Annotated in this window: 199 protein-coding genes and 4 pseudogenes (2 of these 203 only partly in view); 101 read left to right on the top strand and 102 right to left on the bottom strand. The window is 71.7% G+C overall.

The annotated features are described in order from the left end of the window. Positions 1 to 2,435 carry the 5' portion of a trypsin-like peptidase domain-containing protein gene (locus AB5J87_RS01565; protein WP_369373019.1) on the bottom strand. Its footprint begins 1,180 nt before the window's first position, so only the first 2,435 of its 3,615 coding nucleotides appear in the window; the start codon lies at positions 2,433 to 2,435; the stop codon falls past the left edge of the window. Beyond that, a complete protein-coding gene (locus AB5J87_RS01560; RefSeq protein WP_369373017.1) occupies positions 2,411 to 2,728 on the bottom strand; it encodes a CU044_2847 family protein in 318 nt (105 codons plus the stop codon). The genes AB5J87_RS01565 and AB5J87_RS01560 overlap by 25 nt, the downstream gene beginning before the upstream one ends. A gap of 270 nt (positions 2,729 to 2,998) precedes the next feature. On the opposite strand from AB5J87_RS01560, the gene AB5J87_RS01555 reads away from it, so the two are divergent. Both AB5J87_RS01555 and AB5J87_RS01550 read left to right on the top strand, forming a co-directional pair. After that, positions 2,999 to 3,241, top strand: coding sequence for a hypothetical protein (locus AB5J87_RS01555; protein ID WP_369373015.1), 243 nt, complete (start codon positions 2,999 to 3,001; stop codon positions 3,239 to 3,241). 277 nt (positions 3,242 to 3,518) lie between these two features. After that, positions 3,519 to 3,740 (top strand): hypothetical protein, encoded by a 222-nt coding sequence (locus tag AB5J87_RS01550; protein ID WP_369373013.1) that lies wholly within the window; start codon positions 3,519 to 3,521, stop codon positions 3,738 to 3,740. A gap of 50 nt (positions 3,741 to 3,790) precedes the next feature. On the opposite strand, the gene AB5J87_RS01545 is transcribed toward AB5J87_RS01550, so the two are convergent. After that, positions 3,791 to 4,756 carry an Lrp/AsnC family transcriptional regulator gene (locus tag AB5J87_RS01545; protein WP_369373011.1) on the bottom strand — a complete coding sequence of 322 codons (966 nt, stop codon included), beginning with the start codon at positions 4,754 to 4,756 and terminating at the stop codon, positions 3,791 to 3,793. Between the two features lie 115 nt (positions 4,757 to 4,871). Here AB5J87_RS01545 and AB5J87_RS01540 point away from each other — a divergent pair, with 115 nt between their 5' ends. Next, a complete protein-coding gene (locus AB5J87_RS01540) occupies positions 4,872 to 6,308 on the top strand; it encodes an FAD-dependent monooxygenase (protein ID WP_369373009.1) in 1,437 nt (478 codons plus the stop codon). Positions 6,309 to 6,768: 460 nt separating this feature from the next. Here the strand turns inward: AB5J87_RS01540 and AB5J87_RS01535 are convergent, their stop codons facing one another. Continuing rightward, a complete protein-coding gene (locus tag AB5J87_RS01535) occupies positions 6,769 to 7,254 on the bottom strand; it encodes a MarR family winged helix-turn-helix transcriptional regulator (protein WP_369373007.1) in 486 nt (161 codons plus the stop codon). A 147-nt stretch (positions 7,255 to 7,401) separates the two neighbouring features. Between AB5J87_RS01535 and AB5J87_RS01530 the strand changes: the two genes are divergently transcribed. The 6 genes from AB5J87_RS01530 (at position 7,402) to AB5J87_RS01505 (ending at position 13,387) form a co-directional block, all read left to right on the top strand. Then, the gene (locus AB5J87_RS01530; RefSeq protein WP_369373005.1) at positions 7,402 to 8,568 is read left to right on the top strand and encodes a PP2C family protein-serine/threonine phosphatase; all 1,167 of its coding nucleotides are present in this window, start codon (positions 7,402 to 7,404) and stop codon (positions 8,566 to 8,568) included. Between the two features lie 143 nt (positions 8,569 to 8,711). Continuing rightward, positions 8,712 to 9,623: an STAS domain-containing protein gene (locus tag AB5J87_RS01525; protein WP_369373003.1), complete on the top strand. Its 912-nt coding sequence runs from the start codon at positions 8,712 to 8,714 to the stop codon at positions 9,621 to 9,623. Beyond that, the gene (locus tag AB5J87_RS01520; RefSeq protein ID WP_369373001.1) at positions 9,620 to 10,033 is read left to right on the top strand and encodes an STAS domain-containing protein; all 414 of its coding nucleotides are present in this window, start codon (positions 9,620 to 9,622) and stop codon (positions 10,031 to 10,033) included. Before AB5J87_RS01525 ends, AB5J87_RS01520 begins: the two co-directional genes overlap by 4 nt. Continuing rightward, complete coding sequence (locus AB5J87_RS01515; RefSeq protein WP_369372999.1) at positions 10,030 to 10,479, top strand: anti-sigma regulatory factor; 450 nt, start codon at positions 10,030 to 10,032, stop codon at positions 10,477 to 10,479. Before AB5J87_RS01520 ends, AB5J87_RS01515 begins: the two co-directional genes overlap by 4 nt. Further along, positions 10,476 to 11,564 carry a SpoIIE family protein phosphatase gene (locus AB5J87_RS01510; RefSeq protein WP_369372996.1) on the top strand — a complete coding sequence of 363 codons (1,089 nt, stop codon included), beginning with the start codon at positions 10,476 to 10,478 and terminating at the stop codon, positions 11,562 to 11,564. Before AB5J87_RS01515 ends, AB5J87_RS01510 begins: the two co-directional genes overlap by 4 nt. Continuing rightward, positions 11,561 to 13,387, top strand: a complete 1,827-nt coding sequence (locus AB5J87_RS01505; protein ID WP_369372993.1) for a PP2C family protein-serine/threonine phosphatase — start codon at positions 11,561 to 11,563, stop codon at positions 13,385 to 13,387. The genes AB5J87_RS01510 and AB5J87_RS01505 overlap by 4 nt, the downstream gene beginning before the upstream one ends. A gap of 45 nt (positions 13,388 to 13,432) precedes the next feature. On the opposite strand, the gene AB5J87_RS01500 is transcribed toward AB5J87_RS01505, so the two are convergent. Then, positions 13,433 to 13,939, bottom strand: coding sequence for a MarR family winged helix-turn-helix transcriptional regulator (locus tag AB5J87_RS01500; protein ID WP_369372991.1), 507 nt, complete (start codon positions 13,937 to 13,939; stop codon positions 13,433 to 13,435). A gap of 164 nt (positions 13,940 to 14,103) precedes the next feature. Further along, entirely contained in the window at positions 14,104 to 14,526 is a 423-nt protein-coding gene (locus tag AB5J87_RS01495) for a DUF6003 family protein (RefSeq protein ID WP_369372989.1), read from the bottom strand. 298 nt (positions 14,527 to 14,824) lie between these two features. Between AB5J87_RS01495 and AB5J87_RS01490 the strand changes: the two genes are divergently transcribed. Beyond that, positions 14,825 to 15,097, top strand: coding sequence for a hypothetical protein (locus tag AB5J87_RS01490; protein WP_369372986.1), 273 nt, complete (start codon positions 14,825 to 14,827; stop codon positions 15,095 to 15,097). Between the two features lie 118 nt (positions 15,098 to 15,215). On the opposite strand, the gene AB5J87_RS01485 is transcribed toward AB5J87_RS01490, so the two are convergent. Beyond that, the gene (locus AB5J87_RS01485; protein ID WP_369372984.1) at positions 15,216 to 16,208 is read right to left on the bottom strand and encodes a MerR family transcriptional regulator; all 993 of its coding nucleotides are present in this window, start codon (positions 16,206 to 16,208) and stop codon (positions 15,216 to 15,218) included. A gap of 248 nt (positions 16,209 to 16,456) precedes the next feature. Between AB5J87_RS01485 and AB5J87_RS01480 the strand changes: the two genes are divergently transcribed. Further along, positions 16,457 to 17,023 carry a sigma-70 family RNA polymerase sigma factor gene (locus AB5J87_RS01480; RefSeq protein ID WP_369383327.1) on the top strand — a complete coding sequence of 189 codons (567 nt, stop codon included), beginning with the start codon at positions 16,457 to 16,459 and terminating at the stop codon, positions 17,021 to 17,023. An 81-nt stretch (positions 17,024 to 17,104) separates the two neighbouring features. Here AB5J87_RS01480 and AB5J87_RS01475 read toward each other — a convergent pair whose 3' ends face one another. The 3 genes from AB5J87_RS01475 to AB5J87_RS01465 are packed head-to-tail and all read right to left on the bottom strand — an operon-like array spanning position 17,105 to position 20,607. After that, the gene (locus AB5J87_RS01475) at positions 17,105 to 18,658 is read right to left on the bottom strand and encodes an FAD-dependent oxidoreductase (protein WP_369372981.1); all 1,554 of its coding nucleotides are present in this window, start codon (positions 18,656 to 18,658) and stop codon (positions 17,105 to 17,107) included. Next, positions 18,655 to 19,374 carry a class I SAM-dependent methyltransferase gene (locus AB5J87_RS01470; RefSeq protein ID WP_369372979.1) on the bottom strand — a complete coding sequence of 240 codons (720 nt, stop codon included), beginning with the start codon at positions 19,372 to 19,374 and terminating at the stop codon, positions 18,655 to 18,657. Before AB5J87_RS01470 ends, AB5J87_RS01475 begins: the two co-directional genes overlap by 4 nt. 39 nt (positions 19,375 to 19,413) lie before the next feature. Continuing rightward, positions 19,414 to 20,607, bottom strand: a complete 1,194-nt coding sequence (locus tag AB5J87_RS01465; RefSeq protein WP_369383325.1) for a lycopene cyclase family protein — start codon at positions 20,605 to 20,607, stop codon at positions 19,414 to 19,416. Between the two features lie 260 nt (positions 20,608 to 20,867). Here AB5J87_RS01465 and AB5J87_RS01460 point away from each other — a divergent pair, with 260 nt between their 5' ends. From AB5J87_RS01460 to AB5J87_RS01440, 5 genes are all read left to right on the top strand, one after another. Beyond that, positions 20,868 to 22,238, top strand: coding sequence for a polyprenyl synthetase family protein (locus AB5J87_RS01460; protein ID WP_369372977.1), 1,371 nt, complete (start codon positions 20,868 to 20,870; stop codon positions 22,236 to 22,238). Continuing rightward, positions 22,235 to 23,770 carry a phytoene desaturase family protein gene (gene crtI, locus AB5J87_RS01455; RefSeq protein WP_369372975.1) on the top strand — a complete coding sequence of 512 codons (1,536 nt, stop codon included), beginning with the start codon at positions 22,235 to 22,237 and terminating at the stop codon, positions 23,768 to 23,770. The genes AB5J87_RS01460 and crtI overlap by 4 nt, the downstream gene beginning before the upstream one ends. Next, positions 23,767 to 24,780 (top strand): phytoene/squalene synthase family protein, encoded by a 1,014-nt coding sequence (locus AB5J87_RS01450; protein ID WP_369372972.1) that lies wholly within the window; start codon positions 23,767 to 23,769, stop codon positions 24,778 to 24,780. The genes crtI and AB5J87_RS01450 overlap by 4 nt, the downstream gene beginning before the upstream one ends. Next, on the top strand, positions 24,777 to 25,793 hold the full coding sequence (locus tag AB5J87_RS01445; protein WP_369372970.1) for a DUF5914 domain-containing protein: 1,017 nt from the start codon (positions 24,777 to 24,779) through the stop codon (positions 25,791 to 25,793). The genes AB5J87_RS01450 and AB5J87_RS01445 overlap by 4 nt, the downstream gene beginning before the upstream one ends. A 533-nt stretch (positions 25,794 to 26,326) precedes the next feature. Next, positions 26,327 to 27,271 carry an alpha/beta hydrolase family protein gene (locus AB5J87_RS01440; protein ID WP_369372968.1) on the top strand — a complete coding sequence of 315 codons (945 nt, stop codon included), beginning with the start codon at positions 26,327 to 26,329 and terminating at the stop codon, positions 27,269 to 27,271. A 283-nt stretch (positions 27,272 to 27,554) separates the two neighbouring features. Here the strand turns inward: AB5J87_RS01440 and AB5J87_RS01435 are convergent, their stop codons facing one another. Beyond that, a complete protein-coding gene (locus AB5J87_RS01435) occupies positions 27,555 to 28,409 on the bottom strand; it encodes a class I SAM-dependent methyltransferase (RefSeq protein ID WP_369372966.1) in 855 nt (284 codons plus the stop codon). A gap of 738 nt (positions 28,410 to 29,147) precedes the next feature. Between AB5J87_RS01435 and AB5J87_RS01430 the strand changes: the two genes are divergently transcribed. Continuing rightward, positions 29,148 to 29,960 carry a GNAT family N-acetyltransferase gene (locus AB5J87_RS01430; protein ID WP_369372964.1) on the top strand — a complete coding sequence of 271 codons (813 nt, stop codon included), beginning with the start codon at positions 29,148 to 29,150 and terminating at the stop codon, positions 29,958 to 29,960. Positions 29,961 to 30,028: 68 nt separating this feature from the next. On the opposite strand, the gene AB5J87_RS01425 is transcribed toward AB5J87_RS01430, so the two are convergent. Further along, complete coding sequence (locus tag AB5J87_RS01425) at positions 30,029 to 31,180, bottom strand: glycosyltransferase (RefSeq protein ID WP_369372962.1); 1,152 nt, start codon at positions 31,178 to 31,180, stop codon at positions 30,029 to 30,031. Between the two features lie 239 nt (positions 31,181 to 31,419). Between AB5J87_RS01425 and AB5J87_RS01420 the strand changes: the two genes are divergently transcribed. Continuing rightward, complete coding sequence (locus AB5J87_RS01420) at positions 31,420 to 32,451, top strand: medium chain dehydrogenase/reductase family protein (protein ID WP_369372960.1); 1,032 nt, start codon at positions 31,420 to 31,422, stop codon at positions 32,449 to 32,451. A gap of 86 nt (positions 32,452 to 32,537) precedes the next feature. Here AB5J87_RS01420 and AB5J87_RS01415 read toward each other — a convergent pair whose 3' ends face one another. Further along, positions 32,538 to 32,855 (bottom strand): hypothetical protein, encoded by a 318-nt coding sequence (locus AB5J87_RS01415; RefSeq protein ID WP_369372958.1) that lies wholly within the window; start codon positions 32,853 to 32,855, stop codon positions 32,538 to 32,540. A gap of 108 nt (positions 32,856 to 32,963) precedes the next feature. Continuing rightward, on the bottom strand, positions 32,964 to 33,911 hold the full coding sequence (locus AB5J87_RS01410) for a LysR family transcriptional regulator (protein ID WP_369372956.1): 948 nt from the start codon (positions 33,909 to 33,911) through the stop codon (positions 32,964 to 32,966). 105 nt (positions 33,912 to 34,016) lie between these two features. Here AB5J87_RS01410 and AB5J87_RS01405 point away from each other — a divergent pair, with 105 nt between their 5' ends. Together AB5J87_RS01405 and AB5J87_RS01400 are read left to right on the top strand one after the other, a co-directional pair. Then, positions 34,017 to 34,910: an NAD(P)H-binding protein gene (locus tag AB5J87_RS01405; protein WP_369372954.1), complete on the top strand. Its 894-nt coding sequence runs from the start codon at positions 34,017 to 34,019 to the stop codon at positions 34,908 to 34,910. 93 nt (positions 34,911 to 35,003) lie between these two features. Beyond that, positions 35,004 to 35,369: a darcynin family protein gene (locus AB5J87_RS01400; RefSeq protein WP_369372952.1), complete on the top strand. Its 366-nt coding sequence runs from the start codon at positions 35,004 to 35,006 to the stop codon at positions 35,367 to 35,369. A 190-nt stretch (positions 35,370 to 35,559) separates the two neighbouring features. On the opposite strand, the gene AB5J87_RS01395 is transcribed toward AB5J87_RS01400, so the two are convergent. Both AB5J87_RS01395 and AB5J87_RS01390 read right to left on the bottom strand, forming a co-directional pair. Then, positions 35,560 to 35,742 carry a DUF6381 family protein gene (locus AB5J87_RS01395; RefSeq protein ID WP_369372949.1) on the bottom strand — a complete coding sequence of 61 codons (183 nt, stop codon included), beginning with the start codon at positions 35,740 to 35,742 and terminating at the stop codon, positions 35,560 to 35,562. 166 nt (positions 35,743 to 35,908) lie between these two features. Further along, positions 35,909 to 37,210, bottom strand: a complete 1,302-nt coding sequence (locus tag AB5J87_RS01390) for a hypothetical protein (RefSeq protein WP_369372946.1) — start codon at positions 37,208 to 37,210, stop codon at positions 35,909 to 35,911. Between the two features lie 522 nt (positions 37,211 to 37,732). Here AB5J87_RS01390 and AB5J87_RS01385 point away from each other — a divergent pair. The 15 genes from AB5J87_RS01385 (at position 37,733) to AB5J87_RS01315 (ending at position 55,058) form a co-directional block, all read left to right on the top strand. Further along, the gene (locus AB5J87_RS01385) at positions 37,733 to 39,958 is read left to right on the top strand and encodes an FG-GAP repeat domain-containing protein (protein WP_369372944.1); all 2,226 of its coding nucleotides are present in this window, start codon (positions 37,733 to 37,735) and stop codon (positions 39,956 to 39,958) included. 220 nt (positions 39,959 to 40,178) lie between these two features. Continuing rightward, a complete protein-coding gene (locus tag AB5J87_RS01380; RefSeq protein WP_369372942.1) occupies positions 40,179 to 41,372 on the top strand; it encodes a cation:proton antiporter in 1,194 nt (397 codons plus the stop codon). A gap of 183 nt (positions 41,373 to 41,555) precedes the next feature. After that, on the top strand, positions 41,556 to 42,095 hold the full coding sequence (locus AB5J87_RS01375) for an ArsR/SmtB family transcription factor (protein ID WP_369372940.1): 540 nt from the start codon (positions 41,556 to 41,558) through the stop codon (positions 42,093 to 42,095). A gap of 38 nt (positions 42,096 to 42,133) precedes the next feature. After that, a complete protein-coding gene (locus tag AB5J87_RS01370; RefSeq protein ID WP_369383324.1) occupies positions 42,134 to 43,411 on the top strand; it encodes an MFS transporter in 1,278 nt (425 codons plus the stop codon). 56 nt (positions 43,412 to 43,467) lie between these two features. Continuing rightward, complete coding sequence (locus AB5J87_RS01365) at positions 43,468 to 44,352, top strand: LysR family transcriptional regulator (RefSeq protein ID WP_369383323.1); 885 nt, start codon at positions 43,468 to 43,470, stop codon at positions 44,350 to 44,352. Between the two features lie 72 nt (positions 44,353 to 44,424). Next, complete coding sequence (locus AB5J87_RS01360) at positions 44,425 to 45,486, top strand: tartrate dehydrogenase (RefSeq protein ID WP_369372938.1); 1,062 nt, start codon at positions 44,425 to 44,427, stop codon at positions 45,484 to 45,486. Positions 45,487 to 45,526: 40 nt separating this feature from the next. Next, complete coding sequence (gene dctA / locus AB5J87_RS01355) at positions 45,527 to 46,894, top strand: C4-dicarboxylate transporter DctA (protein ID WP_369372936.1); 1,368 nt, start codon at positions 45,527 to 45,529, stop codon at positions 46,892 to 46,894. Between the two features lie 143 nt (positions 46,895 to 47,037). Next, positions 47,038 to 47,133 carry a putative leader peptide gene (locus AB5J87_RS01350; RefSeq protein ID WP_369372934.1) on the top strand — a complete coding sequence of 32 codons (96 nt, stop codon included), beginning with the start codon at positions 47,038 to 47,040 and terminating at the stop codon, positions 47,131 to 47,133. Between the two features lie 144 nt (positions 47,134 to 47,277). Then, a complete protein-coding gene (locus AB5J87_RS01345; RefSeq protein ID WP_369383322.1) occupies positions 47,278 to 48,633 on the top strand; it encodes a sulfatase in 1,356 nt (451 codons plus the stop codon). A gap of 423 nt (positions 48,634 to 49,056) precedes the next feature. Further along, entirely contained in the window at positions 49,057 to 49,410 is a 354-nt protein-coding gene (locus AB5J87_RS01340; protein ID WP_369372932.1) for a beta/gamma crystallin domain-containing protein, read from the top strand. 320 nt (positions 49,411 to 49,730) lie between these two features. Beyond that, on the top strand, positions 49,731 to 50,192 hold the full coding sequence (locus AB5J87_RS01335; RefSeq protein WP_369372930.1) for a pyridoxamine 5'-phosphate oxidase family protein: 462 nt from the start codon (positions 49,731 to 49,733) through the stop codon (positions 50,190 to 50,192). A gap of 128 nt (positions 50,193 to 50,320) precedes the next feature. Next, positions 50,321 to 51,238 (top strand): tyrosine-protein phosphatase, encoded by a 918-nt coding sequence (locus AB5J87_RS01330; RefSeq protein WP_369372928.1) that lies wholly within the window; start codon positions 50,321 to 50,323, stop codon positions 51,236 to 51,238. Positions 51,239 to 51,412: 174 nt separating this feature from the next. Further along, a complete protein-coding gene (locus AB5J87_RS01325; RefSeq protein ID WP_369372926.1) occupies positions 51,413 to 52,246 on the top strand; it encodes an STAS domain-containing protein in 834 nt (277 codons plus the stop codon). A gap of 181 nt (positions 52,247 to 52,427) precedes the next feature. Then, on the top strand, positions 52,428 to 53,357 hold the full coding sequence (locus AB5J87_RS01320; RefSeq protein ID WP_369372924.1) for an aldo/keto reductase family oxidoreductase: 930 nt from the start codon (positions 52,428 to 52,430) through the stop codon (positions 53,355 to 53,357). A gap of 189 nt (positions 53,358 to 53,546) precedes the next feature. Beyond that, positions 53,547 to 55,058: a cryptochrome/photolyase family protein gene (locus AB5J87_RS01315; RefSeq protein WP_369372922.1), complete on the top strand. Its 1,512-nt coding sequence runs from the start codon at positions 53,547 to 53,549 to the stop codon at positions 55,056 to 55,058. 56 nt (positions 55,059 to 55,114) lie between these two features. Here the strand turns inward: AB5J87_RS01315 and AB5J87_RS01310 are convergent, their stop codons facing one another. After that, positions 55,115 to 55,723, bottom strand: a complete 609-nt coding sequence (locus AB5J87_RS01310) for a sigma-70 family RNA polymerase sigma factor (protein WP_369372920.1) — start codon at positions 55,721 to 55,723, stop codon at positions 55,115 to 55,117. 282 nt (positions 55,724 to 56,005) lie between these two features. On the opposite strand from AB5J87_RS01310, the gene AB5J87_RS01305 reads away from it, so the two are divergent. Then, complete coding sequence (locus AB5J87_RS01305; protein WP_369372918.1) at positions 56,006 to 57,088, top strand: MerR family transcriptional regulator; 1,083 nt, start codon at positions 56,006 to 56,008, stop codon at positions 57,086 to 57,088. A gap of 85 nt (positions 57,089 to 57,173) precedes the next feature. Here AB5J87_RS01305 and AB5J87_RS01300 read toward each other — a convergent pair whose 3' ends face one another. Further along, positions 57,174 to 57,563, bottom strand: a complete 390-nt coding sequence (locus AB5J87_RS01300; protein WP_369372916.1) for a VOC family protein — start codon at positions 57,561 to 57,563, stop codon at positions 57,174 to 57,176. A gap of 86 nt (positions 57,564 to 57,649) precedes the next feature. Here AB5J87_RS01300 and AB5J87_RS01295 point away from each other — a divergent pair, with 86 nt between their 5' ends. Beyond that, complete coding sequence (locus tag AB5J87_RS01295) at positions 57,650 to 58,417, top strand: TetR/AcrR family transcriptional regulator (RefSeq protein ID WP_369372914.1); 768 nt, start codon at positions 57,650 to 57,652, stop codon at positions 58,415 to 58,417. A gap of 43 nt (positions 58,418 to 58,460) precedes the next feature. Here the strand turns inward: AB5J87_RS01295 and AB5J87_RS01290 are convergent, their stop codons facing one another. After that, positions 58,461 to 59,984 (bottom strand): SDR family oxidoreductase, encoded by a 1,524-nt coding sequence (locus tag AB5J87_RS01290; RefSeq protein ID WP_369372912.1) that lies wholly within the window; start codon positions 59,982 to 59,984, stop codon positions 58,461 to 58,463. Positions 59,985 to 60,258: 274 nt separating this feature from the next. Here AB5J87_RS01290 and AB5J87_RS01285 point away from each other — a divergent pair, with 274 nt between their 5' ends. Further along, positions 60,259 to 60,843, top strand: coding sequence for a DUF4383 domain-containing protein (locus tag AB5J87_RS01285; RefSeq protein WP_369372910.1), 585 nt, complete (start codon positions 60,259 to 60,261; stop codon positions 60,841 to 60,843). A 19-nt stretch (positions 60,844 to 60,862) separates the two neighbouring features. On the opposite strand, the gene AB5J87_RS01280 is transcribed toward AB5J87_RS01285, so the two are convergent. Beyond that, positions 60,863 to 61,033, bottom strand: a complete 171-nt coding sequence (locus AB5J87_RS01280) for a hypothetical protein (RefSeq protein ID WP_369372908.1) — start codon at positions 61,031 to 61,033, stop codon at positions 60,863 to 60,865. Between AB5J87_RS01280 and AB5J87_RS01275 the strand changes: the two genes are divergently transcribed. Beyond that, positions 61,032 to 61,727, top strand: coding sequence for a class I SAM-dependent methyltransferase (locus AB5J87_RS01275; protein ID WP_369372906.1), 696 nt, complete (start codon positions 61,032 to 61,034; stop codon positions 61,725 to 61,727). The genes AB5J87_RS01280 and AB5J87_RS01275 overlap by 2 nt on opposite strands. Before the next feature lie 46 nt (positions 61,728 to 61,773). On the opposite strand, the gene cpt is transcribed toward AB5J87_RS01275, so the two are convergent. Beyond that, positions 61,774 to 62,307, bottom strand: a complete 534-nt coding sequence (gene cpt, locus AB5J87_RS01270; RefSeq protein WP_369372904.1) for a chloramphenicol phosphotransferase CPT — start codon at positions 62,305 to 62,307, stop codon at positions 61,774 to 61,776. A gap of 231 nt (positions 62,308 to 62,538) precedes the next feature. On the opposite strand from cpt, the gene AB5J87_RS01265 reads away from it, so the two are divergent. Together AB5J87_RS01265 and AB5J87_RS01260 are read left to right on the top strand one after the other, a co-directional pair. Further along, positions 62,539 to 64,623, top strand: a complete 2,085-nt coding sequence (locus AB5J87_RS01265) for a phosphocholine-specific phospholipase C (protein WP_369383321.1) — start codon at positions 62,539 to 62,541, stop codon at positions 64,621 to 64,623. A gap of 250 nt (positions 64,624 to 64,873) precedes the next feature. Continuing rightward, positions 64,874 to 66,115 carry a serine hydrolase domain-containing protein gene (locus AB5J87_RS01260; RefSeq protein ID WP_369372902.1) on the top strand — a complete coding sequence of 414 codons (1,242 nt, stop codon included), beginning with the start codon at positions 64,874 to 64,876 and terminating at the stop codon, positions 66,113 to 66,115. Between the two features lie 10 nt (positions 66,116 to 66,125). Here AB5J87_RS01260 and AB5J87_RS01255 read toward each other — a convergent pair whose 3' ends face one another. Next, the gene (locus AB5J87_RS01255) at positions 66,126 to 66,533 is read right to left on the bottom strand and encodes an FKBP-type peptidyl-prolyl cis-trans isomerase (RefSeq protein WP_369372900.1); all 408 of its coding nucleotides are present in this window, start codon (positions 66,531 to 66,533) and stop codon (positions 66,126 to 66,128) included. Between the two features lie 180 nt (positions 66,534 to 66,713). Here AB5J87_RS01255 and AB5J87_RS01250 point away from each other — a divergent pair, with 180 nt between their 5' ends. Together AB5J87_RS01250 and AB5J87_RS01245 are read left to right on the top strand one after the other, a co-directional pair. Then, the gene (locus AB5J87_RS01250) at positions 66,714 to 67,202 is read left to right on the top strand and encodes a cupin domain-containing protein (RefSeq protein ID WP_369372898.1); all 489 of its coding nucleotides are present in this window, start codon (positions 66,714 to 66,716) and stop codon (positions 67,200 to 67,202) included. A gap of 79 nt (positions 67,203 to 67,281) precedes the next feature. Continuing rightward, the gene (locus tag AB5J87_RS01245; protein ID WP_369372896.1) at positions 67,282 to 67,641 is read left to right on the top strand and encodes a DoxX family protein; all 360 of its coding nucleotides are present in this window, start codon (positions 67,282 to 67,284) and stop codon (positions 67,639 to 67,641) included. 98 nt (positions 67,642 to 67,739) lie between these two features. Here the strand turns inward: AB5J87_RS01245 and AB5J87_RS01240 are convergent, their stop codons facing one another. After that, positions 67,740 to 68,216, bottom strand: a complete 477-nt coding sequence (locus AB5J87_RS01240) for a DUF6194 family protein (protein WP_369372894.1) — start codon at positions 68,214 to 68,216, stop codon at positions 67,740 to 67,742. Positions 68,217 to 68,279: 63 nt separating this feature from the next. On the opposite strand from AB5J87_RS01240, the gene AB5J87_RS01235 reads away from it, so the two are divergent. Then, positions 68,280 to 69,005: a MerR family transcriptional regulator gene (locus AB5J87_RS01235; RefSeq protein WP_369372892.1), complete on the top strand. Its 726-nt coding sequence runs from the start codon at positions 68,280 to 68,282 to the stop codon at positions 69,003 to 69,005. 93 nt (positions 69,006 to 69,098) lie between these two features. On the opposite strand, the gene AB5J87_RS01230 is transcribed toward AB5J87_RS01235, so the two are convergent. The 12 genes from AB5J87_RS01230 to AB5J87_RS01175 all read right to left on the bottom strand — a co-directional run bounded on the left by AB5J87_RS01230 (position 69,099) and on the right by AB5J87_RS01175 (position 81,108). After that, positions 69,099 to 69,404: a hypothetical protein gene (locus AB5J87_RS01230; protein WP_369372890.1), complete on the bottom strand. Its 306-nt coding sequence runs from the start codon at positions 69,402 to 69,404 to the stop codon at positions 69,099 to 69,101. Positions 69,405 to 69,690: 286 nt separating this feature from the next. Then, positions 69,691 to 71,727, bottom strand: a complete 2,037-nt coding sequence (locus AB5J87_RS01225) for a M6 family metalloprotease domain-containing protein (protein WP_369372888.1) — start codon at positions 71,725 to 71,727, stop codon at positions 69,691 to 69,693. A gap of 310 nt (positions 71,728 to 72,037) precedes the next feature. Then, the gene (locus AB5J87_RS01220) at positions 72,038 to 72,751 is read right to left on the bottom strand and encodes a phytanoyl-CoA dioxygenase family protein (RefSeq protein WP_369372886.1); all 714 of its coding nucleotides are present in this window, start codon (positions 72,749 to 72,751) and stop codon (positions 72,038 to 72,040) included. A gap of 14 nt (positions 72,752 to 72,765) precedes the next feature. Next, positions 72,766 to 73,572 carry an ABC transporter permease gene (locus AB5J87_RS01215; RefSeq protein WP_369372884.1) on the bottom strand — a complete coding sequence of 269 codons (807 nt, stop codon included), beginning with the start codon at positions 73,570 to 73,572 and terminating at the stop codon, positions 72,766 to 72,768. Continuing rightward, positions 73,565 to 74,377 (bottom strand): ABC transporter permease, encoded by an 813-nt coding sequence (locus AB5J87_RS01210; protein WP_369372882.1) that lies wholly within the window; start codon positions 74,375 to 74,377, stop codon positions 73,565 to 73,567. Before AB5J87_RS01210 ends, AB5J87_RS01215 begins: the two co-directional genes overlap by 8 nt. Before the next feature lie 2 nt (positions 74,378 to 74,379). Then, positions 74,380 to 75,354 (bottom strand): ATP-binding cassette domain-containing protein, encoded by a 975-nt coding sequence (locus AB5J87_RS01205; RefSeq protein ID WP_369372880.1) that lies wholly within the window; start codon positions 75,352 to 75,354, stop codon positions 74,380 to 74,382. Continuing rightward, positions 75,351 to 76,136 carry an aldo/keto reductase gene (locus tag AB5J87_RS01200; protein WP_369372878.1) on the bottom strand — a complete coding sequence of 262 codons (786 nt, stop codon included), beginning with the start codon at positions 76,134 to 76,136 and terminating at the stop codon, positions 75,351 to 75,353. The genes AB5J87_RS01205 and AB5J87_RS01200 overlap by 4 nt, the downstream gene beginning before the upstream one ends. Next, a complete protein-coding gene (locus tag AB5J87_RS01195; RefSeq protein WP_369372876.1) occupies positions 76,133 to 76,951 on the bottom strand; it encodes a transcription factor jumonji in 819 nt (272 codons plus the stop codon). Before AB5J87_RS01195 ends, AB5J87_RS01200 begins: the two co-directional genes overlap by 4 nt. Then, on the bottom strand, positions 76,929 to 78,650 hold the full coding sequence (locus AB5J87_RS01190; protein ID WP_369372874.1) for a radical SAM protein: 1,722 nt from the start codon (positions 78,648 to 78,650) through the stop codon (positions 76,929 to 76,931). The genes AB5J87_RS01195 and AB5J87_RS01190 overlap by 23 nt, the downstream gene beginning before the upstream one ends. After that, positions 78,647 to 79,612 (bottom strand): arginase family protein, encoded by a 966-nt coding sequence (locus AB5J87_RS01185; RefSeq protein WP_369372872.1) that lies wholly within the window; start codon positions 79,610 to 79,612, stop codon positions 78,647 to 78,649. The genes AB5J87_RS01190 and AB5J87_RS01185 overlap by 4 nt, the downstream gene beginning before the upstream one ends. Next, positions 79,609 to 80,820, bottom strand: coding sequence for a cupin domain-containing protein (locus tag AB5J87_RS01180; protein ID WP_369372870.1), 1,212 nt, complete (start codon positions 80,818 to 80,820; stop codon positions 79,609 to 79,611). Before AB5J87_RS01180 ends, AB5J87_RS01185 begins: the two co-directional genes overlap by 4 nt. A gap of 123 nt (positions 80,821 to 80,943) precedes the next feature. Continuing rightward, a complete protein-coding gene (locus AB5J87_RS01175) occupies positions 80,944 to 81,108 on the bottom strand; it encodes a hypothetical protein (RefSeq protein ID WP_369372868.1) in 165 nt (54 codons plus the stop codon). A gap of 597 nt (positions 81,109 to 81,705) precedes the next feature. Between AB5J87_RS01175 and AB5J87_RS01170 the strand changes: the two genes are divergently transcribed. After that, a complete protein-coding gene (locus AB5J87_RS01170) occupies positions 81,706 to 84,705 on the top strand; it encodes an AAA family ATPase (RefSeq protein ID WP_369372866.1) in 3,000 nt (999 codons plus the stop codon). Between the two features lie 380 nt (positions 84,706 to 85,085). Here AB5J87_RS01170 and AB5J87_RS01165 read toward each other — a convergent pair whose 3' ends face one another. Continuing rightward, positions 85,086 to 85,667 (bottom strand): flavoprotein, encoded by a 582-nt coding sequence (locus tag AB5J87_RS01165; protein ID WP_369372864.1) that lies wholly within the window; start codon positions 85,665 to 85,667, stop codon positions 85,086 to 85,088. Between the two features lie 367 nt (positions 85,668 to 86,034). Between AB5J87_RS01165 and AB5J87_RS01160 the strand changes: the two genes are divergently transcribed. Genes AB5J87_RS01160 through AB5J87_RS01150 form a run of 3 tightly spaced genes read left to right on the top strand, consistent with a single transcriptional unit; the run spans position 86,035 to position 89,905 of the window. Continuing rightward, on the top strand, positions 86,035 to 87,216 hold the full coding sequence (locus AB5J87_RS01160; RefSeq protein ID WP_369372862.1) for a hypothetical protein: 1,182 nt from the start codon (positions 86,035 to 86,037) through the stop codon (positions 87,214 to 87,216). An 11-nt stretch (positions 87,217 to 87,227) separates the two neighbouring features. Further along, positions 87,228 to 89,354, top strand: a complete 2,127-nt coding sequence (locus AB5J87_RS01155) for a tetratricopeptide repeat protein (RefSeq protein ID WP_369372860.1) — start codon at positions 87,228 to 87,230, stop codon at positions 89,352 to 89,354. Beyond that, positions 89,351 to 89,905 carry a flavin reductase family protein gene (locus tag AB5J87_RS01150; protein ID WP_369372858.1) on the top strand — a complete coding sequence of 185 codons (555 nt, stop codon included), beginning with the start codon at positions 89,351 to 89,353 and terminating at the stop codon, positions 89,903 to 89,905. The genes AB5J87_RS01155 and AB5J87_RS01150 overlap by 4 nt, the downstream gene beginning before the upstream one ends. Before the next feature lie 39 nt (positions 89,906 to 89,944). Here the strand turns inward: AB5J87_RS01150 and AB5J87_RS01145 are convergent, their stop codons facing one another. Further along, positions 89,945 to 90,703, bottom strand: coding sequence for a TetR/AcrR family transcriptional regulator C-terminal domain-containing protein (locus tag AB5J87_RS01145; RefSeq protein ID WP_369372856.1), 759 nt, complete (start codon positions 90,701 to 90,703; stop codon positions 89,945 to 89,947). Between the two features lie 129 nt (positions 90,704 to 90,832). Between AB5J87_RS01145 and AB5J87_RS01140 the strand changes: the two genes are divergently transcribed. Continuing rightward, positions 90,833 to 92,428 (top strand): CocE/NonD family hydrolase, encoded by a 1,596-nt coding sequence (locus AB5J87_RS01140; protein ID WP_369383320.1) that lies wholly within the window; start codon positions 90,833 to 90,835, stop codon positions 92,426 to 92,428. A gap of 14 nt (positions 92,429 to 92,442) precedes the next feature. Here AB5J87_RS01140 and AB5J87_RS01135 read toward each other — a convergent pair whose 3' ends face one another. Further along, entirely contained in the window at positions 92,443 to 93,591 is a 1,149-nt protein-coding gene (locus AB5J87_RS01135; RefSeq protein ID WP_369372854.1) for a citrate synthase, read from the bottom strand. 102 nt (positions 93,592 to 93,693) lie between these two features. Between AB5J87_RS01135 and AB5J87_RS01130 the strand changes: the two genes are divergently transcribed. After that, a complete protein-coding gene (locus AB5J87_RS01130) occupies positions 93,694 to 94,917 on the top strand; it encodes a citrate/2-methylcitrate synthase (protein WP_369372852.1) in 1,224 nt (407 codons plus the stop codon). Positions 94,918 to 94,957: 40 nt separating this feature from the next. On the opposite strand, the gene AB5J87_RS01125 is transcribed toward AB5J87_RS01130, so the two are convergent. After that, a complete protein-coding gene (locus AB5J87_RS01125; protein ID WP_369372850.1) occupies positions 94,958 to 95,530 on the bottom strand; it encodes a GNAT family N-acetyltransferase in 573 nt (190 codons plus the stop codon). Between the two features lie 172 nt (positions 95,531 to 95,702). Next, positions 95,703 to 97,223, bottom strand: coding sequence for an alpha/beta hydrolase (locus AB5J87_RS01120; RefSeq protein ID WP_369372848.1), 1,521 nt, complete (start codon positions 97,221 to 97,223; stop codon positions 95,703 to 95,705). A gap of 482 nt (positions 97,224 to 97,705) precedes the next feature. On the opposite strand from AB5J87_RS01120, the gene AB5J87_RS01115 reads away from it, so the two are divergent. Beyond that, complete coding sequence (locus AB5J87_RS01115) at positions 97,706 to 98,569, top strand: SAM-dependent methyltransferase (protein WP_369372846.1); 864 nt, start codon at positions 97,706 to 97,708, stop codon at positions 98,567 to 98,569. A gap of 221 nt (positions 98,570 to 98,790) precedes the next feature. Continuing rightward, complete coding sequence (locus AB5J87_RS01110) at positions 98,791 to 99,849, top strand: hypothetical protein (RefSeq protein WP_369372844.1); 1,059 nt, start codon at positions 98,791 to 98,793, stop codon at positions 99,847 to 99,849. A gap of 34 nt (positions 99,850 to 99,883) precedes the next feature. Here AB5J87_RS01110 and AB5J87_RS01105 read toward each other — a convergent pair whose 3' ends face one another. Continuing rightward, a complete protein-coding gene (locus tag AB5J87_RS01105; RefSeq protein ID WP_369372842.1) occupies positions 99,884 to 100,504 on the bottom strand; it encodes a hypothetical protein in 621 nt (206 codons plus the stop codon). Positions 100,505 to 100,646: 142 nt separating this feature from the next. Continuing rightward, complete coding sequence (locus tag AB5J87_RS01100; protein ID WP_369372840.1) at positions 100,647 to 101,432, bottom strand: hypothetical protein; 786 nt, start codon at positions 101,430 to 101,432, stop codon at positions 100,647 to 100,649. A gap of 49 nt (positions 101,433 to 101,481) precedes the next feature. Between AB5J87_RS01100 and AB5J87_RS01095 the strand changes: the two genes are divergently transcribed. After that, positions 101,482 to 101,850, top strand: coding sequence for a hypothetical protein (locus AB5J87_RS01095; RefSeq protein ID WP_369372838.1), 369 nt, complete (start codon positions 101,482 to 101,484; stop codon positions 101,848 to 101,850). A 115-nt stretch (positions 101,851 to 101,965) separates the two neighbouring features. Next, complete coding sequence (locus AB5J87_RS01090; protein WP_369372836.1) at positions 101,966 to 102,511, top strand: GNAT family N-acetyltransferase; 546 nt, start codon at positions 101,966 to 101,968, stop codon at positions 102,509 to 102,511. Positions 102,512 to 102,685: 174 nt separating this feature from the next. On the opposite strand, the gene AB5J87_RS01085 is transcribed toward AB5J87_RS01090, so the two are convergent. From AB5J87_RS01085 to AB5J87_RS01075, 3 genes are all read right to left on the bottom strand, one after another. Continuing rightward, positions 102,686 to 104,662 (bottom strand): phosphocholine-specific phospholipase C, encoded by a 1,977-nt coding sequence (locus tag AB5J87_RS01085; RefSeq protein ID WP_369372834.1) that lies wholly within the window; start codon positions 104,660 to 104,662, stop codon positions 102,686 to 102,688. 20 nt (positions 104,663 to 104,682) lie between these two features. Continuing rightward, positions 104,683 to 106,101 carry a hypothetical protein gene (locus tag AB5J87_RS01080; protein ID WP_369372832.1) on the bottom strand — a complete coding sequence of 473 codons (1,419 nt, stop codon included), beginning with the start codon at positions 106,099 to 106,101 and terminating at the stop codon, positions 104,683 to 104,685. Positions 106,102 to 106,533: 432 nt separating this feature from the next. Then, complete coding sequence (locus tag AB5J87_RS01075) at positions 106,534 to 107,853, bottom strand: alpha/beta hydrolase (RefSeq protein ID WP_369372830.1); 1,320 nt, start codon at positions 107,851 to 107,853, stop codon at positions 106,534 to 106,536. Positions 107,854 to 107,898: 45 nt separating this feature from the next. Here AB5J87_RS01075 and AB5J87_RS01070 point away from each other — a divergent pair, with 45 nt between their 5' ends. Beyond that, positions 107,899 to 110,112, top strand: coding sequence for an NACHT domain-containing NTPase (locus AB5J87_RS01070; protein WP_369372828.1), 2,214 nt, complete (start codon positions 107,899 to 107,901; stop codon positions 110,110 to 110,112). A 101-nt stretch (positions 110,113 to 110,213) separates the two neighbouring features. Here the strand turns inward: AB5J87_RS01070 and AB5J87_RS01065 are convergent, their stop codons facing one another. Together AB5J87_RS01065 and AB5J87_RS01060 are read right to left on the bottom strand one after the other, a co-directional pair. Continuing rightward, positions 110,214 to 110,978, bottom strand: coding sequence for an SDR family NAD(P)-dependent oxidoreductase (locus AB5J87_RS01065; RefSeq protein ID WP_369372826.1), 765 nt, complete (start codon positions 110,976 to 110,978; stop codon positions 110,214 to 110,216). A 187-nt stretch (positions 110,979 to 111,165) separates the two neighbouring features. Continuing rightward, positions 111,166 to 112,194 carry an NADP-dependent oxidoreductase gene (locus AB5J87_RS01060; protein WP_369372824.1) on the bottom strand — a complete coding sequence of 343 codons (1,029 nt, stop codon included), beginning with the start codon at positions 112,192 to 112,194 and terminating at the stop codon, positions 111,166 to 111,168. A gap of 70 nt (positions 112,195 to 112,264) precedes the next feature. On the opposite strand from AB5J87_RS01060, the gene AB5J87_RS01055 reads away from it, so the two are divergent. Next, positions 112,265 to 113,383, top strand: coding sequence for a GlxA family transcriptional regulator (locus AB5J87_RS01055; protein WP_369372822.1), 1,119 nt, complete (start codon positions 112,265 to 112,267; stop codon positions 113,381 to 113,383). A 115-nt stretch (positions 113,384 to 113,498) separates the two neighbouring features. Here the strand turns inward: AB5J87_RS01055 and AB5J87_RS01050 are convergent, their stop codons facing one another. Together AB5J87_RS01050 and AB5J87_RS01045 are read right to left on the bottom strand one after the other, a co-directional pair. Beyond that, complete coding sequence (locus AB5J87_RS01050; protein WP_369372819.1) at positions 113,499 to 114,485, bottom strand: MsnO8 family LLM class oxidoreductase; 987 nt, start codon at positions 114,483 to 114,485, stop codon at positions 113,499 to 113,501. An 87-nt stretch (positions 114,486 to 114,572) separates the two neighbouring features. Further along, positions 114,573 to 114,998 carry a nuclear transport factor 2 family protein gene (locus AB5J87_RS01045; RefSeq protein ID WP_369372817.1) on the bottom strand — a complete coding sequence of 142 codons (426 nt, stop codon included), beginning with the start codon at positions 114,996 to 114,998 and terminating at the stop codon, positions 114,573 to 114,575. A gap of 398 nt (positions 114,999 to 115,396) precedes the next feature. Between AB5J87_RS01045 and AB5J87_RS01040 the strand changes: the two genes are divergently transcribed. The 6 genes from AB5J87_RS01040 to AB5J87_RS01015 all read left to right on the top strand — a co-directional run bounded on the left by AB5J87_RS01040 (position 115,397) and on the right by AB5J87_RS01015 (position 121,042). After that, a complete protein-coding gene (locus AB5J87_RS01040; protein ID WP_369372815.1) occupies positions 115,397 to 116,374 on the top strand; it encodes a helix-turn-helix domain-containing protein in 978 nt (325 codons plus the stop codon). Positions 116,375 to 116,515: 141 nt separating this feature from the next. Continuing rightward, positions 116,516 to 117,037, top strand: coding sequence for an RICIN domain-containing protein (locus tag AB5J87_RS01035; RefSeq protein WP_369372813.1), 522 nt, complete (start codon positions 116,516 to 116,518; stop codon positions 117,035 to 117,037). A 168-nt stretch (positions 117,038 to 117,205) separates the two neighbouring features. Beyond that, positions 117,206 to 117,892, top strand: a complete 687-nt coding sequence (locus tag AB5J87_RS01030; protein ID WP_369372811.1) for a hypothetical protein — start codon at positions 117,206 to 117,208, stop codon at positions 117,890 to 117,892. A 125-nt stretch (positions 117,893 to 118,017) separates the two neighbouring features. Beyond that, a complete protein-coding gene (locus AB5J87_RS01025; RefSeq protein WP_369372809.1) occupies positions 118,018 to 118,887 on the top strand; it encodes a patatin-like phospholipase family protein in 870 nt (289 codons plus the stop codon). Further along, the gene (locus tag AB5J87_RS01020) at positions 118,884 to 119,939 is read left to right on the top strand and encodes a 1-acyl-sn-glycerol-3-phosphate acyltransferase (protein ID WP_369372807.1); all 1,056 of its coding nucleotides are present in this window, start codon (positions 118,884 to 118,886) and stop codon (positions 119,937 to 119,939) included. Before AB5J87_RS01025 ends, AB5J87_RS01020 begins: the two co-directional genes overlap by 4 nt. 218 nt (positions 119,940 to 120,157) lie before the next feature. Continuing rightward, entirely contained in the window at positions 120,158 to 121,042 is an 885-nt protein-coding gene (locus AB5J87_RS01015) for a LysR family transcriptional regulator (RefSeq protein ID WP_369372805.1), read from the top strand. 40 nt (positions 121,043 to 121,082) lie between these two features. Here the strand turns inward: AB5J87_RS01015 and AB5J87_RS01010 are convergent, their stop codons facing one another. After that, entirely contained in the window at positions 121,083 to 121,859 is a 777-nt protein-coding gene (locus tag AB5J87_RS01010; protein WP_369372803.1) for an SDR family oxidoreductase, read from the bottom strand. A 240-nt stretch (positions 121,860 to 122,099) separates the two neighbouring features. On the opposite strand from AB5J87_RS01010, the gene AB5J87_RS01005 reads away from it, so the two are divergent. Beyond that, positions 122,100 to 122,483 carry a tautomerase family protein gene (locus tag AB5J87_RS01005; protein ID WP_369372801.1) on the top strand — a complete coding sequence of 128 codons (384 nt, stop codon included), beginning with the start codon at positions 122,100 to 122,102 and terminating at the stop codon, positions 122,481 to 122,483. 116 nt (positions 122,484 to 122,599) lie between these two features. After that, positions 122,600 to 123,523, top strand: a complete 924-nt coding sequence (locus AB5J87_RS01000) for a GNAT family N-acetyltransferase (protein WP_369372799.1) — start codon at positions 122,600 to 122,602, stop codon at positions 123,521 to 123,523. 159 nt (positions 123,524 to 123,682) lie between these two features. Here AB5J87_RS01000 and AB5J87_RS00995 read toward each other — a convergent pair whose 3' ends face one another. Then, on the bottom strand, positions 123,683 to 124,033 hold the full coding sequence (locus AB5J87_RS00995; RefSeq protein ID WP_369372797.1) for a hypothetical protein: 351 nt from the start codon (positions 124,031 to 124,033) through the stop codon (positions 123,683 to 123,685). Positions 124,034 to 124,391: 358 nt separating this feature from the next. On the opposite strand from AB5J87_RS00995, the gene AB5J87_RS00990 reads away from it, so the two are divergent. Together AB5J87_RS00990 and AB5J87_RS00985 are read left to right on the top strand one after the other, a co-directional pair. Further along, positions 124,392 to 125,009, top strand: coding sequence for an RraA family protein (locus AB5J87_RS00990; protein WP_369372795.1), 618 nt, complete (start codon positions 124,392 to 124,394; stop codon positions 125,007 to 125,009). A 142-nt stretch (positions 125,010 to 125,151) separates the two neighbouring features. Continuing rightward, positions 125,152 to 125,793: a carbonic anhydrase gene (locus tag AB5J87_RS00985; protein ID WP_369372793.1), complete on the top strand. Its 642-nt coding sequence runs from the start codon at positions 125,152 to 125,154 to the stop codon at positions 125,791 to 125,793. A 288-nt stretch (positions 125,794 to 126,081) separates the two neighbouring features. Here AB5J87_RS00985 and AB5J87_RS00980 read toward each other — a convergent pair whose 3' ends face one another. After that, the gene (locus tag AB5J87_RS00980; RefSeq protein ID WP_369372791.1) at positions 126,082 to 126,819 is read right to left on the bottom strand and encodes a TetR/AcrR family transcriptional regulator; all 738 of its coding nucleotides are present in this window, start codon (positions 126,817 to 126,819) and stop codon (positions 126,082 to 126,084) included. 146 nt (positions 126,820 to 126,965) lie between these two features. On the opposite strand from AB5J87_RS00980, the gene AB5J87_RS00975 reads away from it, so the two are divergent. Next, positions 126,966 to 128,099: an FAD-dependent oxidoreductase gene (locus tag AB5J87_RS00975; protein ID WP_369372789.1), complete on the top strand. Its 1,134-nt coding sequence runs from the start codon at positions 126,966 to 126,968 to the stop codon at positions 128,097 to 128,099. Between the two features lie 126 nt (positions 128,100 to 128,225). Continuing rightward, a complete protein-coding gene (locus tag AB5J87_RS00970) occupies positions 128,226 to 128,636 on the top strand; it encodes a RidA family protein (protein ID WP_369372787.1) in 411 nt (136 codons plus the stop codon). 226 nt (positions 128,637 to 128,862) lie between these two features. Here the strand turns inward: AB5J87_RS00970 and AB5J87_RS00965 are convergent, their stop codons facing one another. Further along, positions 128,863 to 129,210, bottom strand: coding sequence for a hypothetical protein (locus tag AB5J87_RS00965; protein ID WP_369372785.1), 348 nt, complete (start codon positions 129,208 to 129,210; stop codon positions 128,863 to 128,865). Between the two features lie 506 nt (positions 129,211 to 129,716). Beyond that, positions 129,717 to 130,634: a methyltransferase domain-containing protein gene (locus tag AB5J87_RS00960; protein WP_369372783.1), complete on the bottom strand. Its 918-nt coding sequence runs from the start codon at positions 130,632 to 130,634 to the stop codon at positions 129,717 to 129,719. Positions 130,635 to 131,081: 447 nt separating this feature from the next. Here AB5J87_RS00960 and AB5J87_RS00955 point away from each other — a divergent pair, with 447 nt between their 5' ends. After that, positions 131,082 to 131,549, top strand: coding sequence for a hypothetical protein (locus AB5J87_RS00955; RefSeq protein ID WP_369372781.1), 468 nt, complete (start codon positions 131,082 to 131,084; stop codon positions 131,547 to 131,549). Positions 131,550 to 131,672: 123 nt separating this feature from the next. Here AB5J87_RS00955 and AB5J87_RS00950 read toward each other — a convergent pair whose 3' ends face one another. The 3 genes from AB5J87_RS00950 to AB5J87_RS00940 form a co-directional block, all read right to left on the bottom strand. Beyond that, positions 131,673 to 133,496, bottom strand: a complete 1,824-nt coding sequence (locus AB5J87_RS00950; protein ID WP_369372779.1) for a DUF6528 family protein — start codon at positions 133,494 to 133,496, stop codon at positions 131,673 to 131,675. A gap of 186 nt (positions 133,497 to 133,682) precedes the next feature. Next, positions 133,683 to 135,017 (bottom strand): endonuclease domain-containing protein, encoded by a 1,335-nt coding sequence (locus AB5J87_RS00945; RefSeq protein ID WP_369372777.1) that lies wholly within the window; start codon positions 135,015 to 135,017, stop codon positions 133,683 to 133,685. 116 nt (positions 135,018 to 135,133) lie between these two features. Then, entirely contained in the window at positions 135,134 to 136,102 is a 969-nt protein-coding gene (locus AB5J87_RS00940) for a helix-turn-helix domain-containing protein (protein WP_369372775.1), read from the bottom strand. Positions 136,103 to 136,921: 819 nt separating this feature from the next. Here AB5J87_RS00940 and AB5J87_RS00935 point away from each other — a divergent pair. Further along, positions 136,922 to 137,746 carry a trypsin-like serine protease gene (locus AB5J87_RS00935; protein ID WP_369372773.1) on the top strand — a complete coding sequence of 275 codons (825 nt, stop codon included), beginning with the start codon at positions 136,922 to 136,924 and terminating at the stop codon, positions 137,744 to 137,746. A gap of 95 nt (positions 137,747 to 137,841) precedes the next feature. Here AB5J87_RS00935 and AB5J87_RS00930 read toward each other — a convergent pair whose 3' ends face one another. Both AB5J87_RS00930 and AB5J87_RS00925 read right to left on the bottom strand, forming a co-directional pair. Continuing rightward, positions 137,842 to 139,107 (bottom strand): MFS transporter, encoded by a 1,266-nt coding sequence (locus tag AB5J87_RS00930; protein ID WP_369372771.1) that lies wholly within the window; start codon positions 139,105 to 139,107, stop codon positions 137,842 to 137,844. Further along, positions 139,107 to 139,826: a class I SAM-dependent methyltransferase gene (locus AB5J87_RS00925; protein WP_369372769.1), complete on the bottom strand. Its 720-nt coding sequence runs from the start codon at positions 139,824 to 139,826 to the stop codon at positions 139,107 to 139,109. Before AB5J87_RS00925 ends, AB5J87_RS00930 begins: the two co-directional genes overlap by 1 nt. A 256-nt stretch (positions 139,827 to 140,082) precedes the next feature. On the opposite strand from AB5J87_RS00925, the gene AB5J87_RS00920 reads away from it, so the two are divergent. The 3 genes from AB5J87_RS00920 (at position 140,083) to AB5J87_RS00910 (ending at position 142,542) form a co-directional block, all read left to right on the top strand. Then, positions 140,083 to 140,598 (top strand): hypothetical protein, encoded by a 516-nt coding sequence (locus tag AB5J87_RS00920; RefSeq protein ID WP_369372767.1) that lies wholly within the window; start codon positions 140,083 to 140,085, stop codon positions 140,596 to 140,598. 160 nt (positions 140,599 to 140,758) lie between these two features. Continuing rightward, positions 140,759 to 141,544, top strand: a complete 786-nt coding sequence (locus tag AB5J87_RS00915; protein ID WP_369372765.1) for a squalene/phytoene synthase family protein — start codon at positions 140,759 to 140,761, stop codon at positions 141,542 to 141,544. Further along, positions 141,541 to 142,542, top strand: a complete 1,002-nt coding sequence (locus AB5J87_RS00910) for a hypothetical protein (RefSeq protein WP_369372763.1) — start codon at positions 141,541 to 141,543, stop codon at positions 142,540 to 142,542. The genes AB5J87_RS00915 and AB5J87_RS00910 overlap by 4 nt, the downstream gene beginning before the upstream one ends. Positions 142,543 to 142,618: 76 nt before the next feature. On the opposite strand, the gene AB5J87_RS00905 is transcribed toward AB5J87_RS00910, so the two are convergent. The 4 genes from AB5J87_RS00905 to AB5J87_RS00890 form a co-directional block, all read right to left on the bottom strand. Further along, entirely contained in the window at positions 142,619 to 143,869 is a 1,251-nt protein-coding gene (locus tag AB5J87_RS00905; protein WP_369372762.1) for an MFS transporter, read from the bottom strand. Continuing rightward, positions 143,866 to 144,999: a PLP-dependent cysteine synthase family protein gene (locus tag AB5J87_RS00900; protein ID WP_369372760.1), complete on the bottom strand. Its 1,134-nt coding sequence runs from the start codon at positions 144,997 to 144,999 to the stop codon at positions 143,866 to 143,868. Before AB5J87_RS00900 ends, AB5J87_RS00905 begins: the two co-directional genes overlap by 4 nt. 127 nt (positions 145,000 to 145,126) lie before the next feature. After that, a complete protein-coding gene (locus tag AB5J87_RS00895) occupies positions 145,127 to 145,588 on the bottom strand; it encodes a hypothetical protein (protein ID WP_369372758.1) in 462 nt (153 codons plus the stop codon). A gap of 180 nt (positions 145,589 to 145,768) precedes the next feature. Then, positions 145,769 to 146,152, bottom strand: coding sequence for an ArsR/SmtB family transcription factor (locus AB5J87_RS00890; protein WP_369372756.1), 384 nt, complete (start codon positions 146,150 to 146,152; stop codon positions 145,769 to 145,771). 179 nt (positions 146,153 to 146,331) lie between these two features. Between AB5J87_RS00890 and AB5J87_RS00885 the strand changes: the two genes are divergently transcribed. Together AB5J87_RS00885 and AB5J87_RS00880 are read left to right on the top strand one after the other, a co-directional pair. Next, positions 146,332 to 146,757: a (2Fe-2S) ferredoxin domain-containing protein gene (locus AB5J87_RS00885; protein ID WP_369372754.1), complete on the top strand. Its 426-nt coding sequence runs from the start codon at positions 146,332 to 146,334 to the stop codon at positions 146,755 to 146,757. A gap of 261 nt (positions 146,758 to 147,018) precedes the next feature. Continuing rightward, positions 147,019 to 147,390 carry a VOC family protein gene (locus tag AB5J87_RS00880; protein WP_369372752.1) on the top strand — a complete coding sequence of 124 codons (372 nt, stop codon included), beginning with the start codon at positions 147,019 to 147,021 and terminating at the stop codon, positions 147,388 to 147,390. Between the two features lie 42 nt (positions 147,391 to 147,432). On the opposite strand, the gene AB5J87_RS00875 is transcribed toward AB5J87_RS00880, so the two are convergent. The 3 genes from AB5J87_RS00875 to AB5J87_RS00865 all read right to left on the bottom strand — a co-directional run bounded on the left by AB5J87_RS00875 (position 147,433) and on the right by AB5J87_RS00865 (position 150,248). Beyond that, complete coding sequence (locus AB5J87_RS00875; protein ID WP_369372750.1) at positions 147,433 to 148,407, bottom strand: NmrA/HSCARG family protein; 975 nt, start codon at positions 148,405 to 148,407, stop codon at positions 147,433 to 147,435. 236 nt (positions 148,408 to 148,643) lie between these two features. Continuing rightward, positions 148,644 to 149,141, bottom strand: coding sequence for a hypothetical protein (locus AB5J87_RS00870; RefSeq protein ID WP_369372748.1), 498 nt, complete (start codon positions 149,139 to 149,141; stop codon positions 148,644 to 148,646). Positions 149,142 to 149,489: 348 nt separating this feature from the next. Beyond that, positions 149,490 to 150,248 (bottom strand): SDR family oxidoreductase, encoded by a 759-nt coding sequence (locus AB5J87_RS00865; RefSeq protein ID WP_369372746.1) that lies wholly within the window; start codon positions 150,246 to 150,248, stop codon positions 149,490 to 149,492. A gap of 272 nt (positions 150,249 to 150,520) precedes the next feature. Here AB5J87_RS00865 and AB5J87_RS00860 point away from each other — a divergent pair, with 272 nt between their 5' ends. The 3 genes from AB5J87_RS00860 (at position 150,521) to AB5J87_RS00850 (ending at position 153,930) form a co-directional block, all read left to right on the top strand. Beyond that, a complete protein-coding gene (locus AB5J87_RS00860) occupies positions 150,521 to 151,369 on the top strand; it encodes a helix-turn-helix domain-containing protein (protein WP_369372744.1) in 849 nt (282 codons plus the stop codon). Between the two features lie 410 nt (positions 151,370 to 151,779). Then, complete coding sequence (locus AB5J87_RS00855; protein WP_369383319.1) at positions 151,780 to 153,126, top strand: phosphatase PAP2 family protein; 1,347 nt, start codon at positions 151,780 to 151,782, stop codon at positions 153,124 to 153,126. A 165-nt stretch (positions 153,127 to 153,291) separates the two neighbouring features. Then, positions 153,292 to 153,930, top strand: coding sequence for a hypothetical protein (locus AB5J87_RS00850; RefSeq protein ID WP_369372742.1), 639 nt, complete (start codon positions 153,292 to 153,294; stop codon positions 153,928 to 153,930). Positions 153,931 to 153,958: 28 nt separating this feature from the next. On the opposite strand, the gene AB5J87_RS00845 is transcribed toward AB5J87_RS00850, so the two are convergent. From AB5J87_RS00845 to AB5J87_RS00835, 3 genes are read right to left on the bottom strand one after another with little or no spacing between them, the layout of a single operon-like run. After that, complete coding sequence (locus tag AB5J87_RS00845; RefSeq protein WP_369372740.1) at positions 153,959 to 155,278, bottom strand: MFS transporter; 1,320 nt, start codon at positions 155,276 to 155,278, stop codon at positions 153,959 to 153,961. Further along, a complete protein-coding gene (locus tag AB5J87_RS00840) occupies positions 155,275 to 157,284 on the bottom strand; it encodes a PEP/pyruvate-binding domain-containing protein (protein WP_369372738.1) in 2,010 nt (669 codons plus the stop codon). Before AB5J87_RS00840 ends, AB5J87_RS00845 begins: the two co-directional genes overlap by 4 nt. Further along, positions 157,281 to 158,654 carry an acetyl-CoA carboxylase biotin carboxylase subunit family protein gene (locus tag AB5J87_RS00835; protein ID WP_369372736.1) on the bottom strand — a complete coding sequence of 458 codons (1,374 nt, stop codon included), beginning with the start codon at positions 158,652 to 158,654 and terminating at the stop codon, positions 157,281 to 157,283. The genes AB5J87_RS00840 and AB5J87_RS00835 overlap by 4 nt, the downstream gene beginning before the upstream one ends. Before the next feature lie 391 nt (positions 158,655 to 159,045). On the opposite strand from AB5J87_RS00835, the gene AB5J87_RS00830 reads away from it, so the two are divergent. Then, the gene (locus AB5J87_RS00830) at positions 159,046 to 160,065 is read left to right on the top strand and encodes a PAS domain-containing protein (RefSeq protein ID WP_369372734.1); all 1,020 of its coding nucleotides are present in this window, start codon (positions 159,046 to 159,048) and stop codon (positions 160,063 to 160,065) included. Between the two features lie 110 nt (positions 160,066 to 160,175). Here AB5J87_RS00830 and AB5J87_RS00825 read toward each other — a convergent pair whose 3' ends face one another. After that, positions 160,176 to 160,622 carry a MarR family winged helix-turn-helix transcriptional regulator gene (locus AB5J87_RS00825; protein WP_369372732.1) on the bottom strand — a complete coding sequence of 149 codons (447 nt, stop codon included), beginning with the start codon at positions 160,620 to 160,622 and terminating at the stop codon, positions 160,176 to 160,178. A gap of 128 nt (positions 160,623 to 160,750) precedes the next feature. Between AB5J87_RS00825 and AB5J87_RS00820 the strand changes: the two genes are divergently transcribed. Together AB5J87_RS00820 and AB5J87_RS00815 are read left to right on the top strand one after the other, a co-directional pair. Beyond that, positions 160,751 to 162,007, top strand: a complete 1,257-nt coding sequence (locus AB5J87_RS00820) for an alpha/beta hydrolase (RefSeq protein WP_369372730.1) — start codon at positions 160,751 to 160,753, stop codon at positions 162,005 to 162,007. 440 nt (positions 162,008 to 162,447) lie between these two features. Then, positions 162,448 to 163,443: a hypothetical protein gene (locus AB5J87_RS00815; RefSeq protein WP_369372728.1), complete on the top strand. Its 996-nt coding sequence runs from the start codon at positions 162,448 to 162,450 to the stop codon at positions 163,441 to 163,443. A 24-nt stretch (positions 163,444 to 163,467) separates the two neighbouring features. Here AB5J87_RS00815 and hypE read toward each other — a convergent pair. The 3 genes and pseudogenes from hypE to AB5J87_RS00800 all read right to left on the bottom strand — a co-directional run bounded on the left by hypE (position 163,468) and on the right by AB5J87_RS00800 (position 166,301). Continuing rightward, positions 163,468 to 164,503: pseudogene (hypE, locus tag AB5J87_RS00810) on the bottom strand (hydrogenase expression/formation protein HypE). Further along, positions 164,500 to 165,495, bottom strand: coding sequence for a hydrogenase formation protein HypD (hypD, locus tag AB5J87_RS00805; protein WP_369383318.1), 996 nt, complete (start codon positions 165,493 to 165,495; stop codon positions 164,500 to 164,502). The pseudogene hypE and the gene hypD overlap by 4 nt, the downstream one beginning before the upstream one ends. Positions 165,496 to 165,671: 176 nt before the next feature. After that, positions 165,672 to 166,301, bottom strand: coding sequence for a winged helix-turn-helix transcriptional regulator (locus AB5J87_RS00800; protein ID WP_369372726.1), 630 nt, complete (start codon positions 166,299 to 166,301; stop codon positions 165,672 to 165,674). An 81-nt stretch (positions 166,302 to 166,382) separates the two neighbouring features. On the opposite strand from AB5J87_RS00800, the gene AB5J87_RS00795 reads away from it, so the two are divergent. From AB5J87_RS00795 to AB5J87_RS00785, 3 genes are read left to right on the top strand one after another with little or no spacing between them, the layout of a single operon-like run. Further along, the gene (locus AB5J87_RS00795; protein ID WP_369372724.1) at positions 166,383 to 167,135 is read left to right on the top strand and encodes an MBL fold metallo-hydrolase; all 753 of its coding nucleotides are present in this window, start codon (positions 166,383 to 166,385) and stop codon (positions 167,133 to 167,135) included. Between the two features lie 23 nt (positions 167,136 to 167,158). Beyond that, positions 167,159 to 167,803 (top strand): NAD(P)-dependent oxidoreductase, encoded by a 645-nt coding sequence (locus AB5J87_RS00790; protein WP_369372722.1) that lies wholly within the window; start codon positions 167,159 to 167,161, stop codon positions 167,801 to 167,803. A gap of 3 nt (positions 167,804 to 167,806) precedes the next feature. Then, positions 167,807 to 169,009 (top strand): multidrug effflux MFS transporter, encoded by a 1,203-nt coding sequence (locus AB5J87_RS00785; protein ID WP_369372720.1) that lies wholly within the window; start codon positions 167,807 to 167,809, stop codon positions 169,007 to 169,009. On the opposite strand, the gene AB5J87_RS00780 is transcribed toward AB5J87_RS00785, so the two are convergent. The 4 genes and pseudogenes from AB5J87_RS00780 to AB5J87_RS00765 form a co-directional block, all read right to left on the bottom strand. Then, positions 168,993 to 170,189, bottom strand: coding sequence for an IS110 family transposase (locus AB5J87_RS00780; protein WP_369372718.1), 1,197 nt, complete (start codon positions 170,187 to 170,189; stop codon positions 168,993 to 168,995). The genes AB5J87_RS00785 and AB5J87_RS00780 overlap by 17 nt on opposite strands. Before the next feature lie 313 nt (positions 170,190 to 170,502). After that, positions 170,503 to 171,063, bottom strand: a pseudogene (locus AB5J87_RS00775) (IS5 family transposase); the annotation flags it as partial. A gap of 627 nt (positions 171,064 to 171,690) precedes the next feature. Then, entirely contained in the window at positions 171,691 to 171,972 is a 282-nt protein-coding gene (locus tag AB5J87_RS00770; RefSeq protein WP_369372716.1) for a hypothetical protein, read from the bottom strand. Positions 171,973 to 172,845: 873 nt separating this feature from the next. Then, complete coding sequence (locus tag AB5J87_RS00765) at positions 172,846 to 173,172, bottom strand: nuclear transport factor 2 family protein (RefSeq protein WP_369372714.1); 327 nt, start codon at positions 173,170 to 173,172, stop codon at positions 172,846 to 172,848. Between the two features lie 208 nt (positions 173,173 to 173,380). Here AB5J87_RS00765 and AB5J87_RS00760 point away from each other — a divergent pair, with 208 nt between their 5' ends. Beyond that, complete coding sequence (locus AB5J87_RS00760; protein ID WP_369372712.1) at positions 173,381 to 174,406, top strand: Lrp/AsnC family transcriptional regulator; 1,026 nt, start codon at positions 173,381 to 173,383, stop codon at positions 174,404 to 174,406. 152 nt (positions 174,407 to 174,558) lie between these two features. Here AB5J87_RS00760 and AB5J87_RS00755 read toward each other — a convergent pair whose 3' ends face one another. From AB5J87_RS00755 to AB5J87_RS00735, 5 genes are all read right to left on the bottom strand, one after another. Next, positions 174,559 to 175,197 carry an NADPH-dependent F420 reductase gene (locus AB5J87_RS00755; protein ID WP_369372710.1) on the bottom strand — a complete coding sequence of 213 codons (639 nt, stop codon included), beginning with the start codon at positions 175,195 to 175,197 and terminating at the stop codon, positions 174,559 to 174,561. Further along, complete coding sequence (locus AB5J87_RS00750) at positions 175,194 to 175,808, bottom strand: antibiotic biosynthesis monooxygenase (RefSeq protein WP_369372708.1); 615 nt, start codon at positions 175,806 to 175,808, stop codon at positions 175,194 to 175,196. Before AB5J87_RS00750 ends, AB5J87_RS00755 begins: the two co-directional genes overlap by 4 nt. 75 nt (positions 175,809 to 175,883) lie before the next feature. Further along, complete coding sequence (locus tag AB5J87_RS00745) at positions 175,884 to 177,305, bottom strand: aldehyde dehydrogenase family protein (RefSeq protein ID WP_369372706.1); 1,422 nt, start codon at positions 177,303 to 177,305, stop codon at positions 175,884 to 175,886. A gap of 58 nt (positions 177,306 to 177,363) precedes the next feature. Continuing rightward, on the bottom strand, positions 177,364 to 178,842 hold the full coding sequence (locus tag AB5J87_RS00740) for a GMC family oxidoreductase (RefSeq protein ID WP_369372704.1): 1,479 nt from the start codon (positions 178,840 to 178,842) through the stop codon (positions 177,364 to 177,366). A gap of 171 nt (positions 178,843 to 179,013) precedes the next feature. After that, positions 179,014 to 181,716, bottom strand: a complete 2,703-nt coding sequence (locus tag AB5J87_RS00735) for a helix-turn-helix transcriptional regulator (protein ID WP_369372702.1) — start codon at positions 181,714 to 181,716, stop codon at positions 179,014 to 179,016. Positions 181,717 to 181,834: 118 nt separating this feature from the next. Here AB5J87_RS00735 and AB5J87_RS00730 point away from each other — a divergent pair, with 118 nt between their 5' ends. Together AB5J87_RS00730 and AB5J87_RS00725 are read left to right on the top strand one after the other, a co-directional pair. Continuing rightward, positions 181,835 to 182,692 carry a catalase gene (locus AB5J87_RS00730; protein WP_369372700.1) on the top strand — a complete coding sequence of 286 codons (858 nt, stop codon included), beginning with the start codon at positions 181,835 to 181,837 and terminating at the stop codon, positions 182,690 to 182,692. Positions 182,693 to 182,792: 100 nt separating this feature from the next. Next, positions 182,793 to 183,383 carry an NADPH-dependent FMN reductase gene (locus AB5J87_RS00725; protein ID WP_369372698.1) on the top strand — a complete coding sequence of 197 codons (591 nt, stop codon included), beginning with the start codon at positions 182,793 to 182,795 and terminating at the stop codon, positions 183,381 to 183,383. Between the two features lie 27 nt (positions 183,384 to 183,410). On the opposite strand, the gene AB5J87_RS00720 is transcribed toward AB5J87_RS00725, so the two are convergent. From AB5J87_RS00720 to AB5J87_RS00700, 5 genes are all read right to left on the bottom strand, one after another. Beyond that, positions 183,411 to 184,358 (bottom strand): phosphatase PAP2 family protein, encoded by a 948-nt coding sequence (locus tag AB5J87_RS00720; RefSeq protein WP_369372696.1) that lies wholly within the window; start codon positions 184,356 to 184,358, stop codon positions 183,411 to 183,413. Positions 184,359 to 184,420: 62 nt separating this feature from the next. Further along, entirely contained in the window at positions 184,421 to 185,038 is a 618-nt protein-coding gene (gene def / locus AB5J87_RS00715; protein WP_369372694.1) for a peptide deformylase, read from the bottom strand. A 96-nt stretch (positions 185,039 to 185,134) separates the two neighbouring features. Continuing rightward, the gene (locus AB5J87_RS00710) at positions 185,135 to 185,980 is read right to left on the bottom strand and encodes an alpha/beta fold hydrolase (RefSeq protein ID WP_369372692.1); all 846 of its coding nucleotides are present in this window, start codon (positions 185,978 to 185,980) and stop codon (positions 185,135 to 185,137) included. Between the two features lie 137 nt (positions 185,981 to 186,117). After that, a complete protein-coding gene (locus AB5J87_RS00705; protein ID WP_369372690.1) occupies positions 186,118 to 187,233 on the bottom strand; it encodes an NAD(P)-dependent alcohol dehydrogenase in 1,116 nt (371 codons plus the stop codon). Between the two features lie 143 nt (positions 187,234 to 187,376). Continuing rightward, positions 187,377 to 188,900: a GMC family oxidoreductase gene (locus AB5J87_RS00700; protein WP_369372688.1), complete on the bottom strand. Its 1,524-nt coding sequence runs from the start codon at positions 188,898 to 188,900 to the stop codon at positions 187,377 to 187,379. Between the two features lie 205 nt (positions 188,901 to 189,105). Between AB5J87_RS00700 and AB5J87_RS00695 the strand changes: the two are divergent. Beyond that, positions 189,106 to 191,937, top strand: a pseudogene (locus AB5J87_RS00695) (helix-turn-helix transcriptional regulator); the annotation flags it as partial. Positions 191,938 to 192,035: 98 nt separating this feature from the next. Here AB5J87_RS00695 and AB5J87_RS00690 read toward each other — a convergent pair. From AB5J87_RS00690 to AB5J87_RS00680, 3 genes are all read right to left on the bottom strand, one after another. After that, positions 192,036 to 193,160, bottom strand: coding sequence for a serine hydrolase domain-containing protein (locus tag AB5J87_RS00690; RefSeq protein WP_369372686.1), 1,125 nt, complete (start codon positions 193,158 to 193,160; stop codon positions 192,036 to 192,038). A gap of 374 nt (positions 193,161 to 193,534) precedes the next feature. Continuing rightward, positions 193,535 to 194,167, bottom strand: coding sequence for a hypothetical protein (locus tag AB5J87_RS00685; protein WP_369372684.1), 633 nt, complete (start codon positions 194,165 to 194,167; stop codon positions 193,535 to 193,537). A gap of 256 nt (positions 194,168 to 194,423) precedes the next feature. Further along, complete coding sequence (locus tag AB5J87_RS00680) at positions 194,424 to 194,843, bottom strand: hypothetical protein (RefSeq protein ID WP_369372682.1); 420 nt, start codon at positions 194,841 to 194,843, stop codon at positions 194,424 to 194,426. Positions 194,844 to 195,217: 374 nt separating this feature from the next. Here AB5J87_RS00680 and AB5J87_RS00675 point away from each other — a divergent pair, with 374 nt between their 5' ends. The 3 genes from AB5J87_RS00675 (at position 195,218) to AB5J87_RS00665 (ending at position 197,971) form a co-directional block, all read left to right on the top strand. Further along, the gene (locus AB5J87_RS00675) at positions 195,218 to 196,753 is read left to right on the top strand and encodes an aspartate aminotransferase family protein (protein ID WP_369372681.1); all 1,536 of its coding nucleotides are present in this window, start codon (positions 195,218 to 195,220) and stop codon (positions 196,751 to 196,753) included. Positions 196,754 to 197,024: 271 nt separating this feature from the next. Then, on the top strand, positions 197,025 to 197,399 hold the full coding sequence (locus tag AB5J87_RS00670) for a hypothetical protein (protein WP_369372679.1): 375 nt from the start codon (positions 197,025 to 197,027) through the stop codon (positions 197,397 to 197,399). Between the two features lie 200 nt (positions 197,400 to 197,599). Further along, positions 197,600 to 197,971 (top strand): ArsR/SmtB family transcription factor, encoded by a 372-nt coding sequence (locus AB5J87_RS00665; protein ID WP_369372678.1) that lies wholly within the window; start codon positions 197,600 to 197,602, stop codon positions 197,969 to 197,971. Between the two features lie 145 nt (positions 197,972 to 198,116). Here AB5J87_RS00665 and AB5J87_RS00660 read toward each other — a convergent pair whose 3' ends face one another. Continuing rightward, positions 198,117 to 198,899 carry a GNAT family N-acetyltransferase gene (locus AB5J87_RS00660; protein WP_369372677.1) on the bottom strand — a complete coding sequence of 261 codons (783 nt, stop codon included), beginning with the start codon at positions 198,897 to 198,899 and terminating at the stop codon, positions 198,117 to 198,119. A gap of 171 nt (positions 198,900 to 199,070) precedes the next feature. Then, positions 199,071 to 199,880 carry an SDR family NAD(P)-dependent oxidoreductase gene (locus AB5J87_RS00655; protein WP_369372676.1) on the bottom strand — a complete coding sequence of 270 codons (810 nt, stop codon included), beginning with the start codon at positions 199,878 to 199,880 and terminating at the stop codon, positions 199,071 to 199,073. Positions 199,881 to 200,468: 588 nt separating this feature from the next. Between AB5J87_RS00655 and AB5J87_RS00650 the strand changes: the two genes are divergently transcribed. From AB5J87_RS00650 to AB5J87_RS00630, 5 genes are all read left to right on the top strand, one after another. Next, positions 200,469 to 201,665 carry a hypothetical protein gene (locus tag AB5J87_RS00650; RefSeq protein ID WP_369372675.1) on the top strand — a complete coding sequence of 399 codons (1,197 nt, stop codon included), beginning with the start codon at positions 200,469 to 200,471 and terminating at the stop codon, positions 201,663 to 201,665. A gap of 596 nt (positions 201,666 to 202,261) precedes the next feature. Continuing rightward, positions 202,262 to 203,992, top strand: a complete 1,731-nt coding sequence (locus AB5J87_RS00645) for an RICIN domain-containing protein (protein ID WP_369372674.1) — start codon at positions 202,262 to 202,264, stop codon at positions 203,990 to 203,992. A 224-nt stretch (positions 203,993 to 204,216) separates the two neighbouring features. Beyond that, positions 204,217 to 206,700, top strand: a complete 2,484-nt coding sequence (locus AB5J87_RS00640; protein WP_369372673.1) for a hypothetical protein — start codon at positions 204,217 to 204,219, stop codon at positions 206,698 to 206,700. A 334-nt stretch (positions 206,701 to 207,034) separates the two neighbouring features. Next, on the top strand, positions 207,035 to 208,258 hold the full coding sequence (locus AB5J87_RS00635; RefSeq protein WP_369372672.1) for an acyl-CoA dehydrogenase family protein: 1,224 nt from the start codon (positions 207,035 to 207,037) through the stop codon (positions 208,256 to 208,258). 48 nt (positions 208,259 to 208,306) lie between these two features. After that, the gene (locus AB5J87_RS00630; protein WP_369372671.1) at positions 208,307 to 208,765 is read left to right on the top strand and encodes an Rrf2 family transcriptional regulator; all 459 of its coding nucleotides are present in this window, start codon (positions 208,307 to 208,309) and stop codon (positions 208,763 to 208,765) included. A 119-nt stretch (positions 208,766 to 208,884) separates the two neighbouring features. Here the strand turns inward: AB5J87_RS00630 and AB5J87_RS00625 are convergent, their stop codons facing one another. After that, positions 208,885 to 210,003: an aliphatic sulfonate ABC transporter substrate-binding protein gene (locus tag AB5J87_RS00625; protein WP_369372670.1), complete on the bottom strand. Its 1,119-nt coding sequence runs from the start codon at positions 210,001 to 210,003 to the stop codon at positions 208,885 to 208,887. A gap of 750 nt (positions 210,004 to 210,753) precedes the next feature. Between AB5J87_RS00625 and AB5J87_RS00620 the strand changes: the two genes are divergently transcribed. Beyond that, positions 210,754 to 211,629 (top strand): glutathione S-transferase C-terminal domain-containing protein, encoded by an 876-nt coding sequence (locus AB5J87_RS00620; RefSeq protein WP_369372669.1) that lies wholly within the window; start codon positions 210,754 to 210,756, stop codon positions 211,627 to 211,629. Between the two features lie 165 nt (positions 211,630 to 211,794). Here the strand turns inward: AB5J87_RS00620 and AB5J87_RS00615 are convergent, their stop codons facing one another. From AB5J87_RS00615 to dnaK, 5 genes and pseudogenes are all read right to left on the bottom strand, one after another. After that, the gene (locus AB5J87_RS00615; RefSeq protein ID WP_369372668.1) at positions 211,795 to 212,658 is read right to left on the bottom strand and encodes a geranyl diphosphate 2-C-methyltransferase; all 864 of its coding nucleotides are present in this window, start codon (positions 212,656 to 212,658) and stop codon (positions 211,795 to 211,797) included. 14 nt (positions 212,659 to 212,672) lie between these two features. Further along, positions 212,673 to 213,740: a Camphene synthase gene (locus AB5J87_RS00610; protein WP_369372667.1), complete on the bottom strand. Its 1,068-nt coding sequence runs from the start codon at positions 213,738 to 213,740 to the stop codon at positions 212,673 to 212,675. After that, positions 213,737 to 215,155 (bottom strand): family 2B encapsulin nanocompartment shell protein, encoded by a 1,419-nt coding sequence (locus AB5J87_RS00605; protein WP_369372666.1) that lies wholly within the window; start codon positions 215,153 to 215,155, stop codon positions 213,737 to 213,739. The genes AB5J87_RS00610 and AB5J87_RS00605 overlap by 4 nt, the downstream gene beginning before the upstream one ends. 539 nt (positions 215,156 to 215,694) lie before the next feature. After that, a complete protein-coding gene (locus tag AB5J87_RS00600; protein WP_369372664.1) occupies positions 215,695 to 216,540 on the bottom strand; it encodes a class I SAM-dependent methyltransferase in 846 nt (281 codons plus the stop codon). Positions 216,541 to 216,803: 263 nt separating this feature from the next. Beyond that, positions 216,804 to 218,507, bottom strand: a pseudogene (gene dnaK, locus AB5J87_RS00595) (molecular chaperone DnaK); the annotation flags it as partial. 740 nt (positions 218,508 to 219,247) lie between these two features. Between dnaK and AB5J87_RS00590 the strand changes: the two are divergent. Beyond that, positions 219,248 to 219,724: an Asp23/Gls24 family envelope stress response protein gene (locus AB5J87_RS00590; RefSeq protein ID WP_369383317.1), complete on the top strand. Its 477-nt coding sequence runs from the start codon at positions 219,248 to 219,250 to the stop codon at positions 219,722 to 219,724. 284 nt (positions 219,725 to 220,008) lie between these two features. On the opposite strand, the gene AB5J87_RS00585 is transcribed toward AB5J87_RS00590, so the two are convergent. The 3 genes from AB5J87_RS00585 to AB5J87_RS00575 all read right to left on the bottom strand — a co-directional run bounded on the left by AB5J87_RS00585 (position 220,009) and on the right by AB5J87_RS00575 (position 223,274). Next, a complete protein-coding gene (locus tag AB5J87_RS00585) occupies positions 220,009 to 221,088 on the bottom strand; it encodes a hypothetical protein (RefSeq protein ID WP_369372662.1) in 1,080 nt (359 codons plus the stop codon). A gap of 18 nt (positions 221,089 to 221,106) precedes the next feature. Next, positions 221,107 to 221,697 (bottom strand): hypothetical protein, encoded by a 591-nt coding sequence (locus AB5J87_RS00580; RefSeq protein WP_369372660.1) that lies wholly within the window; start codon positions 221,695 to 221,697, stop codon positions 221,107 to 221,109. 683 nt (positions 221,698 to 222,380) lie between these two features. Continuing rightward, entirely contained in the window at positions 222,381 to 223,274 is an 894-nt protein-coding gene (locus tag AB5J87_RS00575; protein ID WP_369372658.1) for an SDR family NAD(P)-dependent oxidoreductase, read from the bottom strand. 58 nt (positions 223,275 to 223,332) lie between these two features. On the opposite strand from AB5J87_RS00575, the gene AB5J87_RS00570 reads away from it, so the two are divergent. The 3 genes from AB5J87_RS00570 (at position 223,333) to AB5J87_RS00560 (ending at position 225,640) form a co-directional block, all read left to right on the top strand. After that, a complete protein-coding gene (locus AB5J87_RS00570) occupies positions 223,333 to 224,013 on the top strand; it encodes a TetR/AcrR family transcriptional regulator (RefSeq protein WP_369372656.1) in 681 nt (226 codons plus the stop codon). 183 nt (positions 224,014 to 224,196) lie between these two features. Continuing rightward, positions 224,197 to 225,120 carry a hypothetical protein gene (locus AB5J87_RS00565; RefSeq protein WP_369372654.1) on the top strand — a complete coding sequence of 308 codons (924 nt, stop codon included), beginning with the start codon at positions 224,197 to 224,199 and terminating at the stop codon, positions 225,118 to 225,120. A gap of 154 nt (positions 225,121 to 225,274) precedes the next feature. Further along, on the top strand, positions 225,275 to 225,640 hold the full coding sequence (locus AB5J87_RS00560; protein WP_369372652.1) for a PH domain-containing protein: 366 nt from the start codon (positions 225,275 to 225,277) through the stop codon (positions 225,638 to 225,640). A gap of 114 nt (positions 225,641 to 225,754) precedes the next feature. On the opposite strand, the gene AB5J87_RS00555 is transcribed toward AB5J87_RS00560, so the two are convergent. Beyond that, positions 225,755 to 226,067, bottom strand: partial view of a YihY/virulence factor BrkB family protein gene (locus AB5J87_RS00555; protein WP_369372650.1) — the final stretch only. 593 nt of this gene lie beyond the right edge of the window; only the last 313 of its 906 coding nucleotides appear in the window; its start codon lies beyond the right edge, outside the window; its stop codon occupies positions 225,755 to 225,757.

The following is a 226,067-nucleotide window of genomic DNA, read 5'->3' as shown; positions in this document are numbered from 1 at the left end:
TGCAGTGCCTCGTGCCGCTGCCCGTCGGGGAGGTCCGCACGCACCAGGTCCGCCAGCGGTCCCGCGACGCCGGGGATCTCGGACACGATGAGCTCCCGCGCCGCGGCCAGGCGTGCCTCGGCCGTTTCGCGGGTGTCGGTCAGGCGTGCCTTGAGTGCCTCCGTCCCGCCGGGCAGCCCCAGTCTGTCCAGAGCGCGGACGGCGTTCTTCCGTGTCGCCGGCGGAGCCGACCGGTCGCGTGCCAGTCGGACCAGTACCTCGCCGTCGAGGCCGGTACGGCGGATGAGTTCCTCGGCCGCGCGGACGCAGCCCGGGTCGCCGGCGTCCGCCGTCCGCTCGCGCAGCAGGTCGGTGCCTCGGGGGTCGCCGAGGTCGGCCAGCGCGCAGACGGCGTCGAGCTGCGTGTCGGCCGCTGAGTCCTGGGCCGTGGCGGCCCGGAGCAGGAGGGCCGCGCCTCGCGGATCCCCGGTACGGGCCAGGGCGATGGCGGCGTTGTGGTCCCCGTTCCGAGCCGCCGAGTGCAGCACCGTCGTCGCCGACCGCCGGGCCGGCTCGTCGATTTCGGCACCGTCGTCGATGAGCGTGGAGATGAGTGTGGCCCCGCGCGGGCGTCTGGCCACCATCCGCAGGACCTCGTGCAGCCCGCGCAGTTCGTTCCGTACGGCTTCCAGCGCCGCCGGTCCCGTGGAACCGTGGCTTCGGACGGCCGCCTTGTGGAGCTCCGGCGGGAGTGCCTTGCTGCGGCTCCACCTCTGGCCGCCCAGGATCTCGCCCACGAACCGCCGGTAGACGGCCGTGCGTCCGCGCGGCAGGGGTTTGTCCTGGTCCACCGCGAACAACTGGCACAGCATGGCGGCCATCAGCGGTGTCCTGGCCGGTTCCGCCATGCCGGAGGAGGCGAGCCGACCCATGAAGCGCCGTACGCAACGGTCGAGGTCCGTGAGCTCCAGTGCCGCGAACCAGCTGCTCGCGAAGTCGGGCAACTGCCGGGGATCCAGCGGCAGGAGGTCGAACCGGCGCATTCTGGGCGGCTGTTCGCGGGTGGGCAGGGGGCGTGTCGCGACGAGGAAGCGGTAGTGGTCGCCCACCGCGGGATTCCTGCGCAGGTCGGCGATCTTCTCCAGCACCCGTGAGCGCTCCTGGGGGCCACCCGCTTCGTCGAGTCCGTCGACGAGGACCAGCCAACGCGCCCCGCGTACCGGAGCCCGCTCGAACCAGTGGGGCGGCCAGCCGGACACGGACGCGGCGAGCACTTCCGTCGTCGCCGTCCGGGCGATGACGGCCAGCGGGGTGTCACCCTTGAGGAACTCCTTCGCCTCCACGCGGACCGGCACCACACCGGGCCGGTCCTTCTCCGCGTGCCAGCGGTGGGCCAGCTCGGTGACCGCGTGGCGCAGCAGGCTCGACTTCCCCGCTCCCGGCGCCCCCACCAGGAGGATGTCCTGGCCGAGGCCGAAGAGTTCGTCGGCGCGGATCCGCTGGTGTTCGGAGGGGCCGGGCCGGTGTTGCCGGGAGCCCTCGCCCGTTGCGCGCTCCGGGTCGCCGGACGGGTCGGCCCCGGTCGTCGCGTCGGCGTCCGTCTCCGCCGGTGCGGTCCGGCCCGCGAACTGCCGTACGTACACGATCGACAGGGACGACGGTGTGCGGCCGTCGATCACCGGATACGGGTGGGCCCGGTCGGCCACGTCCGCGGCGGTGTCGAGGTAGTCGAGGAGCAGGGGGCTCGGGATGCGCCAGTCGGCGGCGGCCAGCTGGTCCTCGGTGAGCGCCAGGGGCCACGGGCCGTGCAACGCGGCCTCTTCGGCGCCTTGCGGGCACCGCGCGAGGATCTCCGCCACCGGCACCAGGTGTGCGCTCTCGTGCCGGTCGGAGGTGCTGAGCATGCCGCACACGGCTCCGGTACGGGTGTTGATGACGGCGCTGCCGCTGCACCCCGCCTTCGCGCGCCCCACCACGTGCGGCAGCCACGGCGCGCCGGGCAGGTCACTGCGGCGGTCGGTGCCCACGCAGCGCAGGGTCGTCGACTGCCCGGAGTTGAAGCCGCCGACCGGGTGGCCGTACGTCCACAGCTCGTCGTTGATCTCCGTCACGGGTGAGGTGAGGACCGGTTCCAGCGCCGCCCCGAGGCCCGGGGGCGACTCGGTGACGCGCAGCAGGACGAGGTCCAGGCCGCTGTCCCGGTCCAGCACGTACGAGTCGCGCACGGGCTCCAGGGTGAACTCCCGGCCGAGGGCGACCACATGGCCGCGCACGGCAGCCGGGAGCGAGGTCGCCGCGCCGAGGACGTGCGCGCAGGTCGCCACCAGGCCGGGGGCGACGACGAACCCGGTGCCCACGGTTTTGGAGGGGGTGGTCAGGCGCAGGGTCCTGGTCTTGAGCAGGGCTTCCCACCCGTTCGGACCGGCCGGGCTCAGCGCGGGGGCGGCTGTTCCCATTCCAGCTCCACGGTGAAGGCGGACGACGTACGGGCCTTGCCGACCACGGCGACGACGGAGCCCGATTCGAGCGCGAACTCACAGCCGAACTGCACCTTGACGCGCGAGGCTTCGGTCTGCCGAAGCCGGCTCACGACCGCGCGTGCCGTGCTCGTGAGCCCTGCGAGCGCCTCGTCGAGACGCCGGTGGACACGGCCGGAAATCTCCTGTTCCTCGCCGTACGTGTCGTGCAGCTCGCGTACGACCATGTAGACGGTGTGACCGTCGATGTCCACCGGGACCGGCTGGTCCACGGTGCGATCCGGTTGTCCCGCGCTCCCGAACTGGTCCACGACACCCCTCCGGTTGGTAGCCGAACCAGCACGCAGGGTAGTGCCAACTGGCCTGAATCCGCAGCCACTTGGGGGAGTCGTGAGCGGCCTCATAAATTGGCCTAGACCTATTGTGCGGCCGTGCTGGTGAAGGTACGTTCGTGCCCGGCTGCGCAGCCGGGCACGAACGCAGGACCGCATCGCATCGTCAGGCACTCTGTCGGGCGTCCCGGCTTTTCAGGAGGACATGCCATGTACCGTCGCGCAGCAGCCGCTCTCGCCACCGCCGCCACCGCCGGAGCCCTCGCGCTCACCACCGCCGGTGCGGCCCAGGCCAACCCCGGCCCCGACTTCTCCCCGATCAGCCACCACACGTCGTACGCCGACTGCCAGGCCGCCGGCCAGGCCGGATACCGGGTCTGGGGCCCGATCTTCTTCTGCGAGCCGCTCAGCTCCACCCGCCAGGACATCATCGTCCTCTGGGTCCGTCACTGACCTGACGACCACCTCCGGAAACCCGGTGGGCACCCGGCCGCCCGCGCGGCGGCCGGGATGGCCGGCGCCGGACGTGAGCAACGACAGGGATCAGTCCGCGTCGCCGAGCGGCGGAACCGTAGAGCCGGCCTCCGCGTGTCCGCTGGTGCGGGGCTGCCAGTCGTGCGTCGAAGGCGGCGAGTTGGCGGCGTTTGAGGAGGCGTTCCGGTGAAGGACAATGGATAGAGGGTAGGAAGAGCCAGACGGTCGAAGGCCAGGTTTTGCACGGGGGTTTGTGATGGTGACGCTCGCTGTGTTTCTCGGAGTGCTCGTGGCCGTGGTGATCACCCTCGTATGGGTGGTGCTGCGGCGGGGCAACGGATCGACGGACCATGCGGAGGGGCTGCTCATCGAGGAGGCGCGGCGCCAGCAGGCATACCGCGACCGGCAGTCCTTCGGCACCTTCGCCCAGCACAACATGCCGCCCTCCATGGGGGACTACTTCCACACCCAGCCCTGAGAGACGCGTCCCGGGCGTGCCGATCCGTGGGTGCCGATCAAGATCGGCCGCTAGGCCCTGTTCGCCGCCTGCTTGACGGTCCTGATCACCGGTGCCGTTTCGAGGTGGGTGACGGCCGGGAGGGCGGCGACCCGCGTGGTCAGATACCGGTACAGCTCCTGCTGGTCCGCGCACACCACGCTCGCGTACAGGTTGGTCGGGCCCGTCGTGGCGGCGGCGAACGCGATCTCCGGATGTCCGGCCAGCGCCTGCCCGGCCTCCTCCAGATGCGCGGGCGCCACCGCGAGCCAGAGCAGGGTGCGGGCGTGCGCACCGAACATGCGCCAGTCCACGTCGAGGTCGAGATAGAGCAGGCCGTGCGCGCGCAGCTCCGTCATCCGGCGCCGGACCGTGGTCGGCGACCAGCCGGTCGCCGACGCCAGCTCCTCCAGCCCGGCCCGGCCGTCGACGGCGAGCCGGGCGAGGAGCCTGCGGTCACCGGATCCCAGACGTATGCGTCCGCTCCGACACGGAACCGGGGGCGGGCGCAGCCGCGCGATCTCCTCCTCGTCCAGCGAGCCGAGTTTGCCGACGAGGCTGTCCGGGCCGCCGTAGAAGGCGTGCAGGAGTGGGTGCGCGGTCACGCCCTCCACGCGCGGGGTGCGCGGGAGCTTGGCCAGCAGCAGCGCCTCGCTGTCGACCCTGCTCTCGCTCCGGACCACGCAGGTGATCTGGGTGCCGCCGGAGCTGAGGCTCACCCACGAGGTGTCGGGGCGTCTGGCCAGCGCTTCGGCGACCGGGAGCGAGGCTGCGGGCGCGCAGCGCACCCGCAGCGACCACAGGACGGCGCCCAGCGAGGTGGTGTCGATCCCGCCGAGCACCCGTACCGCCCCGGCCGACCGCAGACGGGCGTAGCGGCGGGCGATGGTGCGGTCCGACACACCGAGAACCTCGGCGATGGCGCTGAACGGGGCCCGGCCGTCGATCTGCAGGGCGTGTACGAGTCGCCGGTCCAGCTCGTCGTAGTCGGATTCCACCGGGCCGACGGTAAGGCGTGTCAGATATCGACGCAATGGAGGGGGTTTCTGGCTGGCGCGGCTCGGCTGAAGCAGCGTGGTTTCTGTCCTGATCGGCACAGCCAGAGGAGAGATTGTGGACACCGATGTACTCATCGTCGGCGCCGGTCCGACCGGAATGACGCTGGCCAACGAGCTGCTGACGGCGGGGGTTTCGACCGTGCTCGTCGACAGGCTGGAGCGGCGCACGGAACTGTCCAAGGCGGGTGGCGTGCAGTCCCGCACCCTGGAGGCCCTCGACCAGCGAGGGCTGCTGGAGCCCCTGCTGGCCACCGGAGACCACCGCGTCACCCTGGGCCACTTCGCCGGGGTGCCCCTCCCGTTCGACTCCAACCGCCATCACCTTCCGTGGCGGACCGTGCCGCAGGCGGTGATCGAGGGGTTCTTCGAGGAGCACCTCGCCGCCCACGGCCTCCACGTGCGGCGGGGGCACGAACTGGCCGGACTCTCCCAGGACGAGTCCGGCGTCGACGCGGTCTTCACGAACGGCGCCGCCCTGCGCGCCCGTTACCTCGTCGCCGCCGACGGCGCCCACAGCACCGTACGGTCGCTGCTGCGGGCCGGGTTCCCCGGTGAGCCGGGTACGTTGACGATCACGGCCGCCGATGTGCGGCTGGGCGGTACCGAGCCGGACGCGGCGCACACCTGGAAGGGGGACGGGCACTGGGCGGCGGTGTTCCCGCTCGGCGTCGACGGGCGGGGCAGGCAGCTGCGCCGACTGGTCCTCGGCGGGCCGGACCAGTTGCGGCCGAGGGAGACCCCGGTCACCGAGGACGAGGTCCGCCGGGGCCTGAACACCGTGTTCGGAACGGCGGTCCAGCTGCTCGAACTGCGCTATGCCCGCCGCATCACCAATGCGTCGCGGCAGGCCGAGCAGTACCGGCACGGGCGGGTGTTCCTGGCGGGTGACGCGGCCCATGTGCATCTTCCGCTCGGCGCGCAGGGCATGAACACCGGAATGCAGGACGCGTTCAACCTCGGCTGGAAGCTCGGCGCCGCCGTGCACGGCTGGGCGCCGAAGGACCTCCTGGACACGTATCACGAGGAGCGGCATCCGGCCGGGGCCGCCGTGCTGCGCAACGTCCGGGCGCAGAGTCTGCTGATGGACTGGGCCGGAACCCGCGATCCGGAGGTGCTGGCCGCCCGCGAGACGTTCATGGACCTGGCCCAGCTGCCGGAAGTCCAGCACCGTCTCGCGGATGTGATGTCGGGGATGGCCCTCCGCTATCCGATGCCGGGCAGCGCAATCCATCCACTGATCGGCCGGCCGGTGCCGGATCTGCGCCTCGGCCGGGTCCGCGTGCACGAACTGCTGCGCTCGGGGCGCGGCGTCCTGCTGGACCCGGCCGACGCGCTGGCGGAGACCGCCGCTCCCTGGTCGGACCGGGTGGACCGCACCTTCCAGGGCGCTCGGACCGAGCCGATGCTGATCCGCCCGGACGGTTATGTGTGCTGGGTGGGCGCGGCCGATCTGGAACCGGCGCTTGAGGGCTGGTTCGGCGAGCCTCGCTGAGCGGGCGCCGTCCCGGGCCGCCGTGGGGGAGCGGGTGTCCTCCGCGGCGGCCCGGCCACGGATGCAGGCGTCGGGTGATTCCGGAGCCGGACCCGGGCGGGCCCGCGGTTGTCCTCCGCCCGCCCCGCGCCGGTCGTGCGCGCCGGGCGCACTTCCGCGCCCCCCTGCCGCCACGAGATCTTGCCCACAAGAGGTAAGGGGTGTGGCGACAGGGGGTACACGGATGCGGTGTGAGAGGGTGGCGGAGAGTGAATAGTTGCCGTAGGACAACTAAAAGCCCAAGTGCTGAAGGAGCCGTGCGGACCGTGCGCGGGAAAGGGCGTGCGATGGTGCGGCGGGTCCGGGCGGCGACGTGTGCCGGTCGTCGGTTCACGCGGGCGGCCGGCGGTTTCGCGCCGGGCCGGGCCGTACGGGGACTGGGCCGGGCCGGTCGGGCCGGACGGCTACCGTGCGGGGACCGTCAGGCCGTACGGCTGTCGGCGTCCTCGGAGCCGTCGTGCATCTGCGCCTCGGCCGCGGCGCAGAACGCCTCCAGGCCGCGCAGCAGCGCGGCCCGCTCGGCGCTGGGCATCTGCTCCAGGACCGCCTGCACGGCGCGCTCCCGGCGGGCGCGCAGGTCGGTGAGGAACGCCTGGCCCCGGCTGCTGAGGTGCAGGCGGACCTCGCGCCGGTCGGTGGGGCTGGTTTCGCGCTCGATGAAGCCGGTGGCCTGGAGCCGGTCGCACAGACGGCTGGTCGAGGGCGGTGTGGAGGCCAGGAAGTCGGCGAGGGTGCGCAGGTTGATGCCGTTGCGGTGCTCCAGGACGAGGAGCACGCGCAGCTGGGACGCGGAGGCCGGTGCGGTGGAGGCTCTGCCCCACAGGACTTCCAGGAGCTCCGCGGCCGTGGAGGTCACGCGCGCGATCTCGTTCGGCACGGGGCGGGGGCGGAAGGCGGTCACAGTCACACTCTCGCAGGCGCTGGGATGGTGGCCAGCCTACTAGGAGTGTCGTCGGCGCGAGATGAGTCGATGTTCCGGCGTAATTGAATCACCCCATTTCATAGCTTGTTTCCGATATGTGCCTCTACTTGGAAGGGCTTGGTGTTCCCGATCGTGAACAGATATGTGTCAGCAGAGCGTGCCCTGCGCACGGCGGCGCCCCATGAGCTTCTCGACGCGGTCCGTCGTGTGCTGATCGAGCAGTACGCGGCGGACTCCGTCGAGCTCTTCATGGCCGACTACGGCCTCACGGTGCTGCAGCCCGTGTCCGTACTGCCGCACACGCTGGAGCCGGTGTCGGCGCACAGCAGCCCGGCCGGGCGGGCCTTCGGGGCCCAGGAGCCCTTCGTCGAGGGCGCGGACGGCGGCCCCCTGCGGGTCCATCTGCCCGTCACCGTGCGCGGTGACCGGCTCGGCGTGCTGACGGTGGCGTTCGCGGGCGAGGAGCAGGTCGCCGACTGCCTGGCGGAGCTGGCGCAGATCGCCGAAATGCTGGGGCACGAGGTCGTCGTCGCCGAGCGGGACACGGACCTGTATCTCCAGGCGCGGCGCAAGGACCGGCTCACCCTGGCGGCCGAGATGCAGTGGCAGCTGCTGCCGGGCCGCTCCTGCGCCCGTCCCGAGTACGAACTGGGGGCGCAGCTGGAACCGGCGTACGCGATCTTCGGCGACAACTTCGACTGGTCGGCGACGGCCGACCGGTTCACGCTGTACGTCTCCAACGGCATGGGGGAGGGGATAGAGGCTTCGCTGCTGACGAACCTGGCGGTCAACGCCCTGCGCAACGCCCGGCGCGCGGGCATCGGCCTCGCCGACCAGGCCGCGCTCGCCGACCAGGCGGTCTACGCGCACTACCGGGGGCGCTGCTATCTCTCGGTGCTCATGCTCGACTTCGATCTGGCCTCGGGGCGGGCGTGGGTGGTGGACGCCGGTTCCCCGCAGCTGCTGCGGCTGCGCGACGGCGTGGTGGAACGCGTCCACTTCGACGCCCAGTTGCCGCTGGGCATGTTCGAGGAGACCGACTATGTGACGCAGGAGTTCCAGGCGGAGCCGGGCGACCGGCTCATCTTCGTCAGCGACGGGGTGTACTCGGTGGCCTCGCCGGTGGGCGAGACCTACGGGGACGCCGCGCTGGCGCGGGCGATCACGGCCACCCGGCTGCTGCCGGCGGCCGAGGTGCCCAGGGCCATACTGCGCGAACTGGCCGGGCACCGCGGCAAGAACCTGCCCGACGACGACGCGCTGGTGGTCTGCCTGGACTGGCGGGGGCGGTCGACGTGAGCCGTATCTCGTACCCCGGTCCGCCCGTTGACGATCACACGGTTGTTTGCACCAAACCCCGCCGCTAATGTTTGTCATGCGGCAATAATTGTCGGATGGCCCGCCGGACGGCGGGCCCGGGACCCACAGGACGAGGGAGACGTATGCAGGCGCCGGAACCGGACGCGGCCCACCAGGCGGCCCAGGAGGCAGCGGCGGCACGGACCGCCGACTTCCTGGGGCGCCGCCAGGAGCAGATCGCCCAGCGATGGGCCGACGCGGCCCTGTTCCGTACGGTGTTCACGCTCTCCCGCGACGAGGCGGTGGAAGCGGGCAAAGCCGTCGTGGACGCGCTGTCCACGGTGGCCGCGTCCCGTCGCCTGGAGGACATCACGGCGCCCGGCTTCCTCCCCGTACGCGAACAACTCCAGCGGATGGCGGCCTCCTTGGCGCGCACCGGGGCGACCGCGGCGCAGATCGCCGACGAGGTCGCGGCGCTGCGCGGGCCCGTCGACGCCCTGCTGCGCGAGGAGTTCGAGGACCCGGCCGGCGACGAGGCGCGGCAGTGCGCGCTCGCGCTGGCCCTGCTGATGGGCACGCTCCGGCTGGTCGTCATGGAGACGGCCCTCAGCTCCGGGCAGGAGCTGATCGAGCGGCAGCGCCAGCAGCTCCTGGAGGTCGCCACACCGGTGATCCAGCTGTGGGAGAGCGTCGTCGCCGTGCCGCTGATCGGCACCCTGGACAGCGCGCGCAGCCAGGTGGTGATGGAGAACCTGCTGGACGCGATCGTCGCGCAGCGGGCCCGGTACGCCATCCTCGACATCACCGGAGTCCCCACGGTCGACTCGCTGGTGGCCCAGCACCTCATGAAGACCGTGGCCGCCGCCCGTCTGATGGGCGCGGAATGCCTGGTGTCCGGCATCCGCCCGGCCATCGCGCAGACCATCGTCCACCTGGGCATCGACCTCGGCACCGTCGTCACCCACGCCACCCTGGCCGACGCCCTGGCGTACGCGCTGCGCCGGCAGGGCGTCGTGGTCAGCTCCGGCACGCCCGGCGGAGCGGGCCCGCAGTGAACGGACTGCCCTCGGGATCCCCCGCCCAGGTGCCGGTGCTGGCCCTGGGGAGCCTCCTCCTGGTCACGCTCCAGGGCGAGTTGTACGACGGGACGGCCGAGCAGCTCCAGTCCGACCTCACCGAGCGCATCGCCCACAGCCATGTGACCGGCGTGGTGATCGACATCTCCGGGGTGGAGATCGTCGACTCGTTCCTGGGCCGGATCCTGGCCGAGATCGCCTCCAGCGCGAGGCTGCTGGCCACCCGCACCGTGGTGGCCGGGATGCGGCCCGCCGTGGCCATCACCCTGGTCGAGCTCGGACTCACCCTGCCCGGCCTGGACACCGCCCTGGACGTCGAGCGTGCCCTCGCCCTGCTCGGGCACGGCTCGGCGCCCGCTCCCTCCGTCCCTGCGTGGGAGGACGCGTGACACACACCTCCCGCCACACCGCCACCACCTGCCTGCCGATCGGCTCGGACGCGGACCTGGCCTGGGTCCGGCAGGAGGTGCGGCAGGCGGCGGCCGAGCTCGGCTTCGGGCTCGTGCAGCAGACCAAGCTGGTGACCGCGGCCAGCGAACTGGCCCGCAACACCCTCATCCACGGAGGGGGCGGGCGCGCGGAGGTGACACCGCTGACCGGCGGTCCCGTGCTCGGGCTGCGCGTGACCTTCGCCGACTCCGGCCCCGGCATCCGGGACCTGGAACAGGCGATGACCGACGGCTACACCTCGGGCGGCGGTCTGGGGCTCGGGCTGAGCGGTGCCAGACGGCTGGTGCAGGAGTTCACCATCGACAGCACCCCCGGCCAGGGCACCACCGTCACCGTCATCGCCTGGGCCAACCCGATGACCCGGCCGCGTACGGGGCCGCGATGAGCCGGGTGTGGGACATCCCCGTGCAGGACTCCACCCGGGTGCGGGACGTGCGGGTCGCCGCCGAGGACGCCTGCGCCCGGGCGGGGCTCACGCCGTACCGCACCGCTGCCGCCGCCCTGGTGGCCACCGAACTGGCCACCAACCTCCTCAAGCACGCCGGAGGCGGCCGGATCGCGATCAGCCTGGTGCACGGCGTGGACACCGCCGACGCGCCCGGCGGACCGCTGGTGCAGCTGGTGTCCCTGGACCACGGCCGGGGCATCCCCGACATCGCGACCGCCCTGGGCGACGGCTACACCACCAGCGGGTCCTCCCTGGGGGCCGGGCTCGGCACCTGTCTGCGCATATCCAATGACTTCGACCTGCACAGCACCCCGGGGCGCGGGACGGTCGCCGTCGCCCGCATCGGCCCGCCCGCCCCCTCGGCACCGGGCGGGCAGCGGCGCCCGGCCGGGCCGCGGATCGGCGGGATCAACATCCCCCTCGCCCAGGCCGACTGCTCCGGCGACGCCTGGCACTGGGCCCGCACCGACACCCGGCTGACCCTGCTGCTCGCCGACGGGCTCGGCCACGGCCCCCAGGCCGCACGCGCCTCCACCACCGCGACCCGCGAACTCGACACGTGCGCGCACCTGCCGCCCGCGGAGCTGCTGCGGCGCCTGGACACGGCTCTGCGGCCCACCCGGGGAGCCGCCGTCGCCGTGGCCCAACTCGACCTGGAGGAAAGCCAGTTGTCGTTCGCCGGGATCGGCAACATCGGCGCGCGCCTCTACGCCGACGGCGCCTGGCGCCCCTTGCTGTCGCGGCCCGGTATCGTCGGCGCCCAGCGGCCCGCCACCCTGCCCGTACAGCAACTGCCCTGGCAGGACGACAGCCTCCTCGTCCTGCACAGCGACGGCCTGCCCAGCCGGTGGAGCCCGCCGCACGACCCCCATCTGCTCACCCACGACCCGGCAGTGGTGGCCGCGGCCGTCCTGCGGGACGCCGGAAGCGCCGCCAGCCCCCTGCGGGACGACACCAGCGTGGCCGTACTGGCATCCGACCGGGGCCGGAGCGGCCCCCGACCGCCGGACGGGCGACCATGACCGACACCCCTCAAGCCTGGAAGATCACCTCGGCCCGGGACGCGGCCCGCGCGCGGGCGCTCCTGGACCGGCTGAGCGCGGACGCCGGGGCGCCGCTGCTCCAGCGCGCGCGCCTGTCGGCCGACCTCGCCGCCCAGTTGCGCCGCTGCCTCGCCCGGGGCGGCGCGTGGGAACTGCACGTCCACGCCCTGGGGCCCGCCGCCGCGCACGGCCCGCACCTGCGGATCACCCTGCGCATGGCGGGACAGGAGGCGGGCGCGGACGACCAGTGGCAGCGTTCGCTCGACTGCTCCCACACCCCGCGTCCGTCCCTCGCCCACCAGGAGCCCCTGGACGGCGAAGCCTTCGCCGAGGCCGTCCTGGCCGCCGCCGCGGACACCGCCGAGCTTCTGGACCGGCTGGAGGACGCGGAGAGCCAAGTCCGCTTCCACCGCGAGGAACTGCACCAGACCAACCAGGGCGTGGTGGCGATCCACGCCGAACTCGAAGCCGCCGCCCTCGCCCAGAAGGAGCTCCTCGCCGCCGAGCAGGCCGCCCGGGCCGAGGCGGAGAACGCCCGGCGCCTGCTGACCTTCCTGGCGGACGCCAGCGACGCGGTGGCCGCCTCCCTGGACCACGAGGACATCCTGAACCGGCTGCCCGACCTGCTGGTCCCGGGGTACGCGGCCCGCGTCGACGTATGGCTCTTCGACGAGGAGGAGCGGGCCGCGCGCCACGACAGCCGCCCGGCCGCCGCCGTCACCGCCGCCCGCACCGGCCGCCCCCAGCACGCCGCCGCCCACCCCGGCGGCCTGCCCGGCATCGACGACCTGCCCGCCTCGGCCTTGGCCCCCACCCAGTCCGTCCTGTGCATCCCCCTCATCGCCCGCGAGCCGCTGGGCGTCCTGGTCCTCACCGCGAGCCGCCCCCGCATCACGCCCGAGGAGAGCGTGATGCTCGTCGAACTCGCCCGCCGCACCGCCACCGCACTGGACAACGCCCGCCGCTACGAACAGCACCGCGACACCGCCGAAGCGCTCCAGCGCGCCCAGCTCACCGACCTGCCCACCAGCTCCCACGTCCACCTGGCCGCCCGCTATCTGCCCGCCACGCACGGCCTCAACATCGGCGGCGACTGGTACGACGCCTTCCCCCAGCCGGACGGCAGCCTGCTGGCCGTCATCGGCGACGTCACCGGACACGGGCTGCGCGCGGCCGTGCTGATGGGGCAGCTGCGCACCGCGCTGCGCGCCTACGCCGTCGAGGGCGACGGCCCCGGCCGGATCCTGACCCGGCTGCACAACATGCTCCGCCACCAGCAGCCCGACCTGTACGCGACCGCCGCCGTCGTCCGGTTCCGGCCGGGCGATCCCACGGTCGTCTGGGCGGCGGCCGGGCATCCGCCACCGGTCGTGCGCGCCCCCGACGGTTCCGTACGCATCCTGGACGCGCGTCCCGGCATCATGCTCGGCATCCCGATGTCGTACGAGTACCAGGACCACACCGCCCACCTGCGGCCCGGCTCGACGCTCGCCCTCTACACGGACGGCCTGGTCGAGCGGCGCGCGGCGGGCATCGACGACGGCATCGGCCGGCTCACCCGGGCGCTGGCCGAACTGGACCCCTGGGGTGTGCGCCACGATCTGGACACGGCCGCCGAGGCCCTGCTCAAGCCGATGATGCACGACTCCGAACGCGACGACGACGTCTGTCTGCTGCTGTGTCACACCGCCCTCGACGACGTGTCCCCCGTCCAGGGCGCGGACCTGCCCGCACCCCGGCCGGCGGCCGAGGAGGCGCGGCACCGGGCCGGTCGTCGCGGCGGGGGTACGGGCGGCGGCTGAGAGCCCTGCCGGTGAGTCCCCGCCTGCTCCCGGGGGCACGATCCGTCAGGGGCGAGGCGGCCCGTCGGGGCGCGGCAGCGTAGCGCCCTGGGCCTCCAGGAAGGCCCGCATGCCCCGGGACAGCGCCAGGCGTTCGGCCCGCGCCATCGTCTCCAGCGCGCCCGCCAGGGCCTGGACCCGGCGGTCGGCCACGTCCTGCAGTACGTGCCCGCCGTGCTGGGTGAGGCTCAGCCGGACCTCGCGGCGGCGCAGGGGGTGCAGCGACCGCTCCAGCAGGCCGGCCGCCTCCAGCCGGTCGCACAGGCGGCTGGCCGTGGGCAGCCCTATGTCCAGCCGCTCCGCCCACCCGGTCAGGTTCAGGCCGGGGGCTCCTTGCAGGATGCGCAGGGCCCGCAACTGGTGCAGGGAGAGCCGCATCGCCGCGCCGTTGGCGGCCATGGACCACAGGCCGGTCAGATGGTCGACGGCATCGGCGATCTCCCGGGCGATGGCATCGGAGCCATCGCCCGCTCCCTTCGCAGCGTCGTCACCAAGGCCGCCGAGGTGGTTCACAAGCGCGTCTCTTTCAGTGATCTGCGGGCTGTGCGGATATTCCGCCCATCCCCACGCAGTACCCGAAGGAGCGACGCGCAAGCCGTCCCGCCACGGATCCGTGTGCGCGGGGCGGCGGTTCCGCCCGCGATCACGTGTCGGCCCGGCCGGCCGACGCGCGGGCCTCACACCGTCAGCTGCGCGATGTCCTGTGGGTCGAGGCCGGTCAGCTGGGCGATGCGCGGGCCCGGGATGCCCGCCGTGAGGGCCCGGTGGACGAGCCCCTGCCAGTCCTCGGTCGTCTCGCGGAACTCCAGCAGTTCGCTCTCCATGTCCGTGACCGACTGGGGAGCGCACTGCTGCTGCACGCGTACGGTCTCCTCCTCGCTCAGCGGGACCGGAAGGCGTTCGGCGTCCTCCGGGATGAACGCCTCGGCCCCGGCGGGCAGGATCCGCACGTGCTCGGAGGAGGCGGAGAACCCGTGGGCCTGCAGCCACCCGTGGACCGCCGGGGTCTGCGCGCATTCGAGAGCCCCCACCGCGGCCAGGGCCGCGCCCAGTCGGGGATGCCGCTCGGGAAGGAGGAAGAGGTAGGCGTCATCGGCCATCGCGGGGCAGTCGCTTTCTCATGGACAGCAGCGTCGCCCGATGTTAACGCGCCGACGGGTGGCGGGGCGGCAGTTACGGCGGCACCGGCACGGGGGATTCAGCCTTCACCGCACCGGCGGGTTAAAAATTCATGAGACTTGATTCAGTGTGCAATTCAGGAGGGCGCGCGTTATGTGATGGGCAACTCATTCTCACTCCCGCGCGCCCGTTCAACCCCGGTATTGCGAACGGGAATTGGTGATAAAAATGTGGTCGCCCAATCTCGTTGGGTGGTTCTTCTGCTCGAAAGGTGGAGTCATGACTCAAGCTCTCAAGCGGGTGTTCGCCCTCGGCGCGGCGACCGCCGCGCTCGTCGGGGGAGTGGCCTTCTCGTCGGTGGGCGTCGCCGAGGCCGCGCCCGCGCACTCCGTCGTGACGGCGACGCACGGCGGCAAGCAGAAGTGCCACATCGTCAAGGGGTACTGGACGAAGACCTGGCACAAGGCCACCCGCGACCGGCACAGCAAGGTCCACCCGGGGTACTGGACGAAGACCTGGCACCCGGCGCGCAAGGTCTGCGAACGGCGGTAACGTCACGGCCGGGCCGCGCGAAGAATCCGTGCGGCAGCCCTAAAAAGGTCACCAAAAACGACGCGGAGCCTGTCGGAGAATTCCTCCGGGAGGCTCCTCGTTGTATTCCGCGCACAATTCAGCGAACCGTCGGGCCGGGGCTACTGGCTTTCCTGGACAGCAGGTTGAGGGCCTCGACGAGACTGCGCGGGCGCGGCAGGCCGGGTGTTCCCGTGCGGTGTCCCCAGCCCGGCCCCGCGAGCAGGACGACGGGGCCGCGCCGCGCGCCCCGCATGCCCCAGTGCGTGCCGGCGAGGTGCTGGGCGAGGGGGAAACTGGCCGTCGAACGGGTCTGGGACCACAGCACCACGGCCTCCGGACCGGTGCGCCGCACCGCGGCCGTCAGCGCCTCGGTGGGTACGGCACCGCCGAGGATGCGGACGGCCGCGCCGCGTTCGCGCAATGCACCCTCCAGCGCCTCCAGCGGCAGGGTGTGCTGTTCGTCGGGAAGGCAGGCGAGCAGGGCGGGCGCGGCTTCGGGCGGGGGCGGGGGACAGGGCAGCAGGAGCGGGACGCTGCGCAGAGCGGTGGAGATCGACCACGACAGCATGTGCTCGACCTCCACGTAACGGTCGCCGCCCGCCTCCCACTTGCGGCCCACCGCGTACAGGGCGGGCATCATCATCTCCTCCCACGCCGTCACCACGCCGTGCTCCTGGAGGAACGCGTTGAGCCGGGCCTGCACGGCGGGTGCGTTCAGGCGTACGGACGCGCGCGCCAGGCCACGGGTCTCCGGGCGGACGCTCCCGGCCGACGGCGGCCCGGTCTGCCGAGCGGGTGCGGACCGCGGGCCGGGGACGCCCCCGGGCACAGAGGCCGCCTTGGCGGCGCGGGCCGCTTCGGCGGGAGGCACGCCGAGGGCCGTCAGCCGGCACATCTCCTCGACCAGCGCGATGTCCGCCGCCCGCCAGCGCCGGTGGTGGCCGCTCTGGCGCTGCGCGGGTCCGAGACCGTAACGGCGGTCCCAGGACCGGATCGTCATCGGTGACACGCCGAGCCGCCGCGCGAGCACGCCGGTGGTGACCCCGACGTCCTCGGACGGAACGCTCCCGGGGGTGCGGTCGGTACTCACGCCCGCACTATACGACGCACATCCGATGCGACTTGAGACCGTGCGACAGGGCTTTGCAGGGTGGGGCGGCCGGACACCGCAAGGGGCGAAAGCCGCACCACCGGTTCGTGCGTCGGTCGGCCGCCGTACGCGGCGCGACCCGTTCGCGCCGGAGTGGTCGTCGGAGTGGTCGAGGAGGAGCACCGATCGTGACCGCACCGTGGGCCGCCCGTCCGGGAGTTGACAGCACCGAGAGCACCAGGTCAGGGGTGTGCGCCCAAGGCGCGCTCGGCGACAAGGAGTTGGCCGAGGGGTTCGCCCGGGGTGACGAAGCCTGCCTAGTCGCCGCCCATCAGCGCTGGAGCGCCATGGTCTACACACTGGCGCAGCGGGCGCTGGGCGACGCGTGCGAGGCCGAGGACGTCACCCAGTCGGTGTTCCTCGCCGCCTGGCACGGCCGCTCCACCTATTCACCCGCACGGGGTGTCCTGGCCGGCTGGCTCGTCGGCATCACGCGGCACACCATCGCGGACACCCTGTCCGCCCGGGCGCGCCGTGCCGAACTCGTCAGGACGGTGGGTGCCCACCTCGCCCACCGGGAGTCCGACCCGGCGGCCCGGCCCGAGGCCGCGCTCGACCGGGTGCTGGTCGGCACGGAGCTGGGGAAACTGGCCGCTAGCCAGCGCCGTGTGCTGCGGCTCGCCTACTTCGACGGCCTCACACACACGCAGATCGCCCAGCTGACGGGATGGCCGCTGGGCACGGTCAAGAGCCACGCCCGCCGCGGACTCCACGCACTCGCCCGCCGACTGCGTGAAAGCGGCGCGCCGGTGTGAGGCCCGGCGGTCAGCGGGGACGGGTCCGCGATACGCGAGGCGGAACAGGCGCCGCCCCGACCCCGCCTCCCGGGGGCCCGGTCACCGTGAACCCCAGCCGCTCACCGTGCGCAGCAGAAGTCCGCGCCCCCGGTCCGGTACGGTCCACAGCTGCTCACCGCGTACGTTCCACTGGGCCAGCAGCGCGTTGGCGGCGAGGAATCCGGTGGTCGCCGCCCGCTCCATCAGCGCCACCGGCAGGTCCACGCGCACCAGGTCCCCGGCCAGCACCACGCGCGGGTCCGGAGTGCGCACGCCCGGGCGGTCCGCGTGGGCGCCGAGCGGGAACAGGGGGCAGTCGGCGCGCCACTCGTGGCGGACGTCGACCACCCGGGCGGCGCGGGTCTCCGGGTACACCAGGTGGAGCTGGTCGATGAGGCGTTCCTGCGCACGCTCCTGGGGGTCGCCGGGCCGCAGCGCGTAGGCGTGGAGCTCCACCACGGAGCCGCCGGTGCGCTGCGCCCACTGGGCCGCCTCCCCGTCCCAGCGTTCCAGGACGCTGACGTTGTCGAGGCCCTCGTAGCCGCTGGTGCCCAGGAAGCCGGGCCGGTCCGGGGCCACCGGCCGGTCCAGCCACAGCCGGGTGACCAGGAAGGGCGGGGCGTTGCGCAGCCCGGCCACGCGCTCGCGCCACGCGGCGTCGCCCAGCCGGTCGCACCGGCCCACCAGTGAGCGCAGCCCCGCGGTGTCCAGGGCCAGGACGACGGCGTCGTGCCGCCGCGTACCGCCGGCGCTCACCTCGTAGCCGCCGTCGGGCAGCGGCTCGATGTGCTCCACGGGGACCGAGGTGCGGATGTCGGCGCCGTGGCGCTCCAGATGGGTGGCCAGAGGGTTCCACAGGGCCTGGGCGAACGGGGCGTCGGGCACGTCGAAGAGCAGACCCTCGGCAGAGCCCAGGAAGTAGATGTGGAACATCAGGGCCATCTCGGCCGCCGAGAGCCCGCGCGGGTCGGCGAAGAAGCTGCGCGAGAACACCTCGAAGGCCAGATGGCGGGCGCTGTGCGGGAAGCGGATGCGCTCCAGGAAGTCGTGGGCGCTCGTGTGGTCGAGCCGGGCGTAGACGTCGGGGACGCGGACGTCGAGGAGCGGCAGGGCCGCGCCCGCGCGGATGCGGCCGAGGTCGCGCAGACCGAAGGAGGGGCTCAGCGCCACGAACCCGAGCGCGCTCCACGGCGGTGTGCGCGGGACGTGTCGGAAGCTGTCCCGCATGCCGTCGCGGTGCCGCAGCGGGTAGTCCGGCAGCGTGGTGAGCCGGGCGAGCAGCGGATCCGTGCGCCGCAGCAGGCTCCGCAGGTTGTAGTACTGACGGAAGAAGGCGTGGAACCCGCGGCTCATCGTGGCCCGGGAGCCGTCCCGCAACTGGGTCGGCCAGGCCCCGACCCGGCCGCCCAGATACGGCTCCCGCTCGTACAGCGTCACGGCCACGCCCCGCTCGGCCAGCGCGGTCGCGGCGGCGAGGCCCGCGATGCCGCCGCCCACCACGGCGGTGCTCGGCCGCTCGCCCCCGACGCGTGCGGCCCCGGCCGGGGGCGGCAGCGCACGTGCCTTGCGGTCGCGGCCGGGGCGGCGGTGCGGGTGCCGGGACGGGCGGTTCACCGGGCTCCCCCGGCGCGCCGGGCGACGAAGGTGTGGGTGATGCCGGTCTGCCAGCCGGGCAGCGGCAGGACGCGCACCGTCTCGAACCCGGCGGTGCGCAGGCGTGCGGCGAAGCGGTCGGCGGTGTCGAAGTCCACGACGCTGCGCCACAGATGGCGGTAGAGCTCGCCGTCGCCCAGGGCGCCGGCCAGCGGCTGGACGAGGCCGCGGCACACCAGATTCCACACCGCCCGGTCCCTCGCGCGGCCACTGAGGGTGTACTCGTGGACGCCGAACCTGCCCTGGGGGGCGAGGAGTTGGTGGACGGCGTCGAGTACCGGGCCGGGGTCGGCCAGATTGCGGAAGAGGTAGGCGGCGAACACCGCGTCGAACGGCCCCCGCACACCGGCCCGCGCGAGCTCTTCGGCCGGTGCGTGGACGAAGGTGACGTGGCCGGGCCAGGGTTTGGCGGCGGCCCGTTCGAGCATGCCCGCGGAGGCGTCCACCGCGGTGATGGCCGCTTCGGGCAGCGCGGTGTGCAGGGCGGCGGTGGAGGCGCCGGTGCCACAGCCGAGGTCCAGGACCCGCAGGCCCCGCCCGTCGCCGCGCAAGCCGAGGCGACGCACCGAGCGGCGCAGGTGGGAGTGGTAGCCGGGGTTGACGGCCACCAGCGCGTCATAGCTGCGGGCGGCGTGGTCGAAGGCGACGGCCAGATCCTGGTCGCGCAGCAAGGTCATGCGGTCTCCCGTGAGCGGTGAGCGGTGAGCTGTGTGCGGTCAGGTGCGGTCGTAGGGGCGGCGCGGCAGGAAGGGCAGCTCCAGCGCCGCACGCAGCATCGGCGCCACCGGGGTGCGCAGCCCGATGGCGAGGTCCTGGTGGAGGCGGGTACGCCCGTCCAGGAACCGCAGGAGCCGCCCCAGCGGCACCCCGGCGAAGAGCCGGGCGAACAGCTCCGGCCCCTCGACCCGGCCGCTGTCCAGGGCGCGCAGCAGCACGGCGTCCATGGCGCGCGAGCGGGCCGAGTGGGCGGGCGGCGGTACGGGCCTGCGGCCCTGGTGGAGTGCGGCGGCCACGGCCCGGGTCTGGCGCTGGAGTCCGGCGAAGGTGTAGCCGGTCGCCGGGCGGGTGGCGCCGCCCGCAGCGCCGATGCGGAACACCGACGCCCCCGTCTGGCGGGTGAGCGGCGCGTCCGTCATCGGGATGACGCCGGTCTCGGTGGAGACCACCTCCAGCTCGCCCAGGCGCAGCACCTCCGAGGCGTACTGGCGCACCGCCGCCTCGTACTGACGCGGTGTCAGGACGCGGGGCGAGAACTCGGTGTACTCCACCAGCGCCTCGTGCGGTGTGAGCGGCAGCAGATAGCCGAAGGACAGGCCCTGCGCGGGCTGGGGCGTGCGGAAGTCCATCAGGTCGGCGGTGGTGGGATCGAAGCCGGGGCGGGCGGTGCGGACGAAGCAGCCGTGGAAGTGCTGGAGCAAGGTGGTGCGCGCGGCCGGCAGACTGCCCAGCGGGCGCGAGTCGAACACCCAGCGGGCACGCAGCACGCTCGGGCGGCCCCGGCCGTCGCGCAGATGGACCCGGGCCCCGCAGCGGCCGTCGTCGACCGCTTCGACGGTGGCCTCCAGGCGCCGGACGGCCCGGTGGCGGGCGAGCTCCTCGGCCACCAGCGCCTCGAAGGCGTCCGACCTGATCATCTTGTACCGCAGGGGCGCGATGTCGCCCTCCACGGGCGCGCCGGTGCGCGGCCGGGCGCGCAGCCGCTGCCAGGACGCGCTGACCGCCGCGTCGAAGCGGCCGGGCCCCGCCTCCCAGAAGCACCAGGTCCGGCGGGGCGGGCGCAGCGGGCCGGGCGGCGGATCGATGAGGGCCGCCGTGTACGCGCGCGCCCGGAACCGGGGCCCCGACAGCCGGTGCGCCAGGGACAGTCCGGCGGCTCCCGCGCCGATGATGGCGACATCCGCCTCGTACACCACGGCCTCCTTCTTCCGGTTCTTCACGCTTGCCGGTTCTCCGCGACTTTCCCGTTCTCCGCGACGCCACGTCCCCAGCATTCCTGTCCCGGGGCCCGTTCGGATGCACACCACCCGCTCGTGTGACGGCGGCCCGCTGGTGGGCGAATCGGCCCGGGGCGGGAAGGGATGCGCCCGTGTCCGTGGCGCGGGTCGCCCCCGGCTGCATCCGTCTTCGCCGTTCGGCACGTAGTGGAAAGGGACGAGGCGATGTACGCACCATGACGAGAGGAACCGGGATGCGCCCCTCACCGGCGACCGATCACCTGACGGACGGTCCGCCGTCCGTGCCGCGCACGGCGGCCGTGTCCCCCTCCACCGTGTGGGTGCGGCCATCCGGCCGCACGGCCCCCTCGGTGGGCCACGCGCGGGGCGGCGCGGCGCGCCGCCCGTACGCGGCTGCTGCCGGGGCCCACCGGGTGGACCGGGACGTACGGGCCGCCGTGGGGCGCGTGCTCGACGACGTGCTGGCCGACCGGGTCGAGCGGGCACGGACGCTGGATCCGCTCTTCGGCGCGGACATCGCCCAGCGGGTCGCGCGCTTCAGCCGGGGCGGCGGGCGGACCCGTTCCCGGCTGCTGTGGTGGTCGCTGCGCGCCTGCGGCGGCGCGGACCGGGCGCCGGTGGCGGCGGCCCTGCGGATCGGCGCCGCCCTGGAACTCCTGCAGACCTGCGCCCTCATCCACGACGACGTCATGGACCGGTCCGAACTGCGGCGCGGGCGGCCCTCCCTGCACACCGACGTGCGCCACCAGTACGCCGGGGCCGTCCCGGCGGCGCGCCTGGCCTCGTTCGCGGACGCCTCCGCGGTCCTCGCCGGGGACCTGGCCCTGTCCTGGGCGGACGACCTGCTGGCCGACACCCCGCTGGCGGCGCCGGTCGCCACCGAGGTGCGCCGGATGTGGAGTGATCTGCGCACGGAGATGGTCGCCGGACAGTACCTGGACGTCCAAGGCCAGGCCACGGCGGTCCACTCGATGCTCCGCGCGCGGCGGACCGCCTGCCTCAAGAGCGCCCGGTACTCCGTGGAACGGCCCCTCGCGCTCGGCGCCGCGCTGGCGCGCGCGGACGGGGGCACGCGCCGGGAGCTGTCGTGCGCGGGCGAGCGCGTGGGGATGGCGTTCCAGCTGCGGGACGACCTCGACGACGTCTTCGGCGACCCCCGCGTCACCGGCAAGCCCGCGGGCAGCGACATCCGCGAGGGCAAGCCCACCCATCTGATCGCCCTGGCCCGGGAACGGCTCGAAGGCGTCGGCGACCACCGCGCCCTCGCCGTCCTCGAAAGCGCCCTCGGCCGCCCGGACCTGACCCCGGCCGGTCTCGACCGGGTCCGCGACGTCCTGACGGCGACGGGTGCCAGGCAAAGCGCCGAGGCCCGGATCGACCAGCTCGTCACCGAGGGCCTGCGCCACCTCGACAGGGCGGCCCTGGACCGGGTGGCCGGACGGCGGCTGGGCGCGCTGCTGCACTCGCTGGCCGGTGCGGACCGCCACGGCGGTGCGGGAGGACCCGGCGCGGGCGCCGACCGCGCGGGTCCCGCCGAGCAGCGCCCCGCGCCCGTGGAGCGCCGCCCCGAGAGGGCGCGTTCGTGAGGCGCGCGGTGCCGGGACGCACCGACCACGTCGTGGTCGTGGGAGCCGGGCTCGCCGGACTCTCGGCCGCCCTGCACCTGCTGGGCGCCGGGCGGCGGGTGACGGTCGTGGAGCGCGACCCGCTGCCCGGCGGCCGGGCCGGACGCCTCGACCTCGGCGGCTACCGGATCGACACCGGCCCCACCGTCCTGACCATGCCCGAACTCGCCGACGAAGCCTTCGCGGCGGTCGGCGACAGCCTGCGCCGACGCGTCGAACTCATCGCCCTCCACCCCGCCTACCGCGCGTCCTTCGCCGACGGCACCAGCCTGGACGTGCACACCGACGCGGACGCGATGAGCGCGGAGGTCGAGCGCTTCGCCGGGCCCCGGGAGGCCGCGGGCTACCGCGACCTGCGCCGATGGCTCCAGCACGTCTACCGCGCGCAGATGCGCCGCTTCATCGACACCAACTTCGACTCACCGCTGAACCTGCTGAACACCGACCTGGCGCGCCTCGCCGCCCTCGGCGGATTCGGGCGACTGGACGCCCGCGTCGGACGGTTCCTCCACGACGAGCGGCTGCGCCGCGTCTTCACCTTCCAGTCCCTGTACGCGGGAGTCCCCCCGGCCCGGGCGCTCGCCGCGTACGCGGTCATCGCCTACATGGACACCGTCGCCGGGGTCCACTTCCCCCGGGGCGGAATGCACGCACTGCCCCGCGCAATGGCCGCGGCGGCGGTGGACGCGGGCGCCGAACTGCGCCTGGACGAAGAGGTGCTGGGGCTGGAACGCTCCGGCAGCACCGTCACCGCGGTCGTCACCGACCAGGCCCGCATCCCCTGCGACGCCGTCGTCCTCACCACCGATCTGCCCGTCGCCTACCGGCTGCTGGGCCGCGCTCCGCGGCGACCGCTGCGCCTGCGGCACTCGCCGTCCGCGGTGGTCCTGCACCTGGGAACCGACCGCACCTGGCCCGATCTGGCGCACCACACCCTCTCCTTCGGCGCGGCCTGGCGCACCACCTTCGACGAACTCACCCGCACCGGACGCCTGATGAGCGACCCCTCCCTGCTGATCACCCGGCCCACCGCCACCGACCCCACCCTGGCCCCGTCCGGCAGACACCTGCACTACGTCCTCGCACCCTGCCCCAACACCGACATCGGACCCGGCGCCACCGACTGGCACGACCTCGCACCGCGCTACCGCGCCAGTCTGCTGGCGGTGCTGGAACAACGCGGCCTCCACGGCATCGCCTCCGCCATCGAGCAGGAGTGCATGGTCACCCCGGCCACCTGGCACGCGCTCGGACACGCCGCAGGCACCCCCTTCTCCGCGGCGCACACCTTCGCCCAGACCGGACCGTTCCGCCCCCGCAACCTGGTCCGGGGCACCGACAACGCCGTCCTCGCGGGCTGCGGCACCACCCCCGGCGTCGGCGTGCCGACCGTACTGCTCTCCGGCAAGCTCGCGGCGGCCCGGATCACCGGAACCACCGCGCACGCCCCACGACACGGCCGCCGCGTCCGCCCCAAGGAGACCACCGCATGACCGAACGCGAACTCGACGCCGCGCACATCACCGACCCCGTACTGCGCCAGGCGTACCGCCGGTGCCGGCGGCTCAACGCCCGGCACGGCAGGACCTACTTCCTGGCCACCCGGCTGCTCCCGGTCGAGCACCGGGCCGCCGTGCACGCCCTGTACGGATTCGCCCGCTGGGCCGACGACATCGTGGACACCCTCGACCCCGCGATCGGCGCGGGGCGGCGCGCCGCCGCCCTGCGCACCCTCGACCGCACCCTGGCCGAGGGCCTGCGGGGGCACGGCAGCAGCGAGCCGGTGGTGCTGGCGCTGGCCGACACGGCACGCCGGTACGCCATCGACCACACCCTGTTCGCCGACTTCATGGCGGCGATGCGCACGGACCTGTCGGTCACCGGCTACGCCACCTACGCCGAGCTGCGCACCTATATGCACGGCTCCGCGGCCGTCATCGGGCTCCAGATGCTGCCCGTCCTCGGTACCGTCGGACCACGGGAGGAGGCCGCGCCGCACGCCGCCGCACTCGGTGTCGCCTTCCAGCTCACCAACTTCCTGCGCGACGTGGGCGAGGACCTCGACCGGGGCCGGGTGTACCTGCCCGCCGACCTGCTCGCGGCGCACGGCGTCGATGCGCCGCTGCTGCGGTGGAGCCGCGCCACGGGCCTGCGCGACAGACGCATCACGGCCGCCCTGCGCGAGTTCGAGGCCCTCACCCGGGCCGTCTACCGGGAGGCGCTGCCCGGGATCCCGATGCTCGCCGACGTGTCGCGGCCGTGCATCCGTACCGCCTGCGTGCTCTACGGGGGGATCCTGGACGCCGTCGCCGAGGACGGGTACGACGTGGTGCACCGCCGCGCCGCGGTCTCGCGCAGGCGCCGTGCCGCGGTCGCCGCCGACGGGCTCGTGCGCGTGGCCGCCGCCCGCCTGCGTGGCCGCGGCCGGCCGCGGTCCCTGCCCGTACCGGCGCTCGCCCTGCCCGGAGACTCGCGCCGCGCCGACCACGAGGAGGTCGCATGACACCCGACCCCGCGGGCCGGCGCGCCCGGCTGCCGCTGTCCCTGCGCAGGCGGGCGGTTCCCTGGGCGCGGCAGCGGCCCACCTGGCGCGACGCCAAACCGGCCCTGATCGCGGCGGCCGTCGAGCGGGCCCGGGCGCGGCCGTCGGGGAACTGGTACGTCGTGGGCGCCTCGCGCGATCTGGGCGGTGCCCGGCCGCTGGCGCGGACCGTGGCCGGGCACGAGGTGGTCGTCTGGCGCGACGCCGAAGGCCGTGCGGTGGGCGGGCCGGGCAGCTGCCCGCACCTGGGCGCACCGCTGCGGGACGGCGCCGTGCGCTGCGGGCGCCTGGTGTGCCATTGGCACGGACTCGCCCTGGAAGGAGCCCCGTTCGCGGGCTGGCACCCCTGGCCGGTCCACGACGACGGGGTGCTCGTCTGGGTCCGGCTGGACGACGCGGGGGGCGAGCCGCCGCTGGAGGCACCCGTGGTGCCCGCGCGCCCCGATCCGGCCGGGGCCCTGTCGGCCGTGTACACGGGCATCGGGACGTGCGAGCCCGAAGACGTCGTGGCCAATCGCCTGGACCCCTGGCACGGCGCGTGGTTCCACCCCTACTCGTTCGTCGACCTCTCCGTGCTGGAGGCGCCCGGACGCAGCACCGACGAGGACGACGACGGCTTCACCGTGGACGTCTCCTTCAAGGTCGCCGGCCGCCTGGTCGTACCCGTGCGGGCCGTGTTCACCGCGCCGGAACCGCGCACGGTGGTCATGACCATCACCCAGGGGGAAGGAGTCGGCAGTGTCGTGGAGACACACGCCACCCCGCTCGGCCCCGACGACCGGGGCCGCCCGCGCACTGCGGTCGTCGAGGCGGTCATCGCGTCCTCCGACCGCGCGGGCTTCGCCCTCGCCCGCCGCGCCACCCCGGTCCTGCGCCCCCTGCTCCGCGCCGCCGCCGGACGGCTGTGGCGCGACGACCTCGCCTACGCCGAACGCCGCTGGCAACTGCGCTCCACGGGCCGCTTCCCGGGGTGAGCGTGCGCGCGTACGGGAGGTGAGGGCACGGGGTCGGCGGCCACAGGACCGGCGCCCACGGCCCTGTGCGTACGGGGTCCACTCGACCTCGCTCGCCGTCGGGAACCTCCGCCGGTGCCTCTCCGTTCTGCAGAAGGCAGAGCCGGTCGACAACGAGAAGGGCTACGAGGGCGAAACGGCACCCGCACCTGACTCTCCCTCACCCCGCCCGGAAGCGCGCCCGGCGGGACGAGGTCACCCGGCTCGACCGGCTCAACCACGAGAGCGAACCAACGGGGGAGGACACGTGACCATCAGACCACTCGTCAAGACCGACATGACGCGCCGGCGCATGCTCGAAGCCGCACTCGTCACGGCCGTCGGAGCCACCGTGCCGATCGCCGCGACGGCGCGGGCTGCGGCCGACCCGGGCCCGGCACGGCTCACCCTGCCCGCACCGACGGGGCCGCACCCCGTCGGCGTGGTGCCCGCTCCACCTCGTCGACACCTCACGTCCGGACCCGGTGGCGGGCCCCGGACACCACCGCGAGCTGATGGCCAGCGTCTGGTACCCGGCGCGTCAGACCAGGGGCCTGCCGCTCGCGCCCTGGATGACCGAGAGCGCGTTGGGGGCGTTGCTCGCGGACGCCGGATTCCCCCTCGACCCCGCCCTCGGCCCCCTCACCGCAGGCCACTTGGACGCGCCCGTCCTCCGGCCGGGCCATCGGCTGCCCGTCCTCGTGTACTCGCACGGCGCCGGGAGCCACCGCAGCGACCACACCACCATCGTCCAGGAACTCGCCGGCAATGGCTACGCCGTCGTCACCGTCGACCACACCTACGACACGTTCACCGAATTCCCGGACGGCTGGGTGCTCACTCCGGGCGGCATCCCGATGTCCCCGCAGGACTACGCCGCCGACCTGCGGTTCGTGCTGGACTGCGTGGACGCGATCGCGGCCGGGCGCAACCCCGACGCCGACGGCAAGGCACTGCCGCACGGACTGCTCGGCGCCCTCGACGCGCGGCGCATCGGCGCGTTCGGCTGGTCGAAGGGCGGCACCGCCACCGCGCTCACCATGCTCGCCGACCGGCGCGTCAGCGCCGGGCTCGGCATCGACGGCCCGATGCAGCCGACCATCACCACCGACCTCGACCGGCCGTTCATGATGATGACGGCGGAGTTCACCCGGGCGGCCATGCCGGACGTCGCCGAGTTCTGGACCCACTTGCGCGGCTACCGGCTCAACATCCAGGCCGCCGGGGCCGTCCACCACACCTATGGCGACGACGCGTCCCTGATCCCGCAAGTGGGCAGGATCCTCGGCATGACCGACCAGCAGATCCAGGAGTGGATCGGCACCCTGGACCCGGCACGGTCCCTACGCATCCAACAGGCGTACTCCCTCGCGTTCTTCGACCAGCACCTGCGGCACCGGCGACGGCATCTGCTCGACGGCCCGAGCAGGGACTTCCCGGAAGTGGAGTTCATCCGGTGACGGGGGACGGCATCCGGGTTCCGGTGCCGGGCACCGCACCGTAGGAATCACCGCGGCCGTACGGCGGCGAGGTCGGCCACGAGGTCGGCGCGCCAGTGCGGCGTGCCGCGTACGTGCTGGATGAGCGGGGCGGCGGCCTGCGGGGAGGGCCGCACCAGGCTCTGCGAAGAGCAGTCGTGGTGGGCAGTTCCTCCTCACCGGGGTGGTGGGGTGAACGCGGCGCCGTGGTGTGTGGCCGCGTTCACCCCTTCGTACGACGGTTGTTGCTCAACCGTCGTCCGCGTCACACGTCCTCCAGGCGTCGCGCCGTCACCAGGTAGGCCGTGCCCAACCAGCGGCCGGCGCCCCGGCTGACGGTTTTTTCGGGGTGTTCGTGCCACTTGCGGTCCCAGCGGCGGCGCACCGGCCGGTCGAGCGGCGGCACCAGGGGTGTCACGTCGTAGTGGACGGCGTCCGTGGGGGCCAGGCCCCTCTTGAGCATCATCCGGCGGAGCCTGGCCAGGGGGATCGCCCGGATGCCGGACACCTCGGCGGCGTGCCGCTGCACACCGAAGAGTGCCTCGACGCGGCCGAGCACGCGCAGCAGGGGCCAGTACAGGCACCATTCGACCAGGCGGTAGGGGCTGAGGGGGTTGAGCATCGTCACCACGGTCAGGCCGCCGGGCTTCACGACGCGCGCGATCTCCCGGAGCCCGTCGTCGGCGTCGGCGTACTCCAGGACGCCCATCGCCACGACGACGTCGAAGTACTTGTCGGGGAAGGGCATTTCCTCGATGCGCGCCACACTCAGTTGGACGTCGGCGGAGCCCTTGGCCTGGGCGGTTGCCGCGTCGATCATCGCCGGGGACTGGTCGCACGCGGTGATCTCGAACTCTCCGGGCCGCAGGTCGAGAAGGCGTCGCACCAGCATGCCCGGGCCACACCCCACGTCGAGCAGACGACCGTGCGGGGCGGTGCGAAGTGCCTCGTCGACGACGTGCAGTCGGGAACGGTAGTACCGTGCCGCCGGCCGGGACCCCTCGTACGACGCGGCATAGCGGTCCGCGTCGTCGGGGTCCACGTACTGGGCGGTTACCGCGGCGTCGCGCGCCGCGCCTCTGGTGTCACGATGTGCGGGTGCCGTCTTGGAAGACGCCATGACTACTCCCCAGGGCTGTTGCAAGGTCCGTTGGTGGTGTTGCATGCCTGGTCAGGGCCCGTGACAGGAGCAGCGAGGTGTCATCTGGGACAGCGGTGCGAAGTCACGGGACTTGGCGGGTCTCATGCTAGGGAGATGGCTGTAAACCCTCTGAGGGAGTATTGAGCCGGAATGTGGTAAAGGCATAGTCAGGGACTGGCCACGCCGCCTGCGCGAACGAAACCGGGTGCGATCGACGCCGTCGGCTTCAGGCCATGGAGCGGGGCCGAAGAGGTCAAGCGCGACCATGGCGCAATCGGCCCGACTTCAACGAGATGTGAGGTGTGTCACTCCGCTATGGAATCGGAGATACGTTTGACGCGAAGTCAGGCCGGCCTGACGCGGTATGACTTGGGCCGTACGGCCACCCCGAACTCCGCTCGACACGCGGTGACCAGCCCCTTCACCGCCGTTGCCCGCGCGTGCCCGGATGCTGGGGAAACGCTGTGAGCGGAGTGGCGCTGCGCCACTGTGTTCACGATGGGTCGTGAATTCGGCGTAGGTGGGTGAGCCCCGTGCACACCGTTTCTCGTGGGTGCTCTCACAGGCTTTCACGGCCCGTCGGCCGATGTTCCGCGCCAGTTGGCCGCCGGGCCCGGTCCAGGTGATGTGGTGGCCGCGCTCCTCGGCGTGTGGCGCATCCCGCGGGCGTGGGGAAAATCGGGTGCGCCGGGTCCGGGCGCCGTACGACGATCGAGCATGACTTGGCATCTCACGGACGACGTCGAAGCCTTCCGAACGGCCGCGCATCCCTTCCTGGCCGCCGATCCCGCCCGGAACACCGTGCTGCTCACCCTCGCGCAAGGCGCCCGGGACGGGCACTGGCCGGGAGCCAGGTTCGGCTGGTGGACCGGTCCGGGGCAGGCCGTGGCGGGGGCGTATGCGCAGACCCCGGGGATGCCGCCGGTGCTCGGCCCCATGCCGCCGGGCGCGGCCAAGGAGCTGGCCGGGGTGCTGCGCGGCGAGCCACTGGTCGGGGTGAACGGCACCACGGTCACCGCCCGCGCCTTCGGGGATGCCTGGGGGCCCTATCGGGTGGACCGGGAGGAGCGGCTGTTCCGGCTGGCCGCACTCGCCGAACCGGCGCCCGTCCCGGGCCGTGCGCGCCTGGCGGCCGAGGCGGATGTGCCGCTGGTCACCGAGTGGTTGAAGGCGTTCCTCGACGAGGTGGCCCTGCCGCCCGGCCTCGCTGCCGATGGGGTGGCGGCCAGGCGCACGGCGGCCGGGCAGTTGGTGCTGTGGGAGACGGACGAGGGGCCGGTGTCGCTGTCCGCCGCATCCGGTGTGCTGGCGGGCCAGTCCCGTATCGGCCCGGTCTACACCCCGCCCGCGCGGCGGGGCCGGGGCTACGCGGCGGTCGCCACGGTGGCCGCCACCCGGCTGGCGCTGGAGTGGGGAGCGGAGCAGGTGGTGCTGTTCACCGACCTGGCCAACCCGACGAGCAACGCGCTCTACCAGCGGCTGGGATACCGGCCGGTCCAGGACCATCTGGTGCTGGACTTCACGGTGTGAGGGTGTCGGCGCCGGCCGGTAGCCGGTGGGCCGTTGGCGAGTACGGTGTGCGGCGGTGTGACGGTGCCTCACATGAGGGTGTCGCGTAACTCCACCGGGTCGAACGTCGGCAGCTCCGCCAAGGCGGCGTCGGCGGCGCGCACGGCGGCTCCGTAGCGCGGGGCTCCCAGGACGGTGGTGATGGCGTCGGCCATCTCGCCGCGCGTCGCCGTGAGGTCCAGTGCCTGGCCGAGTCCGAGCCGCGCGAACGCTGCGGCGTTGCCGGGCTGGTCGCCGAGTACGCCCATGGCCAGGACGGGCGTCCCGCCCTGCACGGCGTCGAGCAGCGATCCACGGCCCGCGTGCGTCACGAACAGGTCGGCGTGGTGCAGGAGCGCGGGCTGGGGGACGTGCTCGACGACCGTGATGCGGGAGTCCGTGGTGCGCAGGTGGCGGGCGAGTTCACCCGCCGAGACGATCGCGTGGCAGCCGGTGGCGGAGAGGGCGGCCATGACCTCCTGGTAGAGGCCCTCGACGACCGTACGCAGGCTGGCCATCGCCGTCGTCAGGGTGCCCAGGCTCACGTAGACGAGCGGCCGGGCCGTGGGCGCGGGGGCCAGCCGGTCGGGCAGGACGGTCCGGAACCGCGCGACGGTCCGCCGCACCGCTCGTGTCCCGGGCGGGGTCGTCTCGTGGAACCAGTCGACGGGGGCCGGGGTCACCATGGGCGGGAGCGCGGGGGCGGGCAGTTCGTACTGTTTGTGGAGAGCGGACAGCGCGGGTGCGATGTCGCTGTCCCACAGGTCCACGAGTACGGGCCCGAGGCCGTTGTCGGCCGCGACCAGGGGGAGTCCCAGTACCCGGGCGGCGAGGTGTGCGCCGAAGTCGCTGCATTCGGCGATCACCAGATCGGGGCGCGTCCGCGTCCACGAGGCGAGCAGGTCCTGGGCCTTCCTGCCCGCCAACTCGGTCCAGAGGTGCCCGAAGACGTACCGGTTGAAGGCGCCGTTTCCGTACCGCTTCCAGACGGTGCCCGCCGTCTGCTGAACACCTGGAGCACACGTCCAGTTCGTTCCGGCGCGGTGGAAGTCCACCCCGCGCAGCCGGGCTTCGCGGCGGAACATCAAAGGCGCGTGGAGCGCGAGGCGGTGACCCTGCTCCAGGGACGGGCCGATGACGTAGTCCAGCGCGGAGACGTGGGAGGGCACGGGCTCGGCGGTGATCGCCACACGTAGGGCCACGGACACGGACACTCCAAGGACTGCATCGGATATGCGACGTGGTGACCCGGTGATCCGATCATGGGCGGCGTCCGTGCGCAGCGGTCGGTCGGGCAGCTTCCCGGGCAGAGCGGTGGGGGTTCGCGCCGGGGGTCGATGGGGAGTTAGAGCATCTAACGTTCGCTCTTGACTCTCGCTCGCTCTGCCGGTTATAACTTCTAACGAACGCAACGGGTTCTATAGGAGAGAGGGGCGTTGCCATGAACAGCGAGCGCCTGACCGAGGTCGTACTTCCCGGGATCGTCGCGCCCGAGGGGCTGGAGATCCGCCATGGAGCCGTACCGGAGGCCGGCCGGGGCCAGGTGCTGATCGCCATGGAGGCGAGCGGGGTCTCCTTCGCGGAGCAGCAGATGCGGCGCGGCCGGTACTACGACCAGCCGCCCTTCCCGTTCGTCCCGGGCTACGACCTGGTGGGGCGCGTGCAGTCGGTCGGCGAGGGCGTCGACCACGAGCTCGTCGGCCGGCGGGTGGCCGTCCTCGTGAAGGTCGGCGGATGGGCCAGCCACGTCGTCGTCGACGCCGAGGACGCGGTACTCGTCCCGGACGCCCTCACGGCGGCGCAGGCGGAGACCGTGGTGGTCAACGGCATCACCGCGTGGCAGATGCTGCACCGGCTGGCGCGGGTGCGGGCCGGACAGACCGTCCTGGTCCACGGCGCGGGCGGGGGAGTGGGCTCCGTGCTGGTCCAGTTGGCGCGGGCGGCCGGTGCCGGGGTGATCGGCACGGCGTCCCCCCGGCACCACGAGGCCCTGCGGGAGCTCGGCGTGACCCCGGTCGACTACCGCACGGGCGATGTGGCGGCCCGCGTCCGCGAGCTCGCGCCGGGCGGGGTGGACGCGGTCTTCGACCACGTCGGCCCGCTCAGCGTGGTCGACTCCTGGAGCCTGCTCGCTCCCGGTGGCACGCTCGTGGCCTACGGCAGCGCCTCGACCCGTGACGACAGTGGATCCAAGCAGCTGCCCGTACTGAAGATCCTCGGCCGCACCTGGCTCTGGAACACCCTGCCCAACGGCCGGCACGCCTACTTCTACAACATCTGGGCCGGGCGCTCGCTCGCCAAGGGCCGGTTCCGCGCCCGTCTGCGGGCCGACCTCACCGAGGTGTTCACCGCCGTCGCCCGGGGCGAGGTGAGCGCCCGCATCGCCGCCCAGCTGCCGCTCGCCCGGGCCGCCGAAGCGCTGAGCCTGGCGGAGTCCGGCACGGCCAGCGGCAAGATCGTCCTCACCCCCTGAGACACCTGCGCACCGCGCGGCCGGACGCGCCGCAGCCCACCTTCACCGGCACCAGTACCGATACCAGCACCGGTACCGAGGTCCGATCAGAACTCGCGGTCGATTCCCGTGACGGCGGCGGGCCCCAACGGGGCGTCATCCGGGCCGAATCCGCTGTCGCGCAGAGCATCGCCGACCAGCCGTACCGCGTCCGCCTCGGCCTCCTTGCGGCTGGCCGCCCGCACTTCCAGCCGTACGGAGAACACGTTGCCCTCCTGCACGGTCAGCAGGCTCAACTCCTCGTTCTCCCCGAAGTCCGTGTTCGCCGGATCCCGTGGGCGCAGCCTCCGCTCCACCTCGACGCGTTGGGCGTCGGTGATGCCGTGCACGAACGTGCCCGGCACCGTGATGACGTACTCGGTCATGAGAACTCCCGCCTGCCTGGCCCCGCGGGTCGGCGGGGCATCTTCTTGGACTGCCCCGCGAAGGCGATGCCAACCACCCCGCTCACCCACCCGGGTGCCCGGCCCACCTCAAGCGGACCTGGTTGCGCCCAGGGTGCGGCGGACCGCGGCGCGCAGCCACTGATGGGCTCCGTCGGCCGCGTTGCGGGGGTGCCAGGCCATGCCGATGGTCAGCGGCGGCAGCGGCAGGGGAATGTCGAGGAGGACCAGGCCGAGAGCGGTGGCGGTGTGCGTCAGGGGTGATGCGGGGTGCCCGGCGAGTGCGGCCGGGACGAGGCACACCACGTCGCTGCGGGCCGCGAGGGCCATCGCCGCCAGGTGGCCGGGCAGGACGGCGGTGACGCGCCGGTGGAGGTTCCGTTCGGCCAGGGCGCTGTCGAGGGGGCCGGTGAAGCGGCCCCGCCTGCTGACCACGACGTGTTCGGCGGCGGCGAGCCGCGCCGGGTCCAGGGCGGTCTCGGTCAGCGGGTGGCCCGGGCGGACGGCTGCCATCATCCGGAGCACGACCAACTGTTCGACCTGTGTTTCCGGATCGACATGGTCGATGGGACCGACTTCCAGGTCGGTGCGCCCGTCGCGGAGAGCCGGACCGCCCTCGAACTCCTCGGTCTGGAGCCGGAACGAGACGGCCGGGGCCTCCTGCCGGGCCAGGTCGAGCAGTCCGGGGGCCAGCGCCGCGCCGACCAGGTCGGCGGTCTGGAGGGTGAAGGTGTTGCGCAGGGTCGCGGGGTCGGCGCCTTCGCCCGGGCTGAGCAGCGATCCGAGGCGGTGCACCACCGCCGCGGCCTCCTCGCGCAGAGCCAGGGCGCGCGGGGTGGGGACCATGCGCTGCCCGGCCCGTACCAGGAGGGGGTCCTGGAGCGTGCGGCGCAGCCGGGCGAGGGTGCGGCTCATCGCGGCGGGGGAGGTCCGCAGGCGGGCGGCGGCGCGGGTGACGCTCTGCTCGGTCAGCAGGGCGTCCAGAGCGACGGCGAGGTTGGCGTCGAGGGCCGAGTACGGGCTGGTCACCAGGGTCATTCCATTTCAGGCAATACCTCGTTGCTGAAGTTCCCATTGTGGCATCACTGGCGTGATCCCCAGGATGGAGGGCGTACCGATCCGCCACGGACCACTGAGGTTTTCATGATCGTCATTACCGCCCCCACCGGGAACATCGGCCGCCAACTCCTCGCCCGGCTCCTGGAGTCGGCGCCGTACACCGGGGAGAAGCTGCGCGTGATCGTGCGCGACCCGGCACGTCTGCCGGACGCGGCGCACGGCCGCGTCGAGGTGGTCACCGGCTCGCACGGCGACGCCGATGTGGTCGACAGGGCCTTCGAGGGCGCGGACGCCGTCTTCTGGCTCGTCCCCCCGGACGCCTCCCTGGCCCCGGAGGACGCCTGGTCCGCCTTCACCCGCCCCGCCGCGCGGGCGCTCGCCGTCCACGGGGTGGGGCATGTGGTCGGCGTTTCCGCGCTCGGCCGCGGCACCCCGCAGGCCGACCGCGCGGGACTCGTCACCGCATCCCTGGCGATGGACGACCTGCTGGCCGGCACCGGCGCCGCCTATCGCTCCCTGGCCTGCCCGTCCTTCTTCGAGAACCTCCTCGAAGAGGCCGCCTCGATCCGTGAGCACGGTGTGTTCACCGATGCCGTCGACGCCGACCGCAAGGCGCCCATGGTCGCGGTCGCGGACATCGCCGGCGCCGCGGCGAGCCTGCTGCTGGACCGCTCGTGGACGGGCACCGGCAGCGTCCCGGTCCTCGGACCGCGCGACTGGTCCCCGAACGAACTGGCCCGCGTCATCACCGAGCAGCTCGGCCGTCCCGTCCGCTACGAGCGCCAGTCGCTCGACGAGCTGCGCACCACACTCGTCGGCCACGGCCTCAACGAGGCGTTCGTCCAGGGCATCGCGGACATGAAGCGGGCCAAGGACGAGGGCCTGGACGCCGGTTTCATCCGCACCCCGGACACCACCGGCCCCACCGCCTTCGAGGACTGGTGCGCCCGGATCCTCAAGCCCGCCGTTGTCTCCTGAAGGACACCGGCCCGCGCGCCGGGCCAGTACACGGCACCCGCCGCGCCCGACCGCTGATCACACCCCACACCACCGCCACTTGGAGACATCCCCATGTCCACTGAGACGACCGAAGCGCCGGTCACCGCGTTCCTGCTCGTCAAGACCACGCCCGAGTGGCTCGCGCTGAGCGTCCCGGAGCGGATCGAAGCCTTCACCACCCAGGTCGTCCCGGTGATCAAGGCCAGGACCACCGGAGTGCGGTCGCGCTTCTACGACACCGAGTTCTACTCCGCGCGCGTCACCGACATCTGGGTCTGGGAGGCGGACGACCACCATGCCTACCAGCTCCTGATCGACGCACTGCGCGAAACCCCCTTCTGGGACCGCTACTTCGAGGTCGTCGAGCTCCTCGTCGGCACCGAGAACGGCTACGCCCGCAACTACGACGTCGCCCCGGCCGCCACCATCAGTACCTGACACAGCGCTGAAGTCCCTCCTCGCCGTCCAGAGACCGGAGGACTCACCCGTACGCCGTCCAGGGCGAGTCCGGCGGCCAGCAGACGGCGAATGTTGCCTCCACCAGAGCGCGGGCGGCCCCCGCAACAAGCGGGCCACCCGCGCTACTTGGAACAGGACAACCGGATCTCGGGACGAACGAGGGCCCCGATCACATGGGGTCGATGCCACGACTTTCGCCCGGCATCTTGCTCTGCTCCTGAAGGCGGCGGGCCTTGTCCTTCAGCCGCCGGCGCTCCGCCGGGTCGCCGGCGCGCTCCGCGGCCTGCTCCAGTTGCTCCGCCTTCTGGCGCATCTGCTGGAGCCGGGCACCGAACTCGTCCGCAACGCTCATGATCACTCCTGAACTCGGGGATGCGGTGCCCCCAGCCAAACAGGCCCGCCATGCCTCCGCATCCCGACTGACCACGGAGCGTTCGTGCTGCCCCGTCCGGGCCCATGCCCGTCTCGGGGTGGGCCCGGTACTCGTACGGTCCCACCCCGTGCGGATTTCGGGGGTGTCAGGAGCAGGTGGCCAGGAGGATGGAGATCACGGTGCAGCTGGCCGAGTCGCTGTCGTTGGCCGGGTTGGGGTCGGTCGGCGCCGACGCGGTGCGTGTGGCGGTCACCGAGACGCGGCCCAGCGACAGCAGGTGCAGGGGTATGTCGAAGGACTTGGACGCGCTGGCACCGCTCGCGATCGCGCCGTAGGCGCACGTGACGGTTCCCGCGCTGGTGGTGCAGCCGGAGGGCAGCCCCGTAGCGCTCGTACCCCGGGGCAGGGCCGCGGTGACCGTGGCCGAGGAGACGGCGTTCGGCCCGGTGTTGTGGGCCGTCAGGGTGTAACTGAGGTAGGGCACCAGGATGCTCAGCTGCGGCCGGGCCGTGACCTGTACGTCGATGTCGGCCGCGGACGGGGCGTAGGTGATGCTCACCGAGCCGTCGCCCGAGTGGACGCCGGTGTTGAAGACGGTGCCCGCCGGACCGTAGCCGCTGCCGCCTCCGCCGCCGCCCGAGCCGACGGTGGCCGAGGGGCTGTACTTGATGCCGCCGCCTCCGCCGCCACCGAACCAGCCGCCGCCTCCGCCGCCGCCACCGGCGCCGTCACTTCCCGTGCTGCCCGAGCCTCCCAGGCCCGGGGCTCCGTCCGTGGCGGTGGCGGCGCCGTTGGCCCCTGCCCCGCCCGCGCCGCCGATGCTGGAGCCCGCCGCGCCGCCGCCCGCCGCGCCGTCGCTCCCGTTGCCGCCCGCGGTGCCGCTGGGGCCGCCCCCACTGCCGCCCGCCCCGCTGACGGCGATGCCCATCCAGTTGCCGCCGCCTCCGCCGCCACCGGCCACCAGCAGCCGCTCGCTGAGCGAACCTCCGCCCTGGCGCACGTCCGAGGCGCCCCCTCCGGCGCCGCCGTCGGCGCCGGGTTCGGTGCCCTTGCCCGCGGCGCCCGCGCCGCCGTAGCCGCCCGCGCCGCCGACGTTGATCTGGAGGACCTGTCCGGGCGTCACCGCCAGCCGGCTCTGGGCCTCGCCGCCGAGTCCGCCCGCGCTGCCGCCCTCGGGCCCGTCCTGGCCCTGGGCGCCGAAGGCGTCCACGTCGATCGCGTACACCCCGGCGGGCACGGTGAAGGACTGGGCGCCGCCGGTGTAGGAGAAGGAGACCGTCGTGGCGGCCAGTGCCGGCGGCGCGAGCGCGACCAGCCCGGCGCCGGCGAGCGCCAGCGCCATCGTGCCGGGCAGCGCGAGTGTCGTCAGCCGCCTGGCGAGGCCCCCTCGGCGCAGCCGTGCTGTCGACGGTCTGCCCTCGCTCGGGCGGAGAGTTCTGTGTGACACGGGGAGTGTCCCCCTTTCGTGAGGCTGCGGCCTGCCCCGGCGGCCCCCCTCGGGCCGACTGGACGCGGCGGGGCCGCCATGGCGCGCCGCCCGCTCCTGCCCCAAGCATGAACGGACGCCGGCCCGGTCTTCCGTCCTCATCAGTGCTCCACCCGTGGCGTTCCGGCCACGGCCCGCGCGGAGATCTGAGGTGAGTCCGCTGCATACCGTTCACAGATCAAAGAGCATGCGGCCCGCGAACCTGCGCGAAAAGGAGCGAACAGGCCACAGTGATGGCCGAAGGGCCGTGCCGCGGACGCGCTCCCCACGCTCAACAGGCGGCACACGCGCCACAGTTGGCGAAATCCGTGCAGCCCGGCGCGCTGTCCGGGATGCGAGGCCCGGCCGGTCGGCGCGAGGTGGGTGCCCGTATCGCCGTCCGAAGATCACGAGTGATCCGTACAACCCCCTTCCCCGGCCGTGGGTCTGATCGTTCGGCACGCGCCGCTGTGCGTGCCGATGTGCTGATCAGAGGGGACTTCCTTGGCTTCCGTACGTACCACCCGCCGTCGTCTCGGCGCCTGTGCCGCGACCGTTCTCGCCGTGACGGTCGGTGCCGGTGTCCTGGCCTCGCCCGGGGCCGTGGCCGCTCCCGCCGCCACGGCCGGGGGAGTGGCCGCGTCCCCGGCCGAAGGCGCGAAGCTCCCCGTCGACGCGGAGATCGTCAGCACGGGCGACACCGGGTACCTGACCTCCCGCAAGGGCGACCTCGGCAACACGGTCCTGGAGTGGCACAAGTACGCCGACGGCTCGGTGATGCCCGTCAACACCGGGACCATGGGCCACGACAGCAACTCCGACACCGTCGTGACCAGTGACGGCGGCAGCTCGGTCTTCCTGCGGGACATGAAGAACGGGGACACCTGGTACACGTCGTTCGAGCTCGCGGCCGTGTTCAAGCCCGGGTCCCGGCTCGTGGGCGTGGTCGGCCACGACCTCTTCGTGAGCGTTCCGGGCACCGGGGACTACCGCGAGCTGTGGCAGCTCGCCAAGGTCAACGGCGTCGACCAGAAGACGAAGCTCACCAGTGGCACCTACGGCCTGGACTACAAGGTCGTGGCCTCCACCGGGCACGACCTGATCGTGCTGGGCAGCCGCCGGGTGTTCTCGGGTGCCACCTACCGCACCGAGTACTGGAAGGCGGTCACCAACGTCAACAACCACTCGGTCGTCGACTGGGGCGGCACCTCAAATGCCGGACCTTGGAACCAGGACTCCACGGGCGCCTACACCGCCGACTACAAGGCGTGGACCGAGTACCCGGCCGAGGGCACCAAGCTCGTGGTGGCCGGGACGGGACCGCTGAGGACGTTCACCATGGACCGTTCCCTCAGCCGCGCGGTCATCGCGGGAGTGGCCGGAAACACACTTCTGTACGGGGCCCCGGGCCAGGCCGCCGACGAGACGACGAGCCCCCTGTACGCGCGCGGCATCACCAACGGCGAGGCTCCGTACAAGCTCCTGGAGCACTTCTCCAGCGTCGCCCACGCGCCCGACGGCAGCCTGCTCGTCCGCGGCTCCACGGCCGAGGCGGACGGGCTGTTCCGGATCACGGACGGGAGCGGCGGCCGTCCCGCCGTCACGCTCGTCGCGGACACCGGCCGCTCCCGCGCCCTCACGGTGACCGCGTCGAACGTGCCCACGGAGGTGAACCTGGAACAGGCGGGCCGGAAGGCGGCGATGGAGTGGACGCTGTCGCGCGCCAACGCCACCGTGGACCTCACGCTCACCCACGCGGCCACCGGCAACCGGCTCACCACGCGTGTCGCGGCTGCCGGTGACAACCGCTACGCCTTCGCCTGGGACGGGGTGCTGAACGGCATCAGCGCCCCCAACGGCGGCTACGACTGGCAGATCACGGCGACCCCGGCCGACGGCGGCGCCGCCGCGACCGCGTCCGGCAGCTTCCAGGTCTCCCGCCAGGCCAACCCGCACGACTACAACGACAACGGCTCGACGGACGTCCTGGCGCGCGACGCCTCGGGCGTGCTGTGGCGCGACGACCTGTTCGACTGGCCCCCGGCGGGCCGGGTCACCACCGCCAAGCGGACGAAGATCGGCGGAGGGTGGCAGGTCTACAACCAGATCGAGGCGGTGGGAAACCTCGCGGGCGCTCCGACGGGGGACGTCGTCGCCCGGGACACCTCGGGCGTCCTGTGGCTCTACCTGGGCAAGGGCGACGGGACCTACGCGTCCCGTACCAAGGTGGGGGCGGGCTGGCAGGTCTACAACAAGATCGCCGGCGGCAGCGACCTGACGGGCGACGGCCGCCCCGACCTGCTGGCCACCGACGCCTCCGGGGTCCTGTGGCTCTACAAGGGCACGGGCAGCGCGTCCGCCCCGTTCGCCGCCCGCACCAAGGTCGGCGGAGGGTGGCAGGTCTACAACCAGATCACCGCGGTGGGCGACATCGCCGGGGGTGCGGCGGGCGACCTCGTGGCCCGTGACGCGTCCGGCGTGCTCTGGCTCTACCAGGGCGACGGCACCGGCAACTTCGCCTCCCGGGTGCGGATCGGCGGCGGCTGGAACGCCTTCTCGCAGCTCGTCGGCGCCGGGGACGTCACCGGCGACGGACGCCCGGACATGATCGCCTACGGCCCCGGCGGCACCTACGTGTACCAGTCGACGGGCTCGGCCACGGCCCCGTTCTCGCGGCAGACGACCAACCTGTACGCGGGTGAGGGCGGCAAGTTCACCAGCGTGGCCTGACGGCCCGGGGGCCATGGGGCGGCGCCGGGCCGCCGCCCCATGGCCCGCTGCAGTCGCGGCAGGTCCTGCCGCCCGGACACCTCCGTCCCGCCGCCCGCCCGACCTCGGCGGGTGGACGGCTCGTGTCGCGTTGGGGGGAGAGCGCCGGGCGGAGGGAGACTGAGGACGGCAGGAGCCCCTGTCGGTGTGCGTGGCCGCGACTCCCCCTCTGAGAGCGTGCATGACGGCGTTGTTGATCGGCTTGTCCCTGCTGCTCGCGTGGTCGCTGACCTCGGACCGGCTGGCCCGCTGGAGCGTCACCGCCCCCCTCGCGTTCGTGGTGGCCGGCTTGGCCCTGGGCGGGGGAGCCGACCCGGTCGTGCCGATCGACCTGGACTGGCACGGGCTGCAGCGCGGCGCCGAACTGGTCCTGGCGGTCCTGCTCTTCCTCGACGCGTCGGAGTCCAAGGAGTACGACCGTCTGCAGCGCACCGTCGGCGAATGGCGGCTGCTCGCCATCGCCCTGCCCGTCTCGGTGGCCCTCGCCACCTTCTTCGGGGCGCTGCTCTTCCCCGGCAACAGCTGGTGGCTCCTGGTGGTGACGGCCCTGGTGGTCATGCCCATCGACCTGGCCCCGATCTCGGCCGTCCTGCGCGACGTCCGCGTCCCCCTGAAGGTGCGGGCCGCGCTCAACTTCGAGGGCGGCCTCAACGACGGACTGATCAGCCCGGTCTTCCTGTTCTGCGTGGCCAACATCGCCGAGACCAAGGGCAACACCCTGCACGAACTGATCTGGACCGCCGTCAAACAGGCGGGCCTCGCGCTGGTCGTCGGGGGTGTGCTGGGGGTGCTGACCGCCCGGCTGGTGCGCGGGGCGTTCACCGCCGGGTGGTCCGGCATGAGCAGCCTGCGCCTGGCGAGTCTGGCACTGCCGTTCCTCGCCTACTCGGCCACGGTCCTGGCCGGGGGCAACGGCTTCGTCGCGGCCTTCGTGGCCGGGCTGTGCTACGCGCCCACCGCGCACGAGCTGGGCAGCGACAATCTGGAACTCGTGCACGACGTCGCCCAGGTCATGGCCTTCGCCGTGTGGTTCGTGCTCGGCGGGCTCACCACCGACTCCCTGACCGACCACGCCGACTGGGCGGTGGTGGGGTACGCGCTCCTCGCGCTCACCGTGGCACGGTTCGTGCCGGTCGTCCTCTCCCTGAGCGGCACCGACCTGCGCTGGCCGGAGCGGGCCGCGGTGGGCTGGCTGGGCTCTCGCGGGGTCACCTCGATCGTGTTCGGCGTGCTGGCCGCCACCCACCTGCCGGACGAAGGGGACACCTTGTTCGTCGTCGACGCGATGTGCATGACCGTCCTGCTGAGCGTCCTGCTGCACGGGATCACGGTGGTGCCGGTCGCCCGGTGGTTCGAGCGGCGCCGACCCGCCTGATCCGGCACGCCTCACCCGCGGGGGGCACATACGCGAGCGCCCGTACGACAGTACCCGGCCAAGTCCCCGCACGGCCGAGCACCTGCACGGCCACGTCCCTGTGGGACAAGGGTCCAGCACAAGATCTCAAGTCGTCCGGGCAAACCCCTTGCGCAATGGTCAAGAAACGTTGACCATTGACGCATGCCCACTGATGATCTTCCGGAGACGCTCCACGTCACCACTGACGAGCAACTGCGTGCCGTCTCCAATCTGACCCGCCACCGGATCATGGCCGTGCTCCGCTTCGAGCCCGCCACGATCACCCAGATCGCCGAACGCGTCGGCCTCGCCAAAGGCAGCTCCAGCTACCACGTCCGGCTGCTCGAACGGGCCGGTCTCGTGAAGGTGGTGCGCACCCGGAAGGTCCGGGGAGTCACCGAGCGGTACTACGCGATGGCCGCACGCGCGCTCGTGCTGCCGGATCCGGGCGAGGGCGGACCGGACGTGCTGATGCGGCACGCCGTGGCGGACCTGGAGGCCGTCCCGGCCGACAGCGCGCGGCACGTGCGGATGGCGCACCTGCGCCTCACCGACGAGCAGTTCGCCGAGCTGGGAGCGCGGCTGCACGCACTGGCGGACGAGTACCGGGAGCTGTCCGACCCGGCACTCCCGGACACCTCCCTCGTCTTCGCCCTGTTCCACCCCGCCTCGCCCGCCCCGACCGAAAGAGACGCCAAGTGACAGCAGACATAAAGAGAGTGACCGCAGACATGAAGAAGTTGCCGACCGGGTTCGGGCGCCTGTGGACCGCGCAGACGGTCTCCTCGCTCGGCGACGGGGTCTCGCACGCCGCCCTGCCGCTGCTCGCCCTGACACTGACGCGGGACCCGATGGCACTCGCCGTCGTCAGCGCCGCAGGAACACTGCCGTGGCTCCTGTTCGGGGTGCTCGGCGGCGCGCTGGTGGACCGCTGGGACCGGCGTCGCACGATGTGGGTCACGGACGCGGTGCGCGCGGTGCTCCTCGCCGTACCGGCGGCAGCCGCCGCGCTCGACGGGCTGAGCATCGCGCTGCTCGCGACCGTCGCCTTCCTGCTCGGTCTCGGCGGACTCTTCTTCGACACGGCCGCCACCGCCTACCTGCCGGACCTGCTCGGCCGCGACCCCGCGCTCCTGGAGCGCGCCAACTCCCGTCTGCGCGGCACCCAGACCGCCGCCTCCGGGTTCGCGGGACCGCCCGCGGGAAGCGCGCTGCTCGCACTCGGGCGGGCGGTTCCCCTGCTCGCCGACGCCGTGTCGTTCGCGCTCTCCGCGCTGCTCGTACGGTCGCTGCCCGCCGTGGCCCGGCCCGTACCGCAGGCCCGTGAGTCGCTGCTGCGCCAGGCGCGGGCCGGGGCCTCGTACGTGTTCCGGAACACCTTGCTGCTCGGACTCGCGCTGCGTCCGGCGGTCGGGAACATCGCCTTCATGGCCGTGGAGACCGTCCTCGCCCTCTTCGCGCACGACTGTCTCGGCATCGGCACCTTCGGCTTCGGCCTGCTCCTGGCGGCGGAGGCCACCGGCGGTCTGCTGGGGGCGGGCATCGCCTCCTTCCTCGGCCGGCGACTCGGCACCGGCGCCGCTCTGACCAGCACGGCCGCGATCGAGGGAGTCGCCATCCTGGGCCTGGCCGCCGCCCCGAACCCGTACGTCGCCGGACTTTCGCTCGCGGTGTGCGGAGCGGGCATGGGTGCCACCATGGTGCTCGGCCCCTCCCTCCGGCAGACCATCGTTCCCGCCCACCTCATGGGCCGGGTGGCCTCCGTCTCGCGCATGCTCGGCATGTGCGCCGCCCCGTTCGGCGCCTTCCTCGGCGGCTGGCTGGCCACCACCTTCGACGTGCGCACCCCGCTCTACACCGCCGCCGGTCTCCTCCTCACCATGACCGTCATCACGTCGAGCATGACCAGCAACCGCCGGGTCGAGGCGGCCCTGAGCGCCGCCGCCCCGGCCGACGTGCCGGACCGGCCGGAGTCCCGGACGCCCGTCCAGGAAGCCGCCGTGCAGGCCCCGGTGTGATTCTCCGAGCAACCATGGCTGGCGATGGACGAGTTGAGGTCGAGGCGGCGAAGCAGATGGACATCCGGCAGCTGGAGTACTTCCTCGCGATCGTCGACCGTGGCGGTTTCCACCGGGCGGCCTCGGCCCTGTACGTGTCGCAGCCGTCGCTCTCGCAGGCGGTACGGGCACTGGAGCGCGACCTCGGCAGCGAACTGTTCCACCGGATCGGACGGCGGGCGGTGCTGACGGAGGCGGGACGCGCCCTCATCGAGCCGGCCCGCGAGGCCGTACGGGGTCTGGCGACGGCGCGGGCGAGTGTCGCGGCGGTGCGCGAGCTGCGTGAGGGACGCCTGGACGTGGCATCCATGCCGTCCCAGGCGGTGGAGCCGCTGACGACACTGGTGAGTGCCTTCAGCCGCCGCCACCCCGGTGTGTCGGTGGCCATCAGAGCGGCGTTCACCTCGGGTGACGTGATCGACCTGGTGCGCACGGGCGCCGTCGAGCTGGGGCTTGTGGCCTGCGCCGGTCCCGTGTCCGGCAAGGAGGTGGTCGCCCATGTGCTGGGGCGCCAGCGGTTCGTCGTGGTGGTGCCGCCGGACGGACCGTTCACCGACCGCACGGCGATCGAGTGCCGGGAGCTCGCGGGACAGCGGCTGATCGTCGGGCAGCGCGGCACCGGGATGCGCGCGTACGTGGACGGACTGCGGGAGCGGGGCATCGAGTTCGCCGTCACCGCCGAGACCGAGCACCGTGTCTCGCTGATGCCCCTGGTGCTGGCCGGGGTCGGACTCGCCGTGGTCACCGACTCCTGGCGGGAGGTCGCCCGGCGAATGGGCGCCCGCGTCCTGGACATCGAGCCGGAGACCGCCTTGGACATCGTCCTCGTCGGCCGCCGAGGGCAACTGTCCCCCGCGGCAGCCGCGTTCGTCGCCACGGCCGTCCCGGCCCCCGGCAGCTGATAGGCACGGCTTATCAGGGAGATCCGCAACGCGTCTTGGACGCGTGCGGTGCCGCCTTGCTGCAATCGGGGCATGACGACGAAACACCGCATCGCGTTGATCCCCGGCGACGGCATTGGTACGGAGGTGCTGCCCCCGGCCCGGCAAGTGCTCGACGTGCTCGGCCGCCGCCATGGATTCGCTCTCTCCTGCACCTCCTACGACGACTGGTCGTGCCAGCGGTACCTGGGGGAGGGCGCCATGATGCCCGCCGACGGGCTCGACCAGCTGCGCGACAAGGACGCGATCCTGCTGGGCGCGGTGGGGGATCCGGGCGTGCCCGACCACGTCTCCCTGTGGGGGCTGCTGATCCCGATCCGGCGCGGCTTCCGTCAGTACGTCAACGTCCGGCCCATCCGCGTCTACGAAGGCATCGACAGCCCGGTGCGCCGCGCGCGCCCGGGAGAGGTGGATTTCGTCGTCGTACGCGAGAACGTGGAAGGCGAGTACAGCGAGGCCGGAGGCCGCGTCCACACCGGTTGCCCCGACGAGATGGCGATCCAGGAGGCGGTGTTCACCCGCGCCGGTGTGACCCGCGTACTCGACTACGCCTTCACCCTCGCCTCCCGGCGCGCGGGCCGGCTGACCTCCGCCACCAAGTCGAACGGCATCGTGCACACCATGCCGTTCTGGGACCAGCTCGTCGCCGAACGGGCCGCCTCGTTCGCTCAAGTCGCCTGGGAACATGAGCACATCGACGCCCTGGCCGCCAAGTTCGTCCTCGACCCGGCCCGCTTCGACGTCGTCGTCGCCTCCAACCTCTTCGGCGACATCCTCAGCGACCTCGCGGCAGCCGTCGCCGGGTCCATCGGCATCGCCCCGGCCGCCAACCTCAACCCCGAGCGGGAGTTCCCCTCGATGTTCGAGCCGGTGCACGGCTCCGCACCGGACATCGCGGGCCAGGGCATCGCCAACCCCCTGGGCGCGATCGGGGCCGCCGCCATGATGCTCGACCACCTCGGCCATCCGGCCGCGGCCAGGGACATCACGGAAGCGATCGCCTCGGTCCTCGCCAAGACCGACATCCGCACCCCCGACCTGGGCGGAACGGCGACCACGGCCGAGTTCACGGACACCCTCCTCGAACTCCTCTGAGCCACCGCGCCTCGCCCGTTCCGCAACGAGGAGACACGCCATGGCAGCACCCGCACCGCACACCCCTGCCCACGGCGAGCCCACCCGTCGGCCCTGGTACCGGCAGCTGTACTTCTGGGTGCTGACCGCCATCGTCACCGGTGTCCTCACCGGCTGGCTGTGGCCCTCGGTCGGCAGCGAGCTCGGACCGGTCGGCACGACCTTCGTCGCGGCCGTCAAAATGCTGATCGCCCCGATCGTCTTCCTCACCATCGTGGGCGGCATCGGCGGTGTCGACAGCCTCGCACGCGTGGGCCGCGTGGGCCTGAAGTCCCTGCTCTACTTCCAGGCGGGCACACTCGCCGCCCTCCTCGTCGGACTGGTCGCCGTCAACGTCTTCCGGCCCGGCGCCGGAGTGCACGCACACCCCGGCGACCTCCACCTGGCGGGCGACGCCGGACAGTATGTGAAACGGGGCGAGAACCAGGGCTGGTGGCACTTCCTGACCGACCTCGTGCCCAGCAGCGCCGTCGGCGCCTTCGCCGAGGGCAACATCCTCCAAGTCATCTTCGTGTCCATGCTCTTCGGCATCGCGCTCAAGGCGGTGGGGCCGGTGGGCGAGCCCCTGGTCGACGGCGTCCAGCGCCTCTCCGCCGTCGTCTTCAAGATCCTGCACTACGTCATGCTGGCCGCCCCCGTCGGCGCGTTCGGCGCCATGGCCTTCACCATCGGCACGTACGGGATCTCCACCCTCACCAGCCTCGGCCGGCTCCTCGGCCTCTTCTACGGCACGTCCGCGTTCTTCGTGGTCGTCGTCCTCGGCACGGTCACCGGCGCCATGGGGATCAACATCTTCCGGCTGCTGCGCCATCTGCGGGAGGAGTTCGTCCTGGTCCTGGGCACCTCCTCCTCCGAGAGCGCCCTGCCCCGGCTGATGGTGAAGCTGGAGAACCTCGGCATCCCCCGCGACGTCGTCGGCCTCACCGTCCCCACCGGCTACTCCTTCAACCTCGACGGCAGCTCCCTGTACCTGTCCCTGGCCGCCGTGTACATCGCCCAGGCCACCGACACACCGCTGAGCCCGGGCCAGCAACTCGGCCTGCTCGCCGTGATGATCCTGACCTCCAAGGGTTCCGGCGGCGTCACCGGAGCCGGATTCATCGCCCTCGCCGCCACCCTCTCCACCGTCGGCACGGTCCCGGCCGCCGGCATCATGCTCATCTTCGGCATCGACAAGTTCATGTCCGAGTGCCGGGCCCTGACCAACCTCGCGGGCAACAGCGTGGCCACCCTCGTGGTCGCCCGCTGGGAGAACGTCCTCGACACCGAGCGCGTCAACCACGTGCTGCGCACCGGCACACCCCTGCCCGAACCGGCGGTGGCGCGCCAGACCGCGGAACCGTCCGAAAGACTGCCCACGCAAGCCTGAAGCGTTCTGCCCCGGGGCCGCCGTCGCGCCCGCCCCGGCGGCCCCGCTCGAAGGGCACGGGACAGCCCGGAGTACGAAGCGCTTGTGAACAGCCGGGCACTCTCGTTGACACGTATACGCACGCTCGGCGAGGCTCCTGATCCATGCAGACGCCCGCCGACCCCACGGTCACGCTTGTGGAGCGCCGCCACGTCGACCTGGTCCGCGTGGCGAGCGCCATGTGTCGTCGCGCTGCCTGAACCGACCTCCCTTCCCCATCTCACCGGGCATGGGGCGCCGTGACGCGCCGTGCCCCGTTCAGGAGCGCACCCGTGTCCACCCATGAATCGAAGCTGTCGCGACGCGCCTTCGGCGGCGCCGTCGCCGCAGGCACCACCGCCGCGATCGGTGTGCCCACCGCCGACGCCCAGGCCCAGGGCACAGTGCGGGAAAGGCCGTTCAAGGCCGCCGCGCACCGGCGGGCCAAGCGGCCCAACCTCCTCGTCATCCTCGGCGACGACCTCGGCTGGGCCGATCTCTCCTCCTACGGCGCCCCGCACATCAAGACCCCGAACCTGGACCGGCTGGCCCGCCAGGGGGTGCGGTTCACCGACGCCTACGCCGGATCCGCGACCTGCTCGCCCACCCGGTTCAGCCTGTACACCGGACGCTTCCCCGGGCGTACGAAGGGCGGTCTGGCGGAACCGATCGCGGACCGGTCCGCCGGGCTCGAACCCACGCACCCCACGCTCGCCTCGCTGCTGCGCGACGCGGGTTACGCGACCGCGCTCATCGGCAAGTGGCACTGCGGGTACCTGCCGGACTACTCGCCCACCAAGTCGGGCTGGGACGAGTTCTTCGGAAACTTCGGCGGCGCCCTGGAGTCCTACTCGAAGCTGGGGCTCGGCGGAGAGTACGACCTCTACCGGGGCGACGTCCGCGAGGGGGACGCCGAGTACAAGGACCTGCGGTACTACACGCGCATCCTGACCGAGCGCGCCGCCGAGTACGTCCAGCGCGACCACGGCGGCCGGCCGTGGCTGCTCAACCTCAACTTCACCACCCCGCACTGGCCGTGGATCGCCGACGGGGACGAGGACACGAGCGCCGAGATCGTCCGCAGGATCAAGGCGGGCGACAAGAACGCCCTCTGGCACCAGGACGGCGGGTCCGTCGAGAAGTACACGCAGATGGTGCAGGACCTGGACCGGTCCGTCGGGGAAGTGCTGCGCGCCTTGCGGAAGTCCGGGCAGGAGGAGGACACCCTCGTCTTCTTCGCCTCGGACAACGGCGGCGAGCGCTTCTCCTACAACTGGCCCCTTTCGGGAAACAAGGCGTCCCTCCAGGAGGGCGGCATCCGCGTACCCACCATCGTGCGCTGGCCCGCGCGCCTCGACGGCGGACAGGTCAGCCACGAGCCGGTCTTCACCCCCGACTGGACCGCGACGCTCCTGGAGGTAGGCGGGGCCCGGCCGCACCCCGCGTACCCGCTGGACGGGACGAGCCTCGCCCCGTACCTGCTGAAGGGGGAGCGGCCGGCCGAGCGCGAGCTGTTCTGGCGCGTACGCGGTGAGCGCGCGCTGCGGCGGGGCAACTGGAAGTACTACCGGGGCAAGAGCGGTCAGGACCAGCTCTTCAACCTGGCCCGGGACCGGCGCGAACAGGCCGACCGGGCCGTGGACGAGCCGAAGCTCCTCAGCGCGCTGAAGGCGGCGTGGGAGCAGACGGAGAAGGGGTTGCTGGCCTATCCGGCCAGGTGAGACGGGGTTTCCCAGAGCCCGGGGCGCGGTCGGCGCCCCGGGCTCTGCCGTGCGGTGGGGCCTTGGGGGATCCGGTGGCTGCGCCGCCGGACGGTAATTGTGCCTGGAGGACTGCCCGTTCAGTCCTTCGTCACCGATGCGCACGGTCTGTACAAAGGATGAGACTGAACAAAAGTCTGCCTCATTGCCGAAATTGAAACGTGTCAGTTTTCCGCGGTATCGATCTAGACATTTAGGAGAGCAATCCGGCCCACAGGTTCACAGATGATTGCCGTACGCACCTGTCCTGCGTGATATTTGATGAGCAAGTCCGAGAGGCGACGCCACACAAGGGCTGTACGGAGGCGGGGGAGAGTTTTTATGCCTCCATTTGTGCGGCCATGACGTGGGCGCCCCGTTCCATCATCGGATGAAGGAGAACCTGTGATCTCGAAGACGAAGAGGATTGCGCGTTCCGTGGTGCTGGCGATGGCTGCCACCACGGCGGTCACGGTGGCCATGCCCACCGGTAACGCGTTCGCCATCGACCACGTCGAGTGCCGTGGCGGAGAGAACTTCCTGAAGATCTACTCGCACCTGAACGGCCGCTCCAGCGTGGACTGCTACGCGAACAAGGGCCGGGTCTCCTTCGGCAGCTGGTGGGTCGACCGCATCTCCACGGGCAACAACGACCTCGTCTACTACGATGTCAACGGCGACTCGGTCCGCATCAACCGGTGGACCGACATTTCCTTCCCGAACCGTCCCCCGAAGGTCAAGGACATCGAGATCCTCTGATCGGTGAGCGGGGCGTGCCCGAGAGGTATCGTCTCCGCTCGCGTCCCGTGAGGACTCCACTATTTCCTTGTGGGGAAATGAATTCTCCTTCAGGGTGAATTCAATTGTGACAGCGTCGCGATGTGGGCCGTGCGTTTCCCGTGCGGCCTACATCGGCATGCCGTGGCGCGTCCGGTCGGGCCCTGCGGGTTCGCACGGCAAGGGGGTGGTTCCAGGTCCACCCCCGTCGGGCGTGTGCGCGGTCCGGGTGCCGGTCCGCCTCCGGCCCTACGACCTGCGCCCCATGTGCGCCGCGAACCCGCGGGCTAGGGTCGGGACCCATGCAAGGCACGGAGACCATGCGCCGCGACACGGCGCAGCGCAGGCGGGACACACTGGCACGGCTCGGTTCGGAGCGCGATCTGTGGGTGTCGACGGCCCACCCCGACCACGGCCCGCATCAGGTGCCCCTGTGGTTCCTGTGGGACGGAGAGGCCGTGTGGATGTGCACCAGCGCGAACTCCGCGACCGTGCGCAACGTCCGTGCGGAACCGCGTGTACGCCTGGCGCTGCCGGACGCCTTCGACGTGGTGCTGCTGCAGGGGGAGGCGCAGTGCTGTCCCGCGAGGGAGGTGCCGGCGGAGGCCGCGGACGCGTTCGCGGCCAAGTTCGGCTGGGACCCGCGCGGGGAGGAGGCACCCTATGTGTACCTGCGCGTGGTGCCGCGGACCGTGCGTGCCTGGCGCGGAGTGCCGGAGCTGCGGGGCAGGGTCGTGATGCGTGAGGGCGTGTGGGTGGAGTAGTACGGGCGAACGGCCACAGCGGGCGGACGGTCACGGTGTGCGGCCGGGCTGTCGGTTCACGCACGTACCTTCCAGGCTGAAGATCCACGCGCTAGGTTCCCGGCTCTCTCCATGGAAGGAGCCTCTTCGTGGCACCGATACGACGCGCCATCAGCACGTCCGTGCTTGCCTTGGCGCTGGCGATGCCCGTGGTGTCCGGCACCGCGCAGGCATCCCCGGCCGTGCACCCCGCCCACCCCGCCTCCAGCACCGTCGCGGCCCAGCGGGTCCTGGCCGTACCCGGCACGGTCAACGCCCGGGACGTCGGCGGCTACCGCACGTACGACGGCAAAAGCACCCGCTGGGGTGTGCTGTACCGGGCGGAGACCCTGTCGAAGCTGCCGCCCGAGGGTGTGGGCGCGCTCGCCGGTCTGGGGCTGGGCAGCGTGATCGACCTGCGCACCGCGCCCGAGGCGCAGGCCGATGGCGCCGACCGGCTGCCGGCAGGCGTGACCTCGGTCGTTCAGCCGGTCGACGACACGTCGTTGTTCGCGTTCATCGGCATGGTGGTGCGGAGCAAGGACCCCGTGTACCAGGAGCAGCAGCTCGGCGGCGGCAAGGCCGAGGCGAGGATGGACGCCCTCTACCGCGCCTTCGTCACCAACGCGGCGAACCGGGCCGCGCTCGGGGCGGCGATCCGCGTCGTGGCGAACGCGAAGGAGCCCACGCTGTTCCACTGCTCGTCCGGCAAGGACCGCACGGGTGTCCTCGCGGACACCATCCTGCGCGCGGTGGGTGTCCCGGCCGGCACGTCCGAGGGTGACTACCTCCTGAGCAATCAGCTCCGTGCGGCATCGGACGCCGCGCTGAAGAGCCAGATCAAGGCCGCCGGCCTCATGCAGGACCCGGACCTGCTCGACCCCCTGCTCCAGGTGCGCGGCAGCTACCTGGACGCGTTCAGGGCGCAGGCGGTGGCCGACTACGGCAGCTTCGGCGACTTCCTCAGCCGAGGACTCGGGCTCGACACGCTCACCTTGCTCAAGCTGCGGCTCCGACTCGTCGGGTGACGCGAGGAGGGGATCTGGCACGACGCCGGTGCGCACCTGGCAGCGGCCTGGGAGGGACGGCCCTGCTCACGGGACGTGTGCAGGCTCTGTGAGCTTTTGGTCTAAATCAATCCACGGTGGCTATATTTGACGCACTGTCCTCTTCTGTGATCGTGCTGGTTCTCACGTATGGGCATGAGCGATGGGTGGCGGACTGTGGCCGGTGAGCTGGTGGAGTGGGCCGGGCCGTCACGCAACGTACGTGTGGGTGTCTCCCGTACGGGCGGGGCGGTCACCGTCCATGTGGCGGGTGAACTGGACGTCGCGTCGGCGCCGGTGGTCGCCCGGGCGCTCCAGGGCGGGCTGGTGGAGCAGTCGCAGCGCGTCGTGCTGGATCTGAGCAGGGTGACGTTCTGCGGGATGGCGGGAGTGGACCTCCTGCTCGACGCCCGCCGGTCGGCCGCGGAGGCCGGAGGCGCCCTGATGGTGGCGCGCGCCCACAGTGCGGTCGTCCTCCCGCTGGAGACCTGTCGGGAACCGGAGGCGTGGCTGATCGCCGAGGAGGTCCGGACGGCGCCTCTGCCGGAACAGGAGTGGCGCCGACGGAAGTCCGTGGTCTCGGCGGTGCTGACGAGGGCCTTCCAGATCACCGGCGCTCCGATGGGCAACGCCCAGCTGTACGAACCCGCCGGTGAGGCCCTGCGGATCGTGGCGCAGCGGGGATTCCGCCATCCGTTCCTGAGCTTCTTCGAGACGGTGTCCGACCGCGAGACCGCGTGCGGGGCGGCTGCCCGGGACCACAGACCCGTGGTCGTGGAAGAGGTGGTATCCTCGCCGATCTTCGCGGGCAGCCCGGCGCTGGACGTTCTGGTGGACGCGGAGGTGGGCGCGGTGATCTCGCTGCCGGTCACCACCCGCGACGGCACCCTGTTGGGCGTCGCGTCCGTCCACCAGCGGCGGGCCACGGCGTGGCCCGCGGCGCAGCGCCGCAGCCTGGCGGCCGTGGCGCGGGCGGCCTGTTTGCAGTGAGGGAGGCGCCCCCGCTTCCAGATGTCAGCGACAGCGCCGCTCTCGTGACGGTGGCCGCCCGGCGGGTTCGTACCGGCGAGCCGCGCAGTCCCGCGCCCGGATCCTGCGGCGCAGAACGAGCGGCTGGCGTGCTCGCCCCGCCGCCGAGCGGCGGCCGACGGAATCCGACAGGATGGCCCCCATGAAGACCATCGCCTTCCCCGGCACCGAACTCCGCTCCTCCAACGTCGTCCTGGGTCTGATGCGCATCGCCGAGCTCGCGGACGAGGACATCCGCACCCTATACGGGAGCGCGCGCGACGCCGGAATCAACACCTTCGATCACGCCGACATCTACGGGCCCGAACGCCACGCCTGCGAAGAGCGCTTCGGGCAGGCCGTGAAACTGTCCGCCGCCGACCGCGAGTCGATCGTCATCCAGAGCAAGGTCGGCATCCGCTCCGGCTTCTTCGACTTCTCGAAGGAGCACATCGTGCGCACCGTCGAGGAGTCGCTCGCGGCACTGCGCACCGAGTACCTCGACGTGCTCCTGCTCCACCGCCCCGACACCCTCGTCGAACCGGAGGAGGTCGCCGCGGCCTTCGACGAACTGCACGCGGCCGGGAAGGTCGTGAACTTCGGAGTCTCCAACCACACCCCCGGCCAGATCGCCCTCCTCAAGACCGCCGTCCAGCAGCCGCTGGTGGCCAATCAGGTGCAACTGAGCATCACCCACTGCCCGTTGATCGCCTCGGGGATCGCGGCCAACATGGGCGGACTCGACCAGTCCGTGGACCGCGACAACGGCCTGCTCGACTACGCCCGGCTGCACGGCATCACACTGCAGGCATGGTCGCCCTTCCAGAAGGGCTTCTTCGACGGTGTCTTCATCGGTGACCTCGAAAACCACGCGGAGCTGAACGAGGTCCTCGACGAACTGGCCGCCAAGTACGGAGTGACCCCCACCGGCATCGCCGTCGCGTGGATCACCCGCCATCCGGCGAACATGCAGGTGGTGCTCGGCACCACGAACCCCGGCCGGGTCGCGGAATCGGCCGCCGGCTCGGAGCTCCCGCTCACTCGCGAGGAGTGGTACCGCCTCTTCAGCGCCGCCGGACACGTCATTCCCTGATGCCGCGCCGGGGCCCGCTGTGGCGGTGCTCCGGACGGACGGCTCACAGTCCGCGGATACGGCGTGATCCGGAGCCCGTGGGCCACGCGCGTGGCGTGCCGTGCCGGAGGCGTCGGCGTGCAGTTGGATTGACGACGGGCGGTCGCACGGGACAGACGGGCGGTCGTGCCCGGCTACGGACGGAGCGGCATGGCAGCGGAAGAGCCCGCAGCGGTCCACTGGCTGTTCGGTGATCAGCTCGGGCCGCACTTCACCGATCCGGCGCGGGGCGGGCCGCGCCGGAACGCACCGCTGCTCATGATCGAGGCGCGCGGGGTGTTCCGGCGACGGCGGTTCCACCGTGCGAAGGCCCATCTGATCCTCTCCGCGATGCGCCACCGGGCGGCCGAACTGGGCGACCGGGTGCGGTACGTCAAGGCGGACACCTACCGGCAGGGCCTGGAAGAGGCGGTGGGGAAGGCGCCCGTGACGGTCCATCACCCCACCTCCCACCGGGCGCTGCGCTTCGTACGGTCCCTCCCCTCCGTACGGATCCTGCCGGCGCGCGGTTTCCTCGTGACGCACGACGAGTTCCGGCTGTGGGCGGAGGGGCGCGGCACCAAGCAGCTGCGGCAGGAGGACTTCTACCGCTGGGTCCGCCAGTCGCACGACCTGCTGATGGAGGGCGAGCGTCCGGCCGGAGGGCGGTGGAACCTGGATCACGACAACCGGCAGCCACCGCCGCGCGGCGCCTTGGACCTGGGCGTTCCACCGCCGTACCGGCCCCGGGAGAGCGACATCGACGACGAGGTGCGCCGGGATCTGGACCGCTGGTCGCGTGACGGCGACGTACGGTTCGTCGGCGAGGACGCGCCGCGCGCCTTTCCCGCCACCCGCCGTGAGGCGCTCGCCGCCCTGCACCGCTTCGCCGAACACCGGCTCGCCACGTTCGGCGCGTACGAGGACGCCGTCCTCTCCGGGGATCCGACGATGAGCCACAGTCTGCTCTCGTCCTCGCTCAACCTCGGCCTCCTGGACCCGGCCGAATGCGTCGAACTCGCCGAGGCGCGCTGGCGGTCGGGCGACGCTCCGCTCAACAGCGCCGAGGGGTTCGTGCGGCAGGTCGCCGGATGGCGCGAGTTCGTGTGGCACCTCTACTGGCGCTTCGGCGACGAGTACCGCGACAGCAATGTCCTGCGCCACCGCGGGGCGCTGCCCGACTGGTTCGCGGAGCTGTCTCCCGAGGGCACGGACGCGCACTGCCTCTCCCGGACGCTCGAACAGGTCAGGGCGGGCGGCTGGACGCACCACATCCCGCGTCTGATGATCCTCGGCAGCTTCGCGCTCCAGCGGGGCTGGGAGCCCCGGGCCGTCACCGACTGGTTCCACCGCGGCTTCGTCGACGGCTACGACTGGGTGATGGTGCCGAACGTGGTCGGCATGTCGCAGTACGCGGACGGGGGCCGCATGACCACCAAGCCGTACACCTCCGGAGGCGCCTACATCGACCGCATGAGCGACCTGTGCGGCCCGTGCCGGTACAAGCCGTCCGTACGCGTCGGTGAGGACGCCTGCCCCTTCACGTCCGGGTACTGGAACTTCCTGCACCGCCACCGCGAGCGGTTCGAGCGCAATGCGCGGATGGCGCAGGCCGTGCGGGGCCTGGACCGCCTCCGCGACCTCGACGAATTGCTGGCGCAGGAAGCCGCACGCGCGGAGTGAGCGAGGGCTGGGAGAAGGACGGTGTCGCCCCGGCTGCTATGCGTGGGGCCGCTTGTTCACGCGGCGGGCGCTGATGTCTCGGTGAGGCGGCGGCGCAGGGTGAGCAGGCCGCGCCGGATGTGGCTCTTGACCGTACCCAGCGGCAGACCCGTGAGTTGGGCGATCTGGGTGTGCGTGAGGTCCCGGTAGTAGGCCAGAGCCACCAGCCGGCCCTGGGCGGCGGGCAGGGTGCGCAGGGTGGAGTCGAGCACCACGCGGTGCACGCACCGCTCCTCCTGCCCGTCGGTGTGCTGGACCTCGTACGCCGTCGCGAGGCTCGTGGTGACGAGGGTGCGCCGGGTCCGTGCGGTGAGCGCGTCGGCGATCTTCCTGCGGGTGATGCCGACCAGCCACGCGGAGACGGGCCCACGCTCCGGGTCGTAGCCCTGTCTGCCGCGCCAGGCCGCCATGAACACCTGCTGGGTGACGTCCTGCGCCTCCTCGTGGTCGCCCAGCTTCCGGACGGCCAGGGTGTAGACCAGGGCCGCGGTGCGGCGGTAGAGGGCGGCGAAGCACTGGAGGTCGCCGCGGATCAGGCCGGCGCCCAGTGCGGCGTCGCCCGGTTCCTCGTCACCGGTCCTGGCGTACGCGTGCGAAGCGCACAGCCGGATGTCTGTGGTGTCCATGCGCGTCTCCCAGCGTCGCACCGCGCCACTCGGACGCGGCGTCCCGGGTGCCGGCAGAGTGAGCCCGGGCATCTGCATGGTGGTGGCCATTGATCGCTCGGGCCAAGACGCAGCGTTTCTGCATTGATTTGCCGGTGACCCACTTGCAGCGATTGAGGCCGGGCGGTGCGGGCAGCAAGATGCGGCACTACCTGGAGTGGTAGCCGTATACACGGCCTCGTGCAGACGGCTCGATGCCGACTTGCAGCGGTTTTCCCGCGTCGTTGCGCGTACGGTGGGTCCATGAGCAGTCCCCCTGCGCGCGGTGCGGCACCGGACGACGAGCAGGGCGCCGGTGCCGTCCGCACCACGGGCGCCGTGGCCCGCACCCTGGGGGTGTCACCGGCCACGATCCGCTCCTGGGAGCGCCGCTACGGCATCGGGCCCGCGCGACGGGAGGACGGTCGGCACCGGCGGTGGACGCCGGACGACGTCGCCACCGTCCAGGAGATGTGCCGGCTGGCCGCGCTCGGTGTTCCCCCGGCCGAAGCCGCGCGGGCGGCACTGGAGGCGCGGACCGAGGAGGGTGAGGTGCGTACCGGCCGGCCCGCCACCGCGCACGCCGCCCCCGGCACGCCGAACACCGCCGGTACGCCCAACACCCCCGCCGTGTCGGGCCTCCCCGGCACGCCGACCGGTGCCGGGCGGACACCCGGTGGACGCGACGCCCTGCCGCTCGGCGACGTCCGCCAGGAGTGCCGCGGGCTGGCCCGTGCCGCGGTCCGCCTGGACGCGCCCGCCGTCACCGAGCGGCTTGCCGCCGCGCTGAGCGAGTACGGCCTGGTCACCGCGTGGGAGGAGATCATCATGCCCACCCTGCACGCGGTCGGACGCAAGTGGGCGACCGCCGGGGAGCGGTACGTCGAGGTCGAGCACCTGCTGTCCTGGCAGGTGTCCTGCGCCTTGCGTGGCCTGGTGGGGGCGCCGTCGGAGCGGACGGGACTGCCGCCCGCGCTGCTGGCCTGCACTCCGCAGGAGCAGCACAGCCTGCCGCTGGAGGCCCTGGCCGCCGGTCTGGCCCAACGCGGGCTTCCGGTGAGGATGTTCGGACCCGCCCTCCCGGCCGAGGCCCTGTCGGACGCGGTGCGCCGGCTCGGCCCCGCCCTGGTCGTGCTGTGGTCCCAGAGCCGGACGACGGCGCAGCCGGAGCTGGCCCGTCGGATCGCGGGCATCGGATGGGGCGTCAAAGGCGCACGGCGACACCCCGTCCTGTTGCTGGCCGGACCCGGCTGGGCCGGAACTGTGCCCGCGCCCGGGTGGGGGCGGCCCACGGGCCTGCGCCCGGCCCTGCGCATGATCGAGTCTCACCTCCTCGCGCTCGCTTAGCGGTTGGCTCCGGCGGTGCTTCGGTGTGGAGCATGCCGCCGGGGTGTGTTCACCGTCGCCGGGCGGGGCCGGAACCGTGGTGGGCTCAGCGGCCGGTGGGCGCGTTCCAGTCGACGAGCTGGACGATGACGCCGTTGGGGTCGCGGACCTGGAAGGCGCGCTCGCCCCACTCCTCGTCGGTGAGCGGCATGGTGATCGCGACTCCCTCGGCGCGCAGTCGCGCCAGCTCGCCTTCGAGGTCGTCGACGGTGAAGGCGAGGATCAGGCCGGTGGCGTGTTCGTCGCGCTGGTCGGCGGGCAGGGTGGCGAGGCCACGCCGCAGGAATATGACGTTCATCCCGATGTCGTCGCGGGTCAGGGAGGCGAAGCCGTCGGCGGCCATGTCCTCGTGGAAGCCGAAGTGCTCGATGAGGAAGGCGCTGGAGGCGGCGACGTCCTCGACGTTCAGCGACACGGCACTGGCGGTGATCTGCACGGGGGCTCCTCAACGTGGCGGTCGAACTTTCTCTGTACATCGTACATTGTACTGCGTATAGAGAAAGGGTGCGAGAAGATGCCTCCGTGGCGACAGAACGAACCAGCGCGGGCGACCCGGCCCGCACCCTGCAATTGCTGTGGCGCGCGACCACGGACAGCGGCCGACGCGGACCGCGACGCGGACTGAGCGTCGACGCGGTGGTGGAGGCGGCGACCGCCATCGCCGACGCCGAGGGCCTGGAGGCGTTGACGATGCGTCGGGTGGCCCAGACGCTCGGAGTGGTGCCGATGACGCTCTACACGTACGTACCCGGCAAGGCCGAGCTCCTCGACCTCATGCTGGATGCCGCCTACGCCGGTATGCCGCGCGCCGACACCGCCGGACAGCCCTGGCGCGACCGCGTCACCGCGATCGCCCGGGAGAACATGACGCTGTTCGAGTCCCACCCGTGGGCCGCTGCCGTCTCCACCGCCCGGCCACCGCTGGGGCCGGGGCAGATGGCCAAGTACGAGCACGAACTGTCCGTGCTCGACGGCCTCGGCCTCGACGACGTCACCATGGACGACTGCCTGAGCCATCTCCTGGCCTTCGTCCAGGCCAGTGCCCGCGCCGTCGCCGATGCCCGCACCACCCGGCACGACAGCTCGATGGACGACCAGCAGTGGTGGGAGGCCAACGCGCCCCTGCTCGCCCGGGTCTTCGACGCGGACGCCTACCCCACGGCCGCCCGGGTCGGGGCGGCGGCCGGCGCGGCGCACGGCAGCGCCTACGACCCCGGCCACGCCTACGCCTTCGGCCTGCGACGCGTCCTCGACGCCCTCGGCACCCTCATCGACCCGCACCACAAGTGAGAGCCCGTTGCGCCTGGCGTCTCACCGGGCGGCGTGAAGCGGGTCAGCCGGTGCCTTGCCGCCGACTCCCCGGAGGCCGGGTGCCCAGGGCCGCACGGGCGATGTTGCGCGCCATGCCCCCGAAGAGGAAGGCGTGGAACGGCGAGATGCTCCACCAGTACAGATGGCCCAGCAGGCCGTGCGGATGGAACAGGGCGCGCTGACGGTACCGGGCGTGTCCGCCCGGCTCCGGGTCGGCGCGCAGCTCCAGCCAGGCGAGACCGGGGAGCCGCATCTCGGCGCGCAGCCGCAGCAGCCGGCCGGGCTCGATCTCCTCCACGCGCCAGAAGTCCAGCGAGTCACCCACCCGCAGCCGCTCGGCGTCCCGGCGTCCACGGCGCAGACCCACGCCGCCCACCAGCCGGTCGAGCCAGCCGCGTACGGCCCAGGCCAGGGGGAAGGAGTACCAGCCGTTCTCGCCGCCGACCCCCTCGATGACCCGCCACAGCGCGGAGGGTGAGGCCTGGACCGCCAGCTGCCGCTTGTCGGTGTACAGGCTGCCGCCCGCCCAGTCCGGGTCGGTGGGCAGTGGATCGCTGGGTGCGCCGGGCAGCGCGGCCGACGACCAGCGGGTGGTGACGTCGGCGTCGCGCACGCGTCGCAGGGCCAGCTCCAGGGCGCGGTGGAAGGGGAGAGGGGTGCCGGGCGGATCGGGCACGTACCGGGCGATGTCGTGCTCGTCGCAGACCACTTCGTGCCGCAGGGACTCGGCCAGCGGCCGGGCCAGCGCACGCGGCACCGGGGTGATCAGGCCGATCCAGTGGCTGGACAGCCGGGGCGTGAGCATGGGGACGCGCACGATGAGCCGTCGCGGCAGCCGCGCGACCTCGGCGTAGCGGCGCATCATCTGCTCGTAGGTCATGACGTCGGGGCCGCCGATGTCGAAGGTGCGGTTCAGGCCCTCGGGCAGGTTGGCGCTTCCGGTCAGGTAGCGCAGGACGTCCCGTACGGCGATGGGCTGGATGCGGGTGCCGACCCAGCTCGGGGTGACCATGACGGGCAGCCGCTCGGTGAGATATCGCAGCATCTCGAAGGAGGCCGACCCCGAGCCGATGACGACGGCCGCCCGCAGCACCGCCGAGGGAACCGGCGACTTGAGGAAGATCTCCCCGACCTCGGCACGTGAGCGCAGATGCGGCGAGAGGTCCTCGGGCCGGACCCCGGCCGGGGTGAGACCGCCCAGGTAGACGATCCGCCGCGTGCCCGCGCCTTCGGCCGCGTCCGCGAACGTCCGCGCGCAGTGGCGGTCCGTGTCCTCGAAGCCGCGCCCGGCCCCCAGGCCGTGTACGAGGTAGTAGGCGACGTCCACGCCCTGGAGCGCCGAGGCCACGGACGCGCCGTCCTTCACGTCGCCCCGCACCACTTCGACGTCCCCGACCCAGGGGTAGTCCCGCAGTTTCTCCGGCGTACGGACCAGACAGCGCACCCGGTGCCCGGCCGCGAGGAGCTCCGGCACAAGCCGCCCCCCGATGTATCCGGTGGCTCCCGTCACCAGACAGATGAGCCCCGCCGTCGGCATGCTTCCCATGAGTGGCTCCCGAACCCGTTCTCAGCCGTCTCTGTGCGGATGTCGCGTACCTCATACTTCGGCCCGGCAGGGGGAAACGGATGCGGACGGCGAGCGCGTGGCGCATGAGCCACTCGACCGGCCGAGGGGGAGGTGTGGCACGCCGGGGACGCGGGGGCTCACGACCGCGGAGGGACGGAGAATTCCTCGCCGGGTGCAACCGGCAGGTCGGCTCGTGGAGAAGTGTCCAGAAACGTGCATCCACCGATGCGCGGCACGAAAGAAGGGTCGCACCGTGAAACTCCACGATGAACTTCCCACCGACCACAAACTCGCGCAGGTCTACCGCTGGGGCGCGGCCTTCTGCGGCCTGGTGCTGCTCACCTTCGGGTGCCTCGGGTTCGCCGACGAGCTGAGCCCCTTCAACACCTCCGGCAGACACCTGCTGGGGATGAGCACCAACGGGGTGCTGAGCCTGCTCTCGGTGATCTTCGGCCTTGCCCTGCTCGGGGGCGCGGTGGTGGGCGGCAACTTCGCCTCCACCCTCAACATGGGCATCGGCGCGCTGTTCCTGCTCAGCGGCTTCGCCCACATCTTCGTTCTCGACAAGCCCGCCAACGTCCTGGACTTCGGGATGACCAACGTGATGTTCAGCTTCGTCATGGGACTGGTCGTCCTCACCTTCGGGATGTACGGGCGGGTATCGAGCCGTCTCCCGCACGACAACCCCTACTGGCGGCGCCGACACCCGCGCCAAGCGGCGCGCGAGTCGGCCGCACGCCGAGCACGGGCGCTCGCCGGTCCGACCCCGCTGATCCACGCCGGGGACAGCGGCACGGCCGTCCCCGGTCGCGGACTCCGGCGACCGGCGGGTCCCTGAAGGGAACGTTGCCCAGGGATCAGTCGCAGACGCCTTCGGCCGTGTTGGGCAGGTCGACGAGGAGGTCGGTGACGAACGCGCAGATGCGGTGGCCGGGGCCGTCGTACCACCAGCCCGACGCGGCGGCCCCCTGATGGCGCCAGACGGTTGTGCCGTCCCTGACGAGACGCTCCTGCGAGGATGCGCCCATGACAGCGGAGACCGCGTATCACGGTGAGATGGGCCGGCAGTTCGCCCTGCAGGCCACGGACAGCCCCTACAACGCGCACACCGACCGGCCGGCCATGCTCAAGCTGGCGGGTGAGGTGAGCGGGCTGCGGGTGTTGGATGTCGGATGCGGTGCCGGGCACTACGCCGCCGAACTGCTGCGGACGGGTGCTCGGCAGGTTGTGGGTGTCGAAGGCAGCGAGGCCCTGTTGGAGGCCGCGCGGGAGCGGCTCGGCCACCGGGCCGTCCTGCATCGGCACGACCTGGAGGAGCCGCTGCCCTTCCTGGCGGACCAGTCGTTCGACCTGGCCGTGATGGCCCTCGTCTATCACCACATCGACGCACGTGCTCAACTGCTCGCCGAACTCCGCCGCGTGCTGCGGCCGGGCGGAACACTCCTGGTCTCCACCACTCATCCCACCGGCGACTGGCAGTACTTCGGCGGTTCCTACTTCACCAGTGAGCGGGTGGAGCTCGCGTTCGGCGACGGCTTCACCCTCAGCTACTGGCGGATGACGCTGGAGCAGTTCCTGGGAGAGCTGCTCGGTGCGGGATTCGTGCTGGAGGAGCTGGTGGAACCACGCGCGACGGAAGCGGCCAGGCTGGTCGATGCCCGTCGCCATGACAAGACCCACCAGCAGCCCCTCTTTCTGGCCGTCAGGCTCCGGCGACCGTGACGTTGCGCGCCTTCCCCGGCGTCCGGACGCACATCCCGGACGTCCGTCAGCCGACGCGTGCGGCGATGGTCCGGGCGCACTCCATCGACTCGGCGCGCGCGGTGTCCACTTCCAGGTCGTAGACCATGTCCCGGTGGACCACATCGGCCTGCGACGCCGCCATGCCGATCAGCCGGTCACCCCGTGCGACCTCACGGTCCGCCGCGACCGCACCGTCGCACCGGACGCCGACCCACAGCACCCGCAGTTCGCCCAGCGCCTCCTGCCATCGCTTCTGCGAGTCCGCTCCGCCGAGGAAGACCTCATCGACGATCACCCGCGCCCCCGCGCGGGCCATCGCGGCGACCCCCTCGATCCATGCCGCTTCCAGCGCGCGGAACTCCGGGCCGACGCTCACCTGACCGTCCGGAGCGAAACCGATCCCCGCATCCGACGCCTGCATGGACGCGGGCATCGCCTGCACCAGCGTGTCGACCCCCAGGGCCAGCCACGGATCGGGAAGGACCGCCTGCAGACACCGGGCGATCCCGGACTTCCCCGCGCTGGAACCACCGTTGAGGACGATCACGTCAGTCTTCATCGCGCCACAGTAGAGGCAGCGCGACAGCACTCGAAACGTATTTTCGTGGACGCCACCCGCCCGCCCATCTTTCTGTCACCCGCGGGTTGGACTTTCGCGGGCGGAGGGTTGGACGTTTACCTGAAGGGCGTGATGAGGTCTTCTGGTGGACACCCCGGGTCGTTAGCGTTCCCTCCTGTACGTATACGCACGGCTCAGGAGGGTCAGTTGGCCACGGACAACGCAGGCGGCATGTCGAGGCGACGGCTGTTCGCACTGGGAGGCGGCGCCCTCGGCGCGGCCACGGCGGGCTCGCTGCTGCCTCCCTCGCTGCAGACAGCGATGGCCTCGGGGCCCCCGGCCGGCGGACTGAGCGCTGTCAAGCACGTCGTGATCCTCATGCAGGAGAACCGGTCCTTCGACCACTACTTCGGCACCCTGCGCGGAGTGCGCGGCTTCAGCGACCGCAATGCCGTGCGACTCCCGGGCGGGAAGCCCGTGTTCGAGCAGCCGGGGCCGCTGGGAACCACCGTCCTGCCCTTCCCCGTGCGCGGCGCCGCCGCGACCCAGAAGAAGGACCTCCAGTACATAGGCGCCCTCGACCATTCCTGGAGCGGCGGCGCCCGAGCCTGGAACGGCGGCTGGATGGACAACTGGGTGTCCGCCAAGACCTCGGCGACCATGGCGTACTACGACCGCCAGGACATCCCGCTGCACTACGAGCTCGCCGACACCTTCACCGTGTGCGACGCCTACCACTCCTCGATCCACAGCTCCACCAGCCCCAACCGCAACCACCTGTGGAGCGGGAAGACCGGGTTCGAGCCGAACGGCCAGCGTGCCGTCGGCAACGACGCCTACGACGAGGGCACCCACCCCGGGTACGACTGGGGCACCTACGCCGAGCGGCTGGAGAAGGCCGGGCGCAGCTGGAAGACGTACACCGAGTGGGAGAACTTCACCGACAACCAGATCGAGTTCTTCACCACGTTCAAGGCCATCGCGCGCAAGGCGCTGGCCAGGACGGGTGGGCACACGTTCATGGAGTCGTTCTACTCCACCGTGCGCGACGCCCCCAACGAGGCCGAGCGCCAGCGGCTCCTCCAACTGCTCGACCAGGGCGTCGCCACCCTCACCCGGGCCGAACGCAGTCTGTTCGAGCGGGGGCTGAGGCGGGTGCCCACCGGCACCCTCGCCGACGCCTTCGGCAAGGACGTCGCCGCCGGCACCCTGCCGGAGGTCTCCTACCTGGTGCCCTCCGCGCTGGACTCCGAGCACCCGAGCGTCTCCTCGCCCGTACACAGCGCCACCATCGTCTACAAGGTGCTCGACGCGCTCGGCAAGCACCCCGACGTGTGGCGGCACACCGTCGTCCTCATCAACTACGACGAGAACGACGGTTTCTTCGACCACGTTCCGCCGCCGGTGGCCCCGGCGGAGGTGACGGACGAGCAGTGGCAGGGCAAGCCGACCGGTCTCGGCGCGCGGGTGCCGATGCTCGTGGTCTCGCCCTGGAGCGTCGGCGGCTACGTCTGCTCCGAAGTCTTCGACCACACCTCCGTCGTCCGCTTCCTGGAGCGCTGGACCGGGGTGCGCGAGCCCAACATCAGTGCCTGGCGGCGCACCGTCGCGGGCGACCTGACCTCGGCGTTCGACTTCAAGCGCGGCAGGACGCGACCGGCCGTGCACCGCCCGGGTCCCATTCCGCCACTGAGCGGCCGCTGGCGGCCCGAGCCGCCCGCGCAGCAGCACATGCCCGTCCAGGAGGAGGGCACCCGGCCCGCCCGGCCGCTGCCGTACCAGCCGGACGCGTACGCCACGGCGGCGGGCGGCGCCCTGAAGGTACAGCTCAGCAACACCGGCCGGGCCAGTGCCCACTTCGCGCTCTACCCGTACGCCAAGGAGTTCGCCGCGCCGCAGCACCAGGACGTGCGGGGCAAGGGCCAGTGGAGCGTGCCGCTGAGCGGCGCCTACCGGTTCACGGTGACCGGGCCGAACGGCTTCCGGCGCGAGTTCGAGGGCGCCGGAAGCGCGGACACCGCCGAGGTGACCAGCTTCCTGGACCACCACGACCGGGACGTCCACCTCACCCTGCGCAACCGTGGACCGCGGCCGGTCACCTTCGTCGTGCGTCCGCTCGGCTACGCCGACGAGGCCGACCTGCGGGACTGGCGGCGTGAGGTGACGGTCAGGCCGGGCCGCAGCCGCACGGTGGTGCACTCGGCCGCCGACGCGCACGGCTGGTACGACCTTGAGGTGACCGTGGACGGCGCGAGCCCGTTCCGCAGGCGCCTGATGGGCCACATCGAGAACGGCCGCCCGAGCGTCTCCGGCTGACCGGCCGGTCCGGGGACCGTGGCGGGCTGCGGCGACCACATCGTCGTAGCAGCCCGCCACGCCCCGGACCGCGCGGAGCAGCGCGGTCCTCGGCAGCCTCCGCGCGACGCCCACGGCACGCCCTCGGCCCCCCGTCGTCAAGGGGCGTAGGTACACCCCCCATTCGGTGGCCAGCCCCGTCCCCACATCCGCCCGGATCCGGTTGGCTGGTGAGCGTCATCGATCAGGCCCAACACCGGGGGATGGAAACATGCGGATCCAGTTGTCCAAGAAGGCCAGGGGCGCCGTGCTGGCGGCGGCGTTGCTCACGACGGGCTCTCCGGCGGCCGTGGCCGCCACCGCCACCACCGGCGACACGGCCGCGAGGCCCTCCTACGACCAGCGGGTACTCCAGCGCGACCTCGCGGCCGTACGCAGGGCCGGTGGCGGTGATGTCAACGTCCTGGCCAGGGTGGACACGGCCCACGGCGCGCCGATGAAGGCGCGCATCGGCACCCGGACGGCGGGAGGCGCGGACCCCATTCCGTGGAACGCGCACTTCCGTGTGGCGAGCACGACGAAGACCTTCATGGCGACCGTGGTCCTCCAGCTCGCGGCGGAGAAGCGGCTGTCGCTCGACGACACCGTGGAGCACTGGCTGCCGGGCGTCGTCGCGGGCAACGGCAATGACGGCAGCCGCATCACCGTGCGCGACCTGCTCCGCCAGACCAGCGGACTGTACGACTACATCGACGACCCGGAGATCCAGGACCAACTGTTCAACCACTTCGACGAGCGCCGCTACGACACCACCCCGGCGGCCGACCTGGTCGCGGTGGCGATGAAGCACCGGCCCACGTTCGTACCCCAGCCGGGCCAGGCCACCCGGTGGGCGTACTCGAACACCAACTACCTGCTGGCCGCGATGGTCGCCGAGAAGGCGGGCGGCGCGAGCTGGGAGAAGCTGGTCGAGCACCGGGTCATCGCGAAGCTGGGACTGCGCCACACCTCCATCCCGGGACTCGACCCCCACCTGCCCGACCCGCACGTGAACGCCTATCTCGCCACCAAGGACGGCACGCGCCTCGACGTCACCGAGCACAGCCTGCAGCACACCGCGGACTCCGCAGTGGTGAGCACCACCGCCGACCTCAACACCTTCTTCCGTGCCCTGGCCGACGGCAGGTTGCTCCCCGCCGAGCAGTGGCGCGAGATGCGGCAGACCGTCCGGCGCACCGACGACCCGGACGACGTGGCGGAAATGCCCGTGGGCACGTACGGCCTCGGGCTGCGCAGGATCCCGCTCTCGTGCGGGGGTTTCTACTACACCCACGAGGGCGACGGGGTGGGCGTCAACACCCGCCCCGCCGTGAGCGCGGACGGCACGCGCGCGGTGACGGTCTCCCTCACCACCACGACGGCGCCGCCGGACCTGGCCGCCGTCAACCGCGCGACGGGCACCCTCGTCGACCACGCCCTGTGCGCCCGCGCCACGAGTTCATCGCGGGGCTGAACCGTCCGGGCTACTGGGCGTTGGCCCAACCGGTCATGGTGGAGTACGAGTTGACCAGGTCGACCACGAAGACCAGGGTGGCGCCGGGCGGGATGAGCGACGAGGGGGACTGGTTGCCGTAACCGAGGCGCGGGGGAATGACGATCTCGCGTCGGCCGCCGACTCTCATGCCTCTGACGCCGCGGTCCCAGCCCTTGATGACTTTCCCGCCGCCGATGGTGAACTTGTACGGCTGCCCCCGGTCCCAGGAGGCGTCGAACTCCTTCCCGGTCGCGAAGGTGACTCCGACGTAGTGGACCTTGACCACCATGCCCGGCTTCGCTTCGGGCCCCTCTCCGACGACCAGGTCCCGGGTGGTGAGCTCGGTGGGGGCGTCGCCCGCGGGTACGTCGACCCTGGGCTTCGTCGGTTCACTCATGGCAGCCTCATCGCTCTCGGTGGGAAGTCCTGGCACTGACCGGCCGGGCACCAGGGTGGGGCCCGGAGACGCTCTCGGCAATTGGTCCAGTTCACGCGGCTTCAGGCTGCAACGATACCCACCGGGTATCGGCATCGCAGGACAGGTCTTGGACGTGGACAAGGCCCCGGCGGTGAACTCATGGGCATGACCGAACACACCCAGCCCAGTGAGCCGCAGGCCGCCCCCGCCGTATCGGTGGTGGGCCCCGGTGAGGGCGAGACCATCGTTCTCGGGCCGACGCGCCTGCGGGTCCTGGAGGACGGCAGCCACACCGGGCACCGCCTCGCCATCGCCGAATCCGTCCTCGCCCCGCACACGCAGGGACCGCCGCAGCACCGCCACGGCCGGCACGACGAAGGCTTCTACGTCCTCGACGGCACCGTCCGCTTCACCGTCGGGGACCAGGACCACGACGTCACCAGGGGCACACTCGTGATCGTCCCGCCCGGCACCCCGCACACCTTCGCCAACGTCACCGACCACCGCGCCGTCATGCTCAGCACCTTCACCCCCGACCTGTACGTGCAGTACTTCCGGGACCTCCAGGGCGTACTCGCCACCGGTCAGCCCCTCACGCCGCAGGCCAACATCGACGCGATGAACCACTACTCGACCGACCCCGCCTGAAGGCCCCGGGCCTACGGCCCCTGCGGCAATTCACGCAATCGAGCGGGCACCGGGCGCCGGTGCCCCAGGAACGGGAACCATGAACATCGCCTACTGGATCGTCGCGGCGTTCCTCGCCCTCTTCTACCTCTACGCGGGCGCGATGAAGGTGATCCGCAGCCGCGATCAACTCCGGCCCATGATGGCCTGGGTCGACCGCGTCCCGCTGCCCGCCGTCAGGGCACTGGGAACGGTCGAACTGCTCGGCGCCACGGGACTGATCCTGCCACCGCTGACCGGCCTCGCCGTCTGGTCGGCGTCGGCAGCGGCCATGGGTTTCGTCGTCCTGCAGATCGGTGCGGTCGTCGTCCACCTGACCGGCGACGACCGCCAGATCACCCTCAACCTCACCCTTCTCGCCACCTCGGCCGTGACGATCTGGCTGGCCACCGGGCTGTGACCAGGCGCAGTGCACGGACCCTGGGCGGGCCTGACGAAGCAGGAGGCAGACGCTGTCAGCGTCCCGTGGACGCGTTCACGGGACGGACTGCGGATCCTTCATCGCGCCGGCGGTTCCGTGCGTCGCGCATGGCGTGCGCGCGCGAGGTGATGGGCCGTACGCAGCAGCTCACGTGTGGCCGCTTCGGTGCGCGGGCCGGGGTTCACGATCGCCAGCCAGCCGGAGGTGCCGTACACGGGGTGCGCGAGCACGGTGTCGGTGGCGCTCGGGTCGACCTCGGCGGGAGCCGCCTCGCGTGGCGCGTGGCCGGTCCACCGGATGAACGCCTCCCTCCCGGCGGCGATGTTCACGCGGAAGGCGTCCGGCCTGTCCAGGCGGGAGGCGTCGTCGCCGGGGTAGTTCTTGGTGACGACGGTCGCGAACGGCTGCGCCGTCGTGGGAACCGTGCCGTCAGGCGCGTAGGAGAAGAACGTGTCGCCCCAGCTGATCTCCGGTGTGCCGTCGCCGGACACGGGACTGATGGTCAGCACGCCGTCGAGGCTTTCCACGAAGCCGATGATTTCGTCGATGGTCATGTGCTTCAGCGTTACATTGAAGTGCTTGTGGAGGCTTCGAGGCGGAGGCAGAGGGATTTTCGGGTGCCAAGTCTCAACTCGGACCGGCTGCGCACCGCTGATGTGGCACGGCGCGTCGGGTACTCCGTTCAACAGGTGCGCAATCTTGAGCGCGACGGTGTGCTGCCGACCGCGACGCGCACGTCCACGGGCTACCGCGTCTATGGAGAGGTGCACCTGCGGTCCGCGCTGGCCTACCGGGCCCTCGCCGCGGGCGTGGGGCCGACGGAGGCCAAGGCGATCGTGCGGGCCTTTCATCAGACCCCCGTCTCACGGGCGCTCGCCCTTCTCGACGCGGCGCACGCCCGCCTCGCCGCAGAGCGCGCGCGGCTGAGGCAGGCCGAGGAAGCCGCCGCCGTGATCTCCGGCGAGCCCATCCAGGAGGTGCGCCCGTCGGATTCCATGGGCGTCTCCGAACTCGCGGCCGCCCTCGGTGTCCGCCCTTCGACCCTGCGGCACTGGCACGCGGAAGCCCTCGTCGTCCCGGACCAGGACGCCGTGCGCGGAACGCGACGCTACACACCGGATCAGGTGCGGGACGCGCGGATCGTTCATCAACTGCGCAAGGCTGGACACCGCATCGCCCCACTGCGCGCGCTCATGCTGGAGTTGCGGCGTACGCGCAGCTCGGAGGATGTCGTCGCGGCACTGTCCGCCAGGGACGCCGCCCTCACGGCTCGGTCCCGAGCCCTCCTCGACGGTGCCACCGCCCTCAGTGCGGTACTCGCCCTGCACGAGCGGTCCGCCTGATCGGGTGGGGGGGCGCGGCCGTCCCCGCACAGCCTGGCCCCTTCCTGGTGACTGCGGGGCCGGGCTCGCGGGGTGTCCGTGGCGGTGGGCGGGTCAGGCGGCGCCGCGTTCGGCGGCGTCGCGACGGGCCGCGCGCCGGCCTGCGTAGCGTTCCTTGCGGTTGCCCAGGCGGGCCGCCTGCTGGCGTTCGGTGACGCAGCCGCGCACCGTGCATCCCGAGCAGCAGGAGTGGCGGAACAGGAGTGCGCCGGGGTGCTCCCAACGGCAGTGGGTGTCCGACGCTTCACGTGCCGGGCGCGGCGGCAGGTCGCAGGGGCCGTCGCGGTGGTCGTGGATCGCGCGCGGGCCGTGCTCCTGGTGGCGTACCCACAGGGGTTTGGTCTTGTCCGTACGGGACATCGTGTTCCTTCCGGAACCGCCGCCCGGGCCCCCGGTCCATCCGGGCGGGCGGCTGGGTTCGCCGCTTCACGGCGACACCTCCTTCTTCATACGCGTTCGTATGCGCGCGGTCAGTCCTACGGCGCCCAGTGCGTTCCCTCACGGACGGTCCGAGGCCGCGGCCCCGGGTGGAGCCGTCGGTTTCGAACAGGCCAGTTTAGAGCAGCGAGGGGCGTGATCCAAACGGTGGGTGGTGCGGGAGGGAGCGTTGCCGACGCTCGCCTCCCGCACATGTGTGGGGCAGAGGTCACCTGACGGGTTTCGGCAGCGCGCAGGTGGCCTGGGCTGTTCTGGTCGGGTCGCTCTCCGAGCGGGCGGTGAGGGTCACGGTGCCCTTGCGTGCGGCGCCCGGTTGGGCGGTGACGGCGACGTCGACGGGGGTGGAGGCCCCGGCGGCCGTGGCGGTGATGCGGTTGGGGAGCCATGTCGACCAGCCGCGAGCGGAGGTGGCGGCCGTCAGCCGGTAGATGTCGGAGGACAGGTGCTGCCGGTTCTCGGGGTCGGGCTGTCCGGTGTTGGTGAGGCCGAAGGTGCACACGGCCCGTCCCGTGGCGGGTGCGCTGGTGACGGAGCCCTTGGTGAGGGCGACCGCGCGGGTCTGCGGCCCGGCGCCGTCCAAGGACTTGATGCCGATGTCGTAGGAGAGCACGCCGGTGGCGTCGCGCCGCATGTTGAGGATGTAGAAGTGCAGGCGGTTGGCCGTGTCGGTGTACTCGTACGAGCTGCCGGAGTCGGCCCCGGCGTGGAAGAGCGCGTCGCTGAGCTGCCGGTAGTCGCCGATCGTGATCTTCTGCGGTGTTCCGTCGGGGCGGATGAAGTCCACCAGGTCGATGTCCTCGGGGTGTGCGTCGACCACCCAGGCGAACGGGGCGTTGTCGGCGTTCTTGGTCTTGGTGAGCAGGGCGCCGTTGTCGGGGGTGAAGGAGTCCATGCCCATGCGGTCGACGACCTCGACGGTGTAGTTGTTGTAGCCGCCGCCGTCGCACAGCGGGTCGGTGGCCCGGTCGCAGGTGGGCGACAGGTCGCGGGCCATGGTGATGTTGACGCCGGTCAGCCCGTTGTCTCCGGGCGGGGCGGAGCGGGCGGTGACGCGGGCGACGACGGGGCCGGAGCCCTTGAGGGCGTCGCGGTCCAGGCGCAGGACGTTGTGCTCGTCGACCATGCCGAGTTTGAGCTTGTCGCGCAGGATGTGCTGGGCGCCCATGGAGCCGCCCGCCGTGGCGGGTATCTGCCAGCGGGTGTGCGGCCCGCCGGGGCCGTTGAACGTACCGCGCGAGAGCATGCCCCAGATGCCGGTGTAGGCGCGGCTGAGCGGGGTGCCGTAGGGGTTGTTGTAGTTGTCGCCGATGCCCAGGATGTGGCTGAGTTCATGGGCGAAGGTGGCCATGCCGGAGCTCTCGGCCTGGGTGGAGGAGCCGTTGGCGGCGTTGGGCCAGATGCGGGCGGCCGACTGCCAGGACGTCCACGGCACATAGCGGGTCCGTGCCGAATTCTGGCCCGAGGCGATGGGGGAGGGAGGTCCATACGCGGCCGGTACGTCCTGGGCGGTGGCGAACTTCATCTGCCCGAACTCCTGCCAGCTGGACGACTCGTCCACTCCGGCGGTGAGGTAGAAGACGAAGTCGAACTGGCCGGCCCGGCCGGCGCCCACGTCGGCGACCCAGGCCCGCTTGCCGTCGGTGCGGATGTCCTTGCCGCAGGTGTCCTTGACGGGGCAGGCGTCCGGGTTCATGCCGGGTTCGATGCCGTACTGGTAGGACTTGCCCGGCATGCGGTAGGCGCCGAAGGCCGTCAGGTCGACGCCGAAGCGCCCGCCGGAATCCTCCATCCAGTACTCGTTGATGGTGTGCCCGTGGTTGAGCGTCCCGGGCTTGTTGAGGAAGTCCTGGTAGAACCTGGTGAGTTGGGCGCGGGGGATGTTGGAGGCGCTGGGCTGCGGATTGCCGAACTTGGCGGTGCCGGCGGGTTTGGTGACGGAGAAGTCCTCGTCGGGGTAGTCCAGCAGGACGAGGGCGCCTTTGAACTTGCGCCGGGTGGGCTGGAGGTCGGGGTCGGCCCAGTTCGTGCCCGGGACGGAACGGTATTCGGCCCAGGTCATGTCGTCGGGGTTGCGCCAGTGCTGGGGATCGAGCGGCCGGACCAAGGGCGCCCCCCAGGGCGCCGCGTCCGGTGTCGCCCTGGCGGGTCCGGCCGCGACGGCGGCGATGACGCCGAGGAGCAGGACGACGATGCCGAGCCGGTGCGGTCGACGGCGCGGGCGCGGGCGCGTGTGCTGTACGAACATGGCTCACCTCTTGCCTGGAGTCGTCAAGGTCACGGATGTGGTGAATGACGGGGCCAGAAGATGGTGCGTGCATGACATACAAATGAACGGGCTGTGATAATGAGCGGGCTGTGATTCCGGATGCTTCTCCGTGCCACGGTAGAGCCGTCAACGGGTGTGACGCCAGAGTGCCTACGGGCCCTGGCCGGAGGGCGTCAGCTTGGCCCGAACGCCACCTGGGGGCGAGTCGTCGGCAGCGGCCGAGATCTTCGCCCGGGGCCGGGAGGCCGCCGGGCGGGGCCGCCCGCCGGGGTTGTGCGCCCCTCTGTCGTCACAGCTCGACGAGGTTACGGCCCCCTCGGCGGAGCGGCAGGTCGCCGAAGGCGGCGTCGTTGGGGGTGAGTTCGGTCGTGCGGGCGCTCTTGTATTCGTTGATCAGGATGGAGCGGTGGCGCGTGGTGAGGTTGGTGCTGGCGCGGTGCAGGGTTAGGCAGTGCAGGAAGAGGACGGAGCCCGGGCGGGCGGGCACCGGGACGGCCTCGTGGTCGGCGGGTGCGTCCCTGTCGTGGCGGTGGCTGCCGGGCCAGACCAGGGTGGCGCCGGACTCGGCGTCCATGTCGTCCAGGTAGAGGAGCGCGGTGACCAGTTCCGGCAGGGTGTGCCGGTCGGTGTCGAGGTCGCGGTGCCAGCCCTCCTCGGCGCGCAGCCCGGAGGGGCGCATACGGGCGAACCCCATGTGGAGGTTGATGTCGGGCCCCAGGAGCTCGCCGACGACGTCGAGGACGCGCCGGTCGTTGACCAGGGCGTACCAGTCGTCCCCGGCGAGAGGGGTGTTGACGACCTTCCACACGGCGTAGGGGTTGTACGGGTCGAGCCGCGGCAAGGGGGTCTCCGACGCGGCGTGGACGTGCAGGCGGGGGTGCCGGTCGGAGGCGGGCGGGTTGATCAGGGCGGAGAGCATGCGCTTGAGCCGCGCCACCTCGTCCTCGGAGAAGAGGTCCAGGACGAGGTATCCGTCGCGTTCGAAGGTCGCGAGGTGGTTCACTTCGGAGCTCCTCATCAGGTGCCGGTGCTGCTGTAGCGGGCGAGCCCGCGGCGCCACAGCAGGACCGCGGGGATCATGAGCAGGGGACCGGCGAGGGGGAACGCCCACACGAGGGGCGAGTGCGTCTTGCCGAGGATGTAGAGGCAGGGGTAGTAGCCGACGAACGCGAAGGGGACGACCGTGGAGAACGCGGTCAGGACCCACTTCGGGTAGAAGCTCATGGGCAGTTGCGCGAAGCTGTCGAGCCGCCAGATCAGCATGGACAGCATGGCGTCGTGGCGCAGCCAGAAGGACAGCGAGGTGACGGCCAGGTGCAGGGCGGCGAAGACGAGCGCGGCGCCCAGGAGGGCCACGGGGATGAACAGCAGGACCTGTGCGCCGAGTTCGGCGCCGCTGACGTGGAGGGCCACTCCCATCGTGGCCAGACCGGCCACGATCTCGATCCAGACGTCCGTGTCCACCTTGGAGAAGAGGATGAGCGTCAGCGGGTCGGCGGGGCGGACGAGGTAGTGGTCGAGTTCGCCGGAGCGCACCATGTCGGGGATGTCCAGGGTGCCGAAGAAGACGGTGTTCCACAGGGCGCGGGCCACGGCGGTGAAGCCGGTGAGCACCGCCCACTGGGCGAGCGACCAGCCGTGGATCATGCCGGTGGTCGACAGCGCCAGCATGAACACGGCGGCGCCGGAGACCGCCTGGACGAGGGCGCCCAGATTGGCGAGCGCCACCTCGCCGGGGTGCACCAGATGGCTGCGGAAGTTCATCCGGGTCGCGAAGAAGGCGACGTCCATCGACTTCCGCCACTCGGCGAGGCGCTCAGCCACCGGCGATCACCAGCTTCCGCAGGCTGCCGCGGGTGCACAGGGCGCTCGCCGCGGTCAGCAGGACGGACCAGACGAGCCCGATGACGATGAGGCGGGTGTCGACGAACGGGTCCTTCACCAGGGTGCCGATGGGGGTGTAGAAGCCGTGCGCGAACGGGGTCCACACCACGGCGTCGCGCAGCGGCGCCGGATAGAGGGAGAGGGGCATCATCGACCCACCGAGCAGGAGCAGCAGGGCCTCGCGCACCTCGTTCAGGCCCTCGACCCGGCGGATGAAGAAGGCCGAAAGTCCGGTCATGTAGCTGAGGTTGAACAGGATGACGAAGGCGATGGCGCTCGTCAGGGCCAGCTGGAGTACGTAGCCGATGCTGATGTCGAAGGGGAGCAGGAGCGCGCCGCCGACGGCTGCCGCGGGCAGTCCCACCAGGGCGGTGATGCCCAGGGAGCGGCCGACCGCGGCCGAGAACCACTGGCTGAGGAAGCCCATGGGAAGGAGCAGTTCGGTGGTGATGCGCCCGTCTCTGATCTTGGTTTCGAGCTGGCGGGCGAGCCCCAGGTTGGGCAGGCACAGCACCCAGATGGTGCCCGCCGCGGCGTAGACCATGGTCTGGCGCAGGCTCAGCCAGCCGGCCGGGGTGTCGTCCCCGGCGCCCGAATACACGGCCGTCCACAGCGCGGCCTGGAGGCCGATCAGGAGCAGGGCGCCGACGCCTTGCGAGAAGGCCCTGGTCCGGTAGTGGAAGGAGAGCCGGATCTGCATACGGGCCACGGCCAGATGGGGGCGCAGGGTGTGGGGCGGATACACCGTCAGCCGGCCTTCCCGTAGAGGTCCTTGATGAGCTGTTCCAGGCTCGGCGACTCCAGCTGCACGTCGTGGACCAGGGGATCGGAGAAGAGGGCGGACACGATCTCCGGGGGCAGGTCGCCTTGGGCGTACTCGAAGGTGGTGACCGTCTTCGCCGCCGTCCTGACCGGGACGATGCCGGGCGCCGAGGGCAGGGGGTGGCCCTCGGCGTGGTGGACGACCAGGCGGCGGGTGCCGCTGCCGAGCCCGCGCAGGTCGGAGATCTTGCCGTCGTGGACGAGCCGGCCCGCGTCGATCATGACGATGCGGTCGCAGACCGCCTCCACGTCACGCAGGTCGTGGCTGGCCATCATGATGGTGGGCGCGCTGGTCTCGCGGAGGCCTTTGAGGAGGCCGCAGATGGCCTCGCGCGCGAAGATGTCGAGCCCGATGGTGGGTTCGTCCAACAGCAGCAGTTTCGGGGCGTGGAGCAGGGTCCCGACGAGTTCGGCGCGGGTCCTGTTGCCGAGGGAGAGCTCGCGTACGGGGGTGTCGAGGTGCTTGCCGATGTCGAGCCGGGCCACCAGCTCCTCGCTGCGGCGGCGGAACAGGGCGGGCTCGATGCCGTAGACGCGCCGGATCAGTTCGTACGAGTCCTTGACGGGCAGGTCCCACCAGAGGCTGGCGCGCTGGGCCGCGAGGTAGCCCAGGTCGGCGGAGAGCCTGCGGCGTTCGCGGTGCGGGTCGCGGCCGTCGACGGTGACCCGGCCGGCCGTCGGGGTGAGGATGCCGGAGACCAGTTTCATCGTCGTGGACTTGCCCGCGCCGTTGAGTCCGATGTAGCCGACGGACTCTCCCGCTTCGATCCGCAGGTCGATCCCGCACAGCGCCTCGACCTGGCTGTGCTCACGGCGGACGAGCCGGGTGAGCCGCGAACCCGTCTCGGGGCGGCGCCGTACCTGATAGGAGCGCCGCACGGCGTCCAATTGAACTCTCATGCGCGCTGTCCCGGGGTGGGGTTGATACCGAGGCGGTCGAGGGCTGCCATGTCGACAGGGTCGAGTGAGTGGCCGGTGGTGTCCAGGTTCTCGGTCAGGTGGGTGCGGGAGGTGGACTTGACCACGGTGGGAACGCGGTGTGCCCGGTGCCAGCGCAGCAGGACTTGGCGCGCCGTGCATCCGTGCCTCTCCGCGATCGCCCGCAGTACGGGGTGGGCCAGGTCGTTCTCGCTGAAGGGGCTGTGGGCCTGGAGCGCGATGCCGCGCGCCGCGTGGTGCGGGGCGACGTCGGCGTCGTAGTAGTGGGGGCCGAAGGCGATCTGGTTCACCGCCGGGGCCACCCCGGAGGCTTCGGTCAGCGCGTCCACCTGGTGCGGGAGGAAGTTGCTGACGCCGATGGCGCGGACCAGGCCCTCCTCGCGGGCTTCGAGGAACCGCTCCCAGATGCGCAGTGATCCGGCCGCGTCCAGGGGAGCGTGGATCAGCCACAGGTCGATGCGCTCGACGCCGAGGAGGTCGAGGCTGGTGTGCAGGACTTCTCGTTCGCGGCCCGCCTCCTCCTCGGGGAACTTGGTGACCACGACGAGTTCGCCGGGGTCGATTCCGCTGCTGCGGATTCCCGCGCCGACCGCCTTCTCGTTGCGGTAGGCGGCGGCCGTGTCGATCAGCCGGTAGCCGAGCTCGATGGCGTCGCGGACGCCCCGCTCGGCGTCCTCGCCCCACATCTGCCAGGTGCCGAGCCCCACGGCGGGCAGCTCGAACGGCAGGTCGTGCCCGCTCAACGCTCCTCGCCCTCCCCGTGCCGGGCGAAGGCCGCGCCGACGGCGGTGAGGACGTCGTGCGCGTCGGTGTCGCCGATCAGGTCGAAGTAGCGCAGGGCGAACTCCAGGTTGGAACGGTTGATGAAGTTGCTGGTGACGGCGATCGAGCCGGTGAGGTTGTGCACCTCGTGCGCCCAGCCGCTGGGGGTGACGACGATGTCGCCGGGCCGTTGCACGAACTCGCGGGGACGCGGGTCACGGGTGTCGCCCGCGCACCCGGGCGGGAGCAGCCGCCACTCCTCGGCCTGCTTGGGCGGGTGGAAGGTCCAGCGTTTGGCACCGGCGCAGAGCAGGTTCCAGGCGGCGCTCGCCATCACGTCGACATGCAGGGGCGAGCTCGTGCCCGCCGCGCCGATCATCAGCCAGCTCCAGTCCGGGCGCGCGTCCGGTTCGAGGGCCATCAGCCAGTTGAGGCGCCGTACTTCTCTGGGGACGAGGCCAGGCAGCGCGGGATCGAACCGCGACACCGACTGGTGGCGCAGGTAGAGCCCCCGCGGATGGGCGGCGCGCAGGTCGTCGAGGACTTCCGCGAGGGAGACCGTCACGGGACGGCGGTCCCGGTCCTCGGCCTCGACCAGGCGGTCCGCACCGGTCCGCAGGCTCTCCTCGCTGAGGGCGGCGAAGATCGGCCAGTGGCGTCCCGCGTTCTCCAGCAGGGCCGGTTCGGCGCCGCAGAGCAGCGCCGGGAGTCCGGCGGAGACGGCCTCGGCGGAGGCTTCCGGCGCGGAAGCGCGGGAGCCTTCAGACGTGGCTTCAGGCGTAGAAGGGATCGACACGGGCCACCTCCGTCCGCTGGCGGCTCCAGTCGTCGCGGTGCCCGTCGAGGGCCGCGTCCCCGTACTCCTGCGCGATGTCGACACGGGCACGCAGCGCCTGCGTCAGGTTCTCCCGCTCCGACATGCACCGGGCCCGCTTGGTCAGCACCTTCTCGCGCACCGCGTCGGCGGAGTCCGAGCGCCGGAAGGGGGCCTCGGGCACCGTGACGGTGCACAGCGGCGCCGCCCAGCACGTGGTGCAGGAACCTGCCTCGACGGAGTCGCGGAACATGGCGAGCTGCTCGGCTCCGGCCAGTGGGTCGATGCCCCGGTCGGTGTGGCCGACGGCGAAGTCGGGGGACTGGTACTCGTAGGAGGAGTAGAGGGTGCCGTCGGAGCCGAGGACCAGGTATTCGTTGCCGGGGATCAGCTGCATGCCCAGGAGGTGTCCGAGGCGGGCGCCGCCCTCGCGCTCGGGCTGGTTCAGCACGCGGTGGAAGGAGCGGTGCAGGAAGCCGTGGCTGAAGGCGAAGTGGTAGCGCCCCGACTGCTCGCGCTCGGCGTAGGTCTGGCGGTGCGAGCGTACGAAGAGGTCCCACACCCGGCGCTGCTCGCCGAAGATCTGCTCGAAGTCCGCGTAGGACTGGTCGCCGCCCGGCAGGATCAGGTCGAAGTCCCACGCCAGGGCTCGCTGCGCGGCGGGCCATTCGGAGAAGTACCGGTAGAGGGCGGCGGCGTCGAGCGGCGCCGACAGGACGCAGATGAGCGCGACCCGGGAGGAGAAGTACTCGGGCCGGTTCTCGGCGAGCCAGTCGGTGCGCTCGCGCACGCGGTCGTGGGTGCCCTTGCCCCGCCGGTCGACGCGGTAGCGGTCGTGGTTGGGGCCGTCGATGGAGATGTTGAGGTAGATGTCGTGCTCGACGAGGAAGTCGACGATCTTCGGGGTGAGCAGCATGCCGTTGGAGTTGACCTGGAGGACGAGGTTGTCCAGGCGGGCGCCGACCTCGCGCTTGCGCTCCGCCAGGGCCAGCACGGCCTTCTTCAGCTCGTCGAAGGCGAGCAGCGGTTCCCCGCCGAAGAAGTAGACGGCCCGGGGGGCGGAGTCCAGCTTCTCCTCGCCCGTCACGAACAGGTCGATGGCGGCTTTCACCGCGTCCGCCCGCGGTGACGCGGTCTGGTGGGGGCGGGTGTCGGTGTAGGCGCCGCCGTAGTAGCAGTACGTGCAGCGGATGTTGCACTGCTCGGTGGGGTTGAGCATCAGGACGCGGACGCGGGGTGTGTCCACCCGCGCGTCGGCGGGCAGGTCCGGGAAGCGCCAGCCGGGCTCTTCGAACGGCATGACCAGGGATGCCAGACGGCTGATCGTCGCGTCCGGCGTCGCCGACCAGTCCGGTGCCTGGAGGATCTCCGCCTCGTCGCGGCCGATGGCGTGGATGCGGCCGGTGACGGGCGTGTAGAGGTGGTGGGTGTCCTGGCCGCGGTCGCCCTGCCACACCTTGTAGATCCAGGTGCGTTCCTGGTGGACGCGGATGGTGACGTCGCGCTCTCCGGCGTTGATGCCGGTGGTGGCCGCGGCCTGGGTGTGCAGGGTGGGCCGGTCGTGCTCCGCTATCAGCTGTCGCTGCCACGGGTGCAGCGAGCGGAGGCCGGGGCCGGTCGGTGCCTCCTCGTCCGGTGCGGTCCGCTCGGGGGTGGTTCCCACCGTGGTGCCCGTGTTCATCCGGTTGTCTCCCGTTCCCGAGGGTGTTCGAGCAGTGCCCGCAGGCAGGTCATGACCAGGGCCGAGACCGTCGCGCTGGTGGAGCGGTTCTCCCGGTCGTCCTGGAGCGCCTCGACGATGTCCACCGCCACCACGCGCCGGGTGCGACAGACGTGCTCGACCGCGGTGAGCAGTTCGCGCAGCCGGTAACCGCCGGCTTCCGGATGGCCGGTGGCCGGGAAGTCGGCCGGTTCGATGACGTCCAGGTCGATCGACAGATACGTCGGCCGGTCGTCCCGGTCCGGCGCGTCCTCGACCGGGCCGCACGGGTAGGCGTAGGCGCAGCGCAGGGCGTCGGACAGGGGACCGTGGCCGGCGGGCAGGTAGGTCCGTACGCCGTACAGTTCCGCGTCCGTGACGGCACCGGTCTGGAGCAGGTGGCCCAGGAAGTCGGCGTGGGTGATGTCGGTGGCGTCCGGCATGGGCCGGGCGCTGAAGTCGCAGTGCGCGTCGAAACAGAGGAAGCTCAGCGGGCCGTGCACCGCCGCCGCCCCGGTGGCCGCCGGAGCCGAGAGGCTGTGGTCGCCGCCGATGAGGACGGGGAGGGCGCCGGTCCGGGTGAGTTGTTCGGCGAGGCGGGTGAGGGTCTGGTAGTAGGTGCCCCGGCCGACGCGTGGATCGATCGGTACCGAGCCGAGGTCGCCCAGGTCGAAGACCTTGCGGCCGGACAGCACCGGGCCGCGGGTCACCGGGTCGATCACCCCGCCCAGGGCGCCGTCCTCGTCGACGGTCCAGCCGTGGTCGGGGCTGAGCTTGCGGAAGATCTCCGGGCCGTGACGCTGGCCGGGGACACCGGGCACTCCCGCGTCGAAGGGCAGTCCCAGGACGACGGCGTCGGCGGTCAGCTCGCCGCTCAGCACGGTGTGCAGGTCGGCGGAGGGGAGCCCGAGGGCGCCCGTGCCGGGACGGATCGGGGCCGTCACTGCTCGTGCCCGCCGTCCTCGCGGGCGGCGTCCGCGCCGGAGACGGTGACCAGCTGACAGCGCAGCAGCGCCGCCACCAGCGCGGACACGGCCGTCACCGGTGCCCCGGCCCGTGCGGCCAGTTGGGCGACGGTGAGTCGACGGGCCCCGATGAGGGCCTCGATCGTCGGGTGGTGCTGGGCGGGCAGGGCGAAGTCCTGGTCGGCGGCCGTGATGACGACCTGGTCCCCTTCTGTGCGGACCAGTGGCGGCAGGACGGGGACCAGTTCCACCACGTCGTGCTCGCGGGGGCGCGCCTTGCTCACGTCCCAGGGCAGGCTGGCCAGGTCGCGCCCGCCGGCGGCACGGTGTTCCGCGGTGAAGAAGTCGTTCAGGGACAGGTTCTTCGCCTCGGCCAGGAACGCCTCGACGATCCCTTCGAGTTGGGCCCGCTGTCTTTCGGGGGAGCTGGTGCGGTCGATGCTCTCGCGGATCTCGGCCCGGGACAGTGCCTGGCGGAGGGCCCAGCGGAGCCAGTCGTACCCGGTGCGGCGGGTGAACGTGAAGGTGAGGTGCAGGCTGGTCTCGCCGCCTCCGCGGACGGTGTGCCACCAGCCCCGGGGCACGTGGATCACGTCCCCCGGCACCAGGGTCTTCTCGAACAGGACGGTGTCCGGGCAGTTCACCGGGTCGCTGTCGCCGTATTCCGGCAGCGGGAACTCCTCCGACGGCCCGTGCACCTTCCAGTGCTTGGTGCCGAGGAGCTGGACGACGAAGGTGTCGACCTCGTCGAAGTGGCTGTCGAATGCCTGCGCGTCGTCGAAGGTGACGAACAGATTGCAGGCGGCGGTCTCGCCCGTGATGCGCATGACGTCGTCGGTCGCGGCCCGCACGCCGGGATGGATGCGGTCCAGGGAGTCGATGATCAGCGTGGCGCCGGACCGTATGAGCGCGAACACCCTTGGCAGATCGAAGACTTGGTGCCCGTCCAGGGATGTCTTGTACTGGTGCTCGGGCAGTCGCTTGCCCTGGGCGCACAGAAAGAAGTCCGCCGGTATGGCGGAGCCCCGGGAGAGGATCTCGTTGAGCCCGTCCCAGGAGAAGCAGTCACTCAGGAGCGAGGGGTTCAGGTGGCGGAATACGACATCGTTACTGACCTGATGGGTGGAGAAGTCCGGTCCGAGCTCCGCCGACAGGGCGCGGCCGAACTGTGAGGCAAGATTGGTCATATTACCTGAATCACTCTCGTGCGGCTGTGGAATGCCTGCGGAGTGAATTCCGTGCGCGCCATACCATGGGGTGCGGTGCGCACGGAATCCCCTTACTTGCGCCAACCTACTTCGTTGACCTGCTTACTTCGCCGAGTCGGCGAACAGCTTCGCGAAGTCCGGGACGCTCGGACGCGAGTGGGTCTTGGCGAAGGTCGCGCGAGCCCGGTCGGCTACCGGGGAAACGCGGACCTCGACCTCGGGGAATTCGAGGTCGGCTGCAGCGTGGTCATGGGAAGAACTTGCCATGGTTGCCTCCGTAGGTAGATGCGTTGGCACTTCCCTTTGAGGCTAGGACACGGAAAGGGCGTGATCAAGGGATCAGATTTTCGACGAATGGAATATGGAGATCCATTTATTTGCGACCCGGCGGGGATGATGCGATGTGGGAGGTTGTGTTGGCTCATTTTGCCTCAACTTTGGCTTGTTGAGGGATAGTCGCAGGCCGGATTTCGGCCACCGTGAGGGTGTGGGTGCCCATATTCTTCACAACTGGGAGGCCGTCCTACCGGGCATTCGGGGCATCGAATTGCTCCGGGATGTGACAGCGCGACGGCTGTGTGGCGGTTGGGTCGTTGCATCCTGGTGTTCATGCTTCTGGTGGGAACCCGGAGGTCCCCGCTCGCTCAGGTCTGCCGTAACTCGCCCCCGTACCCGAAGACGTCGGCGGTGGTCCTGGCAACACGACGCGACGGTACGAATCCGCTGGGCGGAAACCGGAGTGACAGGTCCAGGTGGTGAATCCACACTTCCGTGCGCGGCAGAGCCACGCCGCCCGGCACGGGCCGCCGCTGCGCACAGCACAGGACCGCACTTGGTGACCTGAGTGGGACGCGGGGGGAGTCGATGGCAACGACAGGGAAGAACGACTTATCGATCTGTGTGGGCCGTGAAGGGGAACTCGGCGTACTGGAGGAGGCGTTGGGCCGCGCGCTCCAGGGGCACGGCTCGACGGTCCTGCTGACCGGCGAGGACGGGGCGGGCAAGTCCCGGCTGGTGTGGGAGGCCATGGAGGCGGCCCGCATCCGGGACATGCGCGTGCTGCTCGGCCGGGGCAGTGCGATCAGCCCCGCCGTACCGCTGCGGGCCCTGCGCGAGGCCCTGGCCTGTCTCCTCCGGGACGGCGCGGCACCGGACAGCCCGGCGCTGGGACCGTACCGCGCCGCGCTGGGCCGTCTCGTACCGGAATACGCCTACGTACGGCCCGCCAAGCGGAAGCGGCCCCTCGGGATGGGGGAGGGCGAGGCAAGCGCCGTCTGCCTCCCCGGTCCGCAGGACTCGCCCGTGGTCCTCGCCGAATCCGTGCTCCGCCTGCTCGCGGCGGCCGGAAAGGGCGCGGGCACGCTGCTCGTCCTGGAGGACCTGCACTACGCCGATCCGCCGACGCTGGCGGTGGTGGAGTACCTGGCGGACAACATCGCCGCGCAGGGCACCGTCCTGCTGGTCACCTTCCGGTCCGACCCGGGCGCGCCCTGGGACCTCGCCCGGGACCTGGCGCAGCGGCACACGGCCACCCTGCTGACGCTGCGCGGGCTGAGTCGCAACGAGGTGGCGCGGCTCGCGGCGTACCGCCTCGGCGTCGGAAGCGACGAGGTGCCGCACGACGTCGTGGGCCGGCTGCACGGGGACAGCGGCGGAAACCCCTTCGTCGCCGAGGAGTTGCTGCGCACCCTGCTGGCCACCGGCGGTCTCGTGACCGGTCCGCGGGGCTGCCGGCTGGTGGCGGGGGCGCGATGTCCGGTGCCCTTGGCGGTCGAGCACAGCATCGCGCGGCGCGCCGCGCGCCTCGGGCCGGAGGCGCACCGGCTGCTCTCCGCCGCGGCGGTCATCGGCGAAAGGTTCCCGGCGTCGGTGCTGCGCCAGGCGTGGGGGCTCTCCGAGGCGCAGCTGTTCGCGCGGTTGCGCGCGGCGGGGGCGGCGGGACTGATCGTGGCGGACCGCCACGCGTGCGACTGGTACGGCTTTCGCAACGCCCTGACCGCCGCCGCGCTGTCGGGACAGCTCACCCCGGCGGACCGGGCCGCGCTGGCCCGCCGCACCGCCGAGGCGGTGGCCGAGCTGTATCCCGGGCTGCCGGGCCGGTGGTGCCCCTTCGCCGCCGAGCTGCGATTGTCGGCCGGTGACCGGCCCGGGGCCGCGTCGCTGTTCGCCACGGCCGGGCGCCGGGCGCTGTCGCAAGGCCATGTCGTCCTTTCCGTGGGACTCCTGGAGCGGGCCTGGGAGTTGCTCGGTGCGGCCGACGAACCGCGCGTCCGGGCCGATGTTCTCGACGAGCTGCTCGCCGCGCTGGCGGAGAGCGGGCAGACCGCCCGCGGCCTTCGACTGGCCTGCGCGCTCGACGAGCTCGACGGGCCCGAGGCGAGAGGCGTGCCCGCGGCGCGGCTGCACGCGCGGCTCGCCGGTCTGGCGCACGCCGAAGGCCGGACGGTCGCGGGGCTGGCCCAAGTGGAGTCCGGGCGAAGGGCGTTGGGCCCGCAGGCGCAGGACAGACACACCGCGGCGCTCGACGCCGTCGAGGCCCAGCTGGTGGGCCACGCCCCGCTGCGGGCCGGTCGGCTCGCCGAGCTGGCCACGGACAAGGCCGAGCGCACCAGACAGCCGGTCGTCGCCTGCCGGGCCTGGCGGATCCGGGGCCAGCTGTGCCTGCGGCAGGACCCGCGCGAGGCGCTGCGCTGCTTCACCCGGATGCACGTCCTCGCGCAGAGCCATGAGCTGCCGTTGTGGCGGATGCACGCCACGCTGCAACTCGCCGGGCTGTACTGGCTGATGGACGGCGACCGCGACGCCCTGCGGCGGGTGCGCCGCCAGGCCCGGTACGTCGGGGCGCCGGGCGTGGGCACATCCGCCGACCTCATGCTGGCGCTGGACCATGTGCTGCGGGGCGCGTACGCGGATGCGGGGCGGCTCACCGACGCGTACCGGACGTCGGCGGAGGGGGCCGGGCTCACCCGCGGTGACGCGCGCGGCCTGGCGGCGGTCCGGGCCATCTGCGCGGCCCACCAGGGCGTGCGCGGACCGTTGGAAGAGTTCCTCGACACGTCCCCGAACATGGGCACGGGGTGGGCGTCGCTGGCCCACGGCCTGGGCGGGGCCGTGTGCGCGCTGCTGGAGGAGGACCGCGAGCTGGCCCGGCTGGTACTGGAGCGCGCCAAGGCCGAGGACGCCATCGGTCCGGCGCCGTTTCCCCTGACCGGACAGGACGGTCTGGCCCTGCTGCTGGAAGCGCTGGCCGACGGCACGGGCCCGGACCTTCCCGACGGGCCCGAGCCGGGCGGGGCGGGCCTGCTGCGCTGGAACCGGCAGTTCGTGCTGCTGGCGCGCGCCGTCCGGCTGGGGCGGCGGGGGCGCGGCGAGGAGGCGGCCGACGCGGTGGCGGCGGCCGGAGTCCTCGCGCAGCCGTATCCGCCGGCCGCGCACCTGGGGCTGCGCCTGGTGGCCGAGGCCGCGCTGGCGGACGGCTGGGGCGAGCCGGTGCACTGGCTGCGCGGGGCCGAGCAGTACTTCCACACGGCGGGTGCGGGGGCCGTGGCCGTGGCGTGCCGGGGTCTGCTGCGCCGCGCCGGTGCGGTGGTGCCCCACCACCGCACCGCCGACGGGCCGGTGCCGCAGCCGCTGCGCCTGCTCGGCGTCACACCACGGGAGTACGAGGTGCTGCGGCTGCTGGCCGACCGGCTGGACAACCGGGCGCTGGCCGAGCGGCTGTTCATCTCCCCGCGCACCGTCGAGAAGCACGTCGCCAGCCTGATCAGCAAGACCGATCAGCCCAACCGCGCGGCCATCAACGCCTACGCGGCCCGGATCCGGCTGGTCGAGGGGTGGGGGAGCTCCGGTCAGGCCATGCGGTGACGGCCGGGGCGGCGCGGGGGTTGCGGGGCAGGGGCAGGGGCAGGGGCAGGGGCAGGGGCAGGGGCAGGGGCAGGGGCAGCAGCGGGCGGCCGGGGCGATCGGCCCCGCCGGACGTCCTCGGCGGCGGCCTCCGCCCCGGCGCGGCCCCGTGCGATGCGCGCGACGCCGGCGCCCCGCCCGGCGAAGGGCTCGGCGAGCTCGCGGGCGGTCTTGTCGGTGAAGGTCAGGTGTCCGGGTCGATGGCGTCCGGGGCGATCGCGTCGGGGTCGGTGACTCCCGCGCGGAGCACGGCCTGCGCTCCTCGGCCAGCGGGGCGCCGGGGGCGGGAGCGGTCCTCGATCGGCTGTCGGCCGCGCCGGCGGACGGCCGGGCCCGACCGCTCAGCCCTGCGCCGGCCCCTCGTCCTGTCCGTCGTGCTCCAGGGTCTTCTCCAGCCAGGCGAGGACCGTCGCCGCCGCCTCGTCGGGTGCGGGCATGGTGATGCCCGGCACGTTCTCCCGCCGCCACAGTTCGAAGACCACCTGCTCCTGGGGTTCCACGACCGTGTGCCCGTCCGCCCGCAGCGTGGCGACGTGGCGGCGGACGGGGTCCTTGTTCCACATGGTGCGGTTCATGTTCGGGAAGAACAGCACCGGCCGTTCGGCGGCCAGCAAGGCGGTCTGGGCCGGGGTCGCGGCCAGGCCGAGGGCCGCGGCGGCGAGCGTGTTCGCCGTGGCGGGCAGCACCACGACGGCCGCGGAGCGCTTCGCGAACTCGACGGGGTTGAGGGCGGGATCGTCGCTGGTGCAGGTCTCGTCGGCGTACCAGGCGACGACCTGCGGCTGGACGAACCGGGCGGCGTCGGCGGTGAGCAGCACCCGCAGGCCGAGGTCGATCTCCTGGCGCAGCCACGGCAGATAGAGGGGCAGCTGACTCGCCGCGCTGGAGCCGCACACGATGAGGGAGAGGGCGTCGTCTCGCATGCCCACCACCGTGTCGGCCCGGCGCTCGCCCCGCATGGGGGTGCGTCCCCCATCTGCGGCCGTCGGCCCGGTCCCGAAGATGGGGGCCACATCCCCATGTGCCGACGGCCGCGCCCGGGCCAGTGTTCTCAGCCGAGCCGCCCAACCCGGCGGTGCACCGCACGATCGGCACCCGGGACCCGGGGAGGTGAAACCCATGAAGAAGATCACCGTTCGCAAGACCGGCGCCATCAAGCTGACGTCGTCCGCGTCGGCCTACACCTTCGTCGGCTGCTGACGCCACCTGCCCGCACCCCTGTCCGCCGTGTCCTGGCGGCCGGGGTGCGGGCTCTTCCACACCGCCTTGCCGAGGGGGGCCGCGACGCCCATGTCCGCCATCGAATTCCACCCGTTGACCTTCGTCGACGAGCACGACGGCGTCGTCGTGGGCCGCCCCGACACCGAGTCCTACGCCGTGCTGCCCCACGACGGGGCGGCCCTGCTGCGCCGGCTCGCCGACGGACACCCGGCCGAGGAGGCGGCCCGGTGGTACCTGGGGGAGTTCGGCGAGAGCGTCGACATCGGCGACTTCGTGTCCACCCTGCGCGAGCTGGGCTTCGTCAGGGAAGGGTCCGAGGCCGCGGTCGCACCGCCCCGGCTGCGCCTGCTGCGGCTCGGCGCGTGGACCTTCTCCCCGCTCGCCTGGGCCGTCCACGCCGCCCTGGTCACGGCCTGCGTCGCCGTGATGGTGGCCTATCCCCGGGTGCGGCCCCACTCGGACGTCGTGTTCTTCACCCCCTCCCTCGTCGCGGTCCAGCTGGTGCTGGCCTTCGCCCAGGTGCCGTGCGTGGCCTGGCACGAGTTCTTCCACGTCCTGGCCGGGCGCCGACTGGGGCTGCCGACGCGGCTGTCGGTGAGCCGACGGCTGTTCTTCGTCGTGGTGGAGGCCCATCTCGACGGGCTCTACAGCGTCCCCAGGAAGAAGCGGTACCTGCCGTTCCTTGCCGGGATGCTCGCGGACGTGCTGCTGTTCAGCGCCCTCACCCTGGTGGGGACCGCAGGAAAGGGCTGGGCTCCCCGGCTGGCACTCGCCGTGGCCTACACCGTGCTGCTGCGGCTCGTCTGGCAGTTCTACGTCTTCCTGCGCACCGACCTGTACTACGTGTTCACCACCCTGCTGCGCTGCGGGGACCTGCACGGCGCCACCTCCGCGTACCTGCGGCGCAAGGCCGCCCGGCTGCCGGGCGTCCGGCCCCTTGGCACCGACGCCACCGGCGAGGGCCAGGGGGACGGCGAATCCGCCTGGTCGGAGCGCGACCGGCAGGTGGCGCCCTGGTTCGCGCTGCTCACCGTGGCCGGTGCCGGTTTCCTGGTGGCGACCGCCGTACTCGCCCTCATCCCCTTGCTGGCGGGCTTCGTGACGCGGCTCGGGCCCCTGACGCACGGCGCGGCGGGCGGCGCCCGCTTCTGGGACTCCGCCACCTCGGTCGGCCTGTTCGCCGTCGAGTTCGCGCTCCTGATCTTTGTCTCCCGCCGCGAGGCATCGCGGTCCGCCACCGACACACGATGAAGGAAGGCTCCATGAACACCCACCTGTGGCGCTCCACCCCCCATACGCCGGGCGCCGAGCGGTCCGAGGTGACGGTCGGCTGCCACCGCCGGCTGCGCGGCCCGTACACCGGAGCGGGAAGCCTGGTCCGTGCCCTGGTCCCCGCCGCGTACGAGCGGTGGCCCGAGCTGGTACGGGCGCACGCCATCGAGATCCTCAGCACGGCCCCGGAGCTCAAGGACCGCATCGGCGCCGCACCCGAGACCCTCACCTCGCTGGCCGTCCCGGAGGAGCGGACCCGCATCTACGCCGCCGCGCGCACCCGGCGGCTCGCGCACGGGCTGGTCGAGTTCCTCCACTCCTACGCGAGCCTGTGCGGCCCCGAGCCGCTCCGCCTGCGCTTCACGGAGGTCGACGAGGCCGACCCCACCGACCAGGAGTTCCTGGCCATCCTGCTCCGGCGCACCCAGGGCCTGCCGATCCAGGTCACGGTCGCCACCCGCGGCGGTGAGCTGCTGGACGAACTGGTCACGTCCCTCGCCCGGTACGCCACCCCGATCACCGCGCCGGACCCGGAGACCGCCCCGGCCACCATGGCCGACCAGGACCAGCTGCTGCGCGCCTACATCGCCTCCGACGGCACCACCGACGACCCCGGCGCACGCGCCGCCTACGAGGCCGCCGACCCCGTGGTGCGTGCCCGGCTGCACGATGAACGGGCCGCGCTCCTGCTCGGTGAGGGGGACTGGAGCCTGCGTCTGGGGGCCGTCCCCTACCACCTGGAACACGGCAGCGACCCGGCCAAGGCCGGAGGCGACGCCCTGAACGAAGCGGTCTACTACGCCGCCGGTCTGGGCCTGTGGCACGCGGTGCTCGACTACGGGCGGCGCGCCACGGCGGTCATCGACCCCGAAGAGGCCGAGCGGTACTGGGACTTCAGCGGCAAGATGGCCTCGGCCCTGGGGCTGCTCGGGGACACGGAGGAGGCGGAGAGGCTCTATCTGGACGTGCGGGCGCGCTACGCGCTGCCCATGGCCCAGATGTTCACGGGTTACGCCATGGCCATGCTCTACACCCGGCTGCACCCGGCCGAACTGCGCGACCACCTGCTCGCCAAGAGCTACCTCAGCAACACGATCACGCTGGCGTCCCTGCTGCCCGACGCCGATCAGCGCAGCTTCCACTCCGCCTTCCAGCGCAACGGCATGGCCCTGGTCGAGATGCACCTGGGCAACCTGCCCGAGGCCCGCCGTCTGGTGGACGACGCGGTGACCCGCCTGGACGCGGAGCTCCCGGCCGACCGGCACCGGCTGCACCGCTCCGTCCTGGTCCACAACCGGGCCAGGGTCCTCGGGGCGCTGGGCCAACTGCCCGCCGCCCTAGCGGACTTCACGACCGTCATCACGCTCGACCCGAACTACCCCGACTACTACTTCGACCGCGCGGGACTGCTGCACAAGATGGGCCAGGACGCCGCCGCCCTCGCCGACTACGACACCGCGATCTCCCTCAGCCCCCCGTTCTGGGAAGTCCACTTCAACCGGGGCGACCTGCGGGCCCAGACCGGCGACCTGGAGGGAGCGATCGCGGACCTGCGCCGGGTGGTGGAACTCGAACCCGCCGAACTCGACGCCCGGGTGAACCTCATCGGCCTGCTCCTGGAGACCGGGCAGGACAAGGCCGTGGAGCCGCTGCTGCGGGAGGGCCTGCGGCTCGCCCCGGACGACGCGCGCCTGTTGCAGGTGCGCGGTCAGCTGGCCTGGGACGCCGGCTCGGCCGAAGCCGCCCGCCGCGACTTCGACCTGGCGCTGGAGAAGGATCCCGGCTGCGTCGCGGCGCTGGCCGCCCGGGCGGCGCTCGCCCTGGAGGCCGAGGACCTGGACACGGCGCTGGCCGATCTGACCCGGGCCGTCGAGCTGCGGCCCGCCGACCCCGACCTGCGCTACAACCGGGCCTACGCCTACCAGAGCGCCGGGCTGTGGCAGGCCGCCGTCGACGACTGCACCCACGCGCTCGGCCTGCCCGGCTCCGACCGGGGCGAGCTGCTGCGCCAGCGCTCCGCCTGCCACAAGGAGCTGGGGGACCGGGAGGCGGAACGGGCCGACCTGGACGCGGCCCGCGCCGCCGCCGGTGCCGTGGCGGAGACCGGTGCGGCATGAGCGGACTCCGTCTGCCGCAGAACGCGGCCCCGGCGTGTCTGCCCCGGCAGGACCTGGGGCCGTCGGCCCCGTCCGACCCGTCCGAGGGGGCGGACGGGTTCCACCGGTTCATGCGGACGTGGGCCACCGGCATCACCGTGGTCACCACGCGCCGTCAGGGACGGTCCGTGGGATGCACGGTGACCGCCTTCACCTCGGTCTCGCTCCGGCCCGCCCTGCTCCTGGTCTCCCTCACCGACGACAGCCGCACCCTGGCGACGCTCAGGGCGCGGGGCCTGTTCGGCATCAACGTGCTCGCCGCCGACCAGCCGGCGCTCGCCGACCACTTCGCCACGGCTCCCGGGGACCGTTTCGCCACGGTCCCCCATCACCTCGTCGACGGGATACCCCTGCTGGACGCGGCGCTGGCCACGGCCGTGTGCCGGGTGGAGCACGCCTGGCCCGTGGCCGACCACGTACTCGTCCTCGGCCGCCCCCGCCACTACGGGACCCACCGCGAGGTGGCACCCCTGATCCGCTTCAACGGCACCAGCGTCCCGGGCACCACGTGAACGGCCTCCGGGGACGGGGCCGTTCGCCGGCGCGCGGGGTCAGTCGGTGTCGAGGCCGTCGACGAGTCGGCTGAGGAAGCGGGTGAACGTGGCCTCGGGGGTGAGGGGGCGGCCGGGCGCGGCGAGCGCTTCGGCGAGTTCGGGGTGGTGGCCGTCCGAGGCGACGGCCACGAGGTAGCGCGCCTCGGCCGCGGCCCTGTCCGGCGACTGCGAGGCGCTGGCCTGCGCGATTTCGTGGGTGACGTGTCCCGCCACGAAAGCGGTGAGCTGGGCGAAGACCTCGATCTTCGCCGCGCCGTCCAGGCCGGTGGGGCGCAGGGCGGCGAGCGCGTGCTCCAGGAAGGCCAGCGTGTTGGGCCCCGGCAGGCGCCGGGTGGTGAGGGCGGCGGGCAGCCAGCGGTGGCGCAGCATATGGGCGCGCTGCTGGTGGGCGATGGCTTTGAGGTCGGCCCGCCAGTCGCCGCTCGGCGGGGAGGTGACGGTCAGTTCGCCGCTGACGTGGTCGATCATCAGCTCCAGCAGCGTGTCCTTGTCGGGGGCGTAGCTGTAGAGCGACATGACGCCGGCGCCGACCTCGGCGGCGACGCGCCGCATGGTGACGGCTTCGATGCCTTCGGCGTCCGCGAGGGTGACGGCCGCCGCGGCGATCGCCTCCCGGGTGAAGGAGGGCTTGCGGCCCCTGCGGGGCTCACCGGAGCGCAGCCACAGCTGTTCGGGGTCGACGCCCGCGGCGCCGGGCTTGTCCCTGTCGGGCACGGTCTCGCACTCCCTCTTCCGGTCGGCTCTTGCCAAGGTCATCCAAGCATCCTCTATTCTCGTACACTGTACGTAAATGAAGGAGGGGCGATGACATCACGCACACAGGACGCCGCTGCCGGTCCTGCCCGGACGCTGCCCGCAGGGAAGCCGCCGCTGTCCGCACGGATGATGAGGGCGACCTGGCGCGGCCTGCCCGCCAAGCGGTACGAGGTCGGGTGGGAGCCGGGCCTGGCGGTCCCGGCCGCCGACGGCAGCCCCCTGCTCACCGACCACTACTTCCCGCGCGCCGCCGGAGACTTCCCCACACTCCTGGTCCGCTCGCCCTACGGCCGGGGTCTGCCGTGGTCGCCCCAGTACGGGCTGCTCTTCGCCGAACAGGGCTTCCACGTCGTCCTGCAGAGCTGCCGCGGCACCGCGGGCTCGGGCGGCACGTTCGACCTGTGGCGCAACGAGCCCGCCGACAGCCGGGCCACCGTGGCGTGGCTGCGCGAGCAGCCGTGGTTCGACGGAAACCTGGGGACCGTCGGGGCCAGCTATCTGGGCTATGTGCAGTGGGCCCTCGCCCTGGACCCGCCGCCCGAGCTCAAGGCCATGGTGATGCAGGTGGGACTGCACGACCCGCACGCCCTGTTCCACGCGAACGGCGCGCTGTCGCTGGAGAACGCCCTCGCCGTCGGCGCGGGCATGACCTACCAGCACCAGGGCGCGCTCCCGTTCCTGCGGGCGACGCTGCGCCTGCAGCGCCGTCTGCGCGCCATCACCACCGCACGGCCGTTGCGCGGCGCGCACGCGGCGGCCTTCGGGTCCGACGTTCCCTGGCTGGACGACGTGATGGCCTCCCCGGACGCCGACGCCCCCTACTGGACCGGGGCGTCACTGGCGCGGGCCGCCGAGCGCCTCCAGGTGCCCACGGCACTGATCACCGGATGGCACGACGTCCTGGCCGACCAGACGTTCCAGCAGTACGGCCGCCTGCGCCGGGCCGGATGCGACACGGCGCTGCTCGTCGGCCCCTGGACCCACACCTCCGCCCTGCGGAGGGGCTGGACCGAGGTGTTCACCGAAAGCCTCGCCTGGCTGCGCGCCCACCTGTGCGACGACCCCTCCGGTCTGCGCCCCACCGCGGTACGCGTGCACACCGGCGGCGACCACACCTGGCGCGACCTCGACGCGTGGCCGCCACCGTTCACCGCCGCCGCGTGGTACCCCACCCCCGACGGGCATCTCACGTCCCAGGCCCCCACCGACTCCGCGCCCCTGGCGGCCTTCCGCTACGACCCGGCCGACCCCACTCCCTCCGTCGGCGGCCGGCTGCTCTCCCGCACCGCCGGCGGGCGGGACAACAACCGCCTCGAAGCCCGGGACGACGTCCTGACGTTCACCAGCCCACCGCTCGCCCAGCCCCTGGACGTCCTGGGACCCGTCACCGCCCGTCTCACGCTCTCCACGGACACCGGCCACGCCGACGTCTTCACCCGGCTGTGCGAGGTGGACGCCCAGGGCCGCTCGGTCAACGTGTGCGACGGGATCGGGCAGGTCCACACCACGGGAGGGGCGACCTCACAGGTCACGGTGGCGATGAGCTCCGCCGCCCACCACTTCGCCGCCGGGCACCGCGTCCGCTGGCAGATCAGCGGCGGCGCCCACCCCCGCTACGCGAGAAGCCCCGGCACCGGACAGTCCCCGGCCGAGGCCACCGCGTACACCCCGGTGCGGATCACGCTCCACGCGGACTCGGCGCTGACGCTGCCGCACGGTCCGTAGGGGCGCGGCCACGGTCAGGGCGCGGGGACGGGCTGCGGCGGGGGCGGGCCCACGTACCGTGCCGCCGGGCGGATGATCTTCGAGTCCTCCGACTGCTCCAGGATGTTGGCGCTCCAGCCGACCACCCGCGCCGCGCAGAAGGTGGGCGTGAACATCTCGCGCGGCACCCCGCACAGCTCCATGACCACACCCGCGTAGAACTCCACGTTGGTGTGGAGCTCGCGGCCGGGCTTCAGCTCGGCGAGGATCGCCTCGACCTGCTTCTCCACCTCGACGGCGAACGCGACCAGCGGGCCGCCGATGCCCTCGGCGATGGCGCGCAGCATCCGCGAGCGCGGGTCCTCGGTGCGGTAGACGGGGTGGCCGAAGCCCATGATCCGCTCGCCCGCCAGGACGCGTTCGCGCACCCACGCGTCGATCCGGTCCGGTGAGCCGATGGCGTCGAGGGTGTCCAGGGCGCGGCTGGGAGCGCCGCCGTGCAGCGGCCCGGAGAGCGCTCCGACCGCCGCGACCAGCGAGGCCGCCATGTCGGCGCCGGTGGAGGCGACGACGCGCGCGGTGAAGGTGGAGGCGTTGAAGCCGTGGTCGACGGTGGAGATGAGGTACCGCTCGATCGCCCTGACCCGGTCGGGCTCCGGCAGCGAACCCGTCATCATGTAAAGGTAGTTGGCGGCGTACGACAGGTCGTCGCGCGGCTCGACGGGGTCGAGGCCCTGGCTGAGCCGGTACAGCGCGGTGAGCAGGGTCGGGACGGCCGCGCAGGCGGCGAGCGCGTCCGCGCGGCGCTGGTCGGCGCCGAGGTCGTAGACCGGGCGGAAGCCCTGGGCGGCGCCGAGCAGGGAGAGCGCGGTGCGCAGTCCGGCGAGCGGGCCGGAGGCCGCTCCCGCCGCGGCGATGCCGGGCAGCGCCTCGCTCACCTCGCGGGGCAGATGGCGCAGCGCCGCGGTGCGGGCGGTGAAGTCCGCGCGGGCGGCGGCGCCGGGCAGCTCGCCGTGGAACATCAGGTGCCACACGTCCTCGAAGCCGCGGGTCTGCGCGAGCTCGACGGCCGAGTACTGGCGGTAGTGGTAGAAGCCCTCGCGCCCGCGGACGTCTCCGAGTGCGGTGTCCGTGACGACGACGCCCGCGAGCCCGCGGGGTACTGCCGTGGTGGTGGTCGGCATGGTCTCTTCCTCCCTCAATGTTGACTCGACTGTCTATGATTGACGAGAAACCTGTCAATATTGATTCAATCAACATTGATCGATCTTGGATACGGTGACCCCATGACGGATCAGTCGCGACTCACCACCCGCGAGGCGGCCGAGCGGCTCGGCGTGAAGCCCGAGACGGTCTACGCCTATGTCAGCCGCGGCCAGCTGAGCAGCGAGCGGGCACCCGGCGGACGGGGATCGACCTTCGACGCCAAGGAGGTCGACGCGCTGGCCCGGCGCAGCGCCCGCCGCGAACCCGCCGTACGTCCCGGCGAACTCGCCTTCCGTACGCGACTGACCTTCATCGACAACGACCGCTACTACTTCCGCGGGGTCGACGCGGTCCAACTCGCCGGGGCCCACGGCTTCGAAGAGGTCGCGGAATGGCTGTGGACCGGCACCCTGCCGCGCGGCGCCCGGTTCACCGCGCCCCAGCAGTTCCTCGACGCGGCACGGCTCGCGGTCAACGCGCTCCCCGCCCACAGCGGCACCATGGACCGGCTGCGGGTCGCCGCGGTCGCCGTCTCGGCCGCCGACCCGCTCCGCTTCGACCTGGAGCCCGCCGCCGTGCTCGGCTGCGCCCGGATGCTGATCCCGACCCTGGTCGGGGCGCTGCCCTGGGCGGGCAGACGACATCGCGGCGCCGAGCGGCTCGCCTGGCAGCTGTGGCACCGCCTCACGCCGCACCTCCCCGACGAGGCGTCAATCAACCTACTGGACACGGCGCTTGCCCTGTTGATCGACCATGATCTGGCCGCGTCCACCCTCGCGGCCCGCGTCGCGGCCTCGGCGCGCGCCCATCCGTACGCAGTCGTCTCGGCGGGGCTCGGCGCGGTCGACGGACCCCTGCACGGCGCGGCCAGCGGGCTCGCCCACCAGATGCTCGCCGAGGTCCTGGAACGCGGCAGCGCGGCCCCCGTGGTCGCCGCGCATCTGCGCTCCGGCCGCCGGGTACCCGGCCTGGGCCACCGCCTCTACCAGGGCGAGGACCCGCGGGCCCGCGCCCTGTTCGACCTGCTCGCGCACCTCCCGCAGGCCGAGGAAGCACTCGCCGCCGCCCGGGACGTGGTCACCACGACGGCCCGGCACACCGAGCTGCACGCCAACGTCGATCTCGCGCTCGCCGTGTTCAGCGTGGCGTGCGGAATGCCCGCCGAGGCGGGCGAGACGGTGTTCGCGGTGGCCCGCACCGCGGGCTGGATCGCCCACGCCCTGGAGGAGTACGAGGAGCAGCCCCTGCGGATGCGCCCCAGCGCCCACTACACGGGTCCCCGCCCGCCACAGCCGCTGCCGTGAGGGGCGGGGAGCCGGCGCGCGCCGGGCTCGATGCCGCGCTTCAGTGGACACAGGCCGCTGTGGTCGACGGCCTCATCTCCCGCCGCAGCAGCCCGAACACCCATGTGTCGGACACCTCGCCGTTCACCACGCACTCTTCCCGCAAGGTCCCCTCGCGCACGAATCCGATCTTCTCCAGCACCCGGCCGGACGCCGTGTTGCGCGTATCGACCTCCGCCTGCACCCGGTTGAGGTCCAGCGTGTCGAATCCCCACGCCAGCACCGCGTGGACGGCTTCCGTCGCATAGCCGTGGCCCCACATCGTGTCGTTGAGGATGTAGCCCAACGACGCGCTGCGGTAGTCCGGGTTCCACCCGGTCAGACTGCACCAGCCCACGAACGCCCCGTCGGAAGCACGGTCGATGGCCACCCGCGCCCCCGTGCCGTCCTCCGCCAGCTTCGCGCACATCGTGAGGAATCGCTCGCTGCGAGCCCGTTCCCGCCACGGTGCGGAGTCCCAGTACCGCATCGCGTGGCTGCTGCTGTGCAGCGCGAAGAGGGAGTCCGCGTCGGCGTCGGTGAAGGGCCGCAGTCGCAGGCGAGCGGTGTGCAGGACGGGAGTGGGCAGAGTCATGCGCTCCATGCTGCGCCCTGACCGGGCGTTCGGAACACCGAATATCCGCGAGCGGGCACGACGGAGGGGCGGCCCGGCGAGTGGGCCGCCCCTCTTTGCGGCATGGCGGCGGACCGGGGTGGGTTCCTGCGGTCAACGCCCAATGCGTCGCGGCCAGATGGGGGCCGAGGTCTCAGCTCGCGCAGTACGCGTCCCGCGCCGGACGCTCACCGGTGGCGAGGAACGTGGTGACCGCACGGTCGCCGCACGCGTTCCCGTTGTCCAGGTACATTCCGTGGCCGCCGCGGTTGACGGTGACCAGCCGGGCCCGGTCGCCGAGTGCGGCACGCATCTTCAGCGCGCCGAAGTACGGCGTCGAAGGGTCCCGGAGCCCCTGGATCATCAAGATGTTGGAGGGGCCCCGGCCGGTGATCCGCACCGGCTTCTCGGCGGGCCGGTCCTTGAAGAAGGCGCAGGGCACGATGCTGACGGGGCCGCCCGCCGTGAGCGGGTGCGCCACCCGGTCCGCCGCGACGGCCCGCCGGTACCCGTCGACGGACTTGGGCCAGGCCACGTCGTTGCAGATGACCGCGACGGTGGCGGCGGCGTCCTCGTCGCTCATCGGCGCGGCGAGCGGCGGAGGCAGGACGGGGGTCGCCCGCGGGTCCCGCGCTTGCTGGACGAGCCGCGCCAGCATCGGGAACGAGGCGTCCGAGTAGAGGGCCATCTGCAGTGCCTGGCGCAGCTGGTTGCCGGTGAGCGGGACACGGTCGGTGGTCGTCTTCTTCGGCTTCGCGTCCAGCTCCGCCGCCAGCGCGAGGACCAGCGGTCGCACGTCGGAGGCGCGCCGGGCCAGCCGCAGCCCCTCGGCCTGCCGGGCCGGGTCCGAGGCCCAGGCGGCGAAGTCCGGGAAACGGATGTCGGCCGCCGGTGCCATGTTGGCCAGCCAGCCGCGCTCGACGCGGCTGGGGTCGGGGTCGCCGCTGCTGTCGAGCACCCAGCGGTCGGTGTGCTGCGGGAACAGCTGCGCGTACACCGCGGCGACGTAGGTCCCGTACGAGACGCTGTACGCGGAGAGTCTGCGCTCGCCGAGCGCCTGGCGGAAGCGGTCGATGTCACGGGCCTCGTTGGCGCTGGTGAAGCTGCGCAGCACCGGGCCGCCGTTGCGCTCGCACGCCTCGGCGACGCGCCGGGACGTGGTGGTGTTCTCGCTGATGTCACCGCCGGGGCCGGGCCACGAGCGGAGGTTGACCATCATGCGGTCGTCCCGGGACAGCCCGCAGCTCGCCGTGGTGCTGGCACCCACGCCGCGCGGGTCGAGGCTGATCAGGTCATACGTGCCGCCCAACTGCTGGTGCAGCACCGGCCCCGCCGCCCCCAGCTGCTGGATCCCGGAGCCGCCCGGACCGCCGGGAATCACCACGAGCGTGCCGCGCCGCCGGTCCGGGTGGTCGCTGCGCAGCCGGGAAACGCCGACCGTGATGCTCGGGCCGTTCGGCCGGGCGTAGTCCAGCGGTACGGGAAGGGAGGCGCACTCCTGCCCCTCGGCGGCCCCCTCGGTGGTGCAGGGCTTCCAGTCGAGAGTGGGCACAGCCGCCGCCCCGGCGGGCCGTGCTCCGGCCGACGGGAGAGCACTGGCCGTGGCGGTCAACGCCGTGGACGCGGCGGCGAGGGAGAGGGCGAGGGCGATGCCTCGGGTGCGGTATGTCGTCATGGGACAAGGCTGGTTGAGCGGGCGGGTTGAGCCCATCCGGCTGACCTGTCCAAACCGGGTGGGGATATCCCCCGGTTCGGCCCGCGGCGGGGGCACGGAGCGGAATGCTCCGGTCGGACCGGGCCAAGAAACGCGCTGAGGTCCGGAAAGGGGCAATTGGCTGTACGTCATACGTATGCGTTCACGTCGTGGCGCGGTGGTGGCAGGCGGACAGTGTGGGGTGATGTGGTCGTGTCGCGCGTTTTGGGCGGGCCGGTTCGACGTCCGACGTGACAGAAAGTCCGCGATTACCGGGGGAGTTCGCGATCACGTGGGCGTCAACCCCTGATAATCGCGTCGGCCTGTGAGTTCCTCGCTCCTTGCGGAGGTTGCGACTGATGAGCGCGCCCGGGGCACTTGTGCGCCGGGAATTCGTCGCGGCCCCGGGACGGAAGTAGGAATTCCACCCACTGTCCCCATCCCCCTCACTCAGGAGAATTTCGATGATCGACGATCTGAAGATCCCCGAAGGCGTCGGACAGACCGCGCTGGTCGTTGCCTGGATGCGGCAGATGGAGAGCCAGAGACCCGACGCCCTGTTCCAAGACCCTTTTGCCGACGTGGTGTTGAGAGTCATCGCCGAAGACCGGTCCTTCACCGAAGTGTCGCAAATGGTCACCCGGGCGAGCAGCAGTACGCGTGAATACCCCGCGTACTTCGCGGTACGCACCCGGTTCTTCGACGACGAGCTGCGAAGCGCGATGGGTTCCGGCATCCGCCAAGTCGTCACGCTGGCCGCCGGAGTGGACGGACGGACCGTCCGGTTGGACTGCCCGCCGGGAACACGGTGGTACGAGCTCGACCTGCCGGACATGACGGCCTTCAAGGACGCGCTGATCGCCCACTCGGGGCTGGCGCCCGCCTGCGAACGCCGTGGAGTCGCCGGGGACCTGACCGCCGACTGGTCCCGCGCACTGCGCGAGGCGGGCTTCGACCCCGCCCGGCCGACTGCCTGGCTGGTGGAGGGACTGCTGATGTACCTCTCCGACGAAGTGGGCGATGCCCTGCTCGCCGAGCTCTCCGCACTGTCCGCGCCGGGCAGCCGGATCATGCTGGAACAACTGGAGACGGCGATGCTGGGGGAGGAGGGCAGACCCTCGCGGGACCGGCTCGCCTCGCAGGGCGCCCGCTGGCTGTCCGCCCGGGACGACCTGCGGCCGTGGCTGGCAGGCCACGGCTGGGCCGCCGAGGTCTACAGCGGCGCCGACCCCCGTATCGGGCATGGACGCACGGTCTCGCGCCTGCCCGCCTGTTGGGTCGCGACCGGGACGCTGACAGGGCGCGCCGATGTCACCCCGGCCGCCTGACGGAACCTCCGCCGCAGCGGTCGCCCCGCCGCTCCGGCGCGCGGGGCGACCGCATCGGGGCCGCTGCGAGAGCTGCGGCCGGCCTGCACGGGAGGAGCGGGCCGGAGCCCGCTACCGTCACATTTGCCCCTGGTCCTGCCCTTGCGCCCCTCGACGGGCAGCGGATTTCCAGGTGGATTGGCTGCAGGCAGACGTCAACGGCCTCAGTACCAGGAGCAGGCATGCCCGAGCGTGAACGCAAACCCGACAGCACACCCCATACGCACCACACCGTGCTGCGCGACGCCTCATCCTCGCGTGCGCCGGAAACGGCCCTGGCCATGACCGCCCACGACCTGTCCCACTCCGTTACCCGTCCGTCCGCGCCCGGGATGCACGCACTCCAGAACACCATCGGCAATGGCGCACTGGCGAAGGCCCTCGCCGGCCGCCGTTCCGCGTCCCCCTCCGGTGCGCTCTCCCCGTCGACCGTCCAGCGCGCCGGGGCCGACACCGCGGAGGCCGGCCCGTCGGACGCCGTCAGCTACCGGCTCCAGATCCAGGTCAAGAAGCAGCGCAAGATGACCGAAGCCGAGTACTGGGACGGCAACGACATCGGCCACGCCTGGGTCGTGCTCTACACCAAGGCCGGCGGCTCCACCTCGTACAAGTCCTACGGCTTCTTCCCGTCCAGCCCCCTGGACGGGCGCCGTGAGGCGCTGAGCACCGTGCCCGGCGTGGTGAAGAGGAACTGGGACCTGCCCGACGGGGCCACCTCCGCGTTCGAGACGGAGCTGACACAGGAGCAGGTCCTCAAGTTCAAGGAGTACGTGGATCAGCACGAGAAGGAGAAGTACAGCCTCCTCCGCTACAACTGCGTCTCCTTCGCCCGCGGCGCCTTCAAGGCCGCGACCGGCAAGAGCGCCCCCGGCCTCGAACTCCCGCTGCTGGAGAACCCCAACCTCCTCCAGGACTTCATCAAGCGGAGCAACGAGAAGAAGGGCAAGCCAAGGGCGGGCGAGCGGGTCGAGGACGCCTACGCGGGCGACCCGAGCCCCACCAGGTCCGAACGTGAACGCATGGCGCAGGAGGCCGCCAACGCATCGAACTCGGACTCCGGCGGGGAGTGGGTCAGGGGCGACGAATCGCCGGGCCTGACCGCCAACGATCCCTCCCGTCCGCCCGAGCAGCACACCCCCGGGCGGATGATGCTCGAATCCGACAGCGACTCCGACGAATCCCGAGGCCGACCCACCGGCCTGCCCACACAGCCCGCGGCGAGGCGCTTCTCCATGGACTGACCGGCTGTCCTGGCTGAGCCGGGGCGGGCCTCGGTCACACCCTGGGGAGATGAGGGTCCGCGCCCGCCGCGGCCTCGGCGGCCCGGTCGGCCAGGCTCGGCCACGGACGCGGAGCGAGGACCGGGACGCCGGCCGCCCGGGCCTGCCCGGCGAGCCATCGGCCGTACAGGACACTGCCGCGTGCGCGCAGGCGCTGTGGCCCGGCCTCCGGCTCGCGGCGCAGGTAGTTGTCCGTCACCTGTGCCTCGTCGTCCTCGTGGACGAAGACCGCACGGACCAGACCGTCGGGCGTCACCGGCAAGGGCAGGAGGTAGTCGCCCTCCAGGATCACCGGGGTGGCGGTGGACACGTGGTTGGCGACGACGGCCCCCACCGCGGGCGCCAGCGCGCGGGCGATGGCGATCTGGCGCTCGACGACCCACTCGGGTGCCTGGTCGGCGGCGTGGGGGTGGGTCTGCCAGTAGTGGACGTCCGGCAGGTGTTCGGGCCGGGTCACGGCGAGGAGGGCTTCCACGATGTCGTCGACCTCCACGACGGGGACGCCGTAGCGCCGCGCCAGCTCCCGGCTGACACCGGTCTTCCCCATCCCCGAGGCGCCCCCGACGAGGAGGACCCGCCAGTCGGGAAGAGCCTGTACGCCATCTGTCGCGTTCACGTGAGCAGCGTAATGGGGCGGGGTCCGAGGACGGCGCCGGGTGGGTGCCCGAGCTTGGGCACCCACCCTTCGAACCTTCCGTACGCCGGTCTGATCCGTCACATGCCCCGGCAGCGCGGGCAGTGACGCCGCTGCGGCGCGATCAGTCGAAGTGGCGGACGAAGACGTCCGACTTGCCGTTGGTGTCCCCGGGTACGAGGTCGTCGGCCGTGGAGGAGAAGACGACGTCGTGCCCACCGGTGCTGACCGCGTCGGTTCCGGCCGAGGCCGGCTGGTCCGAGACGGTCTCGTCGGCGCCCGTCACCAGATCGCGGAGCACGAGCGACGGTCCGCCGGTGTCGTTCGGTGCGTACAGCAGATAGCGGCCGGTGGGGTCGATGGCCACACCTTGTACGTTCGGCACCAGCTGGTCGGTGCCCGAGGGCTCGTCGTGAACGTAGGTGTCGGAGCCCGAGAGGTAGACGACCTTGCTGCCGTCCTTGCTGAGCTGGACGAGCGTCGCCGCCTTGGCCGGGCCCTCGATCGGGCCGGTGGAAGTGTTGTCGGTCCTGTCCCACACGAAGACGTCCGCCGCCTGGCCGTCCTGGTAGGCGACGAAGCGGCCGTCGCCGCTCACGGACGGCCGGGCCGCGGCGGTGTGGGCGAAGTCGGCGACGGTCTTGCTGGTGTTGGCCTGCCAGTCCTGTACTTCGATCCGCTGCCGGGACGGCGGTCGGTTGAAGGTGCCGGCCTGGGCGATGTAGCGGCCGTCCGTGCTCAGCGACGGCTGGCTGCAGCTGAGGCCCGGGCAGTTGATGCCGATCGTCCTACCCGAGCTCACCTGGGACAGGAAGACCTTGGTGTCCCGGAACAACAGCCCGTACATGGCGACGTACTGGCCGTCCCCGCTGATCACCGGGCGCTGGATGGGCGTGGTGTTGGTGCTCATCAGTGTGGTCTGAGTCGTCGGCCGGTCGCGGACGAGCACCCTTTCCCCCGTGGCCGGAGTGGCGGGTGCGAGGTTCTTCGCCAGCGACGAGAAAGCGACGCGTCGGCCGTCGTTCGTGATCGTGGCACCGGCGGAGTCGCCGTCGCCCTGGGTGCCGTCGCTGGCGACGCTGACCCGCTCGACCGACCCCGAGGCGGCGCTCGCGACGCCCGCCATGGTCATGGGCCCGGCCGAAGCGGCTCCCGGCAGCGTCGTCGTGACCGCACAGGCCACCAGCGCGGCAGGTAAGACGGTCCATGCGCGTCTGATGGCGCGCCGATTCGTGGTTCCCCTCATTCTTCCCCCTAAGACGGACACGGCCCTTCTGCCCGGCTCCCCACCGGGCGGCCACAAGCATGCAATCGCGACGGCACTGTGAGGTCAATGTGCCGGATGACTATTGAGAGGCAGGGTTCCGGTCAGATAAATGGCCCGACTTCGTCCCTGGCGAAAACCGGTGGACAACCCTCCGGAGCGGGGTGACTATCGGCGCGATGGAAAACGAACCACTCTCCGCTGCCAAGCATGTCCGCTTCGTGGAGCTCAGCGCCAAGGCACTGCGGGCGCTCGCCGACGGTGACCTGGCTGGTGGCAGCGCCGAAGCCGGGGTCGCCCTCGACGCGCACTTCGTCGGCGAGCGAGCCCGCTGGATCTTCGGCTACCGCGCCGACCAGGTAGCCAAGGACCCCTCCGCCGCCCGCTGGATCACGCGGGCAGTGGTGTCGGTGCCGGACGGGACGGTCGTGGGCGACGCGGGCTTCCACGGACCGCCGGACGAGAACGGCATGATCGAGGTCGGCTACAGCGTCGTCCCCCGGTACCGCCGCCGAGGGTATGCCCGCGCGATGCTGAAGGAGCTGCTCGTCAGGGCGGCGGGTGAGCCCGGTGTCCGGACGGTGCGCGCCAGAATCGCATCCGACAACGCCGCCTCCCTGGCCTGCATCAACGGCTTCGGCTTCACGCGGGTGGGCGAGCAGGGGAACGAGCGCGACGGACTGACGATCATCTTCGAGGTCCCGGCAGACGCCGTTGTGTCGTGAGGGGGCGGGAGGGACGGGCAGTGTGCTGAGGCCCGACCCGGTGACGTACTTCTCGGGGGCCGCCCCCGTCGTCCGGCTCGGCGTCGGCCGCCGAGCAGGCGTCGGGCACGCCGGACCAACCACAGTCACTGCGACTGTGGAGGTCTGCCCGGCGTGCCCCGTCCGCGCCGGTGCTCAGCCCGCGTGGACCGTGCCCGCGTACCGCTGGACGAACCTGGTTCCCGCGTCCGACGACACCGTCAGGTCGTAACGGCCGTCCTTCACGCGGCAGTTGAGCGAGCCGTGTCCGTGCGGACCCACCCACACGGTCCGCGCGCCGCGTACGTCGTCGTCGGCCGTGACCGTGAACGCGGTCGCCGTGTCACCGGCGTTGGTGAACCGCAGCTCCACCGTGGCCCGCTCGGGGCGTGAGCCGCGCAGCACCGCCGTCGCCGACGGCACCGCCGCACCCGCCTCGCGGCCGGTGCGGACGACCGTGCCCGAGAAGCGGCGCAGGAACCCGTCGGCGCCGTGCACGACGAAGTCGTACCGCCCGTCGGTCTCCGAGGTCTCCCACACGTACGTCGCGCTCGCCCCGGGCGCCACCGTGAACGGGGTGCCGGTGAAGGGCTTCAGGACGTTCGGCAGCACGAGGAAGTGGAACGTCTCGCGGCCGTGGTTGGCGAGCGTGCAGGTCACGCGGCCCGAAGTGCGGTCCACCCGTACGTCCGCCCAGGGGCGGTAGGGCAGCGGGCGCCGGGGACGGCTGCCCGGTTCCTGCACGGCCATGGACTGGGCGCCGGAGGCGGGCAGCTTCACCGCGGGCAGTGCGTTGCCCGCGTCCGCTTTCGCCATCAGGGCCGTGGTGTCCGGCAGCACCGGTATCGAGTAGTCCGGGTTCTTGAAGTCGAAGCAGCTGGTCAGATCGCCGCAGACGTCCCGGCGCCACTGCGAGATGTTGGGCTCGCGCACCCCGGTGACCACCTCCAGGAAGCGCAGCACCGAGGTGTGGTCGAAGACCTGGGAGTTGACCCAGCCACCCCGCGACCAGGGCGATATGGCCCACAGCGGGACCCGGTTGCCGAGCCCGATGGGGCGGCCCCCGGCGAACTCCTCGGGAGTGCCGGGCTCCGGGAACGGCGGCGGCACATGGTCGAAGTAGCCGTCGTTCTCGTCGTACATCAGCAGGAAGACCGTGTGCTCCCACACCTCGGGGTTGGCGAAGAGCGACTGGAGGGCGGTGTCGACCCAGTGCGCGCCGTAGTCGGGGCTCGCGGCCGGGTGCTCGCAGAACAGGTACGGGGCGACCAGCCACGACACGGTCGGCAGGGTGCCGTCCTTGCAGTGCTGGTCGAACGCGGTGAGATCGAACTTCGTCATCGCGTTGACGTACCGGGGGTCGTCCTTGGGGAAGGCGTGGAACTGCTTGAAGTACGACAGCGCGTTGTCGTCGTAGTCGCCGGTCCGGTCGTCCTTGCTGGGGTTGTGGTAGACCCGCCAGCTCACCCCGGCCTTCTCCAGGCGCTCGGCGTACGTCGTCCAGTCCGCGACCGGGTTGTCGGTGACGGGGGTGTTGTCCGTCCAGGGGCCGGTGGTGCCGTCCTTGCCGGGGCCGCAGGTGCCCGACCACAGATAGAGCCGGTTGGGGTCGGTGGGCCCGGCCTGCGAGCAGAAGTAGCCGTCGCAGAGGGTGAAGGCGTCGGCGAGGGCGTACTGGTAGGGGATGTCCTCGCGGGTGAAGTAGCCCATGGTGCGCTCGCCCTTGGCGGCGACCCACTTGTTCATCGCGCCGCCGTTGATGGCGGTGTGGCCGGTGCCCCAGTCGTGCGGCAGCCCGCCCGCGTTCTGCGCGTTGTACTTGGTGGTGTCCATCCGGAACGGCAGCACGAACCCGTCGGCGCGCCCCGGGCTCGGCTGGCGGAAGACGGAGTCGCCGCCGGGAAGGGTCAGCGCCTGGCGGTCGTCGAAGCCGCGTACGCCGGAGAGGGTACCGAAGTAGTGGTCGAAGCTGCGGTTCTCCTGCATCAGGATCACCACGTGCTTCACGTCCTTGACGCTGCCCCGGCCGCGCGCGGCGGTCGCGGCGGTGGCGGTCTCGGGCAGCCCGACGGCAGCGGCGGCGGCGGTCGCGGCGGACGCGCCCACGAAGGCGCGGCGGCTCAGCGGAGTCATCTCAGGTGTCCTTCGGGAGCTCAGTGGAGGGTGAAGGTGACGGCGGGGGCGGCGTGGTCGGACGGCCAGCCGTTGGCGGCCGTGTCCGGCACCGGCCGGGGCCAGCCGGTACGCAGGGTGTACGCGGACTCGACGCGCAGCGGCCCGGCGTACTGGACCTGGTCGATCCGGTCCTGCGGCTCGTCCGGGCGCACCGGCGACCAGGTGGCGGCGGCCTCGCGCGCCTGGCGGGGGTTCGCCTCGTGGTGCGCGTCGCGCAGTCCGGCGGCGGCCAGGGCCACCGTGACCGGCCAGCGCGGGCGGGCGGCCCGGTCCAGGTGGGAGGGGGAGGCGAGCCCGGCCGCCAGCACCACGGGGGTGCGCCGGTTGGCCAGGTCCTGCTTCATCGCCGCCAGCAGCGCGGTGGTCTGGCGGTAGCGGACGCTCTTCGCCTCGGCCGTCTCCACCTCGGCCGGGGAGCGCCCGTCGCGCAGGGCGTACGGGCCGTACCCGGCTTCGTCGAGCTGCGCGGCCCACACGCGCACCTTGCGGCCACCGGGCAGCCGCAGGGTCGCGGCGAGTGCGGCCGTGTCCGCGACGGGGGCGGCGGTGTCCTCCAGCGGGAAGCGGCTGAGCAGCGCGGTCCCGGCCGGGGCGGCCCAGGCGTGCCACCCCAGGGCGCGCGCGAGCGCCTCGACCGGGAAGCCCGCGGCCTCCTGGAGGGCGACCGCGTCGAGCCGCGCGCCGAGGACGAGCCGCAGCACCTTCTCCTGGACGCCGTCGATGTGCGCGCCCGCGTCCCACAGATTGAGCGACGCCACCGCCAGCCGCGGCCCGGCTCCGGCGCGGCGGACCGGGACCCGCACGGTGACCGTGTCGGAGCCGCCCGCGCTGTCCTTCACCGCGACCGTGACGCGGCCCGGGTGCGTGCCCGGGTGGGCGGGCGCGGTGCCGGTGACCGTGCCGTCGGAGCCGACGTTCAGCCAGGAGTCGCCGGACACCCGGCGAAAGGACGGAGTGCCCGAGGGGTTCCCGGCCGGGCGGATCCACAGCGGGGCCAGCGCCACCGAAATCCGCTCGCCGGGCGCGTACTCGCCGGTGGCGAAGGCGTCGGTGACGGCGTACGGGCGCACCACCGGCGGGCGGGCGGCCACGGTGAACGGCGCGGTCTTGGCCAGGATCCCGTAGCCGTCCTTGGCCAGCAGGTACGCGGTGTAGACGCCTTCGCCCAGGGCGGCGCCGTCGAGAGTGAGGTCGCCGGTGGCGGTGGTGACGTAGGACCAGACCAGCGAGGAGCCGGTGCCGGGGCGGCGGTCGCCGTCGTAGATCCCGATCCAGTTCTTGGGGTCGGGCGCGTCGGTGCTCCAGCGGAAGGAGAGCCGCTCGCCCTCACGGGGAGCGGTGGGCGCGGTGAGGGTCAGGGTGGCGGCGGGGGCCGCGGCCGTTCTGAGCGGGGACACGGGGGTCTGGTCCTCTCGGGTGGCGCCGCGGCGCACCCCGCACGGAACGCACGGCGGCGCACGGGTTGGGGGTCCGGGCGCCGCCGTGCGTACCGGGGCGGGGTGCGCGGTCGAGGCGGTCTGGCTGAGTTGGCTGGACAACTTGGCCCAGTCAGCCAGGGTTTCCCCCACGCGACGTGAACGGGAGATGACCGGCCGCCGGAGATCGGGGAACGCGTCGGCGGGCCGGGTTCCGGTACGGGGCCGCGCCCCGGACCCGGGGCGGGTGCTGCGATCCCTTGGGCCGGGTGGCCATCCGCACGCGTGGGTGCTTGGGGCGGATGGTGCGTCAGGTGTGCGGGGCGGTATGGGCTCTGCCTCACTGCCTACCAGCGCGCGCCGCCGACACCGCCTGACGAGTTGAGGCCCGCTCCGGTTTCGCAGCCGCTCCTGTCACGCCTCCAAGTGGGCCAAGACCGAGCGCAGTGCCTGCCGGATCGCCTCGCGTGACTCCTCGCCCGGGTCGCGGGTCTCGAATCCGTGGTGGCCGTGGGGGACTTCGACCACCTCGACGTGGGCCCCGCACTCCTCGGCGGCGGTGAGGAACTCCTGGACAGTCGCCGCGATCTGGGCCATCTCCCGGCCCGGCCGGGTCAGCACGATGGGCAGGTCGCCCGCCCCGCGTACCGCCTCCACCGGGCGGAACCGCCTCCGGCCGAGTCCCCAGTTCGCCGGCGGTGCCAGGACCGGATAGGTGTAGGCCAGGCAGCGCAGCCACGCCGGGGGAGCGTCCAGCCACGACGCGGAGAGCAGGCCGCCGCCCGAGAAGAACCACAGGGCGATGCGGTCCGGGTCGACCCGGGGGTGGCTTCGCAGTGCTTCCACCGCCGCCGCGATGTCCTGGGCCGCGAGCGGGAAGTCGGCGAAGTCGTGCAACCGGTGGTCGAGGACCGCGCCCACCACCCCCTGACCGGCCGCGAGCCGGGCGTACCCGCCGAACAGCGGCCAGTCGCGTGGCGTCGGCTCGGCACCGGCGGGGACCGGGCCGCCGTGGACGAACAGCACCGCGGGCAACGTCTCGCCCCCGGTCGACTCCGGAACGTACACGTCGAGGTTGCCCGTCCGCTCGCGCGGTACGTCCGGCACCTCCAGCGGGAACGCCCTCAGATGTGGGACCAGTTCGGGGTCGGAGGGCGTCAGGCGGTGGCCCTCGCCCGCCGCCGCGGCCAGCAACGTGTCCGCCAGTTCCGCGGGGCAGGAGAGCATCGGCCAGTGCCCGGTGGGCAGTTCGAAGAAGGAAACCCTCGGGTCGACGAGGGACCGGAGGGCGGGATGGCCGATGTCCACGAGACTCTGGACCAGCTCGATGCCCGTTCCGTTGCCGCTGCACAGCACGGCGCTGGTCGGCACGCCCGCCACCGCGCCCGTCAGCCGCAGTGGCTGGAGCAGGGTGCCCAGCGGCTGCGGCGCGGCGAGCCGGGTCAGCTCCTCCAGGGCCCGGTCGGGGACACCGGCGGTGCTGCCCCACCGCTGCCACTCGGCGGCGCAGGCCGGGGCGGGCAGCAACCCGGTGGCCGCTCGGCCGCCTTGCGCGGCGAGCCCGGTCAGCTCCTCCCGCAGCGCTTGGTCGGGCACGGCGGCCAGCGCCGCCAGCCCGTCCATCGGCATGCCCGCGTCGACGTACACGATCCTCCGGACCCGGTCGGCCCGCCGGTCCGCGGCGCCGAGCACGGGGTGGATCCCGTAGTCGTGGCCGACGAGCCCCGGAATCACGGAACCGCTTCCCGGGCCCGGGGGGGAAGCGGGACGATACCGGGCATGGGGGTATCGCGTACGCGCCGGGTGACCGTTGTCTATGTCGCCCTGCAGACGGCGACCGCGGTGGTCGCGCTGTGGCTGACCAAGCAGTTCCAGGTGGCCCGGATGGCAGCCACCGCCGTCGCGCTGGCACCCACCGTCCCCGGCGCCTACCTGGCCTGGGCCGCCTACCGTGAGGACCGGGCGGAGGCGGCGGCCGACGTCGATGCCAAGGCCAGGGTCCTGGCCGCCGCGGTGGCCGCCGCCGAGACGCGGCAGCGCGCGCAGCTGATCGGACCCGGTGCGCACCGCATCGACGTCGCCTTCACACACCGGCGGGAGCCCGCCAACAACGCCGCCGGTGCCAGGCCCGGCGGACGTCTGACCGACGTCGTCGCCTACTACCAGCGGCTGCGCCCGGCCCGGTTGGTCATCACGGGCGCGCCCGGCGCGGGAAAGACGCTGCTGGCCATCGAACTCGTCCTCGGCCTGCTCACCCGGCCGGACCGCGCCCCGGACGAGCCCGTCCCGGTCCGCCTCTCCCTGGCGAGCTGGGACACGGAGAGACCGCTGCACCAGTGGCTGGCCCAGCAGGTCCACGAGCAGTTCTCCGGGCGGCTCAGCCTGGCCGACGCCCGGCAACTGGTTGACTCCCACCGGGTGTTGCCGGTCCTGGACGGCCTGGACGAGATGGACACGTCCACGACTCCCGCGGCCCGGCGCCGGGCCGCCCGTGCGCTGGAGCAGCTGAGCGCCTACCAGGATCCCACCGGCAACGCGCCCCTGGTCCTGACCTGTCGCACCCCGCAGTACGCCGAACTGGCCGCGCTCGACGTGCGGATGCGCGAGGCGGCCCGTATCGAACTCGACCCGCTCACCCCGGCTCAGGCCACGGCGTACCTCACCGCGCGCACCACCAGCCCCGCCCGCTGGGCCACCGTCGTCGACGCCCTCACCACCGCCCCGGGCGGCACTCTGGCCCGTGCCCTGAGCACGCCCTGGCGGCTCAACCTGGCGGCCACCGCCTACGAGGAACGCGACCGGGCGACGCTCGCCCACCTCCGCCACCCCGACCAACTGCTCACGCTCGCCTCGCCCTCCGCGGTCCGTGATCACCTGCTGGCCCTGTACCTGCCCGCCGCCGCCAGCCTGCACCGCACCCGCCCCGGCCGCTACTCCGGTGACCAGACCCACCGCTGGCTCGCGGCCCTCGCCGCGCACCTCGCCGCCAACACCCCTGCGGGGGGCACCGACATCGTGCTGCTCCAGCTGTGGCCCATGGCCGGTCGCCTCCGAGTCCGGATCACCGACGCCGTGCTCGCGGTTCTGCTCGCTCTCGCCTGCACCGCCCCGCTCCTGGCGCAGGCGGACAGCTCCTCGCCCGCAGGTCTGCTGGCGGGCGCGGCGGTGGCGCTGTACTGGCTGGCGGCGATCTGGAACGCCGGCCGCCCCACCGTTCCCGACCGCCTGCACACCTTCCGCCTGCACCGGCTGCGCAACTCCGACGAGGTCAGTGAGGAGACGGCTTTCAAGGTCGTGCGTACGTTGGTGGCCACGCTGCCGATCGGGCTGACGATCGCGTTGGTGGGTGTGCTGGCGGGCAGGCCGACGAACGGGCTGGCAGACGGCTGGGCGTGCCTCATCGCCGTCGGGCTGGTCCTCGGGCTGCTGGGCGCGGCCACGCTGGGACTGGCCAAGGGGCTCACGACCCCGGTGGGCGATGCTCCGCTGACCGACCCCCGCCATCCGGTCCGCGCCGATCTGACGGTGGGGCTGGTGGCCGGACCGACGCTCGGGCTGGCGTACGCGCTCGTGTGCGCCGTGTCGATCATCCTGGGCACCGTCTACGGAACCACGCTCACCGCGGGGACCGTCACCGGGCACCCCGCCGGCATCCACACCCTCGGAGCCGGACTCGACGCTCTCGCCACTGCGCTGGGGAGCGCATTCACGACCGGACTGACGGCCGGGCTCACCGACAGCCGTGCGTTTCTCCTCGTGGGCTGGCTCGCGAGCGGCCTCGCGATGGGGCTGGCCGCCGGGCTGTACCTGATCGCCGGCGCAGGCCGCCGCTACCTCGTCTTCCTCCTCTGCTCCCAGGGGCGACTGCCCTTGCGGCTGGGCTCCTTCTTCCACTGGGCCTACGAAGGGGGCCTGCTGCGCATTTCCGGTGCGGCCTACCAGCTCCGCCACCGCGAACTCCAGGACTGGCTCGCGGGTCACCCCACGCCCTGACGCGGGGCACGGGGATCGGTGCCGCGAAGGTCGTACGGCAAGGTGTCCACCGGACTCCGCGGCGCGGCACACCCGATCCGGCCGCGTACGACGGACGGTGGCTACAGGTTCACGCCGCCGGTGACGTCAATCTCCGCGCCGGTGATCCAGCGGGCGTCGTCGGAGGCCAGGAGGGCGACCGCGTCGGCGATGTCGGGGACTTCGCCGATCCGGCCGAGCGCGGTCAGGCTGAGGTTGCGCTCCATGTTCGCCGGGTCGGCCAGTACGTCGGCGGTCATGTCGGTGCGGGTGAAGCCGACGCGGACGGAGTTCACGGTGATGCCGCGCGGGCCGAGGTATTTGGCCAGGGTGTGGCTGAAGACTTCGAGGGCGCCCTTGGTGAGCGGATAGGCGATGCCGTGGGCGGAGGCGACGCGGGTGGACACGGAGGAGATGTTGATGATCCGGCCGCCGTCGCGCAGGCGCGGCAGCAGCCGCTGGGTGAGGAAGAACGGTGCTTTGACGTTGACCGCGATCATCCGGTCGAACTCCTCGGGGGTGAGGACCTCGATCGGCCGCCCCATGAGGTTGAGCCCCGCGTTGTGGACCAGGATGTCGATCCGGGACTCCCCGTGGGCGCGCAGTCCGCTCTCCAGCCCCGTCATGAACGTGTCCAGGTCGCCGGGTACGCCCAGTTGGGCGCCCAGGATGAACGCGCGTCCGCCGTCTTCGGCGATGGCCGCGGCGGTCTCCTCGGCCGCGGCCTCGTTGCTGCCGTAGTGCACGGCCACCAGGGCACCGTCCCGCGCCAGACGTTCGGCGATGCCGCGCCCGATGCCCCGACTGCTGCCGGTGACGACGGCGACTTTTCCTTTGAGGCTTCCCATGGCCGCTCCTTGATCGTGTCGTGTGGAGCCTTTCCGTCCAGTAACTAAGGTAAGCCTAACCTGTATTGGGTGTGGGGGGCGGCGGTTCGAAGTCGGCCGCACCGTGCTGGGTTGATGGCCGGGGCGTCGCGCCAGGGCGTTCTCGGGGTGTATGCAGATGTGGGGTGAACCCCCGAGCCATTTCCTCTCAGCGCACAGTGAGAACCAGCTTCCCCATAGTGCGCCCCGTTTCCGCCAGAGCGTGGGCCCGGGCGCCTTCGGCGAGGGGGAAGGTGTCGGAGACGTGGACGCGGAGCCTGCCCCGCTGGACCAGGTCGCTGATGGCGCGCATCCCGGCCCGGTCGTGCTCGACGAGCAGCGTGACGGCCCGGACCTGCGCCTTCTCCGCCGCGGCCACGGTGTCCTGGCCAAACGGCAGCAGGGAGACGAGGACACCTCCTGGGCGGAGCACGCTCACGGAACGAGTGGCGTTCTCGCCGCCGAGAGTGTCGAGGACGACGTCGTAGCGCTCCTCGGCATCGGTGAAGTCCTCGGACCGGTAGTCGACGCAGGCGTCCGCACCGAGCTCACGCAGGAAGTCGTGTTTGGGCGCCGTCGCCGTCCCGGTGACGTGCGCGCCGCGCTCCTTGGCGAGCTGTACGGCGAGGTGGCCGACCCCACCGGCCGCGGCGTGGATCAGCACCCGCTGCCCGGCCGTCAGACCCGCCGTCTCGACGAGGGCCTGCCAGGCGGTCAGCGCGGCCAGCGGCAGAGCCGCCGCCTGGACGTGGTCGAGCCCGGCGGGCTTGCGGACGAAGGCGCGGGTGGGGCCGGTCACGTATTCGGCGTGGGAGCCGTGCCCGTACGGGTAGGGCAGCATGCCGAACACCTCGTCGCCGGGCTTGAAGAGGGTGACGCCGAAGCCGGTCGCCGCCACGGTGCCGGAGACGTCCCAGCCGAGCGTGAGCGGCGGGGGCGGCAGGAAAATACTCAGGGCGCGGTGCTTGAAGTCCGTGGGGTTGAGCCCCGCCGCGTGCACGGCGACGAGGATCTCCCCGGGTCCGGGTACGGGCCGGGGAAGTTCGGTCAGCCGCAGGACCTCCGGGCCGCCGAGGGCTTTCTGGTGCAGGGCGAGCATCACGGGGGCGCCGTTCACCACGGCGGCGGGAGGCGAAGGCTTGGTGGCGGTCGCAGGGGTGGGGGAGGCGATGGTTTCCGGGGTGTCCGTCGAAGTCATGCCTTGATCCTGGCCGTACGGCGGGACCCGGGGCGATGGCAAGAAGGTCATCCTCCGATACATTCCTGCCATGCCCGTCACCCCTTCCGCACGCCGTGTTCCCGGTGGGTCCAGCACCCCGGCCGCCGCGCCCTCGCGGGCCCGTGACCTGGCCGAGCGCGCGGCCCGACTGGATCGCCTGATGCGCCCGGACCCGCGCCCCGGCGCCCACAAGGTCGTCGTCCTGGCCCTCGACGGCGTCTACCCCTTCGAACTCGGCATCCCGCACCGGGTCCTGGGATCCGCCGACGGCCGCTACGAGGTGCTGTCCGCGAGCGTGGACGGGCAGCCCGTGCGGACCGACGCGGACATGACGGTCATCCCCGGGCACGGTCCCGAGGTGCTGGCCGACGCGGACACCGTGGTCATCCCTCCGTACGCGATCTCGTCGACCCCGGACCCGCGGGCCCTCACCGCACTGTCGCGCGTGCGCCCCGGGACCCGGCTGGTGTCCATCTGCACGGGTGCCTTCCTGCTGGCCGTGGGCGGTCACCTGGAGGGGCGACGGGCCACCACCCACTGGGCGCTCGCCGGCTACTTCCAGGAGCTGTTTCCCCGGGTCGAGCTCGATGCCGATGTGCTCTTCGTCGACCACGGCGACGTGCTGACCTCCGCGGGGGCGGCGAGCGGGGTGGACGTCTGCCTGCATCTGGTGCGCCAGGACCACGGCAGCGAGGTGGCCAACCAGGTCGCCCGTCGGTGCGTCGTGCCGCCGTACCGGGATGGCGGGCAGGCCCAGTACATCGAACGGCCGCTGCCACCTCCGGGCGGAACCGGCACCGGGCCGACCCGCGACTGGGCGTTGCAGAGGCTGGAACTGCCTCTGACGCTCGGCGAGTTGGCCGCGCACGCGGCGATGAGTACCCGTACGTTCGCCCGGCGGTTCCGGGAGGAGACCGGGCTGAGCCCCGGCCGCTGGCTGACCCAGCAGCGGCTGCGGCGGGCGCGGCACCTGCTGGAGTCCAGCGACCTGCCGGTCGAGCGGGTCGCCCACGAGGTCGGCTTCGCGACCGCCACCTCGCTGCGGCGGCACCTGGCGGCCGAGGCGGGGGTGGCTCCGGCGGCGTACCGGCGTACGTTCCGCGCCGCCTCGGCTCCGGTCGGGGGCGCAGACGCCGGGGAACCACCGACGACGGCACTTGGCGGGTAGGCGCCGGACATGGTGTCGGGGCATCCCTTCGCGGTGACCGTCAGGAGCGTACGAGCTCGGCCGCGCGACAGGGCGGGGTGGCGCTGCGGTGGGCTCGGGCCACCCCGCGCGCCTCTCACGCTGTTTTCGCGGCCTCGCAGTACTTCTTGATGAGGTCGTAGGAGCGGACCCGGGCGTCGAGGTCATAGACGGGTGTGGTCAGCATCAGTTCGTCCGCTCCGGTGTCGGCAGCCAGTTGCGCGAGGCGGCGCACGACGGCCTCGGGTGTCCCGTACGCCTGCTGTGCGTGGAATCCGGCAAGCGCCTGCCGCTCCTCCGCGGTGAAGGGATGGGCGGCTGCTTCCGCGGGCGTGGGGAAGGGGATGTCGCTCCGCCCCTGGAGCAGTCCGGCCTTGACGACGTCCATGGGCCCGGCCCGCCAGGCCGCCTCCTGCTCCGTCTCGGCGCAAACCGTCTCCACGCACACCACGACGCGGGGCTGCTCGCACCAGCGGGACGGGGCGAACTCGGCACGGTAGCGCTCCAGCACCGCGAGGGTGTTGTCGGGCCGGATGTGGTGGGCGACGGCGATCGGCAGGCCGAGCCGCGCGGCGAGGGCGGCGCCCGCGGGACTGGAGCACAACAGCCAAGGCTCCGGCAGCGGGCCGAGTGCCACTTCGTCGACCAGGAACGACAGGATCGCGGCGACGTCGTCGTGGTACTCGGCGTCCGTCGCCGGCCCGGCCCCGCGGCGCAGTGCCCGCGCGGTGGCCTCGTCGAAGGTGCCGGGGCCACGGCCGATACCCAGGTCGATGCGGTCCTCGTGCAACGCGGCCAGCGTCCCGAACTGCTCGGCCACCATGATCGGCGCATGGTTGGGTGCCAGAACTCCGCCCGACCCGAGCCGGATCGACGAGGTCGAGGCCGCCGCGTGAGCGATCAGGACCACGGGCGGGAACGCGCCGATCGCGGGCGAATGGTGGTGCTCGGCGTACCAGATCCGGTGGTACCCGAGGAGTTCGAGGCTGTGAGCGAAGGCGGCGGTGTCCCGCAGGGTCTCCACGCCACGGGTCCCCGCTTCGACCACCGCGACTTCCAGCGCTGATATCGGCACGTCGATCATGTCATCAGCATAGGGAAGGGATCGGTGTTCGCCTCGCGTGTGGTGGCCTTCACTGCCACTCGGAGGCCGAAGTGGTGACGGCGGTGGTCATCGGCCGCTTCCGGTGAAGTCGGTGCCGGGCTGCTGGACGGCGAGGGGGTTCCAGTAGTCGCGGTAGGAGGTGAGGTGTCCGTCCCGGACGGTCACGACGGCGATGTAGGTCATGTCGAAGGGGGCGTCGCTTTCCGCCAGGCGGCCGACGCCGCGCATCTCGACCACGATGGTCTGTGGATCGGTGGTCTGGTGGATCCGCAGGTCGGCGAAGTCGTGCAGGTCGATGTGGTCGGGGTAGTGGCGCATGTAGGCGGCGATGGCCTCCTTGCCCTCCAGTTGCCGGGGCCAGCCGTCGGGGGCGAAGGGGAACTCCATGAGGCCGTCCTCGGCCCACAGGGCGACCCACGCGGGAATGTCCTTGTCGAGCAGCAGGCGCAGGCTGTGGCGGTACAGATCCGCCGGGGCGGTCGGTGCGGGCATGGGTGTCCTCCAGTCGTAGAATTCGGACTCTGGGTCCGCTTCAAAGATATGGACCGCGGGTCCGTTTCGCAAGCGGAAGAAACGGCATGCCCGAACACGAGTTGTCCCGCAGGGACGTCGTCCGCAACCGGGAGGCCGTGCCCGCGGCTGCGGCCGGCGTCGGCAAGGGCACGCTCCGCGTCCGTCTTCACCGCTGCCCGGTCCTGCTCGGTCGTACTGCCGTAGCAGGAATGCCGGGCCCCGCAAGGGTGTTGGTGGCGGACAGTCGATCTTTTGCTTCCAGGGGAAGCGTGGTTGCGCGTCCGCCGGTGATCGCTGTGGGTGGTTGGTGTCGTGGCGCGAGTACGGGGGTGGTTGTCATGGGGCGGTCCGCGGTTCCTGCCGACGGTGAGGCGCCGGTGGACGGCACAGGGTGGTTCTGCGAGATGGCGGCCGGCGAGGGGGAATCCGCACCACTCAGCGCCCCGTACACCGGGCTGGACCTCGGTCCGGTCAGGGTGTCGTCGGTCGCGTACTCGCGAGTGTGCTCGCGCCGCACGACAACCTCCGCCCAGCAGCGCGATCCCGGGTCCTACCAGCTCGCCCTCGCCACCCGGGGCGCCTTCAACATCGACCGGCTGCGCAACGCGTCCGGGATGGCGGGGGGCCTGGTCCTGACGGACACCTCGCGCCCGATGGAGAACATCGGCTTCAGCGACTACGAGTCCATCGAGGCGATCGTCCTGGAGATCCCCCGCACGGTCCTGCCCCTGCGCCCCGACAGGGTGGAGCGCATCCTCGCCCAGCCGGGCCCCGCGCCGACCGGAGCAGGCGGGGGGACGGCCCGGATGCTCGCGGACTTCCTGCACTCCCTGCACCGCCACGGCCCCCGGTGCGACCCCGACGAACTCCTCCACCTGGGCTCCATCGCCCTCGACCTCGCCACCGCATGCCTGACACAACAACTCGCGGCCCGGCCCCGGGACGAAACACCCGTGCGCGCACCGGCCGAGGTCCGCACCCAGGCGATGCTCCAGCGCGTCCTCCAGTTCATCGACGACAACCTCGACGACCACGACCTGACCCCCGGGGCCATCGCCGACCGGCACAACATGTCCCTGCGCAGCCTCTACACGCTCTTCCGTGACCAGCCTACGAGCGTCGCCGAGTCGATCCGCCGACGCCGACTGGCGCGCTGCCACGCCGAGCTGGCCCGCCCCGAATCCAGCCGCCGCACCGTCGAGGCCGTCGCGGCCCGCTGGGGCTTCGCCAGCGCCACCGCGTTCGGCCGCGCGTTCCGCAACACGTACGGAATCACCCCCGGCGCACACCGCGCGGCCAACCGGGCCTCGCGCACGGCTCCACGCGCTGAGCGGTTGCCCCCAGGCATTGCGTGAAGTGTCGAGAAGCGGTGCACGCCACGCACATCCCGGTCGGCCGAGCATGCCTAGATTCATCGGGTGAGGAACACGGCGTCAAAGGTGTCGGCGCCGACTCACCTTGCAGATCTGACGCTTCGGAAAAGGAACGAACCTCGTATGCGTACTCGTACTCGTACCGCCGCCCGTATCGCTGTCGCAGCAGCCGCCGTGCTCGGATGCGCCGTGCCCGGCATCTCGACGGCGCAGGCCGGCCAGATGCCCGGCGCGCCGCTGCGGAACTACACGCCGGGGGGCACCGCCAAGTGCGCCACGCCGCAGGGGAACAGCACCGCCAACGGCACGGCCATCACGCTGTGGGACTGCACCGGGAGCGACCTGCAGAACTGGATCTGGCGTGGTGACAGGATCGTCCACGAAGCCAGCGGGAAGTGCCTGACCCCGAGAGGTGACCGCATCTACTCCGACGGTGCCGTGCTGACCCTGTGGCCGTGCACCGGTGCCGAGAGCCAGGACTTCGACCAGTCCGCCGTGGACCGCTTCCGGAACATCAAGACCTCCCACTCCAACAAGTGCTTGACCAACTACGGCGGCAACTTCGGCAACGGCACGTGGGTGACGCTGTGGACGTGCGCGGGCGGCGAGCCGGCGGAGCAGGACTGGCACCTGGAGCAGGGCTGACTCGTGGGCGGGCGGTGCCGCCACACGGGCCGCACCCACCCCGTGACCCGGTCGGTGCCCACCTGTCACCCGCTGTCGGGTCGGTACCCTCGCTGAACAGCGGTCCTGCGCGGCTCGGAGATCGGCGGGAGTCGGCCCTGTGATACGTTCCGGGGCCGAGGAGCGGACATGGATGAGACTGCGACAGCGCGTGAGGAACTGGACCGGCTGGGCCGGTCCCTGCGCCACCAACTGATCGCGCTCATCAAGGATGTGACGGTTCGTTTCCATCTGCGTCAGCTGACTCTCCACGAGCCGAAGGTCGCCGACCCGCGCGAGCCTCAGCGCTACCACTACGCGACCCGGTACCAGGGCAATCGCCCGAAGAAGGTGACCGCTGCCGAGACGGTCTCACGTACGGTCTTCCTCCTGCGCGCCGCCGGCTGGACGGTGACGACGTCGCAGGAGGAAGACGACGGGAGGCTGTGGACCGTGGTCATGGCCGAGCGGGAGGGCAGCGTCATCCGCGTCCTCACGGGCGACGACACGCGCTTTGTGTCGTTCCGCGGGCAGACGGCGGCACTGACACTGTCCCCGCCGGAGCCGGAGCCGGAGCCGGAGCCGGAGCCGGAGCCGGAGCCGACACCGACGACCGCCACACCTGGCTACGTGCTGTGCTACGAGTGCGACGCCGACGGCTGGTGCCCTGGATGCCGTGGTCGCGGGTGGGTACTCGGCGAGGCCGACCGCAAGCGCCGATGCGGCGTATGCCGTGCTACGAGGCTCTGCCCCATCTGCGGGGGCGGAGGCGAGCTGAGCGTCTCGGGTCTCTCGACGTACCAACTCCGCTACTACCCGGAACTGGACGGCGACTGATTCGGAAGACCTCCCGGCGCGTCGGCGTGACCGGGTCCCGCCGGCACGCGGATGGGGTGGCCGGGACGGGGCAGGCGCTGAACATGGGCGACGACGCGGGCACACGGCAACCCGATGGACCGGGCATGCCGAGCACGGACTACCGCTGTGCGTTCGTTCTGGGCGGAGGCGGGGCGCTCGGCGCCTACGAGGTCGGGATGCTGAGGGCGCTGATCGAGGCCGGAATCCGCCCGGACCTGGTGATCGGAACGTCCGTGGGGGCGATCAACGGCGCGGCGATCGCGGCCGACCCGACGGCTGGAGCCGTGGCGCAACTGGGCGAACTGTGGGGGAGCCTGGGCCGCTCGGGCGTGTTCTCCGGCTCGGTGCTCCAGAACCTTCGGCTCGCCGCCCGCAACCGGACGCACGTGTACTCCTCCGCACCGCTGCGCGCACTTCTGGAGGCCCGGCTCCCGGCGCGGCGCATCGAGGACCTCGCGGTGCCCTTCCAATGCGTCGCGGCCAGCATCGAGAGTGCGGCCGAGCACTGGTTCACCCAAGGGCCCCTCATCCCGGCGGTCATGGCCTCGTGCGCGGTCCCCGGGCTCCTGCCACCGCTCGAAGTCGACGGCGAGCACTTCTTCGACGGCGGACTCATCAACAGCATCCCCGTGGGCCGCGCGGTCGCTGCCGGGGCCCGCACCGTCTACGTGCTGCAGGTCGGACGCGTCGAGCGGCCCCTGCAAGTGCCCCGGGCGCCCTGGGAGGTGGCCGCCGTGGCCTTCGAGATCGCCCGCCGTCACCGCTTCACCCGGGACATGACCGACCTGCCCCCGGAGGTCGAGGTGCACCTGCTGCCCACGGGAGCGGCGTCCGGCAGGGCAGAGGACCTCACGGGCCGCAAGTTCCGCCACCGCGACTTCGATCTGTCCGCGCGGCGGATGGAGTCGGCGTACGAGGCGTCGGCCGCATACCTGGCAGCCGCGGGAAAGCCCCGCGGGGACGAAGCCTCATGAGCGGGCCGGTCTGCGTACGTGACGTGGCCAGGCGCTGCGTCAGCGTGCCCGCACTCCTCGTACTGATCCCCCTCGCCGGGGCTCTGCTGCTCGTGACGCTGGTGTTGGCGCCGCTGTCGTTGTGCGCCGGACGGTCCGGGCGGGCCTGGCAGCCCCAACGGCTGGCCCTCTACGCGCTCGTATACCTCGTTGCCGACCTGGGCGGTGTGCTCGCGGCGGGTGTCGTTCGGCTGCGTTGCATGGGAGGCGGCCGGGGCCGCGAGGAGCGTCTGGTCGCACTGAACTACCAAGTTCTGGCACGGCTGTTGGGATTGCTGGTCAAGTGCTCGGCCTGGATCTTCTCGCTACGAGTGGAGGTCGACCCGCCGATCCCGTCGAGTACGCACCGGCCGCGCGCGGGCATCGTGGTCTTTGCCCGCCACGCAGGCCCGGGAGACTCGATCCTGCTGGTCCACGGCCTGCTCTGCCGCGCGGGCCTGCGCCCCCAGGTCGTCCTCAAGCAGTTCCTCCGGTGGGACCCGTGCCTGGACATCGTGCTCAGCCGCCTGCCGCACTGCTTCGTCCCGCACCGCGCCGAAGCCGGGACCTCGACGGCCATCGGCTTGTTGGCCGCGGCGTTACGCCCGGGGGAGGCGCTGGTGATGTTCCCCGAGGGCGGTAACTTCACCGAACGTCGCAGGCGCCGGGCCATCGGCTGGCTCAACCGCACCGGCCAGCTCCGCCGAGCGGCCCGCGCCCGTCGCCAACGGCACGTCCTGCCGCCCAGGATGGAGGGTTCGCTCGCGGCGCTGTCCGGGGCGGGGGAGGCCGGAGCGGCGGTCACCTTCGTCGCGCACACCGGGCTCGACCGCATCGATTCCCCGGCCCGGCTGTGGCGGTCGATCCCCCTGCGCACGGCGGTCCGCGCCACGTGGTGGAGCGTGCCCCACCACGCGATACCAGCCGGACAACAGGCCCGCGAGTCCTGGCTGACCGACCAGTGGTCGCGCGTGGACGCCTGGATCGCCCGGGAGTGGAACCGCCCTGCCCCGACACCGCCCGCCGCGCCCTAGTTGGCGGGTGTGTTCCGACTCTCGTGGCCGGAGCGCCGAGCCCGGCGCCCCGGCCAAACCGCGAGCGGAGCGGGTACCGCCGAGGTGACGGCGTCAACGCCCGCGAGCATCGGCCGAGCCCGGTGTACGGGAATCCCTCGCAACGGGCGGGAGTTACTGACCGTGACAGCCATACACCGACGGGCCGATCCGGAGCCCGTCGCCGGGAGAGGACGGGCATGAGTCTTCGTCAGTTCGAGTACGCCCTGGCCATCGCCGAGGCGGGCTCGGTGACCGCGGCGGCCGAGCGGCTGCGCGTCGCCCAGCCGTCGGTGTCCCAGCAGATCCGCGGCCTGGAGCGGGACCTCGGCGTGGAGCTGTTCGCCCGTACGCCGAGCGGACTCGTTCCCACGGTGGTCGGACGTGCCTTCCTGCGGGAGGCCGAGGTCGCGGTGAGCGCGTCGCGGCGGGCCCGGGCCACCGCGCGGGCCGGTGCAGACGAGCTGGTGGGCGAGTTGGTGGTGTCGGTGCAGATGGGTTTCGGCACCCGCCAACTGCCAGGTGCCTTGGGTGCGTTGCGCAGTCGCTTCCCGAAGCTTGAGGTCACCGTATTCGAGGAGCCCAGCTCCGCCGAGCTGGACCGGCTGTGCCGCCGGGGCGTGCTGGACCTCGCTCTGATGGCGCAGTGCGAGCAGAGCCCCGACGACGCCCACCACCTCGGTGACGAGGAGTTCGTCGTGGTCCTTGGCGCCGGGCACCGGCTGCTCGCGGCAGACCGGGTCGAGCGGCGCGACCTGGCGGGGGAGCCGTGGGTGAGGTTCGACCGTGACAGCGCGCTCGACGCCGTGCTCGTGCACGCGCTGCGGGACGACGAGCTCGCCCCGGTCACGGCCGCCCGCGTGTCGCAGGCCGCGACCGCCGTTCGCTGGGCCGCCCACGGACTGGGCGCGACGCTCGTCCCCGCCTCCGCCGTGCCCCCGGGGCACGAACACCTGGTGCGGCCGGTGTTCCCGGCCGTCACCCAGCCCGTGATCGCGGTGCTGCGGTCCGGTGCGGGACCGGCGGAGACGGCGCTGCTTTCATTCCTGCGAAAGGAGAACTGGTCCCCGCTGATCTCGCATTGACGGATTTCCGGAAGCGGTACTTCTGGAATTCCGCCGAGCGTCAGTTCCGGGGGAATTCGCCGCCGTCCACGTAGAGATTGCTGCCGGTCAGCCAGCCCGCCTGGTCGGAGACGAGGAACAGGACCGTGTGCGCGATGTCGTCGGGGCGGCCGTCCCGCCCCAGCGGGGTGGTGCCCTCGGCGCCGGTCCGGCCCGCCGCCGAGTTCAGCCGCGCCCACTGCTCCCGCGTCGCCTCGCCGCCCGGGGTGGCGACCCTGCCGGGCGAGACGGTGTTGACCCGGATGCCGGCCGGAGCCAGTTCGAGGGCCAGGCCCCGGCTGTAGTTCTCCAGGGCCGCCTTGGCCGCCGTGTAGTGCAGGAACGGCCCCATCGGGGTGAGGGTCGCGGCCGAGGAGACGTGCACGATCGCTCCCGCGCGCCGCTCCCGCATGCCCGGCGTCAGCAGCGCGTCCAGCCGCACCGAGGCCAGGAAGTTCAGGTCCAGCGCGTCCTGCCACACCTCGTCGGGGATCTCCGAGGCACTCTCGTACGGCTGCGCTCCGCCCGCGTTGTGGACCAGGATGTCGACGCCGCCCAGGCTCTTCCGCGCGGCCTCGGCGAGCGCTCGGGTGCCGGCCGGGGTCCGCACGTCGGCCTCCACGAAGGCGGCTCCTTCCGGCACCGGAGCCGTGGTCGACCTGGCGGTGGTGAGTACGTGGGCGCCCGCGTCGAGGAGTTGGCGGACGACGGCGGCCCCTATTCCCCGGGTCCCTCCCGTCACGAGTGCGCGCTTTCCCTTGAGTTCCCGCGTCGTCGATGCGTTTTCGATGCTGGTCATTTCACCGTTCCTTTTCTTTCTGTCGTGAACTGGTTTCACGGTAGGTCTGAGGAGGAACGGGAGGCAAAGACCAAATATCAGCGGGGCCCATAGGGAACGCCTATAGGCAACTCCTCTGGCAACGGGGTTACTTGAGGGCCGCCCCTTGCGGCTCGCCGGGTCCGGCCCCGCACCCCCATCTGTACCTACTGGTATGTACGATCGGGGTGAGACACTGTTGGTCCAGTGGTGGGAGGACGCATGCCGCTCGTACGTATCGACGTGCTGGGCCGTGACACCGGGCGCCTGGCGGCCCTGGGGCGGGCCGTGCACGAGGCGTTGGGGGAGGTGATGGGGTTCCCGGACGACGACCGGTTCCAGATCCTGACGGCCCACGACGGCGAGAGCGGCATCCTGCGGCACGGCACCTATCTCGGGGTGCGGCGGGACGACGGCATCGTCTATGTGGCCATCACCCTGCGGGAGGGCCGCCCGGCAGCGCAGAAGCAGGCGCTGTACCGGCGCATCGCCGAACTCGCCCAGGAATACGCCGGAACGGAACCCCGCAACATGTTCGTGGTGCTGACCGAGAACAGCGATGCCGACTGGTCGTTGGGCAACGGCGAGGCGCAGTACCTCGTCTGATGTCCAGTCCGATCGAGCCCGGGCAACTCCGACTGCCGCCCGGCCGCCCGCCATCCGAACTCAGCCCGGCGGATTCCTGTTGCGGCGAGGGGGATCGGCCGCCCACAGTGGGGGGGATGGACGACGGGGGATGGACCCGGGACGCGAAGGGTGAAGACGCGCCAGCGGTGTGCGCGTTGCTGAACGCGGTGGACGAGATCGAGATCGGTGCGCCGGAGACCACGCTGAAGGAGGTCGAGGAGGACCTCGCCACGGCGCGTGCGGCGTGGGTGGCCTTCGGGGCCGGGCGCGCCGTGGCGTACGCGGCGGTCCGCGACGCGGGCCCGGACGGGGCCGTCGAGATCGACCATTACGTGCTGCCCGACCATCAGGAGGCGGGCCTGCGGCTGCTGGACCTGGTCGAGGCGCGCTCGCGCGAGCTCGCCGCCGGGGCGGGCGCCCGGGAGGCCGTGGTCCACCTCTACCTCAACGTGGCTCCCACTCTCGACCTCGCGCTGCTCACCGTGCGCGGTTGGCGCACCGTGCGCCGCCACCATGTGCTGACCCGCCCGGTCTCGCCCGACACCGACCCGGTGCCGGACCTGCCCGCCGGGGTGCGGCTGCGCCCGTGCGCGGACGAGGCCGACCGCCGGACGGCCCACCGCCTGCACCAGGAGACGTTCGCCCACCACTTCGACTTCCGCCCGCAGGGGTACGAGGAGTGGCTGGGCCGCGTAGCCCCGAACTCCGGTATGGACTGGTCGCTGGTGTGGATCGCGGCCGTCGACGGCATCGGGGACGCCGCCGTCCTGATCACCCGCGACGACCGCGAGGGCATGGGCTGGATCCGCACCCTGGGCGTCCTGGATCGGGCCCGGGGCCGTGGCCTCGGCAGTCATCTGCTGCGCCACGCGTTCGCGGTGTACGCGCGACGCGGCCGTGACACGGTCGGCCTGGGTGTCGACACCGAGAACGTGACGGGGGCGCTGCGCCTGTACGAGTCCCACGGCATGGGCCTGCACTACGCGGTGGACACCTGGGAGCTGCGGCTGGGGGTGTGAGAGCCCTGCGGCGGCGGTGCGCCCGATCGGCTTTCGCGACGAGTGCCTGGGCGCAGGTTGGCAGGGATGGCGGTGACGCCCAGCGGAGGGGTAGCCCTGGCTGCGGCGCCGCGCGGATACTCCCTGTTGGAGGAGGTTGCCTCCAGGAGGCGTATGGCCCTATCGACGCGCGACGATCGAGAACGGCGGGCCGGCGTTGCCGCTGTCCCCGAAGAGGACGACCGTATATTCGCCCGGTGCGACGTCCGGGACGGTGATCTCGGCGTGACCGTCCAGGATGCTGAACTCGGAGGCGAGCGGCCGGTCGAGGCCGCCGGGTCCATTCACAAACCTGCCGCGCTGCGAGAGCGCGATCAGACCGGTGGGGTTGGTGATCTGCTGGGGCGGGTTCGAGGTGTCCCACGTGACGGTCTGAGTGGAACCGACCGGCCACACATCGCCCGCGACCGGCGAGAGGATCGGCGGGGCGTACACATCGCGGCGCAAGTCCTTGGCCGCGGAGTGCGGCAAGCGGGCCTGACCCGATGAAGGATGACCGGCCCGTGCGGAAACAGCCGACGCGGCCAGGAGACACGTGGCCATCGCGGCCATGGTCGACATCAACATCCGGCGCATATCAGCCCTTCCCTCTCGCCTCACGAATGCGCCACATCCGTACCACGGGACGGGACGGCGGGGGCGAGCGCGCCACTCGCGACTTCACATCCCCACCCCTTTGGCTGCCCGTGCCGACTCCGCCGACTCCGCCGACTCCGTCGGGATTCGCCTTCGCGCGCGGTGCTCTCCACGGCCGTCGGGGTGTGGGATCGTGGTGGATGTGACACACCAAGGGCTCGTGCGGCGGCTGTTGACGATCGAGGTGTCGGCGTTGTCCGATGCCGACAAGACGCTGCCGGTGGTGGCTCCGGAGATCAGGGCGATGGTGCCCGAGGTCCGCATGGCGGGCCCGGCGTTCACGGTGGTCGCCGAGGACGACCACCTGCCGGTGTTCAGCGCGCTCGCCGAGGCCGCTCCCGGCGACGTCCTCGTGATCGCGACGAACGGGCACGCGCTCGCGGTCCTGGGCGAGCTGTTCGCCACCGAGGCGCGGCGACGCGGGCTGGCAGGTGTGGTGATCGACGGCTACTGCCGCGACGTGGCGGGCCTGCGCCGCGTCGGCCTGCCGGTGTTCGCGCGCGGCACGAACCCGAAGTCGGGCAGCACCGTGTCCCGGGCCCCGCTTGGCGCGACGGTGACGTGCGGAGGCGTCGCGGTGACCCCTGGCGACATGGTCTTCGGTGACGACGACGGCGTGGTCATCGCTCCCGCCGAGCGGATGGCCGCGGTACTCGGGGCCGCGGAGGCCATCGGTCACGCCGAGCGCACGCTGCTCGACGCGATGGCGAGCGGGCGCTCCCTGCACGAGCAGACCAACTGGTCCGATCACGTCACCGCGCTCGACGCGGGCCGCAGCAGCGCTCTTGAGTTCCGTACCGACGCCGAGTGAGGGGGCGAGGCGCGCGGGAGGGCGTGTCCGGGATCGTTGCGCGGCCTGTGGAAGTCGAGTCGAACTGGAGTCCGACTTGTTCCCCCGGCCTCCGTTCGGACCTGGTGGTGCCCCGCTCGGGCTCTGACCGTAGCCTTCGCCCATGACTGATTTCCAGAATCTCACGCCCCGTGACGCTTTCGAGCTGCTGCAGGCCGGCAACCAGCGGTTCGTCGCCGGTGCGCCCGAGCACCCGAATCAGGACGCCGCGCGCCGCACTGAGCTGGTTCCGGCCCAGAGCCCGTTCGCGGTGCTGTTCGGCTGCTCCGACTCCCGGCTGGCCGCCGAGATCATTTTTGACCGGGGGCTGGGTGACCTGTTCGTGGTCCGCACCGCCGGTCACGTCCAGGGCCCGGAAGTACTGGGCAGCATCGAGTACGGGGTGAGCGTGCTGGGCGCCCCGCTGGTCGTGGTGCTCGGCCATGACGCCTGTGGCGCGGTCGCGGCCACGCGCGCCGCCGTCGAGGAGGGCACGACGGCGAGCGGCTATGTGCGCGACGTGATAGAGCGCGTGACTCCCAGCGTGCTGGCCGCCCGTGCCGCCGGACTGACCGAGGACTCCGACTTCATCGCCGAACAGGTCCGGCACACCGTGGACCTGCTGCTGGAGCGTTCGCGCGTCCTGTCGGACGCGGTCGAGGCCGGGCGTGTGGCGGTGGTGGGGCTGTCGTACCGGCTCACCGACGGGACGGCCCGCCTGGTCACCGCCCGCGGCCTTGAGGTGCCGGCCGACGCGGCTTCCTGACCCGGCGGTTGCGGATGGCCGGCCACGACCGTACGCGGGCGTGGCCGGCCCTTTTCTGTTGAGCACCGCAGTAGGGGGCATCGGTCGTTGGCGGCCCGGGCCGCCAACAAGCTCCCGTCGTGGGGGACTGGGGCCGGTGCGGTGTCCATGTCTCCCACACCCTGGGTGAGTTGGCCGCCCAGATGAAAGTGGATCAGCTCCGGGCCGTACCACCGCACGGAACGGCGCCTCGCCAAGAGGGCGCTCGTCGATCGTGGCCCGTGCTCCGTCCGACCGGGGCCGCGGTGTTCACCCGGTGCCGGATACGGACGTGTGCCGGGTGAGGTTGTCCGTGATCAGGGCGAGGGTGAAGTCGAACCGGTCGTGGCCGGTGCCGGAGGTCAGTTCGGCGGCATGGCGTCGGGTGTGCGGGAACGTGTCGGCGGGCAGTGCCGTGAACCGGTGGATCAGCTCCTCGCGGCCGAGGACCCATTCCTGGTCGGGGTGCGTGCGCCGCTGCTGGACCAGTGACTGCTCCCAGGCGTACGCGCTGACGTAGAGGGACAGGGTGTCGAGGGCCCATGCGGCGCTGGCCGGTTGGATTCCGCCCGCCAGCAGGATCGCCAGGAGCCCTTCCCTGACCCGCAGCGCGGAGAGGTTGGTGGGGACGGTGCCCAGCGCGGCGCGGGAGACCCCCGGGTACTTCAGATACTGGTCGCGGATCTGCGCGTACACGTCACGGATCTGGCGGCGCCAGATGGCCGGGTCCGGCTCGGGCAGCACGACCTCGGAGCAGAGCCGCCCGATGAGGAGATCGTCGATGTCCTCTTTGCTGACGATGTGTGCGTACAGCGACGACGGCCCGGTGCCGAGCACCGCGGCGACTCGGCGGATGGTCAGTGCGTCATAGCCCTCGGCGGCCACGACCTGCAGGGCGGCCTCGGTGATCCGCTCGACGGTGATGGGCTTCTTGCGTGGCGCCGCCGTCCGCTCCCCGGCGGGCTGGGCGTGGCGGGCTGCTCGTTGATTCCGGGGATCTGAGGGCATGCCGGTCACTATAGCTTGACACGAACTAAGTTCGCCTCGTAGAACTTAGTTCGTACTCGCAGAACTAAGTTCGTCTCTGCGGGGCCGCGTCCACCCCCGGCCCGGTACCTGGGCGGGGTTCGGGAAGTCTGTCCAGGAGGTGTGTGATGCGCGTTTCCGTGATCGGAGCCGGTCTGGGAGGTCTGGCTCTCGCGCAGGGTCTGCACAGTGCTGGGATCGAGGCCGAGGTGTACGAGCGCGACCCCGGGATCACCGCACGGTTCCAGGGCTACCGGCTCGTCCTCGACCCGACCGGCTTCCAGGCGGTGCGCGCCTGCCTGCCGACGCGCTGGCACCCGCTGCTGGACGAGATCACCATGGACGCCTCGGCCGAGCAGCTGGTCCTGGACCCGCAGCTGAACGAGATCGGCAGGCTCGGCGCGGGCCGGACCGGCATCGTCGTCGACCGGCAAGTCCTGCGACACCTGCTGCTCACCGGCCTGACCGTGCACACCGATGCCGCGCTGACCGGCTACGACGTGCTGTCCGACGGCAAGGTCCGAGCCCAGTTCGCCCACCGCGACCCGGTCTCCGCCGATCTCCTCGTCGGCGCCGACGGCGTCGCCTCCGCGGTCCGCGGGGTGTTGTCGCCACAGACCGCCCCCACCGACACCGGCGTCCGGTTCGTCATCGGCCGCACACCCCTGACCGACGAGTTCACCGGCCTGTCCAAGGCGTACGGTTCGAAGATCGCGGGCGACGGTGTCAGCCTGCTGCTCGGCGCGATGCGCTTCCGTACCCCGCCCAAGCGGGCCGCCGAACGACTGGCCCCCGACGTCACGCTGCCCGACATCGGCGACTACGTACGCTGGGCCATGATCCTTCCGCCGGACGGCTCGCTCGGTGGCGCGACCGCGCAGGACGCCGTGCTGTCGAGGACGGAGGGCTGGCACCCGCAGCTGCGGGCGCTCGTCGAGCAGGCCGACCCGGACAACAGCACCCTGCTGTCCATCCGGGTCGTCGAGCCCCGCGAGCGCTGGGCGCCCGGCCCGGTCACGCTGCTCGGCGACGCCGTCCACGCCACCTCCCCGACCGGCGGCAACGGTGCGAACACCGCCCTGCGCGACGCCGATGTGCTGCGCCGCTGCCTGGTCGGGGCCGTCGAACGCCGCCAGGACCTCATCGGCGCGGTCGGTGACTACGAGCGGCAGATGTTCGAGTACGGCGGCGAAGCCGTGCGCCGCAGCCTGGCCGCGCTTCCCGCCTTCGTCCCGGACGCGCAACTGCCCGAGCGGGCATAGGTTTTGAGCCTGGGTGCGGAACCTCCCGGCCGTGCTTTCAGGGGTGAGCCCCATGCCGTGGCGGCCGCTCGTTCCGTAGGGGCAAATTGCGGTGCGCCTCTGCGGCACGCTCGGCAGACTCGCGGGATGACAGAGAAGATCACCCGCATCAACCCCGACCACTTGCACCCCACGCCGGGCTATCACCACATCACCGTTGTGGAAGCAGGCCGTACGGCCTACTTGGCGGGACAGTGCCCGCTCGATCGGCAAGGTTCCCTCGTTGGCCCAGGATCGCTCGACTTGCAGGTCGACCAGGTCGTCGCGAACGCACTCGCCGCCCTCGCGGCGGTGAATGCCCAGCCGCACCACGTAGTTCGGTCGGTGATCTACGTGCGGAGCGAAGACAGGGAGGACCTGGGCATCGCCTGGAGCCGGCTTACCGAGTCCCTTCTCGGACCGGCGTTCACGTCCGCCAGCACGCTCTTGGGGGTGGCGCAGCTGGGCTTCACCGGGCAGCTGGTCGAGGTGGACCTCACCGTCGCGCTGCCCGACTGAGCGGCGCCTGACGCCACACCCCGGGGCGGTGACGGCCCACGGCACGACAACCTCGGCCACCGGGTGCACTGCGACGACCCGGCCGACGAGCTCACGGTCGATCTCACCCGGTAGCCGCGCAGGCCGGCGCGTGAGGTGGAGCGAGGAGAAGGGGGCGGCCACGACAGGCCGCCCCCTTCTCCTTGAGCCCAGCGGTGAGGCGCTCACTGCGCCGTCGTCAGCTGGGTCAGAAGTGGCGCCAGCCGCCGCAGTCGTAGAGGTCGCCGCCGTCCCAGTTGCAGATACGGGCCTGGGCGACGGGCGAGTCGAACCAGTTCTCGGCGAAGCCGTGGTCGTCACGGGTCACGACGCGCACGGCAGCCCCGTTGCGCAGGCGGATGGACAGGCCGGCGCCGTGGCCGTCGTAGCTGTAGTCCTTGATCGAGGCGTAGACGCCGTCGACGTAGCCGTAGTCGCACAGACTGCCCGCGCAGCTGGACCACGAGGTCGAGGCGCTGGCCGGGACGGTGGTCATGAGCACGGCCGCGGCGGCGACGGGCAGCGCGGTCGTCAGCAGGCGCTTGATCCTGATCATGGAGTCTTCCCCCTGTCGGTGACGGTGAACGTGCGTTGGGAGAGCGCGGCGGCCCCGCCTGTGGCGGCTCGCGGCCCGGCCGAGCTCAATCCCACGGTGCGGGCGGTACGCGTTTGTCCGGCAGGCCGTACGGAGTCCGGCGCAGGCCGCACGTGTGGTGGACGGCGGACAAAGAGGGTTGTCCGCAGGACATCTTCACCGGGGGCGATCGCTGCCGCCGGACCCGACTGGCATCTCGAACCCGTTCAAGTGAACGCGTTCAAAAACAAGGGATGGTCATGAAGGCCAGGCAGATCGACGAAACCGGCATCCACGCACTGCGAGGGACTCTCACCGTGAGCGCGGTGCTGGCCGCAGTGCCGGTAGTGCTCTTCGGCCCGTGGTCCCCCTTCAGCTACCTGTACGTCATGACCGGGGCGTCCGTGGCGGCACCGCTTCCATGCCTCCGGCGCCCGCATCACTTCACCCGCGCCTGCACGATCGTCGGGACGAGCGGACAGCGGCGCTCATGGGGTCGGGCGGTCGTCATCAAGCGCGACGGTCTGCCCCCGTGCGTCCGCCGTGATCGTGTACCGCGCCCACTGCTCGGGATCGGTGTCGGCGGGCCAGCCGTATGACTGGCCGGCCTCGGGGACGCGTTGACCGCGTAGGCGCATGTACTCGACGGTGGCCACGGGCCGTCCCGTTACGCGGCCGTCGCCGACGGCGGTGAGCCGGACGGTGAGGTCGCAGCCGAACGGGCTCGCCAGCGGCACGACCAGGGTGCCGCCGGGGGCGAGCTGGGCGATCCAGGCGGGCGGGATGCGGCGGACGGAGGCGGTGGCGATGATCCGCTGGTACGGCCCGCCTTCGGAGTGACCGGCCTCCCCGTCCCCGGCGATCACGCGCACGCCCGCGCCTGCACGGTCCAGGCGTCGGCGGGCCGCTTCGGCGAGGTCGGCGGAGATCTCGATGCTGGTCACGGTGCCGGGACCGGTACGACGGGCGAGCAGTGCCGCGCTGTACCCCGTCCCCGTCCCGATCTCCAGTACGCGCTCACCCGGCTGCGGTGCCAGTACCCGCAGCGCCTCGACGGTCACGGTGATGCTGGAGATGCTGGAGGTGAACGCCCCAACCGCCGGTCCCGTAGCGGCGGTGGCGCCGTCGTCGAGCTGGGTGATGAGCGGGGTGCGCAGCAGGTACACCGACTTCAGCCAAGCCCGTGGCGCAAGGGCCCGGTCGATCAGCGGACAGGCCCCGTCCTCCAGGTGCGGCCACCACACCCGGTCGGGCACGAAATCCTCCCGCCGCACGGCCAGGAACGCCTCACGCAGCCATCCGAAGCCCGCAGCGTCCCGGCGGACGCCGAGGTAGTCCCGCGGATGCCCGGCCATCTCGCGCGCGCACCGCTCGCGCAGCGCCTTCGCGTCGGGCCCGGTGGTCATGAAGGACCGTCCCGGGTCAGTCGTCGTCCTCGACGGGGCGGGGTTCTTCCGGCGGCAGCGGATTGCCGGGATCACCAGGGCTGGAGTAGGGGCCGCCGACCTCGCCGTCCCCGGTCTGCCGATCCTGACCGCTCATCGAGCCTCCCTGATCCGTGAGTTCGCGGGCTCTGCCGCGTCCACGGTAGTGGCCGGCCCGCCAGGCGGGGGAGTCGATTCCCGTCCGCGGACAACTCACCTTGTCCGACGCCTTGACCCGTCTGACCTGGGCGGATGGTTCAGGGGCGCGCGGACAACGCCGCCTGCCGGAAGTGTCGGGGCCGTGGGCCGGGCCGGGGAACCTTCCGGCGGTCCGCGAACAGACAAGCCCGGCTCGCCCGATGGCCGGTGCACGCCCGTAATCATGCCCGCGACGCCTTCGGGGGCATGGCTGTGAATGGAGGAGACCCCGTGTTCCAACGTATTCTCGCCACGTCGGCCGCTCTCGGTGCCGCCCTGGTGGGCACTCTGTCCCTGGCCCCCTCGGCCTCGGCCCAGGAGTCCGGGTTCGCCTGCCGCTCCGACAACACGCCGAACCACTCATGGGCGAACTGGGGAGGCGCCAACGTGGACTCCTGCATCGCCCGCAACGGCTCCCAGATCATCGCGGGGATCGGGATCAACAACGCGTTCCCGTCCGATCCCTGTGCCCAGCTCGTGGACGCGGACACCGGAAAGCGGCTGTACGACTTCGGGTGCGTCGACTGGCGGACCGGGAGCTGGGTCCCGGGCTTCTCCGGGAACCACTACTTCAACTACTCCTCGATCGACCTCCCCAAGACCGGTCGCCAGGTGGTCGTACAGGTCGGCTTCTGGGCGAACTTCGGCTCCGGGAACCAGTACTACATGAACGTGCAGAGCCCGCGGATCATCTTCTGACCCCCACGCCCCCGCAACGGCAGGGCTCCGGTCGCCACCGGCGCCACTGACGTGCGGCACACAGCGATGCGCCGGCCCCACGCTGATGCACGGGGCCGGCGCGTCTCGGCCGTACGGAGGCGGCTACTGGTAGCCGGGTACCATCCAGCGGGCCCGGTAGTGCTGGCTCTGGTCCCACCAGCGCGTCACCTTCGTGTCACCGCCGGTGGTGACGAAGCGCAGCCACGACGTGGTGTAGGACGGTGTGGTGTTCGACCCCTCGCAGCCGTCCGCGCAGGTCGTCAGGCGCTGACCCGAGACGGGGTCGTTGCCGACGCTCTTCACCAGGGGCTGCACGTTGAGTTCCTTCTCGGCCTGGTAGTCCGTGCACCAGCAGCTCGTCATGTCACCGCTCATCTGGTCGGCCAGGGGCCAGCGCTCCGAGCCCTTGTAGCAGCCGGGGCGGCCCGACTTGGAGAACTGGACGATGCCCGCGTTCGCCGCCACCCACAGGCGGTCGGGGTCGCCGTACACGGGTTCCAGATCGTGTCCCCAGGCCGGAGCGGGCTTGCCCTGGGAGATCTGCCGGGGCAGCGCGAACGACTCGGCGTCACCGAGCGTGCCCGTCGCCAGGTCGTACGGATAGCGGACCAGCGCGTGGCCACCGACTGCCCACAAGGACTTCGACGACGGGTCGTACAGGACCTCGTGTGCGGCCTCCAACGGCTTGCTGGACAGCGGCTTCGCGGGGCCCGGGGCCGGGCTCGTGGGGTCGCCGGTGGACCGCGCGTACACCGCGACGGTGCCGGTCCTGCTCAACGCGACGGCCACGTTCCCGCCGGGCAGCAGCTCGGCGCCGTGCACGTTGGACACGTCGGCGTCACCGACGTTGTACGCCCACTTGTAGCCGGACAGCGACGGATAGGGGATGACTCCGACGAAGCCGCTGTTGCCGTCCGCGACCACCATGACGGCCTCTCCCGCGGCCTGGCCGTAGTCTCCGGCGGGGCGCAGCCGGTGGTCCGTGCCGCCGCCCCAGCCGCGCGTAGGAAAGAGCTTCCCGGCCGGGTCGGCAACCGAGTGGTAGGCGTCGGGGACCCAGCGCTGATACGGCCCGTCGCCGACCTTGCCCGAGCGGAAGAACTCGATCGCCGGGACGTCGGCGGGGTAGCCGCCGTTGGCCACCGGCTTGCTGTTGCCCGCGCTCACGACCGGCGAGGTGGCGTCGAACTCGACCTCCAGCGTGGGCGCGTTGTACGCGGTGTCGCAGGCGTACACCGATGCGCTCGGGTTCATCGAGCAGAAGCGCTTGTACGCCTTGCTGTCCAGTTCGCCCGCCGACAGCTGGAAGCCGTGGTTGGGCAGCGCGTCGGTGGTCTTGGTCCAGGCTCGCACGGTCGCGGTGACGTCGATGCGCTTGATGCCGTTGGAGGACGCCGGGTCGAACGGCCGCGTCTCGTCCGGGCAACCCGTGTTGCCCACGCCGAAGTTGGCGGACGCCTGGTAGCCGGGGACGACGGCGGGCCGGTTGGCCCAGGTGACCGTCTTCTCGTTCCAGGCGGCGGCGACCGGCTCGGCGTACATCCACCAACCGGCGCAGGAACCGGTGGAGGAGTTGTGGAGCCGCAGTGCGGCGCTCTTGATGGTGGCGCCCTTGAGGCGCGCGACGTCGAACTGGACGAGGCTGCGGTACCGGGTCGTCCCGTTGTCGGGCGACCCGATGTGCAGGACGCTGCCGGTGGAGTGGTCGCGGGCGTCCGTGTTGCTGACGTACGTGTCCTGGACCCGCTTGATGATGTTGCGCGGCCCGCTCTGCACGAGGGGCGAGACGGCCGGCGTGACGGTGTGGTCGGCGGGTGTTGCGGAGCCCTCGTCGAGGGTCGCCCCCGCGCCCGTGCCGGGCGGTGTGGCGACCGCGGGCACCGCACCGAGGAGCGTGGCTGCCAGGACGACCGCTCCGCCGGACATGAGGCGGCGTATACCCCGCCGCCGCACCAAATCTCGTCTCACTTCTCACCTTTCAACCGCTTTTGTTCCCACTTCGGGATCGAGGCAACGTTATCCGGGGCGCGCGACACACTGCCGGTGACCACGATTCCGAGCTGACGGCGTTGGGAGGGGGCGGCATGGGGAGGGCGGTATCCCCCTGCGCTCTCAGAACAGCGACAGGCCGTCGCCGCTGGTGTCCGCGATGACGGGCCGGGGCTCCGCGGGGAGCCCGTCCAGGCGGTCGGGACCGGCCGCGGCGGCCACGGCGGGGGCCGCATCCGCCAGCCAGACGCGGAACTGCTCGGCGGCCTCGCGGTAGGGGACTTCCGCCAGTATCCGGTGCTCGCCGGAGGGGCAGAAGTCGACGGAGACGGTCAGCAGGCAGGAGCGGGGCGCGTTCTGACTGCCCGTCCAGGACACGCGCAGGACACCGCAGGGCCTGCGCCCGCCGGAGGCGCGGTGGGTCGGGCGCAGCGGTCGGCAGGCCGTGTGGGCAGTCCACGCGGCGAGGTGCGGCAACGGGAGTACGGTACGGGCGCGGCAGCCGGGACAGCGGTGCCAGTGGCGGAGCCAGTCGTCGGCGTGGGTGTCGAACAGGCGCCGGTAGCGGTCGGCCACGCGGATGTCGTCGCTGTACAGGTGGTCGGGGCGTTCTTGTGTATTGCAGGACTGGCAGACGGGGGCGCGGACGTAGCCGTGTTCGTGACAGTGGTCGAGGACGGCGGCGGGCGCGCTGCGGCAGACGGCGCACGCCCATCCGGCCACCTCGCGGGCGATGCCGGGCTTCCGGCTGAGTGTGGCGTATGTCTGGCCCTCCAACTCCGCTCGATACGGGCGGAGTTGGGTGGTGCGGACCTCGGAGTCCGTCGTCCGGGTGTCGGAGGCCGGGGCCTGCCGGGGGCGGGAGGGAGCCTCCGGCTCAGAGGTGGCCGTGCTTGCCGGACGGGGCCGCGCGGCCCGCACCCACCGCGCCTCGGCGTGCTCGGCCGCGTCCAGCAGCCTGACCGCGGCGCGCGGCAGCCACCAAGTCTGCCGCGTACCCTCGTGGGTCCGCTTGACGAGGAGTTGCCGCCAGTCGATCCCCGCGAGGTGGTCCGGCGAGCCCGCCGCGCGCTCGCGGCCACCCGGCTTCTGCAAGTGCCCGGTGACGCGTCGACGCCAGTGCAGCGGCGCGTCCTCGGCAACCTCCTGCCTCGGCGCCCCACGGAAGGGGCCGATGCGGACCAGGTCCTCGCGGTCCACCACCAACGCGTTCAGTACCGCGGCTGCCCGGCGCACTTCGGCCTCCACCACGCTGCACGGGCCACCGTCGGCCGCCACCGTGGTCACCACCTGGCTGCCGAGCAGGATGTACCCGGCCCCCGCACGGGCCGGAGGGCGGGTGAACGCGCCGGAAGCCGTCGGCACCGCGCTGCCGGACGTCAGATCGACCCACAGGACGTCCGCGGCAGCCAGGGTGATCAGGCCGTCGGGGTGACCGGGTATGGCACGTTGCGACATGCCGACAGGCTATCGAGGGCGACTTGGCTCGTGCGCGGCCCCGGAGCGAGCTGAAGATCCGAGGCCGCCGCTGATGGCGGGCCCTGCGCTGCACAGGAGCCCGTACCATCGCGCGATCAGGAGGTGAGGGCCCGCGCCCGGTGTTCGGCGGGCGTGACCCCGTAAACCTCGCGGAAGGCGCGCGCGAAGGAGGTGGGATTGGTGAATCCCCAGCGGGCCGCGATCGTCTGCACGGTCTGCCTGCTCGACTTCGGGCACGCGAGGTCGGAGTGGCACCGCTCAAGGCGCCGCCGGCGGATGGAGGCTGCCACGCTGACCGACTCGTCGCGGAAGAGGAGGTAGAGCGTGCGCAGCGAGATGTGATGGTGGTCGGCTATCGCCTGCGGTGTGAGCTCCGGGTCGTGGAGGTTGCTCTCGATGAAGCGCCGGACGCGTTGCAGCATCACCTGTGCGCGGGCCTCGGCCGGCGCCTCTTCCGGGGTGCCCAGGTGCTGGGCGACGCAGGCGGTGGCCAGGTCGAGCGCGATGGAGCCCATGCGGGACAGTTCGTCGGGGCGGCAGCCGGCCGCGTGCTCGACCAACGTCCCCATGAACGCGGCCAGGACGGCCGCCGTGCCCGTGCTCGCGGGGAGGCGGCGGGCGAGGAGCTGGTCCGTCCTGTCCGGGTGGAGCGGCAGTTCGGACCGGGGTATCTGGAGCATGGTCACGCTGGCCGGTCTGCCGTCGCAGCCGGAGTCGTTGACCATCGGGCGCGAGGTGTCCGTCAGGACGAGGTCGCCCGAGACCAGTGATTCGTTGCGGAGCTGAGCCGTGCGGATGTAACCGCCCGTGATCAGTGCGAGCTGGTACTGCTCGGGGTCGCCCTGCCGCACATGGATGGACTTGCGGTGTGCCGACACCGGCGAGTACGTGTAGGTCGAGACCTGTACGGAACCCAGCTCGATGTTCGCGATCGCGGCACGGAAGTCGTCTGTGCGCTTCGAGTTGATCGTCAGTGGCATCAGGCCGGTCGAGACCGTGTCGCAGAACCAGCTGAACCGGTCCGCCGACGGTACGGCGCTTGTCGACGCACTTACTTCCCCCACAGCACTTCCTCGCTCACAGTGCCGCTGCCTGGCTGGCTGTGCCGGTGGCGCGGCGAGACCGCTCATGGCGACCATTTTATGATCGCTCATTCCTCGGGCGGCCCTCGGTCGGCCTCGGCCGCCCACGCGGGGGCGGCGGCTGCCGATGAGCAGTGCAGCGCGCGTGCGCGGCCGTCGGCGCGGGCCGGTGAGCAAGCGGTGTGGGGGATGTGACTCAGTGGCCCGTCGTCAACGCGGCGGCTCCAGCCGGCGATGCCTGCCACTGGCGTCGTGGCCCGGCCCGAGGGGATCGGCCGAGGGAACCGCCCGACGGGATCAGGAGCGCCAGATCCCCGAGTTCTGGCCAACGAGTACGGGGAGGGCGCCGTTCCGCGGTGTGGTCACGGCGTTGTGGGACGTGTCGTTGTCGAAGTTGCTTGGTGCTGGCCGGAGTTGGCCGCCGTCGCGGTGTTGTTCTGTGTGTATGGGTACTGTCCTGCTCCGTCCTGAGTGCTGCTGATCATTCCGATTCCTTGACGTGTCGACTGGCTGGGTGACGCGCAGCTTTCCCTCCTTCCTCCCTGGAAGGAGCCCAGTGCCCATTGGCTTCGCTGAACTGCGGTTTTCCGTCAGTGGTGAAGGTAGACCGCGAGAAGTGGATCGTCTGCGCGTGCCGTGCGAGGACCCTGTGCAATGCGTGCAAGGTGCGTACGGGGGTATTCCCCACCCCGCACGGGCCCGCTGGCCGGTCTTCGGACAGGCGGGCATACCGGATGGATCAGTTCCCCTTCATCGCGGAGGCTGAGGACGTCACGACATGATCGTCCGATCGGAGAACCAGTGTTCAGTTTGAAGTCCTCGCGTCGCACGGTGGCACGTACCGCCGCGGTGGCCCTGGTCGGGGCGGCGTGTGCCGCGATGATGACGGGCAGCGCCGACGCCATCGTCAACGGCAAGGATTCCACGCGGAGTTACCCCTTCATGGTCTCGGTCCCGGTGACGGGGGTGGACGACCCCACCTTCAAGGGCGTCTGCGGGGGATCGTTGATCGACTCGAAGTGGGTGCTCACGGCAGCCCATTGCGTGGACCCGAGTCTGGTCACGCTGGATGGCACGGTCCGGATCGGCAGTGAGTGGAAGGACTCCGGGGGCACGGTCCGGTCCGTCGCCAAGACGGTCACCCACCCGGGGTACAAGAACGGCGAAGGCGGCGGCCCCAACCGTAACGACGTCGCTCTGATCCGGCTGAACCGTCCGGTCGCCGAGAAGCCCGTCCGCATCGCCGACGCGCCGGGGCGGCCCGGCACCCCGACCCGGCTCCTGGGCTTCGGCACCACGGTCGACGTGCCCGACACCAGCGGATGGGTCTTCCCCGACCGGCTCCAGGAACTGGACACGCGCAGGGGCGCGGTCTCCGAGTGCGCGCCGGGATACGCGGACAGCACCCGTCTGTGCACGATCAGCCAGGTGCCCAGGGCGATGGCGTGCAACGGCGACTCGGGCGGCCCCCAGATCCAGCGGGACCGCAAGGGCCGCTGGGAACTCATCGGCGTCACCTCGGGCCCCGGCGCCCCGGGCGTACGCTGCAGCGAAGGCCCCGGGCTCTACTCCAGCGCGCCCGCCTACGCCGACTGGATCCACAGGGCGATCGTCCGCAACGGTTGATCCGGGACGCCCGGACGGTGTCGGCGCGTTCACGAGGCGGTACGCGCCGGCGCCGTGGCGCGGGGCATCACCGTACTCTGCGAGCCTCAACGGCCTCACGGCGGAACGGGCGCGGCCCCCGAGCCGACGGCGTGCGTCGCGTACCGGGAGCTACGGGAGCCTCGCCCGGCGATCGCAGCCGCCCCCGCTGTGCTGAGCCCCGCTGCCAGGAACGACCAGGTGGTGCCGTACGGCCGGTCGACCACCGGTCCGGTGAGCGCGGTGCCGAGGGCGCACACGACGACCGTGACACTGGACGCCCAGACGTAAGCCTCGCTGATCACATCGGCCGGGGCGATGTCGGCGACGAGCGCGTTCAAGGTGATGAGTACGGGACCCGTGAGGAGTCCGCACAGCATCGAGCCCACGGCGAGCGCCACGAGCCCGGGGGCCGCGGACAGGGCCGCGAGGCAGAGGGCGAGCAGGACCATGAGGCGGCCCGGGCGGCGAAGACGCCGTCCGGGCCGGCGGTCGGCGCCGAAGACGAGACCGCTGGCCAGACTGCTGGTGGCCCACAGCGCCAGCAGCAGCCCGGCCGCACTGGTGCTGTGTGCCCCGGTGTGCCGGAGGGCCGCCGCCGGGAGCGCGACATCGCTGATGCCGAAGGACAGCGACACCAGGGCCGTGCACCACAGGACCGTGGCGAAGCCGGACAGCCGGAGCGGACCCAACCTTCTTGTCTGGGAGGTGGGTTGGCGGGACGGGCCGGGCATGGCCGCGGTGTTGCGGGCGAGTGCGCAGGTACCGGCCACGCAGCACAGGCATCCGAGGACCAGGGCCGCGGTCGCGTCGGCCACGGCCAGGGCCGTCGCCACGAGCAGGGGGCCGAGGACGAAGACGGCCTCCGCGCACACGGTCTCCGCGGCCAGGGCGTACGGCCGCAGCGCCGCACGCCCCGACCGGGTGTCGGTGCGCAGGTACCAGGCCGCGCGCACCACGCCGGTCACGGGCGGAGCGGCGGCGCCGGCGGCCAGGAGCAGTACCAGGAGCACCGGGCGGGGCGCGCCGTACGCGATCGCGGTGAGCAGCGAGAGCAGGGCGGGCAGGTGGACCGCGCACGCCGCGTACAGGACCGGGGCGGGACGGCGTCGGTCGCACAGTCGGCCCAGCGGTGGACCGGCCGCGGCTCCGGCCAGGGCGTAGACGGCGCAGGCCGTGGCACCGAAGGTGTAGTGCCCGGTGTGCTCCTTGAAGAGGAACAGCAGGGCCAGCGGGTTCATGGCCGGGGCCAGACGTGCGATCAGTCCCGCGCTCAGGAGCCCGGGCCCGCCCGGCACCGTCCGCAGGGCCGCGTACGGGCGCAGGACCGCCCGGGCGGTCATCAGCGACGGTGGACGTCGGCGAGGATCAGCTGCGTGCTCGGCGCGCCGTCCGCGTCGTTGCGGCGCGTGTAGGAGAAGTCCTCGACCGCCAGGCCGCAGGAGCGGAGGAAGGCGCGGAACTCCTCGCTCGCCCACTCGCGCACGTGCGTGACATTGTCCGGCGGTCCGTGGAACTCCGCCTGGTCCGGCAGGACTTTGCGCTCACGGGCAGGAGTGGAGAACACGGCCTTGACGGCACCGTCGAGCAGGAGCCCACGGATGGCCGCGGCGGCGATGTCCGGCCGCACCAGGTGTTCGAGCACGTCGGAGCAGACGATGACGGAGCCGCTGACGGCCTCCACGTCGGTGACGGGCCGCACGTCCTTCTCCAGGTCGGCCTCCACCCACTGTCCGAACTCCCAGTGTTCCCGGCACCATTGGATGTTGGCCCCGTAGTCGACGCCGACGTAGTGCCACTCGGGGTACCGGCGGGCGAGCGCGGCCAGTTTCTCCGCACGGCCGCAGCCGATGTCGATGATGGTGTCGCAGCCGTGTGTGCGCGCTATGGAGGCGGCGTACGGATAGACATCGGGCTGCCACACGATGCCGTCCTCGTCCTCGTCGACGAAGTAGTCGGGTGGAACGCGCTGCACATATCCGGCCGGAAGACAGAACGTGCCCGGCTCGGCGCCGGGTAACGGTGAGTCGGTGTGCGGGAGCTGCGCGGGGATGTCGCTCATTTCCGTCCCTCCTGACATACCGCGGGGTGTGAAGGCAGGGCGTGCGCGTACGGGCTGGGGGCCCGTGGGCCGAGCGGGCGGATGCGGACGTCCGCCCGCGACAACCGCCCGAGGCTCGCACGGCGGGGCGAACCTCGGCAAGAGGGACGGTCGGCCACGCGGTGGTGCCGTCTGCCCGTGCGCGGTCTCTGGTTCGGCCCGGGGCGCCGCGGGAAAATGGCGGGTTGGGTGTCGATCGATCGGGGGATCCATGGAGATGGCCAGTCAGATCCTGCCACTCGCCGGTGTCGCCGTCGGTGCCGCCATGTCGTTTCTGGTGACGAGTCTGAACGAGCGGGCGAAGTGGCGGCGTGAGCAATCCGTGCGCTGGGACGGGCAGCGCCTGACGGCCTATGCCGAATACGCGCACGCCGTCAAGGATCTCGCCTACCAGTACCGGCGTATCGCGGTCGCACGCGGGCTCACCGCCGGTCCGCACCCGCTGGAGCCCACGGCGGTGGTACTGGACAGGCTGGCTGAAGCGGAAGTCCACCGCACCGCCCTGTCCGAGGCACTGCTCCTCCTGGCGGACCGGCACACCATCGCCGCGATGAAGCGGATGAACCAGGGCCTGTGGCTCCTGGAAGCACTGGCCCGGGCGACTCCCGGCCAGGACTTCGGCGGGGACTGGGACCAGGCATATGCCGACTATCGCACCGCGCGGCAGGAGTACATCGAGCAGGCCCGGCAGAACCTGGGCGTCAGGGGGTCGGTGCGGCCACTGCCGGGGTGACGGGAGCCATGGGCCGGTCGGCCCGTGGAGCGGCTGATGGCGCGATGGGGGCGCGCGGATGCATCGGTGCGCGGTTCGTGCGCGGGTGCGCCCGGCCGGGCCGGGCGCGAGGCTGGTCCGGGCGGTCGGCCGTGAACACGAAGGTGGCCTGGAGGCGCGGATGGTTGCGCTGGCTGAAGCACACCGAGTGGTACGGGAGTACAGCACCACCTGGTACGAACCCGTGGTCAGCATGCCCGCGCGGCTCAACGAGGCGGTGTCGTGCGCCTATCTGCTGATGCGGGGGATCGACGAGATCGAGGACCACCCGGGGCTCGCGGGGGCCGACAAGGCGGTGCTGCTGCGCGGGATCGGCCGGACGCTGCAACGGCGCTTCGCCCGCGATGACCTGGCCGCGCTGTTCGCGGGGCGCGAGGCGGTGCTGCCGCAGGTGACGTTGCGCCTGGGCGAATGGGCGGGCCTGGCCCCGCCCGAGATCGGGCCCCGGGTGTGGGAGACGTTCGCCACGATGTCCGAGCGGATGGCCGGCTGGGCCGAGTGCGGCTTCACCGTGCACGACGAACCGGATCTCGACCGGTACACGTATGCGGTGGCGGGGACTCTGGCGCTGCTGCTGTCGGACCTGTGGGCGTGGTACGACGGCACGCCCAGCAGCCGGACCCTGGGGGTGGCTTACGGGCGGGCGCTGCAGAGCGTCAACATCCTCGTCGACCGGGCGGTGGACACCGGGCGGGGTGTGGACTTCTGGCCGGACGGCTGGCGCGAGCCGGACATGGTCCGCTACGCCCGGCAGGAACTCGTCCTGGCCGACGCCTATGTGGCCGGGCTGCCCGACGGCCCCGCCCGCACCTTCTGCGCGGAACCGCTGGCCCGCGCCCACCGGGCCCTCCGGTCGTGGACACCGGCACCGCGCGGCTCCGCTCCCGACGACGGGGGCGGCCGGTGACCTGGTGGCAGGGCCAACCCGCCCCACCGGCCCCACCACCAGCGGACGACATCGACGCCGCTCGGCTGGTGGTGCCCCCGATCTCGTTTCCCGTGCCGGCCCGCCTGCATCCGGACGCGAACGAGCTGGAGGAGCGCACCCTCGCCTGGCTGCGCGACTTCGGTGTCATCGGCAGCGACGCCGAGGAGGCGTATCTGCGCCACTCCAAACTCGGCCGTACCTATGCCTGGATGATCCCCGAGGGCGAGACGGAACGGGTGCTGACCGCCACCCGGTTCTGCATCTGGGCCACCGTGCAGGACGACCGCTACACCGAGGAGCTGGGGCTCGGTGGCCGGACCACCGCCCTCGCCGCCCACCTGCTGGCCTGCGAGAGCATCGCGGAGAACCCGCACGCCCCGGTGAGCGGACGCCCCATCGAGCTGGCGTACCGGGACCTGTTCGCACGTATCGAGCAGATCGCCACCCCGCAACAGGTACTGCGCATCCGCAAGGGGATGCTGCACTACAGCGTGGGAGCGGCGGCCGACGCGGCCTACGCCGCCGCGGGGGTCGTTCCGCCCGTGGCCGAGTACCGGCGCATCCGGCATCTGATCGCCCATCTGCACCACCACTTCGTCCTGACCGAGGTGGCACAGGGCTTCGAGATGCCCACCGCGCTGCTGCTCGATCACGAGGTCCGCGACCTGACCGACCTGGCCGTCCAGATCATCGGGCTCACCAACGACGTCCTGGGGTGCCCCCGTGACGTCCGCCGCCGCCACATCGCCAACCTGCCCATGGTGCTCGCCCACCACGGCGGCTGCTCGGTCCAGGAGGGCATCGATCTCACCGCGGCCGAAGTGGTCCGGCACACCGACGACTTCGTCCGACTGGCCTCCCTCCTGCGGCAGCGGCGCGTCCCCGTCCTCGGCCGGTACGTTCGCGGACTGGAGGAACAGATCGCCGGGCACCTGGCCTGGCTGCACGAGACGGGGCGATACGAGATCGGGCTGTGAGCGGGACGGGGACCTGGCGGCCTCCTGGCCATGGGGCGGCACCGCGAACCCGGTGCTGCCCCTGACCGTGGTGCGGCTACGCCACGACGGGCTGCGGCAGTGGCGCGGTGAGGCGTCCGGTGCGGGCGAGGCAGGCGACCGAGGCCGCGCAGGCGAGCCCGGTCGCGGTGAGCCCTGCCCAGGGCAGCCACTGGGCGTCGTGCTGTCGGGCGAAGTCCCACAGGGCGCCGGTGGCGAGGTTGCCCAGCGTGATGCCGAGGCCGGAGACGGTGTTGTAGAGGCCGTAGTGGGTCGCGACCAGGCGGTTGCCGGACAGCGCGACGACGGTGTCCATCTCGAAGGGGTAGACGACGGCGGATCCGGCCGCCAGGAGCACCACGGCCACGATCAGGGCGGTCAGTACGGCGGTGGAGGAGCCCTGCGGGCTGAGCGCGAGGGGGACGAACGCGAGCGCCATCAGCGCCAGCCCGCGCACCAGGGCGTCGCTGGGCTGCCAGCGTTGCTTGGCCCAGCCGGTGAGCCGTAGTTGGCCGACGACGGCGACGGCCGCGGAGATGACGAACAGGCCGCTGGTCACTGTCGTGCCGTTCGCCCCGAGGGCGTCGGTCGCCGCGAGTGGCAGGGCGAGGTAGACCTGGAAGGACAGGACGTACGAGCCGATCATCGCCGCCGAGAAGAGGAGGAAGGGGCGGTTGGCGGCGACCGTTCGCCACTGGGCGGGGACGCTTTCCCGGCCGACGGCGGACGGGCCGCCGAGGTGGCCGGGAAGTGCGCGCCCTTGAACGAGGGCGAGCGCGGCGAAGACGGCCGCGGCGACTGTGCAGACCAGGCGGAAGTCCGCCGCCAGCAGGGCGAGTCCGACCAGGGGGCCGAGGAGCATGCCGGCCTGGTAGTAGACGTTGAAGGTGGCGAAGGCATCCACGCGGCGCTCACCGGCTTCGACGGCGAGGTGGGCGCGGACCGCGGGGTTGAACAGGGCGCCGGCGAAGCCGGTTGCCGCGGACGCGACGATGAGCGCGGGCAGGTTGTCGACCCAGCCGAGCAGGGCGAAGCCGACGGTGCGCAGGAGGCAGCCGGCCATGATCGGGATCTTGTGGCCGAGGCGGTCGGCGATCGTGCCGCCGATGAGGAACATCCCCTGCTGGGAGAAGTTGCGGACCCCGAGGACCAGGCCGACGGCCCAGGCGGCCAGGCCGAGCCCGCCGGAGAGGTGGGCGGCCAGGTACGGCATCAGCATGTAGAAGGCGAGGTTGATGGCGAACTGATTGGCCATCAGCAGCTGTGCGGCGGGCGGGAAGGAGCGGGTCTGCTGCCACAGGTGCTTCATCGGGCGGCTCCGGCCGCGTTGTGGCGGGCGCGGGGTGCCAGCGGGTCGGTGACGTGCGTGCAGCGGGTCCAGCGGGTCACGGTGCGTTCGCGGGGGTCGGCGATCTCGTCGGGAGCGTCGGCGGGTGGATGGCCGAGGAGGTCGTGGCTGCGGCAGTAGGTGTCGTCGAAGACCGTGCCGACGTAACGCTGGGGTCCGTCGGGGAAGACGGCGACGACGCGGTCCTCCGGCGGCAGGGTGCGGGCCAGCCAGCGGGCGACGAGGCCGACCGCCCCGACGCTCCAGCCGCCGGTCGCGTAGTGGTCGCGGGCCAGGCGGCGGGCCGCCCACACGGCCTCGGGGGCGGCGACCCAGTGGACTTCGTCGAACAGGTCGTAGGCGACGTTGCCCGGGTAGATGCTGGAGCCCAGGCCGCGCATGAGGCGGGTACCGGCGGGCTGGCCGAAGATCGTGGAGCCGGTGGTGTCGACGCCGACCACCCGCAGACGGGGGAAGTGGCCGCGCAGGACGGAGGCGATGCCCGCGGAGTGGCCGCCGGTGCCGACGGAGACGACCAGGGTGTCGATACGGCCGAGCTGGGCGAGGAGTTCGCGGGCGAGCGGGGCGTAGGCGGCGGTGTTGTCGGGGTTGTTGTACTGGTCCGGGCACCAGGAGTTGGTGTGCCGGGCCAGGAGTTCGGCGACGCGACGGCGGCGGGCTTCCTGCCAGCCGCCGTCCGGGTGGGGCGCGGTGACGAGGTCGACTTCGGCTCCGTACGCGGTGAGCAGGCCGGTCATCAGGGGTTCCATGCCGGGGTCGGTGACCACGGTGACGGGGTGGCCGTAGGTGGCACCCGCCAGGGCGAGACCGAGGCCGAGGGTGCCGGAGGTCGACTCGATGATGCGGGCGCCGGGCGGCAACTGCCCGCGTTCGCGGGCGGCCCGGACCATGTGCAGGGCGGTGCGGTCCTTGATGCCGCCGGGGTTGTGGCCTTCGAGCTTGGCCCAGAAGCCGCGCCCGGCGGCGGTGAAGGGTGGGCCGATCCACAGGACGGGCGTGTCGCCGACGAGACCGGCGGGTGTGTGCAGGGGGTGCTTGGCGTCGGGCGGCAACTGGGCCGCGGGCAGGGCCGTGTGGCGGGGTTGGTTCATGGCGTGCGTCTCCTGCGGCCGGTGCGGCGCGTTGTGAGAGCGTCTGACCAGCCGGTACGTGGGGGAGGGGAGTGGGGATGACCGGTCGCCGCGCTGCCCGGTTCGGATGGGCGCGGCGAAGTGCCGATCAGGTCCGCCACACGCCTAGGAGCGCCCGGACATGCCCGGCGGAAAGCGGGGGCTGGGCAGAGCCGGTGTCTGAGGGCGCGGTGACCGTGTGGTCGGCGCAGGGCAGGTCGGACGGCGCGTCCAGGGTCGGCTCCGCCGCAGGGTGGCCGCAGGCGCGCGGCGGCTGGGCGGTCGGCCCGTCGAGGGAGCAGCGGTGCGCCTCGGTGTCATGCGTGGGCGAGGGCTGACCGGCTGCCACCTGCTCCTGCCGGGCGTCGGCGGGGAGTTGGGCATCGGCCGTGGATGACGTGAGCAGCAGGCTGTCCGCGCGTACGGCCTCGAACGTCGCCGGGCCGTGGGCGCAGGCGAGGAGATGGAGGAGGGCGGCCAGCATCACGACGAGCGCCGCTCCGGCCCACGGCCAGGAGCGGCTGCCTCGCGTAACTGATCCGACCCGCATAGACGCGAAGCGTAACCGCATGTGTACGTATGGTGCTGGTCGGGAAATCCCGTCGCCGGGTGACTGGCGGGCGGGATTCGAGCGTTGGTGGGCCCGCCGGGACCGGGGCGGGGGTCGGCGGCCGGGCCGTTTTCCGTGTCGATGATCACCCGATCGGGTGGGGCCGGGCGCCCGGAACCCGCTTATCAGCGGCCGGACCGGTCAGTCGGCGACAGTCGTCTGCTGCGGGGCGGGGCGGTCGCGCACGCCCATCCGCAGGTGTTCCACGTGGAACAGGGCCTGGTCGAGGAGCTCGGCGACGTGGGTGTCGTGGAGGGCGTAGACGATCGAGCGTCCGTGGCGCTCGCCGGTGACCAGGCCGAGGTTGCGCAGCAGGCGCAGCTGGTGGGAGCAGGCGGAGGCTTCCATCCCGACGGCTTCCGCGAGGTCGCCCACCGAGCAGGGGCCTTCCTGGAGCCGGGCCAGGATGTACAGCCGGGAAGGGGCGGCGAGGGCCTGGAGGGTCGCGGCGACGTCGGCGGTTCCGACCGCGTCGAGACGCTCGCGTGTGGTGGCGTTGCCGGCACTGCCCGTTCCATGGCCCATGGGGGCATCGTACCGGTAACATATGAAGACCTATTCATACGTTCCTGTATGGTGAACGTGTTGCCCCCGCTGCCGCTCGGCGTCGCGGGCCACGAAGGCTCCCCCCGCCACCGTCGGCCTCAACGGCCCGCGCCTGCTGCGCGAACGTGCCTGGACCAGCCCCTCACCAAGGAAACCAAATGAGCAAGCGCACCCGCCGCGAGCGCACGGCCACCCGCTCCGCAGCGGCCGGTGCCGCACGGTGCACGGTCACCGTCTGCCGGGGATGCTGCTGCGGAACCCCGTCCAAGGTCGCCCACCTCGACCACGAAGCCCAGCTCACCGACCTGCGCACCGCGCTGTCCGGCATCGCGGCCATCCGGCGCACCGACTGCCTCGACGCGTGCGAACGCGCCAACGTCGTCGTGATCCAGCCCTCCCCCGAAGGCCGCGAGGCCGGCGGCCGGCCGGTCTGGCTCGGCCAGGTCAACGACCCCGGCGCCGCCGCCGACATCACCGCCTGGGTCCGCGCCGGCGGCCCCGGCCTGGCCCCGCCACCCGGCGTCCTCGACCTGTACGCCTTCCAACCCTCACGCCGCGTCCGCGCCGAACTCCACGACGAGTAGCCCCGCCGCACGCCCGCGTCACCCCGTGCGCACGACGGCCCCAGCGCCCATCGAGCGTACGGACGCACGCTGTTGGGAGCCGATCACCGGCCCGGTCCGTCGCCGCTGTCCGCCGTCCTGTCCCGGATAACCGTTGGCGTGCGGAGCCCCTGACCTGCTGTGCTTACCGCCGAGCGGAACGAACGCACCCCTGCGCGTCCCGCTCGACGGCAGGCAGCCGCCTGTCCGGCGCGCACGGAAGTCAACCGGCCCGGAGGTCTCATGTCCCTGCAGATGGAACTCGTCGCTATCAACCTCGACTGCCCCGACCCACTGGCTCTCGCGGCGTTCTACCAGCAGGTCACCGGCTTCGAACCGCACCCGAAGTCGGACGCCGAGTTCGCCGGTCTCAACCGTGAGGACGGCCTCTTCATCGGCTTCCAGCGCGTCGATGACTACCGGCCCCCGAGCTGGCCCGACCAGGTCGTTCCCCAGCAGCTGCACATCTGCTTCAAGGTCACGGAGAGCCTGGACGAGGCCGAGGCCCGGCTGCTGGAGCTCGGTGCGGGCAAGCCCGACCACCAGCCGCACGGGGACGAGGCCCGGGTCCTCACCGACCCCGCCGGGCATCCGTTCTGCATCCTCACGCGCTGACGGGCGTGCTCGCGCGGGACGTCCGGCGCCTCCCCGAGGAGGTCAGCCGGCGGAGGTGAAGTGGTCCCGGTGGTTCCTCAGCCAGGTGGTGAAGTCCTGGAGGCCGGGGTGGAGCGAGCGGACCGCGTCGAGGTCGCGGGCGGCGACGAAGCGGGCCTCGCAGTCGGCGTAGAACTGGAACATGTTGCCCGCCTCGTCCGCGCCGGGGAACCCCAGGGCCCGGAAGGCGTCCGGGGCGAGCGGGCGGTAGCGCACCGGACGCCCCAGCACCTCGGTCATCCGGGCGGCCATGTCGGTGAGGGTCAGATGCTCGCCCGCGATGCTCACCGTCGCGCCGATGTAGTCCGTACCGCCCTTGAACAGGGCGTACGCGACCTGGCCGATGTCCTGCACCCCGATGCCCGACAGCTTCTTGTCGCCCAGGGGGAAGATGAACTCCAGCGCGCCGTCCTCGGTGGGCTGCGGTGCGAACGCCCCGTAGAGGTTCTCCCAGTAGAACGTGGTCCGCAGGAACGTGACCGGGACGCCGGCGTCGAGGAAGAACTGGTCCGCCTCCGCCTTGCCGTCGAAGTGCGGCACCTTGAACCTGCCCTGGAGGGTGGGCATCCGCCCGTCCTCCAGCGGAATGCACTCCCGGGTGTCCTCCAGCGTCGACCACACCGCGTGCTGAACCCCGGCGTGCCCGGCGGCCCGCGCCAGCGCCGCCGCCTGCGCCTGTTCGTGGGCGGCGTCCATGTCCTCCCAGAAGTTGGTCACGAGATACGCCCCGTACGCGCCCTCCAGCGCGGGTGCCAGGGAGTCCGCGTCGTCCAGGTCGGCCCGGACCAGCTGCGCCCCGAGGCGCTCCAGTTCCCGGGCGGCGTCCGAGTCCGGTCGGCGGGTCACCGCGCGCACGGCGAACTCGCTGTCCGGGTCCTCCAGGATCGCCCGTGCCAGTGACCCGCCCTGCTGCCCGGTCGCACCGAAGACCGCGACGATCCGCTTGCCGTCCATGAACACCCTCTCCCGAATCCGCATCCCCGCACCGGACCGGGAGGACGCGATGCGAACCTACGGCGCGGGGAGCGCTCCGGGCCGGGCCGTACCGGTCGACACGCGGGTCGGCCCCCGAGCGGAGCAGGCCCGCGGCCGACGGCGGGAGGGTCCGTCCAGGGTGTGTTGGTCCGGCGATCACGGGATGGGGTGGTCGCGCCGGGCGTCGGCTGACGACACGCGTCGGCCGACGCCCGGACGCTCGACCCGGACGAAACCGTTCAGTTGCAGGAGGAGAGGGCGCCGAGCGTGTTGCCGTGGGAGTAGTCCCAGTCGACGAACCCCGCGCAGGTGGCGTTCCTGCTGCCCGTCCACCAGGTGAACGTGAACGCCGCGGTGTAGCTCTCGGTGCCCGAGGTCGCGACGGGGGTGTAGCCGGACTCCCACCACGTGGCACCGTTCGGGGGACCGGCCTTCGGGCCCGTTCCGCCGTCCCGGGCGATGCCGATCCATCCGGTGTGCGCCTGCTGCGACACCCAGAGGTCGTTGAAGTGCAGCTCGGCGTAGGCGGAGCGGGTGCAGGAGTTGAAGCCCTGGATGAAGTCGCCGATGTTGTAGCCGTTGATGGAGAGGTGCTGGCCCGGACCCACTGCCCTCTTGCAGTCGTCGGCGGCGGCCGGCCCACTGGCGAATCCCGTCAGTCCGGCGCCGAGGGCCAGGGCGGAGAGGGCGAGGGTGGCCTTCCTTCCGGTGCTGATGACTCCATGACGCAGCTTCATATCTGTCCAATCCGGTGTCGGTGTCCGAGCCGGGCGACGCCCGCCGCTGGGTGTTCCGCGGGGCGGGGTACGTACGCACATCGGCGTGGTTGCGGCGGGGTGTGAGAGGCCGGCCGTGCATCGGAAACCTACTGCCCTGCACCCTGTCCAACCTGGAGTTTGGACGGACTTGGACAGTCTCGGACGGGGCGGCGCCTGCGGGACGCGGGACGCGGGACATGGGACGTGGGACGCGCGTGCGGCGTCGCGGCCCGCCCGGTCCGCGGCGCCAGTCGGCTGGTGCCGACAGCCACCGGGCTTCGGCCGCGCGCCCGGGACGCGGACGTTCCGGGCGCGGCGCCCGGAGGCTCAGCGGGTGGTGTAACCGCCGTTGGCGAAGAGGGTCTGGCCGGTGATCCACCAGCCCTCGGTGGCCAGGAAGGTGACGATCGGCGCGATGTCCTCGATCTTCGTCAACTGGCCGCCCATCGCCTGGGACTTGTGGAAGGCGACGCGCTCCGGCGTCTCCTGGCCGTAGAAGAACGGGGTGTCCATCGGGCCCGGCGCGATGTTGTTGACCGAGATGCCGCGGGCGGCGAACTCCTTGGCCGCGGCCCGGGTGTAGTGCTCGACGGGCGCCTTGGCACCGGCGTACGTGGAGTAGCCGTCGGTGAAGGCGGCCAGCAGGGACGTCACGACGGTGATGACCTTGCCGCCGTCGTTGAGCCGCTTGCCCGCCTCGCGGATGAAGAAGTACGCGGCCTTGGCGTTCACCGCGTGCATGACGTCGTACTCGGCCTCGGTGGTCTCCACGATCGGCTTGCGCAGGACCATGCCCGCGGTGTTCACGGCGACGTCGATGCCGCCGAAGGTCTCCTGCGCGACGGCGAAGACCCGCTCCACGTCGGCGGTCTGCGTCAGGTCGCCCTGGACGGCGACCGCCTCGCCGCCGGCCGCCTTGACCGCCGCGACGGTCGCCTCGGCGTCCGGTGCGGTGGCGTCGGAGTGGTAGTGCACGACGACCTTGGCGCCGTCCGCGCCCGCGTTGCGGCTGATCAGCCCGCCGAGGTTCTTCGCACCGGCACCGACCAGGACGACCTTGCCCGCCAGGGAGTGGTTGCTGCTCATGATCTACGGCTCCTCGCCAGATGAGGGGGTGTGTCCCCGACTCGGGGGACGTTCGCCGGATCACTGTCCGTCGCGGAGGACGTCCGGGGCTTGAACAATCCGACGGCCCCTGGAACGAACCGCTCACCGTCTCCTCCGGCACTCCGGACGGGGGCTTCGCGCGTTCGGCATTCCTCACCCGGGTGGACCAGAATCGACGTATGGCGACACCCTCGGCATCCGCGACACCCCAGCCACCCGCAGCGCCCCCGCGGTCCGCGACGGCGGCGTCGTTGATCAAGCCCCACCTGGTCCGCCTCTCCGGCAGCGCCGCCGACCTGGACGAGGGCGTGGTCGAGCGCGGTCTGGAACGGGCCGACGGCGGAGCCGAGGGCGCGGACGGTCCGACCCGGCACGTCGTGGTGGTGCACACCGGCGGCTCCGCCGACCTCAGCTGGACCGCCGACGGCCGCCCCCGGCGCGAGCGCTTCCACCGCGGACAGGCGCTGGTCAACCCGGCCGGCTGGGCGTCCCGGCCGCGCTGGGAGCAGGATGCCGAGCTGATGCTGGTCGCCCTCGAACCGGCCTGGCTGGAGAAGCTCGCCACCGAGAGCGACCTGCCCGGCCCGCTGGAGCTGGCCCCGCGCTACCACCTGACCGACCCGTTCCTGGGCATGCTGGTCGAGCGCCTGGTCGCCGAGTACGAGGGGCCGCTGCCCGCCGATCCGCTGTACGCCCAGTCGATGCTGCAGGCGCTGGCGGCCCACCTGATCCGCACCGCCGCGACCCGCGGGCCGCGCCTGCCCGAGCGCGAGGGCGGGCTCACGCCGAAGAGGCTGAACCGCGTCGTGGACCACATGAACGGCTACCTGGACGGGCGGCTCTCGCTGACCGAGCTCGCCGCCGTGGCGGGGGTCAGCCCGTCACACTTCACCCGGGCCTTCCGCGCGTCCACCGGCCAGTCCCCGCACCAGTACCTGGTCCGGCTGCGCCTGGAACGCGCCCGTCGCGCCCTGCTCACCACGGACACTCCGATCGCCACGATCGCCCAGCTGTGCGGCTTCGCCGACCAGAGCCACCTGACCCGCACCATGCGCCTGCACACCGGACTCACCCCGGCGGGGCTGCGCGCGGGCCGGTAACCCTGGGGCACGGGACCGGCGGGGGCAGCGGGGGAGAGGCAGCCGAAGCACCGGGACGGCCGGGCCCCGGAACGGCCGGAGCGGCGTCCGCCCATCAGGCGAGTCACCGCGGAGATACGGCGGGTTGTCCGCGTATGCGTCCTCCCCGGCCCGCGCACTCATGCCCCCGAACAATCCGCCCACACCACCCCAATGGCATGATCGATCCTCGGCACACCCGTGGCGCACTCGCGAAGTCGCGACGCGTGGGCCACTCCTGATCCGCTGACCCGGCATCCAACACATCGGCCAAAGCATTGATATCCAGAGATCCCATAGCCCCGACAGACCAGGTAGAACCGGTGGACCCGCGCGGGTCCTCGCGAAGAGACCACGCGACCAGGTCCGCCCCGTGGCGTCGGCCCCGCACGATCCTGTGGGCCGCGGCGGCTGTGGTGGCCCTGGGGTTCCTCATCGGTGTGGAGGTGGTCGCGCGCCGGTACGCCGGTGCGTCGGGGCCGATCACCCTCCAGACGCGGGAGCTGATCCTCCCGCCGAAGCCGGGGCCGCTCTACGGCGGGCTCGCGCTGATGATGGTGGTGCTCACCTGGCGGCAGAGGTTCATCGCGCTCGGTTCCGCGATCGCCATCGACGTCGTCTTCGTCCTGGGGCGGTGGGCGGCCGGGGTCGAGGTGCCCGAGGGGCAGGCGTTCGGCAACGGCGCGCTGTGGGTGATGCTCGGATGCGCCGTCTTCGCGTTCGTGCGGCGCACCGGCCAGGAGCGGTTGCTGCTCCTGAAGGGCGTCGGGCTGGGGCTGCTGCTCGTGACCGGGCGCAAGACCGGTGACGCGTGGCTGGCGATCACCTCCCAGACCCGCCCGACCGTGCTCGACCCCTATGTGGCCATGGCCGATCACGCACTGGGCAATCCGTCGTGGCTGGTGGGCCGGGTCGTCGAGGCCAGCGGCTCGGCCGGCTCGCTCCTCCTGCACTTCGTCTACGGCGAGCTCGCCGTGGCGGCGGTCGTCGTCGCCCTGTACCAGCTGCGGAAGGTGTCGGCCGAGCGCCGGTTCCCGCGCCACCACCTGGTGCGCACCTTCCTGCTGATCGGTCTTCTCGGACCGGCGTTCTACATGATCTTCCCGGTGGTCGGGCCGGTCTTCGCGTACGGCCCGGGTGCCTCCGGCACCGGCGGTGTGGAGTGGGCGGTGGCCAACCTGTGGCCGCACACGACGCCGCCGGTCACCCTCCCGCACCCGGTGCCGTACGACGGGATCACCCCGCGCAACTGCATGCCCAGCCTGCATACGGCGTGGGCCACCGCGATCTTCATCCACACCCGCAAGGGCCCCCGGACGCTGCGGTACGCGGGGACGTTCTGGCTGGTCGCGACGTTGATCGCCACGTTGGGCTTCGGCTACCACTACGGCGTGGACCTCGTCGCCGGTGTGGTGTTCGCGCTGACCACAGAGATGGCCCTGCGGACCTTCGACCGCGGCTGGGACCGGTCGGGAATGCGGTTCGTCGGGTGGGGGACGGCCGTCTTCTCCGCGCTTCTGCTGTCCTACCGCTATCTGTCCATGGAGATGGCCGAGCACCGGTGGGTGGCCGGACCTCTCGTTCTCCTGGCGCTGGCCTCCGTGATCTACGGCTATCTGCGGACCACCAGGAAGTGGGCATCGGACGTCGTGCCGTTCCCCCGGCAGACACGACGCCCCGAGGCGGAAGCCGCAGCAGGTCCCGACGCCGCACCCGAGGCCGCGCCCGAACTGGTCTGAGCCGCCCGCTCCGGCCGCCCGCCCCGCCCCGTATCCCCGCATATGCGCATACCGGGCCCGGGGCGGGCGGCCGGAGATCGGCGAATTCACCGAGTTGCCTGTCATGAGCCGGACAATCAGGCATCCTCGTCGTACGCGCTGTGCAGCGAGGAAGGTGACCACGCCGTGAACAGATCCGCCATGCCCCGGCCCGGCCGGGGCCGCAGCCGGACCGGCCTCGTGCTGGGTGCCGTCCTGGCGTCGGCCGCCCTGTCCGTCTCACCGGTGCGCGCGGCGGCACCCGGCGACACGGCCTCCGGCTCGCGTCCGGCGGCCGACCGCACCGCCTGCCCCGTGGTCTACTTCGACCTCGGCGAAACCCTCGTCCACACCGCCGACGACGGCAGCATCGGCTACCGGCCCGGCGCCGCCTCGTATCTGCGCGCCCTGCGCGAGCGGCACGTCCGGATCGGACTGATCACCAACGTGCCGCCCGCCTGGGGCGCGACCGACGCCGAGCGCGCGGCCAGGCTGAAGCAGGAGGTCGACTCGGCCTGGACGGGCTCGGCGCCCTTCGCCTGGGCGGACTTCGGGGACCGGATCCTGACTCCCCGCACCGAGGCGGAACGCAAGCCCGCACCGGTCCTCTGGCAGCGCGCCAAGGCCGGCTCGGGCGGCTGCCGGGTCGTCTATCAGGCGGAGACGGCGGAGGAGGTCCAGGTGGCCGCCTCGGTCGGCTTCGTGCCGTACCAGGTGGGGCGGCCCCAGTGGCCCGGCTTCCTGCCCGTCGGGATCGTCGAACTCCTCGGCCGCCGGTCACACTGAGGGCCCGACGCGTCCGCGCCCGGATGCCCTATCGCCGCCTGCCACCGCCCGTCAGCCGGTCCGCGTCCCCGGCCACGCGGTCCGCCTCGGGGACCGGCCGCTTGCCCGTGGCCGCCACCCCGCGCAGCGCCAGCTGCACCGCGCCCATCAGCACCACCGTCGCCAGCGCGCTGTGCCACAGCAGCCGGTCCAGGTGGCCCGCCGAAACGTACGCGCCGACCGCGACCGCCGCCAGGGCGCACACCGCGCGGTCCACGATGCTCTCGATCGACAGCAGCGTGGCGCGCGGGGCGTCGACGGGCACCGCGTCGTTCACCAGCTTGCGCTGGACCGGATAGGCGAAGCCGGTCGCCGCCGCGAACAGGCAGAGCAGGGCGATCACCGCCCACGGGCCGCCCAGCGTCATCGCCGCCAGCGTTCCCGCCAGCGCCAGGCTGAGGAGCGACACCCAGGCGACCGGGGGCAGGCGCCGGCTCAGCCACTGGGGGCGGGCCGAGCCCACCGCTTCCGCCACCGTCATCGCGGCCAGCACACCGCCCGAGGACGCGTCGCCGATGCCGTGGTGCAGCAGGATCGGCTGGAAGAGGTTGACCTGGCAGATCCGGGACAGCGTGAACACCGCCACGCCCTGCACCATCAGCAGGGCCAGCCACGGCGAGGAGGCGACGCAGCGCAGCGCGGCGCCCGCGTCCCGCAGGAAGGCGCCCCCTGTGCGCCCGCCGCCCGGCCCCGCCGCGCCGGGGACGAGCCTCGGCAGCGCCACCGCGCAGGCCAGCGAGCCCGCCGCGCTGGCCGCGCTGAGCACGTACGGGGCCGCGTGCGCCACCGCCATCAGGGGGCCGACCAGCGGCCAGCACACCACCTTGGCCGCCAGCCCGAGGGCCCGCGCGGTGCCCTCCGCCTTCAGGTAGTGCTCGCCGCACTTCTCCGCCCGCAGCCCGTCGTACAGATAGGCGCTCGCGGCCCCGGAGGTCAGCGAGCGGCCCAGCGCGATGGCCAGGAAGTGGACGAGGAAACCGGTGTACGAGGCGCTCAGCACCGGTGCCAGGTTCGCCGCCGTCATCACCACCGCTCCGGCCCGCAGGCAGTTGCGGGTGCCGATGCGGTCGGCGATCAGCCCGGTGGGGATCTCGAACAGGCAGAACGCCACGTAGTAGATGCTCTGGATGCCGAAGATCTGGCTGTCCGAGAGCCCGGCCTCCTTCTGGTACGCGTAGAAGACCGGCATCCACCACAACAGGTTGAACAGGAGCTGGAAGCCGTAGTTGAGGCGGATGATCCGGCGGGCCCTGTGGGTGAGACCGGGGGGCGCCACGCCGGTGCGCGCGTCCGCGGGGCCCGGGCTCACAGCGCGTACGGGCGGATCTGGACCAGCCGGAAGTCGCCCCGCTCGGTCATCAGCCACTCGATGTCCAGCGGCTGGTCCACGTCCGCCGCGCTGAAGTGGGACTGCAGCAGCCGGCCGGTCAGGGAGAGGTCCGCGAGCCGGGCCCGGGTCGCGGCGGGCAGGCCGTCGCCCCAGGATCCCAGGGCGACCGTGCGCCCGCCGCCCTCCACCGTGTTGTACAGGTACTGCTGCGGCAGGACCGTGCCCTCGACCACCCGCTCGGGGGAGCCGGGGGAGCAGTTGAGGTAGACGTTGCGGAAGTCCTCGCGCCGGGTCGGGTCGCAGGTGACCAGGACACCGCCGAGGGAGGCGGGCACGTACTCCTGGATGATCACGCCCATGTAGGTGTCGTCCAGGGAGATGCCCACCTGGTGGCGCAGCCGCACGCTGCGGGGCGACACCAGGGAGGCCCACACCTGGCGCACCGCGTCGAGGAGTTCGGCCGTGCCGTGGACCGTGGTGACGGAGTCGTACACGCCCGCCGCCGAGAAGCCCGGCAGGTCCTCGGCGTTGGAGGAGGAGCGCACCACCAGGCGCCCCTGCGCGGCGGGCGGTGCGGGGAACGCCTGGCTGATCCGGCGGGTGACGGACTCGGGCACGGGAGTGTGCCGGATCAGCTGCTGGAGTTGCAGGCAGAGCGGGTCCAGGACCTCGGTGGCGTCCAGTTCGAGGGCCATCTTGAGTTTGCCGATGCCCTGCTGGATCGCGGGCGAGGAGGCCAGGAAGTGCTGCTGGAGCGCGAAGGGCAGGGCCACTCCCTCCGGGGCGGCGACCGTGGACGACACGAAGTCGGCCGCTGTGGCGCGGAGTTCGGGGGTGGTCGGCGCGTCGAGGCCGAGGCGGGTGGCGAGGTGGCCGTAGAGGTCCTCGCGCGGCGGGCGGGGGCGGCCGTAGAACGCCGTCAGGTCGGCCGTGCGGCTGTCCAGGACGTGGTGCAGCTCGCCGAGGTTGGCCGCCTTGGTGCCGTAGCGGTCGCTGTCCGCCGCGCGCAGACGGTGCAGGGACAGGACGGGGGTGTCCTCCAGCAGCGGCGGTTCCAGGCGGATGCGCTGCTGGTGCCAGGCCGGGGCCCGCAGGACCGGCTCCTGCTCCAGGCGCTCCAGGCGGATCTCGTCCTCGCCCACCCGGTAGCGCACCCAGGCGCCGTCCAGGCCGTCCTTCTCGACGAGCTGCTCCAGGTCGCGCACGATCGCGTTGGGTATGCCCCAGCCGGAGGCCAGCACGTTGGTGTGGGAGAGCGGCGTGATCGGGGCGGTGTTGAGGAATCCGGCCACCCGGGGGATGTCGTCCGGCAGGCACGGCATGGCCACGATGTCCGCCCACCCGGGTGCGGTCCCGGCAGCCGCGTACTCCTCGTTCGTACGGAAGAACCGCAGCCGTCCGGTGGCCTCGCCCGGGTTGAGCGGGGTCCGGGTGCGGGTGCCGAAGAGCTCGTGGCTCAGGACGCGCGGCACGAGGCGGTCGCTGATCGCCGCCAGCTCCTCCTCCTGGCCGTGGTTGGCGGGCTTGAGCAGCACCGGGAGCCGCCCGTCGACCCGTTCACGCACGAACTCGTAGAAGAACGTGAGGAGTTCGCCGCTCATGGTGTCGGCCTCGGTCGTCTCCAGGACGAGGAAGGTGCGCTCGCGGTCCTCCGCGTCCCGGTCGGTGTGCAGGGAGAGCACGCCCAGCAGGAAGCGGCGGTCGGGGTCCATGTAGACGGAGGCGTTGAAGGCGTCCAGCTCCGCGTCGAGCGCGGCGAGCTCCATGCCGAGGACGCGGGTGGCGACGTAGTCGACGTGGAAGGGGTGCGCGGCCGTGTCCAGCAAGTGCCAGGTGTCCTCGGCGCGGTCGACGACCACCTTCAGGTAGGGGTGGCCGGCCAGGACGCCGGAGAGGGTACGGAAGAGCGGCAGGGAGAGGTTCTCGCCGACGACGGTGCGGTCGGTGGCCGCGTCGGCGGTGCCGGTGAGGAGCCGGGCGGTCATACGGAGACCTCCTCGGGCCGGGCGGCGGGCAGCACCTTCGGCAGGGCGTCCACCAGCGTCTCGAAGTCGCGGAGCACGGTGCGCGGGTCGGTGGCGGACAGCAGGCACAGGGCCGCCATGGTGTTGGCGCCCCCGGCCGGGTCGTAGACCGGCACGACGCCGCCGTCGGCGAGCGAGCTCTCCGCGACCACCGACAGCTCACTGCCCCGGCTGAGCGGCACGTCCGCGCGGACCACGGGGAAGTCCCACACCCTGCGCTCCCGCCACGCCCGGCCGTGGCCGTCGACCGCGAGGACGACGAGGGAACCCGCCGCGCCGCGCGCCTGCGCCGGGCCGAGGGCCTGTTGCGGCCAGTCGACCGGGCGGCCCAGCAGATGGTCGACGAGCATGCCGACGAGGTCGAGCCCGAAGACGTCCTCGATCTGCGGGACCGTCATCGCGCCGCCGAACCGGGCGGCCGTCTCGATCAGCCACATCCGGCCGTCCGCGCCGAGCTTGATCTCGGTGTGCGTGCCGCAGTCGCGCAGCCCCAGGGCGTCGACGGCTTCGCGCGCGAGCGCCACGACCCGCTCCTGGGCGTCGGGGGAGAGCGGGGCGGGCGTGATGCCCGCGCGTTCGGTGAACGGCTCGACCGTGGGCATCCGGCCGCTGAGGCAGACCGGGTGGAAGGTGCCGTCCGCGACGACGCCCTCGACGCTGACGTAGTCGCCCCAGCCGGGCTCGTCGAACCAGTGCGAGGCGGTGCCGGTCACGATCTGCTCCACCACGAAGTGCCCCTGGGCCTCTGCCACATGCAGTTCCGCATACCCCAACTGCGCGGATTCGGCCATCACGTCGCGCGAGCGGCGCCAGGCGGCGGAGACCTCGTACGGGGAGCGGATGACCTGGTGGGCGGTGGAGCCGGCGCTCCAGGCCGCCTTCAGGAGCAGCGGGAAGGGCAGCACGGCCGCCGCCTCGTACAGGTCCGCCTCCGTGGCGACGGAGCGGAACTCGGGCTGCGGCAGGCGGTGTTCGCGCCAGGTGCGCCGCATCAGCCGCTTGTCACGGGCGAGCGCGGCGGCGCCGCCGGGCCCCGCGAGTCCCAGCGCCCGGCACGCCTCGGCGACGGCCACGACCGCGTACTCGGAGAAGGTGAGCACCGCGTCCGCGCCCACCGCCCGGGCCCGCGAGACGATCAGGGAGACCAGGTCGCGGCGCTGTGCGTCGTCGGGCGTCACGACCGAGGCGCACAGTCTGCGGGCGGAGTCCGCCACCACGGGAGGAAGAGCGCTGAGCGCCAGCAGGTGCACGTCCGCCCGCGCGGCCGTCCGGGAGAGGACGTGACCGAGCGGCGGACCACCCTTGGCATGTACTAACAGCACCTTGCTCACTGAAGTTCGTCTCCATTCGTCCGTGAAGGTCCAAGGGCCGTACGCGCGGTACAGGTCATACGCGTGGAGCGTGTCGTCGCGTCGTACGGATCGGTGGTGCGCGCCGGACGCGGGAGGGTGCGCCCGGGGGTACGTGGCAGGGCGTGTCCGCCCGCACACTCAAGGGGAGCACGCCGCCGGGGCCCGCAACGCCGCCAGCGGCTCGGGGAGTTCAGGCAAATGCCTGAGTCGCCTGCCTTTTCGTTGCGGTGGGGATATTCCGTGCGGGTTTGCCCACGCCGTCACTTCGGCCGAGAACCGAGCTTGCGCGGGATCAGGACGGGATACCCATCGCGAAGTGACTGTGCGTCAAGCAGTGGCGTACGGGTCGCACAGGGACGGAGGGACTGCTGTGGAAGATGCCCATGCCGAGGCCCCGCGCCGGTACGCGGCCTTCGCCGGTCTCGCGGACCTCGCTCCGGCCGCCGCCTTCCTCCGGGACCGCGACGGCCGCTATCTGTGGACCAACCACGCCTACGCGCATCTGTACGGCACGGTGCCGGACGAACTCGTCGGCAAGCGCATCGAGGACTTCGACGCTCCCGCCGAGGCCGTCCGGTTCCGTGCCCTCGACCAGGAGGTCCTGGAGCGCGGAACGCCGGTGCGGCACACCCTCGACTACCGCCGCCCGGACGGCAGCGCGGGCCGGGCCGTGGGCCACCGCTTCCCCGTACGGGAGAACGCCCGGACCTGTGTCGCCGGGATCTACGTGGACATCACCGACAGCCTGCGCGCCACGCTCCAGTGGCAGGAGGCCGAGGACAGCCTCCAGGCACTGCGCGACCACAGCGGCCTGCCCTGCGCGCTGCTGTCCGCGGGCGGCCGGGTCATCGAGGCGAGCACGGCCGCCGCCGAACTGTTCCACGTCAGCCTGCCCGAACTGGTCGGCCGCCGCGCACACACCCTGCTCGCGCCCGACCCCGGACTCGAACGGCTGCACCGCAGGTGGAACGGGCTGATAGCGCGGCGCACCAGACGAGTGGAGACGTGCGCGGTGCTCCTGGACACCCGGGGGTGCCAGCGCCGCGCGCAGCTGCATCTGACGACGGTGGGCCACTCCGCGGCCCGCGCCCGCCACGTGTGGGCCGTCGTCACCCACCACAGCCTCGCCCACGAGGCCCATCCCTCGCTGACACCCGCGCAGATCCGCATCCTGTCCCTGCTGGCGGCGGGCAGCACCAACGGCGACATCGCCACCTCGCTGAGACTGTCCCGCCAGACGGTCGACTACCACCTCAGCCGCCTGCGCGACCTCCTGGGCGCGACGACCCGCCCGGCCCTGGTCGCCCGCGCCTACGTCCTGGGCATCCTCGCCCCGCACGCCTGGCCGCCGCGTTCGGCCACGGCGGCGCATCCGTTGAGTACGGCGTGAGGGGGCAACCGCTCGCGCCGCCGCGCAGGTCGAGCAGCGCGTCCGGCGTGGGCGGGACGGGGCTGATGTGCTTGGGCGCCGGCTGCGACTGCGCCCCGACCGGGCGGGCTTCAGAGCTGGTCGTAAATGGCGGCGAGCTGCCGGAGGACGCCGGTCGCGGTGTCCAGGGCGGTGGTGTCGTGGTGGGCGAGTGCGGCGTCGAGTGCCCGGGTCAGGGCGTCCTGGCGTTCGTGGTGGCGGCTGCGGCCGGCCTCGGTGAGGGTGACCAGCACCGATCTCTTGTCCTCGGCAGGGCGTTCGCGGGTGACGTAGCCGGCGGCGGCGAGTCCATTGACCAGTTGGGTGGTGGCGGCGCCGGTGGTTTCGGTGGCGGCGGCGAGCCGGCCGATCGGCAGCGGGCCCGCCTCGGCCAGCACTCGCAGGGCGCGGGCATGGGCGAGGGAGAGTGCGCCGGGGGTGCGGGTGGCGCGTCCACGCAGGCGGGAGTCGGCGGCGCTGAGGCTGTAGGCGGCGCGGGCGAGTTGGTCGAGGGCCGCATCGCGGGTGGTGTCGGACATCAGTGGGTCTCCGTGTCGCCGATCGGTGGGCGGGTTGACACCAGCCTAGCCTAAGTACTTAATGAATAAGTACTTAGGCATCACGGAAACGGGACGTCTACCACCCCCTTCATCTGAGGACACCTGTCATGACTGTTCGTTCGACCGGCCAGAGCTGGGCCCTGGACATCGCCCTCGCCCAGGGCGGCTTCGACGCCCTGCACCCCCAGGCCAAGGGCACCCTGGAGCAGCTGGGCCACGACCACACCGACTTCGACAAGGTCTTCGACCTGGTCCAGAGCGGAGTGATGCTGCCCAAGGCGTGGGCCACCATCGCCGGGCAGGCCGAGGAGCGCGCCGCCCACCACGAGCGCGGCGGCTTCGCGCAGACCGCCGCCGACCTCTACGTGCGCGCCTCGGTGATGTGGGGCCGCGCGCAGTACTCGATCTTCGACGCCACCGACCCGCGCAAGCTCGCCTTCCGCGAGCACGCCAACCACTGCGTCGAGCGCCTTGGCGCACTGCGCGACAACCGGGTGCGCCGCCTCGTCCTCGACTTCGAGGGCAAGCAGATCTTCGCCCTCCTCCACCTGCCCGCCGGCGAGGTCCGCAACGCCCCCGCGGTGATCCTCGGCCCCGGGATGGACATGATCAAGGAGGACTACATCTACGCGGCGGAGCGGTACTACACCTCGCGCGGCATCGTGGCCCTGTCCATCGAGGGCCCGGGCCAGGGCGAAAGCCGGGCCAACGGGCTGACCGTCGACCTCACCAACTACGAGCGCGCCATCAGCCGCTACATCGACCACCTGGCCTCGCTCCCGGAGGTCGACGCGGCCCGGATCGCCATGTTCGGCATCTCCATGAGCGGCTACTGGGGCTCGCGCGCCGCCGCCACCGACCCGCGCCTGGCCGCGCTGGCCGCCTTCGAGGCCGTCACCGGCGACTTCACCACCATCTTCGAGCGCGCCCAGCCCACCTTCAAGAACAACTACATGTTCATGGCCGGCTATACCGATGAGGACGCCTTCGACACCGAGCTGGTCGCCCGCATGCCGCTGGGCGACCTGGTCCAGGAGATCACCTGCCCGGTCCTCTACGGCATCGGCGAGTTCGACGAACTCACGGTGCTGGAGCAGGCCCTGGCCACCTACGAGCGCGTCCGCGCACCCAAGGAGATGCGCGTCTACGAGAACGAGTTCCACCCGCTGGGCGGCACCGCCGCCGAGGTCTTCCGCTTCGGTGCCGAGTGGGTCGAACGCGCCCTGAACGGCGAGTTCGCCGAGCCCGGCCGCGACGTGCGCCACTACGTCCACCGCGACGGCCGCACCACCGACGGCACCGCCAACCCCACCTGGTGGCTCGGCGCCACCCCCATCCAGATCACCGCCGCCAGCCAGGCATGACGCCAGGGCGTCGAAGCCACAGCGCCGTTCGGCCGGAGTGACCGGCGCCCGGCGGGGGCGTGTCGCGGGCGGAGCACGGCTCGTTGGAGGAGCTCTGGTTCATCCTGGGAGCAGGGCTCGCCTGTGGTTCAGTCCGGGCCGGGCCGCCTTGGCTCGGGGCGGGACGCGGTGAAGCCGGCCGGGGGAGGCGGGTGGCAAGATGCGTCGGGAATATTGGGAACGACGTTCTCGGAGACGGGGCAGGCCGGCCTCTGGTGCCTCCCGGTGGCTGCGGTGGTTTCAGCCGCGTCGCGGGCTCTTCGGCGGCTGGGCCTGGCGGCTCGGTTTGCCCGGGAGGACATGCGCCACCGCCGGCGGTCCCGTCTCCGACGCGTCTCCGGACACGCCACTCGCGCTTTGCGGTGGCGGTCCGGACGTACGGAAAGACAGTGTGAGACGGCATGCGTATACGCGCGATCTCGACAGCAGCGGCCGTGGCCTTCGCCGGGACCTTCCTGGGGCTTGCCCCGGCCTCGCCCGCGCTGGCGGCGTCCCCCGTCTTCGACTACCCGGTCGACCCCGCCGAGGCCCCCGACATCTACCGGGACATCCCCGGCACCGACATCTCCTTCGACGCCAAGGCCGGTGAGCGGTCCTACCTGTGGTCGCGCAACCTGACGACCACGGCCCTCAGCGCACTGGGGCCGCACGAGAACCTCGGCCACACCTTCGCCATCCGCTGCTCCTACGCCGACGGCACCGCGTTCCCCGAGAAGGTGGAAGCGGGCGCCTACTGGGCGGCCAACCTGGTTCCGCCCGCGGAGAAGTCCCTGACTCCCGGCCTGCGCTGGATGTTCACCGCGCCGGACGACGGACGCTTCACCTGCAAGCTGTCGGTGGTGGCCTACTCCACCATCATCAAGAACGGCAGGCAGGTCGGCATGCGCATCGCCGCCGGGGCCGAGCTGGGCAGACTGCCGGTGGCCGACGGGCCCCGCTGGACCCTGCCCGAGACGAGCGGCACCGTCGTCGCCCGGGGCGCGACCGCCACCACCCTCGGCTACACCGTCACCCCCGGAGCCGGGCAGCGCACCACCATCGTGCAGGACGCCAACCTCACCACCTGCATGGCCAAGTCGCGGATCTGCGACGGCGGCACGGCGGCCTACACGTACACCAAGGCCGAGACATGGATCGAAGCCCAGCCCCAGAACGCGGACGGCGCCCTGTGCGGCGGCCCCATCAAGGGCCCGGTCGCCAAATGGGACATCACCGACGACCGCCACCACCAGAGCGCCACCAACACCCTCAACATCGACCGCGACCAGCTCGGCGGCTGCACCAGCGTCCGCACCACCCTCAAAGTCCGGAACGTCGACGGCAACCCCGTGAAGATCCACGCAGGGACCGCTTCGGGCGCCATCGCCGCCACGCACGGTCTCGCCTTCACCCTCTGAAGCTCCGCTCCGCCGCCCCGGGCGTCAGCAGATTCGGGGCAGCTGCTCGCCCCGCGGCATCTCGATCACCCGTCGTGCGCCCATCCTGGTCCGCATCACCACTCGTCCCGCGGGGCCCGCCACAGCCCGTCCCACGACGACGGCGGACGCGCCCTCGTGGGTCGAGCGCATCGCCGCCAGCGCCGCGTCGGCCTGGTGGGGAGCGACGAAGGCCACCAGACAGCCCTCGTTGGCGACGGCGAGCGGATCGAGGCCGAGCAGGTCGCAGGCGGCGGCGACGGGCTCCGGGACGGGGATCGCCTGCTCGTCCACCTCCACGCCCACCCGGGAGTCCCGGGCGATCTCGTTGAGGGTGGCGGCGAGACCGCCGCGGGTGGGGTCCCGCAGGGTGTGCAGGCCCGCACCCAACGGCCCGAGGGCGTGGACCAGCCGGTGCAGCGGGCGGGAGTCGGAGGCGATGGCGGTTTCGAAGCCGAGCCCTTCGCGGGTGGAGAGCACGGCGGTGCCGTGCAGGCCGATCGGTCCCGACAGCAGGACGGCGTCGCCGGGGCGGGCGTGCGCGGCCGACGGGGTCAGGCCGGGGATGCGGCGGCCGACGCCGGTGGTGGTCAGGAAGAGGCGGTCGACTGCTCCGCGCTCGACGACCTTGGTGTCTCCGGTGATCACGGCGACCGCGCAGCCGCGGGCGGCTTTGCCGACCGACTGGAGCACGGTACGCAGTTCGGCGAGCGGCATGCCCTCCTCGGCGATGACGGTGAGGGCGAGGGCGACGGGCAGAGCACCGCGCATCGCCAGGTCGTTGACCGTTCCGTGCACGGAGAGCGAGCCGATGTCCCCGCCGGGGAAGAAGAGGGGGGTTGACCACGAACCCGTCGGTGCTCAGGACCAGTTCGTAGGCGCCCGGCAGCAGGGCCGCGTCCTCCAGTGGGCCGGGGGGAACCGCGCCCAGGGCGGGCAGCAGGAGCGTGTCGAGCAGTTCCCCGGTGAGGAGGCCGCCGGCGCCGTGGCCCAGTCGCAGCCGCTCCTCTTCGGCGTGGGGCAGGGGACAGCCGTCGCTCATCGGGCTTTCCGGGTCCGGCCTGCGGCGTGAAACGCGGCGCAGGTGCCCTCGGTGGACACCATGGGCGCACCGAGGGGGGTGAGGGGGGTGCAGCGGGTCCCGTAGGCCGCGCAGTCGGTGGGCAGCCGGGCCCCCGTGAGGATGGCGCCGGCGATGCAGTCGGGATCCTCGTGCGAGTGCAGGTCCGCGAGGCCGAAGCGCCGTGCCGCGTCGAACCGTGCGTAGCGTGCGGTGAGTTCGAGTCCGCTGGCCGGCAGGGTGCCGATGCCGCGCCAGGTCCGGTCGGTGACCTGGAAGACCCGGTGCACCGCTGCCTGGGCGGCGGTGTTGCCCTCGCGCCGGACGGCGCGGGCGTACTGGTTCTCGACCGTGTGCCGGCCCGTCTCCAGTTGGCGTACGGCCATGAGGATCCCTTCGATGAGGTCGAGGGGTTCGAAGCCGGTGACCACCACGGGCACCCGGTGACGGGCGGCGATCGGCTCGTATGCGCGCCACCCCATCACGGCGCACACGTGCCCGGCCGCCAGGAACGCCTGCACCTCGCAGTCGGGGTCGTCGAGCAGCGCGGTCATCGCGGGCGGCACCAGGACGTGGCTGACCAGCACCGAGAAGTTGTCCAGGCCCAGTCGTTCGGCGTGCAGGACGGCCATCGCGTTGGCGGGTGCCGTGGTCTCGAACCCGACGGCGAGGAAGACGACTTCGCGGCCGGGGTGGGTCCGGGCCAGGCGTACCGCGTCCATCGGGGTGCAGACGACCCGGACGTCGGAGCCGCGTGCCCGCGGTGCCAGGAGGTCGGTGCGGGTACCCGGGACGCGGAGCGTGTCTCCGAAACTGGTCAGGAGGACCTCGGGCCGGGCGGCGATGGCCAGCGCGCGGTCCAGGGTCTCCAGCGGCGTCACGCAGACCGGGCAGCCCGGCCCGTGGATCATGCGGATGCCCGCGGGCAGCAGTTCGTCCGCACGCGACCTGCTGCCCGACCCCGGCCGCTGCATCACCTCGATCGCCAAGCTGCTCGGCGTCTCCCCGGGCACCCTGTACAACCACATCCCCGACCCACGCGAACTGCGCGCGGGCGCCGGCCCCCGTCAGCTCGAAGCCCCCGCCGAAGTAGCCCAGCACGAGCAAGACCAATCTCAGCGGCACTTTCTGTACGGCAACTACTCGCACATCAGCGGGGCAGGATGCGCAGTACTGCCTCGTGTTCGCCGCTGAGCCGCAGGCCTTGCTGCAGTGCGGTGCTCAGGTCGAGGTCGCCGAGCAGGGTCGCGGCCAGCAGGTGCGGCGGTCCGGTCAGGGACGCGGTGGGGTGGTCGACGCGGCCGGCGTGGGTGTGTACCGAGCCGTCCTTGACTTCGATGACCAGGTCTTCGTTGCCGTCGGCGTGCAGTTGCAGGACGATTGCCGGCTGGTCGGGGCGGTGGTCGGTCAGTGCTCGGGCGGGCATGTCCAGCCAGTGGGTGCGGAAGGTGTCGCTGCCGCCCGGCTCACGCAACAGCGGCATGCCCCACCGGCTCAGCTCCCGCAGCACCGGCTCCAGCTCGCGGCCACGCTCGGTGAGGGAGAACAGGGTGGTGGCCACCGGCGGCGGGGCGGCCTCGCGGTGGATCAGGCCGGCTTCCTCTAGTTCGCGGAGCCGGTCGACCAGCAGGTTGCTGGCGATCCCGGGCAGCCCGTTGCGCAGGTCGGTGTGCCGGCACGGACCCAGGGCGAACAGTTCACGGACGATCAGCAGGGTCCATCGGTCGCCGACGGTGTCCAGTGTTTTCGCGATGCCGCAGTACTGCCCGTAGGTGCGCATGCCACCACCCTACATCGTGGTGTTGAGATTCAGACCTCTCTTGTTGACTTTCTCAACAAGAGAGGTCTAGCGTCGCGGCCCATGACCACCACCCTTTCCGTGCGTCGGCTGGCCTGGGCCGGCGTCGAGATCCGTCTCGGCGACACCCGCCTGCTGATCGACCCGCTCGAGAACGTCGCTCCGCTGGCGCCGGTGATGGGGCCGCCGCACCGGCCGGTCGACCCGGTCGACACCCCGCCCGGCACCCACGCCCTCATCACCCACCTGCACCCCGACCACTACGACCACGACCTGATCGCCCGGATCGCGGCCACCGGCACGATCGGCTGCCACACCCCGAGCGCGGCGGCGCTGCACGAGGCGGGCATCACCCCCGTCGCCCAGGACCTGGGCCAGCCACGCCGCATCGGAGAGCTGACCGTCACTCCGGTGACCTCGCTGGACTGGCGCGGCAACGACTGCGACCAGGTCGCCTGGGTCGTCGAAGGCGCCGGCCGGCGGGTCATCCACTGCGGCGACACGCAGTGGCACGGCAGCTGGTGGCAGATCGCCCGCGACCACGGCCCGTTCGACGTCGCGTTCGTCCCGGTCAACGGCGTCATCGCCCACTTCGAGGGCTACGCGGCCAACGTCCCGGCGACCATGACCCCCGAGCAGGGCGTCGAGGCCGCCGTCGCACTCGGCGCCGGCACCGTCTGCGCCATGCACTACGGCCTGTTCCACAACCCGCCGTTCTACACCGAGCAACCCGACATCGAGCAGCGCTTCCAGCACGCCGCAGCCGAGCGCGGCATCACCGCGGCCATCGTCGCCGACGGCCAGCCCATCCTGTGACCAGCAGAAACAAGGAGCCACACATGAAGATCGTCCTGTTCGGTGCCAGCGGCAACATCGGCCGGCCCACCACCGAGGAACTCCTGCGCCGCGGCCACACCGTCACCGCGGTCACCCGAGCCGGCCACGTCGACGGACTCGAGCACAAGGCCCTGACCGTGACCACCGGTGACGTCACCGACCCCGTCGCGGTCGCCGGACTCGCCGCCTCCCACGACGCCGTACTGTCGGCCGTCGGCCCCCGGATCGGCCAGGAGAGCGACCGCGCCACGATCGTCGGTGCCGCCCGTGCACTGATCGACGGACTGCGCCGAGCCGGCGTCACCCGCCTGGTCACCATCGGCGGTGCCGGCAGCCTGCGCACGCCGACCGGCGCCCGGGTCATGGACGACCCGGACTTCCCCGCGCTGTGGAAGGCCAACGCCCAGGCCCAGTCCGAAGCGCTCGACCTCTACCGCGGCGTGCACGACCTCGACTGGACGTACGTGTCGCCCGCCGCGGTCATCGCAGCGGGCGAGCGGACCGGCGCCTACCGCAGCGCCGGGGACACCCTGCTCACCGACGACGACGGCAACAGCCGCATCTCGTACGCCGACTACGCGATCGCCTTGGCCGACACGATCGAGAGCGGCACCGCGATCCGCCGCCGCATCACCGTGGCGTACTGAGCCATGAGCAACGACGCCGCCGGCCGGCACACCCGATCCATCGTCCTGCTCGCAGCGCTCGCGGCCCTGGGACCACTGTCCATCGACGGCTACCTGCCCGGACTGCCGGACCTCGCCGGCGACCTGCGCGCCGACGCCGCGGCCACCCAGCTCACCATCACCGCCTGCCTGGCCGGGCTGGCCATCGGGCAGCTGATCGCCGGGCCGCTGAGCGACACCTACGGCCGGCGGCGTCCGTTGCTGGCGGGCCTCGCCCTCTACACGATCGCCAGCGCGCTCTGCGCGGTGGCACCCGACGTCCGGACCTTCGTCGGTCTGCGCCTGGTCCAGGGCATCGGCGGGGGGTTCGGCATCGTCATCGCCAACGCCATGGTCCGCGACCGCACCTCCGGAACCCGCACCGCACGTCTCTTCTCCGCACTGACCTTGATCACCGGCCTGGCGCCGGTGTTCGCGCCGGTCCTCGGCGGCCAGCTACTGCGCGTCACGGCCTGGCCCGGAATCTTCGTGGCCCTGGCCGTACTCGGCGCCGTGGTACTGGCGGCCTCCGCCGCAGGACTGCCGCAGACCCGCCCCTCCGCGTCACGCCGGCCGCTGCCGGCTGTCGTCGGGCAGCTGCTCAGCGACCGGGTCTTCACCGGGTACGTCCTGGCCAACGGCCTGGTCTTCGCGGCGATGTTCGCCTACATCTCCGGCTCGCCGTTCGTCCTGCAGGAAATCCACGGCTTGTCACCGCAGCAGTACAGCGCCGTGTTCGCCGTCAACGCCGCCGGACTCATTGCGGCCGCCCAGATCAGCGGCCGGCTGGTGGCCCGGGCCGGCGCCCGCGTGCTGCTGCTCGCCGGTCTGCTGGGCGCGACAGCCGGTGGCACCACGGTCCTGGGCGCGGTGCTGACACGGGCACCCCTGCCCGTGCTCCTGATCGGCCTGTTCGTCCTGGTCTCCAGCGTGGGCCTGGTCATGCCGAACGCCGCGGCCCAGGCCCTGGCCGACCACGGCGGACACGCCGGGTCGGCCGCCGCTCTGCTCGGCTTCAGCCAGTTCATGATCGGCGGGGCACTTGCTCCGCTGGCCGGCGCGGGTGGCGCCACCGACGCCTTGCCGATGGGGATCATCGTCGCCGTGCTGCCGGCGCTCGCCCTGCTCACACTCGGCGTCCTCACCCGGTCGATGCTTCCCAATGCTGATGTCAAGCGGCTTCGGTGACGGGTGGTGTGACTTGATAGCACCGTCGGTCACGGATCAGGGCCCAGAGCACGTTGACGCGTCGGCGTGCGAGAGCAAGGACGGCCTGAACGTGGCGTTTCCCTTCCGCGCGCTTCCTGTCGTAGAAAGCACGGGAGTTGGGGTCACGCTGGATGCTGATCAGCGCGGATGTGTAGAAGACCCGTTGAAGACGCCGGTGGTAGCGGGTGGGCCGGTGGAGGTTGCCGTTGACCTTCCCCGAGTCCCGTGGGGCCGGTGTGACGCCGGCGAAGGCCGCGAGGCGGTCAGCGGTAGGAAAGGCTTCCAGGCTGCCGCCCACGGCTGCGAGGAATTCCGCGCCGAGGGTGGGCCCGATGCCGGGCATCGAGGAGATCACTTCGGCGAGTTCGTGCTCGCGAAACCGGCCCTCGATGAGCTTGTCGGTCTCAGTGACCTTCTCGTTGAGGTTGATCACCTCCTCAGCGAGGGTGCGGACCATCTTGGCGATGGCTTTCTCCCCAGCGACGGCGGTGTACTGCCGTTCAGCAGCCTCGACAGCCTTCTCGGCGAGGGCCTGGGCGCCTCGGACCTTCCGGTTACGCAGCCACGTCGTCAGCCGCCCGGCGCCGATCCGGCGGATGGCAGCGGGGGTCTGGTAACCGTTCAGGAGCCGCAGGGGCCCGGCGTTGTCGAGGTCCAGAGCACGTTCAAGCGCAGGAAACATGCTGGTGAGCAGGGCACGAAGCCGGTTGATGACGCGGGTTCGCTCGGCGACCAGGTCGGTGCGGCGGTCGGTCAGGAGCCTCAGCTCGATGACTGCTTCGTCATCGAGACGGACGGGCAGCAGGTCGCGGCGCATGCGGGCCTGGTCCGCGATGACGTGGGCATCGCGAGCGTCGGTCTTCCCCTGGCCGCGGTAGCTGTCGGTTGCGCGGTTGACCGCCATCCCGGGGATGTAGGCGAGTTCCTGGCCGTGGTTGGCCAGGAGGTTGATCAACAAGCTGGGCTCGCCGCCGGTCATGTCCAGCGCCCAGGTAACTTCCCGCCCATCGGCAAGGCCGAGTACATCGCCGATCAGCTTCGACAGCTCGGGCTCATCGTTGGCTACCCGCCTGGACAGCAGGGTCTCACCCTCGGCGTTCAAGACCAGGGTGTGGTGGTGGGTCTTGCCGCAGTCGGTCCCCGCCCATATTCGGCTCATCGTGCGTGCAGTTCGTACCATGGACGACCTCGCCGGCATTGCTCTACGCAGCGACTTGCTCGCACTTCCCAATCGGCGGCCGAGTCGTCGTGGGGGACCGGGCGGCCAAGCATCGCGAGCCACGAGCGGCAGCCCGATGAAAACCACACCCGGCCCCCTGGGTGCCACAACCCTACGAACGGCTGGGGCGAACCCAGAAAGAAGGTAGAGCCCGGTGAGCGCACTCGCAGGCCGGCTCGCCAAGGACCTGCCGGGCACCGGCGACCGAGCCGGCACCCACGCGGATCTTCTTCATGAGCGGCTCGAACTGGGTGCAGTCCGCCCGCTGTCCGGGTGTGACCAGCAGCGACAGCGGGCGGCAACGGCCATCCGTGCTCAGGCGGACCTTGGTGGTGAAGCCGCCGCGCGAGCGGCCCAGGCCCTCACCTGGAGCACCACCTCCTCCAGATGGCCTGCCAGGCATGTCCACGCCGGATCGATCTGATGTTCCGTCACGGTCGCCCCCCTTTGAGGCGACCTGCGGCGGGGGAGCCTTGCGGGCGCCGGCGGCGTGCTGATGGGCGCGCATCACCGTGGAGTCAACCGAGACATCCCAGTCAATGGATCCCTCGGCGTCTGCGACGGCCTGGACCTGCTGCAAGGGTCGCTCCCAGGTGCCGTCTGCCGACCATTGCAGGTGCCTCTTGTGCACGGCCTTCCACGGACCGAACCTCTCGGGGAGGTCACGCCACTGCACTCCGGTTCGTACCCGGTGTAGAACCCCGTTGATCACCTGCCGGTGATCCCGCCACCTGCCACAACGTCCATTGCTCACCGGTAGAAGCGGCTCCAGGCGAGCCCACTCGGCGTCCGTCAGATCACCGCGACCAGTCATACAAAGCTAACGGGCAGATGATCGGAGAGGTACTGCCTAGGCGGGCGACGTCGTCGGCCACCCCGGAGCCATGATCAGTCTCAGCTACTTTGCACCGTGGGTCAGGGATAGGACACCGGGGCCTTTGAGGACGACCGGGCGGATGAGGGTGCGCAGAATGGCGGTGATCCAGTTGTCGATCTCCTGCCGGTTGCGGTGGTCGCCGTACTGACCACCCCCGCATGCGGTACATCAGCCGGTTCCTGGGCGGCAGGTGCGCGGGGCTGATCGCCCCGGTGAAGAGCTGGTGCTCCCGGGCCCGGAGGGCGGCGCGCAGCTGCGGCACGGGATCCGGTACCGCCGCCCACCTGTCCCAGCGTCCGTTCAACGTGCGGGCGAGCCCGACGCTGAAGAGCCACACGGGCCGGGCGGCCAGGGTCTCGCTGTTGCGCCCGGCGTACTCGCCGGCCCGCCGGAGCCGGGCGCCACCGTCGAGGGCACTGCCGAGTACGCAGACCTGATGGCGCCGGGCGTCCGGGCCGTGTTCCAGGGCGATGGTGACTGCCTCGATGCGCTGCTCGACCAGACGAGCTTCGATCCGTTGGACGGGGCCGACGCGAGGGAACTGCAGTGCTGGTACGGGAGGTTTCAGAAGGGCTCGTCGGCGTTCCAGGAGATATGGCAGCCGAGGCGGATGTGTCCGTCGGGGGTGCGGTGCAGCTGGAGTCCGCCCTCGGTGTTGTGGGACGGCGGCGGGGTCGAGTCGTGCCGGATGGGGTCCGCGCGGGGTGCGGTGGCGCGGGCGGCCCGGTACCAGGCGGGTTGGCGGACGCTCGCCGGATCACGGTAGCTGGTGGCGGCAACGGTCACCCCCGTACTGGCCGACGTCAGCTGGAGTTGGTAGACCGGGGCGGAGCTGTGTGCCGCCACGTACTGAGCGACGATCCGGGCGGCTTCGCTCAGTCGCTAGACCAACTGGGCCGGAAATCCCAGGGTGTTGAGGGCCGTGGTGGCGATGACGGCCAGGGCGGCATGACTTCCCGGGAGGCGGGGGACCTCGATGGTGAGTGCCAGCCGCCGGGCATCGACGGGGTCCGGACGAGTGACGTGTCCTTCTCCGACCGTGACGTGATCGTGTGCCAAGCAGGGCGGACCGGTGATGCTGCTGGAGCGGCCCATCGACGCCTCCCGGGTGGGTCCTTGGACTGTGCGGGAAGGCTGATCCTGCCGCGGCGGGACCAGCTGGGGCGGCCGAGGTCCAGAGCGCGCGACGAGCAGCCTATGCCCATTGACCGAAGGAGAGAAGCGCGCGATGCGCCATCGTCGTGCGGGGTGCCGAGCGCGAAGGGATTTCCGGCAGGTCCACGGCCTCACCGTCTGTCCGTCGGGTTGGCCGGCACACCCCATGCACGTGCCGGGACAACTGCCTGCCGGGTGGCGGCTTCCGTTCGGATTGGCCCGACCAGCCCCTGCGGAACGTCCATCCCCCGGCGCAGAGTGAGGGCCGGGGCCGGGCTGTCGGACGCCCGCCCGTGCACGCCCCTTTCGCCGTCGCAGTGCAGTTGGACCGGAGCTGCTCACGATGACCCGTCCTCCTGTCACCGCAGGCATCGACGGCAGCGCGGCCAGCCTGGCGCGCGCCGCCCGGGCCGCTTCCGAGGCCGAAATGCACGAAACGGAACTCCACTTGGTCGCCGCCTGGCACAGGCCGTCGGGCGTTTCGCGGCCCGGCATCCCCGATGTCGTCCCGGCGTGTGGAACACCGGCGGGAACGCGATGGGGCCCGGTCCCTGAGCCTGCCCCTCAGCCGAGGAAGTCGACACGGTCGATGCGTCCGTGGCGTACGCGGTAGGCCACCAGCACACGAACGGGCTCCTCGCTGAGGCCGTGGGCCTCCTCGTGGTCGACCACCCAGTCGCCCTGGGTGAGCCGCCCGGTGACCACGGCCCGGCAGCGGCCCTTGGCGAACAGTTCAGCGTATGTGTCGCGCAGGGCGTTGCGGCCGTTGAGCGTGCTGCCGTCGCGGCGGTGGACCACGGCGTCTTCGGCGTAGGTCGCGCAGAACGCCTCGATGTCGTGGGAGTTGTAGGCGGCGAGCTGCCGGGCGACGACTTGGTGGGGTGTGCTCATTCTCGTGATCACTCCTGTGGTTCATACCGCGGCGCGGTGGGTGGTGGGTCCGTGTGGCATACACGGCGTCGCGCGTCGGGAACGGGACATAGAGTCGTCCGTGCGCACTCGTTCGCCGATTCTGGAGCTCAGGGCAGGAGTTCCTCGGACATTCGCAGGATCACGTCACAGGGAGCTTTTCGATGCACGAATCCACCGGAAGCCGGCGGTGACGGGTCCTGCCGCCGGGGTGGACGAGCTGGATCTCGCGCTGGTGAACGCGCTCCAGCTGCGGCCCCGGGCGCCGTGGTCGCTCCTCGGAAAGACCCTGGGAATCAGCCCGGTCACCGCCGCCCGCCGCTGGCGCCGTCTCACCGATACGGGTGCCGCCTGGGTGACCGCCTACGGCCTGCCCAGTCCCCATGACCGCGGCTGCGTCGCCTTCCTCGATCTCGACTGCGCCCCGGACACGCTCTGGCAGACGGCCGACGCACTGGCCGACGACCCCCATGTGCTGACCATCGACCACTTCGCGCAGGGCTGCGACCTGTTCGTCACCGCGGCCTTCGCCGACCTCGCGTGGGTCTCGCGCTACACCACCGACCGGCTGGGCCGACTCCCCGGCGTCCACTCCGTCGGCGTGCGTCTGGCCACCGGCTTCTACGCCGAGGGCGTCCGCTGGCGGCTGGACTCGCTGGAGCCCGGCCAGCGCCAGGACCTGCGCGGCGTGGCCCCGGGCGGCTACGCGGAACCCTCGCAAGTCCGCGAAGAGGACCGGGAACTGCTGATCCAGCTGGGCCTTGACGGCCGCCGTGACCAGGCCGGGCTGGCCACCGCCACGGGGCTGAGTCCCTCGACCGTTCGGCGCCGCCTCGAACGGATCGCCGCCTGCGACACCATCCGATTCCGCTGCGAGATCGCCGCCCCGGACGCCGGACGCCCCGTTCTCGCCTCCTACTGGGCTGCCGTGCCGCCCCACCGGCTCGATGAGATCGGCCCCCAGCTGGCCAGACTCCCCGAGGCACGGCTGTGCGCCGCCGTCACCGGACCACACAACCTGATCCTTTCCGTGTGGCTGCGTTCCCTGGCCGACGGGCAACGCCTGGAGGCCGCGCTCGCCCGCACGTACCCCGATCTCCAGATCGTCGAGCGCCGCGTCTCCCTGCGTACGGTCAAGCGGATGGGCCGGGTCCTGGACGCGCACGGGCGGTCGGTACGCGCCGTGCCGATGGACATATGGCGTGTCCCCGTGTGACGTGTGCGCGAGTCGGAGCCCATGGTTGTCACGTTCGCCGTCGGGGACCTGCGGCGAGGGGCTTTCGGGTGGGCGAGCCACAGTGGCAACCGCCGTCAGACAGGCGCGTCCACGCGTGGTGACCGCATCCCTGCCTTGGGGCGGGGCCGACCTCAGAGCGCCGCGAGTGCCTCGGCGCGGTTCACGGCCCGGCCCAGGGCGCCGAACTCGTGGAGGTCACCGAAGACCTCCAGGCGGATCGACTGGTCGATGCCGCCGGCCTTGACCGGGTCGAAGCCCGCCGCGGTGATCAGCGCGGCGACCGCGTCGCTCGCCGCGTCGTCGTCGGCGGCGTAGAACCCGACCGCGGGTTCCGGGGCCCTGCGGGACGCGGAGGTGAGGGTTTCGGCGGACAGCGTGCCGAATGCCTTGACCAGCCGGGCACCGGCGGGAACCAGGGCGGCAAGGATCTGGCCGGAGGACTCTCCGGCTCCGATCGTCTTGACGAAGCCGCCGTTGCCGTCCGGGGCGATCGGGTTGGAGGGGTCGACCAGGATCTTGCCGGGCAGCCTGTCGCGGTACTGTGCGAGCAGTTGCTTGGCCGTGTCCAGCCATACGGCGAGGACGAGCACGTCCGCCGCATCGACGGCCTGGTCGACGGTCACTGCCGTGGCATGGTCGCCCAGCGTGTCGGCGAGTGTCGCGGCGTCCGCGAGGTTGTTGCTCGCGAGCAGGACGCCCGCACCGCCCGCGACGAGATTCGCCGCCAGACGGCTGCCGATGCTGCCGGTACCGATGATGGCCTTGGTCATGAGGTGCTCTCCTGCTGGGTTGTCGGGTGCTTGGTCGTTGTCGCGCGGGGGCTGAGCCAATGGCGTAGGGCGCGGGTGACGAGGGGCATGGACACGTACGTCATCAGCACGCTGAACAGCGCGGCGAAGACGGCGGTACGCGCCGCCTGCGGCAGGCCCGTCAGATGCGGGGTGAGGAACACGCTGCCGAGCAGGGAGATCGGGAAGATCCCCAGGGCGGAGGCGACCGCCGTCTTCCAGCGCGGCGGCGCGGTGGCGGCCCGCCCGGGTTCAGTGAACCAGCCCTCCATTCCCGCCAGTTCACGGCGCGCGACCTCGTAGTGGCGGTGCCCTTCGTGGTGGGCGGAGAACGCGGCCCGCTGCGGGGAGGCGAGCCACACCCGCAGCGCCTTCTGGTCGCGGAAGCGGTGCACGACGATCCACGGCGCGCCGTCGGCGGCGGGGCGGTAGAGGCCGCCGCCCAAATGGCCGGGGAGCGTGGCGGCGGCGGCCAGGACCCCCCGTGCCCACTCCTGGAACGTCTCTTCGTGGCCCGGATCGACCCTGCGCGCCGCGACGAGCGCGATGTCTCCGTGGGAGGTCAGGACGGTGCTTTCGGGAGGGGTGGCCATGGGGGCTCCTGGTCGGCGCGTGGCGGTGGGGCCGGCCGGGTGGGACGGCGGGCCGCCGTCCCACCCGGGTGGGGGTCAGGCGCGGGGCGCGGCGTGGACGTAGTGCTTGGTCTCCTGGAACTCCTCCAGGCCGCGCACTCCGTTCAGGCGGCCCACGCCGGACTGCTTGAAGCCGCCCTCCTCGAACATGTCGTGGACGATGGCCCAGGTGTTGGTCCACACGGTGCCGGCGTCGATCTCGCGCCCCACGCGCAGCGGACGGTCCACGTCGCGGGTCCAGACCGACGCCGCCAGGCCGAACTCCGTGGCGTTGGCCAGGGCGACGGCCTCCTCCTCGGTGCCGAAGACCTCGAAGGTGGCGACCGGGCCGAACACTTCCTGCTGCACGATCGGGGCGTTCGGGTCCGCGACCTCCACCAGGGAGGGCGTCAGGAACGCGCCGTCCCGCACGCCCCTGACGAGGACCTCCGCGTACGCCGCCGCATCGGTGACGACGGCTTCGACTCGCCGGGCGTTGTGCTCGTCGATCAGCGGGCCCATCTCGCTGGCCGGGTCGTCGCCGGGACCGACCTTGACGGCCCGCAGCGATGCGACCATGCGGCGGCGGAACTCGTCCGCGACACCCCTCTGGACCAGAATGCGGCTTCCCGTCATGCAGAACTGGCCGGTGAAGGTAGTGATGGCCTTGGTGAGAGCCGGGACGGCGGCGTCCATGTCCGCGTCGTCGAAGACGATCATCGGGCTCTTGCCGCCGAGCTCCAGGGAGAGCGCCTTGAGCGTGGGCGCGGCGTTCGCGGCGATGACGCGGCCGACGACGGTGGAGCCGGTGTAGCTGATGACGTCCACGTCGGGGGAGGTGATGAGCAGCGGGGCGCCGTCGTTGCCCGACTCGGTGAAGATGTTCATCACTCCGGCGGGCAGGCTCTCGGTCTGTGCGACGAGCTCGCTGAGCAGACCGTTGACCAGCCCCGTCTGGCTCGGGAGCTTCATGGCGACGGTGCAGCCGGCGGCCAGGGCCGGTGCGAACGAGCGGACCGCGAGGACGACAGGGGAGTTCCACGGCGCGATGACCGCGGCGACCCCCGCGCCCTGGCGGAGGGTCATGGAGTAGAGGCCGGGACGGACCTCGGCCGAGCTGCCGTGGTCGCTCAGGGCCAGTGCGGCGTAGTAGCGCAGCTTGGGGATGGTGAGGTCGATCTCGAAGGCGGCCTCGCCGAGGATCTTGCCGTTCTCACGGGCGAGCAGCGTGACGAACTCGTCGCGGCGCTCCGCCAGACGGTCGGCCATCTCGAAGAGGGCCCTGGCGCGCAGGTTCCGGTCGCGCGCCCAGTCGGTGGTCTCGAAGGCACGGCGGGCGGCGGCGATCGCGGCCGTCGCCTCGTGGGCTCCGGCGTCGGCGAAGGTGCCGAGCACCTCGCCGGTGGACGGGTTCAGCGACGGGGTCTGACGGGCGGAGTCGACCCACTGGCCGTCGATGAGGTTACGGGCGTGCTGCATGGCGGAGAGTCCTTACGAAACGGGGTGCGGATGTGCGTACGGGTAGGGGTGCGGTGGGTCAGATCTGGCGGGCGATGTGCTCGGCCGCCGCGATGACCGTGAGGTTGGTGGCGGCCGACGGGACGTCCGGGAAGATCGAGGCGTCTACGACGCGGAGGCCGGACACTCCCCGCACCGCGCCGAGCCGGTCGGTGACGGCCGTCGGGTCGTCGTCCGCGCCCATCGGGGCGGTGGAGGTGGGGTGGTGGTAGGTGTCCAGGGTGGCCAGCACCGCCGCCTCGATCTCGGCGTCGCTCCGCGCCCGCGGGCCCGGGTTGAGTTCGCGGTCGATGAGCCCGGCCAGCGGCTGGGTGGCACCGAGGCGGCGTGCGAGCGCGATGCCTTCGATCAGACGGCGGCGGTCGCTCGGCTCGGCGAGGAAGTTGAGGTCGATGCGGGGCGCGTCCTCGGGGTCGCGGCTCCTCAGCGTCAGCGTGCCCTGCGACCGCGGGCGCACGAGCGCGACCGCGAGGACGAATCCGACGCCGGTGGGACTGGTGGAATGGTCGAAGAGATGGGTGGCGGTGATGTGCAGGTCCAGCTCGCCCTCGCCCGCTTCCGAGCTGGCGGTCCACACCTTCGCGCCGATCACCGGGGTCTGGCCGCCGATCCGGTCGGGCTCGGCGGCGTAGGCGTTGTAGAAGAACGGGTGGTCCTGCAGGCGCAGCCCGACGGGCAGATCGGCGACGACCGGAATTCCCAGTGCTTCGAGGTCCTCGGCCGGCCCGATGCCGGAGCGGAGCAGGATCGCGGCGCTGCCGTAGGCGCCCGCCGACAGAATCACCTGATCGGCGACCGCCTCGGTGCCGTCCGCGAGGACCACGCCCGTGGCCCGGCCGTCCTTGAACAGCACGCGGTCGACCAGCACTTCGGCGCGGACGGTCAGGTTGGGCCGCGCGCGGACCGCGTCGGTCAGATAGGCCATGCCCGTGTTGACACGCACGCCGTCGCGCACGTTCATCGGGTACGGGCCGACGCCCTGCGGAGCCGCTCCGTTGAAGTCGGCCACCGGGCGGATCCCGTCCGCCAGGGCCGCGTCGACGAAGGCCCGCTCCATCGTGCTGAGGTCGGCGTGGGTGAGCTGGGCGACCGGCAGGGGGCCGGTGCGGCCGTGCAGGTCGTCGTCGCCTGCCGAGGTGGACTCCAGCGCCTTGAAGGAGGGCAGGAGTTCCTCGTACGACCAGCCTCGGAGCCCCCGTTCGGACCAGCGGGCGAAGTCGGAGGGCAGGGCGCGGACCGCCACCGAGCCGTTGACGGCCGACGATCCGCCGAGGACCTTGCCGCGGAAGGCCGCCACCGGGTGGCCGATGAAGCCCGGTTCGGACTCGTATCCCCAGTCGTGTCCGGTCCAGCCGCCCAGCACACTGCTGGAGGCCACGGCCTCCGGGTACTCCTGCGGCGCATAGGCCGGTCCTGCTTCGAGCAGCAGCACCGTGCGCCCGGGGTCCTCGGTGAGCCGGGCGGCGAGGACGGCTCCGGCGGAGCCGCCGCCGACCACGATGGTGGCGTGGGCGGAAGTACCGGACGTACCGGAAGTAGCGGGGCCGCCGGGGGGGAAGGGTGCTGTCCATGGGGGTTCTCCTGAGTCGCTCGCCGGCCGGTCAGCCGAACGACCACGACGCTAGGGAGATCCGCGCGCGGGCAAATCGGTCACCGTATCGGTCATGGCCTAGGTGAGGCGCATTCCGTTGTCGAAGTCCACGCGGGCGAGCTCTCCCCGCGAGACGATCCCCAGTTTCTGGAAGACGTTGGAGAGGTGGTGGCCGACCGTGCGGGGGCTGATGAGGAGGTGCGCGGCGATCTCCCGGTTGGTGAGCCCCTCCGCGGCCAGTCGGGCCACACGGGACTCCTGGGAGGTGAGCACGGCGTCGTCCCGGAGCGTCTCGCGGCGCAGCTGCTGCCCCGTCAGCTCCTGTTCGGTCAGGGCCCGTTCCAGCAGCGGTACGGCCGCGAGGCGGCGGAAGGTCTCCGCGGCCTCGGCGAGCTGCACCCGGGCGTCCGTGCGCCGCCGTACGCGCCGCAGCCACTCCCCGTACAGCAGACGCGTGCGCGCGTGACAGAACGGCCGGCCGGTGGCCCCGGGGACGTCGAGGGAGCGGCGGAACAGCTCCTCCGTCCGGTCGGTGGCCAGCAGCGCCGCGCTCTGGTGCGCCGCCGCCACGGCCCACGGCGCGCCCGTCCGGTCGGCCCAGGAGCGCAGTGACCCGAGCGCGGGCTCACCGGCCTGTGGGCGGCCGGCGCGGACGGCGGCCTCCACGGTGTCGGCGGCGGCGAGCAGCGCGAAGGTGGTGTGCGCCGCCTGGTGTCCGGGGACGGCCAGGGGCAGGAGGCGGTCCAGGGCCTCCTGCGGGCGTCCGGCGAACAGGGCCGCCTGGCCCTGATGCCAGTAGGCGGCTGCGGTCAGCGCACGCACCCCGCGTGGCACCGACAACTCCAGTGTGGCGGCCGTGAGTTCGGCCACGTGCTGCTCGTCGCCGCGCAGGGCCGCGAGCCAGGCGAGGGAGTTGCGGCACTGCGAGGCCGCGTGGTCGGCACCGATCTCCTCGGCGAGCCGCAGTGTCTCGACGGCGTTCGCAGCCGCCTCGCTCCAGCGCCCGGCCACGATGTCCAGGGTGGCGGTCTGCGGCACGGTCATCACCAGGGCGCTCGCCGCGTCGGTGCGGCGCAGCTCCGACAGCTGACGGCGCAGGGCCTCCGCGAGCGTTTGCTCGGCGCCCCACGTCAGAGCCAGCGGAGCGGGCGGAACCAGACGCCAGGACGCCGCGCCGAGCCGGGCGACGGCCTCCTCGGTGAGCGCCGCTCCGGTGCCGGAATCGCCGCCCCACCACTGGGTCAGCGCGGCCAGCACGGTCGCCCCCGGTGCCTCCGCGTCGTCCGCGGCCAGTTGCGCCACCCGGCACAGCGCCGCCGACTGCTGCTCGGGGGATCCGCCCGCCCACCCGGCCCGGACCGCCAGACAGGCCAGTTCCATGGCTCTGCCGGGCTCGGACACGGCATGCGTGTCGCGCAGCAGCATCCGGTGTGCGCGCTCCTGGTCGCCGTGGGCGAACTCGATGACCCCGGGCAGGCCACCGCTGTCCTTGGCCACCGTCTGCTCGGGCGCCAGCCGCCCCGCCCGGTCGAGCAGGACCCGCGCCTTCCCCACCTGCCCGCACTCCCAGGCGGCACGGGCTCCCAGGGCGAAGCGGCGGGCCGCGTCCGCAGCGCGGGGCGACAGCTCGGCAGCCCGGCACAGCGCCCGAGCCGTGGAGGCGTAGCCGCCCCGCGTCCAGTCGTCGTGAGCGCTGCGTTCGAGCAGTTCGGCCACGTCGTCGTCCGCCTCGTCGTCGGCGGCGGCTGCCAAGTGCCAGGCCCGCAGGCCCTGTTCGGACCCGTCCGTACGCAGGGCGTCGGCAAGGGCCCGGTGTGCCGCCTGGCGCTCGGTGAACAGGGCCTCCTCGTACACGACCGCCCCCAGCAGTGGAGCACGGAACCGGATCCGGCCGTCCTGGGCGGCGAGCAGGCCCGAGCGCGTTGCCTCGTCCCAGGCGGCTGCCCCCGCGCCGAGTGCGCCCGCGGCCTCGCGCACGAGGCGCAGGTCGCCGCGGTCATCGGCGGCGGCCACGAGCAGCAGGGTCCGGGTGGGGGAGGAGAGCTGGGCGGTCCGGGCGCCGAAGGCCCGCCTCAGCAGGGGCCCGATGGGCAGGCGCTCCCCGGGGTCGGCCGCCGACATGGGGAGTTCGCGCAGCGCCAGCGGATTGCCGCAGGCGGCCCGGACGGTGCGGCGCACGGTCTCCTCGTCCGCCCCGGACACCTCGGCGCGGACGAACCGTTCCGCCTCGGTGTCGGACAGCGCGGGGACAGACAGGGCCGGCAGGCATTCCCAGGGCCCGCCGGAGCCGGGATCGGTGTGGCCCGTGAGCAGCAGGGCCATGGGTTCGGCGCACAGCCGTCGCGCGACGAAGGCCAGGCATTCGGCGCTGGGCTCGTCCAGCCAGCCCGCGTCGTCCACGGTGATCAACAGGGGGCGTTCGGCCGCGAGTTCGGTGAGCAGCGTGAGCGTGGCGGCCCCCACGAGGAAGCGGTTCGTCAGGTCACCGCTGTATCCGAGCGCCCCGCGCAGAGCGGCGGCCTGCGGTGGCGGCAGCGCGTCGAACCGGGCGGTGAGGGGCCACAGCAGTCCGTGCAGCCCGGCGAAGGCGAGCCCCGATTCCATCCGGCTGCCGCGGCAGGCCAGCACGGTGAAGTCGGTGGCAACCGCGGTGGCGTACTCCAGCAACGCGGTCTTGCCGATGCCGGGATCCCCCCAGAGCACCAAGGCAGACCCCCTGCTCGCGCGGGCCCCTTCGAGGAGCCGGTCGAGCTCCCTCTTCTCCTGATGCCGTCCGTACACAGCTCATTTCCTCGCGTTCTCATGGGACTTCTCGCCCGTCCTGTCGTCAGGCACGGGAAGGTCCGACCGATAGGGCGACCGATGCGCCCGGTAACCCGGGCTGCCTACCGTCACCGCCATGACCGAAGATTCCTTCGACGGTGGTGCCCGGCTCGTCGAGCAGGTGGCCGCCGCGACCGGCGCCGACCCCGCCCACCACCGCCTCCTGCACGCCCGCGGCGCCTGGGCCGCAGGCGAGTTCACCCCGTCCGGGCGCGCCGCCGCCGTCTTCACCGCCCCCGCCACCCCGGCCACGGCCCGGTTCTCCAGCACGCTCGGCGGCCCCGGTGGCCACGACGGCGATCCGGGCGACCACGGCTTGGCCGTCCGCATCGGCGACCTCGACCTCGTCATGTTCACGCTGCCTGTCTTCTTCGTACGGACCGGTGCGGCGATGGCCGAGTTCCTGCGGGCCACGAACTCCCCGGACCCGTCGGCCGTCCCCGCCTTCCTGGAGCGCCACCCCGAGGCCGCCACCGCCCTCGAACTGGCCCAGCAGGCCCGCCCGGCCGCCGGATTCACCGGCCTGACCTACCACTCCGTGCACGCTTACGGCCTGACGGACGGGGCGCGAAGGGTGCGGTGGGCCCGGCTGAGCTGGCGGCCCCAGCGGCCCACGGAGCCGCTGAACCCCGAGGAGGCCCACAGCCGGCCGGGCGACTACCTCAGCCTCGGGCTGGCGGCCGAACTGCCCGCCAGCTTGGACCTCGTGGCCCAGCTGCCGGCGCCGCACGACGAGGTGTACGACCCGACCCGCCTGTGGTCCTCCGAGCACACCGTGCCGCTCGGCACCCTCACCCTGACCGGCACCGAACCGCCCGCCACGGAACCGGGCTTCGACCCCCTGCGCCTGCCCCGGGGCGTCGCGGCCCCGCTCGACGAGCTGGCCGCCGACCGCAGCCGCGTGTACGCCGCGGCACGCCACCGCCGCGCCTGAGCCCGTCCGGCCCGTCGCGCGCGAGCGGGCCACCCACCCACGCGCACAGCGCCGGGGCACCCGCCCCGGCCGTCCACCCCGACCGAAAGGCGCCACCCTCATGTCCCACCTGCGATTCCTCGCCATCTCCGGCAGCCTGCGCCGCAGCTCCCACAACACCGGCCTGCTGCACGCCCTGCGGGCCCAGGCCCCCTCGGACGTCACCATCGACGTCCATCCGGACCTGGGCGCCCTGCCGTACTTCGACCAGGACCTGGAAGCGAACCCTCCCGCCCCGGTGGTGGAGTTGCGCGAGCGGGTACGCGAGGCCGACGGGCTGATCATCGCGACCCCCGAGTACAACTCGGCGATTCCGGGAGTCCTGATGAACGCCCTCGACTGGCTCTCCCGCCCGTCGTCCGGCTCCGGCGATTCCAGCCTTCGCGGCAAGCCCACCGCCATCCTGGGCGCCTCGCCCTCACAGTTCGGCACGGCGCGCGGGCAGCTGGTCCTGCGGCAGATCCTCCACCGGGTACAGGTCCCGGTGGTGGCCCATCCCGAAGTCACCGTCTTCCGGTCGCACCAGCGCTTCGACGCCGACGGCGTCTTCATCGGCGACGAGTTCACCGAAAGCCTGCTGCGCGACTTCCTGGGCGAACTGGTCCGCCTCACGCAGCGCACCCGCGCGCACGCGGGCCGGGTCCCGGCCTGACCGCTGCGGCCGGACACCCCGGCGCGCTCACCAGCCAAGGGGGGCCGTGGTCCGCTTGGCGGACCCGGTGCCCCCTGACCTGTCGTCAGGCTCCCGGGGAGCGGCGCGCGCGTCCAGGGCGGCGACGCTCCACACCAGGGCCCCGGAGGCGAAGGCCGCCGCGGCGAACACGAGCGGCCGCGCCACGCCGTCCTCCCGCGAGGCTGCCGCCACGGCGCCCGCCGCCACCAGCACCAGGGCGAGGCGCGCACCCCGGCGGGAGGCGGTGGGACCGGCCGCCAGGAGGCGGCCGACGGCGCTGTGGGCGGCGCAGGCCAGGAGGGTGGCGCCGAGCACATCGCTGGGCCGGTGCCAGTAGAGCGCCTGGACCGCCCCGGCGATGACCGCGACCCACAGCGCCCCGGCGGTGGCGACGTAGCCGCGAACGCGCCCCGGAGTGACCAGGAGCAGGCCCAGCGTGAGTGCGGCGGCGATGGCCACGTGGCCGCTGGGGAAGCTCGCGGCTCTCAGGTTGTCGTCCGCCCCGACGAGATCGGGGCGGACCAGGACGTACCTGCTGAGCGCCTCCGTCGCGGCGAGCGTGACCACCACCGTCGCGACGGCCGCGCAGCCCTCGCGCCAGCACCGCCGCACCAGGGTGACGGCGGCGATCACCACCAGGCCCGTGGCGACGGTCGCCGTCTCGTCGGTGAGGGGCGGAGGTCCCCAGGACTGGGCCAGCGGCAGGATCCGCGCCCGGTCGGCGTAGCCGCGGATCAGCGAGTTCTCCGCCCACTGACCGATCGGCGTCCATACCGCGAGCAGGTGGATGCCGAGGAACGCGAGGAGGAGCGACGGAGCGCGGACGAGGCGGGGGACGTCGTGTGACTGCCCGTCACCAACTTCGCGGGTAAGGGGCTTTCCCGGTCTCGCGCGCCCTCTGCCGGGCTCGTGGGGAGCGGTTCGGGAGGGGGCGTGGCGGTCTGGTCGTGGCATGGTGCCTTCCGTGTTCGTGCGTCGGCGCGGGGGAGCCGGGGTCCGGAATCCGCGTCCGGGGGTCATCGGGCCAGCGAGCGCGCTCGCGCCTCGCGCTCGGCGTAGACGGTGGCGCGGTGGTCGTGCATCTGCCGGAGCACCCGGTCGCGCTCCGCCACCGCCGGAATCCTGTCGACGTACAGGACACCGCCGACGTGGTCGCTCTCGTGCTGGAGGCAGCGGGCGAACAGGCCCGTGCCCCGCACCGTGACGGGTCGGCCCTGCCAGTCCTGGCCGCTGACGGTGGCGCCGGCCGGGCGGGACAGCTCCGAGGCGGCGCCGGGAACGGAGAGGCATCCCTCGCGGCGGTCGATCCGTTCCTCGCCGGTCACCACGAGCTCGGGGTTGAGGACGTGTCCGATGTGTCGGGTGCCGGTGTCGTCCGGGCAGTCGTAGACGAACAGCCGCAGGTCGACGCCGACCTGGTTGGCGGCGAGGCCCACCCCGCCGGCCACGTGCATCGTGAAGAACATGTCCTTGATCAGCTGGGCCAGTTCGCCGCCGCCGAATTCGGTGACGTCGGCGCACCGGCGGTGGAGCAGGGGATGGCCGATCTCGGTGATCGGCAGCCAGGTGCCGCCGTCGGCCTCGGCGGGCAGAGTGCGCTGCTTGTCGCTGTCGGCGGGTCGCTTCGATGTCACGGGGTGGCCTTTCGTGTAGGTCCGTCAAGACTGCGGCGGTACGGCGAGAACGCTCCGGCCGGGTCCGTCCGGTCGGAGCGTCTCCTCGCGGCATGGTCAGCGGGTGCCGCGGTCCGCCTGCTCGATCATGCGGGTCACCGCGTCGGGGCGGCTGACCATGACGGCGTGGGAGCCGCGGATCTCGGTGATGCGGGCGCCGGCCCGGCGGGCCATGAACCGCTCCAGCTTCGGGCCGATGGCCTGGTCCTGGGTGGCGACCAGGGCCCAGGAGGGCAGGGTCTTCCAGGCGGCCTGCCGCGTCTGCTGCGCGAACGCCTCGGTGGCGATGGGCCGTTGGGAGGCGGCCATGAGCTCCGCGTCCGGTGCGGGGACGTCGGCGGCGAAGGCCGCGCGGAAACGGGCCGGGTCCAGCAGGACGTCGGTGCCGGTGGTCCGGTCGGGCCGGGTGTAGCCGAAGGTCTGCTGGGGCAGCGGCGGCACGGCCGGGTCCGGGTGGCCCTCGATCAGCGCGCCGAGCGACTCGCCCTGGTCGGGCACGAACGCCGCGATGTACACCAGCGCCTTGACGTCGGGCACTCCGGCGGCGGCGTTGGTGATGACGGCGCCGCCATAGGAGTGACCGACCACGATCTTCGGTCCCTTGACGCTCTTGAGGAGCCCGGCGACGTAGGCGGCGTCGTAGTCGAGGCCGCGCAGCGGGTTGGCGACGGCGAGGACGGGATATCCCCCGCGCCGCAGCCGGGTCGCGGTGGCGTTCCATCCCGAGGCGTCGGCGAAGGCACCGTGGACCAGGACGACGGTCGGCTTGGCCCGGTGTGCCTGCGCGGCGGGCTCGTCAGGTGCCGCTGACGCGCTGGGGACGACCGTCCCCAGCGCCACTACGGTGGCGGCGGTCGCGGCGCCCAGAGCGGCGGTGCGACGGGGGGTGTTCGGGGTGGTCATGGATGAACTCCAGATGGTGGGTGGGGCCGGTTTCTTGGCGGCCTGCGAAGGGAGCCCGGTTGACGGGGGCACGGAGCCGGACGGCGTTCCGGGCAGGGGGTGGGGCTTTCTGAGCGGCACGGGGGGAGGGACGGCGGTCACGCGCGGTGGGTGAGGACGGCCTTGACCGTGGTGCCGGCCTTGACGTCGGCGACGGCGCGGTTGATGCCGGTCAGCGGATAGGTGGTGACGAGGCGGTCCAGCGGGAACCGGCCCTGGCGGTGGAGGTCGAGGAGGCGCGGGATCAGGACGCCGGGGGCCTGGTGGCCCATGACGGATCCGGTGACCGTGCGGCCCTTGAGGAGTTCGAAGGCGTTGGCCTTGAGGTCGGCGTCCAGGGCGGCGACGCCGAGGACGGCCGCCGAGCCGAGCGGCGCGAGGACCGCGACGGCGGTGTTCATGATGGGGACGGCGCCGGTGGACTCCACGCTGTAGTCCACCCCCGAGCCCCGGGTGAGGTCCATGACGGCCTCGGCGGTGTCGCCGGTGGAGGCGTCGACGAGGTCGGTGGCGCCCAACTCCTGGGCCAGGGCGAGACGGTCGGGCGTGCGGTCGACCGCGATGATGCGTGTCGCGCCGCCCGCGACCGCCGCCATGAGCGCGGCGAGACCGACGGTGCCGAGGCCGAAGACCGCCACCGTGGCGCCCGCCCGTACCCGCAGGGAGTTGAGGACGGCTCCGGCGCCGGTGATGACACCGCAGCCCAGGGGGGCGAGGGTGGTCAGCGGCAGGCTGTTGTCGGTGACTTTGACCAGGCCGCGGGGGTGGGCGAGGCCGTGGGAGGCGAACGAGGACTGGCCGAAGAAGTGGTCGTGCACCGGACGGCCCGCCGCGTCCCCCAGGCCCACCGTGCCGTCCGCGCGCCGCGCGTGGAAGTTCAGCGGGATGTGATGCTCGCAGTACGCGGGCTGCCCGCCCAGGCAGTTGCGGCAGCCGCCGCACGAGTCCAGGCTCAGCACGACCCGGTCGCCCGGGGCGAAGCCGGTCACGGCCGTGCCGACGGCCTCGACGGTGCCGGCGCCCTCGTGGCCCAGGACCACCGGGTGCGGGGTGGGGAGATGGCCGGCGGTCGCCTCCAGATCGGTGTGACACAGCCCGGCGGCCGTGTAGCGGACGAGGACCTCGTCCGGGCGCGGGTCGTCGAGTTCAAGTTCCTCGACGACGAAGTCTTCGCCGGGGCCGCGGGAGACGGCGGCGGTGGCGGTGAGGGGCATGGCGGTGCGGTCGCTTTCTGCGGGAGGGAGGCGGCCCGATCGCGTGGTGCGGCGGGCCGCCGGGAGAGGGAGCTGCTGCGGGCACGCGCGAGAACGCACCCGCATACGGGTATGGGTGGCAACTGCCAACAACTGATGGGTAGTTACGGGATCGTGTGGCCGAGGACGAGGTCGGCGGCCTTCTCGCCGATCATGATGCTCGGGGCGTTGGTGTTGCCGCTGGTTTCGTGCGGCATGACCGACGCGTCGGCGACGCGCAGGTTCCGCACCCCGTACACCTTCAGTTCGGGGTCGACGACGGCCAGGGCGTCCAGGCCCATGCGGGCGGTGCCGATCTGGTGGTGTCCGGAGACGACGGTGGCGCGCACGTGGTCGCGCAGCTGGTCGCGGGTCGTGCTGTCCGGGCCGGGCAGTACTTCACCGTCGTTCCATTCCTTGAGCGCGCCCTGCGCGGCGATGTCCCGCAGCATCTCCAGGTTGTCCACCAGGGTCTCCAGGTCGCGGGGGTCGGAGAACACCCGGGGGTCCAGGACCAGCGGGGCCGCCGGGTCGGCCGAGCGCAGCCGGACCTCGCCGCGGCTGTGGGGATGGAGGAGCTGGCCGACGGCGGAGAAGCCGTGCTCGGGCAGGTCCGTGCCGGGTACCGGATAGGTGAACGACAGGAAGAGCGGCTGGACGTCGGGGGCCACCAGGCCGGGCCGGGTCGAGGCGAAGAAGTGGGCCTCCAGGCCCTGCGCCGCCCAGGCCGGCAGGGGCTTCCTGGACTTCCAGATCAGCGGTGCCGACCAGTGGTCCTGGAGGTTGCGGCCGACGCCGGGCAGATCGGCGCGGACCCGCAGCCCGAGGGCGCGCAGCTGGTCGGCCGGTCCGACCCCGGACAGCATGAGCAGCTGCGGGGTGCCGAACACACCGCCGCTGAGGACCACGTCGTGGTCGGCCCGGGCGGTGTGCTCCTGGCCGTCGACGACGTAGGCGATTCCGGCCGCGCGGTCGCCGTCGAAGACGACGCGGGTCACGAGCGCGCCGGTGACCACGGTCAGCAGCGGGTTGTCCTGGACCGCGCGTCCGTAGGCCACCCAGGTCGACTGGCGGCGGTGGTCCTTGATGGTGTGCTGGGTGTAGCTCACCCCGTACTGGTCGCCGCTGTTGTAGTCCTCGTTGAAGGGCAGGCCGTACTGCGTGGCCGCCTCCACCCATGAGCGCACCAGCGCGTCGGGGCCGGGATTGCGCTGCACGTGCAGTGGTCCGCCGGTGCCGCGCCCGCCCTCCGGTCCGCCGTCGAAGCCTTCCAGGCGGCGGAAGTACGGCTCGACGTCCTTCCAGGACCAGCCGGCCGCGCCCTGGTAGGCCCAGGAGTCGTAGTCCGCCGCCGCGCCCCGGACGTAGATCATGCCGTTGAACGAGCTGGACCCGCCCAGCGTCCTGCCGCGCGGCCAGGGCAGCCGCCGTCCGTCGGCGTGGGTCTGCGGCTCGGTCTGGAAGGCCCAGTCCCAGTCGCTGTTCCACAACTGCACGGAGCGGGTGGGGTCGTGGATCGCCTCGGTGCCGTCGACCGGCCCCGCCTCCACAAGGAGCACCTTGCGTCCGGCGTCCACCAGCCGCCGCGCGACCACCGACCCGGCCGAACCCGCGCCCACCACGATGTTGTCGAAGCCCACACTGCTCATGACGTTCCTCTTGCCTCGGCTGTAGTCGCCGGAGGACCCTGCTGGCAGGTGGTGTCGTCCGGCGCGTGCGGTGATCACAGTGCCCCGGCCGCGGCGCCCACCGGATCTGTCATCGGATCTGTCATGAGGACGGGGTTTCTGCCTCCGGCGCCGGTCTCGGGGGACCAGGTACGCCGGGTGTGCCGGATGCGCCGGGCCGTCCGCTGTGCCGGATGCGCCGGGCCGTCCGCCGGGCGCGGGCACCTGTCGCGCCGAGCAGACGCGGGGCGCCCTCTTCCCCTCCGGCCCCCGGAGAGGCGGGCGTGCAGCCGCCGGGCAGGTGGAGCGGCAGGCCCTCCGCCATTTCATTAATGGTTCAACTTGTTCACGTATCATCGTCGCAGTGATCACCGGAAGAAACCCGGAGCTGGACATGGTCCGCCAGCTCCTCGCACAGGCGGCCGACGGCAGCGGCGCGAGCCTCCTCTTCGTCGGAGAACCGGGCGCGGGCAAGACGACGCTCCTCGACCGGGCCGCGCGTCTGGACGACGGCGTGACCACGCTCAGCTGCCGTGGCACGCTCACCGAGAGCCATCTGCCCTACTCCGCCCTGCACGAGCTCCTCGCCCCCCGCACCGCGGACCTGCGACGGCTGCCGCCGGCCCAACGGGCGGCCCTGCGGGGCGCCCTCGGGATCGAGGCCAGGCAGGCGGACCGCTTCCTCGTCGCCACCGCCCTGTTCCAGCTCATCACCGTGCTCGCCGAGGACCGCACGGTCCTCCTGCTCGTCGACGACCTCCAGTGGATCGACAACGACTCCCGCGACGCGCTGCTCTTCGCGCTCCGGCGGCTGTACTCCCACTCCGTGGCCGCCGTATTCGCGGCCCGGCCCGGCATGGAACATCTCGCCGACCGCGCGGACATGCGCTGCGAGGAACTGCCCCCGCTCACCGACGGCCAGGCCCGCGACGTCCTGGCGCGGCACCTGCCCACCGCCGAGCCGGACACCGTGGAGCGCATCCTGCGCGCGGCCCGGGGCAACCCCCTGGCGCTGGTCGAGACCGCGAAGGCGGCCGGCCTTTCCTGCCCGTCCGGGCCGCTGCCGGTCGGGCAGGCGTTCCGCCGCGAGATCCGGCGGCTCTCGTCCAACGCCCAGGGCATGCTCCTCCTCGCGGCGGCCGGCCAGCACGAGCCCCTCGCGACGCTCATCAAGGCCGCCAACCTCCTGCGGCTCCAGGCCGACGGCCTCGACGAGGCGTTCACGGCCGGCATCCTGCGCTTCGACCGCGGGCGCACCGAATTCCGCCACCCGCTCCTGCAGCAGACCGTGTACGAGGAGGCCAGCCCCGTCCGCCGCATGGCCACCCACCAGGCACTCGCCGAAGTGGCCGCCGAAGAGCGGCGCGTATGGCACCTGGCGGCGGTGCTCAGCGATCCGGACGACTCCGTGGCGGCGGCGCTGCACGCCCACGCCGAGACATGCCTGGAACGCGGCGCCCCGCACGCCGCACTCCAGGCCTTGGTCCGCGCGGCCGACCTCTCCACCGACCCCGCGGACCGGGCCGATCGGCTCACGCTCGCGGCACAGGAGTCCTGGCTGGTCGGTGACCTCCGCCAGGTGCGCGACTTGCTGGCGCGCGTCGACCTCACGAAGGCCACGCCCGTCTGCCACGGCCGGACGCTGGCCCTGCGCGGACTCCTCGAATACTTCACCGGGTCGGTGACCCGCGCCGCCCACCTCTCCGTGGAAGCCGCACGCCTGCTGGCCCCCACCGACCCGGACCACGCCGCCGGAACACTGAAACTGGCCCTGCGAAGCATGTGGATCCAGAACGACACCACGGGCATCGCCTCCCTGGCGGACGAGCTGCTCCCCGGCGCCTTCGCCGGGCGCGACGACCTCACCCGCGAACTGGAACAGCGCATTCGCATCAGCCTCGCCGCCGCCCCCACACAGAAGGACCACGAGGACTGGCCGCGCTCGCGGCTGCGGCAGGCCCCCGACGACTCCCGCTGGGACCTGGACCACGTTCCCTCGGTCCACGCCGTCTCCACGGACAGCGAAGACCTGGCCGCCGACGCCTACCGGACCCGGGCCACCCAGCTGCGCCACACCGCCGCCACCCAGGCCCAGCTCCCCGAGGTCCTCTCGGAGCTCGCCGCCACCGAAGTCCTCGCGGGACACTGGGACGAGGCCGCCCAGCACCTGCGCGAATCCCGCCAACTGGCGCGCGAGTACGGCATGGTGGCCATCGAGGCCGCCAACGAGATCCAGCTCGGCTGGCTGGCCGCACTGCGGGGCGACGAAGAGGTGTGCCATCACCACGTGCGGACCGGCCTGCGGCTGCTGTCACCCCATCCGCGCACCTTCATGACCGCCCTCGCACAGATCATCCTCGGGCTGCTCGACCTCGGCCTGGGCCGGCCCTCCCAAGCCCTGGACCACTGGCTGCCCGTGCTCGTCGGCAGCGGACCCGCGGCCCATCCCCCTGCCGCCGCCCTGATCACGGCCGACGTGGCCGAGGCGGCGGCGCTGAGCGGACGCGCCGACGAGGTCCGCGACCTCCTGCGCACCGCAAGCCCAGCGGATCCCCGCGATTCCGGCAGTGCCGGGGCCATCGCCCACCGCGTCGAGGGGCTCCTCACCCAGTGCCCGGAGGATGCCCTGTCCTGCTTCGACAACGCGGTGGACGCTGAGGCGGCCCTGACCCCCCACCGCCCCTTCAACCATGCGCGCGCCCAACTCCTGCAAGGCGAGACACTGCGCCGACTGGGCCGGCGAAACGAAGCGCGCACCTCTCTAGAAGCGGCCCGCACGATGTTCCACCGGCTCGGCGCGGCTCCCTGGCGGGCACGGGCGGAGCGGGAGCTCACCCACGTGTGCTCCACGGTCTCAAGTCCCGCGAGCCGACTGGGACTGACCCTGCAGGAGTGGCGCATCAGCCGTCACGCGGCCCTGGGCCGCTCCAACAAGGAGATCGCGGCCCACCTCCACCTCAGCCCCCGCACCGTCGGCTACCACCTCTCCAACTCCTACGCCAAACTCGCCGTCACCAGCCGGGCACAGCTCCGCGACATCCCCGAACTCCTCGCCCCGAAACAGAATCCGCCCTCCCGTAACCGCGGCCCCGCTGCCCGTCGGCACGTCTGTGCGGATCAGTGGCACAGGCCCGCGCTCATGGCGTCTTCGAGGTGTTCGACGGCTTGGCCGGTCTTGGGCTCCAGGTTCATCGTGACGCTGGTGGAGCGGCCGTCGTCGGTGGCTCCGGACCAGGTGCCGTAGCCGGGGATGGCGCCGCTGTGGCCCCAGGCGACGCACGTGTCCGACAACTGGACCCTCATGACACCCAGTCCCATCGCGTAGCCCTTCTGCACGGGGACGGTGGTACGCATCTGCGTGATCTGCTCTTCCTTGAGGAGGACGTGGTCCTTCTCCTTGAGCAGCGTGGAGAAGAAGCGGTTGAGGTCGGCGGGGGTGGAGACCATCGCTCCTCCCGCCCAGGACGCGGACGGGTCGATCTCGGTGACGTCGCGGGGTACGCCCGGGGACTCCACGCTGTAGCCCTGGGAGTGGCGTTCGCGGATCGTCGTCTCGCCGGGGGCGGGGAAGTAGGTGTGGCGCAGCCCGAGTTGCCGGAGGATGCGCTGATCGATCTGCTCGGCGACGGGCCGTCCGGTGACCTTCTCCACGATCATTCCCGCCACCAGGTAGTTGGTGCTGCTGTAGGCCCAGTGGCCCTGCTCCGTGGGGTCGAAGACGGTTTCGTGCCGGAGAGCGATGTCAAGGGCGTCGCGGGGAGAGACGTAACGGCGCTGGAGGATGTCGTCGGTGACGTCGACCTCGTAGTCGGGCAGTCCGCTGGTGTGCTGCAGGAGCTGACGCACCGTGATGCGGTTCCCGTCGATCCCCTTCCCGCGGACGAGGCCCGGCAGGTAGGTCTCGACCGGTGCGTCGAGGCGGATCCTGCCCTCGCCGACCAGTTGCAGCACGACCACCGCGGTGAACGTCTTGGTCACACTGCCGATCCGCACCTGACCGTCCCGGAGCATCTTCGCGTGCGTGTCCAGGTCCCCCACACCCGCGGTGTAGGTACGCAAGTTCCCCTTGGCGTCCCGTACGCTCGCCACTGCGCCGGGGGCATGGTCGGAGCGCAGCAGCGTCTCCAGTTTCCGTCGTACGGGATCCGGCTGGACGGCGCTCGCGGGCGCCATCGTCCCGGCAGTGACAACCGTGACAGCGGCGGCCAGGGTCAGGGCAGTGAGGGTGCGGCGAATACGCATCCGTGTTCCTCCGAGCGGCGTTGACGGTTCTTGACGACAAGATCAACTCTGCTGGCGGGGTGCGCCGTTGCCATCAGTGATCACCCCGACCCGACCCCGGGTCCACCCCGAAGCGAACCCTCGGCGCACCCCTGAGAGGCTGCCCCTCCCAGAGCCCACGCTGCGCGAGAAGCCTCAACTCACCCACTGCGCGGCGATTGGGCGAGGGGCGGCTACCGACCGGCGCTCTCCCCGTTGCGCCGGAGAAGACGGTGCGCGACGCACCTGTCCCCAAGGCATTCCCGCTGTTCACCCGGGAACGGCGCGTTCCCGCAGATGGCTGAGGTACTTGGGGACTCCCGGGACACGTGACACATCGCGGGGGACGAGGCCGCTCAACAGGCTGATGCGGTCTTTCGACCCCGTCGGCCGCAGCCCTGAATGTTGACCGGCGTCACGGCCTGCCCGCAGGCGATCCGGCCCAGGATGTCCTTGTAGATGCAGAGCACGTCCTCGATCTGCCAGGGTTCGAGACTCTGGAGCCCCTGCGGGAAGGCGCGCTTGGGTAAGTACCTGTCACTTGGGGAGCACTGGATCCCGAGAGCTTTCGTGCCGTCCCTCGTGCCTCTGTGGAGGTAGACGAAGGCAGGGCTCATGCCCAGGTACGCGGCGAGGTGGTCGGCGACGTCGTACACGTACATTTCACCGATGCCTGGCACATGACGGACCAAACGATCGACCAGCGTGATCAGGTCGTCGAATCCTTCCTGCTCGGCAAGTGCCTCCTTGTTGGGCTGCAGGTAGGCGTCGGTGACCTTGGCGTACAGGGACTTGGTGCCGCGCTGGTGGCTCTCCTGCGTTCCGAACGCGTTCTCGCATCGTCCGCTGTAGCGGATTGCGTGTTCCAGAGAGGGCTGGTTGCGGTACCAGGCACGTTCGTCCTCTTCCGACGGCAGCCACCGCCGACGGTAGTCCTTCGCGATGCGCGTCAACGTCTCCCGTGCCCGGGCAGAGTTGAGGTCGGCCATAGTCTCAGCCTACGAGTTCCGGCTACGTTCAGCAGTCGACCGGACGGCAAAACTGTGACGGGGTACGCGCCGGAGGCGAGAACCCTGGAAGGTCTCGGTTGCTCTTGGTGGGCTCTGCGTATGTGCATGGTGAATCACGATGCCTCCGCATGCTGGCGTGGACGTCATTAGCGATGGAGCCGACCAGTTCCTCCGACGGTAGGCTCACAGTTCTGTCGCGCGGCTGCACGGCGCCTGTGTGACGGTAGGTCCGTGGTCAGCTCGGCCTATCTGCGGACGGCTCGGCCGCTCCCCGGATTTCACGGCGTTTGGCGATCCAGTGCCCCGTGACGAAGAGCAGCCCGATCGAGGCGGCTGTGGTGATCAAGGCGAGAGTGGGGAACTCGTCGTCACCGTCCGGGTATCGGTCGCCGCACAGCCGGACCAGCCGAGGGTGCTCGCGGGCTGCTTCCAGGCACACCCGGTCGCCCTGACTCGGGTGGGGGTAGCCGCCGTGGGGTGTCTTGCGGACCGTGTGGCGGTGGCCGGCGACGGTGTACGCGATCTCACCGCTGATCTGTCCCTTGCCGGTGGGTAGCACGACGCGGGAGACGACGCCCGTGACCCGTACTCCGTTCTTGTCGAGCAGCTCCGCCTGCTGCCACTGATGCGCCATCATGCCTGCGCCGATGCCCATGGCGACGAGGAGAACCGCAACGATCAGGGCATGCCACCGATGCCTGAGAGCCCGAATCCGCGGAATCCTCAAGGACGTATCTCTTTCTGCGTGCGGCTCGACGGACTCGGGCACCGCTGATGTTTGACGGCAACACCTCACGTTAGCCACCCGTTGTCGAGCGCGACGGCGAATTGCGGCCGGCGGGGCCCCGGGCGGCATGATTTCGGGGGACCGCCGTGCGCTCGGCGTCCTCCCTCCCGCGGGCTGACCTACCGTCAGATCACCGCGTTGGGGCAGGGCGTGTCGGTCGGCGCGACCGCTCGTTACGATCACGGTCCTCGCATCCACCGACCTGGAGGGCCGTGCATCGGAGAAGGGCTCACCACGTCACCATGGCTAACCGCGTGTCCGGCCACACCCCGGCAGAACGCCGCGAATACGTCCCGCCACTGGATCCCACGCCGCCCGGGGCCAACCCGAAGGTGCTGCACGACGAACTCGTCGCCGCGGCGGAGTGGGTGTCCCAATACCTGAGTGAGCTGCCTGGGGGGCCGGTGAGCAGCCCGATTCCAGTGCGGCGGCGGGTGAGGCTGCGCGACGCGCCGCTCGGCCGCAGAGGGCAGGAGCTGGGCCGGGTACTGGACTTCGTCCGGGACGAGATCGCTCCGTACCCGACCGGGAACGGCCACCCCGCCTTCTTCGCCTGGGTCAACTCGCCGCCCGCCCCCGCGGGGATCATCGGCGACCTTCTGGCCTGTGCCATCAACGCCACCTGCGGCATGGGCGAGAACGCTCTGATGGACCTGGAACGCGGAACCGTGCGGATGCTCGCCGGCCTGGCCGCCCTGCCCGACACCACCGGTGGCGTTCTGACCAGCGGTGGTTCCATGGCCAACCTGCTCGCCCTGGCCACCGCCCGCACCTGGTTCCTCACCCGCCGCGGCAGCGGCGACGGCCCCGCCTACGACCGCGACCACGCTCGGCTCACGCTCTACTACAGCGCCCAAGCACACATGTCCGTCGCCAAGGCAGCCGCCTGCATCGGCCTGCCCGCCCACCGGCTGCGCCCCATCGCCACCGACGCGTACGACCGGCTGGATCCCGCCGCGCTGCAGGCCGCAGTCACCGACGACCTGGACGCGGGTCTGCTGCCGTTCTGCACGGTCACCACGCTGGGCACGACCGCCACGGGCGCCGTCGACCCGCTCGAACCCGTCACGGACCTGTGCCGGAGCGCCGGGATGTGGCACCACGCCGACGGCGCCTGGGGCGGGCTCGGCGCCGCCGTCCCGGCCCTGGCACCCCTTTACCGGGGGATCGAGAATGTCGACTCACTGACCGTCGACCCCCACAAGACCCTCAGCGTGCCGGTCGGATGCGGCGCCCTGCTCGTCCCCGACCCGGCGCATCTGCACACGGCCTTCGCGCATCGCGCCTCCTACCTCACCTCCGGTGAACCGGACGTGCTGCCCTGGCTCTCCCACGCCACGATCGAGCTGACCCGCCCCGGCACCCGGGCCCTGGCCCTGTGGGCCACCCTGAACCACCTGGGCCACGACGGGATCACTGCCTTGATCGAGCAGTACCTGACCCTCGCCGACCGGCTGCGCCACAAGATCACCGCGGAACCCCGGCTGGAACTGATGTCCGGCGGTCCCTGGCCGGTCGTCTGCTTCCGCCTCACCGCCCAGGACCACGGGGACCAGGACCAACTCCACACCCGGATCGCCCACCGCGTCCAAGCCGCAGGACGCGCCTACCTCGCCACCGTCGCCGTGCGCGACCGCACCGTCCTGCGCGCCTGCCTGTGCAATTACCGCACCACCCCGGAAGACCTGGACCTGTTGATGGGCGAGGTCCTCGACGCCGCCGACGCCGACCAGGGCCCCGCCGACCCTCAAGGTGGCCGGCCGGTACGTCAGCAGTGACCACAGCCGTACCGTCGGCCACGGCCAGCGCGAGCGCGTGAGCCGCGACAGCCTCGACGACCGGCGGCCCGCAGTCTCACGGGCCGCCGGAAACACGCATGGTCCACGTCAGGTCAAGGCACGCTCAATAGCGTGCGCAGCGTCCAACGACTTGTCGCTCCCTCGGTCAGTAACAGACTTCCCGGTTGCGGTCCGCCTACAGTCCGTAGGGTCCTCGTCACGGCTGGGGCGGCCGACGTCCTGGCACCAACGGCAAGGAGCGGATACCGGTATGGCAAATGTGGAGGTCTCCCTCAAAGAGACGATGACCTCGATCGAGGGCGCTCTCGGAGCGGCCCTGGTCGACTACACCAGTGGTATGGCACTGGGGTCGCTGGGTGGCAGCAAGGGCCTTGACCTGGCCGTCGCGGCGGCAGGCAACACGGACGTGATCCGGGCCAAAGTCCGCACCATGGAGCTCCTCGGACTCAAGGACGGGATCGAGGACGTGCTGATCACGCTCGGCGCCCAGTACCACCTCATCCGACTGCTGAAGGGCCGCGGGGGCAGCGGGCTCTTCCTGTACCTCGTGCTGGACAAGGCGAAGTCCAATCTGGCCATGGCCCGCCACCAGTTGATGCGTATCGAGGCCGGGCTGGAGATCTAGACGCCGTCCGCCCTACCGGCCCCAGCATGCCCAGGAGTTGAAGATTTCTTCAACTGGCCACATCCCAATCTGGTTATTTCCCGGGGCATGCGGGGCCGGGAGGGCGAAGATCGGTGTGTCCGACACCGTCCGACACCGTCCGCGACAGGGAGCGGGGCTGCGGCGGCGCCCGGCAGTCACGTACGCAGGAGCGATTCACCATGCAGGTACCCCTCTACCAGGCCAAGGCCGAGTTCTTCCGCATGCTCGGGCACCCCGTGCGCATCCGCGTACTGGAACTCCTGCAGAACGGTCCCGTGCCCGTGCGTGACCTGCTGAACGAAATCGAGATCGAACCTTCCAGCCTCTCCCAGCAACTGGCCGTCCTGCGCCGCTCCGGCATCGTGGTTTCGGTCCGCGAGGGGGCCACGGTCAGCTACGCGCTCGCCGGAGGAGACGTCGCCGACCTCCTGCGCGCCGCACGCCGCATCCTCACCGAACTCCTCGTCGGCCAAAGCCAGCTCCTGGCTGAACTCCGCCAGGCCGACGTGCACCCCGGCCTGTCGCATCAGGACGTGCGCCAGACCTCATAGAGGGACAAGACAGCCGGCTTCACCGGCGGTAGCGGTGGGGCCGCAGCGTCCCGGGTCCGGCCGCAGCCCCGATCGTCGTCCGTGACCGCGAAGCCTCAGCAAGGGCGCTCGGTCCCTTGCCGCCCTACGGCGACACCCGAACCGCTCAGACGGGTACGCGCAGGCCGGTGACCCCGTGGGGAGCCGCTGCGCCGGTGGCGTAGTGCACGTACTCCCGCTCCAGGCGGAAACCCGCGTGCCAGGCGAGCAGGCGGCTGGCACGGTTGTACCGGGAGCAGGTCCAGCTGGCGGTCCGCCCGCGTGCGGCGGCGTCCGCGCCGAGCGCGAGCACGCAGCTGAGGGCGAGGTGCCGGCGGCGGTGGTCGGGGGCTGTGACGACGGCGATGTCCTCGTACCGGCTGCCGCGGAAGTAGGTGCAGGCGATGGCCAGAAGGCGGCCTTTGTCGAACGCGCCCCAGGCGCATCCGGAGGCGGCGAGCTCGCCGGGGCCACCCCAACTGGCGTGGATCCAGGCCGCGTCGGCGCCGAGTGCGGCCAGCCTGCGGGTGTCGGAGGCGGTGATGCGGCGCACGATCACACCGCGCGGTGGACGGGGCGCGGTCGGTTGCTCCCGCTGTACGTACACCATGCGCTCCCAGGGCACGACCCGGTCGAAGGCGGAGCCGAGTACCGGCAGGAAGCGGCTCGGCGCCAACACGTAGTGGCCGGAGAGGGGTGTCAGGGCCGTGGGGTCGAGGGCGTCCGGGTTGCCGCGGAGCAGGACGTGGCCCGCGCAGGCGACGGCGATCGCGCGGGGCCGGTCGGCGCGGTCCGCCCAGAGTCGGCCTGTTGCGGTGAGAACGTGTTCGGCCAGGGCGGTGGGGCCCGCTGTCGCGCGGGGGAACCAGCCGCTGTACCCGGGGAGTTGGCGGCGAGAGAGCTCGATCATGTTGAGGTCACCTGATTCGGGGTGGCGGGGGTTTGATCAGGGGTGGCCCGTCCGCCGGAACGGACCACCCCTGCGGGCGGTGCTAGGCCGCCGCCTTGCTGCCGTGGTTGGCCTTCTTCTTGCGGCGGGCCTTCTTCTTGCGTGCGCGCTTGGACATGCGGGGTCTCTCCTTCAGGCGGTGTGGCCGACGAGCAGGGAGGCGAGCTTGTTGAGGCGCTGTACCGAGCGGTTCTCGGTGGCGGCGGGGGCCGGGGCGACGCGTTCGTCGCGGTCGTAGTAGGCGCCGTTGACGATCTCGGTGGCCGGGTCGCAGAGGCGTACGACGTGGGCGGCGCCCTTCGCGGCGCTGTCTCCTTCGTGCGCGTAGAGCGGACGCAGTGACGTTTCGCAGACGCCGGGGTGCAGGGAGACGGCGGTGACCCGGGGGTCGGCGGCGAAGACCGTGAGGGCGAGCTGGGACTGGGCGTAGGCGGCGAGCCGGGAGTAGCGCCGGGCCCGGTTGGGGTCGGACCACTGGATGTTGGCGGTGCGGTGGAGCGAGGAGGACACGTTGACGACGCGGCCGCCGGGGTCGCTGGTGAGGGCGGGTTCGAGGAGGCAGGTGAGGAGGTAGTGGGCGAGGAAGTTGACCTGGAAGGCGACCTCGTTGCCGTCGGCCGTGACGGTGTGCCGCTCGGGGGCGGCGATGGCGGCGTTGTTGACGAGGACGTCGAGGTGCGGGTGCGCTTCGATGACACGGTGTGCCAGCACCTCGACCTCGTCGAGGCGGGTGAAGTCGGCGCCGTACGCGCACAGGCGGGCGGCGTCGATGCCGGCGGTGGCGATGAGCCGGTCGGCGGCGGCCTGGGCCTCCTCGGCCGTGCGGCCGTGGACCAGGACGGTGGCGCCGCGCTCGGCGAGCTGTCGCGCGGTCTCGTAGCCGATGCCGGAAGTGGCTCCGGTGACCAGGACGGTACGGCCGGACAGGGATGCGGAGGTCATGGTGGACTCCTGGGTCGGGGCACGCCGATCGCGCCCCGGGCGGGGCGGTGGGCATGCGGAGAGAAATGAGGACGCGCGTACGCCGCCGGGCATGGGAACGACGGCGGCGTACGCGCGGGGGAGGCGCGGCTCTAGGGAGCCGACGCGGGAACAGCACGCACTACCGGAGGCACCGGATGCGGTGGCCGGTCGTCATGGCGCGGACTGCTGTTCACGACATTCATCCAACTCCGGGCCGAACGCGGACTCAAGGGACCGGGCCAGTCCTTGACGGTCTTCTGATAGGGGTCAGTCGAGTTCGGGGTGTGTGCCCTGGCCGCGCCGCTCGGCCACCTTGGTCGAGCGCGGCACGCACAGCATGCTCCGGCTCCGGGGTGCGGGGTGCGGGGTGCGGGGTGCGGGGGAAGGTCCGGATCGCGCAGCGGACGCAGAACGTCGGCGGCCCGGACCCGTCCGCGCGGAACCGGCCCGGGGAGCGCATGGCTCCGCGTTGATCGCTCGTTTATACGCCATTGAGTACCGCTCCATACCTTCCGTTGACCGCGGCGGCGAAGCGCTGCCGCGCCGACGTCACAAGGAGGCGGTTCGATGAGAGCCAACCTGGCGCTGCTCGCCACAGGAGCGGTGGTCCTGAGTACGGCACTGCTCGGTACGGCGGCGCAGGGCACGAGCGCGAGCGCGGAGCCGCACGGGAAGAGAACGGTCGCGGTCAGCCAGGTCGTTGCCAAGGACACGCTCAACGAGATGAACCGGCAGCGACCGCTCGTGGCCGCCGCCGACAAGATCAGATGGCAGGTGGAACGCGGCAGCAACGCCGGCTTCGCCGGGATCGGTCTGGAACGGGACCAAGTCGTCCTGTGGTGGAAGGGCGAGATACCCGGCCAGGTCCAGGGTGCGATCGACGAGGCGCGGCGTACGGCCCCGGTGCGGGTGGCGGACGCGCGCTACTCGCTCGGCGAGCTGAAGTCCGCCTCCGCGCGCCTGCAAGGGCAGTTGCGCAAGCATCCCGCCCTGGGACACACGGTCAAGATCCCGACGGACGGCAGCGGCCTGGTGCTCGCCGCCGACGGGGCCGGGACGGGCGGCGCCAAGATCGCCGCCTCGCCCGCTCCCTGGGCGCTGGCCGATGCCGCGGGCGTTCCGGTGCGCACGGTCGAGGAGGCACCGCTCAAGGAGCGCTCGCGCGACAACGACTCCTTCCCGTGGTCGGGTGGCGCCCTGCTGAAGAACAACGGCGCGCCCAACTGCACGTCGGGCTTCGGGGTCCGCAACAGCACCGGGGCGCAGTTCATCCTCACCGCGGAGCACTGCGGGAAGGCCGGCGACCGCTACACCAATGGCGCGGACGCCTACATCGGTACGCCCGGGCCTGCCAACGACCCCCACGACATCATGCTGATCCCGACCGCCGATGTGGACAACTTCATGTACACCGGCGGGCGGGGCAACGACGAGCGCGGTGTTCGGGTGGATGGCTGGGACTGGGTGTACCCCGGTGAGGTCCTGTGCCAGTCGGGGGTGACGAGTGCGGGCGCGACCGGCGGCCCCGTCTGCAATCTGAAGGTGCTCTTCTTCTACAACGACTCCGAGGACCTGGTCGAGGCCGAGCAGACCAACGGCCAGGAAGCCGCTCGCGGCGGCGACAGCGGTGGCCCGGTGTACGCGGCATCGGCGAACGGCGGCGCGATCGCCAAGGGCACCGTCACGCGCTCGGCGGGTGCCCGTCTCGGCTTCCAGGACTTCGGCACGGCCTGGCGGGACTTCGGCATCTGGATTGACAAGTAGGCACGTTGGAAAGGCGGGGCGAGTGAGGGCGGCTTGATCCCTGACTATGTGGGGAGGTGCGGCACTTGTGGCGCACCTCCCCCCAAACGGCTTTCTCTCAGGAGTAGTTGGCGGAAGGGGATTCTGAGATTTCGGCCTGCGGGCGGGATTTAAAATGCATCATCTCCCTGAAAAATCACGGGACTTCAAGGACGGTCTTAGTCGTCGGTAATGCAGTCCAGTGCGGTTCTCGGCTGTGTTGCCGGACCGTCGGAGAGCGAGCCGTCATCGTGCGGCGACCGCCTGGGGCAGCAGAGCGGTGCGTTCGGAATTCCGTGTCGGCCCAGCTCTTCGGGCTGCTGGGGGAGGAGGCCGCGGATCCGGATGTGGCGCATGCCCGGTGAGGGTTGCAGCCGATCGGCGCTGCTGGGTTTGGTGGCGGCAATGCCCGGTGCGAGCCTCCGGTTTCCCGATGGTTGGAAAAGGGGCGGAGAACTAGCCATAGATGTGTCTTGAATGCATGCGAGATGGGGATCACGCGACGGAAGATCGCATTCCGCGTGGCCTGGGGTGTCTAGTACGTAATCGCGACACAGGCACCTCACAGGAAGACCGAGATGAGATCCTCTTTCCGACGCGTCGGACGACTGCTGGCCGTCCCGTTGACCGTCACCGCTCTTGTGGGCCCGGCCCTCGCCCTTTCCGCGGCACCGGCCGCAGCCGCAGTCACGACGGACGCCTACACGTTCACCAACGGCAACGGCACCCTGAATGCGACGGGCAACAACGACGGTAACCAGATATCCGTTACGCCGGACGGCACCAACTACCAGAGCTTCCGCCTGATCAAGCTGGGCGATCCCGGCCAGTTCAACATCGCCAGTACGTCGTCCGGGAAGTGCGTCTACGCAAGCCAGCCGGCCACGCAGAAGTCGTGCGGCCAGGACGGCGAGCAGTGGCACTTCCGTCCTGTGGACGGCAAGCCCAACGCCTTCGGGCTCGTGCGGCGGGACGCCGCCTCCGGCACCGAATACTGCATGGACAACCGGGGCGGCCTTCACCTGTGGGGGATCCTGGCCCAGCCCAACGTCTGCAACGGCAGCGCTGCGCAGGAGTGGACGGTTCCCGCGTCGAAGGCGGCCGAGGCCAGGAGCCTGGCGCTTGACTACTACGCCGACCTGTGCGCCAAGAAGACCTCCACCTGTTCGTGGACGCAGAAGTCCGAGGGGCAGCCCGAGCCGCTGCCCCGTCAGCCCGCCTCGTCGGTCTGGTACAACGACACCGGTGACAAGGTGACGCAGGTCTTCACCACCATCTATCACTCGGGCTGGTCGCAGTCCTTCGGTGTGGGCACGTCGGCCTCGGTCGGTGTGTCCGTTCCCGTCCAGGCCATGGTTTCCACGCAGCTCCAGTCGACCACCACCTACCAGTCCGACCAGTCGACCATCAACGGCATCGCCGTGACCGTCCCCGCCAAGAACTACGGATGGGTCGACTTCGCGGCCATCGGCAAGAAGGTCACCGGTACGTGGACCTTCGACACCGACAACCAGCCGTGGACGGCGGACGCGACCGTGACCGTCCCCGTCATCAACTCGGCGGCCGGCTCCACGATGTACATCGCCCACACCAGCCCGAACCCGCCCGGCACCGCGGACGTGACGAGCGCTGACGCACCGGCGCTGACCATGGCCACCAAGGCGTCGTTCACCCCGGACCTCCCCGACGGCGTCACCGCGTCGCAGGACGGCCCCAACAAACTGAAGCTCATCGACACGGCCACGGGGAACACCGTGGGCACCATCAAGCCGAGCACCGTCGTGGACACCAAGGGGACCACCCACTCGGTCGGTCTGACCGTCTCCGGCGACGTCATCACGCAGACCATCGAGAACGCGCCCGGTGACACCATCGACGGCTCCATGACCATGCCCGCCGTCGACTACACCACCGCCAGGACCGCTGCGGCCCCGCCCGCCAAGGCCGCGTCGTTCAAGGGCGCGTCCATGGGCGTCGTCACCGCCGGGTTTACGCGCGCCGCCACCTCGGTCCGGTCCACCTCCCTCGCGCCGACGGGGGTGGTGCGCCCCGCGATGTGGCCGATCCCCGACAAGGAGCACCCGAAGAACTCCGACGAGTGGAACAAGTGCATGGCGAAGATCCTCGGCAAGAGCATGGGGGAGGGCGCGATCCTGAGCACGCTGCTGGGCGCCGCGGGGACCGGCGCTTCCGTCGGCGCCGCCGCAGGCCCTGAAGGCGCGGCTGCGGGAGCCGCGGTCGGTCTGCTGACCGGCACGGTCAAGGGGCTGGGCAAGGCGTACTACGTCTGCGGCACCGACCCGGGCTGATAGCCGCACGCGCTGAACCGACGGCGAGCGGGTAGTGCTCGCACCGTTGGTCCCGCCGCCGAAATCGGGGGCCGTCTGCCCTTGCGAGTGCCCGGAAGGCCCTGTCGTCCCCGAGCGCAGCCCGGTACAACGGCGGGCGGACGGTCTTGGCCGAAAAGCCCGGCCTTCGTCGGCCGCGGCGGACCGCCCGCAGGTGCTTTCTTCGCCGACCGGACGGACACGTCATGCGCGCGCACGAGGAACAACCGGGCCAGAAGGCCACGAACGCCGCGAGCGTCCCGCCGCGCCCCGTGGCGGAGCCCGCCGCCCCGGCGGCGGAACGCATGACTCCGGCGGAGGTCGTCGCGTTGCGCGGCCGGGTGGGCAACCAGGCCATCGCGCGGCGCGTTGCCACCGGCCGGCACGTCCACGGTGACGGCTGCGGGCACGGAGGAGCGGCGGACGCCGGCCCCAAGGGCCGCCGCGCCCTGATCGGCGCGGCGACGTCGTCCGCCGGCTCGGGCGCGGGCGTACCCGCTGTGCAGCGCATGGTCGGGCACGCCACCGTGTCCCGGGCGAAGGACGAGAAGAGCAAGAAGGAGAGCTCGGGCAAGGCGAAGGACACCAAGGGCAAGGGAAGGAGCAAGGCCGAGGGGAGCGGCTCCTCCAAGGTCGTGGCCGAGTGGGAGGCCCGCTACAAAAAGATCGCCGAGCTGGCCAAGCAGTGCACCGACGAGCAGCCGGACTTCCGGTGGGGCCGGGTCACCGAAGAGGTGATCATCCGTTACGCCCGCTCCTACAAGGGCCAGCCTGACGAGCAGAGCCTGCGCCACCTGGCCCGTACGGCGTACAGCGGCATCGGCCACCAGGAGAAGAAGGCGGCTGCCGGGGCGTCGGCGGGGGCGGACCCGGAGAAGAAGCAGAAGAAGGAGAAGGAAGAGGAAGTCCAGGCGATGCTGGGCAACAACACCCTGTTCTTCTCCAGCAACCGGGACCAGTCCGTGCTGGGCCTGCACCGGGCGCTCCTGGCCGCCGCGGGTCTGGACAGCGACGAAGAGGACGCGCCGGGCGGGGCGCTGCGGGAGATGCTGGTCACCGACTACGACAATCCCGCCGAGGCGGAAGGGGAACAGGAGCCGGTGCAGGAGGGGTCGGGCAAGCGGCGAGCCGGTGCGCCCGCTCCTCAGATCGGCAAGCGCCGGCAGACCGGCAAGGGCGCGGGCGCGGCGGCGCTGCCGAAGTACGACGACCCCAAGGAACGCGACCGCCAGGCCCGGCTGAAGACTCGTCAGGGCCTGACGAAGACCATGCCGGCACTGCCGCTGGATTCCGCGATGGACCTCGATGACCCGGCTTCCGCGTACAAGCGCGACAACGCGACCCTGCAGGCCCTGCGGAACGTGAAGTGGGTCCGTACGGTCGATGTCTCCGAGGCGGCTGCGCAGGATCCCACCCACCGCGCCTATCTGGCCGATCTGGTGTCGGGGAAGTACAGCGGCTACGCGTATCTGCTCCACACCGGTGACAGCAAGGACAGCCAGCACGCCGAGCAGAAGCTGCTGATGCTGCTGAGCCACGCCGGAGAGGACGCCGGGCGCTTCCTGGTGCACGGCCGCAAGCGCCCCTGCCGGGCGTGCCTCGCACTGCTCGCGTACTTCAAGGACGAGCTGGGCTACGACATCTCCTTCGACCCGCGGGGCAACCACCTCTTCGTGACTCCGCTCAAGCACGCGTACGAGAGCTTCGGCGACGGCCTGGGACCGGAGGAGCAGGAGGCGTTCGACGCGCACTTCGAGAAGCACGTGGGGCCGGGGCAGCCGATGTACGCGTCCGCGCCCAGGAACGCGACACCCGCCGCTCCCTCCGCCGCGCACGGCATCCACGAAGCGGTGATGGGTGCCGACGGGGGCATGGAGCAGCGGCTGGAGCTCACCAGGACCGACAACGGCAAACTGCGCTACCCGAACAAGGGCGAGCAGCCGACCGTGGACACGCCGTCCACCAGTGAGGCATCGGACGAGTCCGGCACGGAGGGGGTGGCCGATCTGACCACCCGCACCAGGGAGCTCAACCTCCGGACCGAGCCCAAGGCCCCGCCCGCGCCTGCCGGGGACAAGAAGGCCCGGGCCGCGCAGGAGAAGGAGAGGCTGAGGGGTGAGGTTGAGCGGCAGTTGATGCCGCTGATGGGCCATGACCTGCTGGAGGAGTACCAGAAGCGCAGGTCGCGCAAGGAGAAGCAGCCGGAGGGCGCAAAGGGTGAGGGGCAGCAGTATGTCACGCCGTTCCCCGACGCGATGCTCGAACGCATCCGGACGCTGACGGCGGGAGAGGGCGCGATCGTCAGCCAGGCGTTCGTGGCGCAGGAGATCTTCGACATCCAACCTCCGTCCCTCAGCCATAGGTTGAAGAAGTTGGCGAGCGGGCACCAGCGGAGCAAGCCGCGGCAGATCAGCGGGCAGGAGCGGCAGCGGCTCGTCAACGCGATGCCGGACGACTTCCGCGAGGCGTGGGAGCGCAGTAAGCAGATCGAAGGCGCGCCCAAGTTCACGAGCGACTTCGAGCGGCTGGTCTTCACCATCATGTTCCTGGGCCCGCAGGAGGTCTCCCAGAACTCCATGGCGGACGCACTGCACCTCCACCCGTCCACGCTGAAGGGCAGGATGCCCGGGATGAAGAAGAGGCACGGCCACCTCCTGAACGAGGCTGGTGAAGGTCCGGCTCCCGCGTGACGCGCTGTGCGGGGGCTGCCGTGCCCTGGACGGTCTGCGGCCCTGGGGCGAGTGGGCGCTGAGCCTGCGCCTGCCGTCGTCAACTTGCCATCCAGGAGGGTGATTGAGCCAGAGCGGACCATCATCCCTAGTTTTCCTATCGAATTACTAGGAAAATGTTGACGGTGGCCGAAGGGGAGAGTGAGGATGGTGAAGCCGACGCGTCACCGCGCACCGCTGCACTTCCATGCCGCCTCGCCGGGCGCCGCGTTGTCCTCGGTCCTCTGGAGGAAGACGTCATGATGCCAGCACTGAGCTGTAGCGAGCGCCGCGGTCGCCCGAAGTGGGTGCGGACATGACGGTGGTGGTGGGCGAAGCGACCGATGCGCACGCCGGGCCGGCCGACTGGCTGCACATCGCCCACGAGGTGGCGGACGACCTGGCCGCCGATGCGGTCGAGCGCGAACAGGCCGGCAAGGCGCCGCTCGACGAGGTCGCCCAGCTCCGCGAGTCGGGACTGCTGACCCTGCTGGCACCGGCCGAGTACGGGGGAGGAGGCGCCGACTGGCGCACGGCCTACTCGGTGGTGAGGACCGTCGCCGCGGCCGACGGCGCCATCGGCCATCTGCTGGGCAGCCACTACTTCCTCTCCTCCAGCGCCCGGTTCTTCGCCGGTCCCGCCCATGCCGCCCGCATCGAGCGGGAGTCGACGGCCAGGCAGTGGTGCTGGGGCGGCGGTATCGCCTCGCACGAACCGCCGCTCATCCTGACCCCCGCGGCGGACGGCTATCTGCTGGACGGCTACCAGAAGTTCGCCGCCGGAGTGGGGATCGCCGACAGGCTGGTACTGCGGGCCGCCAGGTACGGCACCGGTGAGCCGCTGGCCGTCCTCGTCGATCCCACCGGCCCCGGTGTGGTGAGCGGCGCCAGCGGAGACACCTTCGGCCAGCGCCTGGCAGCCGGTGGGGCCGTGGAGTGCGACGCCGTGCCGGTCACGGCGGACGACGTACTCGGCTCGCTCTCGCCGGACGAGGGCGTCCTGTCCCCGTGTGCCTCCCTGGCCGTGCCGACCGTGCGCCTGGTCTCCACCCAGTACTGTCTCGGCGTCGCCGAGGGACTGCTGGCCGAGGTACGGGAACACGGCAGGGCCGTGCGGTCCCCCTGGCAGCCCTTCTCCCCCCTGACCTGGACAGATGGCCTCCCGCGGGATCCGTACGAGCTGACCGTGTACGGCGAGCTCGCCGTCGCCGCACGTGCCGCCTCCGCCCTCGCCGACCAGGCGGTGGACGCCCTGCTGCGGGGCCTGGCGCGGGGCGATGACCTCGACGACGAGGAAGGCGCGGAGATCGCCGTGCTCGCCAGCGTGGCGGAGGCAGCCGCCTCCCGGTCCGTACAGGACATCACCGCCCGCGCCTTGGAGGTGATCGGCCCCGACGCCGCCTCCGCGCGCCACGGCTTCGACCGCTTCTGGCGCAACGCCCGGACACACACCCTGCGTGAGCCCGCCGCCCACCGGCTGCGCGAGATCGGGGACTACTTCCTCAACGGTGTGCACCCGCCCTTCACCCTTCCCGCCTGACGGCGGAGCCGGTGACGGGCGGACGCGGCAATGATGGATAATCGCGGCATGCGGATCTCGGCACGGGCGGACTATGCGGTGCGGGCGGCACTGGAGCTGGCCGCGGCAGGGGACGAGGTCTCACTGAAGGCCGAAGCGATCGCCGCGGCGCAGGGCATCCCGCACAAATTCCTGGAGGGCATCCTCGGCGACCTGCGCCGGGGCGGCCTCGTGGTCAGCCAGCGCGGCGGCAACGGCGGCTACCGGCTCGCCCGCCCGGCGGAGTCGATCGCGATCGCCGACGTCATCCGGCTGGCGGACGGCCCCCTGGTGTCGGTGCGGGGAGTGCGCCCGCCCGAGCTCTCCTACTGCGGTCCGGCGGAGTCGCTGCTGCCGCTGTGGATCGCGGTGCGCGCCAACGTACGCAAGATCCTCGGTGAGGTCACCCTGGCCCACGTGGCCGCGGCCAAGCTCCCCGACGACGTGCTGAGCCTCGCCGAGGACCCCGAGGCGTGGACGAATCCCTGAACGGCGGCTGATGGCTGTGCGGCGGCCCGCGAACGGCGCCGCGCCGTGGCTGCCTCGTCATGCGCGGCAGCCACGGCGTCACCTCCTGGGGACTCCTCGCGCCCCCGGATCGGCCTCCGTCACTTGGTGCCGTATCCGGCGTCGTTGACCGTGGGCTTGCCGAGGGTTTTGAGGACCTTGTTGAGGGGGCGGAGGTCGTAGATGCCGTCCAGGTCGGGCTTTTTGAGGAGGCCGGCCTTGACCGCGTGGTCGGCTTCGAGGCCGAGGGTGGCGGCGAGGGGGTCGTCGGTGGTCTTGATGGACTGCCAGGCCGGGTCGAGGATGTTGGCGGGCAGGGCTTTGCCGCTGAGGGTCTTGAGGGCGGTGTTGGCGGATGCCTTGGCCTGGTCGGGGTGGGTGTTGATCCAGTCGTTGGTTTTGACGGAGCCGCGCAGGACGGCTTCGACGACGTCGGGGTGGGCCTTGAGGAACTTCTGGGAGACGATCACGTTGGTGATGACGAATTCGTGGTCGGCCCACAGGTCGGATTCGTCGAGGAGGACCTTGGCGCCCTGGGAGACGAGTTTGGAGGCGGTGGGTTCGGGGACCCAGGCGCCGTCGATGGAGCCGGATTTGTAGGCGTCCGGGGTGATCTTGTTGTCGGTGCGGACGACGGAGACGTCGCCCTTGCCGCTCTGGGCGTCGACCTTCCAGCCTTTTTCGGCGGTCCAGTTGAGGAAGGCGACGTCCTGGGTGTTGCCGAGCTGGGGGGTGGCGATCTTCTTGCCCTTGACGTCGTCGAGGGACTTGATCCTGTCGGGGTTGACGACGAGTTTGACGCCGCCGGAGGCGGAGCCGGCGATGATGCGGAGGTTGTGGCCCTTGGACTTGGTGTAGCCGTTGATGGAGGGGGAGGGGCCGATCCAGCCGATGTCGATGGCGCCGGCGTTGAGTGCCTCGATTTCGGAGGGGCCGGCGTTGAAGGTGGCGGTCTGGACCTTGGTGCCGCCGAGTTCCTTCTGGATGAGGCCCTGTTGGATGCCGACCAGGGCGGTGGCGTGGGTGAGGTTGGGGAAGTAGCCGATCTTCACGGTGTCGGCGGACAGCTTCTTGGCGTCCGGGGCGGCGGCGCCGGCCTTCTGGGCGTCGTCCGGCTTGTCCTTCTCCGAGCCGTAACTGCATGCGGCGAGCAGGACAAGGGGGAGCGCGGACATGACGGCGAGAGTGCGCAGGGTGGTGAGCGGTCTTGCGGCAGACACGGAGATGTCCTCTCCGGGGAAACGGGGTGATCAAGGAGGTGAAGAATCGAGGCTGTGGTCTCAGACCGGTCGACAGATGGAGCTCGACGAACGGCCGAAGTCGATGTGACGACGCGAAGTGAGCACGGGCAATACCCGGTCCGCGCAGCTGAGCGCTCCCACGTCCCCCCCCCTGATCCCTAGTTTTCCTACCTGGGCGCTAGGGATCGTGGCAGAAGACGGCACCCACCCCAAGAGCATGTTCGTATGTTGGACGCAAACATCTCGGCTGTCGGGACGTGCGGCGAATTGCCCCACTGTGTCGGTCACTTGCCAGGAGGGCGGAGTGCCTCCTGCCGACCGCAGGCCCGCACGTCCGCCCCGTGCTGCCCGACCGGACGGGTGCGCCGGGTGGCATCTCAAGCGGCGAGACGTTCCGATACGGGGGAACGCGCCCTCTTGACGGCGCCCGACTGCGGCCGGACACTCCCATACGGGGAAATCCTAGTGAAGTGGTAGGGAAAGATGGACCGCTCCGAGCTGGACCTCGGTCGCCGAGCTGTCCGCCGTGCCGTCCGGCCGCTGCCCCCGCTGACGTCCCGCCGCCACATCGACCTTCTGCGCGTGTGCAGTGCGGCGAGTTCCCCGCTCCGTGACGGCTCCACGCCCGTCCGCGCCTGACCCCCACACCCGTACCGCCTCCCGGCCGCGCCCAAGCCGCCGCGAGCGCTCATCCCCGTATGCCCGTGACCGAGCACCCCAGGGAGAAACATGTCCGCCACGTCCCCGTCCCCCGTGCCGTCCTTCCGGAGCAGGATCGGCCGTGACGCGCGCAGCGGCTACTACGCCGCGCCCCAGCGCTTCCGGCTCCACCTCGCGCTGTCCTGTCCGTCCTGTCTGCAGATCGCCGTCACGCACGGCCTGCTCGGCCTCGGCGGCACCCTCCCGGTGACGCTGCTGCCTTCCCTGCCCGACGCCCCGGACGGCGGCCACCTGGCGCTGCGTCCGCTGTACGAGGCCAGTTCGCACCTGCACCCCGGACCGGCCGCGGCGCCCGTCCTGAGCGACAACTGGACCGGAACCATCGTCAGCACCCATACCCCCGACATCCTGCGCGACTTGACCCGGCGGTTCGGCGGTCACGGCCCCGATCTCTACCCCCGCGGTGCCGAGAAGGCCATCGACAGCATCGGCCGGCTCTGCGAGCAGGGCATCACCGCGTCCGCCCAGAGCGCCGGGCAGTTCGACGGCGACCCGGCGGCACGGGCCAACGGACTGGCCGCCCTGCTGCGTGCGCTGGACACGCTGGAGCGGCGGCTCACCTCGCGCCAGCATGTAGTGGGCGGTGAACTCACCCTGGCCGACGTGAAGGTGTGGGCGACGCTGGTGCAGCTGGACACCGTGCACCGCCACCACCTGGACGCGGCGGCGGTGCACCGCATCACGGAGCACCCCCGTGTATGGGCGTACGCTCGACGGCTGACGGCACACCCCGCCTTCGGCTCCCACCTCGACCTGCCCGGCATCGCCCGCAGGCACCACGCACACTGCCGCGGCGCGGAGGCCGCCGGCGCGGCGGTGCAGATCGTGGACTGGATGGCGTACGTATCACGCGAGGTCCCGGCGCCGGTGCGACAGCCCAGCTGACCGGGGCGAGGCAGACGGACGGACTCGCGGGCCGCGCTTGCGCTGAGGCCGGCGCACCCACTGGCGTGCACACCACTGTGAAAGGCGCCGCCGGATGACCAGGCGGTCGTCCGCCGCACCTGCGGCCGCCAAGAGGGCGCCTCTTGGCGGCCGCAGGTGCGGCTGTCAGATGCGGTCGGCGGCGATGAGGAGATAGTGGAAGCTGCCTTCCTTGTAGGCGGTGAGGAAAGCCTCCTCGATACCGGTGGCGAGGTGGGACTGGGCGCGCAGTTCCCAGTAGGGGATGGTCAGGGCGGTGAGGTCGGTGACGGCGATGGGGACGAGGCCGTTGTCGGCGAAGGCTTTGAAGTAGTGGCTTCGAGGGTGAATGTTGCAGGTGTAGTGGGTGTCGATGCGGCTGACGGCTCGCGAGCGACCGCCGGTGAGGTCGTTGGAGGCGCCAGTCAGGCACACGTAGCGTCCGCCCGGGGCCAGGAGGCGGGCGAACTCGGCGCATGCCTGCCCGAGGTCGACGTACATCGTCGTCTCGTTCGTCCACACCGCCTGCCGGGATCCGGTCTCCAGGCCCGTGTCGAGCATGTTGCGGAAATGGAAGCGGACGTTGTTCTGCAGGCGGTGGCGCCGCGCCTGGGCGTTGGCGAATCCGGCCTGGTACTCGGAGATCGTCACTCCGTCCACCTGGCATCCATAGCGAGTGTGCGCCATGAACGAGGTTCCGCCACGTCCTGATCCGGCATCCAGGACGCGGTGCTCGCGCCTGATGGGGCCGAGATGGTCGAGGAGGAGGTCGGCCTGGGCGCTCTCCAGCCGGTGCAGCTCGCGAACCAGCCGCTGTTCACGCTCCGGGCCGCCGGCGTCGAGTACTGCGGGGTCGTAGTCGCCGATGCCGTAGTGGTGGTGATACAGCTCGTCGACCTCTCCGAGTGCGAGATTGACCGGGTCGTTGACATTGGTGTCCCAGTAGGCGGCGACCGCCTTCTGGAAGTCGGTGCGCAGCACGGCGGGAGACGCATTGGGCGAGGTGGTCATGTTCTCTCCTGATGTCAGGAACCAGGCCGGACAGAGGCCGGCCGGCGGTATCGGGGGGCGGTGCGGTGCCAGGCGAGGCTGCCTGCACACCAGTCCAGTACTCCGGCCAGGAAGCGCGTCAGCTCACGGCCGCCGCACTCGGCCAGGGCCTGGCTCTGGTGCTGAAAGCGGTCCATGAGCTCGTTGTGGACCTCGGCGCTGAGTCGCAGTGCCTCCTGGGCGCTGCATCCCCGTTCGGTGATGATGGCCGCGGGCAGGTTGAAATCCCCGTCGGCGCAGTGGCCTTCGACGTCGGCGGAGTAGATGTCGTTGGCGATGCAGGCAGCCAGGGCGGCGGTGCCGACGGCGTCGTGGACGTCGAGGTGTGCCCAGACCTCGGCGGGCAGTTGATAGCCACCGAGGACGTCGATGACCGTCATGCACGGCAGGAAGCTGTTGGCCTGCCGGTTCATCAGGTACTCCCACACCTGCGGCCGGTGCCCGGTGGCACGCCAGGTGCCTTCCTGTGCCAGGGCGGTGAACAAGCTGCGCAGGCTGTGGCGGGTCCGGTCCGCCTGACCGGGGGTGACCTTGTGCCGCAGGTGGCCCATGGCCGAACGGAGCCCTTCGAGTGCCGGATCGCCGTGCGTGGCTTCTTCGAAAGCGGCCTCGAACCGGTCGGGGAGGCGGACCCGGCCCAGGACGGCTGACGCATTCGCCAGGCGAGATCCCAGCAGCTGAGGTACCGCGCCCAAGGCTGGTTCGTCGCAGTAGTGGTCGTCCATGGCCCAGATGGCCAGTGCGCAGCGGGCCGGGACCAGCAGCAGCTCCTCGTCCTCGGTCGCGGGATAGCACAGCGTGGCCAGTCGGCCGAAGCCCGCATCACGCACCTTGTCCAGTTGACCGTGGTAGATGCCGATGCGGCTTGCCCACTCCAGGACGCGTTCATCGAGGCGGGCCGCCAGGACCGGATCGTCGCGTCGCGGCGGCGGACACTGGAGGCGCAGAGCGGGTCTACCCGAGTCGTGCGCGTACGGCGCCGGACCGTTAAACCGGTAGGCGGCGGAAGTGCCGGGTCCCGTAGGGCCGTTCAGGGGGCTCACGACAGGTCCGGAGGCTTGTTGTAGTGCCCGACCTCGACGTTGGTGAGCATTCCCAGCGCGCTGGGCAGGAGTGGGGCGACCGAGTAGTAGTTGCTGACCAAGTACGACAGCGTCGCACGGTCGTCGATGCCCATAAACCGCACCGAAAGGCCCGGCTCGTACTCGTCCGCGATGCCCCGTTGGTAGAGGCCGATCACCCCGCCGCTGTCCTCCCCGGTCCGCATCGCCAGGACCGAGCTGGTCAGTTCGCCCGAGATCGGAATCTTGTTGCAGGGCAGAAACGGCACCCCGCGCCAGGCGACCACGTGGTGCCCGTTGAACTCGGTCCCCGGTGGGCATATTCGGGCTCTGGTGCACTCCCGGGCGAAGGCGGCGATGGTCCGCCGGTGGGCCAGCAGGAACTTCGTCTGCCTGCGCATCGAAATCAGCTCGTCGAGGTCGTCCGGAGTCGGCGGCCCGTGTCGAGTCGCGATTCGCTGCGCGGGGTCGACGTTGTTGAGCAGCCCGAATTCGGGGTGGTTGACCAGCTCGTGCTCCTGGCGTTCACGCAGGGCTTCAATGGTCAGCCGCAGCTGCTGTTCGGTCTGGTCCTGGGGCCCGTTGTACAGGTCCCCGACGCGGGTGTTGATCCGCAGCACTGTCTGCGCGACATTCAGCGGGTATTCCCGTGGGCTCGCCTCGTAGTCGACGAACGTGGCCGGCAGAAGTGCTTCCCCGCTGTGTCCGGACGCGATGGCGATGTCGGCCTCGCCCCGCCGCGTCATGGCCGGGCGCGGCCGGGAAAGGAACTGCTGGAGGTGCGCCGACAGTTCCGGTGAGCGGTCAAGGATCTGTCTGAACACTCTACAGGGAAGCACCAGCACAGTACCGGCGGTCACCGCCCGGTAGGTGAATTCCCAGGTGCTCTTGCCGACCAGACAGGCACTGCCGAAATGGGATCCGTCGGCGAGCAAGCCGTGCGAGACGGCATTCGTGTACGCACCGGTGGTGATTTGGTCGATCTTTCCGCGAGCGACAAGCACCAGCTGGTCCGTTTTCTGGCCCGCGCGGGCCAGGACGTCTCCCGCTTCGACCTCGTGTCGCTCGAAAGCGGTGGCCATCCTGGCGAGGACGGATTCGTCATCCAGGTCCCGCAGAGGTGGTATCTCGCGCAATGTCGGGGCGAGAACCCGGACTTGCTGTCCAGTGTCGTCGAAGGCAACCCGGCCGTTGCCCACCGTGAACGCCAGACGCCGGTTCACTCGGTAGGTGCCACCCGGCACATCCACCCATGGCAGGATGCGCAGAAGCCACCGGGAGGAGATGCCCTGCATCTGCGGCTCGGACTTCGCGGTGTGGGCGAGGTTTCGTGCCGCCTCGACACCCACCGCAGATGGTTCGAGCGGCGGATCGTCTTGGGATATGGAATTGGGCATGCAGGATCCCTTCCTGAAGCACAGGGGATGGCAAAAGAGCCGCGCCTCCGCGAATGCCTGCCGCGTCATGCACTGAGCGTGACTGGCCGGATATGTGAAGCCGGAGCACCACGGCAGGATCCAGTCAAATGGGGGCGCTGTGTAACCGGCAACCCGGGGTGGGCCGTTCGAGCGGATCCACCCCTCGCTTGGCCCGACGAACCGCTGTAGAAGCGGTGACGCGGTGATGCGTCGGTCGTCACGCAGGGTCATTTACGTGCCGATTCCCGCGGAAGGACCGCACTGCCACCAGTCCGACCGTGCTGGTCAAGCTGGGGCCGCTGGACGTCGGCCGGGTCGCCGATCCGCACCCCTGTTTCGATTCGGTTCCCGACCCGCGCTCACGGTGCAGCCGCTGGTACTCGCTGACGGTGGTCCTGTTGTCCACCCAAAGCCAGGCAACAGCAATGAGGATCCCTCAAAGGAGGATGGAACCGCTCTTGGTTCGGCGAATTCGGTACGGACCTCGACGGTGGGACAGCTTGTGCGGAACCTCTTGCTCAGATGACCCGTGCGGTCACCAGGGTCTCGAAGGTATAGGGCCGCAGGCCATCGGTACGGCCGGCGAAGTACCGCTGCTGGAGGTCCGCACGTGTGGGGTGGTCCACGACCTTCAGCCCGCACCGGCTGACCAGCCTGTCGATCTCGGACACCGGCCAGCCAGGCTGAAGAGGCTCGCCGACAGAGGCCGCGATCGGGGTGTAGATACGGGCGTATTCCGTCCCCGTGTCGTCGAGCACGGCGTCCTCGGCCCGGTAGGAGAAGACCACCTCGGAGCTGGGAGCGGCCGCTGCGATCGTGTGCAACGTCGACTCGATCGCCTGTGCCGTCAGATAGGGGGCGACGCCCGTCCAGCAGAACATTGCCGGCTGCGCCCAGTCGAACCCGGCCGCGCCCAGGGCGCCTTGGACCGGTCCGGCCTCGAAATCAACCGGCACGAATACCTGCGAGGCGTTCAGCGGCAGGCCGAGATCTCTGACCCGGTCGAGCTTCCATGCCTGGGAGGCGGGGTGATCAACCTCGAACACCGTCAGCGGGCCGAGCAGGTCCGGCCGCCGCCACGCGAACGAGTCAAGCCCCGCGCCGAGAATCACGTACTGCGTGAAGGCGCGGGCAGCAAGCCGGTCCTCGGCGTACCGGCTGCGCGTGCAGACAGCCGCGCGGGCCTCGCGACGGGCCGGGTGGGGGAACAGCGGATCGAACTCTTCTCGCAGTTGCTGCCATACCGGGCCGACAAGCACCAGGGCCAGCACGTCGTCCAGTACCCACGGCGACGTCGTCTCCAGGCGAAACAAACCCCGCGACGTGGCCGCAAACATCGCCGTTCTGCTCGGCGTGCCTTCCACGCATTCCTCCTTGCCGGCCAGAACCCGGCAGGTCGGCCGCTCCCACCCCACTGCCCGCTCTGCACAGGATGCGCCTGAAGCGCCCTGACGGCCATAGCCAGATCTGAGGCTCCGATCCACCAGGACCGAACGAGCCAGGTCACCCGCGGACGCGGGCAGGAGGTGCACGGCCCGGAGAGAAGGGCGGGGGCCTCCTGGAAGGCATCCGACCTGCGTCTACGCCGGGCCGAGGACCCCGCAGCCGACGTCACTCACCAGCCGTGCAGTTTCCGCGCGAAGAGCCTGGCCTTCTCAGTGGCCTCGGAGATGGCCGTGTCGTCCCCGTTCTCCAGGGCCTCTTTGAGCTCGCCGATCACGGCCGCAGCCTCGGCTTTGATGTTGTCCTCCACGGTGTCCGCGCGTTCCTGAAGCAACTTCTCGATGGTGCAGACGACGTGCTGGGCCTCGTCACGGTTGTCGGCCGAGGCGCGGCGCCCACGTTCCTGCTCCTCGTGCCGTGCTGCCTCACCCCTCATGCGCTCAAGGTCGGCCGCTGACAGAGCGGATCCGCCGGTAACCGTCACGCGTTGTTCGTTGCCGGTGCGCAAGCCCTTGGCGGAGACGTGCATGATGCCGTTGGCGTCGATGTCGAAGGTGACCTCGATCTGGGGCGTGCCGGCCTTCGCCGGAGACAGGCCGGTGAGCGTGATGTCGCCGATCTTCTTGTTGCCGGCCGTGCGCTCGTCCTCACCCTCGTATACCTGGATCTCCAGCTCGGTCTGGTTGTCCCGTGCCGTGGTGAAGACTTCGAAGCGCTTGGCCGGGATCGTGGTGTTGCGTTCGATGATCTTCTTCATCATGCCGCCTTTGGTCCCGACACCGAGGGAGAACGGGGTGGCGTCGAGCAACAGGACGTCCTTCACCTGGCCTTTGAGGACGCCGGCCTGAAGGGCTGCACCCAGGGCGACCGGATCGTCCGAACGGACGCGTTGACGTTCCTTGCCGCCGGTCAGCTCGTCGACCAGCTCGATGACGGCGGGCATGCGTGTCGAGCCGCCGACGAGAAGAACGTAGTCGATCTCCGCGAGTCCTACACCGGCGTCTTTGATGACGTTGTGGAACGGTGCTTTGCAGCGCTCCAACAGATCGGCGGTGAGCTCCTGGAATCCCTCCCGGGTGAGCGGTTCGTGCAGGTGCAGCGGACCCTGAGAGGAAGCCGCGATGTAGGGCAGGTCGATCGTGGTCTCGGTGGTCGAGGACAATTCGACCTTCGCCTTCTGCGCGGCCTCGCGCAGGCGTCGAGACGCTGTCCTGTCCGTGCCCAGATCGACGCGGTGGTCATGGGCGAACCGCTCGACCAGATGGTCGACGATGCGCTGGTCCCAGTCGTCACCGCCGAGTTCGTTGTCGCCGTTCGTGGCCTTCACTTCCACCACGCCGTCGCCGATCTCCAGCAGCGACACGTCGAAGGTGCCGCCGCCGAAGTGGAGGACGATGATGGTCTGGTCGTCCTTGTCGATGCCGTAGGCGAGGGCAGCGGCGGTCGGTTCGCTGATGATGCGCAGGACTTTCAGTCCCGCTATCTCGCCGGCCTCCTTGGTGGCCTGCCGCTCGGACTGGCCGAAGTGCGCCGGGACGGTGATCACCGCCTCGGTGACCTCCTCGCCCAAGAACGCCTCGGCGTCCCGCTTCAGTTTCTGCAGGATGAACGCGCTGACCTGCTGCGGCGTGAAGACCGTGCCGTCGACGCGTCCCCTCCAACCGGTGCCCATCCGGCGCTTGATCGAATGGAGGGTGCGGCCCGCGTTGGTCACCGCCTGCCGTTTGGCCGGCTCGCCGGCCAGCACCTGCCTGCTTTTCGCGAAGGCCACGACGGACGGCGTGGTCCTGTCCCCCTCCGCGTTGGTGACGACGATCGGTTCACCGCCTTCGAGAACACTCACGACGGAATGCGTCGTCCCCAGGTCGATACCGACAGCACGAGCCACCCTGCACCCTCCAGCCGCCGCGGCCACAGCCGCGCGTGGACTCTCCCTCCATCAGGCTTCCATACCCGTCGAATCGGTACACGCGGTTTCAAAAGGACCGCAGGTTCTCCCTGGCGAGGCGCGGGTGCGTCCGGACGACCGCGCCAGTCCGTGATCTGAGAATGTGTCGAGGACTGTCTGGCGCCCCCCCCAGGGGCAAGATCGCGCGACGGGAACGCACATGTCCGAGCCGGCTGAACCGCGGATCGTCCCGGAGAACGCCCGTCGGCCGTCCGGCCTCGCCGGGCCGGGCAGCGGCCCGCTCGCGGATGGCCGCGTGCGAGTGGCGGATGAACCGTTCGACCCCCACGCCCTGGGTGAGTGGCCGGCACACCACTGCGCCGGCTGAGCGTTGGCCACCGGCCTGCGCGTCCCGGAGCGCCGCTACCGCGTCGGCCGTCGCCCGGATGCCGGGTCGTCGCCCCTGCCTCCACGCCGGGGTGGTGTGGACATTCCCGCCACATGATGGTTCCTCCCCTTTGTTGCGGTCGTTTGACAGCCAGGCGCAGGTCGTCGGCGTACTCCTGTGTGTCGTGGGACTGAGGGCTTGGCCGAGTGTTTTCGGGGAAACCGCGTCACATTCGGCGCCGGGCGGTGTCGGAGTAGGTATCAGCAGTTCGCAGCGCCTTCTTGGGGGCGCTCGACGAAGGGATGTTGCCGTGAGCACGCAGCAGAGCACGCCGGTGTCGCCGACCGCCTCGATTCCACAGGCGTCCAAGGCCACGTCGCAGCCGGACGCGGCGGCGACGACCGCGCTGAGCAAGGGAGCTGTCGGCGCGAGCGAGCCCGCTTCGACACGGGGCAAGACGTCCATCGCGGACGTCGTGGTCGTGAAGATCGCGGGGATGGCGGCCCGGGAAATCCCCGGCGTGCACGACATGGGAGGCGGGCTGGCGCGCACCATCGGCGCCGTGCGCGACCGTGTTCCCGGCGGGCGCCCCAACGTGGGGCGCGGTGTGAAGGTGGAGGTCGGCGAGCGGCAGACCGCCATCGACTTGGACCTGGTCGTCGAGTACGGGGTGTCCATCACGGATCTGGCCGGCGACGTACGCGAGAACGTCATCGCCGCGGTGGAGAGGATCACCGGCCTCGAAGTGGTGGAAGTCAACGTCACCGTCAACGATGTCCACCTGCCCGAGGACGACGACAGCGCCTTGGCCGAAGCGCGCGTCGAATAGGGCGAACCGGGCGTGGCACGGGGCGATTTCTCCGGCGGGGGCGGCCGGTTCTGCGGCGCGTTCACGGCGGCCCCCGCGGAAGCCGAGAGTGCCGTGCACCCTGACGCGTCGGGGCTGAGTGCTGTCAGGAGCGAGGGCAGCAATGTGCGTTTCGGGACCGGCGCGGATCGCTGCCATGGTGCAGTCCTTGACCGGCTCATCGGCTACCGCTGACAGGGCTTCATCCCGCTACAGGCTCAACGTGCGGTCGTCCGCGACCGTACGACCCCAGCCCCACGTGGTCATCAGCCGAAGCGGCTTGCGCGACGCTCGGCTCGTGCATCTGTGATGCGCTGCTCAAGTGCCTCGAACCACGCCCGGCCGTTCTCGCCGTAGTTGTCGCGGATCTCATGTTTGAGGTCGGCGGTATGGGCATTGAGGTTACGGACCAGGCCCAAGCCCTGGTCGACCTGTGTCCGTAGCTCGCCGTGCGATCGCGCCAGATGCGCTGCGGCATCGCGCATCTCGGCGCGTGCCACCCGCGAGGCGCGGCTCGTCGGCAGCCAGATCTGTGTACCGATCCGCGCCCGCCGCACTACATGCGACATCGTCCGCAGCGATGTCTGCGCGGACTGGTACGCCACATGCGCGGTATCGGCACAGAGATACGACTCGCGGTGGAAGGTACGAAGGGCGTGGAAATCGAGAGGGGGCCGGGCTGACTGTCGGCGGTCATTCCGTGTGTCCCTGGCGCGCCCGCCGGCGGAGTGAGCCGCACGGCCGGCCGGGCCGGCGTCTCGGGCGCGGAGCTTCGCCAGTCGTGCGTGTACTTCCTCGGCCTGTCGGCGTACCCGCTCGTTCTCCGCGCGGACCCGTCTCAGTGCCCGCTTCGCCTCCGCGGTTGCGGCGTGGACCTCGTGGACGGAGACGGGCTTCGGCCGGCGGTCGATCGCCGAGATCGCGATCAGTGCGGCGATGCCGAGCAGAGCCGCGAGAGCGAAGAGTGGTAGCCCGTTCGTGATGACTTGGTCGGTGCGCCCCGCGTCCGTCAACTGGACGAAGACGGCAATGTTGATCACGCCGAGTACGATCGCGGCCCGTGCGAGCAGGCCGAGCCAACGCGTCACCACAGGCGAACGGCTGCGGAGCCGGCCTTGCGCGGAGAAGGCAAGCCGGACCAGTGCCACGGCCAGCAGCGGCGAGGCGATCGACGCCCACAGCCATTCCCGCAGGTAGGGAGCGAGACCGGGCGCACCACTGAACTTGATGCGGGCCGCGATCGCCGGTGCCGCCAGCAGCATCGTCGCTGGAAGGCCGAAGAACAGGCCGCCGACGACGAGTAGCGCAATGGTGCAACCCGCGCCGCCGTTACGGTTACTGGGCACCGTTCAGTGACCTCCCGGTCAGCCTCGGCGCCCGCGATCACGGCTTGCGGTGCGCGGCGTTTGTCCGCCGTCACGCCGCCCGGTCCGCTGCCGCTGGGCCGTTGGCTGCTGCGATCGGGCGGTGCGTGATGCCGGGGCGAGAGCTGTTGCGCCGGTGCCGTTGAGCAGTTGGTCGAGGGCGACCGCGAGGCCGCCTGCCTGCTCCGTGTGATGCTGGACCAACATGGTGGTCAAATGCTTGGTCAATTCGACGTAGGCGATGCGTTCCTCCGCCGCCAGTCCGGGTGTGACGGTTTCACGCTGCATATTGACCATGCATTCCCGCAGCGATTGCGCGCTGGTGTCGGCTTGCCCCAGTTCCTGTCGCTGCTGGCGTAACATCGCGGAGGATTCCCGGCGGCGTTGATCCAGTAGTGCCAGGGTGATCTCTTTGCTGTCGGCGGCCCGGGTCTTCTCCACATTGATGCGCCGCATCTCGGTGGTCAGGGCGTAGGACTCGGCGACCAGCCTTGCTGCGACGCCGAGCGGGTTCAGCGACTCGGCGATGCGCGACACGGCGTCGCCGAAGACGAGGTGACCGTCAGATACCCTGACCAGGCTGTTCGCCATGTGAGCTGCTTTCCGTGTGGGCGTTGTCGGTGCGGAAGCCCGGACGGACTTCGGGTGAACTGGGGACGTTCGCCGCTGGAGTGGTAGCTGCAGACCGCCGCGAACCGGCTGCGGTGCCGGACGTACAGCAGCATGTGCTGATCAGCGGAACGTGCGAGGGGCGAGCCCGTCGATTACACGAGCAATGCCGGGAGATTTACGAGATTCAGGCCCCCTGGGAAGAACTGGATCCACAGTTCGGTGGATCCGCCTGGCGCGATTATGGCAGTACCTGAGTCGGCGTAAAGCAGAATCGAAGATTTCCGCTGCCGGTATCGGCCGGACCGTCGCGGTCGACCCCACCCTTTGCCCGGTCCTCCGGCATGCTGCCGCTGCCCGGAGAAAAGGGGCGTCAGGCCGGGCCGAACCCGACGACCACACCCTCGGGCGCTCTCGCGGCGGCCCGATCATGAAGGTGCGCCGCGCCGGGGTTGCGGAACTGGTGCGGGTCCGGCCCGCCCCATGGCGCCATCCAGGAGGGTTCTGACGCCGTGATCACGCGAGCCACGGCGTGATCTCCCACTTCGGGCAGCTGGGCAGCAGTCAGGGCTTCGGGATCAAAGCGGGGTCGATGCCCATCGCGGCAATGCCTTCGCGTACGGAACGGTCGAACTGCCCGAGCGCCGCCGCGAGCGGGACGCCGTTTACGCGGCCGTGTCCTGCGGGAAGTCGACGGGGTATGCCTCGGCGAAGTCCGCGGACCGTCCGACGGTGCTCCACTTCTCGTCCTGGGCCAGGAGTTGCCGGTCCTGTGCGATGGAGCCCTGTGAGGCCATGACGCCGAGGGCGAGGTTGGTGGGGATGTCGCGGCGCTTCGCCATTCGTACGAGGATTTCCGCGGCGCGTACCGGGTCGCCCGCGGGGCCTTCGGTGTTCTGGCGGATCCGCTGGTTGATGGCGCCGACGGTGCTCTCGTAGCCCTCGGGTACGTCGTGGACGGTCATGGAGGAGCCGGCCCAGTCGGTGCGGAAGCCGCTCGGCTCCACGACCAGGACCCGGACGCCGAAGGGCGCGGTCTCTGTGCGCAGCACGCGGCTGAAGCCGTCGATCGCGAACTTCGCCGCCTGGTAGGAGGCGATCCCGGGAGAGCCGCCGACCCGGCCGCCCATGGAGGAGAACTGGACGACCAGCCCGCCGCCCTGCTCGCGCAGCAGGGGGACGGCCGCCTTGGTGACGTTGTAGACGCCCCAGAAGTTCGTCTCGAACTGGGCCCGGAAGTCCTCGTCGTCGGTGGTTTCGATCGGGGAGACGTTGGCGTATCCGGCGTTGTTGACCAGGACGTCGATGCGTTCGAAGCGCTTCCTTGCCTCCTCCAGTGCTGCCTTGGCGGCTGCGGGGTCGGTGACGTCGAGTGCGATCGGGGCGATGCGGTCGCCGAACTCGGCGACGAGGTCGTCGAGCTGTTCGGGCCGGCGGGCGGTTGCCGCCACCGTGTCGCCGGCCTGCAGGGCGGCCCGGACCAGGGCGCGGCCGAAGCCGCGGGAGGAGCCGGTGATGAACCAGGTCTGCTGCGTGTTCGCGTTCGTGTTCTCGGGCATGGCGTTAGTAAAACACCGTTGCGTTAATAGTGCAACAGGGTTGCGTTAGGATGGGGCTGTGGACACCAACGACTTCCAGCGCGCCCGGTCCCCGCAGGCCAAGCAGCAGCGGGAGGCTGCCATCCTGGACGCCGCACGGGCGCTGGGCGTCGAGCACGGCATCCGGCAGATCACCCTGACCGACATCGCCGCGGCGGTGGGCATGCACAAATCCGCGCTGCTGCGGTACTTCGAGACGCGGGAGAAGATCTTCCTGCGCCTGACCGCCGCCGGCTGGCAGGAATGGACGCCCGTCCTGTGCGCCGAGATCGGCCGGGCCGCCGACGGCGACGCGGCGGGCGTGGCCGAGGCGTTCGCGCGCACCCTCGCGGCGCGGGGAATGTTCTGCGACCTGCTCGCGCAGGCGCCGATGAACCTGGAACGCAACGTCTCGGTCGAGGCGGTGCGGGAGTTCAAACTGGTCACCATGGAAGCGGTCACCGCTGTCGTCGCCGCGGTCCGTGAGCGGCTGCCGGAGCTGACCGAGGGCGACGGCGTGGACCTGATCGCCGCCGCGACGTCGATGGCCGGCACGTTCTGGAACATCGCGACCCCGGGACCCGAGGTCGCGGCGCTCTACCGCAGCGATCCACGGCTCGCACACGCCATCGTGGACGTGGAACCGCGCCTGGCACGGATCCTGACCGCGCTCCTGGAAGGGGCCACCGCACGGCGCCGAGGCGCAGCGCCACCGCACTGACCCGCCACCACGCTCCAAAAGCGATGGGGGATCGCGGGAGACGCATGCTCGGGGCGGCGGCCACTCCGGGTACGGCGACAGACGACTTGCGCCGTGTCGGCGGGACCCTCATCCCCGAACGGCCTCTGATTTACGCCGCGTCGAGGGATTTCCCACCGACATGATCTCGGTCAGACTTGCTGCATGCTGGCCACCCTGCTGCCAGGAGTGCGGGAGGTTCGCACTCCTCTCACTGTGGGATATACGTGGTTGATCGTGCTGTGGCTCGCCGTCGGCCACCGCGTACCCGACCGGGGGAGTGCGCAAGGAGTCCTGGCGGATGTGTACCGGCTGACACATGCCGCGGGACTCGTCGCGGTGGGAATCGCCAGCAGCGTGGCCGCGTACATCCTCGGCGTCATCGCCACCCAGCTCGGCCTGAGTGTCACGTACGCGGTCGGGGCCGCCCTGCGCCGCAGCCCCATCGCCCGCATTACCCCCGGCCGCCAGAGAGAGGACCAGGTCAACGAGGCACTCGTCGACCTGGTCGCCATCCGCCTCGCGGAGCGGTTCACCCATGACACCGCGTTCCGCAACCAGCTCCTCGACCGGACGGTGGCCGATCCCCCCACGGATTCGCCCACTCGGACCAAGCCCGAGTGGGAGCACCTCGCGCTTGCCCACAGCTGGACGCGGTACTCGATCGTCCGCCGGGTGGTCGCCGTCGAGGCGCTGGCCGACCAACTGCAGGCGGACGGTTACAGCATCATCCTGCGCCTGCGCGGCTCGTCGGATCCCGTCGCGATGGAACACGACCGGCTCCAGTCCGAAGCCGACTTCCGTATCGCGATGTGCGGGCCGTTGGCCGCGGCCTGCATCGTCTTGGCCGTCCGCTGGAGCCCCTGGTGCCTGCTGGCCCTGCCTCTTCTCATCACCTTGATCTACGTGGGGGTGGCGGCGCGTACGGAAGCCGAGCGAGGTGTCGCTTATGCGCTGGCAGCGGGCCAGGTGAACGACCCGTCCCTGGCGCGACTGGACGCGATTCCCGCACCGCTGCGGGCCGACAGCAGCGCCGCGGGCACCGGCGGCGCAACCACCGCTGCACCGGACCCGGGCCGGTCCGGATGACAGCCAGGCGGACCCCCGGCCTGCGGTCGTTGCCCGATCCCTCGGGTCGTACATACCTTCGACTCGCCTCCTCTGCGCCGATATACAGTGGGCAAGGTCCCGCGTTTCATCAGTGACGCGGGGGCTGCAGTTCGAACGAGTTGGGGGGCCTGTCATGGCGCTTTTCGGAAACGCGCACACCGTCGACCCGGCGAAGGCGCAGGGTGAGTACGGGCGGTTGCTCGGTCACGGTGAGCAGGTGCACGCCGCGTACACGCTGATACGCGACACCATGCTGTTCACCGACCGTCGCCTGATCATGGTCGACAAGCAGGGGATCACCGGCAAGAAGGTCGAGTACCACTCCGTGCCGTACCGCAGCATCACCCACTTCGCAGTGGAGACGGCCGGGCACTTCGACCTCGACGCGGAGCTGAAGATCTGGATCTCCAGCAACCCGACGCCGTTGCAGAAGACCTTCACGAAGGGGGTCGACATCTACGAGGTGCAGGCGATCCTCACACAGTTCGTGGCCCGCTGACGGCCCTGTCGGGCGGGAACGGCGCGCGGCCCGGTGACTGCGCACTGACGCGAAGGGCGCCAACGACCGCCACGTGGAGGTCACGTCCGGTGCCGGGCTGCGCGGACGGGAGAGCTACGCCACGGGCTCCTTGCGTGTGCTGTGAGCCCGGGGTGCGAGCTCCGCGGCGAACTGCGCCCCGGTGAGCAGGGCGAGGTTCGACAGCCACAGCCACACCAGGAAGACCACCACGCCCGCGAGGGAGCCGTACAGCTTGCTGTAGGCGCCCAGTGTGCCGGCGTACGCCGAGAATGCGGCGGAGACGGTCAGCCACAGGGCAGCCGCCAGTACCCCGCCGGGCAGACTGCGCTCGCGGCGGCGGGCGGGGGCTGGGCCGGTGTGGAAGACGACCACGACCAGCAGGGCGACCAGGCACAGCAGCAGCGGC

The organism is Streptomyces sp. cg36 (assembly GCF_041080675.1).
Taxonomy (GTDB): Bacteria; Actinomycetota; Actinomycetes; order Streptomycetales; family Streptomycetaceae; genus Streptomyces.
Note: the sequence above shows the minus strand (reverse complement) of the source record. Positions and strands in the feature narration are given on the sequence as shown.

Coding starts and splice junctions, on each gene's coding strand:
- AB5J87_RS01555 (WP_369373015.1), top strand. CDS start 2,999: ATGTACCGTCGCGCAGCAGCCGCTCTCGCCACCGCCGCCACCGCCGGA.
- AB5J87_RS01550 (WP_369373013.1), top strand. CDS start 3,519: ATGGTGACGCTCGCTGTGTTTCTCGGAGTGCTCGTGGCCGTGGTGATC.
- AB5J87_RS01525 (WP_369373003.1), top strand. CDS start 8,712: ATGCAGGCGCCGGAACCGGACGCGGCCCACCAGGCGGCCCAGGAGGCA.
- AB5J87_RS01510 (WP_369372996.1), top strand. CDS start 10,476: ATGAGCCGGGTGTGGGACATCCCCGTGCAGGACTCCACCCGGGTGCGG.
- AB5J87_RS01505 (WP_369372993.1), top strand. CDS start 11,561: ATGACCGACACCCCTCAAGCCTGGAAGATCACCTCGGCCCGGGACGCG.
- AB5J87_RS01495 (WP_369372989.1), bottom strand. CDS start 14,526: ATGGCCGATGACGCCTACCTCTTCCTCCTTCCCGAGCGGCATCCCCGA.
- AB5J87_RS01490 (WP_369372986.1), top strand. CDS start 14,825: ATGACTCAAGCTCTCAAGCGGGTGTTCGCCCTCGGCGCGGCGACCGCC.
- AB5J87_RS01470 (WP_369372979.1), bottom strand. CDS start 19,374: ATGACCTTGCTGCGCGACCAGGATCTGGCCGTCGCCTTCGACCACGCC.
- AB5J87_RS01460 (WP_369372977.1), top strand. CDS start 20,868: ATGACGAGAGGAACCGGGATGCGCCCCTCACCGGCGACCGATCACCTG.
- AB5J87_RS01450 (WP_369372972.1), top strand. CDS start 23,767: ATGACCGAACGCGAACTCGACGCCGCGCACATCACCGACCCCGTACTG.
- AB5J87_RS01445 (WP_369372970.1), top strand. CDS start 24,777: ATGACACCCGACCCCGCGGGCCGGCGCGCCCGGCTGCCGCTGTCCCTG.
- AB5J87_RS01440 (WP_369372968.1), top strand. CDS start 26,327: ATGGCCAGCGTCTGGTACCCGGCGCGTCAGACCAGGGGCCTGCCGCTC.
- AB5J87_RS01435 (WP_369372966.1), bottom strand. CDS start 28,409: ATGGCGTCTTCCAAGACGGCACCCGCACATCGTGACACCAGAGGCGCG.
- AB5J87_RS01430 (WP_369372964.1), top strand. CDS start 29,148: ATGACTTGGCATCTCACGGACGACGTCGAAGCCTTCCGAACGGCCGCG.
- AB5J87_RS01420 (WP_369372960.1), top strand. CDS start 31,420: ATGAACAGCGAGCGCCTGACCGAGGTCGTACTTCCCGGGATCGTCGCG.
- AB5J87_RS01415 (WP_369372958.1), bottom strand. CDS start 32,855: ATGACCGAGTACGTCATCACGGTGCCGGGCACGTTCGTGCACGGCATC.
- AB5J87_RS01410 (WP_369372956.1), bottom strand. CDS start 33,911: ATGACCCTGGTGACCAGCCCGTACTCGGCCCTCGACGCCAACCTCGCC.
- AB5J87_RS01405 (WP_369372954.1), top strand. CDS start 34,017: ATGATCGTCATTACCGCCCCCACCGGGAACATCGGCCGCCAACTCCTC.
- AB5J87_RS01400 (WP_369372952.1), top strand. CDS start 35,004: ATGTCCACTGAGACGACCGAAGCGCCGGTCACCGCGTTCCTGCTCGTC.
- AB5J87_RS01395 (WP_369372949.1), bottom strand. CDS start 35,742: ATGAGCGTTGCGGACGAGTTCGGTGCCCGGCTCCAGCAGATGCGCCAG.
- AB5J87_RS01380 (WP_369372942.1), top strand. CDS start 40,179: ATGACGGCGTTGTTGATCGGCTTGTCCCTGCTGCTCGCGTGGTCGCTG.
- AB5J87_RS01375 (WP_369372940.1), top strand. CDS start 41,556: ATGCCCACTGATGATCTTCCGGAGACGCTCCACGTCACCACTGACGAG.
- AB5J87_RS01365 (WP_369383323.1), top strand. CDS start 43,468: ATGGACATCCGGCAGCTGGAGTACTTCCTCGCGATCGTCGACCGTGGC.
- AB5J87_RS01360 (WP_369372938.1), top strand. CDS start 44,425: ATGACGACGAAACACCGCATCGCGTTGATCCCCGGCGACGGCATTGGT.
- dctA (WP_369372936.1), top strand. CDS start 45,527: ATGGCAGCACCCGCACCGCACACCCCTGCCCACGGCGAGCCCACCCGT.
- AB5J87_RS01350 (WP_369372934.1), top strand. CDS start 47,038: ATGCAGACGCCCGCCGACCCCACGGTCACGCTTGTGGAGCGCCGCCAC.
- AB5J87_RS01335 (WP_369372930.1), top strand. CDS start 49,731: ATGCAAGGCACGGAGACCATGCGCCGCGACACGGCGCAGCGCAGGCGG.
- AB5J87_RS01325 (WP_369372926.1), top strand. CDS start 51,413: ATGAGCGATGGGTGGCGGACTGTGGCCGGTGAGCTGGTGGAGTGGGCC.
- AB5J87_RS01320 (WP_369372924.1), top strand. CDS start 52,428: ATGAAGACCATCGCCTTCCCCGGCACCGAACTCCGCTCCTCCAACGTC.
- AB5J87_RS01315 (WP_369372922.1), top strand. CDS start 53,547: ATGGCAGCGGAAGAGCCCGCAGCGGTCCACTGGCTGTTCGGTGATCAG.
- AB5J87_RS01310 (WP_369372920.1), bottom strand. CDS start 55,723: ATGGACACCACAGACATCCGGCTGTGCGCTTCGCACGCGTACGCCAGG.
- AB5J87_RS01305 (WP_369372918.1), top strand. CDS start 56,006: ATGAGCAGTCCCCCTGCGCGCGGTGCGGCACCGGACGACGAGCAGGGC.
- AB5J87_RS01290 (WP_369372912.1), bottom strand. CDS start 59,984: ATGGGAAGCATGCCGACGGCGGGGCTCATCTGTCTGGTGACGGGAGCC.
- AB5J87_RS01275 (WP_369372906.1), top strand. CDS start 61,032: ATGACAGCGGAGACCGCGTATCACGGTGAGATGGGCCGGCAGTTCGCC.
- AB5J87_RS01280 (WP_369372908.1), bottom strand. CDS start 61,033: ATGGGCGCATCCTCGCAGGAGCGTCTCGTCAGGGACGGCACAACCGTC.
- cpt (WP_369372904.1), bottom strand. CDS start 62,307: ATGAAGACTGACGTGATCGTCCTCAACGGTGGTTCCAGCGCGGGGAAG.
- AB5J87_RS01265 (WP_369383321.1), top strand. CDS start 62,539: ATGTCGAGGCGACGGCTGTTCGCACTGGGAGGCGGCGCCCTCGGCGCG.
- AB5J87_RS01260 (WP_369372902.1), top strand. CDS start 64,874: ATGCGGATCCAGTTGTCCAAGAAGGCCAGGGGCGCCGTGCTGGCGGCG.
- AB5J87_RS01255 (WP_369372900.1), bottom strand. CDS start 66,533: ATGAGTGAACCGACGAAGCCCAGGGTCGACGTACCCGCGGGCGACGCC.
- AB5J87_RS01250 (WP_369372898.1), top strand. CDS start 66,714: ATGGGCATGACCGAACACACCCAGCCCAGTGAGCCGCAGGCCGCCCCC.
- AB5J87_RS01245 (WP_369372896.1), top strand. CDS start 67,282: ATGAACATCGCCTACTGGATCGTCGCGGCGTTCCTCGCCCTCTTCTAC.
- AB5J87_RS01240 (WP_369372894.1), bottom strand. CDS start 68,216: ATGACCATCGACGAAATCATCGGCTTCGTGGAAAGCCTCGACGGCGTG.
- AB5J87_RS01230 (WP_369372890.1), bottom strand. CDS start 69,404: ATGTCCCGTACGGACAAGACCAAACCCCTGTGGGTACGCCACCAGGAG.
- AB5J87_RS01225 (WP_369372888.1), bottom strand. CDS start 71,727: ATGTTCGTACAGCACACGCGCCCGCGCCCGCGCCGTCGACCGCACCGG.
- AB5J87_RS01205 (WP_369372880.1), bottom strand. CDS start 75,354: ATGAGAGTTCAATTGGACGCCGTGCGGCGCTCCTATCAGGTACGGCGC.
- AB5J87_RS01190 (WP_369372874.1), bottom strand. CDS start 78,650: ATGAACACGGGCACCACGGTGGGAACCACCCCCGAGCGGACCGCACCG.
- AB5J87_RS01180 (WP_369372870.1), bottom strand. CDS start 80,820: ATGACCAATCTTGCCTCACAGTTCGGCCGCGCCCTGTCGGCGGAGCTC.
- AB5J87_RS01175 (WP_369372868.1), bottom strand. CDS start 81,108: ATGGCAAGTTCTTCCCATGACCACGCTGCAGCCGACCTCGAATTCCCC.
- AB5J87_RS01170 (WP_369372866.1), top strand. CDS start 81,706: ATGGCAACGACAGGGAAGAACGACTTATCGATCTGTGTGGGCCGTGAA.
- AB5J87_RS01165 (WP_369372864.1), bottom strand. CDS start 85,667: ATGCGAGACGACGCCCTCTCCCTCATCGTGTGCGGCTCCAGCGCGGCG.
- AB5J87_RS01160 (WP_369372862.1), top strand. CDS start 86,035: ATGTCCGCCATCGAATTCCACCCGTTGACCTTCGTCGACGAGCACGAC.
- AB5J87_RS01155 (WP_369372860.1), top strand. CDS start 87,228: ATGAACACCCACCTGTGGCGCTCCACCCCCCATACGCCGGGCGCCGAG.
- AB5J87_RS01150 (WP_369372858.1), top strand. CDS start 89,351: ATGAGCGGACTCCGTCTGCCGCAGAACGCGGCCCCGGCGTGTCTGCCC.
- AB5J87_RS01145 (WP_369372856.1), bottom strand. CDS start 90,703: ATGACCTTGGCAAGAGCCGACCGGAAGAGGGAGTGCGAGACCGTGCCC.
- AB5J87_RS01140 (WP_369383320.1), top strand. CDS start 90,833: ATGAGGGCGACCTGGCGCGGCCTGCCCGCCAAGCGGTACGAGGTCGGG.
- AB5J87_RS01135 (WP_369372854.1), bottom strand. CDS start 93,591: ATGCCGACCACCACCACGGCAGTACCCCGCGGGCTCGCGGGCGTCGTC.
- AB5J87_RS01130 (WP_369372852.1), top strand. CDS start 93,694: ATGACGGATCAGTCGCGACTCACCACCCGCGAGGCGGCCGAGCGGCTC.
- AB5J87_RS01125 (WP_369372850.1), bottom strand. CDS start 95,530: ATGACTCTGCCCACTCCCGTCCTGCACACCGCTCGCCTGCGACTGCGG.
- AB5J87_RS01120 (WP_369372848.1), bottom strand. CDS start 97,223: ATGACGACATACCGCACCCGAGGCATCGCCCTCGCCCTCTCCCTCGCC.
- AB5J87_RS01115 (WP_369372846.1), top strand. CDS start 97,706: ATGATCGACGATCTGAAGATCCCCGAAGGCGTCGGACAGACCGCGCTG.
- AB5J87_RS01110 (WP_369372844.1), top strand. CDS start 98,791: ATGCCCGAGCGTGAACGCAAACCCGACAGCACACCCCATACGCACCAC.
- AB5J87_RS01100 (WP_369372840.1), bottom strand. CDS start 101,432: ATGAGCACCAACACCACGCCCATCCAGCGCCCGGTGATCAGCGGGGAC.
- AB5J87_RS01090 (WP_369372836.1), top strand. CDS start 101,966: ATGGAAAACGAACCACTCTCCGCTGCCAAGCATGTCCGCTTCGTGGAG.
- AB5J87_RS01085 (WP_369372834.1), bottom strand. CDS start 104,662: ATGACTCCGCTGAGCCGCCGCGCCTTCGTGGGCGCGTCCGCCGCGACC.
- AB5J87_RS01070 (WP_369372828.1), top strand. CDS start 107,899: ATGGGGGTATCGCGTACGCGCCGGGTGACCGTTGTCTATGTCGCCCTG.
- AB5J87_RS01065 (WP_369372826.1), bottom strand. CDS start 110,978: ATGGGAAGCCTCAAAGGAAAAGTCGCCGTCGTCACCGGCAGCAGTCGG.
- AB5J87_RS01060 (WP_369372824.1), bottom strand. CDS start 112,194: ATGACTTCGACGGACACCCCGGAAACCATCGCCTCCCCCACCCCTGCG.
- AB5J87_RS01055 (WP_369372822.1), top strand. CDS start 112,265: ATGCCCGTCACCCCTTCCGCACGCCGTGTTCCCGGTGGGTCCAGCACC.
- AB5J87_RS01050 (WP_369372819.1), bottom strand. CDS start 114,485: ATGATCGACGTGCCGATATCAGCGCTGGAAGTCGCGGTGGTCGAAGCG.
- AB5J87_RS01045 (WP_369372817.1), bottom strand. CDS start 114,998: ATGCCCGCACCGACCGCCCCGGCGGATCTGTACCGCCACAGCCTGCGC.
- AB5J87_RS01035 (WP_369372813.1), top strand. CDS start 116,516: ATGCGTACTCGTACTCGTACCGCCGCCCGTATCGCTGTCGCAGCAGCC.
- AB5J87_RS01030 (WP_369372811.1), top strand. CDS start 117,206: ATGGATGAGACTGCGACAGCGCGTGAGGAACTGGACCGGCTGGGCCGG.
- AB5J87_RS01025 (WP_369372809.1), top strand. CDS start 118,018: ATGCCGAGCACGGACTACCGCTGTGCGTTCGTTCTGGGCGGAGGCGGG.
- AB5J87_RS01020 (WP_369372807.1), top strand. CDS start 118,884: ATGAGCGGGCCGGTCTGCGTACGTGACGTGGCCAGGCGCTGCGTCAGC.
- AB5J87_RS01015 (WP_369372805.1), top strand. CDS start 120,158: ATGAGTCTTCGTCAGTTCGAGTACGCCCTGGCCATCGCCGAGGCGGGC.
- AB5J87_RS01010 (WP_369372803.1), bottom strand. CDS start 121,859: ATGACCAGCATCGAAAACGCATCGACGACGCGGGAACTCAAGGGAAAG.
- AB5J87_RS01005 (WP_369372801.1), top strand. CDS start 122,100: ATGCCGCTCGTACGTATCGACGTGCTGGGCCGTGACACCGGGCGCCTG.
- AB5J87_RS01000 (WP_369372799.1), top strand. CDS start 122,600: ATGGACGACGGGGGATGGACCCGGGACGCGAAGGGTGAAGACGCGCCA.
- AB5J87_RS00985 (WP_369372793.1), top strand. CDS start 125,152: ATGACTGATTTCCAGAATCTCACGCCCCGTGACGCTTTCGAGCTGCTG.
- AB5J87_RS00980 (WP_369372791.1), bottom strand. CDS start 126,819: ATGCCCTCAGATCCCCGGAATCAACGAGCAGCCCGCCACGCCCAGCCC.
- AB5J87_RS00975 (WP_369372789.1), top strand. CDS start 126,966: ATGCGCGTTTCCGTGATCGGAGCCGGTCTGGGAGGTCTGGCTCTCGCG.
- AB5J87_RS00970 (WP_369372787.1), top strand. CDS start 128,226: ATGACAGAGAAGATCACCCGCATCAACCCCGACCACTTGCACCCCACG.
- AB5J87_RS00965 (WP_369372785.1), bottom strand. CDS start 129,210: ATGATCAGGATCAAGCGCCTGCTGACGACCGCGCTGCCCGTCGCCGCC.
- AB5J87_RS00960 (WP_369372783.1), bottom strand. CDS start 130,634: ATGACCACCGGGCCCGACGCGAAGGCGCTGCGCGAGCGGTGCGCGCGC.
- AB5J87_RS00950 (WP_369372779.1), bottom strand. CDS start 133,496: ATGTCCGGCGGAGCGGTCGTCCTGGCAGCCACGCTCCTCGGTGCGGTG.
- AB5J87_RS00945 (WP_369372777.1), bottom strand. CDS start 135,017: ATGTCGCAACGTGCCATACCCGGTCACCCCGACGGCCTGATCACCCTG.
- AB5J87_RS00930 (WP_369372771.1), bottom strand. CDS start 139,107: ATGACCGCCCGGGCGGTCCTGCGCCCGTACGCGGCCCTGCGGACGGTG.
- AB5J87_RS00925 (WP_369372769.1), bottom strand. CDS start 139,826: ATGAGCGACATCCCCGCGCAGCTCCCGCACACCGACTCACCGTTACCC.
- AB5J87_RS00920 (WP_369372767.1), top strand. CDS start 140,083: ATGGCCAGTCAGATCCTGCCACTCGCCGGTGTCGCCGTCGGTGCCGCC.
- AB5J87_RS00915 (WP_369372765.1), top strand. CDS start 140,759: ATGGTTGCGCTGGCTGAAGCACACCGAGTGGTACGGGAGTACAGCACC.
- AB5J87_RS00905 (WP_369372762.1), bottom strand. CDS start 143,869: ATGAAGCACCTGTGGCAGCAGACCCGCTCCTTCCCGCCCGCCGCACAG.
- AB5J87_RS00900 (WP_369372760.1), bottom strand. CDS start 144,999: ATGAACCAACCCCGCCACACGGCCCTGCCCGCGGCCCAGTTGCCGCCC.
- AB5J87_RS00895 (WP_369372758.1), bottom strand. CDS start 145,588: ATGCGGTTACGCTTCGCGTCTATGCGGGTCGGATCAGTTACGCGAGGC.
- AB5J87_RS00890 (WP_369372756.1), bottom strand. CDS start 146,152: ATGGGCCATGGAACGGGCAGTGCCGGCAACGCCACCACACGCGAGCGT.
- AB5J87_RS00885 (WP_369372754.1), top strand. CDS start 146,332: ATGAGCAAGCGCACCCGCCGCGAGCGCACGGCCACCCGCTCCGCAGCG.
- AB5J87_RS00880 (WP_369372752.1), top strand. CDS start 147,019: ATGTCCCTGCAGATGGAACTCGTCGCTATCAACCTCGACTGCCCCGAC.
- AB5J87_RS00875 (WP_369372750.1), bottom strand. CDS start 148,407: ATGCGGATTCGGGAGAGGGTGTTCATGGACGGCAAGCGGATCGTCGCG.
- AB5J87_RS00870 (WP_369372748.1), bottom strand. CDS start 149,141: ATGAAGCTGCGTCATGGAGTCATCAGCACCGGAAGGAAGGCCACCCTC.
- AB5J87_RS00865 (WP_369372746.1), bottom strand. CDS start 150,248: ATGAGCAGCAACCACTCCCTGGCGGGCAAGGTCGTCCTGGTCGGTGCC.
- AB5J87_RS00840 (WP_369372738.1), bottom strand. CDS start 157,284: ATGACCGCCCGGCTCCTCACCGGCACCGCCGACGCGGCCACCGACCGC.
- AB5J87_RS00825 (WP_369372732.1), bottom strand. CDS start 160,622: ATGTCCGACACCACCCGCGATGCGGCCCTCGACCAACTCGCCCGCGCC.
- AB5J87_RS00820 (WP_369372730.1), top strand. CDS start 160,751: ATGACTGTTCGTTCGACCGGCCAGAGCTGGGCCCTGGACATCGCCCTC.
- AB5J87_RS00815 (WP_369372728.1), top strand. CDS start 162,448: ATGCGTATACGCGCGATCTCGACAGCAGCGGCCGTGGCCTTCGCCGGG.
- hypD (WP_369383318.1), bottom strand. CDS start 165,495: ATGCAGCGGCCGGGGTCGGGCAGCAGGTCGCGTGCGGACGAACTGCTG.
- AB5J87_RS00800 (WP_369372726.1), bottom strand. CDS start 166,301: ATGCGCACCTACGGGCAGTACTGCGGCATCGCGAAAACACTGGACACC.
- AB5J87_RS00795 (WP_369372724.1), top strand. CDS start 166,383: ATGACCACCACCCTTTCCGTGCGTCGGCTGGCCTGGGCCGGCGTCGAG.
- AB5J87_RS00790 (WP_369372722.1), top strand. CDS start 167,159: ATGAAGATCGTCCTGTTCGGTGCCAGCGGCAACATCGGCCGGCCCACC.
- AB5J87_RS00785 (WP_369372720.1), top strand. CDS start 167,807: ATGAGCAACGACGCCGCCGGCCGGCACACCCGATCCATCGTCCTGCTC.
- AB5J87_RS00780 (WP_369372718.1), bottom strand. CDS start 170,189: ATGAGCCGAATATGGGCGGGGACCGACTGCGGCAAGACCCACCACCAC.
- AB5J87_RS00765 (WP_369372714.1), bottom strand. CDS start 173,172: ATGAGCACACCCCACCAAGTCGTCGCCCGGCAGCTCGCCGCCTACAAC.
- AB5J87_RS00755 (WP_369372710.1), bottom strand. CDS start 175,197: ATGACCAAGGCCATCATCGGTACCGGCAGCATCGGCAGCCGTCTGGCG.
- AB5J87_RS00750 (WP_369372708.1), bottom strand. CDS start 175,808: ATGGCCACCCCTCCCGAAAGCACCGTCCTGACCTCCCACGGAGACATC.
- AB5J87_RS00745 (WP_369372706.1), bottom strand. CDS start 177,305: ATGCAGCACGCCCGTAACCTCATCGACGGCCAGTGGGTCGACTCCGCC.
- AB5J87_RS00730 (WP_369372700.1), top strand. CDS start 181,835: ATGACCGAAGATTCCTTCGACGGTGGTGCCCGGCTCGTCGAGCAGGTG.
- AB5J87_RS00725 (WP_369372698.1), top strand. CDS start 182,793: ATGTCCCACCTGCGATTCCTCGCCATCTCCGGCAGCCTGCGCCGCAGC.
- AB5J87_RS00720 (WP_369372696.1), bottom strand. CDS start 184,358: ATGCCACGACCAGACCGCCACGCCCCCTCCCGAACCGCTCCCCACGAG.
- AB5J87_RS00710 (WP_369372692.1), bottom strand. CDS start 185,980: ATGACCACCCCGAACACCCCCCGTCGCACCGCCGCTCTGGGCGCCGCG.
- AB5J87_RS00705 (WP_369372690.1), bottom strand. CDS start 187,233: ATGCCCCTCACCGCCACCGCCGCCGTCTCCCGCGGCCCCGGCGAAGAC.
- AB5J87_RS00700 (WP_369372688.1), bottom strand. CDS start 188,900: ATGAGCAGTGTGGGCTTCGACAACATCGTGGTGGGCGCGGGTTCGGCC.
- AB5J87_RS00690 (WP_369372686.1), bottom strand. CDS start 193,160: ATGCGTATTCGCCGCACCCTCACTGCCCTGACCCTGGCCGCCGCTGTC.
- AB5J87_RS00685 (WP_369372684.1), bottom strand. CDS start 194,167: ATGGCCGACCTCAACTCTGCCCGGGCACGGGAGACGTTGACGCGCATC.
- AB5J87_RS00680 (WP_369372682.1), bottom strand. CDS start 194,843: ATGGGCATCGGCGCAGGCATGATGGCGCATCAGTGGCAGCAGGCGGAG.
- AB5J87_RS00675 (WP_369372681.1), top strand. CDS start 195,218: ATGGCTAACCGCGTGTCCGGCCACACCCCGGCAGAACGCCGCGAATAC.
- AB5J87_RS00670 (WP_369372679.1), top strand. CDS start 197,025: ATGGCAAATGTGGAGGTCTCCCTCAAAGAGACGATGACCTCGATCGAG.
- AB5J87_RS00665 (WP_369372678.1), top strand. CDS start 197,600: ATGCAGGTACCCCTCTACCAGGCCAAGGCCGAGTTCTTCCGCATGCTC.
- AB5J87_RS00660 (WP_369372677.1), bottom strand. CDS start 198,899: ATGATCGAGCTCTCTCGCCGCCAACTCCCCGGGTACAGCGGCTGGTTC.
- AB5J87_RS00655 (WP_369372676.1), bottom strand. CDS start 199,880: ATGACCTCCGCATCCCTGTCCGGCCGTACCGTCCTGGTCACCGGAGCC.
- AB5J87_RS00650 (WP_369372675.1), top strand. CDS start 200,469: ATGAGAGCCAACCTGGCGCTGCTCGCCACAGGAGCGGTGGTCCTGAGT.
- AB5J87_RS00645 (WP_369372674.1), top strand. CDS start 202,262: ATGAGATCCTCTTTCCGACGCGTCGGACGACTGCTGGCCGTCCCGTTG.
- AB5J87_RS00640 (WP_369372673.1), top strand. CDS start 204,217: ATGCGCGCGCACGAGGAACAACCGGGCCAGAAGGCCACGAACGCCGCG.
- AB5J87_RS00635 (WP_369372672.1), top strand. CDS start 207,035: ATGACGGTGGTGGTGGGCGAAGCGACCGATGCGCACGCCGGGCCGGCC.
- AB5J87_RS00630 (WP_369372671.1), top strand. CDS start 208,307: ATGCGGATCTCGGCACGGGCGGACTATGCGGTGCGGGCGGCACTGGAG.
- AB5J87_RS00620 (WP_369372669.1), top strand. CDS start 210,754: ATGTCCGCCACGTCCCCGTCCCCCGTGCCGTCCTTCCGGAGCAGGATC.
- AB5J87_RS00615 (WP_369372668.1), bottom strand. CDS start 212,658: ATGACCACCTCGCCCAATGCGTCTCCCGCCGTGCTGCGCACCGACTTC.
- AB5J87_RS00605 (WP_369372666.1), bottom strand. CDS start 215,155: ATGCCCAATTCCATATCCCAAGACGATCCGCCGCTCGAACCATCTGCG.
- AB5J87_RS00580 (WP_369372660.1), bottom strand. CDS start 221,697: ATGGCGAACAGCCTGGTCAGGGTATCTGACGGTCACCTCGTCTTCGGC.
- AB5J87_RS00575 (WP_369372658.1), bottom strand. CDS start 223,274: ATGCCCGAGAACACGAACGCGAACACGCAGCAGACCTGGTTCATCACC.
- AB5J87_RS00565 (WP_369372654.1), top strand. CDS start 224,197: ATGCTGGCCACCCTGCTGCCAGGAGTGCGGGAGGTTCGCACTCCTCTC.
- AB5J87_RS00560 (WP_369372652.1), top strand. CDS start 225,275: ATGGCGCTTTTCGGAAACGCGCACACCGTCGACCCGGCGAAGGCGCAG.